The organism is Kineococcus sp. R86509, from assembly GCF_042466365.1.
GTDB lineage: Bacteria > Actinomycetota > Actinomycetes > Actinomycetales > Kineococcaceae > Kineococcus.
In genome coordinates this window covers 1946996-2177681 of sequence record NZ_JAXHCE010000001.1, presented here as the reverse complement: position 1 = coordinate 2177681, position 230686 = coordinate 1946996, and the positions used below count along the sequence as shown (strand labels likewise).

225 protein-coding genes, 6 tRNA genes, 1 other RNA gene and 5 pseudogenes (2 of these 237 cut by a window edge) are annotated in these 230686 nt (G+C 72.0%); 150 read left to right on the top strand and 87 right to left on the bottom strand.

What is annotated here, in order from left to right; translation table 11 throughout:
• Window positions 1–2109, top strand: partial view of a cell wall-binding repeat-containing protein gene (locus SJY07_RS10540; protein ID WP_380158922.1) — the 3' portion only. It extends 564 nt beyond the left edge of the window; only the last 2109 of its 2673 coding nucleotides appear in the window; its start codon lies beyond the left edge, outside the window; it ends in the stop codon at window positions 2107–2109.
• Window positions 2110–2124: 15 nt separating this feature from the next.
• On the opposite strand, the gene SJY07_RS10535 is transcribed toward SJY07_RS10540, so the two are convergent.
• From SJY07_RS10535 to SJY07_RS10525, 3 genes are all read right to left on the bottom strand, one after another.
• A complete protein-coding gene (locus SJY07_RS10535) occupies window positions 2125–3006 on the bottom strand; it encodes a CPBP family intramembrane glutamic endopeptidase (RefSeq protein WP_380158920.1) in 882 nt (293 codons plus the stop codon).
• A gap of 70 nt (window positions 3007–3076) precedes the next feature.
• The gene (locus SJY07_RS10530; RefSeq protein WP_328294320.1) at window positions 3077–3733 is read right to left on the bottom strand and encodes a response regulator transcription factor; all 657 of its coding nucleotides are present in this window, start codon (window positions 3731–3733) and stop codon (window positions 3077–3079) included.
• Window positions 3721–4986 (bottom strand): sensor histidine kinase, encoded by a 1266-nt coding sequence (locus SJY07_RS10525; RefSeq protein WP_380158917.1) that lies wholly within the window; start codon window positions 4984–4986, stop codon window positions 3721–3723. The genes SJY07_RS10530 and SJY07_RS10525 overlap by 13 nt, the downstream gene beginning before the upstream one ends.
• Before the next feature lie 178 nt (window positions 4987–5164).
• On the opposite strand from SJY07_RS10525, the gene SJY07_RS10520 reads away from it, so the two are divergent.
• The 5 genes from SJY07_RS10520 to SJY07_RS10500 all read left to right on the top strand — a co-directional run bounded on the left by SJY07_RS10520 (window position 5165) and on the right by SJY07_RS10500 (window position 9672).
• Entirely contained in the window at window positions 5165–5353 is a 189-nt protein-coding gene (locus tag SJY07_RS10520; protein ID WP_328294322.1) for a hypothetical protein, read from the top strand.
• Window positions 5350–6234, top strand: coding sequence for a type II CAAX endopeptidase family protein (locus SJY07_RS10515; protein WP_328294323.1), 885 nt, complete (start codon window positions 5350–5352; stop codon window positions 6232–6234). The genes SJY07_RS10520 and SJY07_RS10515 overlap by 4 nt, the downstream gene beginning before the upstream one ends.
• An 81-nt stretch (window positions 6235–6315) precedes the next feature.
• Window positions 6316–7878 carry a molybdopterin-dependent oxidoreductase gene (locus tag SJY07_RS10510; RefSeq protein WP_328294324.1) on the top strand — a complete coding sequence of 521 codons (1563 nt, stop codon included), beginning with the start codon at window positions 6316–6318 and terminating at the stop codon, window positions 7876–7878.
• Window positions 7879–8080: 202 nt separating this feature from the next.
• Window positions 8081–8779, top strand: coding sequence for a fasciclin domain-containing protein (locus tag SJY07_RS10505; protein WP_380162262.1), 699 nt, complete (start codon window positions 8081–8083; stop codon window positions 8777–8779).
• A 194-nt stretch (window positions 8780–8973) separates the two neighbouring features.
• On the top strand, window positions 8974–9672 hold the full coding sequence (locus SJY07_RS10500) for a fasciclin domain-containing protein (protein WP_380162260.1): 699 nt from the start codon (window positions 8974–8976) through the stop codon (window positions 9670–9672).
• A gap of 62 nt (window positions 9673–9734) precedes the next feature.
• On the opposite strand, the gene SJY07_RS10495 is transcribed toward SJY07_RS10500, so the two are convergent.
• Both SJY07_RS10495 and SJY07_RS10490 read right to left on the bottom strand, forming a co-directional pair.
• Window positions 9735–10739, bottom strand: a complete 1005-nt coding sequence (locus SJY07_RS10495) for an NADP-dependent oxidoreductase (RefSeq protein WP_380158915.1) — start codon at window positions 10737–10739, stop codon at window positions 9735–9737.
• 14 nt (window positions 10740–10753) lie between these two features.
• Window positions 10754–11143, bottom strand: coding sequence for a DUF1304 domain-containing protein (locus SJY07_RS10490; RefSeq protein WP_380158913.1), 390 nt, complete (start codon window positions 11141–11143; stop codon window positions 10754–10756).
• Window positions 11144–11207: 64 nt separating this feature from the next.
• Here SJY07_RS10490 and SJY07_RS10485 point away from each other — a divergent pair, with 64 nt between their 5' ends.
• A complete protein-coding gene (locus SJY07_RS10485) occupies window positions 11208–11813 on the top strand; it encodes a TetR/AcrR family transcriptional regulator (protein ID WP_380158911.1) in 606 nt (201 codons plus the stop codon).
• Window positions 11814–11899: 86 nt separating this feature from the next.
• On the opposite strand, the pseudogene SJY07_RS10480 reads toward SJY07_RS10485, so the two are convergent.
• Window positions 11900–12001 (bottom strand): annotated as a pseudogene (locus SJY07_RS10480) (DUF4241 domain-containing protein); the annotation flags it as partial.
• Between the two features lie 358 nt (window positions 12002–12359).
• Here SJY07_RS10480 and SJY07_RS10475 point away from each other — a divergent pair.
• Entirely contained in the window at window positions 12360–13346 is a 987-nt protein-coding gene (locus SJY07_RS10475; RefSeq protein WP_380158909.1) for an ADP-ribosylglycohydrolase family protein, read from the top strand.
• Here SJY07_RS10475 and SJY07_RS10470 read toward each other — a convergent pair.
• Window positions 13307–13642 (bottom strand): hypothetical protein, encoded by a 336-nt coding sequence (locus tag SJY07_RS10470; protein WP_380158907.1) that lies wholly within the window; start codon window positions 13640–13642, stop codon window positions 13307–13309. The two genes, SJY07_RS10475 and SJY07_RS10470, sit on opposite strands and share 40 nt — an antisense overlap.
• 227 nt (window positions 13643–13869) lie before the next feature.
• On the opposite strand from SJY07_RS10470, the gene SJY07_RS10465 reads away from it, so the two are divergent.
• From SJY07_RS10465 to SJY07_RS10445, 5 genes are all read left to right on the top strand, one after another.
• Window positions 13870–14799, top strand: coding sequence for an ROK family protein (locus SJY07_RS10465; RefSeq protein ID WP_328294332.1), 930 nt, complete (start codon window positions 13870–13872; stop codon window positions 14797–14799).
• Window positions 14800–14854: 55 nt separating this feature from the next.
• On the top strand, window positions 14855–16081 hold the full coding sequence (locus SJY07_RS10460) for a glycosyltransferase family 4 protein (RefSeq protein WP_328294333.1): 1227 nt from the start codon (window positions 14855–14857) through the stop codon (window positions 16079–16081).
• 87 nt (window positions 16082–16168) lie between these two features.
• A complete protein-coding gene (locus tag SJY07_RS10455; protein ID WP_380158904.1) occupies window positions 16169–16462 on the top strand; it encodes a phosphotransferase in 294 nt (97 codons plus the stop codon).
• A complete protein-coding gene (locus SJY07_RS10450; protein ID WP_380158902.1) occupies window positions 16438–16659 on the top strand; it encodes a hypothetical protein in 222 nt (73 codons plus the stop codon). Before SJY07_RS10455 ends, SJY07_RS10450 begins: the two co-directional genes overlap by 25 nt.
• Before the next feature lie 118 nt (window positions 16660–16777).
• A complete protein-coding gene (locus SJY07_RS10445) occupies window positions 16778–17023 on the top strand; it encodes a hypothetical protein (protein ID WP_380158900.1) in 246 nt (81 codons plus the stop codon).
• Window positions 17024–17112: 89 nt separating this feature from the next.
• Here SJY07_RS10445 and SJY07_RS10440 read toward each other — a convergent pair whose 3' ends face one another.
• The 3 genes from SJY07_RS10440 to SJY07_RS10430 form a co-directional block, all read right to left on the bottom strand.
• The gene (locus SJY07_RS10440; RefSeq protein ID WP_380158898.1) at window positions 17113–17958 is read right to left on the bottom strand and encodes a hypothetical protein; all 846 of its coding nucleotides are present in this window, start codon (window positions 17956–17958) and stop codon (window positions 17113–17115) included.
• Window positions 17959–17986: 28 nt separating this feature from the next.
• Window positions 17987–18811 (bottom strand): DUF559 domain-containing protein, encoded by an 825-nt coding sequence (locus SJY07_RS10435; protein WP_380158896.1) that lies wholly within the window; start codon window positions 18809–18811, stop codon window positions 17987–17989.
• A 150-nt stretch (window positions 18812–18961) separates the two neighbouring features.
• The gene (locus tag SJY07_RS10430; protein ID WP_380158894.1) at window positions 18962–19567 is read right to left on the bottom strand and encodes a nucleoside deaminase; all 606 of its coding nucleotides are present in this window, start codon (window positions 19565–19567) and stop codon (window positions 18962–18964) included.
• Window positions 19568–19697: 130 nt separating this feature from the next.
• Between SJY07_RS10430 and SJY07_RS10425 the strand changes: the two genes are divergently transcribed.
• Window positions 19698–20057 carry a hypothetical protein gene (locus SJY07_RS10425; RefSeq protein ID WP_380158892.1) on the top strand — a complete coding sequence of 120 codons (360 nt, stop codon included), beginning with the start codon at window positions 19698–19700 and terminating at the stop codon, window positions 20055–20057.
• Here SJY07_RS10425 and SJY07_RS10420 read toward each other — a convergent pair.
• Entirely contained in the window at window positions 20054–20860 is an 807-nt protein-coding gene (locus tag SJY07_RS10420) for a phytanoyl-CoA dioxygenase family protein (protein ID WP_380158890.1), read from the bottom strand. The two genes, SJY07_RS10425 and SJY07_RS10420, sit on opposite strands and share 4 nt — an antisense overlap.
• A gap of 126 nt (window positions 20861–20986) precedes the next feature.
• Between SJY07_RS10420 and SJY07_RS10415 the strand changes: the two genes are divergently transcribed.
• The 5 genes from SJY07_RS10415 (at window position 20987) to SJY07_RS10395 (ending at window position 25735) form a co-directional block, all read left to right on the top strand.
• A complete protein-coding gene (locus tag SJY07_RS10415) occupies window positions 20987–22039 on the top strand; it encodes a cation diffusion facilitator family transporter (RefSeq protein WP_328294341.1) in 1053 nt (350 codons plus the stop codon).
• An 82-nt stretch (window positions 22040–22121) separates the two neighbouring features.
• Window positions 22122–23207 carry a GGDEF domain-containing protein gene (locus SJY07_RS10410; RefSeq protein WP_380158888.1) on the top strand — a complete coding sequence of 362 codons (1086 nt, stop codon included), beginning with the start codon at window positions 22122–22124 and terminating at the stop codon, window positions 23205–23207.
• Window positions 23208–23212: 5 nt separating this feature from the next.
• Complete coding sequence (locus SJY07_RS10405; protein ID WP_380158886.1) at window positions 23213–24130, top strand: D-isomer specific 2-hydroxyacid dehydrogenase family protein; 918 nt, start codon at window positions 23213–23215, stop codon at window positions 24128–24130.
• A gap of 44 nt (window positions 24131–24174) precedes the next feature.
• Entirely contained in the window at window positions 24175–25065 is an 891-nt protein-coding gene (locus SJY07_RS10400) for an MSMEG_6728 family protein (protein WP_380158884.1), read from the top strand.
• A gap of 10 nt (window positions 25066–25075) precedes the next feature.
• Window positions 25076–25735, top strand: a complete 660-nt coding sequence (locus tag SJY07_RS10395) for an HAD family hydrolase (protein ID WP_380158882.1) — start codon at window positions 25076–25078, stop codon at window positions 25733–25735.
• Window positions 25736–25748: 13 nt separating this feature from the next.
• Here the strand turns inward: SJY07_RS10395 and SJY07_RS10390 are convergent, their stop codons facing one another.
• Window positions 25749–26960, bottom strand: coding sequence for a S8 family serine peptidase (locus SJY07_RS10390; RefSeq protein WP_380158880.1), 1212 nt, complete (start codon window positions 26958–26960; stop codon window positions 25749–25751).
• Window positions 26961–27221: 261 nt separating this feature from the next.
• Between SJY07_RS10390 and SJY07_RS10385 the strand changes: the two genes are divergently transcribed.
• From SJY07_RS10385 to SJY07_RS10335, 11 genes are all read left to right on the top strand, one after another.
• Window positions 27222–28241, top strand: coding sequence for a LacI family DNA-binding transcriptional regulator (locus SJY07_RS10385; RefSeq protein WP_380158879.1), 1020 nt, complete (start codon window positions 27222–27224; stop codon window positions 28239–28241).
• Window positions 28242–28359: 118 nt separating this feature from the next.
• Window positions 28360–29571: an extracellular solute-binding protein gene (locus tag SJY07_RS10380; RefSeq protein WP_380158877.1), complete on the top strand. Its 1212-nt coding sequence runs from the start codon at window positions 28360–28362 to the stop codon at window positions 29569–29571.
• Window positions 29564–30532: a sugar ABC transporter permease gene (locus SJY07_RS10375; RefSeq protein ID WP_328294349.1), complete on the top strand. Its 969-nt coding sequence runs from the start codon at window positions 29564–29566 to the stop codon at window positions 30530–30532. The genes SJY07_RS10380 and SJY07_RS10375 overlap by 8 nt, the downstream gene beginning before the upstream one ends.
• Entirely contained in the window at window positions 30529–31395 is an 867-nt protein-coding gene (locus SJY07_RS10370; RefSeq protein WP_328294350.1) for a carbohydrate ABC transporter permease, read from the top strand. Before SJY07_RS10375 ends, SJY07_RS10370 begins: the two co-directional genes overlap by 4 nt.
• 9 nt (window positions 31396–31404) lie before the next feature.
• Window positions 31405–32181, top strand: coding sequence for a ThuA domain-containing protein (locus SJY07_RS10365; protein ID WP_328294351.1), 777 nt, complete (start codon window positions 31405–31407; stop codon window positions 32179–32181).
• Window positions 32178–33260, top strand: coding sequence for a Gfo/Idh/MocA family oxidoreductase (locus tag SJY07_RS10360; RefSeq protein WP_328294352.1), 1083 nt, complete (start codon window positions 32178–32180; stop codon window positions 33258–33260). Before SJY07_RS10365 ends, SJY07_RS10360 begins: the two co-directional genes overlap by 4 nt.
• Window positions 33261–33397: 137 nt before the next feature.
• Window positions 33398–34582, top strand: coding sequence for a Gfo/Idh/MocA family protein (locus SJY07_RS10355; protein WP_380158873.1), 1185 nt, complete (start codon window positions 33398–33400; stop codon window positions 34580–34582).
• A 10-nt stretch (window positions 34583–34592) separates the two neighbouring features.
• Window positions 34593–35606 carry a sugar phosphate isomerase/epimerase family protein gene (locus tag SJY07_RS10350; protein WP_328294354.1) on the top strand — a complete coding sequence of 338 codons (1014 nt, stop codon included), beginning with the start codon at window positions 34593–34595 and terminating at the stop codon, window positions 35604–35606.
• Between the two features lie 145 nt (window positions 35607–35751).
• A complete protein-coding gene (locus tag SJY07_RS10345) occupies window positions 35752–38424 on the top strand; it encodes a diguanylate cyclase domain-containing protein (protein ID WP_380158871.1) in 2673 nt (890 codons plus the stop codon).
• Between the two features lie 85 nt (window positions 38425–38509).
• Complete coding sequence (locus SJY07_RS10340; RefSeq protein WP_380158869.1) at window positions 38510–39019, top strand: CAP domain-containing protein; 510 nt, start codon at window positions 38510–38512, stop codon at window positions 39017–39019.
• A 155-nt stretch (window positions 39020–39174) separates the two neighbouring features.
• Window positions 39175–39909, top strand: coding sequence for a hypothetical protein (locus SJY07_RS10335; RefSeq protein ID WP_380158867.1), 735 nt, complete (start codon window positions 39175–39177; stop codon window positions 39907–39909).
• Between the two features lie 132 nt (window positions 39910–40041).
• On the opposite strand, the gene SJY07_RS10330 is transcribed toward SJY07_RS10335, so the two are convergent.
• The 3 genes from SJY07_RS10330 to SJY07_RS10320 are packed head-to-tail and all read right to left on the bottom strand — an operon-like array spanning window position 40042 to window position 43564.
• Window positions 40042–42228, bottom strand: a complete 2187-nt coding sequence (locus SJY07_RS10330) for a YhgE/Pip domain-containing protein (protein WP_328294358.1) — start codon at window positions 42226–42228, stop codon at window positions 40042–40044.
• Window positions 42225–42947 carry an ATP-binding cassette domain-containing protein gene (locus tag SJY07_RS10325; protein ID WP_380158864.1) on the bottom strand — a complete coding sequence of 241 codons (723 nt, stop codon included), beginning with the start codon at window positions 42945–42947 and terminating at the stop codon, window positions 42225–42227. The genes SJY07_RS10330 and SJY07_RS10325 overlap by 4 nt, the downstream gene beginning before the upstream one ends.
• Window positions 42944–43564, bottom strand: coding sequence for a TetR/AcrR family transcriptional regulator (locus SJY07_RS10320; protein ID WP_328294360.1), 621 nt, complete (start codon window positions 43562–43564; stop codon window positions 42944–42946). Before SJY07_RS10320 ends, SJY07_RS10325 begins: the two co-directional genes overlap by 4 nt.
• A gap of 151 nt (window positions 43565–43715) precedes the next feature.
• On the opposite strand from SJY07_RS10320, the gene SJY07_RS10315 reads away from it, so the two are divergent.
• A complete protein-coding gene (locus SJY07_RS10315; protein WP_380158863.1) occupies window positions 43716–45551 on the top strand; it encodes a VanW family protein in 1836 nt (611 codons plus the stop codon).
• Window positions 45552–45673: 122 nt separating this feature from the next.
• Window positions 45674–46399 (top strand): SDR family NAD(P)-dependent oxidoreductase, encoded by a 726-nt coding sequence (locus SJY07_RS10310; protein ID WP_380158862.1) that lies wholly within the window; start codon window positions 45674–45676, stop codon window positions 46397–46399.
• 21 nt (window positions 46400–46420) lie between these two features.
• On the opposite strand, the gene SJY07_RS10305 is transcribed toward SJY07_RS10310, so the two are convergent.
• Window positions 46421–46756, bottom strand: coding sequence for a hypothetical protein (locus SJY07_RS10305; RefSeq protein WP_380158861.1), 336 nt, complete (start codon window positions 46754–46756; stop codon window positions 46421–46423).
• A 222-nt stretch (window positions 46757–46978) separates the two neighbouring features.
• On the opposite strand from SJY07_RS10305, the gene SJY07_RS10300 reads away from it, so the two are divergent.
• The 13 genes from SJY07_RS10300 to SJY07_RS10240 all read left to right on the top strand — a co-directional run bounded on the left by SJY07_RS10300 (window position 46979) and on the right by SJY07_RS10240 (window position 58216).
• Window positions 46979–47719, top strand: a complete 741-nt coding sequence (locus tag SJY07_RS10300; RefSeq protein WP_328294364.1) for a YceI family protein — start codon at window positions 46979–46981, stop codon at window positions 47717–47719.
• 213 nt (window positions 47720–47932) lie between these two features.
• Window positions 47933–48532, top strand: coding sequence for a PAS domain-containing protein (locus tag SJY07_RS10295; protein WP_380158859.1), 600 nt, complete (start codon window positions 47933–47935; stop codon window positions 48530–48532).
• Between the two features lie 39 nt (window positions 48533–48571).
• Window positions 48572–49564: a PP2C family protein-serine/threonine phosphatase gene (locus tag SJY07_RS10290; protein WP_380158857.1), complete on the top strand. Its 993-nt coding sequence runs from the start codon at window positions 48572–48574 to the stop codon at window positions 49562–49564.
• Window positions 49565–49579: 15 nt separating this feature from the next.
• The gene (def, locus tag SJY07_RS10285; protein ID WP_380158855.1) at window positions 49580–50185 is read left to right on the top strand and encodes a peptide deformylase; all 606 of its coding nucleotides are present in this window, start codon (window positions 49580–49582) and stop codon (window positions 50183–50185) included.
• Complete coding sequence (gene tsaD, locus SJY07_RS10280; protein WP_380158853.1) at window positions 50182–51225, top strand: tRNA (adenosine(37)-N6)-threonylcarbamoyltransferase complex transferase subunit TsaD; 1044 nt, start codon at window positions 50182–50184, stop codon at window positions 51223–51225. The genes def and tsaD overlap by 4 nt, the downstream gene beginning before the upstream one ends.
• A 67-nt stretch (window positions 51226–51292) precedes the next feature.
• Window positions 51293–51988 carry a tellurium resistance protein gene (locus SJY07_RS10275; RefSeq protein ID WP_328294368.1) on the top strand — a complete coding sequence of 232 codons (696 nt, stop codon included), beginning with the start codon at window positions 51293–51295 and terminating at the stop codon, window positions 51986–51988.
• Between the two features lie 118 nt (window positions 51989–52106).
• Window positions 52107–52568, top strand: coding sequence for a nuclear transport factor 2 family protein (locus SJY07_RS10270; RefSeq protein WP_380158851.1), 462 nt, complete (start codon window positions 52107–52109; stop codon window positions 52566–52568).
• Window positions 52569–52603: 35 nt separating this feature from the next.
• Window positions 52604–53044, top strand: coding sequence for a cyanase (gene cynS, locus SJY07_RS10265; RefSeq protein ID WP_380162258.1), 441 nt, complete (start codon window positions 52604–52606; stop codon window positions 53042–53044).
• 96 nt (window positions 53045–53140) lie between these two features.
• Entirely contained in the window at window positions 53141–55084 is a 1944-nt protein-coding gene (acs, locus tag SJY07_RS10260; protein ID WP_380158849.1) for an acetate--CoA ligase, read from the top strand.
• Between the two features lie 69 nt (window positions 55085–55153).
• Window positions 55154–56164: an endonuclease/exonuclease/phosphatase family protein gene (locus tag SJY07_RS10255; RefSeq protein WP_380158847.1), complete on the top strand. Its 1011-nt coding sequence runs from the start codon at window positions 55154–55156 to the stop codon at window positions 56162–56164.
• A gap of 272 nt (window positions 56165–56436) precedes the next feature.
• Window positions 56437–56907 carry a phage holin family protein gene (locus tag SJY07_RS10250; protein ID WP_328294373.1) on the top strand — a complete coding sequence of 157 codons (471 nt, stop codon included), beginning with the start codon at window positions 56437–56439 and terminating at the stop codon, window positions 56905–56907.
• 15 nt (window positions 56908–56922) lie between these two features.
• Window positions 56923–57840, top strand: a complete 918-nt coding sequence (locus SJY07_RS10245; RefSeq protein WP_380158845.1) for an alpha/beta fold hydrolase — start codon at window positions 56923–56925, stop codon at window positions 57838–57840.
• Window positions 57841–57862: 22 nt separating this feature from the next.
• Entirely contained in the window at window positions 57863–58216 is a 354-nt protein-coding gene (locus SJY07_RS10240) for a hypothetical protein (RefSeq protein ID WP_328294375.1), read from the top strand.
• Window positions 58217–58220: 4 nt separating this feature from the next.
• Here SJY07_RS10240 and SJY07_RS10235 read toward each other — a convergent pair whose 3' ends face one another.
• From SJY07_RS10235 to nth, 4 genes are read right to left on the bottom strand one after another with little or no spacing between them, the layout of a single operon-like run.
• On the bottom strand, window positions 58221–58625 hold the full coding sequence (locus SJY07_RS10235) for a hypothetical protein (RefSeq protein ID WP_380158842.1): 405 nt from the start codon (window positions 58623–58625) through the stop codon (window positions 58221–58223).
• 5 nt (window positions 58626–58630) lie between these two features.
• Window positions 58631–59836: a MarP family serine protease gene (locus SJY07_RS10230; RefSeq protein ID WP_380158840.1), complete on the bottom strand. Its 1206-nt coding sequence runs from the start codon at window positions 59834–59836 to the stop codon at window positions 58631–58633.
• Window positions 59833–60489: an NUDIX hydrolase gene (locus SJY07_RS10225; RefSeq protein WP_380158838.1), complete on the bottom strand. Its 657-nt coding sequence runs from the start codon at window positions 60487–60489 to the stop codon at window positions 59833–59835. Before SJY07_RS10225 ends, SJY07_RS10230 begins: the two co-directional genes overlap by 4 nt.
• On the bottom strand, window positions 60486–61202 hold the full coding sequence (gene nth, locus SJY07_RS10220; RefSeq protein WP_380158837.1) for an endonuclease III: 717 nt from the start codon (window positions 61200–61202) through the stop codon (window positions 60486–60488). The genes SJY07_RS10225 and nth overlap by 4 nt, the downstream gene beginning before the upstream one ends.
• A 190-nt stretch (window positions 61203–61392) precedes the next feature.
• Here nth and SJY07_RS10215 point away from each other — a divergent pair, with 190 nt between their 5' ends.
• Both SJY07_RS10215 and SJY07_RS10210 read left to right on the top strand, forming a co-directional pair.
• Window positions 61393–61971, top strand: a complete 579-nt coding sequence (locus SJY07_RS10215) for a hypothetical protein (RefSeq protein WP_380158836.1) — start codon at window positions 61393–61395, stop codon at window positions 61969–61971.
• 138 nt (window positions 61972–62109) lie between these two features.
• Window positions 62110–62835 (top strand): Crp/Fnr family transcriptional regulator, encoded by a 726-nt coding sequence (locus SJY07_RS10210; protein ID WP_328296251.1) that lies wholly within the window; start codon window positions 62110–62112, stop codon window positions 62833–62835.
• A gap of 103 nt (window positions 62836–62938) precedes the next feature.
• Here SJY07_RS10210 and SJY07_RS10205 read toward each other — a convergent pair whose 3' ends face one another.
• The 4 genes from SJY07_RS10205 to SJY07_RS10190 form a co-directional block, all read right to left on the bottom strand.
• Window positions 62939–63673, bottom strand: a complete 735-nt coding sequence (locus SJY07_RS10205; protein WP_380158834.1) for an MBL fold metallo-hydrolase — start codon at window positions 63671–63673, stop codon at window positions 62939–62941.
• A gap of 1 nt (window position 63674) precedes the next feature.
• Window positions 63675–64136, bottom strand: a complete 462-nt coding sequence (locus SJY07_RS10200) for a RidA family protein (RefSeq protein WP_380158832.1) — start codon at window positions 64134–64136, stop codon at window positions 63675–63677.
• Window positions 64133–64297 carry a hypothetical protein gene (locus SJY07_RS10195; RefSeq protein ID WP_328294383.1) on the bottom strand — a complete coding sequence of 55 codons (165 nt, stop codon included), beginning with the start codon at window positions 64295–64297 and terminating at the stop codon, window positions 64133–64135. The genes SJY07_RS10200 and SJY07_RS10195 overlap by 4 nt, the downstream gene beginning before the upstream one ends.
• Before the next feature lie 81 nt (window positions 64298–64378).
• Window positions 64379–64732, bottom strand: a complete 354-nt coding sequence (locus SJY07_RS10190) for a WhiB family transcriptional regulator (protein WP_328294384.1) — start codon at window positions 64730–64732, stop codon at window positions 64379–64381.
• A 301-nt stretch (window positions 64733–65033) separates the two neighbouring features.
• Between SJY07_RS10190 and SJY07_RS10185 the strand changes: the two genes are divergently transcribed.
• On the top strand, window positions 65034–67493 hold the full coding sequence (locus SJY07_RS10185) for a penicillin-binding protein (protein ID WP_380158829.1): 2460 nt from the start codon (window positions 65034–65036) through the stop codon (window positions 67491–67493).
• A gap of 96 nt (window positions 67494–67589) precedes the next feature.
• Window positions 67590–68274: pseudogene (locus tag SJY07_RS10180) on the top strand (GPP34 family phosphoprotein).
• Between the two features lie 81 nt (window positions 68275–68355).
• Here SJY07_RS10180 and SJY07_RS10175 read toward each other — a convergent pair.
• Entirely contained in the window at window positions 68356–68823 is a 468-nt protein-coding gene (locus SJY07_RS10175; RefSeq protein WP_328294387.1) for a GatB/YqeY domain-containing protein, read from the bottom strand.
• A 57-nt stretch (window positions 68824–68880) separates the two neighbouring features.
• On the opposite strand from SJY07_RS10175, the gene SJY07_RS10170 reads away from it, so the two are divergent.
• From SJY07_RS10170 to SJY07_RS10145, 6 genes are all read left to right on the top strand, one after another.
• Window positions 68881–69807: a metallophosphoesterase gene (locus tag SJY07_RS10170; protein WP_380158827.1), complete on the top strand. Its 927-nt coding sequence runs from the start codon at window positions 68881–68883 to the stop codon at window positions 69805–69807.
• 75 nt (window positions 69808–69882) lie between these two features.
• Window positions 69883–69959, top strand: a tRNA-Pro gene (locus SJY07_RS10165).
• A gap of 222 nt (window positions 69960–70181) precedes the next feature.
• The gene (locus tag SJY07_RS10160; protein WP_380158825.1) at window positions 70182–71288 is read left to right on the top strand and encodes a DNA cytosine methyltransferase; all 1107 of its coding nucleotides are present in this window, start codon (window positions 70182–70184) and stop codon (window positions 71286–71288) included.
• 50 nt (window positions 71289–71338) lie between these two features.
• Window positions 71339–72526 carry a NaeI family type II restriction endonuclease gene (locus SJY07_RS10155; protein ID WP_380158823.1) on the top strand — a complete coding sequence of 396 codons (1188 nt, stop codon included), beginning with the start codon at window positions 71339–71341 and terminating at the stop codon, window positions 72524–72526.
• Window positions 72527–72636: 110 nt separating this feature from the next.
• On the top strand, window positions 72637–73026 hold the full coding sequence (gene vsr / locus SJY07_RS10150; RefSeq protein ID WP_380158821.1) for a DNA mismatch endonuclease Vsr: 390 nt from the start codon (window positions 72637–72639) through the stop codon (window positions 73024–73026).
• A 91-nt stretch (window positions 73027–73117) separates the two neighbouring features.
• Entirely contained in the window at window positions 73118–73657 is a 540-nt protein-coding gene (locus tag SJY07_RS10145) for a hypothetical protein (RefSeq protein ID WP_380158819.1), read from the top strand.
• A 72-nt stretch (window positions 73658–73729) separates the two neighbouring features.
• Here the strand turns inward: SJY07_RS10145 and xerC are convergent, their stop codons facing one another.
• The 6 genes from xerC to SJY07_RS10115 are packed head-to-tail and all read right to left on the bottom strand — an operon-like array spanning window position 73730 to window position 78837.
• Complete coding sequence (gene xerC / locus SJY07_RS10140; protein WP_380158817.1) at window positions 73730–74896, bottom strand: tyrosine recombinase XerC; 1167 nt, start codon at window positions 74894–74896, stop codon at window positions 73730–73732.
• Window positions 74896–75096, bottom strand: coding sequence for a helix-turn-helix domain-containing protein (locus tag SJY07_RS10135; protein WP_328294390.1), 201 nt, complete (start codon window positions 75094–75096; stop codon window positions 74896–74898). The genes xerC and SJY07_RS10135 overlap by 1 nt, the downstream gene beginning before the upstream one ends.
• 33 nt (window positions 75097–75129) lie before the next feature.
• On the bottom strand, window positions 75130–76605 hold the full coding sequence (locus SJY07_RS10130) for a replication initiator (protein WP_380158815.1): 1476 nt from the start codon (window positions 76603–76605) through the stop codon (window positions 75130–75132).
• Window positions 76602–78104, bottom strand: a complete 1503-nt coding sequence (locus SJY07_RS10125; protein ID WP_380158813.1) for a cell division protein FtsK — start codon at window positions 78102–78104, stop codon at window positions 76602–76604. Before SJY07_RS10125 ends, SJY07_RS10130 begins: the two co-directional genes overlap by 4 nt.
• Entirely contained in the window at window positions 78104–78403 is a 300-nt protein-coding gene (locus tag SJY07_RS10120; protein WP_380158811.1) for a hypothetical protein, read from the bottom strand. Before SJY07_RS10120 ends, SJY07_RS10125 begins: the two co-directional genes overlap by 1 nt.
• On the bottom strand, window positions 78403–78837 hold the full coding sequence (locus SJY07_RS10115) for a plasmid replication, integration and excision activator (protein WP_380158809.1): 435 nt from the start codon (window positions 78835–78837) through the stop codon (window positions 78403–78405). Before SJY07_RS10115 ends, SJY07_RS10120 begins: the two co-directional genes overlap by 1 nt.
• 241 nt (window positions 78838–79078) lie before the next feature.
• On the opposite strand from SJY07_RS10115, the gene SJY07_RS10110 reads away from it, so the two are divergent.
• Entirely contained in the window at window positions 79079–80137 is a 1059-nt protein-coding gene (locus tag SJY07_RS10110; protein ID WP_380158808.1) for an XRE family transcriptional regulator, read from the top strand.
• 3 nt (window positions 80138–80140) lie between these two features.
• Here SJY07_RS10110 and SJY07_RS10105 read toward each other — a convergent pair whose 3' ends face one another.
• Window positions 80141–80701: an NUDIX hydrolase gene (locus SJY07_RS10105; RefSeq protein WP_380158807.1), complete on the bottom strand. Its 561-nt coding sequence runs from the start codon at window positions 80699–80701 to the stop codon at window positions 80141–80143.
• Between the two features lie 597 nt (window positions 80702–81298).
• Here SJY07_RS10105 and SJY07_RS10100 point away from each other — a divergent pair.
• The 4 genes from SJY07_RS10100 to SJY07_RS10085 all read left to right on the top strand — a co-directional run bounded on the left by SJY07_RS10100 (window position 81299) and on the right by SJY07_RS10085 (window position 88303).
• The gene (locus tag SJY07_RS10100; protein ID WP_380158805.1) at window positions 81299–83494 is read left to right on the top strand and encodes a TerD family protein; all 2196 of its coding nucleotides are present in this window, start codon (window positions 81299–81301) and stop codon (window positions 83492–83494) included.
• Entirely contained in the window at window positions 83491–84474 is a 984-nt protein-coding gene (locus SJY07_RS10095; RefSeq protein WP_380158803.1) for a PD-(D/E)XK motif protein, read from the top strand. Before SJY07_RS10100 ends, SJY07_RS10095 begins: the two co-directional genes overlap by 4 nt.
• Complete coding sequence (locus SJY07_RS10090) at window positions 84471–87389, top strand: Z1 domain-containing protein (protein ID WP_380158801.1); 2919 nt, start codon at window positions 84471–84473, stop codon at window positions 87387–87389. The genes SJY07_RS10095 and SJY07_RS10090 overlap by 4 nt, the downstream gene beginning before the upstream one ends.
• A 272-nt stretch (window positions 87390–87661) precedes the next feature.
• The gene (locus SJY07_RS10085; protein WP_380158799.1) at window positions 87662–88303 is read left to right on the top strand and encodes an NgoMIV family type II restriction endonuclease; all 642 of its coding nucleotides are present in this window, start codon (window positions 87662–87664) and stop codon (window positions 88301–88303) included.
• Window positions 88304–88610: 307 nt separating this feature from the next.
• Here SJY07_RS10085 and SJY07_RS10080 read toward each other — a convergent pair whose 3' ends face one another.
• Complete coding sequence (locus SJY07_RS10080; RefSeq protein ID WP_380158797.1) at window positions 88611–89696, bottom strand: TIR domain-containing protein; 1086 nt, start codon at window positions 89694–89696, stop codon at window positions 88611–88613.
• Between the two features lie 582 nt (window positions 89697–90278).
• On the opposite strand from SJY07_RS10080, the gene SJY07_RS10075 reads away from it, so the two are divergent.
• From SJY07_RS10075 to SJY07_RS10065, 3 genes are read left to right on the top strand one after another with little or no spacing between them, the layout of a single operon-like run.
• Entirely contained in the window at window positions 90279–90611 is a 333-nt protein-coding gene (locus SJY07_RS10075) for a hypothetical protein (protein ID WP_380158795.1), read from the top strand.
• A gap of 43 nt (window positions 90612–90654) precedes the next feature.
• Window positions 90655–90987: a hypothetical protein gene (locus SJY07_RS10070; RefSeq protein ID WP_380158794.1), complete on the top strand. Its 333-nt coding sequence runs from the start codon at window positions 90655–90657 to the stop codon at window positions 90985–90987.
• Window positions 90966–91490 (top strand): hypothetical protein, encoded by a 525-nt coding sequence (locus tag SJY07_RS10065; protein WP_380158792.1) that lies wholly within the window; start codon window positions 90966–90968, stop codon window positions 91488–91490. Before SJY07_RS10070 ends, SJY07_RS10065 begins: the two co-directional genes overlap by 22 nt.
• A gap of 2 nt (window positions 91491–91492) precedes the next feature.
• Here the strand turns inward: SJY07_RS10065 and SJY07_RS10060 are convergent, their stop codons facing one another.
• Window positions 91493–91990, bottom strand: coding sequence for a DinB family protein (locus SJY07_RS10060; protein ID WP_380158790.1), 498 nt, complete (start codon window positions 91988–91990; stop codon window positions 91493–91495).
• A 46-nt stretch (window positions 91991–92036) separates the two neighbouring features.
• Here SJY07_RS10060 and SJY07_RS10055 point away from each other — a divergent pair, with 46 nt between their 5' ends.
• The 4 genes from SJY07_RS10055 (at window position 92037) to SJY07_RS10040 (ending at window position 97058) form a co-directional block, all read left to right on the top strand.
• Window positions 92037–92780 carry a YqjF family protein gene (locus SJY07_RS10055; protein WP_380158788.1) on the top strand — a complete coding sequence of 248 codons (744 nt, stop codon included), beginning with the start codon at window positions 92037–92039 and terminating at the stop codon, window positions 92778–92780.
• A gap of 113 nt (window positions 92781–92893) precedes the next feature.
• Window positions 92894–94243 (top strand): hemolysin family protein, encoded by a 1350-nt coding sequence (locus SJY07_RS10050; protein ID WP_380158786.1) that lies wholly within the window; start codon window positions 92894–92896, stop codon window positions 94241–94243.
• Window positions 94240–95271: a hemolysin family protein gene (locus tag SJY07_RS10045; protein ID WP_380158783.1), complete on the top strand. Its 1032-nt coding sequence runs from the start codon at window positions 94240–94242 to the stop codon at window positions 95269–95271. The genes SJY07_RS10050 and SJY07_RS10045 overlap by 4 nt, the downstream gene beginning before the upstream one ends.
• Entirely contained in the window at window positions 95268–97058 is a 1791-nt protein-coding gene (locus SJY07_RS10040) for an alpha/beta hydrolase family protein (protein ID WP_380158777.1), read from the top strand. The genes SJY07_RS10045 and SJY07_RS10040 overlap by 4 nt, the downstream gene beginning before the upstream one ends.
• Window positions 97059–97140: 82 nt before the next feature.
• Here SJY07_RS10040 and SJY07_RS10035 read toward each other — a convergent pair whose 3' ends face one another.
• Window positions 97141–97707: a TetR/AcrR family transcriptional regulator gene (locus SJY07_RS10035; protein WP_380158775.1), complete on the bottom strand. Its 567-nt coding sequence runs from the start codon at window positions 97705–97707 to the stop codon at window positions 97141–97143.
• A gap of 87 nt (window positions 97708–97794) precedes the next feature.
• Here SJY07_RS10035 and SJY07_RS10030 point away from each other — a divergent pair, with 87 nt between their 5' ends.
• The gene (locus SJY07_RS10030; RefSeq protein WP_380158773.1) at window positions 97795–98823 is read left to right on the top strand and encodes an aldo/keto reductase; all 1029 of its coding nucleotides are present in this window, start codon (window positions 97795–97797) and stop codon (window positions 98821–98823) included.
• A 10-nt stretch (window positions 98824–98833) separates the two neighbouring features.
• On the opposite strand, the gene SJY07_RS10025 is transcribed toward SJY07_RS10030, so the two are convergent.
• Genes SJY07_RS10025 through SJY07_RS10015 form a run of 3 tightly spaced genes read right to left on the bottom strand, consistent with a single transcriptional unit; the run spans window position 98834 to window position 101820 of the window.
• A complete protein-coding gene (locus SJY07_RS10025; RefSeq protein WP_380158771.1) occupies window positions 98834–100078 on the bottom strand; it encodes an Nramp family divalent metal transporter in 1245 nt (414 codons plus the stop codon).
• A gap of 51 nt (window positions 100079–100129) precedes the next feature.
• Window positions 100130–100606 (bottom strand): GNAT family N-acetyltransferase, encoded by a 477-nt coding sequence (locus SJY07_RS10020; RefSeq protein ID WP_380158769.1) that lies wholly within the window; start codon window positions 100604–100606, stop codon window positions 100130–100132.
• A complete protein-coding gene (locus tag SJY07_RS10015; protein WP_328294410.1) occupies window positions 100603–101820 on the bottom strand; it encodes an MFS transporter in 1218 nt (405 codons plus the stop codon). The genes SJY07_RS10020 and SJY07_RS10015 overlap by 4 nt, the downstream gene beginning before the upstream one ends.
• A 214-nt stretch (window positions 101821–102034) precedes the next feature.
• Between SJY07_RS10015 and SJY07_RS10010 the strand changes: the two genes are divergently transcribed.
• Entirely contained in the window at window positions 102035–103603 is a 1569-nt protein-coding gene (locus SJY07_RS10010) for a DUF4038 domain-containing protein (protein ID WP_380158767.1), read from the top strand.
• 2 nt (window positions 103604–103605) lie between these two features.
• On the opposite strand, the gene SJY07_RS10005 is transcribed toward SJY07_RS10010, so the two are convergent.
• Complete coding sequence (locus SJY07_RS10005; RefSeq protein WP_380158765.1) at window positions 103606–105240, bottom strand: ABC-F family ATP-binding cassette domain-containing protein; 1635 nt, start codon at window positions 105238–105240, stop codon at window positions 103606–103608.
• A 58-nt stretch (window positions 105241–105298) separates the two neighbouring features.
• On the opposite strand from SJY07_RS10005, the gene SJY07_RS10000 reads away from it, so the two are divergent.
• The 6 genes from SJY07_RS10000 to SJY07_RS09975 all read left to right on the top strand — a co-directional run bounded on the left by SJY07_RS10000 (window position 105299) and on the right by SJY07_RS09975 (window position 110292).
• On the top strand, window positions 105299–106036 hold the full coding sequence (locus SJY07_RS10000; RefSeq protein ID WP_380158763.1) for a class I SAM-dependent methyltransferase: 738 nt from the start codon (window positions 105299–105301) through the stop codon (window positions 106034–106036).
• A 192-nt stretch (window positions 106037–106228) separates the two neighbouring features.
• Entirely contained in the window at window positions 106229–106486 is a 258-nt protein-coding gene (locus SJY07_RS09995) for a hypothetical protein (RefSeq protein WP_380158761.1), read from the top strand.
• Between the two features lie 55 nt (window positions 106487–106541).
• Window positions 106542–108239: an FAD-dependent oxidoreductase gene (locus SJY07_RS09990; RefSeq protein ID WP_380158759.1), complete on the top strand. Its 1698-nt coding sequence runs from the start codon at window positions 106542–106544 to the stop codon at window positions 108237–108239.
• Entirely contained in the window at window positions 108236–109648 is a 1413-nt protein-coding gene (locus SJY07_RS09985; protein ID WP_380158757.1) for a sensor histidine kinase, read from the top strand. The genes SJY07_RS09990 and SJY07_RS09985 overlap by 4 nt, the downstream gene beginning before the upstream one ends.
• Complete coding sequence (locus tag SJY07_RS09980) at window positions 109645–109995, top strand: UBP-type zinc finger domain-containing protein (RefSeq protein WP_328294417.1); 351 nt, start codon at window positions 109645–109647, stop codon at window positions 109993–109995. The genes SJY07_RS09985 and SJY07_RS09980 overlap by 4 nt, the downstream gene beginning before the upstream one ends.
• Window positions 109996–110127: 132 nt before the next feature.
• Window positions 110128–110292 (top strand): hypothetical protein, encoded by a 165-nt coding sequence (locus SJY07_RS09975; protein WP_380158755.1) that lies wholly within the window; start codon window positions 110128–110130, stop codon window positions 110290–110292.
• Here the strand turns inward: SJY07_RS09975 and SJY07_RS09970 are convergent.
• Window positions 110222–110842, bottom strand: a complete 621-nt coding sequence (locus tag SJY07_RS09970) for a hypothetical protein (protein WP_380158753.1) — start codon at window positions 110840–110842, stop codon at window positions 110222–110224. The two genes, SJY07_RS09975 and SJY07_RS09970, sit on opposite strands and share 71 nt — an antisense overlap.
• Before the next feature lie 55 nt (window positions 110843–110897).
• On the opposite strand from SJY07_RS09970, the gene SJY07_RS09965 reads away from it, so the two are divergent.
• Window positions 110898–112184, top strand: coding sequence for a uracil-xanthine permease family protein (locus SJY07_RS09965; protein WP_380158751.1), 1287 nt, complete (start codon window positions 110898–110900; stop codon window positions 112182–112184).
• Here the strand turns inward: SJY07_RS09965 and SJY07_RS09960 are convergent, their stop codons facing one another.
• On the bottom strand, window positions 112185–113195 hold the full coding sequence (locus SJY07_RS09960; protein WP_328294421.1) for a potassium channel family protein: 1011 nt from the start codon (window positions 113193–113195) through the stop codon (window positions 112185–112187).
• Window positions 113196–113297: 102 nt separating this feature from the next.
• On the opposite strand from SJY07_RS09960, the gene SJY07_RS09955 reads away from it, so the two are divergent.
• On the top strand, window positions 113298–113729 hold the full coding sequence (locus tag SJY07_RS09955) for a hypothetical protein (protein ID WP_380158749.1): 432 nt from the start codon (window positions 113298–113300) through the stop codon (window positions 113727–113729).
• 65 nt (window positions 113730–113794) lie between these two features.
• Here the strand turns inward: SJY07_RS09955 and SJY07_RS09950 are convergent, their stop codons facing one another.
• From SJY07_RS09950 to ffs, 6 genes are all read right to left on the bottom strand, one after another.
• Complete coding sequence (locus SJY07_RS09950) at window positions 113795–114874, bottom strand: aspartate-semialdehyde dehydrogenase (protein ID WP_380158747.1); 1080 nt, start codon at window positions 114872–114874, stop codon at window positions 113795–113797.
• Entirely contained in the window at window positions 114871–116166 is a 1296-nt protein-coding gene (locus SJY07_RS09945; protein WP_380158745.1) for an aspartate kinase, read from the bottom strand. The genes SJY07_RS09950 and SJY07_RS09945 overlap by 4 nt, the downstream gene beginning before the upstream one ends.
• Before the next feature lie 93 nt (window positions 116167–116259).
• Window positions 116260–116844: a DUF5063 domain-containing protein gene (locus SJY07_RS09940; protein ID WP_328294425.1), complete on the bottom strand. Its 585-nt coding sequence runs from the start codon at window positions 116842–116844 to the stop codon at window positions 116260–116262.
• A complete protein-coding gene (recR, locus tag SJY07_RS09935; protein ID WP_328294426.1) occupies window positions 116837–117436 on the bottom strand; it encodes a recombination mediator RecR in 600 nt (199 codons plus the stop codon). Before recR ends, SJY07_RS09940 begins: the two co-directional genes overlap by 8 nt.
• A 35-nt stretch (window positions 117437–117471) precedes the next feature.
• Window positions 117472–119694: a DNA polymerase III subunit gamma and tau gene (locus SJY07_RS09930; protein ID WP_380158742.1), complete on the bottom strand. Its 2223-nt coding sequence runs from the start codon at window positions 119692–119694 to the stop codon at window positions 117472–117474.
• Window positions 119695–119747: 53 nt separating this feature from the next.
• Window positions 119748–119844: signal recognition particle sRNA small type (gene ffs / locus SJY07_RS09925), an RNA gene on the bottom strand.
• 97 nt (window positions 119845–119941) lie between these two features.
• Here ffs and SJY07_RS09920 point away from each other — a divergent pair.
• The 3 genes from SJY07_RS09920 (at window position 119942) to SJY07_RS09910 (ending at window position 121146) form a co-directional block, all read left to right on the top strand.
• A tRNA-Ser gene (locus SJY07_RS09920) sits at window positions 119942–120026 on the top strand.
• A gap of 149 nt (window positions 120027–120175) precedes the next feature.
• On the top strand, window positions 120176–120475 hold the full coding sequence (locus SJY07_RS09915) for a type II toxin-antitoxin system VapB family antitoxin (RefSeq protein ID WP_328294428.1): 300 nt from the start codon (window positions 120176–120178) through the stop codon (window positions 120473–120475).
• Between the two features lie 44 nt (window positions 120476–120519).
• Window positions 120520–121146, top strand: a complete 627-nt coding sequence (locus tag SJY07_RS09910) for a LytR C-terminal domain-containing protein (RefSeq protein WP_328294429.1) — start codon at window positions 120520–120522, stop codon at window positions 121144–121146.
• 203 nt (window positions 121147–121349) lie between these two features.
• Here the strand turns inward: SJY07_RS09910 and SJY07_RS09905 are convergent, their stop codons facing one another.
• On the bottom strand, window positions 121350–121592 hold the full coding sequence (locus SJY07_RS09905) for a hypothetical protein (RefSeq protein ID WP_380158740.1): 243 nt from the start codon (window positions 121590–121592) through the stop codon (window positions 121350–121352).
• 661 nt (window positions 121593–122253) lie between these two features.
• On the opposite strand from SJY07_RS09905, the pseudogene SJY07_RS09900 reads away from it, so the two are divergent.
• A pseudogene (locus tag SJY07_RS09900) lies at window positions 122254–122529 on the top strand (tyrosine-type recombinase/integrase); the annotation flags it as partial.
• A gap of 38 nt (window positions 122530–122567) precedes the next feature.
• On the opposite strand, the gene SJY07_RS09895 reads toward SJY07_RS09900, so the two are convergent.
• The 3 genes from SJY07_RS09895 to SJY07_RS09885 all read right to left on the bottom strand — a co-directional run bounded on the left by SJY07_RS09895 (window position 122568) and on the right by SJY07_RS09885 (window position 123730).
• Window positions 122568–122654, bottom strand: a tRNA-Ser gene (locus SJY07_RS09895).
• Between the two features lie 45 nt (window positions 122655–122699).
• Window positions 122700–123173: a tRNA adenosine(34) deaminase TadA gene (tadA, locus tag SJY07_RS09890; protein ID WP_380162255.1), complete on the bottom strand. Its 474-nt coding sequence runs from the start codon at window positions 123171–123173 to the stop codon at window positions 122700–122702.
• Entirely contained in the window at window positions 123170–123730 is a 561-nt protein-coding gene (locus SJY07_RS09885; RefSeq protein WP_380158738.1) for a hypothetical protein, read from the bottom strand. The genes tadA and SJY07_RS09885 overlap by 4 nt, the downstream gene beginning before the upstream one ends.
• A gap of 77 nt (window positions 123731–123807) precedes the next feature.
• Between SJY07_RS09885 and upp the strand changes: the two genes are divergently transcribed.
• From upp to SJY07_RS09870, 3 genes are all read left to right on the top strand, one after another.
• A complete protein-coding gene (gene upp / locus SJY07_RS09880; RefSeq protein WP_328294431.1) occupies window positions 123808–124443 on the top strand; it encodes a uracil phosphoribosyltransferase in 636 nt (211 codons plus the stop codon).
• Window positions 124444–124535: 92 nt separating this feature from the next.
• The gene (locus tag SJY07_RS09875) at window positions 124536–124757 is read left to right on the top strand and encodes a hypothetical protein (protein WP_380158736.1); all 222 of its coding nucleotides are present in this window, start codon (window positions 124536–124538) and stop codon (window positions 124755–124757) included.
• Window positions 124758–124915: 158 nt separating this feature from the next.
• The gene (locus SJY07_RS09870) at window positions 124916–125539 is read left to right on the top strand and encodes a PH domain-containing protein (protein WP_380158734.1); all 624 of its coding nucleotides are present in this window, start codon (window positions 124916–124918) and stop codon (window positions 125537–125539) included.
• A 106-nt stretch (window positions 125540–125645) separates the two neighbouring features.
• On the opposite strand, the gene SJY07_RS09865 is transcribed toward SJY07_RS09870, so the two are convergent.
• From SJY07_RS09865 to SJY07_RS09855, 3 genes are all read right to left on the bottom strand, one after another.
• On the bottom strand, window positions 125646–126173 hold the full coding sequence (locus tag SJY07_RS09865) for a histone-like nucleoid-structuring protein Lsr2 (protein WP_380158732.1): 528 nt from the start codon (window positions 126171–126173) through the stop codon (window positions 125646–125648).
• 559 nt (window positions 126174–126732) lie between these two features.
• Window positions 126733–126805: transfer RNA gene (locus SJY07_RS09860), tRNA-Arg, on the bottom strand.
• 169 nt (window positions 126806–126974) lie between these two features.
• Window positions 126975–127065: transfer RNA gene (locus tag SJY07_RS09855), tRNA-Ser, on the bottom strand.
• A gap of 56 nt (window positions 127066–127121) precedes the next feature.
• Here SJY07_RS09855 and SJY07_RS09850 point away from each other — a divergent pair.
• The 8 genes from SJY07_RS09850 to SJY07_RS09815 all read left to right on the top strand — a co-directional run bounded on the left by SJY07_RS09850 (window position 127122) and on the right by SJY07_RS09815 (window position 134035).
• Window positions 127122–129152 carry a penicillin-binding transpeptidase domain-containing protein gene (locus SJY07_RS09850; RefSeq protein WP_380158730.1) on the top strand — a complete coding sequence of 677 codons (2031 nt, stop codon included), beginning with the start codon at window positions 127122–127124 and terminating at the stop codon, window positions 129150–129152.
• Window positions 129153–129542: 390 nt separating this feature from the next.
• Window positions 129543–130646 carry a septum site-determining protein Ssd gene (gene ssd / locus SJY07_RS09845; protein WP_380158728.1) on the top strand — a complete coding sequence of 368 codons (1104 nt, stop codon included), beginning with the start codon at window positions 129543–129545 and terminating at the stop codon, window positions 130644–130646.
• A complete protein-coding gene (locus SJY07_RS09840; RefSeq protein WP_328294437.1) occupies window positions 130643–131809 on the top strand; it encodes a TadA family conjugal transfer-associated ATPase in 1167 nt (388 codons plus the stop codon). The genes ssd and SJY07_RS09840 overlap by 4 nt, the downstream gene beginning before the upstream one ends.
• Window positions 131806–132387: a hypothetical protein gene (locus tag SJY07_RS09835; protein WP_380158725.1), complete on the top strand. Its 582-nt coding sequence runs from the start codon at window positions 131806–131808 to the stop codon at window positions 132385–132387. The genes SJY07_RS09840 and SJY07_RS09835 overlap by 4 nt, the downstream gene beginning before the upstream one ends.
• Entirely contained in the window at window positions 132384–132989 is a 606-nt protein-coding gene (locus SJY07_RS09830; RefSeq protein WP_380158723.1) for a type II secretion system F family protein, read from the top strand. The genes SJY07_RS09835 and SJY07_RS09830 overlap by 4 nt, the downstream gene beginning before the upstream one ends.
• A gap of 133 nt (window positions 132990–133122) precedes the next feature.
• Window positions 133123–133308 carry a DUF4244 domain-containing protein gene (locus tag SJY07_RS09825; protein WP_328294440.1) on the top strand — a complete coding sequence of 62 codons (186 nt, stop codon included), beginning with the start codon at window positions 133123–133125 and terminating at the stop codon, window positions 133306–133308.
• Window positions 133305–133652: a TadE family type IV pilus minor pilin gene (locus tag SJY07_RS09820; RefSeq protein ID WP_380158721.1), complete on the top strand. Its 348-nt coding sequence runs from the start codon at window positions 133305–133307 to the stop codon at window positions 133650–133652. Before SJY07_RS09825 ends, SJY07_RS09820 begins: the two co-directional genes overlap by 4 nt.
• Window positions 133649–134035, top strand: coding sequence for an Rv3654c family TadE-like protein (locus tag SJY07_RS09815; RefSeq protein ID WP_328294442.1), 387 nt, complete (start codon window positions 133649–133651; stop codon window positions 134033–134035). Before SJY07_RS09820 ends, SJY07_RS09815 begins: the two co-directional genes overlap by 4 nt.
• Here SJY07_RS09815 and SJY07_RS09810 read toward each other — a convergent pair.
• Window positions 133987–136353, bottom strand: a complete 2367-nt coding sequence (locus tag SJY07_RS09810; protein ID WP_380158718.1) for a DEAD/DEAH box helicase — start codon at window positions 136351–136353, stop codon at window positions 133987–133989. The genes SJY07_RS09815 and SJY07_RS09810 overlap by 49 nt on opposite strands.
• Before the next feature lie 205 nt (window positions 136354–136558).
• Here SJY07_RS09810 and SJY07_RS09805 point away from each other — a divergent pair, with 205 nt between their 5' ends.
• From SJY07_RS09805 to SJY07_RS09765, 9 genes are all read left to right on the top strand, one after another.
• Window positions 136559–136927 carry an STAS domain-containing protein gene (locus tag SJY07_RS09805; RefSeq protein WP_328294444.1) on the top strand — a complete coding sequence of 123 codons (369 nt, stop codon included), beginning with the start codon at window positions 136559–136561 and terminating at the stop codon, window positions 136925–136927.
• 46 nt (window positions 136928–136973) lie between these two features.
• Window positions 136974–137399, top strand: a complete 426-nt coding sequence (locus tag SJY07_RS09800) for an ATP-binding protein (RefSeq protein WP_380158716.1) — start codon at window positions 136974–136976, stop codon at window positions 137397–137399.
• Between the two features lie 163 nt (window positions 137400–137562).
• Window positions 137563–139920 carry a sodium-translocating pyrophosphatase gene (locus SJY07_RS09795; RefSeq protein ID WP_328294446.1) on the top strand — a complete coding sequence of 786 codons (2358 nt, stop codon included), beginning with the start codon at window positions 137563–137565 and terminating at the stop codon, window positions 139918–139920.
• Between the two features lie 25 nt (window positions 139921–139945).
• Window positions 139946–141475, top strand: a complete 1530-nt coding sequence (locus tag SJY07_RS09790) for a methyltransferase (RefSeq protein WP_380158714.1) — start codon at window positions 139946–139948, stop codon at window positions 141473–141475.
• A 266-nt stretch (window positions 141476–141741) separates the two neighbouring features.
• Complete coding sequence (gene topA / locus SJY07_RS09785) at window positions 141742–144582, top strand: type I DNA topoisomerase (protein WP_380158713.1); 2841 nt, start codon at window positions 141742–141744, stop codon at window positions 144580–144582.
• 86 nt (window positions 144583–144668) lie between these two features.
• The gene (gene tmk / locus SJY07_RS09780; protein WP_380158711.1) at window positions 144669–146738 is read left to right on the top strand and encodes a dTMP kinase; all 2070 of its coding nucleotides are present in this window, start codon (window positions 144669–144671) and stop codon (window positions 146736–146738) included.
• A complete protein-coding gene (locus tag SJY07_RS09775) occupies window positions 146735–147895 on the top strand; it encodes a DNA polymerase III subunit delta' (RefSeq protein ID WP_328294450.1) in 1161 nt (386 codons plus the stop codon). The genes tmk and SJY07_RS09775 overlap by 4 nt, the downstream gene beginning before the upstream one ends.
• Window positions 147896–147924: 29 nt before the next feature.
• Window positions 147925–149472, top strand: a complete 1548-nt coding sequence (locus SJY07_RS09770) for an alpha/beta hydrolase (protein WP_380158709.1) — start codon at window positions 147925–147927, stop codon at window positions 149470–149472.
• Window positions 149473–149584: 112 nt separating this feature from the next.
• Window positions 149585–150790, top strand: coding sequence for a sensor histidine kinase (locus tag SJY07_RS09765; protein ID WP_380158707.1), 1206 nt, complete (start codon window positions 149585–149587; stop codon window positions 150788–150790).
• A gap of 6 nt (window positions 150791–150796) precedes the next feature.
• Here SJY07_RS09765 and SJY07_RS09760 read toward each other — a convergent pair whose 3' ends face one another.
• A complete protein-coding gene (locus tag SJY07_RS09760; protein WP_328294453.1) occupies window positions 150797–151369 on the bottom strand; it encodes a helix-turn-helix transcriptional regulator in 573 nt (190 codons plus the stop codon).
• A gap of 48 nt (window positions 151370–151417) precedes the next feature.
• On the opposite strand from SJY07_RS09760, the gene SJY07_RS09755 reads away from it, so the two are divergent.
• The 3 genes from SJY07_RS09755 to SJY07_RS09745 are packed head-to-tail and all read left to right on the top strand — an operon-like array spanning window position 151418 to window position 153910.
• Entirely contained in the window at window positions 151418–152143 is a 726-nt protein-coding gene (locus SJY07_RS09755; protein WP_380158705.1) for a class I SAM-dependent methyltransferase, read from the top strand.
• A complete protein-coding gene (locus SJY07_RS09750; RefSeq protein WP_328294455.1) occupies window positions 152140–153063 on the top strand; it encodes an NAD(P)/FAD-dependent oxidoreductase in 924 nt (307 codons plus the stop codon). The genes SJY07_RS09755 and SJY07_RS09750 overlap by 4 nt, the downstream gene beginning before the upstream one ends.
• Window positions 153064–153085: 22 nt before the next feature.
• Complete coding sequence (locus tag SJY07_RS09745; protein WP_328294456.1) at window positions 153086–153910, top strand: alpha/beta hydrolase; 825 nt, start codon at window positions 153086–153088, stop codon at window positions 153908–153910.
• Here SJY07_RS09745 and SJY07_RS09740 read toward each other — a convergent pair.
• Window positions 153901–154278: a VOC family protein gene (locus SJY07_RS09740; protein ID WP_380158702.1), complete on the bottom strand. Its 378-nt coding sequence runs from the start codon at window positions 154276–154278 to the stop codon at window positions 153901–153903. The genes SJY07_RS09745 and SJY07_RS09740 overlap by 10 nt on opposite strands.
• A 243-nt stretch (window positions 154279–154521) precedes the next feature.
• Between SJY07_RS09740 and SJY07_RS09735 the strand changes: the two genes are divergently transcribed.
• Both SJY07_RS09735 and SJY07_RS09730 read left to right on the top strand, forming a co-directional pair.
• A tRNA-Thr gene (locus tag SJY07_RS09735) sits at window positions 154522–154598 on the top strand.
• Window positions 154599–154667: 69 nt separating this feature from the next.
• Window positions 154668–155264, top strand: a complete 597-nt coding sequence (locus SJY07_RS09730) for a VTT domain-containing protein (RefSeq protein ID WP_328294458.1) — start codon at window positions 154668–154670, stop codon at window positions 155262–155264.
• Between the two features lie 3 nt (window positions 155265–155267).
• Here the strand turns inward: SJY07_RS09730 and SJY07_RS09725 are convergent, their stop codons facing one another.
• The 3 genes from SJY07_RS09725 to SJY07_RS09715 form a co-directional block, all read right to left on the bottom strand.
• Window positions 155268–157970 carry a putative bifunctional diguanylate cyclase/phosphodiesterase gene (locus SJY07_RS09725; RefSeq protein ID WP_380158700.1) on the bottom strand — a complete coding sequence of 901 codons (2703 nt, stop codon included), beginning with the start codon at window positions 157968–157970 and terminating at the stop codon, window positions 155268–155270.
• A 105-nt stretch (window positions 157971–158075) separates the two neighbouring features.
• On the bottom strand, window positions 158076–159089 hold the full coding sequence (locus SJY07_RS09720) for a zinc-binding dehydrogenase (protein ID WP_380158698.1): 1014 nt from the start codon (window positions 159087–159089) through the stop codon (window positions 158076–158078).
• Between the two features lie 140 nt (window positions 159090–159229).
• Window positions 159230–159595, bottom strand: coding sequence for a hypothetical protein (locus tag SJY07_RS09715; RefSeq protein WP_328294461.1), 366 nt, complete (start codon window positions 159593–159595; stop codon window positions 159230–159232).
• Between the two features lie 353 nt (window positions 159596–159948).
• Between SJY07_RS09715 and SJY07_RS09710 the strand changes: the two genes are divergently transcribed.
• Window positions 159949–161283, top strand: coding sequence for a bifunctional o-acetylhomoserine/o-acetylserine sulfhydrylase (locus SJY07_RS09710; RefSeq protein WP_328294462.1), 1335 nt, complete (start codon window positions 159949–159951; stop codon window positions 161281–161283).
• A gap of 92 nt (window positions 161284–161375) precedes the next feature.
• Window positions 161376–162554 (top strand): homoserine O-acetyltransferase, encoded by a 1179-nt coding sequence (locus SJY07_RS09705; protein WP_380162253.1) that lies wholly within the window; start codon window positions 161376–161378, stop codon window positions 162552–162554.
• 47 nt (window positions 162555–162601) lie between these two features.
• On the opposite strand, the gene SJY07_RS09700 is transcribed toward SJY07_RS09705, so the two are convergent.
• The gene (locus tag SJY07_RS09700) at window positions 162602–163954 is read right to left on the bottom strand and encodes a cation:dicarboxylate symporter family transporter (RefSeq protein ID WP_380158696.1); all 1353 of its coding nucleotides are present in this window, start codon (window positions 163952–163954) and stop codon (window positions 162602–162604) included.
• Window positions 163955–163992: 38 nt separating this feature from the next.
• Here SJY07_RS09700 and SJY07_RS09695 point away from each other — a divergent pair, with 38 nt between their 5' ends.
• Genes SJY07_RS09695 through SJY07_RS09685 form a run of 3 tightly spaced genes read left to right on the top strand, consistent with a single transcriptional unit; the run spans window position 163993 to window position 167285 of the window.
• Window positions 163993–165666, top strand: a complete 1674-nt coding sequence (locus SJY07_RS09695) for an ATP-binding protein (RefSeq protein ID WP_380158694.1) — start codon at window positions 163993–163995, stop codon at window positions 165664–165666.
• Entirely contained in the window at window positions 165663–166361 is a 699-nt protein-coding gene (locus SJY07_RS09690; protein ID WP_380158692.1) for a response regulator, read from the top strand. The genes SJY07_RS09695 and SJY07_RS09690 overlap by 4 nt, the downstream gene beginning before the upstream one ends.
• A gap of 51 nt (window positions 166362–166412) precedes the next feature.
• Entirely contained in the window at window positions 166413–167285 is an 873-nt protein-coding gene (locus SJY07_RS09685) for an SMP-30/gluconolactonase/LRE family protein (RefSeq protein WP_380158690.1), read from the top strand.
• Here the strand turns inward: SJY07_RS09685 and SJY07_RS09680 are convergent.
• Together SJY07_RS09680 and SJY07_RS09675 are read right to left on the bottom strand one after the other, a co-directional pair.
• Window positions 167273–167575 (bottom strand): hypothetical protein, encoded by a 303-nt coding sequence (locus SJY07_RS09680; protein ID WP_328294468.1) that lies wholly within the window; start codon window positions 167573–167575, stop codon window positions 167273–167275. The genes SJY07_RS09685 and SJY07_RS09680 overlap by 13 nt on opposite strands.
• A gap of 72 nt (window positions 167576–167647) precedes the next feature.
• Window positions 167648–168088, bottom strand: coding sequence for a MerR family transcriptional regulator (locus SJY07_RS09675; RefSeq protein ID WP_328294469.1), 441 nt, complete (start codon window positions 168086–168088; stop codon window positions 167648–167650).
• Window positions 168089–168277: 189 nt separating this feature from the next.
• Here SJY07_RS09675 and SJY07_RS09670 point away from each other — a divergent pair, with 189 nt between their 5' ends.
• Window positions 168278–169555, top strand: a complete 1278-nt coding sequence (locus tag SJY07_RS09670; protein ID WP_380158687.1) for a C40 family peptidase — start codon at window positions 168278–168280, stop codon at window positions 169553–169555.
• 108 nt (window positions 169556–169663) lie between these two features.
• Here the strand turns inward: SJY07_RS09670 and SJY07_RS09665 are convergent, their stop codons facing one another.
• Entirely contained in the window at window positions 169664–170185 is a 522-nt protein-coding gene (locus SJY07_RS09665) for an inorganic diphosphatase (protein WP_328294471.1), read from the bottom strand.
• Window positions 170186–170362: 177 nt separating this feature from the next.
• On the opposite strand from SJY07_RS09665, the gene dacB reads away from it, so the two are divergent.
• The 4 genes from dacB (at window position 170363) to hpt (ending at window position 174543) form a co-directional block, all read left to right on the top strand.
• On the top strand, window positions 170363–171793 hold the full coding sequence (dacB, locus tag SJY07_RS09660) for a D-alanyl-D-alanine carboxypeptidase/D-alanyl-D-alanine-endopeptidase (RefSeq protein WP_380158684.1): 1431 nt from the start codon (window positions 170363–170365) through the stop codon (window positions 171791–171793).
• Window positions 171794–171855: 62 nt separating this feature from the next.
• Window positions 171856–173022 carry a zinc-dependent metalloprotease gene (locus SJY07_RS09655; RefSeq protein ID WP_328294473.1) on the top strand — a complete coding sequence of 389 codons (1167 nt, stop codon included), beginning with the start codon at window positions 171856–171858 and terminating at the stop codon, window positions 173020–173022.
• On the top strand, window positions 173019–173972 hold the full coding sequence (gene tilS, locus SJY07_RS09650; protein ID WP_380162251.1) for a tRNA lysidine(34) synthetase TilS: 954 nt from the start codon (window positions 173019–173021) through the stop codon (window positions 173970–173972). Before SJY07_RS09655 ends, tilS begins: the two co-directional genes overlap by 4 nt.
• Before the next feature lie 19 nt (window positions 173973–173991).
• A complete protein-coding gene (gene hpt, locus SJY07_RS09645) occupies window positions 173992–174543 on the top strand; it encodes a hypoxanthine phosphoribosyltransferase (RefSeq protein ID WP_380158682.1) in 552 nt (183 codons plus the stop codon).
• 43 nt (window positions 174544–174586) lie between these two features.
• Here hpt and SJY07_RS09640 read toward each other — a convergent pair whose 3' ends face one another.
• Window positions 174587–175441: a hypothetical protein gene (locus tag SJY07_RS09640; RefSeq protein ID WP_380158680.1), complete on the bottom strand. Its 855-nt coding sequence runs from the start codon at window positions 175439–175441 to the stop codon at window positions 174587–174589.
• Window positions 175438–175968, bottom strand: coding sequence for an RNA polymerase sigma factor (locus tag SJY07_RS09635; protein WP_380158678.1), 531 nt, complete (start codon window positions 175966–175968; stop codon window positions 175438–175440). The genes SJY07_RS09640 and SJY07_RS09635 overlap by 4 nt, the downstream gene beginning before the upstream one ends.
• Window positions 175969–176072: 104 nt before the next feature.
• Between SJY07_RS09635 and SJY07_RS09630 the strand changes: the two genes are divergently transcribed.
• The gene (locus tag SJY07_RS09630; protein WP_380158676.1) at window positions 176073–176363 is read left to right on the top strand and encodes a glutaredoxin family protein; all 291 of its coding nucleotides are present in this window, start codon (window positions 176073–176075) and stop codon (window positions 176361–176363) included.
• A gap of 43 nt (window positions 176364–176406) precedes the next feature.
• Here SJY07_RS09630 and SJY07_RS09625 read toward each other — a convergent pair whose 3' ends face one another.
• The 5 genes and pseudogenes from SJY07_RS09625 to SJY07_RS09605 all read right to left on the bottom strand — a co-directional run bounded on the left by SJY07_RS09625 (window position 176407) and on the right by SJY07_RS09605 (window position 179279).
• Window positions 176407–177102: a TetR/AcrR family transcriptional regulator gene (locus tag SJY07_RS09625; protein ID WP_380158674.1), complete on the bottom strand. Its 696-nt coding sequence runs from the start codon at window positions 177100–177102 to the stop codon at window positions 176407–176409.
• 68 nt (window positions 177103–177170) lie between these two features.
• Window positions 177171–177725 (bottom strand): annotated as a pseudogene (locus tag SJY07_RS09620) (zinc-binding dehydrogenase); the annotation flags it as partial.
• Window positions 177726–177875: 150 nt separating this feature from the next.
• A pseudogene (locus SJY07_RS09615) lies at window positions 177876–178100 on the bottom strand (alcohol dehydrogenase catalytic domain-containing protein); the annotation flags it as partial.
• A gap of 193 nt (window positions 178101–178293) precedes the next feature.
• Complete coding sequence (locus tag SJY07_RS09610; protein WP_380158672.1) at window positions 178294–178815, bottom strand: nitroreductase/quinone reductase family protein; 522 nt, start codon at window positions 178813–178815, stop codon at window positions 178294–178296.
• Window positions 178812–179279 (bottom strand): ester cyclase, encoded by a 468-nt coding sequence (locus SJY07_RS09605; protein ID WP_380158670.1) that lies wholly within the window; start codon window positions 179277–179279, stop codon window positions 178812–178814. The genes SJY07_RS09610 and SJY07_RS09605 overlap by 4 nt, the downstream gene beginning before the upstream one ends.
• 578 nt (window positions 179280–179857) lie before the next feature.
• Between SJY07_RS09605 and ftsH the strand changes: the two genes are divergently transcribed.
• From ftsH to SJY07_RS09575, 6 genes are read left to right on the top strand one after another with little or no spacing between them, the layout of a single operon-like run.
• The gene (gene ftsH / locus SJY07_RS09600; protein WP_380158668.1) at window positions 179858–181837 is read left to right on the top strand and encodes an ATP-dependent zinc metalloprotease FtsH; all 1980 of its coding nucleotides are present in this window, start codon (window positions 179858–179860) and stop codon (window positions 181835–181837) included.
• Window positions 181834–182445 carry a GTP cyclohydrolase I FolE gene (gene folE / locus SJY07_RS09595; RefSeq protein WP_380158666.1) on the top strand — a complete coding sequence of 204 codons (612 nt, stop codon included), beginning with the start codon at window positions 181834–181836 and terminating at the stop codon, window positions 182443–182445. Before ftsH ends, folE begins: the two co-directional genes overlap by 4 nt.
• Window positions 182442–183293 carry a dihydropteroate synthase gene (gene folP, locus SJY07_RS09590; RefSeq protein WP_380158664.1) on the top strand — a complete coding sequence of 284 codons (852 nt, stop codon included), beginning with the start codon at window positions 182442–182444 and terminating at the stop codon, window positions 183291–183293. Before folE ends, folP begins: the two co-directional genes overlap by 4 nt.
• Window positions 183290–183703 (top strand): dihydroneopterin aldolase, encoded by a 414-nt coding sequence (folB, locus tag SJY07_RS09585; protein ID WP_380158662.1) that lies wholly within the window; start codon window positions 183290–183292, stop codon window positions 183701–183703. Before folP ends, folB begins: the two co-directional genes overlap by 4 nt.
• Window positions 183700–184167 (top strand): 2-amino-4-hydroxy-6-hydroxymethyldihydropteridine diphosphokinase, encoded by a 468-nt coding sequence (gene folK, locus SJY07_RS09580; RefSeq protein WP_380158660.1) that lies wholly within the window; start codon window positions 183700–183702, stop codon window positions 184165–184167. Before folB ends, folK begins: the two co-directional genes overlap by 4 nt.
• Window positions 184164–184628, top strand: coding sequence for a DUF3180 domain-containing protein (locus SJY07_RS09575; protein ID WP_328294484.1), 465 nt, complete (start codon window positions 184164–184166; stop codon window positions 184626–184628). Before folK ends, SJY07_RS09575 begins: the two co-directional genes overlap by 4 nt.
• 55 nt (window positions 184629–184683) lie before the next feature.
• Here the strand turns inward: SJY07_RS09575 and SJY07_RS09570 are convergent, their stop codons facing one another.
• The gene (locus SJY07_RS09570) at window positions 184684–185619 is read right to left on the bottom strand and encodes an alpha/beta hydrolase (RefSeq protein WP_380158657.1); all 936 of its coding nucleotides are present in this window, start codon (window positions 185617–185619) and stop codon (window positions 184684–184686) included.
• 134 nt (window positions 185620–185753) lie between these two features.
• On the opposite strand from SJY07_RS09570, the gene SJY07_RS09565 reads away from it, so the two are divergent.
• Complete coding sequence (locus SJY07_RS09565; RefSeq protein WP_328294486.1) at window positions 185754–186164, top strand: MarR family winged helix-turn-helix transcriptional regulator; 411 nt, start codon at window positions 185754–185756, stop codon at window positions 186162–186164.
• A 320-nt stretch (window positions 186165–186484) separates the two neighbouring features.
• On the opposite strand, the gene SJY07_RS09560 is transcribed toward SJY07_RS09565, so the two are convergent.
• From SJY07_RS09560 to SJY07_RS09540, 5 genes are all read right to left on the bottom strand, one after another.
• Window positions 186485–187228: a class I SAM-dependent methyltransferase gene (locus tag SJY07_RS09560; protein ID WP_328294487.1), complete on the bottom strand. Its 744-nt coding sequence runs from the start codon at window positions 187226–187228 to the stop codon at window positions 186485–186487.
• Window positions 187225–188022 carry an aminoglycoside adenylyltransferase domain-containing protein gene (locus SJY07_RS09555; RefSeq protein WP_380158654.1) on the bottom strand — a complete coding sequence of 266 codons (798 nt, stop codon included), beginning with the start codon at window positions 188020–188022 and terminating at the stop codon, window positions 187225–187227. Before SJY07_RS09555 ends, SJY07_RS09560 begins: the two co-directional genes overlap by 4 nt.
• 43 nt (window positions 188023–188065) lie before the next feature.
• Window positions 188066–189100, bottom strand: coding sequence for an endonuclease/exonuclease/phosphatase family protein (locus tag SJY07_RS09550; protein ID WP_380158652.1), 1035 nt, complete (start codon window positions 189098–189100; stop codon window positions 188066–188068).
• A gap of 12 nt (window positions 189101–189112) precedes the next feature.
• Window positions 189113–190336, bottom strand: a complete 1224-nt coding sequence (locus SJY07_RS09545) for a glycosyltransferase (protein ID WP_380158650.1) — start codon at window positions 190334–190336, stop codon at window positions 189113–189115.
• A gap of 101 nt (window positions 190337–190437) precedes the next feature.
• Entirely contained in the window at window positions 190438–191592 is a 1155-nt protein-coding gene (locus SJY07_RS09540; RefSeq protein WP_328294491.1) for an ATP-binding cassette domain-containing protein, read from the bottom strand.
• Window positions 191593–191660: 68 nt separating this feature from the next.
• Here SJY07_RS09540 and SJY07_RS09535 point away from each other — a divergent pair, with 68 nt between their 5' ends.
• On the top strand, window positions 191661–192167 hold the full coding sequence (locus SJY07_RS09535; RefSeq protein WP_380158648.1) for a PH domain-containing protein: 507 nt from the start codon (window positions 191661–191663) through the stop codon (window positions 192165–192167).
• The gene (locus SJY07_RS09530) at window positions 192164–193639 is read left to right on the top strand and encodes a PH domain-containing protein (protein ID WP_380158646.1); all 1476 of its coding nucleotides are present in this window, start codon (window positions 192164–192166) and stop codon (window positions 193637–193639) included. Before SJY07_RS09535 ends, SJY07_RS09530 begins: the two co-directional genes overlap by 4 nt.
• A 6-nt stretch (window positions 193640–193645) precedes the next feature.
• Here SJY07_RS09530 and SJY07_RS09525 read toward each other — a convergent pair whose 3' ends face one another.
• Window positions 193646–194386, bottom strand: a complete 741-nt coding sequence (locus tag SJY07_RS09525; protein ID WP_328294494.1) for a GntR family transcriptional regulator — start codon at window positions 194384–194386, stop codon at window positions 193646–193648.
• Window positions 194387–194467: 81 nt separating this feature from the next.
• Here SJY07_RS09525 and SJY07_RS09520 point away from each other — a divergent pair, with 81 nt between their 5' ends.
• Window positions 194468–195394, top strand: a complete 927-nt coding sequence (locus SJY07_RS09520) for a proline iminopeptidase-family hydrolase (RefSeq protein ID WP_380158643.1) — start codon at window positions 194468–194470, stop codon at window positions 195392–195394.
• Window positions 195391–196770, top strand: coding sequence for an APC family permease (locus SJY07_RS09515; protein WP_380158641.1), 1380 nt, complete (start codon window positions 195391–195393; stop codon window positions 196768–196770). Before SJY07_RS09520 ends, SJY07_RS09515 begins: the two co-directional genes overlap by 4 nt.
• Window positions 196771–196785: 15 nt before the next feature.
• Here the strand turns inward: SJY07_RS09515 and SJY07_RS09510 are convergent, their stop codons facing one another.
• The 3 genes from SJY07_RS09510 to SJY07_RS09500 all read right to left on the bottom strand — a co-directional run bounded on the left by SJY07_RS09510 (window position 196786) and on the right by SJY07_RS09500 (window position 199286).
• Window positions 196786–198267: a SulP family inorganic anion transporter gene (locus SJY07_RS09510; protein WP_380158639.1), complete on the bottom strand. Its 1482-nt coding sequence runs from the start codon at window positions 198265–198267 to the stop codon at window positions 196786–196788.
• Between the two features lie 70 nt (window positions 198268–198337).
• Window positions 198338–198508, bottom strand: a complete 171-nt coding sequence (locus SJY07_RS09505) for a hypothetical protein (RefSeq protein WP_328294498.1) — start codon at window positions 198506–198508, stop codon at window positions 198338–198340.
• Between the two features lie 64 nt (window positions 198509–198572).
• Window positions 198573–199286 (bottom strand): methyltransferase domain-containing protein, encoded by a 714-nt coding sequence (locus SJY07_RS09500; protein WP_380158636.1) that lies wholly within the window; start codon window positions 199284–199286, stop codon window positions 198573–198575.
• Between the two features lie 305 nt (window positions 199287–199591).
• Here SJY07_RS09500 and SJY07_RS09495 point away from each other — a divergent pair, with 305 nt between their 5' ends.
• Both SJY07_RS09495 and SJY07_RS09490 read left to right on the top strand, forming a co-directional pair.
• Window positions 199592–200728, top strand: coding sequence for a glycosyl hydrolase (locus SJY07_RS09495; protein ID WP_380158634.1), 1137 nt, complete (start codon window positions 199592–199594; stop codon window positions 200726–200728).
• Window positions 200725–202080, top strand: coding sequence for a hypothetical protein (locus tag SJY07_RS09490; protein ID WP_380158632.1), 1356 nt, complete (start codon window positions 200725–200727; stop codon window positions 202078–202080). Before SJY07_RS09495 ends, SJY07_RS09490 begins: the two co-directional genes overlap by 4 nt.
• Window positions 202081–202219: 139 nt before the next feature.
• On the opposite strand, the gene SJY07_RS09485 is transcribed toward SJY07_RS09490, so the two are convergent.
• Together SJY07_RS09485 and SJY07_RS09480 are read right to left on the bottom strand one after the other, a co-directional pair.
• Window positions 202220–202804: a serine acetyltransferase gene (locus SJY07_RS09485; protein ID WP_328294502.1), complete on the bottom strand. Its 585-nt coding sequence runs from the start codon at window positions 202802–202804 to the stop codon at window positions 202220–202222.
• Complete coding sequence (locus tag SJY07_RS09480) at window positions 202801–204282, bottom strand: hypothetical protein (RefSeq protein ID WP_380158630.1); 1482 nt, start codon at window positions 204280–204282, stop codon at window positions 202801–202803. The genes SJY07_RS09485 and SJY07_RS09480 overlap by 4 nt, the downstream gene beginning before the upstream one ends.
• A 487-nt stretch (window positions 204283–204769) precedes the next feature.
• Between SJY07_RS09480 and SJY07_RS09475 the strand changes: the two genes are divergently transcribed.
• Window positions 204770–206140 carry a hypothetical protein gene (locus SJY07_RS09475; RefSeq protein ID WP_328294504.1) on the top strand — a complete coding sequence of 457 codons (1371 nt, stop codon included), beginning with the start codon at window positions 204770–204772 and terminating at the stop codon, window positions 206138–206140.
• Between the two features lie 191 nt (window positions 206141–206331).
• Here the strand turns inward: SJY07_RS09475 and SJY07_RS09470 are convergent, their stop codons facing one another.
• Complete coding sequence (locus tag SJY07_RS09470; RefSeq protein ID WP_380158628.1) at window positions 206332–207162, bottom strand: hypothetical protein; 831 nt, start codon at window positions 207160–207162, stop codon at window positions 206332–206334.
• Window positions 207163–207398: 236 nt separating this feature from the next.
• On the opposite strand from SJY07_RS09470, the gene SJY07_RS09465 reads away from it, so the two are divergent.
• Window positions 207399–208985, top strand: coding sequence for a malectin domain-containing carbohydrate-binding protein (locus tag SJY07_RS09465; protein WP_380158626.1), 1587 nt, complete (start codon window positions 207399–207401; stop codon window positions 208983–208985).
• A 101-nt stretch (window positions 208986–209086) separates the two neighbouring features.
• Here the strand turns inward: SJY07_RS09465 and SJY07_RS09460 are convergent, their stop codons facing one another.
• Window positions 209087–210076, bottom strand: a complete 990-nt coding sequence (locus SJY07_RS09460; RefSeq protein WP_380158624.1) for a glycosyltransferase family 2 protein — start codon at window positions 210074–210076, stop codon at window positions 209087–209089.
• Window positions 210077–210582: 506 nt separating this feature from the next.
• On the opposite strand from SJY07_RS09460, the gene SJY07_RS09455 reads away from it, so the two are divergent.
• From SJY07_RS09455 to SJY07_RS09395, 13 genes are all read left to right on the top strand, one after another.
• Window positions 210583–211680, top strand: a complete 1098-nt coding sequence (locus SJY07_RS09455) for a glycosyltransferase (RefSeq protein ID WP_380158623.1) — start codon at window positions 210583–210585, stop codon at window positions 211678–211680.
• Entirely contained in the window at window positions 211677–212825 is a 1149-nt protein-coding gene (locus tag SJY07_RS09450; RefSeq protein WP_380158621.1) for a glycosyltransferase, read from the top strand. Before SJY07_RS09455 ends, SJY07_RS09450 begins: the two co-directional genes overlap by 4 nt.
• Window positions 212826–213074: 249 nt before the next feature.
• The gene (locus SJY07_RS09445) at window positions 213075–213902 is read left to right on the top strand and encodes a glucose-1-phosphate cytidylyltransferase (RefSeq protein WP_328294510.1); all 828 of its coding nucleotides are present in this window, start codon (window positions 213075–213077) and stop codon (window positions 213900–213902) included.
• A 32-nt stretch (window positions 213903–213934) separates the two neighbouring features.
• Complete coding sequence (locus SJY07_RS09440) at window positions 213935–214984, top strand: SDR family oxidoreductase (RefSeq protein ID WP_328294511.1); 1050 nt, start codon at window positions 213935–213937, stop codon at window positions 214982–214984.
• The gene (locus SJY07_RS09435) at window positions 214981–215526 is read left to right on the top strand and encodes a dTDP-4-dehydrorhamnose 3,5-epimerase (protein WP_328294512.1); all 546 of its coding nucleotides are present in this window, start codon (window positions 214981–214983) and stop codon (window positions 215524–215526) included. The genes SJY07_RS09440 and SJY07_RS09435 overlap by 4 nt, the downstream gene beginning before the upstream one ends.
• Window positions 215523–216812, top strand: a complete 1290-nt coding sequence (locus SJY07_RS09430; RefSeq protein WP_328294513.1) for a Gfo/Idh/MocA family oxidoreductase — start codon at window positions 215523–215525, stop codon at window positions 216810–216812. The genes SJY07_RS09435 and SJY07_RS09430 overlap by 4 nt, the downstream gene beginning before the upstream one ends.
• Window positions 216813–216932: 120 nt before the next feature.
• Window positions 216933–217808: a Rossmann-like and DUF2520 domain-containing protein gene (locus tag SJY07_RS09425; protein ID WP_380158617.1), complete on the top strand. Its 876-nt coding sequence runs from the start codon at window positions 216933–216935 to the stop codon at window positions 217806–217808.
• The gene (panC, locus tag SJY07_RS09420) at window positions 217805–218659 is read left to right on the top strand and encodes a pantoate--beta-alanine ligase (protein ID WP_328294515.1); all 855 of its coding nucleotides are present in this window, start codon (window positions 217805–217807) and stop codon (window positions 218657–218659) included. The genes SJY07_RS09425 and panC overlap by 4 nt, the downstream gene beginning before the upstream one ends.
• Before the next feature lie 19 nt (window positions 218660–218678).
• Entirely contained in the window at window positions 218679–220214 is a 1536-nt protein-coding gene (gene lysS, locus SJY07_RS09415) for a lysine--tRNA ligase (protein ID WP_380158615.1), read from the top strand.
• A 43-nt stretch (window positions 220215–220257) separates the two neighbouring features.
• Window positions 220258–220428 (top strand): hypothetical protein, encoded by a 171-nt coding sequence (locus SJY07_RS09410; protein ID WP_380158613.1) that lies wholly within the window; start codon window positions 220258–220260, stop codon window positions 220426–220428.
• 119 nt (window positions 220429–220547) lie between these two features.
• Window positions 220548–220904, top strand: a complete 357-nt coding sequence (locus SJY07_RS09405) for an Lsr2 family protein (protein ID WP_328294518.1) — start codon at window positions 220548–220550, stop codon at window positions 220902–220904.
• A 244-nt stretch (window positions 220905–221148) separates the two neighbouring features.
• Window positions 221149–222120, top strand: a complete 972-nt coding sequence (locus tag SJY07_RS09400; RefSeq protein WP_380158611.1) for an ABC transporter ATP-binding protein — start codon at window positions 221149–221151, stop codon at window positions 222118–222120.
• Window positions 222117–222944 carry a hypothetical protein gene (locus SJY07_RS09395; protein ID WP_328294520.1) on the top strand — a complete coding sequence of 276 codons (828 nt, stop codon included), beginning with the start codon at window positions 222117–222119 and terminating at the stop codon, window positions 222942–222944. The genes SJY07_RS09400 and SJY07_RS09395 overlap by 4 nt, the downstream gene beginning before the upstream one ends.
• Here SJY07_RS09395 and SJY07_RS09390 read toward each other — a convergent pair whose 3' ends face one another.
• The gene (locus SJY07_RS09390) at window positions 222945–223979 is read right to left on the bottom strand and encodes a LacI family DNA-binding transcriptional regulator (RefSeq protein WP_380158609.1); all 1035 of its coding nucleotides are present in this window, start codon (window positions 223977–223979) and stop codon (window positions 222945–222947) included.
• A 33-nt stretch (window positions 223980–224012) separates the two neighbouring features.
• Window positions 224013–225131, bottom strand: a complete 1119-nt coding sequence (locus tag SJY07_RS09385) for a citrate synthase (RefSeq protein WP_380158607.1) — start codon at window positions 225129–225131, stop codon at window positions 224013–224015.
• 54 nt (window positions 225132–225185) lie between these two features.
• Here SJY07_RS09385 and SJY07_RS09380 point away from each other — a divergent pair, with 54 nt between their 5' ends.
• The 5 genes from SJY07_RS09380 to SJY07_RS09360 all read left to right on the top strand — a co-directional run.
• Complete coding sequence (locus SJY07_RS09380; protein WP_380158605.1) at window positions 225186–226319, top strand: citrate/2-methylcitrate synthase; 1134 nt, start codon at window positions 225186–225188, stop codon at window positions 226317–226319.
• Window positions 226320–226619: 300 nt separating this feature from the next.
• The gene (locus SJY07_RS09375) at window positions 226620–229121 is read left to right on the top strand and encodes an ATP-dependent Clp protease ATP-binding subunit (RefSeq protein ID WP_328294524.1); all 2502 of its coding nucleotides are present in this window, start codon (window positions 226620–226622) and stop codon (window positions 229119–229121) included.
• A gap of 192 nt (window positions 229122–229313) precedes the next feature.
• Complete coding sequence (locus tag SJY07_RS09370) at window positions 229314–229859, top strand: amino-acid N-acetyltransferase (RefSeq protein WP_380158603.1); 546 nt, start codon at window positions 229314–229316, stop codon at window positions 229857–229859.
• Window positions 229856–230353: a gluconokinase gene (locus tag SJY07_RS09365; RefSeq protein ID WP_328294526.1), complete on the top strand. Its 498-nt coding sequence runs from the start codon at window positions 229856–229858 to the stop codon at window positions 230351–230353. Before SJY07_RS09370 ends, SJY07_RS09365 begins: the two co-directional genes overlap by 4 nt.
• A 14-nt stretch (window positions 230354–230367) precedes the next feature.
• Window positions 230368–230686 carry the 5' portion of a gluconate:H+ symporter gene (locus SJY07_RS09360; RefSeq protein ID WP_328294527.1) on the top strand. The gene runs 1103 nt beyond the window's last position, so only the first 319 of its 1422 coding nucleotides appear in the window; it begins with the start codon at window positions 230368–230370; its stop codon lies off the right edge, out of view.

The window sequence follows — 230686 nt, the reverse complement described above, 5'->3', positions numbered from 1 at the left end:
CTCAACAACCCCCAGGGTCTGGCCGTCGACGCCGCGGACAACCTCTTCATCGCCGACTCCGGCAACAACCAGGTCGAGCGGGTCACCCCGGGTGGGGTCCTCGCGGTCTTCGCCGGAACCGGGTCAGCCGGTCCGGCCAAGCCGGGTCCGGCCCTGAGTTCGACTCTCTCCGCCCCGTCAGCGGTCACCGTCGACGCCCGCGGCAACGTGTTCGTCGCCGACGCCGGGAACCGCGCCCTCGTGAAGGTCGTCCCGGCAGAAACGCCCACCCCGGTCACCAGCACGACCCCGGCCACCGCGAACGGAACCCTTTCGCTCGTCGGGTCGACCGGGAGCAGCCCCGGGATCGTGACCTCGCTTGCCGTCGACCTCGTCGGCACGTTCTTCCTCACCGACTCGGCCGCCGGGTTCGAGAAGATGACGTCCGGCGTCGTCTCGCCCGTCACGATCGACGACCCCGATGGGACGGGGTTTCAGACTCCCACCGCCGTCACCACGATCTCCGGTGGAGACCTCTGGGCCGTCGACGCGACCAGCGTCGCGAAGCTGAAGTCCACCGCCACCGCGGTCCCGCCGAGGATCACCTCGGTCGCCCCGACGACCGCCGCCGCCGCCACTCCGTTCACCTTCCAGCTCACCGCGTCCGGGACGCCCACGCCGACGTGGTCCTTCGTCGACCAGACCTCGCCGGAATGGCTCGCCCTAAACGCGGGAACGGGTGTCCTGTCCGGAACCCCCAAGGCCGCGGGGACCTTCACGTTCACCGTTCGCGCGGCGAGCGGCGCTGAGCACGACGACCAGGTCATCACCCTTACGGTCGGCGCCCTCCCGGCCGCCCCGGCCGTGCCGACGGCCGTCGCGGGCGACGGGCGTGCGGTCGTCACCTGGGTCGCCGCAGCCGCGTCCACGACCACCCCCGCGACGACCCCCGCGGTGAGCGGGTACAAGGTCACCCCGTACAAGGACGGCGTCGCGCAGACCCCCGTCGCGTTCTCCGCCACGCAGGCCACGACCCAGGTCCTCACCGGACTGACCAACGGGTCGAAGTACACGTTCACCGTCGCCGCGACGAACTCCTTCGGCACGGGGACCGCGTCGGCGGCGTCCACCGCGGTGACGCCGTACGCGACCGTGAAGAAACCCGTCCTGGACGTCCCGGTCAGCCGGCTCTCCGGCAAGGACCGCCTCGAGACGGCCGTGAACTCCTCGAAGGCGTTGTTCCCGACGACGGGTTCCGCGGGTGCCGTCGTGGTCTCGGCCGGGTACAAGTACGCGGACGCGCTCGCCGGGGCCCGCCTGGCCTCGGCGACGTCGGCGCCGCTGCTGCTCACCGAGTCCGACAAGCTCACCCCGGCGGTGGGGACCGAGATCTCGCGCGTCCTCGCGCCCGGCGGGACGATCTACGTCCTCGGCGGCAGCGGAACCGTCTCCACCGGGGTCGCGACCTCCCTCGCGGCGTTGTCGCCGAACTTCAGCGTCGTGCGGCTCTCGGGTGACGACCGGTTCGAGACGGCCGCCCGCATCGCCGACGAGGTCACGGCCCGGGCTCCGGGGACCGACACCGCACCGATCTACCTCGCCAGCGGGGTGAACTTCCCCGACGGCCTCGCGGTGTCGGCGCTGGCCGCCCGCACCGGCGGGATCGTCCTGCTCACCGACGGCCCCGTCATGCCCGCCGCCACCGCCGCCTACCTCGCCGCGCACGACGCGACGGGTGCGCGGGTCGTCCCCGTCGGCGGGGTCGCGGCCCAGGCGGCGAAGACCCTCCCCGCCTCGGGCGGGAGTTCCGCGCGGGCCATCGTCGGGGTCGACCGGTTCGACACCGCGAACCTCGTCGCCCGCAAGTTCACGACGGGTACCGCGACCAAGGCCGCGGGGGTCGCGACGGGTGACAACTGGCCCGACGCGCTCGTGGGTTCCGCGGCGATGGGTCTGCTCGGTGGGCCGTTGCTGCTCACCAGCGGCCCCGACTTGTCGACCTCGGCCGCGGCCGCGCTCACCGCGCTGGACGCCGCGAAACCCCTCACCACCGGCGTCGTGTTCGGTGGCGAACCCTCGGTGCCCGCGGCGGCGGCGACGAGGTTCGGGTCCTACGTCGCGCAGGACTGACCGGCGTCGTCGCGCTCAGGGCCGGGTGGGTGCCCCCAGCCGGCCCCGGGTGGCGACGATCAGCACCAGCGTCGCGACGGTGGTGGCGAACAACTGCACCACCAGCGTGTCCTGGTCCCCGTCGAGCGCGGGGAAGATCGCGGGCCACAACAGGGTGTAGGTGCTGTTGATCCCCGCGTGCAGCAGCATCACCAGCGGGACGCTCTGCCCGCTCCGGTTGAAGACCCAGGTCATCACGAGGCTCAGCGGCACGCAGGACGCGGTGAACAACACTGGGTGCGTCCAGGAGACGTCGGGCCAGCCGCCCCACTCGGTGAGGAACAGCGGCAGGTGCCACGCGCCCCAGAGCAGGCCGAGGAGAACCGTTCCGGGGACCGCGCCGAAACGCGTCTGCAGGCGGGGCAGGGCGAAGTCGCGCCACCCGGGTTCCTCCGCGAGCGCGGTCGTGACGACCTGGAGCGCGAGCATCGGCAGGTAGCTCACCAGCAGCAGGACGCCGACCGGGCGCACCGCCTCCCACGCCTGCGGGAGCACGAACGTCGCCGCGAGGATCGAGACCGGCACGACGACGCCGACCCCGAGGTACCACCGCCAGCCGACGCCGAAGCGCAGCAGCCGGCCGCGCCAGGAACGCAGACCCGGGCGTCCCTCCACGAGAGCCGTCACCACGAAGGCCGCGGTCACCGGGCCGAGGTAGGCGCCGGGGAGGACGCCCAGGAGTTGCGAGGTTCCCAGGAGGGCCGGGAACGAGAAGGGCAGGACCCCGAGTCCGTTGCCGGACAGCACGTACGGGATCCACGCCAGCCAGCTGAGGCCGAAGGCGAGGGTGAAGAACGCGACGAGGGGGTGCCGGGAGACGACCCCGGGCGGGCGGACCCGCAGGGCAGTGGTGGTCATGCCGAGCAGTCCACCGGAACCCGGCGCGCGGGTCAGTCCCGCAGGCGACCGGGTTGGGGTGGTGCCTGCACTACCTCTGTTCCGCGGTGCGCAGGAACCGCAGGACGGCGGCCACCCGGCGGTCCACCTCGTCGGTGGGGGAGAGGTCGAGCTTCGCGAAGATGCTGCGGATGTGCTTGTGCACGGCGCCGTCGGTGACGAACAACCGCGACGCGATGGCGGAGTTCCCCAGACCCTCGGCCATGAGTTCCAGCACCTCGCGTTCGCGCGCCGACAACCGGTCCAGCCCGGCGTCGGGGCGGGTCCGGGTGAGCAGTTGCCCGACGACCTCCGGATCGACCGCGGTCCCGCCCTCGGCGACCCGGTGCAGGGCGTCGAGGAACTCCTCCACGCGCCCGACCCGTTCCTTCAGCAGGTACCCGAGCCGGCGTGCGCCCCCCGCGAGGAGTTCCGTCGCGAACGCCTGCTCGACGTAGGCGGACAGCACCAGCACCGCGAGGTCCGGGTGCCGGCGACGGGCCTCGACGGCGGCCCGGATCCCCTCGTCGGTGTGGGTGGGGGGCATCCGGACGTCGACGATCGCGACGTCGGGCAGGTGTTCCTCGACGGCGGCGAGGAGTTCCTCGGCGTCGGCCGCCGTCGCGACGACGTCCAGGCCCTCGGCCCGCAGCAACAGGGCCAGCCCCTCGCGCAGCAGCGCGTCGTCCTCGCCGATCACGATGCGCACGGCAACCACACCTCCACCTCGGTCGGACCACCGGGTGGGCTGGTCAGCTCCAGCCTGCCATCGTGGGCGCGGACGCGGTGCAGCATCCCCGACAACCCCGACCCCGCGGCCGCGTCGGCCCCGCCCCGGCCGTCGTCGGTGACCCGCACCAGCAGTTCCGCCCCCCGGCGTCGCACGGTGAGCGTGGCGGAACGGGCGCCGCTGTGCCGGGCCACGTTCGTCAGCGCCTCGGCCACCACGAAGTAGGCCGTCGCCTCGACCGAGGCCGGGCACCGGCCCGGGACGTCGACCTCGACGTGGCACGGCACCGGGCAGGCCGCGGCGAGGCCGGTGACCGCCCCCGCGAGACCCCGGTCCTCCAGGACCGGCGGCAGGATCCCCCGGACGACGCTGCGCAGTTCCGCCAGCGCCTGTTCGGCGGCGCTCTGGGCCCGTTCCAGCAGTTCGTCGGTCGTGGCGGGGTCGGCACCGGGACGGTTCAGGGAACGGCGGGCCGCACCGAGCAGCACCGTGACCCCGACGATCCGGTTCTGCGCCCCGTCGTGCAGCGACCGCTCGATGCGGCGCAGTTCCGCGACGTGGGCGTCGAGGGCGGCGGCGCGGGTCGCGCTCAGCTCCGCCACCCGCAGGGACAGGTCGGTGCCGGGCGGCGGAGCCAGCAACGTCAGCCCCGGTGCGGCCTGCCACCGCGCCAACCGCGGGGAGGTCCCCACGGTGAGCGCCGCCCACCCGAGACCCAGCAGGGCGACCGCAGCGGCGGAGGGCCAGCCGTCCACCGTCCACCACCACGGGGAGGCGTCCACGTCCGCGGGAACCACCCTCCACCACAACGGGAACGACAGGTCGCGCAGCGCGTAGACGGGCAGCAGGACCCCGACGAGACCGAGCAGGAGGCCCCAGGTGGCGTGCACGGGGAGCCACAGCAGTTCCCGCCGCACCGCCGCGTCCCGCACCGCCGCATGCGACCCGGACGGGACGGGGCCGGCCGGCAGCATCGTGGAACGGTTGCGCCGCAGCCGTTCACGCTCCCGATCGCCCAGGCGGCGCAGGGTCCGCAGGGCGCCGGGGACCAGGAGGAGACCGATCCCGACCACGCACAGGACCCCGACGACGACGACCCAGACCAGCAGGAGACCCGCGAGGAAGGAGGTTCCGAGGCCGCCCCCGAGACGGGTGACCGCCGCCCTGGTCGTGGCGGTGCCCCGGCGGAGCGCGGACAGGGCGCTGGGGTTCTCGGGGGGTTCCACGGGCACGCCGCGACGGTACGAGGTCGACGGCGCCGGTGTCCGCTGGTCTCCGCTGTTGTGGCCAGGGACGGGTGAGGAGTACAGCCTGCTGCACCTCGCCCGGGTAGCGCGGGGGATCGTCCGGCCCCCGTGCGCCGCAGCAGGGTCGAGGGGTACCGAACGACCCCCACCCGAGGAGCTCCCCGTGTCCGAACCGACGAACCTGCACCGCGGTCCCGCCGTCCCCCTGTTGTGGGCCGTGCTCACCGTCGCGGTCCTGCTGAACGTGCTGGCGTCCGCCGGCGTCCTGCCGCTCGCCGTGGGCATCGCCTGCGGTCTCGTGACGTTGGGCTGCGCCACCGCCCTCGTCGTGGCCCGGGTGCGTCGCCGGTGACCGTCGAGCGCACGGTCCCCTGGCGGGCGGTGGGTCTGTTCGCCGTCCTGGCCCTCGGCGGGGCCTGGCTGGCGAGCCTCCCGCTCCACCTCGGCGGTGGTCTGCAGAACCCGCACTTCTTCGTCATCGGGGCCGTCGTCATGACGACCCCCACCCTGGCCGCCCTCGTGACGGTGTTCGGCGTCCTGCGCCCCGCGAACCCGCTGCAGGTGCTGGGCCTCGTCGGTCCGCTGTCCTGGCGGCGCACCGCGCTGCGGGCGCTCGCCGCGGCCGGCGGCGGGATCGCGCTGGCCGCGGCGTCGATGCTCGTGGCCGCCGCGGCGGGGCTGGTCGACCTCCGGGTGAACCCCGACGCGTCGTCCTCGCTGCTGGCGATCCCGCTGACGACCGTGGTCATCGGCGTCACCGCGGTGGGGGAGGAGATCGGCTGGCGGGGTTTCCTGTTCCACGCCCTGCGTCCACTGGGGCCGGTGCGGTCGAACCTGCTGAACGGCGCGTTGTGGGGTCTGTGGCACGCCCCGTTGCTGCTGCTGGGCTACAACTACGGCACGACGAGCCCGGTGAGCATCCCCCTGATGGTGCTCAGCACGGTGCTGATCGGAACCCTGCTCGCGCGGGTCAGGGAGAGCACCGGGACGGTCTGGGCCGGCGCCCTGGCCCACGGGGCGATGAACGCGTCCACCTCGCTGCTGCTCGCGGCGTTCCTGCTCCCGGCCCAGCAGGGTGCCGAGGCGACCGTCCTGGCCTGGCCCGGGTGGGTCGTGCTCGTCCTGACCATCGCCGTGGTCCGCCGACGAGGCGGCACCCCGCTCGACGGTCGCGTCCACGTCGACGCCTCTGCCCGACGCGACACGCACCCGCAGGACGCACCCGCAGGGTGACGCGAGGATCCAGAGGACTCCCCGCTCCGAACAGAGGAGTGGTGCCCCGGCAGCTCGCTGCGGCACGGAAGGGAGAACGGCGTGCTGAAGCAACGCGAACGAGGACCGCAGGCTCCGGGACGACAGGGGCGACACGGTCGACGGTTGCTGGCGGTGCTGGCCGGTCTCCTGTCGGGCGCCACCACCCTGGGGGTCGGTGCGCTGCTCGCGACGCTCGTCACCCGTTCGGCCGACCCCGTCTACGGGGTGGGGCAGGAGTTCATCGCCCGGACGCCGGAGTGGCTGAAGGAGTGGGCGATCCGGCAGTTCGGGCAGTCCGACAAGGCGGTCCTGCTGGGCAGTCTCTACGCCACCCTGGTGATCCTCTTCGCCGTCATCGGCCTCGTCGCGCTGCGCTGGTTGCGGGTCGGCCTCGGCCTCGTCGTCCTCCTGGGTCTCGCGGCCGTCGGCGCCAGCGTGCACCGTCCGGACGCGACCTCGCTGAGCTGGATGCCGTCCGCCGTCGGGACGTTGGCCGGGGCCGCCGCCCTCGTGCTGCTGATCCGCGCCCTGACCGGCCGCGCCCCGTCCGCGCGGGGACCGCTGTCGCGCCGGTCGGTGCTGTTCGGTGCCGTCGCCGGCGCGGCGGCCGTCACCGCCGGTGGTGGCGTCCTGGTGAACCGCTCGAAGTCCGTGGCCGCCTCGCGCGCCGACATCGTGCTGCCCAAACCCGTCTCGGCGGCGCCCACGCTGCCTCCGGGGCTGGACTCGATCGACGGGATCACGCCGTACGTGACGAGCGCGAAGGACTTCTACCGCGTCGACACCGCCCTCTCGGTGCCGCAGGTCGACATCTCCTCGTGGACGCTGCGCATCCACGGCATGGTCGACCGCGAGGTCACGGTGACCTTCGACGACCTCCTGAAGGAGGACCTCGTCGAACGGTGGATGACCATGACCTGCGTGTCGAACGAGGTGGGCGGCAACCTCGTCGGCAACGCCCGCTGGCTCGGCGTACCCCTGACCACGCTGCTGGACCGGGCCGGGATCAAGGCCGACGCGGACATGCTGTACTCCACCTCCGTCGACGGTTTCACCATCTCGACCCCGGTGGCGGACGCCACCGACGGCCGCGACTCGATGATCGCCGTCGCCATGAACGGTGAGCCGCTGACCGACGTCCACGGGTTCCCGGCCCGCATGATCGTCCCCGGCCTCTACGGCTTCGTCTCGGCCTGCAAGTGGATCACCGACATCGAGGTCACCCGGTTCGACGCGAAGACCGCCTACTGGACGGACCGCGGCTGGGCGCAGAAGGCGCCCATCAAGACGGCCACCCGCATCGACGTCCCCGCCTCCTTCGCCATGATCGCCTCGGGTCAGACGGTGCCGATCGCCGGGGTCGCCTGGGCGCAGACGCGGGGGATCAGCAAGGTCGAGGTGTCCCTCGACAACGGGGACTGGGCCGAGGCCACGTTGGTCCCGTCGGTGAACGCGAACACCTGGGTCCAGTGGACCTACGCCTACGACAACGCCGAGAAGGGCAGTCACACGGTGCGGGTCCGCTCGACGGACGGCACGGGGCAGGTGCAGACCGAGGACGTCGTGCAGCCGATCCCGGACGGTTCGTCGGGACAGCCCAGCAAGTTCTTCACCGTCGTCTGACCCCGTCGCATCCTTTTCACTCGTAGCAACGATCTGGTAACGGATTGTCACTACCGGCGATCTGGGCGTGCGGTCGTCGGCAGACCGGTCGACCGTGGACGAGGCACCAATCCCCTGGCGGGTCGGCGCCGAAGAGAAGTTGTACGAACGATTCACCGCCGGTCCTGACGGTGAAACACCATTGAGGAGCTACGACCTGATGATGACCACGACTCGCAAGCGCACCTTCTCGGTCCTGGCTCTGGCCGGGGCGCTGGGTCTTGGCCTCTCGGCCTGTGGCGGTTCCGACGACACCGCCGGCTCGACCACCAGTTCCAGCACCAGCAGCAGCACCACTTCCTCGATGGCGTCCCCGAGCGAGTCGATGACCTCGAGCGCCGCGATGGCCGGTTCGACCGACCCGATCGGCCCCGGCTGCGCCGACTACGCCGCCCAGGTTCCCAGCGGTGCCGGTTCCGTCGGCGGCATGGCTGCCGCCAACGTGACGACCGCTGCGTCGAACAACCCGCTGCTGACCCAGCTCGTCGCCGCCGTCTCCGGCAAGCTGAACCCGGACGTGAACCTCGTCGACACCCTGAACAGCGGTGAGTTCACCGTGTTCGCCCCGGTCGACTCCGCGTTCGCGAAGCTGCCCGCCGACACCGTGGCGACCCTGAAGACGCCCGAGGGCGCCAAGACGCTGACCAGTGTCCTGACCTACCACGTGGTGGCCGGGAAGATGGACCCGCAGCAGCTGCTCGACGCCGGAACGGTCAAGACCGTGCAGGGTGGCGAGGTGAAGGTCGCCGGCACGCCGGACAAGCTGACCATCGACGGTTCCACGAACGTGATCTGCGGCAACGTGCAGACCTCGAACGCGACCGTGTACCTCGTCGACTCGGTGCTCATGCCCCCGATGTGATGACGAATTGAAGAGCGCCGGTGACCTCACGGTCACCGGCGCTCTTCTGCGTCCACATCCCGTCAGGATCGGTGCGCCAGGATCTGTGGCGGACTGCACCAAACCCCCGGGCCCGCGGCGACGAATGCAGGGTGGAAGCGAGAACCCACCGCGACGCGGTGGGACACGAACCACAGAGGAGAGTTCCACTGATGATGACCACGACTCGCAAGCGCACCTTCTCGGTCCTGGCTCTGGCCGGGGCGCTGGGTCTTGGCCTCTCGGCCTGTGGCGGTTCCGACGACACCGCCGGCTCGACCACCAGTTCCAGCACCAGCAGCAGCACCACTTCCTCGATGGCGTCCCCGAGCGAGTCGATGACCTCGAGCGCCGCGATGGCCGGTTCGACCGACCCGATCGGCCCCGGCTGCGCCGACTACGCCGCCCAGGTTCCCAGCGGTGCCGGTTCCGTCGGCGGCATGGCTGCCGCCAACGTGACGACCGCTGCGTCGAACAACCCGCTGCTGACCCAGCTCGTCGCCGCCGTCTCCGGCAAGCTGAACCCGGACGTGAACCTCGTCGACACCCTGAACAGCGGTGAGTTCACCGTGTTCGCCCCGGTCGACTCCGCGTTCGCGAAGCTGCCCGCCGACACCGTCGCGTCCCTGAAGACGCCCGAGGGCGCCAAGACGCTGACCAGTGTCCTGACCTACCACGTGGTGGCCGGGAAGATGGACCCGCAGCAGCTGCTCGACGCCGGAACGGTCAAGACCGTGCAGGGTGGCGAGGTGAAGGTCGCCGGCACGCCGGACAAGCTGACCATCGACGGTTCCACGAACGTGATCTGCGGCAACGTGCAGACCTCGAACGCGACCGTGTACCTCGTCGACTCGGTGCTCATGCCCCCGATGTGATGACGAACTGAAGAGCGCCGGTGACCTCACGGTCACCGGCGCTCTTCTGCGTTGAACGGCGATCAGACGCGGACGAGCATCTTCCCGGTGTTGGCGCCACGCATCATCGACAGGAACGCCTCGACGGAGTTCTCGATCCCGTCGACGACGGTCTCGTCGTAGGCGATCTTCCCCTCGGAGAACCAGCCGGCCATGCGGGTGCCGAACTCCCCGGCGAGGTCCTGGTGCTCACCCACGATGAACCCGCGCAGGGTCAGCTTGCGGGTGACGAGGTTCGAGAGGTTGTCCGGCCCGGCGGCGGGCCCGGTGGCGTTGTACCGCGAGATCGACCCGCACAACGCGGCCCGGCCGTGGTCGTTGAACGCGTCGAGCGCAGCCTCGAGGTGGTCGCCGCCGACGTTGTCGAAGAACACGTCGATGCCGTCGGGGGCGGCGTCGGCGAGGAGTTCGCGGATCGCGCCCTCCTTGTAGTTCACGGCCCGGTCGTAGCCGTACTTCTCCTGCAGCAGGGCGACCTTCTCGGCCGTGCCCGCCGAACCGATGACGGTCTTCGCGCCGAGCAGGCGGGCGATCTGGCCGACGGCCGTCCCGACGGCACCCGCGGCACCGGAGACGAAGACGGTGTCCCCCTCGCGGAGGCCGGCGACCGCGGTGAGGCCCGCGTACGCCGTCATGCCGATCATGCCGAAGACACCGAGGTGCAGGGAGTTCGGGGCGCCGGGGATCGCGTCGACCCTGCGGAAGCCCGACGCGTCGCCCTGGGCGACGTCGCGCCAGCCGAAGCCGTGGACGACCAGCGAACCGACGGGGAGGTCCTCGCTGGTGGACTCCTCGACGTGGCCGATGGCGCCGCCGGTCATCGTCTCGCCGAGGGCGTACGGCGGGACGTAGCTGCGGACGTCGTTCATCCGGCCGCGCATGTAGGGGTCGACCGAGACGAACTCGTTGCGGACCCGCACCTGGCCGGGGCCGAGGTCGGGGAGTTCGATCGTGACCGTGCGGAAGTCGTCCGCGGTCGGCCACCCCTGGGGGCGGTTCACGAGCTGGACCTGAGTGCTGGACGTCACAGGAACTGACTCCTTCAGTCGGTGGTGAGGGATGCGATCAACAGCAGGCTGCCGATGAGCGCGGGGAGGATCTGGATCAGTGCGGGGCGGACCTTGGAGCGGTCGGAGGCGAGCAGGACGATCCCCGCTCCCACCATGGACAGCGTCCCCACGAGCACGAGGACGGCGCCGACGGTGTGCCGGCCGGTGGCGTGCACGACGATCCCCGCGACGATCTCGACGGCGAGGAACAGGTTGTAGAAACCCTGGTTGAACGCCATCGGAGCCGTCGTGCGGGCCGTCTGCTCGTCGAGACCGAAGATCGCCCGCGCCCGCGGTGTGGTCCAGAGCAGCGATTCCAGGACGAAGACGTACACGTGGACGAGAGCCGCGATGCCGGTCACGGTCAGGGCGGCGATCAGCACGAGGACTCCTCAAGTCTTTGGAACGGTCATTCCACTATAGACTGCTCCCGAGAGGGGGCGCCACGTGGGAAGAGTCCAGACGTTCGACACCGACGAGGTGGTGCGCGCGGTGCGCGCGTTGTTCTGGGACCGGGGGTTCGAGGACGTCTCCGTCCCGGAGATCGAGATCGCCACCGGACTGCGCCGTTCGAGCCTCTACCACGCGTTCGGCAGCAAGCGCGGGCTGTTCGACGCCGCCGTGCAGAGCTACCTCGACGAGGTCATCCGGCCGCGGCTGCGACCGCTCGCCGGGCCCGACGTGCAGCCCGGGGCACTGTTCGACTACCTCCACGGCCTGCGCGCCGTCTTCGCCGGCGGACGCGTCCCGGCCCTGCAGAGCGGCTGCCTGCTGCTCAACGCCGCGACGGCCCCGATCGGACGTGAGCCCGAGATCGCCGACGTGGTGCTCGGCTACCGCCGGGAACTGCACGCGGCCATGGCCCGCGGGGTCGCCGCCCACGCGCCGTCGCTGTCGGCCGAGGACCAGGACCGGCTGGCGCGGGTCTGCGCCGCCCTCGTCGTCAGCGCCATGGTCCTCGCCCGGGTCGACACCGACGAGGCCGCGCGGACCGTCGGCGCCGCGGTCGAGCTGGTCGAGGACGCTCGTTCCCCTCGGGCCGGTCCCGCGTAGTCCGGTTCCACGTAGTCCGGCGGCGGGGTCCCCGGAACCCCCGCCGTCGCCCGGGGCATGCCCCCGTCGTCGAGCAGCGCCACCACGTTCCCGTCCGCGTCGCGGCCAGCGTAGGTCGGGTACCCGCCGTCACCGATCCCGGTGCTGAACACGATCCCGTCCTCGACCCCGTCGCTCGAGCGGATCACGCACAACGGGCTCGGCCCGCCCTCGGGGAAGGCCGCGGCCGTGCAGCCGTCGGCGGCGAGCACCGATCCGGTGGGCAGGTGCAGAGTCGTCACGTGCCGCACCAGGACCGGTCCGGACAGGCCCGGCAGGTCGGGGGAGCAGGGCGGCAGTTCCACGTGGTCGAAGGCCTGCAGGTGCGTCGTCCCCGGCGCCGCCGGGGTCTCCTCGCAGGCGGCGAGCAGGAGCACCCGGAGCGGGACGACACGACGCACCGGTGGATCACCGCACGCTCCTGCGGGACGACCCCCGAAACCTTCCCCGGACGTCACCCGCCCGGCCCACCCGGCACCGTTCGTCCGTGCGGGGGAGGATGACCCCGTGGACGCCGAGGTGGACGTGGACGGGTCGAGAGCCGCCGGGATCGTCGCGGGAACGGCCTGCGGGGACGCGCTGGGCGCGGGGTACGAGTTCGGTCCGCCCCTCGCGGACGGGACGCCCGTGGCGATGGTGGGCGGCGGGGTGTTCGACTGGGCCCCCGGGGAGTGGACCGACGACACCTCGATGGCGGTACCGGTCCTGCAGGCCGTCGCGGCCGGTCGCCCCCTCACCGACGACGCGACCCTCGACGGGATCGTGGCCGCCTGGGTCGGGTGGGCGCGTGACGCCCAGGACGTGGGGGCCCAGACCCGCGCCGTCCTGGCTCGGCTGCAGGCCCCGTTCACGGCTTCGGACTGCCGCGCCGCCGCCGCTGCGCTGCACGCGGAGACGGGGCGCACGGCCGGGAACGGGTCGCTGATGCGGACGGCGCCGGTCGTCCTCGCCCACCTCGACGACGGCGGTTCCCCCGAGGAGCTGGCCGTGAGCGCCCGGGCCGTGAGCGACCTGACCCACGCCGACCCGGAGGCCGGTGACGCCTGCGTCCTGTGGTGCGCGGCGGTGCGGCACGCGGTCCTGGCGGGGGAGTTCGACCTCCGCGGTGGACTCGACCTCCTGCCGGGATCCCGCCGCGACCTGTGGGCGGGGCGCATCGACGTCGCCGAGGTCTCCCGGCCCCGCGACTTCCCGCAGAACGGCTGGGTGGTCCAGGCGCTGCAGGCGGCGTGGTCGGCGATCGTGACGACCCCCGTCCCCTCGGCCGACCCCGCGTGGCACTTCCGCCTCGCCCTCGAGGACGCGGTGCGCGGCGGGAACGACACCGACACCGTGGCCGCGATCGCCGGCGGGCTGCTCGGGGCCCGCTGGGGTGCCGGGGCCGTTCCCCCGGCCTGGCGCGAACTCGTCCACGGGTGGCCCGGTTCCCGCCTCGCGGACCTGGAACGGCTGGCTCAGCAGGCGACGGTGCGCCCGCTGCGCGCGGACTCCTGAGCCGCCGGCACGATCCGGGTCGTCCGCATCCCGACCCCGGTGTCCGGTTGCGGCTGGACGCCCGAACGCACGGCGTCGGGGTCCGCGCCGTGGGGGAGCTGCAGCGGGCGGCCACCGGCTGCGTTCCCGACGCGGTTGGTCACCGCCGTCACCGAGACGGGTTCCGCGCCCAGCCACGCGTCGAGCAGGTCGGCCACGTGCACGACGTGGTCGACGAGCGCGCCGCCGCCGGCGAGTTCCGGACCGGTGGACCACGAACGTGACGTCGACAGCTTCCCGTCGTTCGTGCCCCGCACGGCGAACACCTGCCTGAGGGGCGAGGTCGAGGTCGTGGACCACCTGGTCGAGCACGATGCCGCCGGAGAGTTCCAGGTCGGCGAACCAGGCAGCTCCTCCCTCCGATTCCCCCGTCGTCTCGTGCGGTCGCCGACGTCGCACCGCGAGCTCGCTGGGAGTCCCTGCACGATCGCCGTCGGGGGTGAGCGGGCGGGCCGGGTGGGGGGTGGTGGGCTAGGGTCGCCGGGTGGATATCGGTCCGACCGTGCTGGCGGTCGACGTGGGCGGAACCGGCCTGAAGGGTTCGGTCGTGGACCTCCACGGATCGACGGTCTCCTTGCGGCACAGTCCCACCGTCTCGCCGGGGCAGGCCCCCGAGGACAACCTGCGCGCGCTGCTCGGGGTGCTGGCCGAGGACGCCCGGGCCGCCGGGGCGGAACCCGTGGCCGTCGGGGTCGTGACCCCCGGGACGGTCGACGAATCGAGCGGCACGATCGTCTACGCCTCGAACCTCGGCTGGAACTCCTACCCGCTGCGGGCGACGCTGGAGGAGTTCACCGGGTTGCCCGTCGCCGTCGGGCACGACGCGCGCACAGCGGGGCGGGCGGAGCACCTCGCCTCCGGCGCGAGCGGGAGTTTCGCGTTCGTGCCCATCGGGACCGGGATCGCCGCGGCGCTCGTCGTCGGCGGCCGCGTCGTCGAGGGCTCCTCGGGTTCGGCCGGGGAGTTCGGCCACGTCGTCGTCCACGCCGGCGGGGAACTCTGCCCGTGCGGTCAGCGCGGCTGCCTCGAGGCCTACGCGGCCGGGGCGGCCGTCGTCCGGCGCTACCTGGCCCGCGGTGGGCGGGACGCGGTGACCACCGCCGACGTCGTGGGGTTGCTGGGCCGCGACGCCGACGCGGACGCCGTGTGGCGCGACGCCGTCGAGGCCCTGGCGCTGGCCCTGCACGGGCTGACGATGCTCTTCGACCCCGCGGAGGTGGTGCTGGGTGGTGGGGTCTCCGGGGCCGGGCCGTTGCTGCTGGAGCCGCTGGCCGCGGCGCTGGCGGAACTCTTCGTCTGGCGCGCGCCGCCGCCGCTCGCGAGAGCCCGGTGGGGGACCGACGCCGGGAGGGTCGGTGCCGCACTGATCGGCTTCGAGCGGGCCGGTCTCCTGCCGCGCTTCCCCGTTCCCTGAGGTTCCCGCGCCCGGCTCGCGGCGGCAGGTTCCGCGGGTCTGGCAGGCTGCCCCTGTGCACCTGCTCGTGATCACCGACGGAGTTCCGCCCGAGCACCGTGGTGGCGTGGCGTCCTCGGTCCTGGTCGAGGTCGACGAACTCGCCCGCCGCGGCCACGAGGTCACGCTCCTCGTCCGCCGGCACGACCCGGCCCAGCCCCTCGTCGAGGACCGGGGGCACTACCGGCTGCTGCGCCACCCGGCCCCCGCGCGGGGGAGCCGCGGCTACTACGCGCACCCGCTGACGACGACGCTGCAGGTTCCGGGGTGGTTGCGTTCGCTCGACGCCCGCGAGGGTTTCGACGCGGTCTACGTCCACTCGACGTTCCACGCCGCGGCCGCCGTCCGTGCGGGACTCGGCGAGCGCACCGTGCTCCGCTTCCACGCGCCGTCCTCGCTCGAGGTGCGACTCGACGCGGCCGGCGGGAAGTACCCCTTCGCCCGGGTCGCGTCCGGAGCGGTCGCCGACCTCACCCGCCGGGCCGAACGCGTCGCGATCGAGGGTTCCGCCCGGACGCTGGCGACGAGCTGGTACGTGCGGCGGTTGCTGCAGCAGGTGCACCCGGGGGTCCGGGCCCGCGTCGACGTCGTCCCGCTCGCCGTCGACCTGCCCCGGTTCGCGCCGGGTTCCGCGGCCGCGGCCCGGGCTCGTTTCGGGTTGACGGGTTCACCGGTGCTGCTGACCGTGCGGCGCCTCGTCCGGCGGATGGGGCTGGAGAACCTGCTGGCCGCCGTGCCGGCGTTGCGGGCCGAACACCCCGGGGTGCAGCTCGTCGTCGGCGGAACCGGGTACCTCGCCGAGGAACTCCGTCGTCGGGCTCGCGAACTCGGGATCGCCGACCACGTGGTGTTCCCCGGTTTCGTGGCCGACGCGGACCTGCCCGAGCTGTACCGGGCCGCGGACCTCTTCGTGCTGCCCACCCTGGAGATGGAGGGTTTCGGCATCGTCACCGTCGAGGCCTTCGCCAGCGGGGTCCCCGTCGTGGCGACCCCCGTCGGGGCGAACCCGGAGGTCGCGGGTTCGCTGGACCCCCGCACGATCGCCGCCTCCACCGGACCCGCGGACCTCGCGGCGGCGGTGCTGCGGGGTCTGGAACTCCGGGCGGAACTCGCGCCGCGGGCGCGGGCGCACGTCGAACGGAACTACTCGCCCGCCGCCGTCGGGGAACTCGTGGAGGCGGCGCTCGAGAGCGTCACGCGCTCCGCAGGAACCGGGCCGGCCCGGGGAGGTCGCCGGAGGTGACCCGGTCGCTCCCCGGAGGCGGTGCTCGCCGACGATCCAGTCTCGGCGGTCCCGCTCCTGGGCGAACTCCGAGGCTTCCTGCTGCGGATGGCCGCCGCTGTTCGTGAACCGCGCCTGGCCCCAGCAGCCGAGCGGGTCGAGGACTCGCTGCGCCGGCGCGCCGCGGCCGTCGAGCCTCGTGAGGGGTCCACCCACGGCCTCGTCCACGGCGAGCTCGGCCCGGACCACGTCCTCGTCGACGCGGCCGGCCGGCCGGTGCTCATCGACCTCGGGTGCTCTCGACGACAGCGGGATGACCGTGCGCCGTCCTGGGTGGTCACCTGCGCGATCCGCCGCCACGCGGTAGACAGGTCGACGTGTCGATCCCGGGAGAGCCGTTGACCCGTCAGCAGCGGTTCGGGCTTCGCGTCGTCGTCGTCTCCGGATCCCTGATGGTGCTCTTGTCGATCGCCGGTCTGACCTTCCTGCGGTCTGACCTGACCACCCGCACCCAGGTCCTCGAGGTCGTCGAGCTGGTGTGCGGTGGCCTGCTGGCGGGGGTGAGTGGCCGGCGTCTGCGAGCCGCCCGCAAGCGGTGAAGCTCGGTGATCCTCCGCACGTCGACGTCCGGGGTCTGGACGCATCGGACCCTGGCGGGCGGCGCTACGTCGCTCCTCCGGTACTCGCTCGTCCGGTGGGTGAGGCAAGGTTGCCGTCATGACCGACGCAGGACTGCTCAAGGACGCCGAAACCGAACTCAAGAAGGCGAAGAACAGCTCGACGCACGCTGACCCCGAGAGGCTCTCGAGCCTGGCCGTCGAGGTCGAGTCCCTCGACCCCGAGCTCGCCGGCCGGCTCCGGGTCTCCGCCCAGCAGGTCCGGGCCCTCCGCGCGAAGCACGAACGCGAGCAGAGCCGGGTGCTCAAGCCGAAGTTCCGTGCCGGGGGGCTCGACCGCTTCTGACGCCGTCGTGCGAAGGGTCCGCCTCGCGTGGGAGGCGAAGCGGACCCTCTTCGCTCGTCGTGCTCTCGTCGCCGCGGCACCCGTTCCGGTCAGCTGCAGTCGTGCGGGGCGTCGGCCGCCAGGTCGTGCAGGGTCGCCAGGTTCGCGGCGTCGGTCGCGCTGGAACCGGCCGTCGTGGCGTCCGGGACGGCGACCCCGGTGCGGACGAGTTCCGCGTTGACGTCGATCCCGTCGTCGGTGCGGTACCAGCCCGCGCCCGCGACGTCGACGCGCTGACCCATCGGCAGGTACGACATCAGGTCGCGCACGTAGGCGTCGCGGCACCCCTCGGCGGGCAGGACCCCCGCCAGCGGGGTCGGGTTCTGGCCCTCGGCGCCGGCCACCACGGGCACCGGGCCGGCCGCCCAGGCGACGACGACCTCGGCCGCCGCGGTGCGGGTCGTCGCGGTCGGCGTCGGGGCGGCGAGCGACGTCGAAGCGGTCGCGGTGCCCGTCCCGCGGACCCCCTCCTGGAAGGCCCGCTGGACGACGACGGGGTTGGGGTCGGTGTCGGGACGTTCGTGCTCCCAGACGCCCAGCGCGGTCAGGGGCAGCAGGACGGCGAGCGCGCCGACGACGAGCTTGCGCCGGGAGACGGGGGCGGAGGCGTCGGCCGCGCCGGGGGAGAGGAAGTCGTGCGGTTCGTTCTCGACCGTGTGCTCCGGCTGCCACGGGGTGTCCCAGCGGGCGAGCTCCCCGCGCTCCCCGAGGTCGACGCGCAGCGCGCTGCCCCGGGCGGAGTAGCGGACGTCGAGCGAGACGACGTGCCAGGGCGGGCCGGGCGCGCGGTGCACCGCGACGACGACGGCCCGGCCGCCGTGGTGGGCGGGGTTCGTCGTGCCCCGCACCTTCACGAAGTCTCCGGGGCGCAGCTCCTCGGACTCGGGTGCACGCACGTCCCCTCCATCGGCCGCGGGGTGGCCCTCATGAGCGCGGGCCCCGGACGTGGACGTCCGCGACCACCTGCAGCCACCACTCCCGGCGCCGGACGACGGCCGTCCAGGTGAAGCGCAGGACGACGAAGCCCCGGCGGGTGAGTTCGGCGTCGCGGCGGCGGTCCTCCGCGAACTGCACGGGGTCGTCGTGGGTGCGGCGACCATCGAGTTCGACCACCAGCCAGTCGTCGATGAGGAAGTCGACCCGTCCTGCGGGGTCGAGCACCACCTGGGTCTGCAGGGAGTACCCGGCCTCCAGCAGGTCGTAGCGCCCGATCGACTCCAGCGGGGAGCCGGACTTCTCGTCCGCCATGGCCAGCAGCTTCCGGCGGTCGTCGTTGCGGTTCATCCCCTTCGCGGCGAGGTCCAGGTCCTCCCAGGAGACGCGGCCCGCGGCGAGGGCGGCGTCGAGGGGGACCAGGGCGGTGCGACGCGGCAGGCAGCGCAGGCAGTCGAGGACGGTGGTGAGGACATCGGTGCAGCCGTCGAGGTCGGTGACGTCGCGGCGGTGCACCAGGGCTGCGCGCCAGACCGTCGTCGAGCCGCGGCCGGCGGTCACGTGCGGAACCGGCGGCGCATCGACCACGGCGAGGCCGAGTGCCGTCGCGGCGGTGTGGCAGGAGCGGACGCCCCGGACGGCAGCGGCAGCGAGCACGTCGGCCGGGCACCCCGGGAGGGCGTAGAGCCCGGGCAGCGGACGCCGCAGCACCCCTCGGCGGACCGCGGTGCGGAGTCGATCCGCGGTGGTCAGGTGACGCAGCCGGTCCCAGCGCGCAGCACCCCCGCAGCGGCCCACCGCCGCGTCCGCATCCACCGCTCAAGGGTGGACGATCCGGGGCTCGACGGCGGGGGCCCTGTGGACAAGTCGTTGGCCCGCAGCGGTTCTGCAACCATCGGCCGACACGCCGTCGGAGCGGGGGTCCCGCGCGGCGTGTTGGCCGATGGCTGCAGAACTACCGTGGGGTCAGTCGTTGCGGGCGTTGTAGACGGTCGCGCCGGTGGCGCTGACGTGGGCGGCGTAGTCGCGGTAGACGGCCAGCGCCTCCTCGCGGAGCACGTCGGAGACGACGGCGATGCCGCGGGCCTCGAACTGCTCGGCCCAGTCGTCGCGGACGGGGCCCTCGTCGAAACCGCTGATCTCCTCCAGCTCCGGGCCGGAACCGGCGACGACGAGGGTGCGGACCCCGGACCAGAGGGTCGCTCCGTAGCACTGGGCGCAGGGACGCCAGTTCACGACGAGCTCGCGACGGGCACCGTCGGCGCCGAGGTCCCACGACCCGGTGCGGGCCTGGGCCAGGCCGAGGGCGGTGACCTCGGCGTGCCCGGAGGAGATCCCGGTGGAGAGGACGACGTTGACGCCCACGGAGACGATCTCCCCGGTGGTGGAGTCGGCCACCACGGCGGCGAAGGGGCCGCCGTTGCCCTCGCGGAAGTTGCGGGCGGCGAGGCGGTGGACGAGGGCCATCCGGTCCTCGCGGGTCGCCAGGGCGTCGGGGACGTCGGCGAGTTCGTCGTCGACCCAGGCGGGGAGGGCGATGGTGAAGGAGTGGTTGAGGGCCGAGGTGTCCATGGGGGGAGGATCCCAGTGCGGCTATCCGGGTGGTAGCCGGTCCCGCCGCTCCAGCGCCGCGGCGCGAGGGTCGATGAGGGGATCAGCGGTCACCGTCGGGGTGACCGGCCGCACCAGGGGAGACGCCTGCATGTCCACGATCGACGAAACCCCGGACACCGCCGTCCGCGGCGCGCAGACCGTCGCGCCCGTCCAGGCCTCCGCGTTGCTCTTCGCCGCGTCGATCCTCGGTGAGGCGAGCTACACCCCCGACCAGGAGCTCAAGGGCACGCTGAGCAGCCCCGCCCGCGTGCACGAGGAGGAGGTCGTCGAGGCCCCCGAGCCCGTCGTCGCGGAGCCCGTCGTCGCGGAGCCCGCCCCGGTCGTGGAGGCCCCCCGCAGCGCGGGCGTCGTGCCGCCGGTGCGCGTCGAGGCCCCTGCGGCACCGGTCGTCGAGCCGGTCAGGAAGGGCTTCTTCGCCCGCCTGATCGACAAGCTGCTCGGACGCTAGGCCAGCGCGGAGTCGGCGAGCGCGCTGCGCGGCCCCGCGTCCGCGGGGAGCAGCACGGTGCGGTCGGCGCTGCGGGTGGCGAACCGACCGTGCAGGACGAGGCGGTCGCGGGTGGTGGGGCGCCCGGTGCGGTGCAGGCCGCGGGGGTCGAAGAAGACCACCGTGCCCGCGCCCCCGTGCAGCACGACGTGGGCGGCGTCGCCGAACTCCCGCAGCAGGTCGGGGTCCTCGAGGCGGTGCCCGCTGCGTTCGAGGTGACGGACCCGCCGGGCGCCGCGCCGGCGGTGCGAGGCCCGCACGTAGTGCAGCGGGCCGGTGCCCTCGTCCACGCCCGTCAGGTGCAGGGCGACCTCGAGCGAGGGGCCGGCGGCGGTCCGTGCCCAGTCGGTGGGCCGGACCGGTGCCGCGGCCAGGGTGAGCAGGCCGTTCATGTCCAGGACGCGCACGTCGCGGCGGCAGTAGGCGCCGGCGACCCCGGCGACCTGGGCGTGGCGCAGGAAGCGCGTGTAGGGGTCCTCGGGGTCCACGGGCGGGTGGGCGCCGAGGAGTTCGACGGCGTGCGGGTCGTGCAGCGGCCCGGCCCAGCCGGTGGGTTCGCCACCGGCGACGAGGCGGCGGCGGCGCACGATGTCGGCGGACTGGTCCGCGATGAGGTCGTCGGTGCGTGAGAGGACGTCCTCGAGCAGGGCGGCGCTGCCGAGGAGGGCCTCGACGCTGGTGCTGGCGACGCCGTCGCGCTCCAGGTCGGCCACGACCCGCCGCGCCTCCGGGGACAGGGTCCGCGGTTCTCCTCGCCTGCGCACGTGCCTCCCTCGTCGCTGCTCCTGCGGCACCGTAGTGCTGTCTCACCGTGGGGCGCTAGTGACACTCCGTGAGGGATGCCGTCCCGCCACCGCGCGGACGGCCGTTGCCCGGGGGAAGCTTTGGCCGTGGCGGAAGAAACCAAGGGGACCGTGCTGGTCGCCCTGCTCGCAAACGTCGGCGTCGGCATCGCGAAGGGCATCGGTGGGGCGGTCACCGGCTCCAGCGCGCTGCTCGCCGAGGCCGCCCACTCGATCGCGGACACGATGAACGAGGCGTTCCTGCTGCTCTCGCTCAGCCGGGCCGACCGGCCCGCCGACCGGACCCACCCCTTCGGCTACGGCAAGGAACGGTTCTTCTGGTCCCTCATCGCCGCCGTCGGGATCTTCCTGTCCGGAGCGGTGTTCTCGGTCTACGAGGGGATCTCCTCGCTCACCGGCGAAGCCGAACCGATGTCGACGCAGCACTTCATCGTGATCTACGTGATCCTCGGCATCTCGATCGTGCTCGAGGGGGGGTCGCTGCTGAAGGCGCTGCGGCAGGTCTCGCGCGAGGCCTCGACCGCGCAGCGGCGGGTCCTGACCTACGTCGTCCGCTCACCGGACCCGACGGTGAAGACCGTCGCCAGCGAGGACAGCATCGCCGTCCTCGGCGTCCTGGTGGCGCTCGCGGGGACGATCCTGCACCAGGTCACCGGCTCGAACGTCTACGACGCGATCAGTTCGATCGTCATCGGTGCGCTGCTCGGGGTCGTGGCGTTCCTGCTGGGACGCGACACCAAGGAACTCCTCATCGGTGAGGCCGCCGACCCGGCGGTGCGCGTCGCGGTGGTCCGGGTCCTCGGCGCCGAAGCGGGGATCGTGCGGATCCAGGAGGTCCTCACGATGCAGCTCGGGCCGAGCGGCGTCCTGGTCGCCGCCCGCGTCCAGTTCGGAGAGGAACTCACCTCGCGCGCCATCGAGGAGCTCTGCACCCGCGCCGAGGAGGAGATGCGCCGGCGGGTCCCCACGATCACCCAGGTGTTCCTCGACCCCAGCCGGGTGACGGCGTCCGCGGACGCCGCGGCCCGGGAACGTCTCGCCGTCACCGAACGCGAGGCGGCGGACCTCCTCGACCCCGACGCCGTCGTCCAGGCCCTGCCGCAGGCCCGCACCCGGACGGGTCGCACCCTGCGGAAGTGAGTTCCCGCTCACCGGCACCCCCGGACACCGGGGCCGCAGGTGGTGGGAGGCTGGGGCCTCGAACGTTCCAGGAGGTGGGGTCGTGGCGCGGGATCCGTCCGGGACGGTGATCACGCGTCCGTGGTGGCGTCGCCTCGTCGAGCGCCTGCCCGGACGCTGGCTGGTCGGCGCCCCGGCCGTCGTCGCCGGTCGCGCGCTGCTGGCCGTCACCGGCCTGCTCGTGCTCCTGACCGTCCCGCTGCTCGTGCCGACGGCCGCGGACTGGACGGTCGTGCTGGCCGTCGCGGCCGCCGACGCGGCCCTGCTGGTGGCCAGCCTCGCGGTGCCGTGGGGGCGGCTCGGCCGCTCCGGGCCCGTCCTCTTCCCCCTGGTGCAGATGCTGGGTCTGGCCGTGATCGGCGTGAGCACCGAACGCGTCGACGGCGCCTACGTCCCGCTCTTCGTCCTCGACTTCGTCTTCGCCGGCCTCTTCCTGCCGCCGCGGAGCGCCTACTGGCTGCTGCCCGCCGCGCTCCCGCTCTACCTGCTCACCTCGGAGCAGCTCAGCGCCCAGGTCGCCGTGCGGACGGTGGTCATGGCGTGCGTGTGGGTCCTCGTGGCCGAACTGCTCGCCTCGATGAGCCGCCGCCAGCGGGCGGCCTCGGACCGGCTGGAACGCGACGCGCGCACCGATCCCCTCACCACCATCGGCAACCGGCGCGACCTCGAGGACCGGATGGCGCTGCTCGTCCCCGGGGACAGCGTCGTCGTCTGCGACCTCGACCACTTCAAGCAGCTCAACGACACCCGGGGTCACACGTTCGGCGACCAGGTGCTGCGGGAGTTCGGCGCGATGCTGACCGCGGGGCTCCGGCGCGGTGACTACGCCGCCCGCTTCGGTGGCGAGGAGTTCGTCCTCCTGCTGCACGGCAGCGGGACCGACGTCGCGATCGACGTCGTCGAACGACTGCGCGGCTCCTGGCGGGAACTCGGCGGGGCCGCGACGTTCTCGGCCGGCTGCGCGACGCTGGACGCGGACACCGGCGCCCAGCAGGCCCTCGTCGCGGCCGACGCCGCCGTGTACGCGGCGAAGGCCGCCGGACGCGACTGCACCCGGAGCGCCGAAGCGGCGCAGGGCTGGGGGCCTAGGGTTGACGCGACCACCGCCGAGGCCCTGTTCGAGGAGTAGCCCCCATGCCCACCACCCCCGCCGTCTTCGTCGGACCGCAGGAGAACCCGCTGCTGGTCGAGGCCGTGGAGCGTGGCGGGGGCACGGTCGTCGCGCTGGCGGACGCCGAGGCCGTCGTCGTCAGCGGCGGGCACGGGGACCTGCCCGAACTGCCCGACTCCGTGACGTGGGTGCAGCTGCCCTCCGCCGGGATCGAGAGCTGGGTCGCCGCGGGCGTCATCGACGCCTCGCGCACCTGGACCTCCGCCGCCGGGGCCTACTCGCACTCCGTCGCCGAGGGGGCCGTCGCGCTGCTGCTCGCCGGGGTCCGCGGGATCGGGCGCGCGGCCCGGCTCTCGACGTGGGACCCGGAGACCCTGGACGGCGTCCAGTCCAGCCTGCGCGGCTCGACCATCGCGATCATCGGCGCCGGCGGCATCGGCACCGCGATGATCCCGGCCTTCGCCGGGCTCGGTGCGGAGGTCATCGCCGTGACCCGCCGCGGTCTCCCCGTGGACGGCGCAGCGCAGACGCTGCCCGCCGACCGCGTCGGCGAGGTCTTCGCCGCCGCCGACCACGTCGTGCTCGCCGCTCCCGCGACCTCCGAGACGAAGGCCCTCATCGGGGCCGAGCAGCTCGCGGCGCTCGGCCCGCAGGGGTGGCTGGTGAACATCGCCCGTGGTTCCCTCGTCGACACCGACGCCCTCGTCGCGGCGCTCGCCGCCGGCACCATCGCCGGGGCCGCCCTCGACGTGACCGACCCGGAACCGCTGCCCGACGGCCACCCGCTGTGGACCGAACCCCGCTGCATCATCACCCCGCACTCGACCAACCCGAGCGTGCTGCGGGTCGGCGCGCTGGCCGAACGGGTCACCGAGAACGTCCGTCGTTTCGCCGCCGGTGAGGAACTGCTGGGTCTGGTCGACCCCGAACGCGGGTACTGATCCCCCGACGTGCGGGGTGCCACCCCGCGCGTCACGGTGGTCCCGTGCAGACGTTCCTCCCCTACGCCGACTTCGCCCGGTCCGCGGCCGTCCTCGACGGTCCGCGGCTGGGCGAGCAGCGCGTGGAGGCGCTGCAGGTCCTGCGCGCCCTCGAACTGCCCGACCACGGCTGGGTGAACCACCCGGCGGTGCGGATGTGGCGGGGGTGCACCCCGGCCCTGGTCGCCTACGGCCTCGCGGTCGTCGACGCGTGGACCGTCACCGGCCGCGCCGACACCACCGGAGCGCAGATCGCGGAGTTCGCCCCCGAGGCCGTGGGTCGCCCGCAGTCCGTGCTGGCCGACCTGATGCCGTCGTGGCTGGGCGACGAGGACCTGCACCGCAGCCACCGTTCCGCGTTGCTGCGCAAGGACCCCGGGTTCTACCGGCCCCTCTTCGGCGACGAACCCGAGATGCCCTGCGTGTGGCCGGACCCGCCCTCGCCGGCCCCGCCGGTCCGCCCCGCCGGGCGGCTGGTGTGGATCGTGCGCGGAGCGCCCGCGGTCGTGGGGGAGTTCCTCACCGACGGCGTCGTGGGCCTCGGCGTGGACTCCGGCATCGACGTCGACGTGCGCGGTGCCGCGGCGGGCGCCTCCCTGCGCGACCTGCTCCGCGAGATCTCCCCCGGGAGACGACCGGGCAAGGCGCTGCGGGTCCTCGACACCTTCGTCCACGAACTCGACCCCGGGACCGAGGTGGCCCTGCCCATCGAGGGCGACCAGGCGCTGCTGCTCGGCGAGGTCGTCGGCGAGTACGAGTTCGACGCCCGCAAGGGCGTCCTCGCGCGCCACCGCCGGAAGGTCCGCTGGGGTGGCCGGGCCGCCCGCCGCGACGTCGAACCCCCTGCCCTGCTGCAGGATCCCCGCCCCTTGTTCAGTGTTCCGCTCGCCGCCTGAGGAGAACCCCTTGTCCGACACCGCCCTGCTCGACGTCGACGGCACGCTCGTCGACACCAACTACCAGCACGCCCTCGCGTGGTTCCGCGCCTTCCGGCGCTTCGACCTCACGTTGCCGGTCTGGCGGATCCACCGCGCCGTCGGGATGGGCGGGGACCAGCTCGTCCCCGCCGTGGCCGGCGAGGAGTTCGAGGACGCCCACGGGGACGCCGCGCGGGACGCCTGGACCGAGGAGTACGAGCCGATGTCCGGCGAGGTCCAGCCCTTCGACGGCGCTCGCGACCTCCTGGTGGAGCTGCGGCGGCGGGGCTGGAAGGTCGTCCTCGCCTCCTCCGGGCAGCAGGACCAGGTGGAGGGCTACCTCGACCTGATGGGGGCCCGGGACTTCGTCGACGGCTGGACCACCTCGCAGGACGCCGAGAGCACCAAACCCGCCCCCGACCTCTTCCACGCTGCGCTGCAGCGGGTCGGGGGTTCCTCGGGGGTCGTGCTCGGGGACTCGACGTGGGACTTCGAGGCGGCGGGGAACGCCGGGATGACCGCGGTCGCCGTCCGGACGGGGGGTTTCTCCTCCGAGGAACTGACGACTGCCGGTGCGGTCGCGGTGTTCGACTCGTTGCGGGACCTGCTGGAGGGCCTGGACGGGACGCCGTTGTCCCACCCCTCCTGATCAGCCCTGGTGGTCAGCGCAGGGTGCGGGTGCGCCGCGGGATCGTGACGGTCGCGGTCGGCGCCGACGCCGTCACGCTCGCCTTCGCCGCGGCGACGGCCGCGCCGACGTCCAGCATCCCGGTGCCGTAGCCGGCGTCCCAGGACTCGGGGGTGGCGGTCGTCCGCAGGACGTCCTCGACCTGCGCGACGCTGGCCCGGGGCGCGACGGAGCGGACCAGGGCCGCGGCGGCGGAGACCTGCGGGGCCGAGAAGGACGTCCCGGAGGCGGAGGCGTACACGTACCGGCCGGAACTGAGGGGTTTCCCGACGGGGATCTTGTCGCCGGGGGCGCTGAGGTCGACGAGGGTGTTGTGCTGGGCCCAGGGGGCGGGGGCCCCGGTGCTGGTGGACGCCGAGACGGAGATGACGCCGGGGTAGGAGGCGGGGTACTCCAGCGGGTTCCCGGTGTCGCCGGAGTTCCCGGCGGAGGCGACCACGACGACACCCTTGCCGATCGCGTAGGCCACGGCCGCCGCGGTGGTGCTGTTGTAGTCCTCCCCGCCCAGCGACAGGTTGAGGACGTCGGCGCCCTGGTCGACGGCCGCGGTGATGCCCTCGACGACGGCGTCGCTCGCACAGCCCTGGGGTTCGCAGACCCGGATCGCCAGGATCTTCACGTCGGGCGCGACCCCCGCTGCGCCGTAGGCGTTCTGGTACGCGCCGGCGATGACGGTCGAGACCTCGGTGCCGTGTTCGCCGATGTCGGTGCCGGCCGCGAAGTTCCCGCCGTCGATCACCCGGCCGGCGATGTCGGGCTGGTTCGCGTCGACGCCGGAGTCGAGCACGGCGACGGTGAGCCCGGTGCCCCGGGTGGTGGGCCACGCGTCGTAGGCGTGGATCGAGCCCAGGTGGTAGGCGTAGGACAGGTACGGGTCGGTCGCCTTCAGGGTGCGGCTCGTCAGGGGTGTGGCACCCGTGGGCGCCAGCGCGTAGCTGGTGCGCACCTGGGCGGCGGACACCGCGGGGTCGGCCTCCATCGTCGCCGCGAGCCGGTGGGCGGCGGCGCGGTCGGTGGCGGTCCGGGTCTCCAGCTGGGGTCGCCCGTCGACCCAGCGCAGCGCGTCGACGTGGACCCCGGCACCGTCGGCCGGCGTGATCTCCACGGCGTGCGCGGCGGAGCCCGGCACCAGGGTCAGCGCGAGCAGCGCGGAGGCGACGGTGGCGGTGCGGAGGAACTGGGGCAACGGGGACTCCCTGGGTCGGGGCGAGACTCCCCGTGCATCGACGGTCTCACACGGTCGCTTGAGACGGGTGGGTCCGCCTCGACCCGGATGGCCGTACGGCCCGGCCGGGCGTGTTCCGGCCACCGCTTCCTGGTCACCGTCGGGTTGCGGTGAGGGGGAAGTGCTTGCCGGAACGGCGGTGCGTCGACTAACTTCCGATACGCATCGACGAAGCGCATCGACGAGGACGTCGACGTTCGTCTCACGGGGTGGGAGGGTGGCGTGGCCCGAGTTCCGACGAGCAAGGACGTGGCGAAGGTCGCCGGCGTCTCCCAGAGCACCGTCTCCTACGTGATGAGCGGAAAGCGTCCGATCTCCGAGAAGACCCGGCGTCTGGTCGAGGACGCCATGGAGCAGTTGCTGTACCAACCGCACGCCGGTGCCCGCGCCCTGGCGAGCCAGCGCACGAACATCATCGCCATCGTCCACCCGGTCCTCTCCAACCTCGGGGTCGGCGGGATCATGGCGTTCATCGACGAGATCGCCGCCCAGGCCCGGCGACGCGACTACGACGTCCTGCTGGTCACGGCCGACGAGGGCAAGGAGAGCCTGCGTCGGGTCGCCGGGCGCGCCCTGGCCGACGCCATGGTCGTGATGGAGGTCAAGGCCGAGGACGAGCGGGCCGAGGTCGCGCGCGGGATCGCCCAGCCGAGCCTGTTCATCGGCTACCCGGACGAGGCCCTGGACGAGCACAGCACGTTGCACTGCATCGACTTCGACTTCGCCGGCGGTGCGGAACTCCTGGTCGGTGAACTCATCGGCGCTGGAGTGCACGAGATCGTCGTGCTCGGCTGGGGTCCGGAGGTCGTGGCCCGTGGGGTGAACTACGTCCCGCGGTTCCGCCGTCGGGCCGAGGCCACCGCGGCCGCGGCCGGAGTTCCGCTGCGCTGGGTCGAGGTCCCGCGCGACTCGGTCGCCATCCGCGCGGCGCTCGACGACCTGCTGGGCTCGGGGTCCGTCCCCGGGTTGCTGCTCGCGGACGGTGTCCCCGAAACCCTCGGTGCCCTGCTCGACCGCGGTCTGCGGCCGGGGCGGGACGTCGACGTCGTGGCGTTGTGCACCGAGGCGGAGGCGGAGGCGCAGGCCGTGCCCGTGACCGCCGTCTCCCAACAACCCCGGGACGTCTCCCGGCACGCCGTCGAGTGGCTGTTCCAGTTGCTCGACGATCCCGCGGCACCCGGCGAGGTCCGCCTGGTCCCGGCCCACCTGACCCGACGACAGTCCGTGCGCCCCCCGAACTGACTTCCCCCGTGGATCGACCACCCGGCCGATCCACCCCCATCGTCGATACGCATCGACGAACTACTGCCCACGCTGTCGTGGGCACGAGGAGAGGAACGACATGGCTCGACGAGGATCCATGGGACGCACCCGCGCGATCGCTGCGCTGGCGGCCCTCCCGCTGCTGCTCGCGGCCTGCGGCGGTGGCGGTGGGAGTGCGACGAAGTCGGACTCCGGCACGCTCCGCGTCCTGGACTACTACAACTCCGACCCCAACAAGACGTTGTGGGGTACGGCGCTCACCGACTGCGGCACCAAGATCGGCATGAAGATCCAGCGGGAATCCGTCCCCGGCGAGACCCTCATCCAGAAGGTGCTGCAGCAAAGTTCCTCCAAGACGCTGCCCGACGTCCTCATGCTCGACAACCCCGACGTGCAGCAGATCGCCGCCTCGGGTGCGCTGGCCCCGCTGGACGACCTGGGGATCGACTCCTCCGGGGTCGCCGACGGCGTCATCAAGGCCTCGACCTACCAGGGCAAGCTCTACGCCCTGCAGCCCGTCACGAACACCATCGCGCTCTTCTACAACAAGAAGATCCTCGAGGCCGCGGGCATCACGCCCCCCACCACCTGGGACGAGCTCAAGACCGACGCGAAGGCGCTGACCGCCGGCAGCCAGTACGGGTTCGCGATGTCCAACGTCAACACCTACGAGGGCACCTGGCAGTTCCTGCCCTTCATGTGGTCCAACGGCGGCGACGAGAAGGACATCAACACCCCCCAGACCGCGGCCGCCCTGCAGCTGGTCAAGGACCTCCTCGACCAGGGCTCGCTCTCGCAGTCCACCGTCACCTGGACCCAGGCCGACGTCGCCGACCAGTTCTCGGCCGGCAACGCCGCCATGATGATCAACGGACCGTGGAACTTCGGGACGCTGGACAAGGTCTCGGGCCTCGACTACGGCATCGTGCCCATCCCGGCCCCCACCGCCGGCGGGACCGTCGTGTCGCCGTTCGGCGGCGAGGCCTGGGCGGCTCCGGAGACCGGGGACAAGGACAAGCAGAAGAAGGCCGGAGAACTCATCCAGTGCCTCAACAGCGACGAGAACGAGGTCACGATCTCGTCCGGCACCGGAACCGTCCCGACCAAGCCGAGCCTCTCGAGCCAGGCCGTCGCGAAGAACGCCAAGCTCGAGGCGTTCGCGTCGCAGGTCCCGGACCTGCGCGCCCGCACCGGTGAGCTCGGCCCGGACTGGCCGAAGGCCGCGACGAAGATCTACACCGCGGTGCAGAACGCGCTCGTCGGGGGCATGACCCCCGAGGCCGCGCTGGCGCAGGCCCAGAATGGCTGAGGTCTCGGCCCCAGGTCGTTCCGCCGGCGGGGCCACCGCCCCGTCGGCGGGTGCGGCCCCGAGGAAGGGCCCGTCGCAGAAGCTGACGACGCGTCTCGTCCAGATCGCGTTCATCGTCCCCGCGGTCGTCTACCTCGTCCTGTTCTTCGGCTTCCCCGTCGTCAAGAACGTCGTCATGGGTTTCCAGGCCTACACGACCAAGACGTTCTTCACCGGTGAGGCCCCCTGGGTCGGGCTGGAGAACTACCGCAACGTCATCGGCGACGCGATCTTCTCCCGCTCCGTCGTGAACACCCTGCTCTTCACCGCCGGGTCCATCGCCGGACAGTTCGTCCTCGGTCTCGCGATCGCGTTGTTCTTCCACAAGCGGTTCGCGCTGTCGGGGATCCTGCGCTCGCTGATCCTGCTGCCGTGGCTCATCCCGATGATCGCCGGCACCGCGGTGTGGCGCTGGATCCTCGACGCCGACAACGGCGCCCTCAACCGGATCCTCTCCGCCCTGCCCGGCGTGGACGCCTCACCGAACTGGCTGACCTCCACCTCCCTCGCCCTGATCGCGGTGATCGGGGTGAACATCTGGCTCGGCATCCCCTTCAACATGACCATCCTCTACGGCGGTCTGCAGGAGATCCCCGAGGAGCTCTACGAGGCCGGTGCCCTCGACGGCGCCACCGGGTGGCGGGCGTTCCGCCACATCACGTGGCCGTTGCTGCGCCCGGTCGTCACCGTCGTCCTCGTGCTGGGGGTCGTCTACACGCTGAAGGTCCTCGACGTCATCCTCGGGCTCACCAACGGCGGCCCGGCGAACTCCACCCAGACGATCTCCACGCTCTCCTACGACATGTCGTTCCGTCAGTTCGACTTCGGGGCGGGCGCGGCGCTGGGCAACATCCTCATCGTCATCTCCCTGATCTTCGCCGTGGTCTACCTGCGGCTCAACCGGAAGGCGGTGGACGAGTGAGCGCGGTCATCTCCACCCGGGCCGGTACGACGGAGGTCCGGGCCGAGGGCAAGGCCCCCCGTCGCCCGGTCTACACGGTCGTCGGCATCCTCATCCTGGCGTTCATGCTGTTCCCGCTGTACTGGATGGTGAACGTGTCGCTGCAGCCGGCCGGGAACGCCGTCGCGACCCCGTGGCTGCCGTTCGACTTCTCGCTGCGGGGCTACACCACGGCGATCTCCGAACAGGGTCACAACCTCGTCACCTCCCTGGTCATCAGCCTCGGCTCGGTCGTGTTCAGCCTCCTCATCGCGACCCCCGCGGCCTACGCCATGGCGCACTTCAAGTTCGGCCGCTGGGCGACGGTCATCCTCTTCGGGATCCTCGTCACCCAGATGGTGCCCGGCATCGTCGTCGCCAACGCGCTCTACAGCGCCTACACCGACCTCGGCCTGCTCAACACGACGGGCGGGCTGATCCTCGCCGACTCCGCCGCCGGGATCCCGTTCTCCATCATCCTCATGCGGGCGTTCATGGGGTCCATCCCGGCCTCGGTCATCGAGGCCGCCTACGTGGACGGCGCCGGTCCGGTCCGGGCGTTCTTCTCCATCGTGCTGCCCATGAGCCGCAACGCGCTCATCACGGCCGGGTTGTTCACGTTCCTCTTCGCCTGGGGCGACTTCCTCTTCGCCCTGACCCTCACCACGACCGCCGACGTGCGCCCGATCACCCTCGGCCTGTACACCTACGTCGGGAGCTTCGTGTCCGACTGGTCGCCGATCATGGCGACCGCGGTCCTGTCCTCCCTGCCCGCCATCGCCCTGCTCGTCCTGGCCCAGCGCTACGTCGCCGCCGGGGTCACGGGTGGGGCTGTCAAGTCCTAGGAGTTCCGAATGACCATCAGAGTGACCGTGTGGGGCGAGAACCGCCACGAACAGCTGGAACCCGCGGTGGCGCAGCGCTACCCGACCGGGATGCACGGTGCCGTCGCCGAGGGCATCGAGGCCAACCTCGGTTCCGGCGTGACCGTCCGGACGGCGACCCTGGACCAGCCCGAGCACGGGTTGACCGAGGAGGTCCTGCAGAACACCGACGTCCTCACCTGGTGGGGGCACGCCGCGCACGGCGACGTCTCCGACGAGGTCGTGGAGCGGGTCCACCGGCACGTGCTGGCCGGGATGGGGCTCATCGTCCTGCACTCCGGGCACTGGTCGAAGATCTTCCAGAAGCTCATGGGTACCTCGTGCACGTTGCGGTGGCGTTCCGAGCACGACCGGGAACTGCTGTGGACGATCGACCCCACGCACCCGATCGCGCAGGGCGTGCCGCACCCGTTGATCATCGAGGAGGACGAGATGTACGGGGAGTTCTTCGACATCCCCGCCCCCGACGAGATCGTCTTCATCTCCTCCTTCACCGGCGGCGAGGTGTTCCGCTCGGGCATCACGTTCAAGCGCGGGTTCGGGAAGATCTTCTACTTCCGTCCCGGTGACCAGGACTTCCCGACGTACTTCCACGAGGGGGTCCGCAAGGTGATCTCCAACGCGGTCGAGTGGGCCGTCACGGTCCGCCCCGAGCGGACCGATCCGGTGCTGCTGCGCTACGACACCGAGGACTTCTACAACGGCCAGGGCTACCAGGGCGCCCTCGACCCGGAGAAGCAGCAGTGACCGCCCCGCTCCGCGTCGTCCTCGTCGGGGCCGGCGGCATGGGCAAGGCGTGGCTGGCGACGATCCTCGCCGACCCGGCCGTCGAACTGGCCGGGGTCGTCGACCTCGACCTCGACGCCGCGGCCGCCGCCCTCGCCGCGGCCGGGGTCCCGGACGTCGCGACGGGACGTGACGCCGTCGAGGTGGCGCAGCGGACCGGCGCGCAGGCGATCGTCAACGTGACGGTGCCGCAGGCGCACCACCCCGTCACCACGGCCGCGCTGTTCGCGGGGTTCCCGGTGCTGGGGGAGAAGCCCGTCGCCTCGACCGTCGCCCAGGGGTTGTCGCTCGCGGCGGCCTCGGAGGTCTCCGGGGTGCCGTTCCTGGTGTCGCAGTCGCGACGCTACAACGTCCACGTCGAGGAGTTCCGCGCGCAGGCCGCCGTGCTCGGCGACCTGGGATCGCTGTCGACGGAGTTCTTCAAGGCGCCGCACTTCGGCGGCTTCCGCGAGGAGATGGCCCAGCCGCTGCTCGTCGACATGGCGATCCACCAGTTCGACCTCGCGCGGTACCTGTTGGGGGCCGAACCCGTCTCCGTCTACTGCGAGTCCTGGAACCCGTCGTGGTCCTGGTACTCCGGGGACGCCTCGGCCGCGGCCGTCTTCGAGATGTCGAACGGCTCCCGCTACACGTTCACCGGCTCGTGGTGCGCGCCCGGCCAGGAGACCTCGTGGAACGGGGCCTGGCGGCTCTCCGGCGCGAACGGCACGGCGTCGTGGAACGGCGACGACGTGCCCGTCCTCGACGCGCCCGGCTCGCCCGCGGCGTTCACCGACCCCGGGAAGGAGATCGCCGGGTCGCTCGCGGCGTTCACCGCCTTCCTGCAGGACGGGACGCCGTTCTCCGGTGAGGTGCACGACAACGTCCTGAGCCTGGCCATGGTCGAGGCGGCGGTCGAGTCCGCTGCGTCGGGCACCCGGGTGCTGGTGGACGACGTGCTGCAACGCGCCTACGAGCAGGCCCTCGCCGACGAGCAGCGCGCCGACGTCGCGGCGGCCCTGAAGGGCTGGACCTCCGTCCGCGAGGCCCTGACCCGCTGACCGCACCCCCTCCGACGCGTGATCCCGCGGGGATTCCCCGCGGGATCGCGCGTCGGAGGGGTGTGCCGGGGGTGTGGACCGGTCAGTACGATCCAGCCCAGAACGTTCGACGACGATGTCCTGGAGGAAGTCCTCGCATGTCCACCGACCGACCGGAGTTCGGGGTGGCCGTCATCGGCCACTCCTTCATGGGTGCCGTCCACTCCCACGCCTGGCGCAGCGTCGACCACGTCGGCACCCCGCGCTGGCGCACCAAGCGGCTCGCGCTGGCCGGTCGTGACCTCGGTCGCGCGCAGGCCGCCGCCGAGCAGTTCGGCTGGAACGAGGGCGTCGCCGACTGGCGCGAGGTCATCGCGCGCGACGACATCCAGGTCGTCGACATCCTGACCCCCGGCGACTCGCACGCCGAGATCGCCATCGCCGCGCTGCAGGCCGGCAAGCACGTCATCTGCGAGAAGCCGCTGGCCAAGACGGTGGCCGAGGCGCAGGCCATGACCGAGGCCGCGCAGGCCGCCGCCGCGCACGGCGTGCGCAGCATGGTGGCGTTCAACTACCGCCAGGTGCCCGCGATCGGGCTCGCCAAGCAGCTCGTCGACTCCGGCCGCCTCGGCGAGGTCCGTCAGGTCCGCGCCGTGTACCTGCAGGACTGGATCGTCGACCCGAGCTTCCCGCTGACCTGGCGCCTGCAGAAGGACCGCTCGGGTGCCGGCGCACTCGGCGACATCGGCTCGCACATCATCGACGCGGCGCAGTTCATCACCGGCCAGCGCCTCACCGGCGTCTCCGGCACCGTCGAGACCTTCGTCAAGCAGCGTCCGCTGGAGGCCGCCCGCACCGGCTCGAACACCGGCCTCGGCGCGGAGGCCTCGACGGAGTTCGGCGAGGTCACCGTCGACGACGCGGCCGTGTTCTTCGGCCGCGGTGACGGCGGCGCGCTCATGACCTTCGAGGCGACCCGGATGGCGCTGGGTCGCAAGAACGGCATGCGCATCGAGGTCAACGGTTCCGAGGGCAGCATCGCCTTCGACTTCGAGTCCATGAACGAGCTCTGGTTCTTCGACGGCTCGCTCCCCGACGCGGAGAACGGGTTCCGCCGGATCCTGGCGACCGACCCCGCCCACCCCGGCGTCTCCAACTGGTGGCCGGCCGGACACGGCCTGGGCTACGACCACCCGTTCGTGCACGAGCTGCAGGAGTTCCTCGGCGCGATCGTCGACGGCCGCGACCCGAGCCCCAGCTTCGCCGACGGGCTGCAGGTCCAGCAGGTGCTGGACGCGGTGCAGCGCAGCGCCGAGAACAACTCCACCTACACCAGCATCTGAGGAGAAGAACATGGCAGAGACGCGTCCGGTGACGTTGTTCACCGGCCAGTGGGCCGACCTCCCCTTCGAGGAGGTCTGCCGCCTCGCCTCGGAGTGGGGCTACGACGGCCTCGAGATCGCGACCTGGGGTGACCACCTCGACGCCACCCGGGGCGCGAAGGACGACGCCTACATCGCCGAGAAGAAGGCGATCCTCGAGAAGTACAACCTCAAGGTGTGGACGATCTCCGCGCACCTGACCGGCCAGGCCGTCTGCGACCTGATCGACCAGCGGCACCAGGACATCGTCTCCGTCGAGGTGTGGGGCGACGGTGACCCCGAGGGTGTCCGTCAGCGCGCCGCGGAGTACGTCAAGGACGCGGCCCGCACCGCCGCCAAGCTGGGCGTGAAGACCGTCACCGGGTTCACCGGGTCCTCGATCTGGCACACCGTCGCGATGTTCCCCCCCACCCCCGACTCCATGGTCGAGGCCGGGTACCAGGACTTCGCCGACCGCTGGAACCCGATCCTGGACGTCTTCGACGAGCTGGGGGTGAAGTTCGCCCACGAGGTGCACCCCTCCGAGATCGCCTACGACTACTGGACGACCAAGCGCGCGATGGAGGCCATCGGTCACCGCGAGGCGTTCGGGCTGAACTTCGACCCGTCGCACTTCGTGTGGCAGGACCTCGACCCGATCGGGTTCATCCGGGACTTCTCCGACCGGATCTACCACGTGCACTGCAAGGACTCCCGCAAGCAGCTGGACGGCCGTTCCGGTCGCCTCGGCTCGCACCTGCCGTGGGCGGACTCGCGTCGTGGTTGGGACTTCACCTCCGTCGGTCACGGTGACGTGCCCTGGGAGCTGATCTTCCGCGAGCTGAACAACATCGGCTACACCGGTCCCACCAGCGTGGAGTGGGAGGACGCGGGGGTGGACCGCCTCAACGGCGCCCCCGACGCGCTCGCCTTCGTCCGCAAGCTCGGCGCGTTCTTCGTGCCCCCGGCCGCGGCGTTCGACGCGGCCTTCTCCTCCAAGGGCTGAGTCCACGATCCGTGATCTTGCGGGGAGACCCAGCAAGATCACGGATCGGGTGGGGGGCTCAAGGGGGTGACCCACGCGGTCGATGCCCTGGGTGGCGCATCCGGGTCCGGATGCCGTCCAGGTCCGATCGCCGGGGGGTCACCGCGTGTCGTCGCGTCCCGTCGCCCGCGGTGAGCGCCTCGTGGAGGCACCCGGGGAACCCGCGCTGCTGCAGGGGGTGCTCCGGCGGCGGCTGGTCTTCGGCCTGGTCTTCGCCGCCGCGACCCTCGTCGGCCGCAGTGCCCAGGCCGACGGCGCGCACCTCGCCATCGTCTGGCCCGCCTCCGCGGTCGGGCTGCTCTGGCTCGCCGGCTCGCCCGGTCGCCGGCACCGCCTCCTCGACGCCGCACTGCTGCTGACGGTCACCGTCGTCCTGCGGGTCGTGACGCACATGCCCCTGCCGGAGTCCGCCCTGCTGGCCGCCGCCGCGCTGACCCAGGCCGTCGTCGGAGCCCACGTCTACCGCCGGTTGCAGCCCGAGGGCTTCCGCCTGGTGAGCCCCGGCGACGTCCGCTCGCTGGCGTTGTCCTCGCTCGCCGGGGCGCTCGCGTCCACCCCCGTCGCGGCCCTCGCCTTCGTCGTCGCGGCCCACGTGCCGGTGGCGCAGTCGAGCGTGCAGTGGGCGCTGCGCACCACCGTCTCGACGTTCGTCGTCCTCGCGGTGCTCCTGCGCACCGCCGAAAGGCGTCCGGACGCGCCGGGCAGCAGCGCCTCGCGGGGGGAGCGCTACGCGCTGTTCCTCGCGTTCCTGGTGTCGTACGGAACCGTCTTCTGGGTCGTCAACGGGTTCGCCGTGACGTTCCTCGTCCTGCCGGTCGCCGTCTGGGTGGCGCTGCGGCGCACGACCACCGCGGCCATGGTGCACGTCGTCCTCGCGGCCGCGGCCGTCGTCGTGTCCGCCTGGTCCGACCGGGGACCGTGGCGGGAACTCACCCCGGACCTGCAGGCGATGAGCGCGGAGGCGTTCATCGGGACCCTGGGGTTCCTGACCCTGGTGCTCGCGCTGTACCGCGACGAGAGCGTGGACAACGCCGAGCGGGCCGAGCGGGCGCTGCGCGACGCCGCCGAGCAGGCCGACCTGCTCACCGCCGTCTTCGGGTCGATCTCGGACGCCGTCTGCGTCTTCGACAGCGCGGGGAACTCGTTGCTGCGCAACCCGGCGGCCGAGGCGTTGCTGGGTGGCGTGCTGCGGACCGAGCGCAGCCGCTGGGACGCCGGCTACGGCTACTTCCACCTCGACGGGGAGCGGTTCGTCGACGGCGACCTGCCCGTCGTGCGCGCCCTGCGGGGGGAGGCCGTCGACGGCCTCGACCTGCGGCTGTCCTCCCCGCAGGTCCCCGAGGGGGTCCTGCTGAACGTCAGCGCCCACCCCCTGCCCGGTTCCGGCGGCGCCGTCTGGAACGGCGGTGTCGTCGCCGCCTTCCACGACGTCACCGAGGTCCGGACAGCCAGCGCGCAGGTGGCGCAGGCGCACGACCTCATGACCAACGTGCTCGCCGCGGCGACCGACCACTCGATCATCGCCGTCGACACCGCGGGCACCATCACGCTGTTCAACGAAGGGGCCGAGCGCATGCTCGGCTGGAGCGCCGAGGAGGTGGTCGGCGGCCCGGCGCTGGTCGTCCACGATCCGGCCGAGATCGAGGCCATGTGCGAGGCGCAGGGCCTGGAGTGCCCGAACGACCTCTTCACCCGCGGGGTCCCGCAGGAGACCGTGACGCGCCGGTTCACCTACGTCCGCAAGGACGGCACCACCTTCCCGGTCAGCCTGACGACCTCGGTCATGCGGGACGGCGAGGGGCGGCTCATCGGCTGGATCGGGATGGCCACCGACGTCTCCGACCTGGAGAACTCCGAGGAACTGTTCCGCATCGCGCTCGAGACGGCGCCCGTCGGCATCGTCATGGTCGCCGCCACGGGCCGGGACACCGGTCGGATGCTGCGGGTCAACCGGGCGCTGTGCCGGTTCACCGGACGCACCGAGGAGGACTTGCTCGGGGTCGCGTTCGACACCCTGGGCTCGGACTGGTTGCCCTTCGACGACCTGTTCGCCGCCGTCCTCAGCGGTGCCCAGGCCGAGCAGCGCGTCGACGTCGTGTTCGACGCCCCCGACGGACGCCGGCTCGAGGCCCAGGTGTCGGCCACGCTGGTCCGCCCCCGAGGTCGCGAGGTCATGCTGCTCGGCCTCGTGGAGGACGTCACCGAGCGGCGGGCGGCCCAGCGGGAGCTGAGCCACCAGGCGCTGCACGATCCGCTGACCGGGCTGCCCAACCGCACCCTGTTCCTGGACCGGCTCGAGCACGCGGTGACCCCGCCCGCGCGCGGGACCGGTCCGGTGGGTCTGCTCTACGTCGACCTCGACGGGTTCAAGGCCGTCAACGACACCGCCGGTCACCAGGCCGGGGACGACCTGCTGGTGGAGGTGTCCCGGCTCCTGTCCTCCTGCGTCCGTCCCGGCGACACCGTCGCCCGCCTCGGCGGGGACGAGTTCGCCGTCGTCTGCCCGGGGACGTCGGGGGAGTCCGACCTGGTCGCGATCGGGGCCCGGATCCTCGCGTCGCTGCACGATCCGATCCGGGTCCGGGGCTTCGACGCGGTCGTCGGGGCGAGCATCGGGGTGCGCTGGTGCGCGGGGGGTGTCACGGCCGAGCAGCTGCTCCGGGACGCCGACGAGGCGATGTACGCGGCCAAGCGTTCCGGGAAGGGGCGGGTGGTGGTGCACGGTGGGCGGGGAACCGCCGTCCTGGCTGCCGCGTCCCGTGACGACGGGAACTTGTGACGGAACGTGTCCAGGCGGGCACGCCGAGTGTGGCACATGTCACAGGATCCCCCCGCGACGGCCCCAGACTGGTTGAGTGCGGCGCATGACGACGCTCCCCCGGCGCCCCTTCCGCACGCTCACCACCACCGCGCTCGCCCTCGCCCTCGCTACGGCCACGGCCTCGCTGGCCCTGGCCGCACCCGCCTCCGCGGACGAGATCACCCCCACCCCGATCGACCCGCAGGCCCTCCAGGTCCTCGACGAGACCAACGCCGCCCGCGCCACCGCGGGCTGCGCGCCGCTGCTCCTCATGCCGCTGGAGACCGGGGTCGCCGACGGGCACGCCGACCAGATGGCCGCGACCGGCGACTTCAGCCACACCGGTCCCGACGGCAGCTCCCCGCGGAGCCGGCTCGCGGCCGTCGGGGTGCGACCCCAGCGCACGGCCGAGAACATCGCCCTCGGTTACGACGCGGCCTCGGTGGTCGACGCCTGGATGGCGAGCCCGGGTCACCGCGCCAACATCCTCGACTGCAGCCTCGTCTACGTCGGCATCTCCGAGCGTCAGGGCGTCGGCGGCCAGTACTGGACCCAGGTCTTCTCCAGCCTCTGACCGGTCACCGCACGTGATTTCCCTCCGACGCGTTGTTCCGGGCCTGCACGAGGCATGCTGGGACCGCACGCGGAACCGGGGCGGCGCGAGCGCCGTCGGAGGTTCCGGGCGCCAGGAGGGTGCGGAGGTCGCACCCGCAGCGTCGGGAGGTCGGAGTGTCCGGAGCACCGTGGTGGGAGGACTTCCACGCGGACCGGCCGGACGACGCTCCCCGGGCCGGGACCACCACGCGCGCCTCCGCCCCGCCGCAGGTCGTGCCCACCCCGCCACCTCCGCGACCGCCCCGCGCCCTGCAGGTCGTCGCGGGGGTCCTGGGCGTGGTGCTCCTGGTGCTGGTGGCCCTGCTCGCGGTCCGGACCTCCGCCCGCCCCGCCGACGACGGGGTCTCGGCCCAGGGAACCCCCGGCGCGCCGGCGACCACCTCCGTCCCGACCCTCTCGCCGTCTCCGTCGCGGTCCCCGTCCAGCGGGACCGCGGCGGTCGACGCGGCCGCGACGGCTGAGTTGGAGGCGCTGCGCCAGAACGGCTTGCGCGCCCACCCGCCGACCGGGCAGTGGGTCGCGCAGCTCTCGGCCAAGAGCGTCGGGACCACCGACCCCGTCCAGACCGCGTCCAACGGCAGCAGCACCTTCTACGCCGCCGACATCCTCGCCCAGTCCCGCGAGATCGCCTCCGGCCCGGCCGGCGGGGACGTCTTCGTGCTCAAGACCGCCGACTTCGGCGACGGGCTGCTCGACGCCCGCGGCAACCCCTACTGGGTGACGCTCGCCGCCGGCCCCTTCGCCGACGCCGGGGACGTCCGGACCTGGTGCGACAGCATGTTCTCCACCACCCCGGCCGGCGTGCGGGGCAACGTTTGCCTGCCCAAGCACCTCACCCCGCCCTCCTGACCCCCCGCCGCACGTCCCGCGGAAACAACACTTTCCGCCCTCTGACCCGGGGTCCCGGGGGCGGAAAGTGTTGTTTCCGCCCTCTAGGGGGGTGTCGGAGGGCGGAAAGTGTTGTTTCCGCGGGGGAGGGGGTCAGAGGGAGAGGGAGGGGTGGAGCTGGGCGAGCGACCAGGTCCGGCGACGGTGGCAGGCGAGGACGGTGACGGCCAGGGCCAGGACACCGAACGCGGCGAGCACACCGGCGTCCAGCCAGACGGGACCGCCCGCGGCGCCGGTGATGAGGTGGCGCAGACCGTCGGCGGCGTAGCTCATCGGCAGGAACGGGTGGATCGCCCCGAAGAACGACGGTGACGTCCCGACCGGGTAGGTCCCGCCGGCCGAGGTGAGCTGCAGGACGAGCAGCACCAGCGCGACGAGGCGCCCCACGCCGCCGAGCAGGGCGTTCAGGCACTGGTGGACCGCCGTGAACACTACCGCGATCAACGCCGCGAACGCCGTCGTCGCGACCGGGTTCGGCGACTCGATCCCCACGGCGAGCAGCAGCACGAGCGTCAGCACGACGGCCTGGACGACGCCGAGCAGGGCGCCCGGCACCCAGCCCGCGACGGCCGCGCGGTAGGAGGAGGCCGTGGAGGCGAGCGCCCGCTGGGACACCGCCCGCAGCACCATGTACGTCACCATCCCGCCGACCCACAGCGCGACGGGCACGAACAGCGGGGCGAGGCCGTCGCTGTAGCGGTCGACGGCGTGCTCCTTCACGCGCTCGGCGGTGACGGGGGAGGCGACGACGTCGGCGCGCGCGTTCGCCGCGTCACCGGAGTAGACGGGCACCTGGGCCTGGCCGTCCTGCAGTTGCGTGCGCAGGGTGCCCGCGCCGTCGGCGAGCTGCTGCGTCCCGTCGGCGAGCTGCTGCGCGCCGGTCCGGGCCTGCGAGGTGCCGTTGACGAGCGCGCTCGCGCCGTCGTCGACCTGACCGGCGCCGGTGGCGAGGGCGGCGGCCCCGTCGGCGGCCGACCGCGAGCCCGTCGCGAGGGTCTTCGTGCCGGTGGCGAGGGCGTCGGCCCCGTCGGCGGCCTGCGCGATGCCCTGCTGCAGGGCGGGTGCCGCGGCGGCGAGCCGCTGCGCGCCGCCGGCGACCGCGGTCGCGCCGGTGGACAGGTCCTTCGCGCCGGTGGCGAGACCGCCGACGCGGGTCTGGAGGGTCTGCGCGACCTGGTCGAGCGAGCCGTCGGTGAGGGCCTGCCGGGTCCGCTCGAGCGAGGTGACCGCGGTGGCCAGCGTCGGGTCGTCGGGGCTCGCGGCGGCGAGGGTGCGGGCCTGGGTCAGGAGCTGGTCGACGAGCGGGACGAGCTGGGTGGCGCCGGCGAGGGCGGGGGTGAGCTGGTTCGCGGCGGTGGCGAGCGCGTCGGCGCCCTGCGAGATCCGGCCCGCGCCGTCGGCGACGGCGCCCGCCCCGCTCGCGAGCTGCGCCGTCTGGGCGGGCAGGCCCGTGGTGGCGGTGCGCAGCCGGTCGAGTCCGGTGGCCAGGGAGGCGGCCCCGTCGGCGGCGGAGGTCGCACCCTTGGCGACCTGGGCGGTGCCGCCGGCGAGGGAGGTGGCCCCGCCCCGCAGCTTCCCCGTCCCGTCGACGAGCCGCGTCGCGCCGGTGCCGAGGTCGCCGAGGCCCACGACGAGGGTGTTCGCGCCGTCGTCGGCCTGCTGCGCGCCGTCGGCGAGGCGGCCGGCGCCGTCGGCGGCCCGGCCGAGGGAGTCGTGGATGTCGGCGAAGGCGACGTAGACGTTCTGGAGGTAGTTCGTCGTCGTCCCGGCGGCGACGTTCGTGCGGATCGTCGTGGCGATGGTGTTCGTGACCTGACCGAGGATGTAGTTCTCGGCGTCGTCGGTCGTGACGCTCAACCGGGCGCGTTCGGGGGCGTCCCCGCCGGTCGAGGCCAGTGCCTTGGAGAACCCCGAGGGGATGCGCAGGACGGCGGCGTAGTCGCCGTCGGCGAGACCCTTCGCGGCGTCCGCCTCGGACGTCTTCTGCCAGCTGAAGCCCGCGGCCGCGTCCGGGCCGGTGAGTTCGTCGACGAGGTCGGAACCCGCCTGGATCGTCTGTTCCTTCCCGTCCAGGCCGGTGATCGTCGTGGGGGAGTCGGAGTTCACGACGGCCGCGTGCAGGTTCGTCAGCCGCGACAACGGGTCGGAGTTCGACGCGAGGTAGAGACCGCCGTAGATGAGCGGGACGAGGATCACGGCCAGCAGGGCGAGGCGGGTGATGGTGGCACGTCGGAACCGCGCGAGTTCCAGGCCGGGGAGGGAGAACCGGGGGAGATTCACGAGGCACCTTCGGTGGCGGGGGAGTCCTGCAGGTCGATCAGGATGCGGTCGTCGCCGGCGTGCCAGCGGATGTCGGAGGTGTCGGAACAACTGGCGAGCACGGTCAGGGGGATCGCGGAGGTGTGCCGCAGGGCGGACAGCGACTCCCACGCACGGCGGCGGTCCTCGCTGCGGCGCAACGAGTCCACGTCGTCGACGACGATCACGTCGGGGCGGCCGATGAGGGCCAGCACGACGCCGAGGGCCATCCGTTCCAGCGGGTCGATGTCGCTGACGAACTCCCGCGGGCGCAACGCGGGGACGTCGGCCCCGGTCTCGGCGGTCACCGCGACCGCCCGCTCAACCCGGGCGATCTGCTCCGCGACCTGGTCCTTGGAGACCCACGGCCGGTACCAGGGCTGGTGCAGCACGAGGCGTTCGGCGACGTGCTGTTCCACGGTGAGGGCGTCGTCGAGGTCGTTGACCCCGCGCACCTCGGCGAGGGCGACCCGGCGGCGGACGGCGCCGGCCCGGCCGGGGAGTTCCTCGCCCAGCACGCGCAGGCCGCCGGAGGTGGCGCGCATCCGGCCCGCGAGGGTGAGCAGCAACGACGTCTTGCCGGCGCCGGAGCGGCCGCGCACGACGACCATCGACCCGACGGGGGCCTCGAGGTCGATCCCGGAGAACACGCTCCGCCCACCGGCCCGCAGTTCCAGACCGCTCGCCTCGACCGCGTTCACCGGGTCACCTCCGTGAGGGCGGTGAGGACGCCGGCGATGACGCGGGTCTCGAGGCCCGGTTGCCGGGGCACGTCCCCGAGCAGGGCGGGGGTGACCAGCCCCTCCTGGGTGGTGACGACGGCGCGCACGAGTTCCTCGGCCGGGACGGTCAGGCGTCGCCCGGCGCGGGCGAGCGCGGCCTCGAGGAGGGGGGCCAGGCGCCGGCGCAGCGCGCTCCGGTGGGCGGTGACGACGCGCGCGGCCTCGGGGTTGCGCAGAGCCTGGGCGGTGAACTCGGTGCGGACCGCGTGCCACTGCCGGTCGACGGGCAGGACGTGCAGGACGTGGGCGACGATCTCCTCGAAGGTCCCGCCGAGGGGGGCGTCGACGAGGCGGGCCTCGACGTGGTCGATGACCTGCTCGGCCTGCGCCTCGTAGAGGGCGGCGACGACGTCGTCCATCGTCGCGAAGTTGGAGTAGAAGGCGCCACGGGTGAACCCGGCGCGTTCGCAGACGCTCTCGACGCTGGAGCGGGCGAGGCCCTGCTCGCCGAGCACCTCGAGGGCCGCGGCCAGGAGCCGTGAGCGGGTCTCGGCGCGGCGCTTGGTGGTGCGCGTCGGTTCGGTGGTGGCGGTCACGTCCCGAGCGTACGCCCCTTTCGATGCACTTTGCATCCGATGCGTTTCGCATCACACAGGGAACGGCGGTCGCGGTCTCGGGGAACTCCTAGGGTGGGCGCGCGGACGCGCAGCGTGATCCGTCCACGGGGGACTCGAGCGGGGGACGAGGTTGCCGAACACCGATCAGCCGGCGCAGCAGGAGACGGGGCACGGGGGGACCACGAGCGCCCACCGGCACTGGGTGCGACGACCGCGGACCTGGGTCCTCGCCGGGGTCGTCGTCCTCGCGGGCGGCTACGGCGCCACGGCGCTCGCCGTCGGCGGCCAGGCGCCCCGCGGCACGACCGTCCTCGGCGTCGACGTCGGGGGGATGGACCGCGGCGAGGTCGAGCGGGCCGTGAGCGCGAAGGCGCAGCAGGTCCGGTCCGTGCCGCTGCAGGTCAGCGGCGCCGGCGCGTCCACCACCGGCGAGATCGACCCGGCGCGGTCGGGGCTCTCGATCGACGCCGCCGGGACCGCGACGTCGGTCACGGCCGCGGGCTGGAACCCGGGCACCCTGTGGAAGCACGTCGTCGGCGTCAGCGGTGCCGACGCGGAGGTCGACCCCGACGTCGACGTCGACACCGACGCGTTGGAGGCCGCGCTGCAGCCCCTCGCCGACTCCGTCGCCGTCGCCCCCGTCGAAGGCGCGATCACCTTCGACGTCCGTCCCGACGGCACCGTCGAACCCGCCGTCGTCGCCCCGCAGGAGGGTCGCGCGCTCGACGTCACCGCGGCCGCCGGCCGCGTCGCCGGGGCCTGGCTCGACGCGACCCCCGTGGAGCTCGAGGCGACCGCGGCTCGTCCGGCCCTCGACGCCGACGCGCTGGACGCCGCCGTCGACGACGTCGCCCGCCCCGCGATCGCCGGGGACCTCGTCGTCGCCGGGGGTGGCCGGGAGGCGACCGTCGCGCCCGCGGGGTTCGCCCCCGCGCTCGCGGTGCGGCCCGTCGACGGGAAGGCGACGCTCGTCGCCGACGGCGCCGGGTTGCAGGCCGCGCTGCTCGCCGCCGACCCCGGGTTCGAGGCCGCGCCCCAGGACGCCCGCATCGAGATCGTGGGCTCCGCCCCGCGGGTCGTCCCCGCCGTCGCCGGCCGGGCCGCCACCGAAGCGGACCTCGCGGCGGCGGTCACCAGGGCCCTCACCGGTGCCACCCCCACCCGTCGCGCCGAGGTGGAACTCAGCGAGAGCCGACCCGCGATCACCACCGAGGCGCTGCAGGCGCTCGGGATCACCGAGCAGATCTCGACCTTCGCCACGAACCTCACCGCCAACGCCGACCGCACCGACAACATCCGGATCGCCGCCCGCCACGTCGACGGCACGATCCTCCAGCCGGGACAGGAGTTCTCGCTCAACGACACCGTCGGCGAGCGCACCCCGGAACGGGGTTTCCACCGCGCACCCGTGATCTCCGGCGGGCGTCTCGTCGACGACTACGGCGGCGGGGTCTCGCAGTTGTCGACGACGTTGTTCAACGCCGTGTTCTTCGCCGGCCTCGACGAGATCGAGCACAAACCGCACTCGTTCTACATCTCGCGCTACCCCGAGGGGCGCGAGGCGACGATCGACTGGCGCAGCATCGACAACCGGTTCCGCAACGACTCCGGCCACGGGGTCTACCTCCAGGCCGGGATCGTCGGGAACCAGGTCGTGGTGTCGATGTACGGCACGAAGTTCATGGCCGTCACGGCCGAGAAGTCCGCGCGCCGCAACGTGAAACCTGCCCGCACGATCTACGACACCTCGAAGGGGTGCTCGCCGAACTCGGCCACGAACACCGGGTTCACCGTCGACGTCACCCGGGTCATGACCCCCGTCGGTGGCGGAGCGCCGAGGCGCGAGACGTGGACGACCGTCTACAACGCCGAGAACCGGATCGTCTGCGGCCCCGACCCGGCCACCGTCAGGCCCGTGACACCCGCCCCCTCGACGTCCGCTCCCGCTGTGCCCCCCGCTGGGTAGGGTGCGAGCGTGCCCACGGTTCACCTGACCCAGGACGACGCCGCCGCCGCCGACGCCGGGTCGCCCGCCCGGGTCCGGGCCGCGAAGCAGGAGATCGAGCGCGCCGTGAAGGCGGCGACGGGGTGAACCGCTTCGCCGGCTCCCGCGTCGTCGTGACCGGTGCGGGTCACGGCATCGGCCGGGCCTGCGCGCTGCGCATGGCGGGGGAGGGCGCCCGGATCGCCGCGCTCGACCTCGACCTCGACGCCGCCCGGGCCACGGCGGCGGAGGTCGACGGCCGCGCGTTCCCCCTCGACCTCACGTCGCGGGCCTCCGTCGACGCGGCCTTCGCCGCGGTGGTCGCGGAGTTCGGCGGTCTCGACGTCCTGGCGCACACGGCGGGCGGGGGCGTGCCGGAGTCGTCCTTCGAGGACTCCAGCGACGAGGAGTGGTTCGCCAACCTCGACCTCAACCTGATGGGAGCGGTGCGCTGCTGCCGGGCGGCGATGCCGCACCTGCGGGCCGCGCCGGCGTCGGCGGTCGTGCTGGTGAGTTCGATCAACGCCCTCGCGGGGCTGGGGGCGGACGCCTACTCGGCGGCGAAGGCCGGGCTGGGCGGGCTCGTGCTGAACCTCGCGGCGCAGGGAGCGGGCGAGGGGGTGCGGGTCAACGCCGTCGCCCCGGGGACGGTCCGCACCCGGGTCTGGAAGGGCGACGCCGACGCCCGCAGCGACTGGTACCCGCTGGGGCGGGTCGGGGAGCCGGAGGACATCGCGGCGGCCGTCGCGTTCCTCGCCTCGCCCGACGCGGCGTGGATCACCGGGCACACGCTGCCCGTCGACGGCGGGTTCCTCGTCAACCCCCGTTAGCGGCCTCGTCAGCAGCCCGCGTCAGAGGCTCAGGACGTCCTGGTCGACGGCCCGCACGGGCCACAGGTCGAGGTCGAAGCGGACCCCGGGCAGGGCGTCGGTCAGTTCCTGCTGCAACCGGAAGCCCTCACCCGCGTAGCGGGTGCAGGACATCGGCGAGTCCCAGCCGCAGAGGTCGACGGGGTGGTGCTCGTCGAAGTAGGCCTGCCACCGCAGGAGGCCGGTCCGCAGGGTCTCGTCCAGGCCCAGGTCGTCCAGGTGCGTGATGCTGAGGACGAACCCACCGAGGTCCGCCGGAGCCCACACCGGGGTCGGCGCGAGGTAGTCGCTCATCAAGCGGAGTCGCTCAAAAGGCACCAGACGAGGGTAGGCCCTCCAGGGCGGTGGTCCGGACCAGCCCACACCCTGCGGCGCAACGGCTTGCAACGACGCGGTGTCGTAGGTGAACGCTGGAGCAACGACCCGGAGCGGTCAGGGGACTGTCAGGGAGCTGCCAGGTCCCGGGGTGAACCCGCGGGCCGTCGGGGTCGTGAACCCGGTAGCAGGCCACGACGCTCCCGACCCCGAAGGTGACCCGCCATGAGCAGCACCCGCACCACCGAACGACCGCCCGCGCCGCAACGCCCCCGCCGCCGCAGGCTGTGGATCGCGCTGGCGGTGGTCGTCGTCCTGCTCGTCGTCGCGGCCGTCGTCGGACCCCGCATCTACGCGAGCGTGGAGTCCGGCAAGGCCGCGGCACCGCTGGTGACCTCCGCCTCCACCCCGTCGGCCACCGCGACCGCGGCCTCCACCGACGCCTCCCTCGACGGACCCTGGGCCATCGCCGCCGGCGGGACCGCGGGCTACCGCGTCGACGAGGTCCTCAACGGCCAGAACGTCACCGTCACGGGCCGCACCGACAAGGTCACCGGTGACCTCACCGTCGCCGACGGCCGGCTCACCACCGGCACCGTCTCCGTCGACCTGGCCAGCGTCGCCACCGACTCCGGTCAGCGCGACAACCAGTTCCGCGGGATGGTCATGGACACCGACCAGTTCCCGACCGCGGACTTCGCCCTCACCCAGCCCGTGCCGCTCGGTGGGCTCGAGGTCGGCTCCACGATCTCGGTCAGCCTCGTCGGCACCATGACCCTCAAGGGCACGACCCGGGACGCGACGATCCCCGCCACCGTCGAGCGGACCGCCGCCGACGCCGTCACGATCACCGGCTCGCTCCCGCTGACCTGGTCCGACTACGGCGTGAACGCCCCGAACCTCGGCTTCGTCTCCGTCGAGGACGAGGGCACGATCGAGTTCTCCTTCAGCGCCGACCCCTCCTGACCGACCCCTCCTGACGACGGTGGGAACCAGCGCTGCAGCCATCGCGGGACACGCCGACGGAACGGCACCGCACGTCGGCGAGCCGTCGGAAGGATGCAGCGCTGGTCCACGCCGCACCCCCGACACCCTCCGGCGACCAGCCGGGGTGCGTCCCCCGAGGGCAATGCGTGAGATCGCCTGCGAGGCAACCACGCTCGTCCCTAGGGTGAGGCCATGTCGTCCGCGGGAGCGGTGGACCCGCTGCTCCTACGCGCGTGGCAGGAGGTCGCCGAGGGAATCATGGTGCTCGACGCGGCCACGTGGCACGTCGAGCACGTCAACCGGGCCGGCGCCGCGTTCTTCGGCCGCACCCCCGAGGACCTGGTGGGCGCCCCGCTGCCCGTCGCCTTCCCCGAGGAGGTCCGTGCCGCCTTCCACGACCAGCTGGCCCGCCCCGAGGCCCCCGACTTCGTCGCCGGGACGGGGCCGCTGCCCGGGACCGACCGCTCCGTGGCCGTCCGGGCCCGGCGCCTGGGCGAGCACGTCCTCTGCTCCTTCCGCGACGTCACCCACGAACTCCGGCTGCAGGAGGAACGCGACCGGCTGACCGACTCGCTGCGCGGGTCCCTGGAACGCACGAGCGACCTGCTGCGCCTCTCCGAGGCCCTCACCGCGACGCGGACCGTCGCCGACGTCGCCGAGGTCGTCGTCGCGGCCACCGCCCAGGGCTTCGGCGCGGCCTACGCCGCGCTGTCCGTCGTCGACCACGAGCGCCGGCTGCTGCGCACCCCGTTCACCGGCGAGCTCGCCGTCGGCGCCGAGCAGGAGTGGTAGGACCTGCCGCTGGACGGACCCGGCCCCGGCACCCTCGCGATGCGCCAGGGCAGCCCGCGCTTCGACGACGCCACCAGCCTGCGGACGAACTTCCCCGAGCTGATGCACCGCTGGGAGGTCGCGAACGTCCGCTACCTCGCCACCGTCCCGCTCGTCGCGGCCGGCGTCACCGTCGGGCTGCTCACGATGGTCTGGCACGAGGACCTCGAACTGTCCGAGAACCAGCGCGCGATGCTCGTCTCGCTCGCCTCCTACTCCACCCAGGCCCTGCAACGGGCGCTGCTGCTGGCCGAGCGCACCACGGCCGCCCGGACCCTGCAGCAGTCGATGCTCACCACCGACCTGCCCCAGCGCGGCGGGCTGGAGCTCGTCGCCCGCTACGTCGCCGCGCACGCCGGGGACCAGGTCGGCGGCGACTGGTACGACGGCATCCTGCTGCCCGACGGGACGACGCTGCTGGTCATCGGCGACGTCAGCGGGCACGACGTCACCGCGGCCGCCGAGATGGGCCAGCTGCGCATCGCGCTCCGGGCGCTCGCCGTCGACCGCGACGACCCGCCCGCCCAGCTGCTCGACCGGCTCGAGTCCGTCGTGGACAACCTGCGCGGCAAGGCCATCCTCGCCAGCTGCCTCGTCGCCCGCGTCGAGCAGACCCCGCCGGCCCGGGCCGCGGGCGTGCGGACCCTGCGCTGGGCCAACGCCGGGCACCCCCCGCCGATCCTCGTCGCGGCCGACGGCGCGGCCCGCGTGCTGGACGCCGAACCGGACCTGCTCCTCGGGGTCGGGTCCGCACGACGCAGCGACCACGTCGTCGAGGTCCCGGCCGGATCGACCCTGCTCCTCTACACCGACGGCCTCGTCGAGCGCCGCGACGACGACCTGGACTCGGGGATCGAGCGGTTGCGGGCCCGCGCGTCGGTGCTGGCGGGGCCGGACCTCGGGGCGGGTCTGGAGTCGCTGATCGCCGACGCGGGTGGGGCGGGGAGCGACGACGTCGCCCTGCTGGCCGTCCGGTTCCACGCCCAGGACTGACCTACGATCTTCCCCGTGAGCGAGGAGCAGGTCGAGCAGGACGAACAGGTCGAGCCGGTCGAGAAGGTGCCCGTCGAGTTCGAGGGGCGCGTCGGGGTCGTGCACCCGATCACCCGCTACCACACGCCCGTCCTGCACCGCCCCTGCGCGCCGGTGACGTCCTTCGACGACGACCTCGTGCAGCTCGTCGCCGACATGTTCGCCTCGATGGACGCCGCCGACGGTGTCGGGCTCGCCGCGAACCAGGTCGGCGTGGACGCGCGGGTCTTCGTCGTCGACTGCCCGGACGACGACACCGAGGAGACCGGCGAGAACGTCGTCGCCCACGTCGTGAACCCCGTCCTCGTGCTGCCCACCGGCCGCAAGCGCCGGCTCGACCTCGACAGCGAGGGCTGCCTGTCGGTGCCCGGCGAGTACGCCGACCTCGCCCGCCCCGACACCGCGAAGGTCACGGGGTTCGACGTCCACGGCGAGCCCGTGACGATCGTGGGGAGCGGGCTGCTGGCCCGCTGCCTGCAGCACGAGTCCGACCACCTCGACGGCGTCGTCTACGTCGACCGGCTGCCCGCCGGGGAACGCGCCGAGATCCTGCTCGCGGCCGGGCTGGACGCGCCGCGGTGATCGTCCTCGGCATCGAGTCCAGCTGCGACGAGACCGGGGTCGGGCTCGTCTCCGAGGGGGTCCTCCTGGGCGACGCGCTGTCCTCGAGCATGGACGCGCACGCCCGGTTCGGGGGGGTCGTCCCCGAGGTCGCGGCCCGTGCGCACCTCGAGGCGATCGTCCCGGTGCTGCACCAGGCCCTCGACGTCGCGCAGCTGCAGCTCTCCGACGTCGACGCCGTCGCGGTGACCGCCGGTCCTGGGCTGTCGACGGCCGTGCAGGTCGGGCTGGCCTCGGCGAAGGCGCTCGCGTTCGCGCTCGGGAAGCCGCTCTACGGGGTGCACCACCTCGCCGGTCACGCGGCCGTCGACGTCCTGGAGCACGGGCCGCTGCCCTCGAGGTGCGTGGCGCTCGTGGTGTCGGGGGGCCACACGTCGCTGCTGCTGCTCGGCGACCTCGGCCGCGACCCGATCGTGCACCTCGGCGACACCATCGACGACGCGGCGGGGGAGGCCTTCGACAAGGTCGCGAGGGTCCTCTCCCTCGGCTACCCCGGCGGCCCCTCGATCGACAAGGCCGCGCGGGACGGGGACCCGCGGGCGATCCAGTTCCCGCGGGCGCTGTCCCGTCCCTCCGACCCCACCTACGGGTTCTCCTTCTCCGGGGTGAAGACGGCCGTCGCGCGCTGGGTCGAGGCCCGCGTCGACGCCGGTGGCGAGGTCCCCGTCGCCGACGTCGCGGCCAGCTTCCAGGAGGCCGTGGCGGACGTCCTGACCCGCAAGGCCGTCGCCGCCTGCCGCGAGCACGGCGTCGACACGCTCCTCGTGGTGGGCGGGGTGGCGGCCAACACCCGCGTCCGCGCCCTGGCCGAGGAGCGTTGCGCCGCAGCCGGCATCGAGCTGCGGGTGCCGCCGATCCGGCTGTGCACGGACAACGGCGCGATGATCGCCGCGGTCGGGGACCTGCTGGTACGCGCCGGCGCCCCGGCGTCCGGGCTGGACCTCGGCGCGGACCCGTCGGCGCCGCTGACGGGGGCCCTGCTCGCCGGTCCCTGGCGCTGACGGCACTTCCCTGTGAGCCCGTTCGTTCCGGGGTGAGGAAGCTCCTCGAACGAAAGGCGTAGGACCCGTGGCGATCGACTACTCGAAGAAGGCTCCCGAACCCGAGAAGCCCGCGGGTGGCGGGATCTCGCTCTCCAAGGTCACGCTGACCAAGTCCACGCCCAAGGTGTCGCTGTCGAAGTCCGGCGGGGCCGGCGGGACGCTGCGCGTGCACCTGGCCTGGAACGCGCGCCCCGCGGGCGCCGCGCCGGCCGCGAGCGGCGGCTTCTTCTCCAAGCTCAAGGCCGCCGCAGCGCCGCAGGGCGGGATCGACCTCGACATCGGCGCGCTCTACGAGTTCACCGACGGGTCCAAGGGCGTCGTCCAGGCCCTCGGCAACGCGTTCCGCGACCGCGGCGACGGCGACCCGATCGTCTGGCTCGACGGTGACGACCGCACCGGCGGCGGCGGCGAGAACCTCTTCGTCGACCTGCGCGCCGCCGCGAAGATCAAGCGGATCCTCGTGTTCGCGTTCATCTACGAGGGCGTCCCGAACTGGGCCGCCGCGGACGCCGTCGTGACGCTGCACCCCGTCAGCGGTCCCGAGGTCGAGGTCGGCCTCGACGAGCACGACGACAAGTCGCCCATGTGCGCCATCGCCCAGATCGTCTCCGACGGCCGCGAGATCACCGTGCAGCGCGAGGTCCGCTACGTGCAGGGCGGCCAGCAGGCCCTCGACGAGGCGTTCGGCTGGGGCATGAAGTGGCGGACCGGGCGCAAGTAGGCGCTCGCGAGGGGGATCGTTGCCTCCCCGGTCTCACTCAACGACACCGGGGAGGCAACGATCCCACCCCCGCCCGGCTCGCCGCCCGCCGCCGAGGGCCGTCCGGCCGAGGAGCAGGATGCGCAGCGTGCGCCCACCCCTGCCGCCCTTCACCCGTGAGACCGCCCTGCAGAAGGTCCAGGCCGCCGAGGACGCCTGGAACACCCGGGACCCGCAGCGGGTGTCCCTCGCCTACAGCGAGGACTCGGTCTGGCGGAACCGGGACACCTTCGTCACCGGACGCGCGGCGATCGTCGAGCTGCTGACCGCCAAGTGGGCCCGGGAGCTCGACTACGCCCTGCGGAAGTCGCTGTGGGCGTTCACCGAGGACCGGATCGCCGTCCGGTTCCAGTACGAGTGCCGCGACCTCACGGGGCAGTGGTGGCGCAGCTACGGCAACGAGCTCTGGCACTTCGACGCGGAGGGCCTCATGACCCGGCGCGAGGCCAGCATCGACGACGTCCGGATCGCCGCGGAGGAACGGCGGATCCACGGCCCGCGTGCGGAGTCCGAGCGGGGGGTGGAGATTCCCCTGCAGTGATCGTCGCGACGTCGAACGGAAGAGGTGCTGTCGTGATCAGCAAGGACGAGGCCGGGCAGGTCGTCCGGCTCCAGAAGTTCCGCAAGGACCTCACCTGGGCCGGCATCGCGCAGGCGATCGGGAGGGACCCGGTCTGGACGGTGGCCGCGCTGCTGGGCCAGCACCCCGTCGACGCGACCTCCGCCGAGACGGTCGGGGCGCTGCTCGACCTGGCGCCGGAGGTCGTCGAGGCGCTGCGGATGCAGCCCTACCGCGGCTCCGGGCACCAGGAGATCCCCACCGACCCGACGCTCTACCGCCTCCACGAGGCCCTCGGGGTCTACGGACCGGCGCTCAAGGAGCTGATCCACGAGGAGTTCGGCGACGGCATCATGAGCGCCATCAACTTCACGGTCGACGTCTCCCGGCGCGCCGACCCCGGGGGCGACCGCGTCGTCATCACCCTCGACGGCAAGTTCCTCGACTACCAGTGGTGACCCCGCTGGGGACGGGTCGCGACGCGACGGCGGCGGGGGGTGACTAACCTCACCCGGGTACGCAGTGGAGAGCAGCCCGTCGAGGAGGACGACCCCGTGACCACCCCGCAGGAAACCGTGCCCACTGTCGCGCCGGACCCGGAGTTCGCCGCGAACGCCGTGGCTCAGGCCGACCTGTACGACCGGGCGGCCGCCGACCGCCTCGGCTTCTGGGGCGAGCTGGCCCGGGAGCACGTCACCTGGGACCACGACTTCGAGCAGGTCCTCGACTGGTCCGACGCGCCCTTCGCGAAGTGGTTCGTCGGGGGGACGCTGAACGTCGCCGTGAACTGCGTCGACCGCCACGTCACGGCCGGCCACGGTGACCGCGTCGCCATCCACTTCGAGGGCGAACCCGGCGACACCGCGACCGTCACCTACGCCCAGCTGCACGAGCAGGTCCAGCGCGCGGCGAACGTCCTCGCCGGGATGGGCGTCGAACGCGGTGACCGGGTCGCGATCTACCTGCCGATGCTCGTCGAGTCGATCGTCGCCATGCTCGCCTGCGCCCGCCTGGGGGCGGCGCACTCGGTGGTGTTCGGGGGTTTCTCCGCCGACGCGCTGAACTCCCGCATCACCGACGCCGAGGCGAAGGTCGTCATCACCTGCGACGGTTCCTACCGCCGCGGCAAACCGACCACGCTCAAACCCGCCGTCGACGCCGCCCTGGCCAAGGGTGCCCCGTCGGTCACCCACGTCCTCGTCGTGCGGCGCAACGGCGAGGCCGTCGACTGGACCGAGGGTCGCGACGTCTGGTGGCACGAGGCGCTGCAAGCCGCTGCGCCGCAGCACGAAGCGGAGAGCTTCGACGCGGAGAACCCGCTGTTCGTCCTCTACACCTCCGGCACCACCGGGAAACCCAAGGGCATCCTGCACACCTCCGGCGGGTACCTCGTCCAGACCGCGTACTCGACGAAGAACGTCTTCGACGTGCAGCCCGAACGTGACGTCTACTGGTGCACCGCCGACATCGGCTGGGTCACCGGGCACAGCTACATCGTCTACGGCCCGCTGGCCAACGGCCTGACCCAGGTCGTCTACGAGGGCACCCCCGACACCCCCGACAAGGACCGTTGGTGGTCCATCGTCGAGAAGTACGGCGTCACCGTCCTCTACACCGCGCCGACGGCGATCCGCACCTGCATGAAGTGGGGCGAGGAGTACCCGCAGAGGCACGACCTGAGTTCGCTGCGGGTGCTGGGCAGCGTCGGGGAGAACATCAACCCGGAGGCCTGGAACTGGTACCGCCGGGTCATCGGTTCCGACCGGACGCCCATCGCCGACACCTGGTGGCAGACCGAGACGGGCGCGCACATGATCGCCCCGCTGCCCGGGGTCACCGCGCTCAAACCGGGTTCGGCGCAGATCCCGATCCCCGGGATCGTCGCGGAGGTCGTCGACGACGCGGGCGAACCCGTCGGGCACGGTCAGGCCGGCTACCTGGTCGTCACCGAACCGTGGCCGGCGATGCTGCGCGGGATCTGGGGCGACCCGCAACGCTTCAAGGACACCTACTGGGCCCGCTTCCCCGGGAAGTACTTCGCCGGCGACGGCGCCAAGCGCGACGAGGACGGCGACATCTGGCTGCTGGGCCGCGTCGACGACGTCATGAACGTGTCGGGGCACCGGCTCTCCACGGCCGAGATCGAGTCGGCCCTGGTCAGCCACCCCGACGTCGCCGAGGCCGCCGTCGTCGGCGCCACCGACGAGACGACCGGGCAGTCCGTCGTCGCCTTCGTCATCCTGCGCGGCGGGCACGAGCAGGGTCCCGACACCGTCGCGGACCTGCGCGACCACGTCGCGAAGGAGATCGGCCCCATCGCGAAGCCGAAGTCGATCATGGTCGTCGCGGAACTGCCCAAGACCCGGTCGGGCAAGATCATGCGCCGGCTGCTGCGCGACGTGGCCGAGCACCGCGCGCCCGGCGACGTCACGACGCTCACCGACTCCTCGGTGATGGACGCGATCTCGCAGGGGATGTCCGCGCCCGCCACGGACTGACACCCGATCCTCACCGCACCCCCGCGCCCGGGACGCCCCCGCAGCGCGGGGGTGCGGCACCCTCGGAGGGTGCGCTCACACCACCCCCGCCGCAGCACGGCCGCCCTCACCGGAACCGTCGTCGCGACCGGGGTGGTCGCCGCCGGGGCGGCGCTCGTCGGCGCCCCCGACCTCTTCGGCCTCGCCGGGCACCGCCCCTTCGTCTGGACCGTGCCGTTCCGGGTGCCGGTCGGGGCCGGGCTGGCCGGGGCGGCGGTCGTGGCGGGCGCGGTGGGGACGCGCTGGCGACGGGTGCTGCCCTCGGCCGCGGCGCTCGCGCTGGTCGCCGCCGGATCGGTGGGGACGACCCTCGCCCGGGGGACCGCGGCGGGGGAGCTGCCCGCGGCCCGCCCCGGGGACGTCACCGTGCTCGCGGCGAACGTCCTCAAGGCCCAGGCCGATCCCGCCGGGCTGGCCCGCCTCGCCGTCGACGGCGGCGCGGACGTCGTCTCGCTGCCCGAGTCGGACCAGGCCCTGGCCGACGACGTCGCCGCGCGCATCGGATCCGCCACCGGCACCCCGGTACAGGTCTTCTGGGCCCGCGACCTCGGCGGGGGCGGGTACGGGACGGCGCTGCTCGTCTCGCAGTCCCTCGGGCCGTACCGCACGACGGGGCAGCTGGCCGGCGGGGTCAAGGCCGTCGTCACCGCCGAACCCGTCTCGGGGGAGGGTCCGGTGCTGGCCGCGGCCCACACCGCCGCGCCCGTCCCGGACCTCCTCGGGGCCTGGGCGGTGGAGGTGAAGGCGGTCGCCGACTGGTGCGCGAACACCCCGGGTTCGATCCTGGCCGGTGACCTGAACGCCACCCTCGACCACCCCGGACTGCACCTGCGGGGGTCCTGCGTCGACGCCGGCGAGCAGACCGGCACGGGCGCGCGCGGGACGTGGCCCGCGAAGTACCCGGCGGCGGTCGGCGCCACGATCGACCACGCCCTCGCCGACGGGAACGCCTGGCGCGCCGTGGGTTCCAGCGTCCGGGACATCCCCGGCAGCGACCACCGCGCCCTGCTGTCCCGGTGGCGACCCGTCCGGTCGTCGTGACCGGACGCGGGCGCGCTGGGCCGTCCGGGGGAACCTTCGGACTCACAGGTTTGGGTTGCGCGGAACTCCCCCGCGCGGAGGTCGGGAGCCGTAGTGTCGGTCAGGTCGTCGCTCGTCCCCCCTGTACGAGAGCGACCTTGGCGTCGCCGTCGGTCCCCCCGCCGACGGCGACGCGCTCCCCCTCCCGTGCACGCGCCGCGACGAACTCCTAGGGTTCTCCCCGGCGCACCGTCATTCGCGCGGTGCGCGCAGCCTGGGCCTAGGAGGACTCGATGACCACCCTGAACGACCGTCCCGTCGGTGCGCCCGAACGCACGATCGGTCAGCTCGTGGCCGACGCGACCAAGGACATGAGCGAGCTCGTCCGCTACGAGATCGCGCTGGCCAAGGCCGAGATCACCACCGACGTGAAGAACGGCGCCATCGGCGGTGGGCTCTTCGGGGTCGCTGCGCTCTTCGGCTTCGTCGCCTTCGTGTTCCTCGGCATCACCGTCGCGTTCGCGCTGCACGAGGGGGCCGGCTGGTCGATCTGGCTGAGCTTCCTGGTCGTCGCCGCGGCCATGCTGGTCGTCGCGGGCCTCGCCGCGGCCATCGGGTTCGGCCGCATCAAGCAGGTCAAGCCCCCGGAGCGCACGATCCGCACGACGAAGGACAGCATCGCCGCGATCAAGGCCGCCGCCACCGGCAAGCCCGTCGCCAAGACCATCACCGGTGGCCCGGGCTCGCGCAGCCTCGGGCACTGACCCCCGGGCCGAGGCGTGGGCGTCCGCTCGACCGACGTCTCGGCCGTCCTGGTCGAAGGACCGTGGCGGCACCGGTTGGTGGCCGCCCACGGTGCGCGGTTCCACGTCGCCGAGCTGGGCGAGGGACCGCTCGTCCTGCTGCTCCACGACTTCCCGCAGTTCTGGTGGGCGTGGCGCGCCCAGCTCACTGGCCTCGCGGCGGCGGGGTACCGCGCGGTGGCGATGGACCTCCGCGGTTACGGCGCCTCCGACAAACCTCCCCGCGGCTACGACACGCCCACCTCGGCCGCCGACGTCGCGGCCGTGGTGCGGGCCCTGGGGGAGCGCGACGCCGTCGTCGTGGGCCACGGCGTCTCGGGCCGCACGGCGTGGGCCCTGCCCTCGCTGCACCCCGAGCAGGTCCGCGGGATCGTCGTCGTGGGGGCCGCGCACCCGCTGCTGTCCCGCCACGTCCTGCTCGAGCGTCTCGGCGAGGGCGCCGGGCTCGCCACCACCCGGACCGCCTTCGCCCGTCAGCTGCCCGCCCTGCCCGAACGCCGCCTGCTGAGCGGCGACGGGGTCGAGCGGGTGCTGCGCGAACGTTCCGGTCCCGGCTGGCCGTCCGCCGCCGACGTCAAGCGCTACCGCGACGCGATCCGCGTGCCGTTCGTCGCCCACTCCGCGCTGGAGTACCACCGCTGGATCGCCCGTTCCGCCGTCCGCGCCGACGGCCGCCGCTTCGCGGCCGCCCTGCGCGACGGCGTCGAGGTCCCCGTCCTGCAGGTGCGCGGCGCGCTCGACCCCACGGTGTCCGCGGGGGCCCTGGACGCGGCCGCCCGCTTCGCCCACGGCCCGCACCGGGTGGTCGAGGTGCCCGACGTCGGGCACTACCTCCCCGAGGAGTCCCCCGAGCGGACGACGACGCTGCTCACCGGCTGGCTCGCGCGCTGGTGAGCGGCCCGGCAGCATCGCCGTCGTGACCTTCCACACGGGCAACGCCGACCTCGACGGCGCCGACGACGGCGGCTGGTTCTTCGGGAGCTTCATGGCCGGGCGGGTCCCCGCCCTGGCCAGCGAGCACGTCGAGGTGAAGTGGGCCCGGATGGCGGCCGGGTCGCGGGACGAGGAGTGGACCGCGCCGGAGGCGGAGACGTCCCTGTGCGTGCTCGTCGCCGGGTGGCAGCGGCTGCGCTTCCGGGAGGGCGAGGCCGTCCTGGCCACGCCGGGCGACTACGTGATCTGGTTCCCCGGCGAGGAGCACACCTGGGAGACCTCCCCGGTGGAGGAGACCACGACCCTCACGATCCGGTGGCCCTCGCGGGCCGGGTGACCGCTCACCCCAGCGCGCCCGCGACCGTCAGCACCGCCCCGGCCAGGCGCACCGCGTCGGCCCGCCGCAGCCGGGTGAGCAGGGCCGGTCGGGGTCCCTCCCGGCCGAGCCGGGAGTGCGTGGGGGCGGCCGCGACCGCGGTGCTCATCCCGCTCAGGACGGTCCCCGCGAGGGCCACCCACAGGTGCGGGGAGAAGGGCACCGAGACCGCGACCCAGACCCACGCGGCCAGCACGGAGCCGTAGACCACGGCCACCACGGGGGTGATCCGGCGGGAGTGGGCGGTGTGCGCTGCGGGGAAGTCCCGCGGCGGGGTCGCGGCGAGGGCCGGGTAGACGACGGCCGTGACCACCAGCTGGAACCCGAGGTGCAGGATCGCGGCGGCGAGCAGGGCCCCGGGGGCGTCCACGGCGATCACTCGGCCGTGCAGGAGCCGGTGGAGACCTCCGCGGTCCGGGAGCCGGCCTCGGCGAGGACCCGGTCGAGCTCCGTGGGGGTCAGCGCGTACCCGGTCTGCTCGTCGTCGAGGGACTTGGCGAAGACCACGCCCACGACCCGCCCGTCCGCGCTCAGCAGCGGTCCACCGGAGTTCCCGGGCCGGACCGTGGAGTACACCGAGTAGACCTCGCGGACGACGTCGGTGGTGTCGTAGATGTCGCGGCCCTGGGCCTGCAGGACCTCGCGGACCCGCCCGGGCTGCACGTCGTAGCCGCCGTCGAGGGGGAAGCCCGCCACGAGTGCCGTGTCACCCCGGGTGAGCTCGTCGGCGCGGGGCAGGGCCGCGGCGTCGAGGCCGGGGACGTCGAGGACGGCGAGGTCGAGCCCGGGGTCGTAGGCGACGACGCTCGCCGGGTACTGCCGGCCCACGCCGCCGGGCTGGACGAGGGGGTCGCTGACCCCCGCGACGACGTGGGCGTTGGTGACGACCCGCGCCGAGTCCCCGACCCGGTCGATGACGAAACCGCTGCCCTCCAGCCCGCGCCGGCACGTCGTCGCCACCCCGGTGACCTTCACGACGCTGCCCGCGGCCGCCTGCAGCCCCTCGGTGCCGGGGAGGGGGTCGGGCGCGGCGATGGGCGTGATCGGCTCCGCGTCGAGACCGGTGAAGACCCGCGGGAACCCGTTGGCCTGGGCCGCGGCCCAGAACGTCGAGAGCAGGCTGCCGGTGCTCACGGGCACGACGCCGTCGAGGGCCCCGACGACCCGCGACCCGGTCACGGCCTGCACCACCCGGGGCAGCGGAGCCGTCCGCGCCGCCCCCGCCACGACCCAGACCACCAGCAGCGTCGCGACGAGGCCCGCGACCGCGCCGAGCACGGCGTCGGCGAAGCGCGCCGGTCGCCAGCGGACGTGGGAGCGCAACCGGGCCCCGACGAAGCTCAGGACGAGACGGCCCAGCACGGCCAGCACCAGCGTCCCGAGCACCACCACGAGCGTGCGGCGCACCCCCGGCGTCCAGCCGGCGACGAGGTGCGGCAACCACGCGACCCCGACGGCCGCGCCACCGACCAGACCGACGAGACCCGCCAGCCCGATGAGCAACCCCTCCCGGTACCCGGCGACGACCTGGACCAGCACCAGCACCAGCAGGGCGACGTCGAGGACGTCCGACGACGTCACGCGCGGGCTCCGGCGCGGTCCAGGGCCTGCTGCAGCGTCAGCGCGGAACCCCCGCCCGCCTCACCGGCGGGACGGTCGAGGCCGCCGAAGGCCAGGACCCGGACGAGGACCTCGGCCGTGAAACCCCACACCAGCAGCCCGCGGACGGCGAACGCGGGCCCGACGTAGCCGCCCGGGCCGCGCAGGGTGAGCCGGGCGTCGTCGGCGAGCAGCTCCGACAGCGGGACGCGTTCCACCCGGGCCACCTCCTCGGGGTCGACCGGGCCGACCGGGGCGGGCTCGCGCCAGTGCGCGATCACCGGGGTCACCTCGTGACCGGAGTGGGCCAGCAGCAACGGCGGCAGCGCGCCCAGGACCTCGACCCCCGCGGGGTCCAGTCCCGTCTCCTCCTCGGCCTCGCGCAGCGCGGTGGCCGCGGCGTCGGCGTCGCCCGGGTCGCTGCGGCCGCCGGGGAAGGCGACCTGACCGGAGTGCTGGCGCAACGTCCCGGCGCGTTCGGTCAGCAGGACCTCCGGGCCGGCCGGGCCGTCGGCGAGCAGGACGAGGACGGCGGCCGGACGCCCGGTCCCGGTGCGCTCCACCCGCCAGTCCAGGTCGGCCACGGTGAGGGTCGGGAGCCGGGTGGCGAGCGGTTCCAGCCAGTCGGGGATCACGCCGTCGCCGCCACGGCGACACCCGGGGAGCCCTGCTTCACGAGCTTCGCCGCCCGCACCGGGTCGTTCTCGCCGATCCCCGCGGACGGGCAGAGCCGGGCGACCGGGCACGCGCCGCACGCGGGCCGGCGGCTGTGACACGTCCGGCGGCCGTGGAAGATCATCCGGTGGTTGAACATCGTCCAGTCCTGGCGCGGGATGAGCCCGGCCAGGTCGGTCTCGACCTTCACCGGGTCCTCGTGGGTGGTGAACCCGAGCCGGCGCGACAACCGTCCGACGTGGGTGTCGACGGTCAGGCCGGGGACGCCGAACGCGTCGCCCAGGACGACGTTGGCCGTCTTGCGCCCGACCCCGGCGAGCTTCACCAGGTCGGCCTGGCGCGGGGGGACCTCCCCGCCGTGCTCGGCGACGAGCTGGGCCGACATCTTCAGCAGCGCGTCGGACTTGGCCCGGAAGAACCCCGTCGCCTGGATCAGGCCCTCGAGCTCGGAGCGCTCGGCCGCGGCCAGGTCGGTGGCGCCCGGGTAGCGGGCGAACAGCGCCGGCGTGACCTGGTTGACCCGGGCGTCGGTGCACTGCGCCGAGAGGATCGTCGCGACCAGCAGTTCGAACGGGCTGGTGAAGTCGAGCTCGCAGTGCGCGTCGGGGTAGCGCAGCGCCAGCGCCCGGTGGACCCGGCGGGCTCGTCGGGTCCGGGCCAGCTCGGTCTCCACCCTTGGACCCTACGTCGGAGGGGCCGGGTGATCACCCGTCCGTCCCGGCCGGGGCACGAGTTCTGCACACCCTCCACGGGTGACCTCCGGAAACCGTTGCCCCGTGCCACAGGTGCGGTCGGGTGACGGGAGACGACCGGGAGGGTGACACCCCGTCAAGCGCTCCCGGGAGGGAGACGACATCCCTGGCATGCAGCACGACGGCGAACCCGACCGCACCTCCGAGATCGACCTGCTGGAGGCCTACCTCCGACCCGTCCTGAGCGGTGTCCTGGAGGACGCCGACGCGCTGCGCTGCCGCAACGCGGTCCGCGTCGAGCTCGCGGAGCTGCCGCTGCCCGCGCTGCGCCGCCGACGCGGGCTGCTGCAGGAGGAGCTGCGCCGCGTCCAGCACTGGAGCCGGCTCGTGCGGGCCCGCCTCGACCTGCTCGTCGCCTCGGCCTGCGGCCCGGAGGAGCTGCACGTGCCGCTCGAGGCCGCCGCGCACGGCGGCCCCCTCGACCGGCTGCTCTCCGGCACCACCGCGGGGGACACCCTGCTGCCCGACGTCACCGGCGCCCACGCTCTCGACCCGGCCCACGGCCTGCGCGGACTCCTCGTCCTCGAACGCCCGCTCGGAGCGCCCGGGCTGAACGAGCAGCTGCAGGAACTGTCCTTCGCCCAGCAGCGCCTCGCCGACTACGACACGGCCCTCCTGGCCGAACTGGCCGTGGCGACCGACGTCCTCGCGGAACGTGCCCGCGCGCTGTTCCACCGTTCCGGCGCCTAGTTCCGGCGCTTAGTTCCGGTACCTGAGGTCGCTCCCCACCGCTCCCTCGCCAGGATCGTGCGGCAGACTGTCGGAAGGCCGTGTCGAGGTGACGCGCGTCACGACAGCAGAGGAGGTCGGTCGGTGGACTACGGGCAGATCGACGGCGCCCCGGGTGCCGACCGGCTCGACGAACGCCTCGGCGACCGCCCCGGTGACGTCGTCCGTCGCGCCCCGCTGTTCGCCGCCCTCGACGACGAGGCCGCGGGCGAACTGCTGGAGACGATGGAGGCCGTCCACCTCGACCGGGGTGAGCAGCTCTTCGGCGAGGGCGAGCCGGGGGAGCGCGTCTACGTCGTGCGCACCGGCAAGATCAAGCTCGTCCGCAGCTGGCCCGACGGCCGGGAGAACCTCCTCGCCGTCCTGGGCCCCGGCGAGATGTTCGGCGAGCTCTCCCTCTTCGACCCCGGACCCCGCACCTCCTCGGCGCGCGCCGTGTCCGAGTCCGAGCTCATCGCCCTCGGCCACGACGACATGATGCGCTGGCTCGCCCGGCGTCCCGAGGTCGCCAAGCACCTGCTGCAGGCGCTGGCCCAGCGGTTGCGCCGCACCAACGTGACCCTGGCCGACCTCGTCTTCACCGACGTCCCCGGCCGCGTCGCGAAGGCCCTGCTCGACCTCTCCCGCCGCTTCGGTCGGCCCATCGCCGACGGTCAGCTCGTCGCCCACGACCTGACCCAGGAGGAACTCGCGCAGCTCGTCGGCGCCTCGCGGGAGACGGTGAACAAGGCGCTCGCCGACTTCGCCTCCCGCGGGTGGCTGCGGCTGGAAGCGCGGGCCGTCGTGCTGCACGACATCGAGCGACTGGCCCGCCGCGCCCGCTGACCCCGCGCGTCCCTCCGACGCGTCGCGCCCCCGGATCGCGCGGAAACAACACTTTCCGCCCTCGTAGAGGCTCCTCCGGGGCGGAAAGTGTTGTTTCCGCGCGCTAGGGGAGTCGCAGATGGGTGAGCTGGGCGCGGATCGAGAGCACGGCGGCGTGGGCGAGGGGGCCGGCGAGCTCGCCGTGCACGGCGAGGGCGACCTCCTCCGGCGTCGAGGCTCCCGCGGCGACGGCGGCGCGGACCTGCTCCAGCCGCTCGAGCCGGTGCGCCAACTGCGTCTCCAGAGCGGCGCGGGCGTCCGGGCGGGCGGGGCCGTGGCCGGGGAGGACGACGGTCGCGTCCAGGTCGATCAGCGTCCGCAGTGACGTCAGGTAGGCACCGAGGTCGCCGTCGTCGGCGATGACCGTGCTGCCGCGGCCGAGCAGGGTGTCGCCGGTCAGCAGTTCGCCGCTCTGCAGGAACACCGAGACCGAGTCGGCGGTGTGGCCGGGGGTCGCGACGACCGTCAGCGACAGCCCCGCGACCGCGTGCTCACCCGCGGTCCGCACGACCGGGGCGGGGTGCTCGCGCAGGAACTCCTCGAGCCCGCCGACGTGGTCGAGGTGGTGGTGGGTGGCGACGACGAGCGCCACGGCCCGTCCCGCCAGGGCCTGCGTGATCGCGGCCCGGTGGCCGGGGTCGTCCTCGCCCGGGTCCACGACGACGACGTCGGAGGAGCCGGGGGCGGCCAGCAGCCAGGTGTTCGTCCCGTCCAGCGTCATCGGCCCGGGGTTGGGCTCCAGGACGCAGGTGGTCCGGTCGGTGACCGGGCCACCTGTCCAGGGGCCGGGAGGGGTCACGTCAGGAACGGACCCGCACGACGATCTCGACCTCGACGGGGGAGTCGAGCGGCAGCACGGCCACCCCGACGGCGCTGCGGGCGTGCTGGCCGGCGTCGCCGAAGACCTCGCGGAGCAGGTCGGACGCGCCGTTGATCACGCCGGGCTGACCGGTGAAGGACGGGTCGCTGGCGACGAAGCCCACGACCTTGACGACCTGCACGATGTCGTCGACCGACCCGATCACGCTCGCGGCGGCCGCGATGGCGTTGAGCGCACACGTCGCGGCGAGCTGCTGGGCGGTGTCCGCGTCGACGCTCCCGCCGACCTTGCCGGTCACGGCGAGCTGGCCGTCGACGAACGGCAGCTGACCGGAGGTGAAGACGAGGTCGCCGTCACGGACGGCGGGCACGTAGGAGGCGACGGGCGCGGCGACGGCCGGCAACGTCAGGCCGAGTTCGGCCAGCCGCTCCGTCGTGCTCACGCGTCGGCGCCCATCGGGCGCTTGAGGTAGGCGACCAGGCCGTTGCCACCGGGTCCGGTGAGGACCGTCACGAGCTCCCAGCCGTCGGCGCCCCACTGGTCGAGGATCTGCTTCGTCGCGTGGACGATCAACGGGATGGTGGCGTACTCCCATGTCTTCATGGGCGCCAACCTAGTGGGCCCCCGGTCCTGAGGGACCGGGGGCGCTCACGGGTGGCGGCGACGCGCTCGAACGCCGCGTGCTCAGACGGCGGCGGGTACCCCGACCAGCGAGATCTCGGGCACCGCGGTGCCCGACCCGGTGACCTCGGCCCCGTCGATGCCCAGGGCCGCGTCCCGCGCGGTCTCGAGCAGACGGCGCCACGACTGCACGTTCGGACGGCGCTTGAGCAGCGCGCGCCGTTCACGTTCGGTCATGCCGCCCCAGACCCCGAACTCGATGCGGCTGTCCAGCGCATCGGCGAGGCACTCGGTGCGCACGGGGCACCCCCCGCAGATCTGCTTGGCGCGGTTCTGCGCCGAGCCCTGCACGAACAGCTCGTCCGCTTCGGTGGCCTTGCAGGCCCCGCGACTAGCCCATTCCAACGTCCACGCCATGACGGCCCCTCCCGTCGACGCCCCCCCGGTCCGGTGCTCTGCGAGCACCGGCTTCCCCCCGGTTCAGCGATACCTGTGAATCCCCCTGAGTGCCCCACGTCGGGCACGTCTGCAGCGTAGGCTCGGCGAGGGACTCTTCCCCAGAGCATCTTGTGATGAACATGGGTAGTCACTTCGAGCTACCGACTCGTCACCCACACAGATCAACGCAGAGTTGCGTTGCGGTCACGATCCTGCGGAGCGCTCGCGGAGGACCCGTGGATGCCCCGATCCGGAACGGCCCGGCGCTTACCCTGTCGGCATGGCTCCTCCCCCCACCGCTCACCGGCGGCGTCCCGTCCTGCGGCTGCTCGCCGCCTTCGCGGCCGTCAGCGCCGTGGCCGGTGTGCTCACGGCGGGGCTCGTCGTCCCGGCCGTCGCGTTCAGCGGCAGCCTGACGAGCGCGGGGGTCGACCTCTTCCAGGAACTGCCGGCAGACCTGGGCGACCAGTCGCTGTCGGAGGCTTCCACGATCAAGTGGGCGGACGGCACGGTGATGGCCAAGGTGTACGACCAGAACCGCAGCGTCGTCTCCTACGATCAGATCGCGCCCGTGATGCGGGACGCGATCGTCTCGATCGAGGACGACCGCTTCTACTCCCACGGTGCCATCGACACCAAGGGCATCGTTCGTGCCCTTGTGTCCAACGCAGGCGGCGGCGGGACGCAGGGTGCCTCGACCCTGACGCAGCAGTACGTCAAGAACGTCCTCGTCCAGCAGGCGGTCCAGGCGGGCGACAGTCAGGCCGCCGCCGCGGCGGTCGAGGCCAGCGGCGTCGACGGGTACGCCCGCAAGCTCCGCGAGATGAAGCTCGCGGTCGGGGTGGAGAAGGAGATGTCCAAGAACGACATCCTCGCCGGCTACCTGAACGTCTCGTACTTCCAGAACAACGTCTACGGCGTCGAGGCTGCTGCGCAGTACTACTTCTCGAAGTCCGCCGCCGACCTGACACTTCCGGAATCGGCCCTCCTGGCAGGGATGGTGCAGAACCCTGCCGCGTACAACCCGGTGAAGTACGGAGATGCCGCCGTGAAGCGGCGCAACATCGTCCTGGACCGGATGCTGGACCTCGGGAAGATCGACAAGCCGACTCACGACCAGGCTGTGGCTGCGCCGTTGGAGCTGCACACGAACCCGAGCCGTCAAGGCTGCCTCGCAGCGGGGAGCGCCGCGTACTTCTGCGAGTACGTCGTGCACGTGATCGAGAGCGACCCGACGTTCGGTGCCACCTCGGACGACCGCATCAAGCTCCTCCGGAGCGGCGGTCTGTCGGTCACGACGACACTGAGCCCGGCCGTGCAGCAGATCGCCCAGGACGCGGTCAACAACGGTGTCAACCCGGGTCAGGCGGCCCGCGCCGCGGCGTCGGTCGTCGAGCCGGGGACGGGCAAGATCCTGGCGATGGCGCAGGACACGACCTTCTCGCCCGACGATGACCAAGCCGGCGTCACGACGCTGAACTACAACGTGAACCAGGCGATGGGCGGAACGGAAGGTTTCCAGCAGGGGTCCACCTTCAAGGCGTTCACCCTCGCCACCTGGCTCAAGGCCGGCAAGTCGCTGGACTCCACCGTCGCCGCCCCCAGCTCCGGGAACGACCCGTTCAGCGCGTTCACCGCGTGCGGGCAGAAACTCCGTGGCGGGAAGTACCCCTACTTCAACGCGGAGACGAGCAGTTCCGGCGTGATGAGCGTGCGTGACGCCACGAGGAACTCCGTCAACACCGCGTACATGTCCATGGAGAAGCAACTCGACCTCTGTGACATCGCGAACACCGCTCAGTCCTTGGGCGTCTACAAGGGCTCACCGACCCCGCTGGACACGGTCAACAGCAATCCCAAGACCTACGACCTCGACCGGTTGCCCTCGATGACGTTGGGGACGAATCTGGTGACCCCCCTATCGGTCGCAGGTGCCTACGCGGCCTTCGCGGCGGAAGGCAACTTCTGCAAGCCGACCGCGATCACCGAAGTGCTCGATTCCGACAACAAGCCGCTGAACATTCCGTCGGCGGACTGCAAGCAGGTTCTGGACGTCAACGTCGCCCGCAACGTCACCGAAGCCCTGCAAGGTGGTTGGAACAGCGGGACAGCTGCATCGGTGAAGCGACTGGGGCTGCTGGACGGTCGTCAGGTCGCCAGCAAGACGGGGACGACGAACGGCAGCCAGAACGTCTGGTTCGCCGCTTACACGCCTCAGCTGGCTGCCGCGGTTTGGGTCGGGCACCACGAGGGGTACAAGACCCTCAACCGCGAGCGCATCAACGGTCGGCGCTATTCGCAGGTCTTCGGCGCGACGATCCCCGGTCCCATCTGGGCACACATCGTCGGCCCCGCGTCGAACGTCCTCAACCTGCCGAAGGCGACGTTCACCGACGGCACCAACCAAGGCCTCAAGACGACGACGATCGACGGCAGGATCAAGGTCCCGAGCGTCGTCGGACGTAGCGTGTCCTCGGCCAAGAGCGCGCTGCAGGCGGCCGGTTTCCAAGTCAGTGTCTCCAGCAAGACCGTCACCTCCAACGTCGACGCGGGCCTCGTCGCCTCGCAGAGCGCCCGCTCCGCCGCGGCCGGTGCCACGATCACCATCACCCGCAGCTCCGGCCCGGCACCGGTCCCGACGCAGGAGCCGTCGGCCCCGCCATCGAGCGACAGCCCTGGGATCCAGCTCCCGACGGAACTGCCGCCGCTGCCCGACCTCCCCGCCCTCCCGACGAACTGAGGGACGGAGACGGGCCGGACGGGGGACTCTCCCCGTCCGGCCCGTCCTCCTTTCGGGGGGTGGACCCACCCGTCGCGTCCTTGGTTGGCTGGGGGCGTGGACACACCCCTCGTGGACGACGTGACCTTGCTCCTGCTGAACCCGGAGACGGGGCGTCCGCTGACGGACGCGACCCGCCTCCGCGCGGTCCTGCCCGGAGCCGTGCTGCTCGACCTGGCCCTGCGGGAACGGCTCGAGTCCGAACCGAGCCGCTGGGGGGGGCGAGAAGGTGCGCGTGCGCGACGCCTCGCCCACCGGCGACGTCGTGCTCGACGAGGCCCTGCGGAGGCTGGGAGACAAGCCGACCGCGGCCCGCACCGCAGTCCAGCGGCTCGGTGGCGTCAAGTTCGGTCGTGCCGTGCGGGACCGGATGGTCGCGCGCGGTCTCGTCCGCCACGAGGCGGGCGGGTTCCTCCGCTTCGCCCGCGACCACCCCGAGCCGGGCGCGCGCAAGGCGCTGGTGGCGGAGGTCGCGTCAGCGTTGGGCGACGGTGCCGACGTCACCCCGCACGCGGCCGCGCTGGTGTCGCTGCTGCAGTCCGTCGGCGCGATCCCGAAGGTCGTCCCCGAGCTGGGGCTCTCCCGCCGTCAGCTCACCGACCGGGTGCAGCAGATCGCGGCCGGGATGGCTGAGGGGGAGTGGGCCGGGGAAGCCGTCTCCGCCGCCGTCCGCGCCGCTCAGGCCGCGGTCACGACGGCGATCATCACGAGCACCGTCGTCACGACCAGCGGCACCAGCTAGCGGCCCCGTCCCGCGCGGAAACAACACTTTCCGCCCCTGCGAGGGCCCCTCGAGGGGCGGAAAGTGTTGTTTCCGCGGGTCTCAGGCCTGCAGACGGGTCCGCACGGCGGTGGAGACGCGCTTGCCGTCGGCGCGGGCCCCGACCTTCGGCTTGAGCTGCGACATGACGGCGCCCATCGCGCCCATGCCGGTCAGCCCTTCCGCCGTTGCGATGAGCACGGCCTCGTCCACGAGGGCGTCGAGTTCCTCGTCGGTGAGCGGGGTCGGCAGGTAGGTCTCGATGACGGAGAGCTCAGCGGTCTCGCGCTCGGACTGCTCACTGCGTCCGGCGTCACCGAAGGCCTGCGCGGCCTCGCGACGCTTCTTCGCCTCGCGCTGCAGGACCGCGATGACCTCGTCGTCGGAGAGCGTGCGCGCCGACTTCCCGGCGACCTCCTCGGAGCGGACCGCCGTGAGGACCATCCGCAACGTCGCCGACCGCAGCTCGTCCCGGGCCTTCATCGCGGTGGTCAGGTCGGCCTGCAGGGAGTCCTTGAGGGTGTCGCTCATGGGGCGATCCTCCCACCCCGCCGCGACCCGTTTCCGCCCTCCGGCGAGGATGACCGGATGCCCACTGCAGCGCGAGTCCTCCACCTGGCCGCCGGAACCGTCGGCGTCGGCGCGCTGGCCGGTGCCGCCGGCGTCGGCTACGCCGCGGGCTACGAGGTCCGCGCGTTCGTGCTCCGGCACGCCGTCGTGCCGGTCCTGCCCGTCGGTGCCGCGCCGTTGCGGGTCCTGCACCTCTCCGACCTGCACCTCGTCCCGCGCCAGCACCGCAAGCGCGCCTGGGTCGCGGCGCTCGCCGACCTCGAACCCGACCTCGTCGTCACGACCGGCGACAACCTCGCCGCGCAGGACGCCGTCCCGGCCGTGCTGGAGACCTACGCGGGGCTGTTGGAGCGTCCGGGGGTCTTCGTGCTCGGGTCCAACGACTACTGGGCCCCGAAGCCGCGCAACTGGTCGAAGTACCTGCGGGGTCCGTCGGACGGTGGTGCCGGCGACGAGGCCGTCCGCCTGCCGACCGACGACCTCGTCCGTGGCTTCACCGACGCCGGCTGGGTCGACCTCGACAACGTCCGGACCCGGCTGACCGTCAACGGCCTCGACCTCGAGTTCGTCGGCGTCGACGACCCGCACCTGCGCTACGACCGCTACCACGACGTCGCCGGCCCCGCCGCGACCGACGCCGACCTCACCATCGGCGTCACCCACGCCCCCTACCGCCGCACCCTCGACGCGATGACCGCCGACGGCGCCGGCCTGCTCATCGCCGGCCACACCCACGGCGGCCAGCTCTGCGTCCCCGGCTTCGGGGCCCTCGTGACCAACTGCGACCTCCCGCGGAAGCAGGCCTCCGGCCTGTCCCGCTGGTCCGCTGCCCGCCACGACGCCTGGCTGCACGTCTCCGCCGGCCTCGGGACCTCCCCCTACGCGCCGCTGCGCTTCGCCTGCCGCCCCGAGGCGACGCTGCTGGAGCTCGTGCCCCGCCGCTGACCTCGTGGTCTCGGGGACCCGGCTGGGTGGGCTATCCTCTACGAGGCCGTGCAGTTCGGCGGCCGTCAGCAGCATCGGGGTGTGGCGCAGCTTGGTAGCGCGCTTCGTTCGGGACGAAGAGGCCGCAGGTTCAAATCCTGTCACCCCGACCAGCAAGACCGCAGGTCAGAGGCCCGGAACCGCATCAGCGGGGCCGGGCCTTCGTCGTGTGCGTGACTGACTGCGTGACTGTCCCGGCGACACCGAACCCGTGGCTGTGATCAGGAGTCCTGAGGCTCTGCTCCACGCGGAGCGAGCTTGTGGACGGGTACAGCGGGCTCGGGTGTGCGGCGTGCCGGCCCTGGTGTGTCGTACGCGTGTTCTACGCTTCCGGCATGTCGGGACCTACCACGATCGACCTCTTCGCCGGGTGCGGCGGCATGACCGTTGGCTTCACCCGAGAGGGCTTCAAGCCGATCCTTGGCGTCGAGTTCAACAAATGGGCCGCCGCTACCTATGCAGCCAATTTTGGTGTCGATCACACGTGGTACGGCGACATCAACGACTTCCCCGATGACAAGATCCCGGACGCCGATGTCGTCATCGGTGGCCCGCCCTGCCAAGGGTTTTCTAATCTTGGCAGCAAGGACGTCAATGATCCACGCAATCAGCTGTGGAAGCAGTACATGCGCTTCGTGCAGGTTGCCAGGCCCGATGTCTTCGTGCTCGAGAACGTTCAGCGGTTCAGTGCCGCCAGTGAGTTCCAGCTGCTGTTGGCCGAGGCCGATCACGGGATGTTGAAGGATTACCACCTTGAATGGGGTGTTCTGCTGGCGGCGGACTACGGAGTCGCACAGCGCCGCCCACGCACTATCGTGATCGGTTCTCGTAAGAACAAGTACAAGACGCCGATCAAGTTGCCTGTTCGCACCCATTCTCGGACGCCACTCAGTGAGGAACGGCCCTGGGAAACGGTGCGTAGTCGGATCGCCGGTCTTCCCGAAAAGCCGGAGTTTACCGACATGCCGGCCTCTGTCACCAACTTCTTCGGCATCGACATGCCGGGTGTGTTCAAGGGTGTAGATCTGCATTTCGGCCGTAATCCGCGTCAGCTGTCCTTGGACCGGTACAAGCATGTTCCGCCTGGTGGTGGTCGATTCAATGTCCCCGATCACCTGCTCCCTCGCTGCTGGCGCGACAAGGCCACGGGTACGACCGACGTCATGGGTCGGATGCGGTGGGACGCGCCATCCCTGACCATCCGCACCGAGTTCTACAAGCCCGAGAAGGGGCAGTACCTCCACCCGCAATGGGAAGAGGGGCGGGAAGACCGCCAGGTCAATCGCGTGATCACCCACTATGAAGCGTCTTTGCTGCAGGACTTCCCCAAGGACTTCTTGTGGGTTGGCCCCAAGACGGAGATCGCTCGTCAGATCGGTAACGCGGTCCCTGCCGGCCTGGCCCAGGCAATCGCCCATCAGATCAAGCAACACCTGGTCTGACTCGGCGCGTCGTCGCGACAGAGAGCACGCAGGCCGGCACGGTCCGCGATGTGCCCGACTTCGATGACGCGCTGTTCGACCTGCCAGAGGCTCCCGTTGAGCCGTCGATGGATCGTGTCGCGTCGGACATCGCTACCGACGGACAGATCAGGCGTCGCCGCAATAAGTTCAAGGTGTACGCGACGCCACATGAGCGGATGTCGTCCAATACCCCGTTCCCCGTGTCCAAGTGGTCCAAGGTGCCTTCGGACTTGGCTCGATTCGAGCTTTGGTTCGAGAAGCTGGCCTCCAGTCGGGAGCGCTTTCGTTGGGCGATACGGGACTCGTTGGATGAGCTGATGGACGGCCAGCGCACCGGTCGTTGGTGCTACCAGCATCTGTCCAAGACTGAAAAGACGCACCTCGGTACGGTCATCGAGGTCAATCTGACCAAGGAATTCTCGATCCCCAATGGGGAGGACATCGACTGGCGGGTCGCCGGCGAAGACCTCGACTGCAAGTTTTCCAAGGATCTCGGCGGGTGGGAGATTCCTATGGAGATGTACACCTGCGAAGAACATGGTGATCGGGCTGGCAAGATGGACCACCCGGCGCTGTTGGTGTGGGTAAACGATGATAAAAGTCAGTGGGCCGCCGGTCTTCTTCGTTGTCGGGATGAAATCTTGAGGTGGAAGACCGTCAAGGGGGGCTCCGAGAGGCTACGGGCCTACAATCGCGACAACAAGCGTCGAGTAGGCGCCGACTCCATGTCGGAAATCTACTGGTTCTGGGGCGGCCTCCAAGGCGACCTCCCCGAAAATACGCTTTTGCATATGGATGCCGATGTAAGGAGTCGGGTGCTCTCTGCGGGAATGTCCGGCCAGCAAAGGGTCATCAGTCTGTTCCGTGAGATGCAAGGGGTCATCGTGCGTCGTCCCATCGTCCTCACGGTGGGGCAGCAGGATGACGCTCCGAAACGGGTGCGAGATGCCCGACTTCAATTGGCCGGGGAAGGAATCATTATTCTGGGCCACCTCAGGCCGTACCCGATGATTGCGCAGACGTTGGGTCTTCCCGTGCCGATCAAGGGGGAGTGGCTCTCGGTGCGCTTGACGGCCGTCGACGCGTCAAGCGACCGGCCCAAGGTCTATTACGGGGACACCTGGTGGGCGATTCACGAGGAGGGCGACCCGACTGGTCCGGTCCCGCTCGTTCCCGACAGGCACCTGTCGCAGCCGGCGGCGGTCGAGGAGCAGTAGATAGGAGCCTGACAGGATCGAGAAGGATGACGTCCACACCAGGTGCCACGCCGGCTCAAGCCAGGAGCGCCCGAGGAGCCGCCCCATCTGCGCCCGGAGTCTCCGACCGGATGCGTCGTCAGAAGACCCGGGACACCGAACCCGAGCTACGACTGCGGCGGCTCCTCCATAATCGGGGCTTGCGATACAGGGTCGACTATCGGCCGACTCGGGACATCCGACGGCGAGCCGACGTCGTCTTCACCAGGACCAAGGTCGCTGTCTTCGTTCACGGCTGCTTCTGGCACGCCTGCCCTCTCCACGCGACCCAGCCCAAGGCCAACGCCCAGTGGTGGGCCGACAAGCTCCGTCGCAATGTGGAGCGGGATCGAGAGACGAGAGAGGCCCTCGTAGCTCGAGATTGGATCGTCCTCGAGTATTGGGAGCATGAGGACCCTGCGGCTGCGGCCGACGAGGTCGAGGCTGTCGTTCGCGAGAGAGGAAGGCGGTCCCATGCCTGACTTCGCTACCCGCCTACAGCTAAGCCTAGTCATTCAACACTGCGCTGGCGGGCGCACGGCCGACCGCATGCGCCGGTCGGCTCTGATGGACATGGACACGCAGGTCAAGCTGCACATGCCGCCATCGGGCGAGCTTGAGCTGACAACCGCCGAGTTCGAGCTGCACAGCGCTGTCGATGCCGCTCGAGTGCAGGAGGCTCGAGACCGCTTCTGGGTCGCCACGATGGCCGTTCTCACTGCAGCCGCCAACGTCTCCAAGCTCGCCTGGGGCAGCAGGGGCAGCACGCACATGGCCGAAAGAAACGCCCTTCGATCCCTTCTGAGCCTCACGCCGGGCTCTCCGTTGTACAGCCGGTACGTCCGCAACCACTTCGAGCACTCGGACGAGAGGCTCTTCGAGTACGTCGATCAGCTCGGTCAACGGCCGGCCTCGCCGCAGATGTTGGCCCATTTTCTCTTCGCCACGGATGAAGAGGCGGCAGTACTGCCGGTCACCGATGTCTTCGGGCGTTGGAACCCTGACACGGATGAGCTGACCTTCTGGCAGGACAAAGTGCATGTCGGGAGCGTCGTCGTCGAGCTGGCTCGGGTGGCCCGTGAGGCCGAGACGCAGCTTGTCAGGACTACCTGACGGGCTTGCGCGATGCCTTGAAAGTTCTGAGGCGAGTGTCCGGTGCTTGGCTTCCGGACGTCCTGCTATGAGTTACTCCGACAGGGCGCCGTCGAAGATGCTGTCCATGACGATCGCGCCGGATTGCAGGACAGGCCGTATCTGCTTTCGGTAGACAAGCTCGGTGACTGCGGTGCTGCTGTGTCCGACGAGCCGTGAGATCTCCTCCAAAGGCACACCGCTATCCGACAACAGCGACACGAAGCTGTGGCGCAGTTCGCGGGGCGTCCACTCGGCCGGATCAACGTCCTCAGCGGTCGCGATGGCAGCTCGGAAGTCACGGCGGACATGTGATGGGTCGAGGGCGGTGCCGTTCTTAGACGTGAAGACGAGACCGGTCTCGACCCACCGCTCACCGGCGTTCACACGGTCTTGTTCCTGCTGCGCACGTTGGGCGCGTAGGGCCTCAACACAGCGCCGGGGGAGCGCGAGGGTGCGCCGGGACTTGCGGGTCTTGGTGTCCCCACCCGACCGCACGGAACGCCACACCGCGACATGCGCCGGAACAGGTGGCATCACATTGGAACGACCGGCGAGGTCGACGTGGTCCCAGCGCAGCGCCCGCAGCTCCTCGGTGCGCGCCCCAGTCAGCATTGACAGCACGACGTACCCCCGGAGCCGCGTCGACTCCACCGCCCGCAACACGGCGTCAGCCTGCGCCATGGTGAGCGCTTTTGACGGCCGGCCGGCCTTGCCCTGCGGCACGCTGCACAACGCGACCACGTTGCGCTTCACCTTGTCCCGGGCCATCGCCCTCTTCACCGCCCGGTTCAAGACCGAGTGGATGCCCTGCAACGTGCGGGTACTAAGGGTTTGCGCCTTCCTGGCCAACCAGCGGTCCACGTCCTCCGCGCTGAGGTCACGGAGACGACGGGCCCCCATGTCCGGAATGACGTGCGTGCGGGCGAGGATCCGGTTCGTGGTGACGGTCGTCTCCGACCGACCGTGCAGGCCGTAGGCGAGCCAGTCCTCGACCGCCTGGGCCACGGTGTAGTCGTTCGGGGCGATTGCCAGGCCATCGTCCTGGTCGCGCAGCACCTCCTTCAGCTTCGCCCGAGCCTCGGTCTTCGTCTTGCCGCTGCCGCGCTTCACGATTCGCTTGCCGGCGGGGGTGAATCCCAGGCTGACGCTGGCGATCCAGCGCTGCCGCTTCTCGTCCCAGTGCAGACCGCCCTCACCGCGACCACGACGAGTAGGCATCAGGCGGCGTCCTCGAGAGAGGCGATGTACTCGACCAGCGCCTCGTAGGGGATGAGTCGGGTGCGGCCCTCGTGCACCGAGCGCAGACGGCCGGAGCGCAGGAGTTCGAAGATGACACTGCGGCTCAGGCTGAGCGCGTCGGCAGCGTCCTGCACGCGGTACAGGAGACGGGTGGGGGCGGTGCGCTGCTCGTGGTTCATCGTGAGTCCTTTGCGAGGTCGTAGCGGTAGGGGTCAGAGCAGGGAGGCGCGACGGGCGCGGGCACGATCGTCGGACCACTCGCGGGCTTGTGCGGCGGCGGTAGCGGCGAGGGCGGCGTCCCCCGCGCTCAGCCAGCCGATGCCGTCCAATGACCAGGAACTGACAACGAGCGTCGTCTCCTCGGCGTCAGGTGCATCGACGTCAGTCGTCGGGTTCGTGCGCCCCGTCAGGCGGTCACGCAACTGCTGGACCGACCACCGTTTCCGCGCTGAGCGCAACCGGCCCAGGGTGGTGGAGTAGCGGCGGGACTTTGTGGAGAAGTGCCCGCGGAAACCGAGCATCGCTCCCCACTTCGCCAGCGGCAGGTATCTCGGCCCACCGGTCCGGGCGAGGTAGTGCACCTCGGCGAGCAGACGGCAGACGTGCTCCACGACGCCCATCCGCCGCGCAGCGTCGGCATCACGCAGACCAGGCGGGAGGCCGAAGTCGTCGCAGGCTTTCGTGGCGTACTTCGCGATGTACGCCGCGACGGTCTCCGGGTGCAGGCCGTGGTCGTGGTGGTCGGCTCGACTCGCCTCGCGGGTCGCCGTGGCGGTGACGGCGCGGGCATCGACCTGCGTCCCGAACCTCAACCGGCGCAGTTCCCCACGGGCTTCCGTGGCGGGGGCGTCGAACCAGATCCGTGCGGCGGCGACGTGCACCAGCTCGCACAACTGCTGCGTGCTCACCGCAACCAGCGGGGGAGGAAACTCCGTCGAGTCCGTGGGTGGCCCGTCGAGACGGACGAGTGCGTGGAAGTGCACCACCCCGCGACGCTGGAACTCTGCGACCTTCGCGAACGACACCCGCACCAGCGAGTGTGCTGCCGTCTGCGTCAGGCCCAGGTGCGCAGCCAGCGCCCGGCGGAGCGCGATGGTGAACCGTCGCCACAGCTCCGGAGACCACCACTGCCACACCACATGACCGGTGTAGTCGTAGCACTCCGAGCACAACGGCTGCCCCAGACGACGATCCCCCTCGGCGTGCACGATGCGGCAGCCAGCGGGGTTGCCGTGCTCACAGACCGCGGATGTCGACCGGGGTCGGCACATGCTGGGATGGCCGTTCCTGCGACGTAGACCGTGCACGGCGCCGAACGAGGGCGCGGTGAGGGTGGCGAACACCAGCGGGTGCGAGGCCACCGACTCCGGAACACCCTTCATCCCGCCCGCGGCACCAGCGGCGAGCAGGTGCCACATGTCGCCCTTGTACTCGTGGGAGCACGACGGGCAGACGCTGACGCGGCGGTTGCCGCAGCGGGTGTAGAGCACCCCGTCCGGTTCGTTCGCGGAGTCGTAGGTCGAGAGCACTTCGCCGGTGACGCGGTCGACGGTGGTGGCCTGGCCCCGCAGTCGGATGGGGCGGGCGCAGTGCCCGCAGTTCGCGGCCTGTTCGGCCCACCGGTCGAAGGTGGGGGAGAGCAGCCGTCGCCCGGCTTCGGCTTCCGCGTTCGGAGGGAGGGTGTTCACGCCGCACCCTCCTGACCACAGGTGCTTGCGTCATCGTGTGAGTTGTTGTCGACGACGGAGAACACGGGCCGAGCACCCGGTGTTCTGCTGGGCGCGTGAGTGCGGGCGAGTTCCCCGATGGCTTGGTCGTCGTAGTAGGCGGCGCGGACCCGGACGGGTTCGCGGACGCCGTCGACCTTGACGTAGGCGACGCCGGGGGAGGTATCGGGGATCTGGTGGCACAGCGCCCCGGACTCCCGAGCCCCCTCCCCGAGGACCATATCGACCTGAGACTTCTCATCCAGGCGCATCGCGATCTTCGTCGGGAACAGGTTGCGCAGGCCGAGGACTTCTTTCCGGGGATCCTGCAGCGCTGCGACCAGGACGACACCGGGTGCCCGTCCCTGGGTGGCAATCGCCGCCAGCGCCTTCTCCGCACGGTCGCGGAGCTTGCGGTCCGGGGTGTAGGCGGTGAGGAGAGCGACCTCGTCGACCAGCACCACCAGCAGCGGTTCCCGGGTGCTCGGTTCGTGACGGCGGGAGGTGCCGGCCATCCGGGCGGCCCGTTCGGTCATGAGGACCGCGGCGTCTTCGAGCAGCTGCACACCGTCTTCGACGGTGGTCGCGAACCGGGTGAACAGCGCCCGGCCCGGCTGCAGTTCCATCCCGGCCTTGCCGTCCACAGCCCACACCTGCACCAGCCCGTCGCGGATGCCCCCGGCGATGCCGCCGAGCAGGGACCACACCACCGAGCCCTTCCCCGCGCCGGTGACCCCGACGATGAGGACATGGGTGGCGGCCAGACGCAACAGCCACGGCTGCCCGTCCTCCCGCACCCCGACCGGGACGGCGGCGGCGTCGAGGGCGTCCGGGACGGGCAGCGGGGCAACAACCTGGGCGAGGGGGTCGCCGTACAGCCAGGTAACGAGGGCGGTGCGGGGACCGGTCTTGCGGACCCGACACGACCACGCCCCGCACGCCGCACCCAACGTCTCCGCCGCCGAGGCGAGATCGTCGACGGTCTGCCCGGCCACGACCTGCACCCGCCCGGTCAGGACCAGGTGCTCACGGGAGGCCCACCGCAGCCGAGACAGCCCCGGTGTCCACGACTCTCGCTGCCCGGAGCGGCGGTCGGTGACGGCCATCGCCAGGCCGACCCGTTCACAGAGTTCCGGCCAGTTGCGGCGGATCGCCCGCCGCTTGCGGCGCCGCCACGTGGGCTGAGTCAGGAGACGGTCGAAGGACAATGGCCATGCGAGCCGCCAGGCCACCAGCGCCACCACGAGGACGGCGACGACGATGCCGACCACGACCAGGTGGTCGCCCATGTACGCCCACCACCCCGCGACCAGGACGGCCGCGATGAGCGGGAAGCGCCACGTGAGCTGTGCGGCCGTCTTGACCATCCACCAGACCAGAGACAGCAGCGAGAGGATCAGCTCGGCGATCCAGTCGTCAGAGGTGGCGGTGTTCGACTGGGACGGCTGGTGGGTCACAACACCCTGCGGACGGCCACCCATCACGCCACCTCCGGCGTGCGCAGCCGGGCACGGCTTGCCGGGTGGCGGGACACCGAGCGCAGCCGGGCGGCCTGTTCAGCCGCGACCGTGGCCAGGTAGCAGCACTCCGCTGCTTCCTGGGGGTCGATCGGTCCGTAGTGCTCGGCGAGCCGTCCGAACAGTTCGGCTTTGCGCTCGATCCACGCCGCCCGCTCCCGCAACGGGGTCTGCGAGCCGGGGCGGGAGCGCAGGAGTGCTCCGAGCTGCGCGGTGATGCTGTTCCGCTCGTTCCGCTCCGCCTGAAGCGTGTCGGCGCGCATCAGGCAGCCCGCCCGGTCTCGGTCTTGGCGTCGGCCTTCGGGGCGGTCTTGGCGGGAGCGGACATGCCCGACGCCTTCAACGACCACGCCAGCCGCGGGCGGGCGCGGTTGGTGTCCACGTAGGGGGTGGCGGTGAGCCCGTCGAAGACGACCGGGCGGAACGGCAGGCCCGGAAGAGTGGCGGGCGGGACGGGCTGGTGCTCGGCCATCACCTTGACCACGACCTCGGCCTGTCCACGGCGGGCTTCGGGGTCGGCGTCGACGACGCGGACCGCCCAGAGCCGTTCGCCGGTGTTCTTGTCGCGGGACTGGAAGTCGACTTCCCCGGCCTGCTTGCGGTCGAAGTCCTGGACCTGCTCGACCTCACCCACCACGTAAGCGCCGTACGGGAACACCAGGTCCTGCCCCAACGGAATCGCACCCTGAATTGCCATGTCGTCCTCCTCGTTTCATCCAGCGCGGTTGCGCCGATGTGACGAGCGAAGCGGAGTCGTGCGCAGCGCAGAAGATGACGACCGTTGACAGGGGTTGAGTCAACCCCTGTCCTCGTGTCAGTGGCTTCGGGCACTCTGTCCGCCAGTACCTTGGCGAGGCCGCAGAGATCCACGGGAGTGAGCAGTGACACGCATTCAGGACGTGCGCTTGGCGCGAGGGTGGTCTCAGACCGCCCTGGCGATGAAGCTGCGACAGCGCGGACAGCAGCTCGGCACGCCCGTCGGCAGCACTGAAAGTCTCAAGACGCAGATCTCCCGCTGGGAGAACGGCAAGGTGGCCCCGGGTGACTTTCATCGCCAGCTGCTGCGGGAAGTCCTCAACGTTTCCGACGAAGGCCTTGGCTTTACGCCGGCAGGCGTGTCCACGGCTCTGACCAGTCCGCCGAGCCTGACGCAGGCGTTGGGCCGGGCGGCGCTCTTAGAGGCGGGAAACACAGCTCACCTACACCACCAGGTCGAAGCCATCCGGAAAGCCGATGGACAGTCCGGCGCGGCCGACGTGCTGGAGTACGCCCGCAAGCTCCTGGACGACACCACGCAGCAGCGGCGCTACCTGGTCCAGACAGGAGCCCGACGAGAGCTCGCAGCCGTCACCGCGGACCTCGCATCGTTGGTGGGGTGGCAGTCCTTGGACGTCGGAGACCTCGACCGAGCGTGGACCGCCTTCGAGGAGGCCAAGTCTGCCGCTCGTGAGGCGGAGGACAACGCGCTACTCGCTCACGCGACGGGGGAGCAGTCCTTCGCTCTGCTCGACCTCGGACGTGGACGTGATGGCGCAGACATGGTCGCCGAAGCCCGTCAGCTGCGTGGGCTACCGCCTCGCCTCACGGCCTGGCTCCACGCAGCAGAGGCCGAGAACCGTGCTGCCGCGGGCGACGGTGAAGCGGCCCGCAGGTCTCTCGCCGCTGCTGAGGCGCTCCTTCCAAGCAGTGATGAGGACGCCGCCCTCACGCCTTATCTCCGCCTGGACGCCGCCAACCTCACCCGCTGGCGCGGACACTGCCTCGGTCGGCTGCACGATCCCGGCGCCGTCGATGAGCTCCTAGAGGGCTTGGCCAGCGTTCGTGGCCGATACAGCCGAGCCGAAGCCAGCGTGCTGGTCGATCTGGCCGCCGCCGAGTTACACCGCAACGACCGCGATCAGGCGCAGCACTACCTGCGGCAGGCCACGTCCCTGGCGAACCGGATGGGATCGGTACGTCAGCGCCGACGCCTGGAGGCGCTGCGTCAGGCAGCGTGAGGGTCAGCGCCGCCGATCCACAATGAAGCGCAGCAACCCTGTGATGGAACCAGAGCCGAGGATCTCGCCCCGGTCGATTAGGTCCACGACATCGTCGAGGGCCACCCAATCGACGACGCCGGCCTCAACCAGATCCGTGGGTGCTCCGACTTCCTGGGCCTGTTCGAACACGTAGACCTCGTGGGGGGTGTCGACCATCCCCACCATGGGTTGGAACTCGAGCAGTTGCCGTCCACCGCTGGGACGCCAACCGGTCTCCTCCTCGGCTTCCCTGGCGGCGGTCTGCAGGGCCGTCTCGCCTGCGTCCACGATGCCGCCCGGAAGCTCCCAGCCCACCTGATCCGTCAGGAAGCGGTGTCTGCGGAGCATGAGCACTCGGTCGCCAACGGCGTTGAGCACGAGCGCGACGGCCACGCGCTGGAGACGCACCACGTGATGCTCGAACCGCTTCCCGTCTGGGGGCTCCAGGTCGACAAGGACCAGTCGTACCCATGGGTTGTCGTAGATCGTCCGCTCACCGAAGACCTGCCACCGAGGCGGCTCCTGCACGGCGGGCTCATCCATACAGCGAGCCTACTGATCCACGCGGGGTCAGCGGGTGCCCGCACCTCATCCAGTTCAGCTGTGAGAACTTTCTCTACTCCGTCAAGGCGGCGGGCGTGCCCGCCGCCGGCACCGCCCTTCGCGGCCACCGGCTGCGCGCGGCCTGCGGCCGTGCTCGCCGATGACCACGAGGCCAGCACCGCATTGGGTGCACCACCTGCCTGCCGCTTGATGTGAGTCCGTGGCAGCTGAGTAGTACCAGGGGCTCCCGCCCCTGGACCCCGGCTGCGCTGCACAGATGCGCGGAAGGCTAAGCGCCGCCCAAGTTGAGCACCGCGCATCCGCACATCGCTTTTGTTGAATCGTCAACCTTAACGCCCCGGCCCGCCTCGCCCGGGCCGAATCGCTCACTAGAGTCCCCCGTTCACCGTCTTCAACCGGGCCAACCACGACGCCACTGAGTCGATGCCTCGCGTAGCCGACCAACCCGCGCCTCGTCGTAGAACGCGTCCACCTGGCAGGGCAGGGCCGCACTGCATCTCCGGGGCGGTGGTGGTGACGGTGGTGGCGGCTCGCCTGGCACAGGACGGCGATCGTGGATCTTCATAGGATGCAAAGGTGCCCGTTGAAGCGCTGTCCGTCGACCATGCAGCATCCCTGCCCGCCGACGCCCCACGGTTGGAGGTAGTGGTCGGCTGGACACCCGGCGATGAGTTGGATGTCGATGCAGTGGCGCTTCTTCTGGGCCTGGAGGGAGCTGTCCGCTCAGACACCGACTTCGTCTTCTACAACCAACCCGCCGACTCCACCGGCGCAGTCCGCCTTCTGCCGCGTACCCACACTGCTGAGGGTGCTAGCGAGCGCATCGCGATCGACTTCACTCTCTTGCCAGAAGACGTGACGGCGGTCGCTCTCGGGCTCACCGTGGCAGGCGCTACTCCAGCCGATCTCGTCGACCTTTGTGTCCATATCGATGATGCCGACGACGGCAGCGTGCTGCTGCAGCTCGACACCACCTTCGATGGGCGGGGGGAGACAGCGCTCTTCGCCGAGTTGAGGCGTAGGGCGGACTCCGACTGGGAGATTGTCTCGCGCGCTCAGTCGTGGACCGGCGGCTTGGCCGAGCTGGTTACCTCGTACGGTGTCTCAGTAGAAGACGGTGCCGAGCCGGATGGCGCGCTCATTCCCGATCAGCCGATAGCAGCCCTGGACAGCCAAGTTCCCGGCTCACCCGGCGATGGAGCAGCGAGTCGCAAGCATTCGCCAACATTGATCGGGGCCTCGACGGCAGCGGAAGCCTCGGCCGCGCACGTCGAAGAGCCAGCCGGAGGGCTGGGGGACGATCTCGCGGTCGTCGAGACAAGGCGTCTTCCACCCGACCCGGGCGTCATGGACGCAATTGGTCACAATCATGATCTTGGTACCGCCCTTGCCGACCTGGTTGACAACAGTGTGGACGCAGGAGCTGGCGAGGTGCGGATCCGTCTGCTTCGGCGAGCGGGTCAAGTTGTCCGCCTTCTCGTTGTCGACGATGGACGCGGCATCGATGAGATCGACATGGACCGAGCCATGAGCATCGGTGCCGGTCGCGCGTATGGCGAGCAGGACCTCGGGCACTTCGGCATGGGTCTGAAGGCGGCCGCCTTCAGCCAGGCGGACGGGCTGACCGTAGTCAGTCGGCCCCGTGGCGCTGAGGCGGCGGGACGACGATGGATCCAAGAGAAGGCACGAACTGACTTCTCCTGTGACGTACTCAGTAACGAGGCTTGTTTCAATGTTCTGAGCGAATCTGGGCTCAAAGGTCACGGAACGGTAATTCGATTGGACCGACTACGCCGGGTGCCACAGGGGGCGGACGTCCGGGTTCACCGCCGATACATCAGCGAGTCGGACAAAACTATTCGTCGGCATCTCGGCACCGTATTTCATCGTTTTCTCGAGCGCAAAATGCTTCAGCTGTCCATTGAAGTGGTTGACCTCGAGGAACCAGACGCGTCGGTGCCACTACCCATCCAGCCTCTTGACCCCTTCGGGTATCGGGTGAGCGGAGCTCCGGGCTACCCCAAGACGCTGACTCTCCCCGATGGCACGACCCTCGAAGGTCACGTATGGACCCCTCGGTCGGAGCTGGTGGGCTTCAAATTTGGGACGACACGAGCCGCGGCCTTTCAGGGCTTTTACCTTTATCGCAATGACCGGCTCCTCCAGGTTGGTGGTTGGAACGACATTGTCGCCGCTGACAACGACCTCCAACTTGCCCGTGTTCGGATTGAGCTGGCCCCGTCCCCCGCTCCGGGATGGCGTATGTCCCCGCAGAAAGACCGAGTCGAGTGGGATGCCACCATCACTCAGGCCATTACCGAGGCAAACGATGCAAACGGTCACACATGGGCGCAGTACCTTGAGGACGCTAGAGAAGCCCATCGGCGTGGTCGCACGGAGGCGCGCCGGCGCCGGCGCACCATTGAGCCCGGTCGAGGATTCGCTCCGGAGCTGCGAACCATGTTGGGCGACACTTTCGAACACCTGCCGGGGGAGCGAGAATTATCCGTGCGCTGGCGCGCCTTCTCCGACGATGCCTTCCTCGAGGTTGATCGACTTAATCGGACTCTTTGGCTAAACCAGGAATACCGGACTGTATTGAATGGTGGACGCGCCAACAGCCTCAATGACACGCCTCTTCTTAAGGCGACGCTCTACCTCCTGGCCGAAGACCTTTTCCAAGGACACCACCTTGGTCCGAAAGACCGCGACCATCTCGTCGTTTTGCAGCAAGTGCTCACTGCGGCAGCTCAAGCGGAGATGAACCGGTGACCGTCGCAGGGTTGCCCTCCCTGGCTGTCGTCATGCAGCACATGTCATTGAGATCGCCAGCCATTTATCCGCTCGATATGTATGACGCGACCTTCGATATAGACCCGTCGGATTTTTCACTGGGCATTCGAGTCAGGGATAGTGGTGCAAGCCTCCCTGAGGTTACAGGTTTTGATCGTTTAACGTCGCGACGCGTCTATATTGCGGATGGTACGTGGCTTGAGCTCCGCATTGATGGAGCAACAATTATTGAGGATGCATATCAGTTGGCATCCATGATTTTTCACTTGGTCACTGAGGAGCAGGCATCCTTGTCTACCGCTGTGCGAGTCAGCCTAGAACGTCTCCAAGAACTTCTTGCTCAACGCAGAGGACTGTCCCTATCTGTAGAAGTCGGACTGTGGGGGGAGTTGTTCGTCCTGCAGCGGCTCATCACCACCGTAGGACTTTTCCCAGCCCTGCAGGCATGGCAGGGACCGCAGGGTGGAGAACACGACTTCACGCTGGACGCCCAGGATCTTGAGGTCAAGACCACTACTTCGGAACGCCGACAGCACCACATCACTCACCTCACTCAGCTTGAGCCAGTCATGGACCGTCCGTTGTGGCTTATCTCTGTGCAAATTACCCGCTCGACCGGAATTGGCTCAAGGACGCTGTTGGAGCAGATCGAGGCCACCAGGCACGTGCTTGGCCCCTACCGTGAGCAGTTCGACACACTCTTGACCGACGTGCTGAAAATACCGTCAGTTCCCGACCCCTGGTCGACGCGCTGGCGCCTGCGCAGCGAACCGGCGCTTTTTCCAGTCACTAGCGCTTTCCCTGGTTTAACCCGCGCGGCTTTGGACGGAGCTGGCTTCGACATCGCGCGCCTGACCGCGGTGGAGCAATCGATTGACCTAGGCGGATGGCCCACATCCGTAGCTAACCCCTCTTTCTGGCCCACAAACTTCTCATCTTCTAGAAGGGACCTCGCATGACCGACGCAATTGAGGATTGCTTCCTTGCCGCGTTGAAAGCAATTGAGTCCGAGCCTCGCCAGCTACTGCGTCGTGCGAAAATGGAGGCCGAGGATCGTGGTGTTGAAGTCGAGATCGATGACTTGCATAACCTCCTCATCTCTGCTGACCATGGGGAAGAGTTACGTACCCGGCTCCATCTCCGCTTAGGCGTATGGGACGGCTTGGAAAGCGATGCGTGGACTGCGGGCACTACAGCCCGGACGGCGGGTCGCCGGCAACTGATTTATGAGAAGTGCGGCCTCGTGTCCCTGACCGATGTACTCGATGCATCCATGCCCGTCCATGGCAGCACGACTGTGGTGGTCGACGCGGGTAGCGTCAAGCCTTGGTACCCGCCTGAAAATCTGTCAAAGCGAGATTTCTACTGGCCTCATTACCGAGACCTGCTGCAGTCCCGTGGTTGGAGCGCTGAGGCACTGACCAGTCTCGACGAGGCCACGACACGGGTCGTCGAACGTATCGCACCCCCCGCCGAGGCGACCCAGTACTCCGCCCGCGGATTAGTCGTTGGGCACGTGCAGAGTGGTAAGACGGCCAACTTCACCGGATCCATCGCCAAGGCCATCGACGCCGGCTACCGCCTCGTAATTGTTCTCACAGGAACCATTGAAATTCTTCGCCAACAGACGCAGCGCCGCTTGGATCAGGAGCTGGTTGGCGTCGAGAACATCACTAATGGACTTGAACCCGATGATCCAAGCCTCAACGGGCAGGTGGAATATCTTGACGACCCGGCATGGCAAGAGGGCAATTGGCTGCGCCACGGCGTACGACCCTCTCTACATAACTTTCCCGATATTATTCGACTGACCACTCGGGACGACGACTACCGCGGGTTGGCTCAAGGAATTAATACGCTGGAGCTGAAAAAAGCTGACAAGTCGCGGCCCTTATACGATCCAACCAATTTGTATGCCAGCAACGCGTTGATCGCTGTGGTTAAGAAGCAGACACACCGGCTGGACGCCTTACTCAAAGATCTGAATCTTGTGTCGAATCAGCTACGCGAGATCCCTGCGCTCATCCTCGACGATGAAAGTGATCAGGCTTCAATCAATACTAGCGATCCTAAAAAATGGAAGCAGGGGCAATCGGAGCGCACTTCCATTAATCAGCGAATCTCGGATTTGCTTCAGATCCTGCCGAGGGGTCAGTACATCGGGTACACGGCTACTCCCTTTGCCAATGTCTTCATTGATCCGGGTGACGGCGAAGATCTATTCCCGCGCGACTTTCTCCTTAGCTTGACTCCGCCAGACGGCTATATGGGCATCGCCGCCTTCCATGACGAGGATCAGTCCCTTCCAGTAAATGAACGTCCCTACGCCACCTCGAGCCAACGCAGCCACGTCAGAGATCTCACTGGAGTCACCGAAGACGATCGTGATCAGGAGCTTGCCGGAGCCCTCGACGCCTTCGTTTTAACTGGTGCCGTCAAGCTGTATAGGGAATCTCAGCTGCAGCGGCCGGACAAGTTCCGGCATCACACCATGCTCGTGCATGAGTCGGTCCGGCAGAAGGAGCACAGTGAGCTCGCCAAGCGTATCCAGGAGCTCTGGGACAAAGCAGGGTTCACCTCCGGCGCAGGACTAAGGCGTTTGCGGAGCCTGTGGGAAGAGGACTTTCGTCCCGTTAGTCTCGCGCGCTCCGAGGGATTTCCGGTTCCCTCCTCCTTCGACGACCTTAAAGCACATGTCGCCCAGACCGTCGCCCGCGTCTGTGAGGCCGGACGGCCGCCCTACATTATCGTCAACGGAGATCAAGATATTGAACGCGAAGAGATCGCCTTCAATCAGCGATCTGTCTGGCGTGTATTGGTCGGCGGCACCAGCCTCAGTCGCGGGTTTACCGTGGAAGATCTGACTATCTCTTATTACCGCCGCCGGACTAGCGCGGGTGATACCACCATGCAGATGGGTCGGTGGTTCGGGTACCGACCCGGCTATCGGGACCTCGTCCGCTTATTCATTGGTCGCAACGAGCCAGCTCCACAAGGTAGCACGATCGACCTATACGAGACCTTCGCTGGCCTTATGCGTGACGAGGACGATTTCCGAAAGGAACTAGCCCGGTACGCGCAGAAGGTGGAGGGTAGTAACGAGTACAAGTTGACTCCACGGGATATACCTCCGCTTGTGTCTCAGCACCTCCCACAGCTGCCCCCCACAAGCCGAAACAAAATGTACAACGCCGAACTGGAGATTCGCCGTTTCCCTGGAGGCAGTGGGGAGCCCCAGGCCTGGCCACTTAACGTAAAAGATATCGAACATAATTATAGAACCTTGACTCCGTTAATACAATCTGCCGTCAACTTGTTCAATGGTCCCGACCTCGAGGCTCACCAGCAACAGTACCTCCATAGCGTTATTCCGCACTCGAGCATGGTAGAAGCCTTGCGGGGTGTGCGCTGGCTCTACGAAGGTTACTGGCGGCCCGAGCTCGCCTATTTTGAGGAGATGCTAAAAGCGTCACAACTGCACGAGTGGCTACTGCTCCTTCCTCAATCCGACAAGAAAGAGCAGGCGGCGGACCTCCCCGACATTGGAGTTCGTAGTGTGTATAAACGTGCTCGTCGCGGCGTGGAGCGAAAAGGGGTCTTCGGCTTTATTAGTACTTTGCCGAACCGGACATACGCGGAGGAGCTACTCAAGAGCTACGCCGATACTCATCCAGGCCGTGGTGTCGTTCTGTTCTACCCCATTCATTCTGAAGATGCTTTGATGAAGACAGGAGATGGGCTCCGCCGTCACATCACTTTTGCGCCACGCTTCCTCGTTCCCGCTGGGGCTATGCCCCCTAGTGGCGCGCTTGTCCGTTTCCGGGTGAAGGATCCGAGTCGGGCTAGCCGTCCGATCATCGAGGCGCCCTCCTGAACTTGTGGAAACGTGCAACAGGCCGGCAGAGTGCAACTATGCCTGCGCCTTTTGTGAGACAGTTGTGCGGTTACCGCAAGAACGGCAACCCAAATACTTCGGACGCTAACGATGATCAGTCGAAGTACCTCGGTAAGGCGCTCTTCGAGCAGTTGGGCGTCCCGAATAGCCAGGTAGGGCCGGCGGACACAGGCGCCGCGTTGGAGGACGCGGTCCGAGACCACCTGGCAAGCCTGAGGCCTGACTTAAATGTTTTGCGAAGTCAGCCAGCGATGAATTTCGAGCAGTATGCCCATCTTGCAGTCTTTCCTAAATTTCGTAGGTCCCATACGAGTGGGGAGGCAGTTCTAGCAGGAATTGAAGGAATTATTGACTCTCTGGGGGATCCTAAATCCAAGCAGCGCCTCCGAAGGGAACTTGATCGCGCGTTGGGGAAGCTTCGCGTCCAGGATGAAGTTAGCGCAGCCCTGAAAGCGCAGATGCCTGAAGAAGCTCTTTTGAAGATTGACATCACTGTCAGCGAGAAACGGCAAACAGGCTTACCTTTTCTTCATGCTGGTTTTTCATCCAAGTGGTCATTGCGGACGGATCGCGCTCAGGACTGCGTTTCGCAAGGGACTAAACTTGTCGCTCAGCGACGTGGCCGCATGCCACACTTTGCAGTTGTCACGATGGAGCCTCGGCCGGCCATGCTCAAAATTCTCGGCGACGGTTCAGGAGCGATCGATTGTGTCTATCACTTGGACCTGCCGTCGCTGTCCTCAGCCATAAAGGAAGTGGCGGTCAAAGAAAGTAAGCGGGTTGAATGGTCGCCACTGCGCACCTTCCAACGCCTCAAAGATCAGCGTCGGATCCGCGACTACGATGACTTAGTAGAGGAGGTGCTTCGAGCCCCTGAGGTGCGATCTTCCTAAACCTCGACTAGATGACTAGTTTCGAAACCAAAGCATTTGAACGCATCGACCGTAAGGCGCCGTGTGTAGTAGACGTGGGAGCAGTAGGCCCCTTGTCGGTAGCGGCTCTCTAGTCGGCTCAGAACCAGCGCTGTGCCAATTGATCGCGCGCTGATGTGCCACGGGCCCAGGTTGACTCGGGGTAGAGCTCGTCAGCACCTGGTGTACGCGGATGAGGCGGGTCGACCGCGGATCAGGTCGAGCGACCGGCGTAAAATTAGAGGTAGGACAGCCTTTGAGAAGGACGACGTCTACCACCCGACAACATTTATCTTCTTTGCCTTGGACCCAGCGTCTTCACCGCCGCCTCTACATCAGCAGTGAAACCTAAGACTGCGCTGGTCAAAGATACGCTCGTCTTTGGCCTGGAGAAGTCGCCGACTGTTACCCCAAGCAAGTCCGTTGGCAACTCAGGCCGCTCATCCCTAGGTACCAGGATAAAGACTCGCTCGCGACCCATCGAGCCAATGAATAGGCCCGCTTCGAACAATACATTGTCTCGGGGAGTTTCGATTTGTCGACCTCGCTTCACCCCAAAATCATCTGCCGTCGCAATGATGATAGCGAAATCATGCAGATTTGCCTGGCGTGCAAGGTCGTCAATAGTAGTCTGCGACAAAGTGAATGCGTTGGTCCACAGCTCGCACTCCACGACGCGATTCAGCTGTTGAGCAACCGCGGTGGCGACATCGAGCCCCTCCCGAGAAGACGCCACGAAGGCACTTACGGGGGCATCTGACGGAATGTCCGTCACGACGGAGGAAGATGGGACATATTGGCGCTTCACAAGCTGCGAAACCTGCGACTGCAACTCAGACACGGCTGAAAGTATCAGTTGTAGTTTATCATTGCCACCACCGTCTTTTGGCGGCTCAATCGCAGCTTGTGTACGGGCCAAGGTGGTTTTGATGTAGGGAGGCGGGATCTCGGCAATCCTCTTGACCGCCTTACCCAGGTCGGCGTCCGAAAGAACTTCCTGCAAGAGAGAGATCCAGCCATCGACCGAGGCAGCCAAAACGCGGACGCCCTGGCTTCGAAGAGTAGTGGCAGCTTTCCCAAGTGAACTCAAGGGCCGTTCTGTATCGACCTGCATGATAAAGAACGCGTCTTGTGGCACTCCTAAAATAGCGTTAGCCGCAGACGAAGACCACCTGTTGATGTTGCTAACAAATACAACCGATACTTGAGAATCCTTCTGCTTCTGCCGCAACCTGCTTAAGAGCGCATTCGATTGACTATCGATCAACCCAGCGCGACGCACGGCGACGTCCGGCAACAGCCGCGGCAACCACTCACTGACCGCCGCGGCGTAAGACTCAGCCGTATCGTCAAGACTGAACACAGTCCACAGCACTTGAACAGCTCCTCTCGGTGATCTGCACCGTACCGCGAGTTAGGACCGGTGTAGTCCTATTTCAGCCACCACTACTTCCGCGCCGCGTTCCGTTTCACCTCCTTGGGCCGCCGGTCGTACTGGGCGGTCGTCTCCAGGGAGTTCGGTCCGGCCGGCCGCTGCACCACGGCGATGTTCACGCCCGATTGGAGCAGGTCGCCGACCTACGTGCGCCTGGGCATCAAGCTCCTATCAGTAGCGGCCGGACGCTACTGACGAAGGGTCAGTGCTCCGTCTGGAGCGACCGGAGACGAGTTGCCCAGGGCTTGCAGCAGCTGATCTCCGGTATAGGTAGCTGCCGCCTCGGTCGCGGCGAGTGTCTAATTGCGTGACAATCGACCCGCACAGGCGGGGACTAGAGTGCACCGTGCGGGACCGGGAGTAGGCGCCACCGCTGATCCGCCGCCGACCTGCGAAGCTTCGGGACGAAGAGGCCGGACCAGCGCCGTCGCGACCGCGCTCTCCGACTTCATCACCGCCGGTCGCTGACGCCTCTCGAAGCGACCCAGCACCGACCGCCGACGTGATCGATAGCGTGGGGTCGTGACGACACCACGGAAGGCACGCTGGTCGGAGTGGGTGCTGGTCGCCGTCTTCGGGGTCCAGACGGCCATCTCGGTCGTGGATCGGGAGTGGGGGCGCGCGCTCGCGCCGGGGATCTTCTTCGTCGGGTTCGCGGGGCAGTTGCTCTTGCACCGCCTGAAACGCCCGACCGCGGCCACCACGGTCCTCCTCGTCGCGATCGTGGCCGTCTTCGTGGTCTCGATCGTGCGGCACACGTGGTGGCTGGCCGGCGTCCTGGGCGTCGGGCTGCTTGCCTTGGCCGGCATCTGGGGGACGACCTGGTGGGTCGGACGCCGCGCCACCCAGGCGTGACCCGGGGCTCAACCCAACCGTCTGCGACGCCGATCTCTGGACGGTGAGTCGACGCGGACAGGTCTTGACGGTCTCGACGGCTGCGGCGGTCTCGGTCGCGTCGCTCGTGGCGCTGTCGATCTCGACGCACGCCTCGATGTGGTGGCTCTACCGGGACGGACTCGCCCACCTCGCAGGGCTCGACCCGCAGACGGCGTGGGGGTTCCCACCCGCCGAGGCGCCCCGGGTCCTCGACTCGATCGGGCAGTCGGTGGGGTTCCTCGTCCCGTTCGTCGCGGTGGTCGCCCTCGGCACGGCGCTGGCCCTGGCGGGCCGCCGGTGGTGGGTGCCGTCGTCGGACTCGACCTCGCGGGCGTGGTCGACGGCTTCCCCCTGACCGGGGGTCTGCTGCTGCCTGCCGACCCGAGCCGGGCGACGTTGCCCGCGGGATGGCCGTGGGACGAGATCGCCCTGGACACCGGGCTGGCCCTGCTGCCGGTCCTCGTCGCGGCCCTGACCCGCCTCCCCGTGGCGGCGACCCGGCCCGCGCTGCGTCGTCCTGTCGTCGCGGCGTTCGTCGTCCTGATCGTCGGGACGGTCCTCCACCCTGTCGACCTCGACGCGGCGGCGGTGCTGCACGCGGCGCTCGTCGTGCTGGTCGTGGTGTCGACGGGAGTGGTCGCGGCGGGTCGCACGAGCCGCCAGCTCGTCTACGGCGTAGCCGTTCTCGTGGTGCTCGTCGCCGTGCGGGCCCTCCTGGGCGGTTCCGGGTTCCCCGTCCTCGGGGTCGTGACGGTGCTCGCGGGAGCGGTCGCCGTCCTCGCGACGCCCTCGCTGACGCGCGCGTGGGTACGGTCCTTCCGTTCCGGCGAGGGGGTCACACTCTCCGAGGTGCGGTGACGCTACTCCCCGGTGCGTCCGTCGAGACACTCCCGCAACAGGTCCGCGTGCCCGGCGTGCCGGGCGTACTCCTCGATCAGGTGCACGAGCACGTCGCGGACGCTCACCGGACCGTCGCGGTGCGGCACCTCGCGGCCGAGGTCGGCTTCGGGTAGTTCCGCCAGCCACGCGTCGGCGGCTGCGACCTCCTGCCGCCAGGTGGCGAACGCCTCCGTCACCACCGCGTCGTCGGCCACCGCGCCGGTGAAGGCGAGTTCCGGGTCCTCCTCGGTCCAGTAGAGCCGCGGGGTCTCGGGACGCTCGGCCAGGGTCCGGGGGAACCAGTCGCGCTCCACCTTGGCGAGGTGGCGGACGAGGCCGAGCAGGCTCAGTGAACTCGGCGGCACGGACCGGGTCGCGAGCTGCCCGGCGTCGAGGTCCTCGCACTTGCGCTCGATGACCTCGCGGTAGTGGCTGAGGTAGTCCAGCAGGGTGGCCTTCTCGCCCACGGTGTCGCTCACGGCGGCTGACTCTGCCGAGTGAGGCCGGAGGGGGCAAGCTCACCCCGTGATCGACCGTCTTCCGCCCGTGACCGCCCCGGCCCTCTCGGGGCCGGTGATGATGCACCAGCACTGGGACGACCTCGCCTTCCTGCACTGGGCGGTCGACCCGGCGCTCGTCGCCCCGCACCTGCCGCCCGGGGTCCGCCCGGACGTCCTCGACGGCGTCACCTACGTCGGGCTCATCCCGTTCACCCTGCGCGGGGCCGGACCGGGGCGGGCTCCCGCGGTGCCGTACGCGGGGACGTTCCTGGAGACGAACGTGCGGCTCTACTCCGTCGACGACGAGGGCCGGCGCGGGGTCGTCTTCGCCAGCCTCGACGCGACCCGGCTCGCGGTGGTCCTCGGCGCGCAGACGGCGTTCGGGCTGCCGTACCGGTGGTCGCGGATGCGGCGGGCGGAACGGGTCCGCGACGGTGCGCGCGAGCTGGCGTGGACGTGCCGGACCCGCGCGGGCGTGCGCAGCCGGATCGCGGTCCGCCTCGGCACCGAGCGGGTGGAGGATGAGGTCGCGGCGTTCGTGACCGCCCGGTTCGGGCTGCACGTCGCCTACCGCGGGCGCACCTGGTGGGTCGCGAACGAGCACGAGCCGTGGCCGTTGCGCAGCGCCGAGGTGCTGGTCCTGGAGGACGGGCTGCGCGCGGCGGCGGGGTTCGACCTCGCCGGACCCCCCGACCACGTCTGCTTCGCGGAGCGGGTCACGACGCGGTTCGCGCTGCCGCGGGAACTCCCCGGCACCCGGACCCGTTGACCGGGCACAGACGCTCCCGAACACCCAGGAAGGAACGCCGCCGCCGTGCGCGACGACGCTCGATCAGACGACCCCCCGAGTACGAACCTGCCTGAACCTGCGGGGGTGGTCCGGTGACGGACGTCCTCGCGTTGCTCCTGGGCGTCGTGGTGGTCCTCGCGATCACCGTGGTCACGGGCTACTTCGTGGCCCAGGAGTTCGCCTACATGTCGGTGGACCGCTCGGGGCTCAACGCCCGCGCCGCCGGCGGCGACGCCGGCGCGCAACGGGCGCTGAAGGTCACCAAGCGGACCTCGTTCATGCTCTCCGGCGCGCAGCTGGGGATCACCGTGACGGGCCTGCTCGTCGGCTACGTCGCGGAACCCCTCATCGGGGAGTCCCTCGGCGCGCTGCTCGGCGGCGTCGGGATCCCGGTCGGGGTGAGCGTCGGGATCGGCGCGGTGTTCGCGCTGGTGTTCTCGACCGTCGTGCAGATGCTCTTCGGGGAACTGTTCCCGAAGAACCTGGCGATCGCGAAACCCGAACCCGTCGCGACCTGGCTGGCGCGCTCCACCCTCGGCTACCTCAAGGTGTTCGGCTGGCTCATCTGGTTCTTCGACCAGGCCTCCAACGCCCTGCTGCGGGCGCTGAAGATCGAACCCGTCCACGACGTCGAGCACGCCGCGACGCCCCGCGACCTCGAGCACATCGTCGAGGAGTCGCGCGACAGCGGTGACCTCTCCCCGGAACTGGCGGTGATGCTGGACCGGATCCTCGACTTCCCGCAGCGCGACGTGGAGCACGCGATGATCCCGAGGTCGCGGGTCGACACGGTCACCGAGTCCGACGACCTCGGCCTCGTCCGCGCGCTGATGGCCGTCGGGCACTCCCGCTACCCGGTGCTGGCCCAGGGTTTGGGGGACGTCATGGGGGTCGTGCACCTCGCCGACCTCCTCGCCACCGAGGAACCCGACACCGCCCCGGTGACGCGGATCATGCGGCCCGCGCTGGTGGCCTCGACGATGACGACGCTGCCCGACGTCCTGCGCCAGTTCGGCGCGACCCGCAACCAGCTCGCCTGCGTCGTCGACGAGTACGGCGGTTTCGCCGGCGTCGTGACGGTCGAGGACCTCGCCGAGGAACTCGTCGGCGAGATCACCGACGAGCACGACGAGGCGCGTCCCGAGTACGTGCCGGTCGAGGGCGACGGGATCTGGGAGATGTCCGGGGAGGTGCACGTCGACGAGGTCGAACGTGCGCTCGGCGTCGACCTGCCCCGCGGGGACTACGAGACGATCGCCGGGCTGGTCATCGCCACCCACGGCGGTCTGCCGGAACCGGGGACGGAACTGCACGTCGAGTTGCCGGTGGACCCCGGCGAGCTCGACGCCGAACCCCGGACCCTCAGCGTCCGGGTCCTGACCGTCGAACGCCACGTCCCCGCCCGGGTGCGTCTGGAACTGCCCCAGGAGGGAAGCCGGTGACCGACAACCCGTTCGTCATCGTCCCGGTGACCCTCGTCATCGTCGGGCTCAGTGCGTTCTTCGTGGCCGCCGAGTTCGCCCTGCTCGCCGCGAAGCGGCACCGGCTGGAGGACGCGGCCGGGACCGCCGCCGGCCGTGCAGCGCTCAAGAGCGCCTCGGAACTCACCGTGCTGCTGGCCGGTTCCCAGCTCGGCATCACCGCCTGCACGCTGGCGCTCGGCGCGATCAGCAAACCCGCCGTGCACCACTGGCTGACGCCGGCGTTCGAGGCGGTCGGGCTGCCGGCCGTCGCGGCCGACGTGCTGGGGTTCGTGCTGGCCCTGTTCGTCGTGACCTTCGTGCACCTCGTCGTCGGCGAGATGGCCCCGAAGTCGTGGGCGATCGCCCACCCGGAGCGGTCCGCGCTGCTCCTGGCCCTGCCGATGCGCGGGTTCATCTGGGTGTTCCGTCCGGTGCTGCTGCTGCTGAACTCGATGGCCAACGCCCTGGTCCGGCGGGCCGGGGCGGAACCCGCCTCCGAGGTGGCCGCCGGGCACAGCCCCGACGCGCTGCGGCACCTGCTCGAGCACTCCACGAACGTCGGCGCGCTCGACGCCGGGTTCTCCGAGCAGTTGTCCGGCGCGCTGGAACTGGAACGGCTGACGGTGCGGGAACTGCTCGGTTCGGTGCCGGTCTGCGTCCCCGCCTCGGCGAGCGTGGACGAGGTCCGCGAGGTCACCCGCCGCACCGGGCACCTGCGGATCCTCATCGGCTCGCCCGAGCGCATCACGGGGGTCGTGCACGTCCGCGACACCCTCACCGAACCCGACGGGACCCCCGTCACGCCGTTCGTCCGGCCGGCGTTCACCCTGGACGCCGACACGAGCGTGCACGTGGCGTTGACGCGGATGCGCGAGACCCGCCACCACCTGGCCGTCGTGACGAGTCACGCCGGAGGGGCCGAACACGTCGAAGGGGTCGTCACGCTGGCCGACGTGCTGCGCCGGTTGTTCCCCCGCGAGGGGTCGGTGGCACGATCGGTCGGGTGACCGAAGCTGACGTGCCCCGCTGGGAGAAGCGTTTCCGTGCCGGCCGGGTGGGCCTGCCCGAGTGGGCGGAGGACGCACCGGACCGGTGCGTCGTCGAGGCGACCGTCGCGGGGGTCCTCGAGGTGCACTCCTTCGAGGCCGCGTCGGGGGAGTTGCGCCGCCTCACCGACCGCCCGGAGGGCACGTCGAGCGCGACCATCGACCACGCGGGGGAGTTCGTGTGGTGGTTCGACGACACCGCGGGCGACGAGTACGGCGTGTGGCGGCGCCAACCCTTCGGGTCCGCCCCGCGAACCTCCGTCGAGGACCCGCTGGGGTTGCCGCCCGCCTACCCGGCGGGTCTGTCGATGGGGCGCAGCGGGGTCGTCGTCGTGGGTTCGCAGGACGACGACTACGGCACCCGCATCGACGTGGTGCGCGACGGGCGGGCGCGGCGGGTCTACGAGCACCGCGAGGACGCCTGGGCCGGTGACCTCTCGCCCGACGAGCAGTGGCTCGCGATCGCGCACTCCGAGCACGGCGACTCCCGCCACCCCGACCTGCGGGTGCTGCTCCTCGCCGACGGGTACACCGTCGCCGAACTCTCCGACGGCCCGGGCAAGGGCGTGTCCCCGCTGGGTTTCTCTCCCGTCCTGGGCGACCCGCGCCTGCTCGTCGAGCACGAACGCTACGGCCGCGCGGAACTGCTGGTCCTCGACGTCCTGACCGGGGCGGAGACCCCCGTGGAGCTGGGGGTCCCCGGCGAGGTCGCGGGGGCGGAGTGGACCCGGGACGGTTCCGGCCTCGTCGTCCTGCTCGACCACGAGGCCCGGACCCTCGCGCACCGGGTCACCCTGGGAACCGCTGCGGTGGAAGCGATCGGGCCGACCACGGGGAGCGTCGGCGGCGCGACCGCCCGTCCCGACGGCGACGTGTGGTTGACCTGGTCCTCCTCGGCGACGCCGTCCGTCGTGCGCAACCTGGCCGGTGACGTCCTGCTGCGGGCGCCCGGGGAACCGGCGCCGGAGTCCGTCGAGGTCCGCGACGTGTGGGTCGAGGGGGAGGGTGGGCGGATCCACGCCCTGCTCCGCCTCCCCGCTGGGGCGGACGGTCCAGTGCCGGTGCCATTGCCGCTGGTCGTCGAGGTCCACGGCGGCCCGACCGCGCACGACACCGACGCGTTCCGGCCCTACTGCGCGACGTGGGTCGACGAGGGTTTCGCCGTCGTCCAGGTGAACTACCGCGGGTCGACGGGCTACGGCTCGGTCTGGCGCGACGCGCTGGAGGCGCGGGTCGGGCACGTCGAACTCGCCGACATCGCGGCCGTCGCCGACCACCTCGTCGCCGAGGGGATCGCGGACCCGCGGCGGTTGGTGCTCGCGGGGGCGTCCTGGGGTGGGTTCCTCACGCTGCTGGGGCTGGGCACCCAGCCGCAGCGGTGGGTGCTCGGGCTGGCCGGGGTTCCCGTCGCCGACTACGTCGCGGCCTACGAGGACGAGATGGAGGGGTTGAAGGCCTTCGACCGGTCGTTGTTCGGCGGGTCCCCGAGCGAGGTCCCGGAGAAGTACGCCGACTCCTCACCGCTGACCTACGTCGACGCCGTCACCGCGCCGGTACTGGTGCTGGCCGGTCGCAACGACCCCCGCTGCCCGATCCGGCAGATCGACAACTACCTGGAGCGGCTGGACGCCCGCGGCGCGACCCACGAGGTGTACCGCTACGACGCGGGCCACGGCTCGCTGCTCGACGACGAGCGGGTCCGGCAGATGCGGGTCGAACTCGACTTCGTCCGCCGCCACCTCCTCTGAGGCCCGCGGAAACAACACTTTCCGCCCTCACGAGTCCGCTCGTGAGGGCGGAAAGTGTTGTTTCCGCGCGGCCGGGGGCGGCTCAGGAGGGGGCGGGGGCGCCGAAGCGGAGGCCGTCGACGAGGAGGGCGACCATCCGGTCGGTGTGCTCGGGGTCGCCCTCGGCGGGGATCGACAGGTTCGCGACGGCAGTCAGCAGGTCGTGGGCGTCGACGTCGCGCCGGATCCCACCGGCCGCGGCGTCGAGGAGCGACTCCAGGGCCGGGAGGTAGCGCGCCCGGAAGTAGGCGGGCAGGGGCTCGAAGGCCGGATCGCCGGAGTGCAGGGCCGCGGCGAGGCCGCGCTTGGTGGCGATGAACCGGGTGAACCGGAGCAGCCAGGCGAGCAGCGCGTCCACGGGCGGGAGCTCGGCGGCGAGGCGGGGGGCCTCGTCGGCGCAGGCGTCGACCTCGTGGGTGAACACCGCCGTCACCAGGTCCGAGCGCAGCGGGAAGTGCCGGTAGACCGTGCCGACCCCGACGCCGGCCTTCGCGGCGATCTCGCGGACGGGGGCGTCGACGCCGGCGGTCGCGAAGACCTCGCGGGCCGCGGCCAGCAGCGACTCCACGTTGCGGCGGGCGTCCGCCCGCACCCGTCGTTCCTCCGCCACCGGACCCCCTTGCCTAAACGGAACGTCGTTCCGTACAGTTGCGGAAGCACGTTCCGCTTACGTCGATGCTACCCGTTGGAGGGTCCCGTGCAGTACCGCAACCTGGGTCGAACCGGAATCAAGGTCAGCCCCTACGCCCTCGGCACGATGATGTTCGGCGCGATCGGCAACCCCGACCACGAGGACTCGATCAAGATCATCCACAAGGCGCTCGACGCCGGGGTGAACGTCGTCGACACCGCCGACTTCTACTCGAACGGCGAGTCCGAGGAGATCCTCGGCAAGGCGCTGAAGGGCCGTCGCGACGACGTCGTCCTCGCGACCAAGTTCCACCTGCCGATGGGGGAGGACCCGAATATGCGGGGGAACTCCCGCCGCTGGATCACCACCTCCATCGAGAACTCGCTGCGCCGCCTCGCTACCGACCACGTCGACCTCTACCAGGTCCACCGGCCCGACCCCGAGACCGACGTCGAGGAGACGCTGTCGGCGCTGACCGACCTCGTCCGGGCCGGCAAGGTCCGCGCCATCGGGACCTCGAGCTTCCCGGCCAGCGAGATCGTCGAGGCCCAGGTCGTCGCCGAACGGCGCGGGCTGCAGCGCTTCCGCACCGAGCAGCCGACCTACTCGATCATGAACCGCGGGATCGAGAACGAGGTCCTGCCGGTGACGCAGCGCTACGGCATGGGGACGCTGGTCTACTCACCGCTCGCCGGCGGGATGCTCACCGGCCGCTACCGCAAGGGGCAGGAGACCGACGGTCGCCGGGCCGCCTACGGATTCAAGTACCTCAGCGACGAACGCCGCCTCGACGTCGTCGAGGAACTCGTCACGCTCGCGGCCGACCTCGGCGTGCAGCTCACCCACCTGGCGATGGCCTTCGCGATCGCCCACCCGGGCGTGACGTCGGCGATCATCGGCCCGCGCACGATGGAGCAGCTCGACGACCTCCTCGCCGGCGCCGACCTCCACCTCGACGACGCCATGCTGGACCGGATCGACGAGATCGTCCCGCCCGGCACCGACGTCAGCCCGCTCGACATGGCCTACCGGACGCCGCCGATCCTCACGCCGTCGCTGCGGCGCCGTCCGGCGCAGGAGCGCCCCGCGGCCTAGTGGGAAGAGGTCACCCCGTGAAGGTCAGCCAGAGCAGGGCGACGTTGAGCACCACGACGGCGACGACGGCGACCGTCGCGGCGACCTGGGTGCCGCGGCGGTTGGCGTGCTCGCCCATGAGCTCGCGGGAACTCGTGAGCCGGACCAGGGGGATCAGCGCGAACGGGATCCCGAAGCTCAGGACGACCTGGGAGACGACGAGGGCGCGGGTCGGGTCGACCCCGATCCCCAGGCACACCAGCGCCGGGATCAACGTCACCACCCGGCGGACCAGCAGGGGGACCTCGATCCGCAGCAACCCCTGCATGATCACCGCGCCGGCGTAGGCCCCGACGGACGTCGAGGCCAGACCGGAGGCCAGCAGGCCGATCGCGAAGAACAGGGCCGCGCCGGTTCCGAGGTGGGTGGCCACGGCGGCGTGCGCGCCCTCGAGAGTCTCGGTGCCGGGGACTCCGCGGAGCGCCGAGGCCGCCAGCAGCAGCATCGAGATGTTCACCAGACCGGCCACGACCAGCGCCGCGACGACGTCGATCCGGGTCGCGCCGAGCACCCGCCGGCGCTGCTCCGGGGCGACGGTGCCGTGGTGGTCGCGGGCCATCGCGGAGTGCAGGTAGACCGCGTGCGGCATGACCGTCGCGCCCAGCATGCTGGCCGCGATCAGGACGGTCTCGGAGCCGGCGAAGCGCGGGACGAGGCCCTTCACGGCCTCGCCCGCGTCGGGCGGTGAGTAGAAGTTCCCGGACACGAACCCGATGACGATGACCAGCAGCAGTCCCATGATCACGGCCTCGAACCGGCGCACCCCGTTGCGGTGCTGCAGGGCGAGCACGGCCACCGACACGACGCCGACGATGACCCCGCCCAGCAGCAGCGGGATGTGGAAGAGCAGGTGCAGGGCGACGGCGCCACCGATGACCTCGGCGAGGTCGGTGGCCACCGCGACGAGCTCGGCCTGGGCCCAGAAGGCCAGCCGGGACTTCTGACCCAACCGGTCCCGCAGCACCTCCGGCAGCGTCCGGTCGGTGATCACGGCGAGCTTGGCCGAGAGGTACTGCACGAGGACGGCCATCGCGTTCGCGACGACGAGCACCCAGAGGAGCAGGTACCCGTACCCGGCGCCGGCCGTGAGGTTCGCGGCGACGTTGCCGGGGTCGACGTAGGCGATGGCCGCGACGAACGCCGGCCCCAGCAGTCGCAGCAGGGGTCGGCGTCCGGCGGTGCGGGCGGGCGCGTCGGCGCGGGCGTCCGTCGTCATCGCAGCATCATGGCAGAAGTTCGGAGCACCGAACTCTGGAGTTCGGTGGCGTCAGAGGTTTTTCGTGTAGCAGACGCTCAGGGGGCTGTCCGCCCACGGACCGAAGTTCGTCGTGGCCCGTTCGTAGCCGAGGCGTTCGTAGAGGGCCATGGCCTCGGGTTGCTTGGTACCCGTCTCCAACCGCACCCGGGTGAACCCGTCCAGACGGGCGGCGGCCTCGTAGGCCGCGACCAGGGCCGTGGCCACGCCCCGGCCGCGGAAGTCGTCGTGCACGAAGACCCGCTTCATCTCCGCGGTGGCCTCCCAGCCGGCCTCGGTCACCGCCTCGCGGGCGATGCAGCCGGCGGGGACGCCGTCCACGAACGCGACGAGGCAGACGGCGTCGTGCGCCAGGGTGTAGTCGTCGTCGGGTTCGCCGGGGACCCGGTAGCGGCGGTTCAGCTCGGCGACCGCCGCCACGACGAGGGCGTCGAGGTCGGGGTCGCCGAGCGTGCGTCCATCGATCTGCAGGGTGGTCGAGCTGGTCACGAATCCACGGTGTCACGGACCCCGCGACGACGCTGCGAGGGGATCGCGGCGACCTCCGGGTCGAGCGGGGCGCGACCGTTCTTGTCCACGCGGGTCGCCTCACCCAGGATCGCCAGGCCGAGCAGCGCCAGGACGAGGGCCACCAGGGCGGTCGAGGCGTAGCCGAAACCCCCGTCGATGGCGAGGCCGCCGAGGAAGGCGCCCATCGCGTTGCCCACGTTGAACGCGGCCTGCATGGCCGCCGAGGCCATCGAGGCGCCCCCGCCGGCGGCGGTGATGCCGCGCGTCTGGATCGGCGCGGACATCGTGAACCCGGTGAAGGCGAAGAGGAACACGCCCACCGCGACGGCCACCTTGCTCTCCGCCAGCAGGTAGACCGCACCGAACACCACGACCTGGGCGACGAAGCCGACAGCCAGGGTCCGGTAGGGGCGCCAGTCGGCGAGCCGGCCACCGAGGACGTTGCCGAACGTCGCCCCGAGCCCGAAGAGGATCAGCACCCAGCTGACCGAACCCTCGGAGAACCCGGCGACCTCGGTCAGCAGCGGCGAGACGTAGCTCAGGACGGTGAACATGCTCGCGAACCCGACCGTGGTGATGGCCAGGGTCCACCACACCTGGCGGCGGCGGAAGGCAGCGAACTCCGAGCGCAGCGATCCGGTGCGGGTCTCGACCTCGGGGACGAGGGCCAGGATCGAGGCGATGGTCACCAGGCCGATGATCCCGACGAGGGCGAAGGTCAACCGCCAGCCGAGCTGCTGGCCGACGTAGGTGCCCAGCGGCACCCCGACGACGTTCGCGACGGTCAGCCCGGTGAAGACCAGGGCCAGGGCCTGACCCTGACGTCCGGGCGGGGCGAGCTTGCGGGCCACGACGGCGCTGGCGCCGAAGAAGGCCCCGTGCGAGAGTCCCGACAGGAAGCGCGCCCCGATGAGCAGGTGGAAGGTCGGCGCGAGCGCGGTGGCGGCGTGACCGAGGACGAACATCCCCATCAGGCCCGTCAGGACGCGCTTGCGGGGCCAGGAGTGGGTGAGCGCCGTCAGCGTGGGCGCACCCACGACGACGCCGAGGGCGTAGGCGGTGATGAGCCAGCCGGCGCCGGCGATGGAGACGCCGAACGTCGCGGCCATCTGGGGCAGCAGCCCCATGGCGACGAACTCGGTCGTTCCGATCCCGAAGGCGCCGACGGCGAGGGCCAGGATGGCGATGGGCACGGGTGGGGATCCTCTGGTGCGGGGGTGGACAGGGGCGTTCGACCAGTGCTCCGTCGCCTGTCGACACCTCGATCATCGCCCGCCGCCGCGGGTCTGTTCCAGCCCGGCGGGACGCCGTCCCGAAATCGTTGCGTCCCAGACCCTCCCGGGCGTGGCCGGAAGACCTCAGGAACCCCTCAGGGCCGCTCGGGCGGGTGGGAGACAGACTGGCCCCGTGACGACGGCGACACTCCCGACCGCACCCTGGCGTCCGGTCGAGCTCACCCTGACCGCCCGGCAGGACCACCTCGACCCCTACGGCGGGCTCGACGTGCACGTCGTGTTCAGCCACCCCGACGGCCTCGTGCTGCGCCGTCCCGCGTTCTGGGACGGTGGGCGCACCTGGCGGGTGCGCTTCTCCTCCCCGGGCCCCGTCGGGGAGTGGAGCTGGACCAGCTCCGCGAACGCGCCGGACCCGGGCCTGCACGGGGTCAGCGGCACCGTCGTGATCGGCGCCGACGCACCCCGCGGACGGTTCGAGCGGCACGGGTTCTGGCGGATGTCGGAGGAGGGACGTCACCTCGTCCACGCCGACGGCACCTCCGCGCTGCTCGTCGGCGACACCGCCTGGGCCCTGCCCTGGCGCGCCACCCCCGAGCAGGTCGAGGTCTACGCCCGCGACCGCGCCGCCAAGGGGTTCAACGCCGTCCTGCTCATGAGCCTGCAACCGGACAGCGACGCCCGGGGACCCGAGGACCGCGGCGCGGACGAGGGGTTCGGCGTCGCCTTCGACGACCTGCCGCAGGCCACGTTGCGGGCACTGCGGCCGGACTACTTCCAGGACCTCGACCGCCTCCTCGACGTCCTGCGCGCCCACGACCTCGTCCCCGTCCTGCAGCCGGTGTTCCAGGGGTTCGGCTGGAAGGGACTGCGGGCGGCCGGTGGGACGGTGCCGCCGCAGGAGTACGCGCGCTACTGCCGCTACCTCGTGGCCCGCTACGGCGCGGGCCCGGTCGTCTGGCTCGTCGGCGCCGACGGGAGCGGGGAGGAACCCCAGACCCTGGCCGGGGGTCGGGAGGTCCAGGAGTGGGACGACCACCGCCACCCGACGGGGATCCACTACCGCCCGTTCGCGCACAACCGGGCCCACCAGGACGCGGACTGGCTGGACTTCCAGTGGTGCCAGACCGGTCACCGTGGCGACCACGTCCCCGAACGGGTCGCGGACATGGCCCGCAACCGGCCGGAGAAGGCCGTCGCGAACGGTGAACCGAGCTACGAGAACACCGGCCGTTCCGGGTTCAACGCCGGCTGGTGGCAGGGCCACGAGGCGTGGAGCAACCTCTGCGCAGGCGCCGCCATGGGTGTCGTCTACGGGGCGGGCAGCCTGTGGCAGTGGCAGCTGCGTCCCGACGAGGCCGGGCAGGCGACGTTCTTCAGCGCGCCCGGCGCGGGCTGGCGGGAGGCCCTGGACTTCGAGGGATCGAGCTACCCCGGGGTCCTCGGCCGGGTCCTGCAGGGGCTGCCGTTCACCGGTGCCCGTCCCAGCTGGGAACACAGCACCCTGCCCCGCGGGCTGATCGTCCCGGGCCGGTTCCTCCTCGTCTACGCCCACGACGGCGGCGACGTGCGGGTGGTCCGGGGGGCGGAGGTGCCGCGGCCCTACCGGGTCATCGACCCGACCACCGGTGAGGTGCTGGCCCGCGGGGTGCGCGAGGAGGAGGACGGGACGATCCCCGATCCCGGTGGCGCGCCGCGGGTCGTCGTCTGCTGCGACGACTTCAGCGGTTCCGCGATCGCCTGACGTCAGAGTTCGCGGACCCGCCCCTCCTCGACGGCGAAGCGGCGGGTCACGTGGACGGCCTCCAGCAGGCGGCGGTCGTGGCTGACGAGCAGCAGGGTCCCGGCGTAGCTCTCCAGCGCCTGTTCCAGCTGCTCGATGGCCGGCAGGTCGAGGTGGTTCGTCGGTTCGTCGAGCACGAGGAGGTTCACCCCGCGGGCCTGCAGCAGGGCCAGGGCCGCGCGGGTGCGCTCGCCCGGCGAGAGGCTCGACGCCGTCCGGGCGACGTGGTGCTGACCGAGGCCGAACTTGGCCAGCAGGGTGCGGACCTCCGCGTCGGGCCAGTCGGGGACGGCGTCGGAGAACGCGCGGGCCAGCGGCTGCTCGCCGAGGAACAACCCGCGGGCCTGGTCGACCTCACCGACCGCCACCCCGGAACCCAGTGCGGCGGAACCGGAGTCGGGCGCGAGACGACCCAGCAGCAGGTTCAGCAGGGTCGACTTCCCCGCGCCGTTGGGGCCGGTGACGGCGACCCGGTCGCCGACGTCGATCTGCAGCGTGACCGGCCCGAGGGTGAAACCCCCGCGCTGCACGACGGCCTCCCGGGTGCTCGCGACGACCGTCCCGGAGCGAGGAGCGGCCGCGATCTCCATCTGGAGCTTCCACTCCTTGCGGGGTTCCTCGACCACGTCGAGGCGCTCGATCATCTTGTCGGTCTGCTTGGCCTTCGCAGCCTGCTTCTCGCTGCCCTCGCGCATCTTGGCCCGGATGTTCTTGTCCGGGTCGCCCTTGCGGACGGCGTTCTTCACACCCTGCGCCATCCAGCCGCGCTGCATCCGGGCGCGGGCCTCGAGCCCGGCCTTCGTGTCGGCGAAGTCGTCGTAGGCCTCGCGGGCGTGGCGACGCTGCACCTCGCGTTCGGCGAGGAAGGCCTCGTACCCGCCGCCGACGACCCGCACGACCTGCTGGGCCAGGTCGAGTTCCACGACCCGGTCGACGGTGCGGGCCAGGAACTCCCGGTCGTGGCTGACGACGACGGCGGGGGAGCGCAGTTCGGTGACGAACTTCTCCAGCCGGGCCAGACCGTCCAGGTCGAGGTCGTTGGTGGGTTCGTCGAGCAGGAACACGTCGTAGCGCGAGAGCAGCAGCGCGGCCAGCCCGGCGCGGGCGGCCTGCCCGCCGGAGAGCGACGTCATCGCCGCGTCCGCGGAGACGGTCAGCCCGAGGTCGGCGAGGACCTCGTCGGTGCGTTCGTCGAGGTCCGCGCCGCCCAGGTTCAGCCAGCGGTCCAGGGAGTCGGCGTAGCGGTCGTCGGCGCCGGGCCTCCCCTCGGCCAGGTCGTCCGCGGCGTCGTCCATCTGCTGCTGGGCCTCGGCGACGCCGGTGCGCCGGCCGAGGAACTGCGCGACCGACTCACCCGGGCGGCGTTCGGGTTCCTGCGGCAGGTAACCGACGGTCGCGCTCGGCGGCGACAACGAGATCGTGCCCGTCTCGGGGGTGTCCTGGGCCGCCATCAGCCGCAGCAGCGTCGACTTCCCTGCGCCGTTGGCCCCCACCAGCCCGACGACGTCCCCGGGCGCGACGACGAGGTCCAGACCGGAGAACAGCGCGCGGGTGCCGTGGGCGGCGCTGAGGTCCTTGGCGACGAGGGTTGCACTCACCGGACCATTCTCGCCCGTCGCGCGACCCGTCGTCGCTCACGTTTCCCCGGGGCGCAGGATGGTGACCGTGGACGCCACCCAGCACGCCCGGTCCTTCGGCGCGGCCGCCGACTCCTACGCCCGGGCCCGGCCCGGCTACCCGCGCGACGCGGTCGACTTCCTCGTGGGGGACGCGGCCCGGGTGCTCGACCTCGGCGCGGGAACGGGCAAGTTCAGCCAGGCCCTCGTCGCGACGGGGCACGAGGTCGTCGCCGTCGAACCCTCCACCCGGATGCTCGCGCAGCTGCGGGAGGTCCTGCCGGAGGTCGAGGCGCACGAGGGCTCGGCGGAGGCGACGGGGCTGCCGTCGGCGTCCGTGGACGCCGTGGTCGTGGCCCAGGCGTGGCACTGGGTGGACGCCGCACGGGCCGTGCCTGAGGTGGCCCGGGTCCTGCGTCCCGGCGGGAGCCTCGGCCTGGTCTGGAACGTGCGCGATGACACCGTCGACTGGGTCCGCCAGGTCTGGGACCTGGCCCAGCGCGGGCAGGAGCAGGAGATGCGCACCGACACGACCGAGGTCGGCCCGCCGTTCGGCGCCGCCCACCGCTTCGGGACCCGGTTCGAGCACGTCACCGACCGGGCCGGGATCCTCGACCTCGTCGCCTCCCGCAGCTACGTCATCGTCCTGCCCGAGGACGAACGCCGCGACCTCCTCGCCGCCGTGGCGGACGTCCTCGACGAGCATCCCGACCTGCGTGGCCGGGACGAGGTCCGCGTCCCGTACCTGACGCACTGCACCCGGTTCACGCTCCGCTGAGAGCCGTCCGGGCGAAACCCGAGCGGGATCACGCCCCGTGACGGCAGACTGCCCCTCAGGTGCCGGGGGGCACCCGGACGAGCGAACGGCCGGGGGGCTGACATGACGGTCACGAGGATGGAAGGTGCCCACGGGCACCGCACGACTCACCGCACGAATCACCGCACGAGTCACCGCACGAGCGATCTCGAGGTGCGCCGCGACCCGCTCCGGGCCCGCGCCCTGGCCGCGGCGGGTCTCTCGCTGCTCTGGCCCGGCCTCGGGCACGCGTACCTGGGACGGACGTCGACCGCCGTCGCGTTCGTGATCGCCCAGGTCCTCGTCGTGGTGCTCTCGGTCATGCCCGGCTTCTGGCGCGTGACGGCCCCGGTGTGGGTGCTGCTGGTGGTCAGCTCCGCGTGGAGCGCCGCGCGGACGGCCCGGCGCGACGCACGGGCATCCGTCGACTGACTGCACTCCCGGCGGGCCACTTGACCCGCGTCCGGGCGGATGACAGTTTCCGGGCGTGGCAGAACTCGAGGACACCGCCGGTGCCGGTGCGGCACCGCGCCCCGTCCTGCTGACCGTCGACGACGACCCGGCCGTCTCCCGGGCGGTGGCCCGCGACCTGCGCCGCCGCTACGGCCGCGAGTACCGGATCGTGCGCGCGGAGTCCGGTGCCGACGCGCTCGGCGCCCTGCGCGAGCTGAAGCTGCGCGGGGAACCCGTCGCGGCGGTCCTCGCCGACTACCGCATGCCGCAGATGGACGGCGTCGAACTGCTCGAGCAGGCGATGGACCTCTTCCCCACCGCCCGCCGGGTGCTGCTCACCGCCTACGCCGACACCTCCGCGGCGATCCGGGCGATCAACGACGTCGACCTCGACCACTACCTGCTCAAACCGTGGAACCCGCCGGAGGAGAAGCTCTACCCCGTCCTCGACGCCCTCCTCGAAGGCTGGCGGGCGATCCCGGCGCGGCCCGTCGACGAGGTCGTCGTCGTCGGCGACCGGTGGTCGGCGCGGTCCTTCGCGGTGCGGGACTTCCTGGCGCGCAACGAGGTCCCCTACCGGTGGCTGCTGGCCGAGCAGCCCGAGGCCGTGCGTCTCATGAGTGCCGTCGACTCCACGCGCCTGCCCGTCGTGGTCGCCCCCGGTCCCGACGGTCCCGTCGTGCTCGTCGACCCCGACGACACCGCCCTGGCCGAGCACGTCGGGCTCTCGACCCGCCCGCAGCAGGACTTCTACGACCTCGCCATCGTCGGCGGTGGTCCCGCCGGGCTGGGCGCCGCGGTCTACGGCGCCTCCGAGGGGCTGCGGACGGTCCTCGTGGAGGAGCACGCCACCGGCGGGCAGGCCGGGCAGAGCTCCCGGATCGAGAACTACCTCGGCTTCCCCGACGGCCTCTCCGGCGCGCAACTCGCCGACCGGGCCCGGCGACAGGTCGCGAAGTTCGGCGCCGAGACCCTCGCCGCGCGCAGCGTCACCGCCCTGGAGACCTCCGGCGGCGCGCACGTCGTCCGCTTCGCCGACGGCACCAGCGTCGCCGCGCACACCGTCCTGCTCGCGACCGGGGTGTCCTACCGGACCCTGGAAGGACCCGGTCTCGACGAGTTCACCGGCCGCGGCGTCTACTACGGGGCCGCGTTGAGCGAGGTGAACGCCTGCGCCGAGGAGGACGTCTTCGTCGTCGGCGCCGCGAACTCCGCCGGGCAGTCCGCGGTGAACCTCGCCCGCTCGGCCCGCAGCGTCACGATGCTCGTGCGGGGACCCTCGCTCGAGGCGTCGATGTCGTCCTACCTGGTCGAGCAGATCCGGGCCCTCGACAACGTCCACGTGCGCACCTGCACCGAGGTCGTCCGCGCCGCCGGCGACGGGCACCTGCACTCGATCGTGGTGCGGGACAGGCAGTCCGGCCAGGAACAGGAACTCCCCGCCACCCACGTGTTCGTCTTCATCGGCGCCTCCCCGCGCACCGGGTGGCTGGAGGGGACCGTGCAGCGCGACGCCCACGGGTTCGTCGTCGCCGGCCCCGACCTGCACCTCGTCGACGGACGCCCACCCGGCTGGACCCTGGACCGCGCGCCGTACCACCTCGAGACCTCCGTCCCGGGGGTCTTCGTCGCCGGCGACGCCCGCGCGGATTCCGTGAAGCGGGTCGCGTCCGCCGTGGGTGAGGGAGCGATGGCCGTCATGCTCGTCCACCGCTACCTGGCCCAGTCGTGAACCCCGCCGTGAACCCCGACGCGAACCCCGACGCAAACCCCGCCGTGCGGCTCGCCCCCGAGGAACTGCAGACCCTCTTCCTCTTCGAGGAGCTGTCCGAGGAGCAACTGGGGATGCTGTCGGCGACCGGGGAGGTCGTCGACGTCGCGCCCGGCCCGCTCTACGCCGAGGGCGAGAAGGCCACCTGCTTCTACGTCCTGCTCTCCGGTGCCATCGCCCTCTCCCACCGCGGGAACGGCACCGACGACCTCGAGGTCGGCCGCACCCGCCAGCGCGGCGTCTACTGCGGCGCGTGGGAGGCCTACCTCGGCGACGACGCACCCGAGGGGTACGGCTCCTCCGTCCGCGTCCTCGAACCCGCCCGCTTCTTCGTCCTGCCGGCCTGGAAGTTCGGCAGGGTCGTCCGTGAGTGGTTCCCGATGGCCGTCCACCTGCTGGAGGGCCTGCGCATCGGGATCACCGAGGCCCAGGAACTCATCGGCGCTCGCGAGCGCCTGCTGGCCCTCGGCTCGCTGACCGCGGGACTCACCCACGAACTCGGCAACCCGGCCGCGGCGCTGGCCCGGACCCTGGGGCAGCTGCAGGAGGGCCTGGACGTCCTCGCACCTCCCGTCCCCGTGACCGGAGCCGTTGCGGTGCCGCGTGATCCGCTGGGGCGCGCCGAGGCGGAGGACCGGCTGCTGGACGTCCTCGACGAGCTGGGGGTGGCCGAGCCCGACGACCTCGCCCCGGTCCTCGTCGAGCACGGGGTCAGCGCGGAGTTCCTCGGGTCGCTGGGTGGGCGGGCCGCCGTCGAGGCGTACGCGCGGGGGTTGTCGGTGCGTTCCCTCGTCGCCGAGGCCGCCGCGGCGTCGGCCCGCATCAGCGCGCTGCTGGCCTCGGCGGGCAACTACGCCCAGCTCGACCGCGCGGCCGAGGGGTGGGTCGACGTCCGGGAACTGCTCGACGCGGCGATCGAGATGCTCGGTGCGGGAGCCGGCCGCGCGGTCGGCAACGCCCACGTCGTGAAGGACTACGCCGACGTGCCCGAGCTGCTCGGGCAGGCCGGCGAGCTCGGCCAGGTCTGGACCAACCTCCTCGACAACGCCCTCGACGCGCTGGCGCCGGGACCGGGCACGGTCACCGTGCGGGTCCGCGACGGGGACCCCGGGGTCGTGGTGGAGATCGCCGACGACGGACCGGGGATCCCCCCGGAACTCCTGGGCCGCATCTTCGAACCCTTCGTCACCACGAAGGACGTCGGTCAGGGGACCGGTCTCGGCCTCGACATCGCGTGGCGGATCGTCGTGCACCGCCACCACGGGCGGCTCGGCGTCACCAGCGAACCCGGCAACACCGTGTTCCGGGTGTGGCTGCCGCTCACCTCAGAACCCCCCACGTCCGAGCTCTCGTCCGGAGGAGAACAGTGACCGAACCGATCGACCCCACCGCCGCCCCCAGCGGCCCCGGCTGCGCCGACTGCGAGGTCTCCGACCCGCAGGGCTGGTGGTTCCACCTGCGCCGTTGCGCCGCGTGCGGGCACGTCGGCTGCTGCGACTCCTCGCCCGGCCAGCACGCCAGCGGCCACGCCGCGTCCTCCGGGCACCCCGTGGTGCGCTCCTACGAACCGGGGGAGGAGTGGTTCTACGACTTCGGCACCGAGGAGACCTTCGAGTCCGGTCCGGACCTCGCCCCGCCGCTGAACCACCCCGAGGACCAGCCCGTCCCCGGCCCGCACGGCCGCGTCCCCTGGAACTGGACGACGCTGCTGCACTGAGGCCCCCGGATCCCGCGGAAACAACACTTTCCGCCCTCGCGGGGACCCCTCCGGGGGCGGAAAGTGTTGTTTCCGCGCGGGATCGGGGGCGGGGAAGGTTCGTTGCGCGGGGGGAGCGCCTAGGCTCCGGGGGTGAAGTACCTCCTGGTCGTCATCGTCCTCGCCGTCGTCGCGTTCCTCGCCTACCGACGCATCCGCGGGTCGGGCTCGAACCTGGACGGCGGGGTCAACCGCGAACGGCTGCGGGACGAGTTCCGCGCCGGGAACGACCCGCAGGACCCGAGCGACCGGGGCTGAGCCCCACCAGCACCAGCAGTGCGACCGTCGAACCGGTCGTGCCCAGCGTCATGTCCCCGAGGGTGTCCTCGTAGGCCGTGGCCAGCTCGGTGCCGTGGCGGATGAACGTCCACCACTCGCCGATCTCCCACAGCAGCGCCAGCAGCGCCCCACCGCCGACGACGGCGACCGCCCGCGCCCACCGCGGTCGCAGCGCGACGACGTCGAGGACCAGCCCCAGGCCCAGGGTCAGCAGGAACCAGTTGAGGAAGTGCAGGGCGTCGTCCCACCAGACGAGCGAGTCGTAGAGGTCGAGCGTGTTCCCGCTGACGTCGACCAGGAACGGCAGCATCACCAGGGTGAGACCCGTCCAGGGCGCTCGCCGTCCCGACCGGTCCAGCACCCGCCACAGCAGCGGGACGACCAGCATCATCAGCGGGTAGAACACCAGCCGGGCCGTGAACCCCTTGCCCGCGAACTGGGGCAGGTCCCGCGCGAACGTCGCCACGAGCAGCTGGACCACCGTCGCGGCGAGCACGACGGCGGCGGCGGTCCAGCGCGGTGCTCGCATTCCCCTAGTCTTCCGCCCGTCCGGCGCGCGCCGGGACGGATTCGGAGGACTCGGCATGGCGAACGGTTCGGGGCGACCCGGTTGGCAGTTGCACGGCGACGGGCGCAGCGTCCGGCCCGGGGCGGTCGTCGCTCCCGAGGAGCGGCTCGCGTGGCCGCGGACCATCGGGATCGGGTTGCAGCACGTCGTCGCGATGTTCGGCTCGACGGTCCTGGTGCCGGCGCTGACGGGTTTCCCCGTCGCCACCACGTTGTTCTTCTCCGCGATCGGCACGGCCCTCTTCCTGCTGATCACCCGCAACCGCCTCCCCAGCTACCTCGGGTCCTCGTTCGCGTTCATCGCACCGATCCTCGGCAGCTCCCAGGGGTCGGCGACCGGCGGGATCCTCGTCACCGGGCTGCTGCTGGCCGTCGTCGGGGTCGTCGTCCACGTCGCGGGGTCCGGCTGGATCGACGTCGTGATGCCGCCCGTCGTGACCGGCACCATCGTCGCGCTCATCGGGCTGAACCTGGCGCCCGCGGCGTGGGGGACCACCGAGACCTCGGGGTTCCGGGCCGACCCGTTCACCGCGATCGTCACGCTCCTGGTGATCGCGCTCACCAGCGTGCTGTTCCGGGGTCTGCTGGGGCGCCTGGCGATCCTCGTCGGCGTCGTCGTCGGCTACCTCGTCGCCGCGGCCCGCGGGCTGGTCTCCTGGGACGCGGTGCACGCGGCCGGCTGGGTCGGGTTGCCGACGTTCACCGCCCCGCGCGTCGACGCCTCCGACCTCGCGCTGTTCCTGCCGGTGGTGTTCGTGCTGGTCGCCGAGAACGTCGGGCACCTGAAGTCCGTCGCGGCGATGACCGGGCGTGACCTGGACCCCCTCGCCGGGCGGGCGCTGCTCGCCGACGGTCTCGCCACCACCCTGGCCGGCCTCGGCGGCGGGTCCGGGACGACGACCTACGCCGAGAACATCGGCGTGATGGCCGCGTCCAAGGTCTACTCGACCGCGGCCTACTGGGTGGCCGCCGCGGCCGCGCTGGTGCTGTCGTTCTCGCCGAAGTTCGGCGCCCTCGTCGGGTCCATCCCGCCCGGCGTCCTCGGCGGGGCGGCGACGCTGCTGTACGGGATGATCGGCGTCCTCGGCGCCCGGATCTGGGTGCAGAACAAGGTCGACTTCTCCGACCCGGTGAACCTCACGACCGCCGCCGTCGCGCTGATCGTCGGGATCGCGAACTACACGATCACCACCAGCGGCGGGCTCTCCTTCCAGGGCATCGCGCTGGGCACGGTCGCCGCGATCGGGATCTACCACCTGATGCGGGCGGTCGCGCGGGTGCGCGGCACCGCGCAGACCGACTGATCAGCCCTGCGGCTGGCCGCTGACGTAGAGCACGAGGTCGCCGTCCTGCAGGGCGGCGACCTCGTGGAAGAGGACGGTCCGACCGCCGCGCAGCACGGCGAGGACGGGGACGCCGAGGGCGTCCGGGGCCAGGCCCACCTCGGCCGCGGTCACCGGACGCTGGTGCAGGTCCAGGCCGGTGCCGAAGGAGACGAGGTCCTCGACGACCTCGACGGCGGCGGGGCTGTCCGCCGCGAGCCCGAGGAGGCGACCCGTCGTCTCCGAGGTCACCACGACGGAGTTCGCGCCCGACTGCCGCAGCAGGTCGGCGTGCTCGACCTCGCGGGCCGTCGCGACGACCGTGGCCCGCGGGTTGCACCGGCGCAGCGCGAGCGTCGCCAGGATGGCGGTGTCGTCGCGGTCGACGGCGACGACGACGGTGCGGGCGCGGTCGGCGAGCGCCGTCACCAGCGTCTCCGAACGGGTCACGTCGCCGGTGACGCTGAGGTAGCCGTCGCGGCCGGCGTCGGCCGTGGCGGTGGGGCTGCGGTCGACGACGAGGACGCGGTCGGCCGGCAGGCCCTTCAACCGCAGCTCGCGGACGGCGTTGCGCCCCTTCGTGCCGTAGCCCAGGACGATGACGTGGTCGCGCATGCGGGCCCTCCACCGCGCGAGGCGGATCTCCTTGCGGGAGCGCTCGGTGAGCGCCTGGATCGTGGTGCCGACGAGGATGACGACGAACAGGATGCGGACCGGGGTCACGAACAGCGCGTTGACCAGCCGGGCGCTGTCGCTGACCGGGACGATGTCGCCGTAGCCGGTCGTGGAGAGCGTGACGGTCGTGTAGTACAGCGCGTCCAGGGACGAGAGCGACCCGTCGACGCCGTCGCGGTAGCCGCCGCGTTCGAGGTAGACGACCACCCAGCAGACCACGACGAGCAGCAGGGCCAGCCCCAGGCGCAGCGCGATGGCGCGCAACGGCGACACCGGGCGCCCGGCGGGCAGGCGCAGGCGCGCTGATCGTTCGGTCACGACCTGAGTCTGCTGGATCACGGGGGCTCCGCCACCTCCGGGGGCAGACACGCAACGTCACCCCCTGTCAGGATGTCGGTCGGGGCGATCGAGGGGGAGCACGTGAGCGGGTATCAGCAGGGCCCGTCGGAGGACGGCAGTTCGTGGCAGGACCCGCACGCGCAGCAGCCCTGGCAACCGGCGCCGCCGCCGAACGCCGGGATGCAGCCCTACCAACAGCCCTATCCCCAGCCGTACCCACCGCAGAACCGGGTCGTCGTCGTGCCGGTCAAGACGCCCGGGCTGGCGGTGCTCTTCTCGTTCCTCTGGCTCGGCGCGGGGAACTGCTACGCCGGACAGGTCGGGCTGGGGGTGGCGCTGATCATCGCCCAGGTGGTCTGCGCGCCGCTCTCGGCGATCCTCGCCTCGGTCACCCTGGGGTTCTCGTTGCTCATCACGGTGCCGATCTGGATCGTGGCCTTCGTGGTGTCGGCGATCACCGGGTACAGCGCCTGCAAGGAGCACAACCGGAGCCTGGGGTTCCCCCACTACTAGGCCTGCGTCACCCCGAACGCGAAGGGCCCGTCCGGTGATCCGGACGGGCCCTTCGTCGTGCGGGGTCAGGCGGTGAGTTCCCGCGCGATGAGCTCGGCGATCTGCGCGGTGTTCAGCGCGGCACCCTTGCGGAGGTTGTCGCCGCAGACGAAGAGGTCGAGGGTGTTCGGGAAGTCCAGCGCCTGCCGGATGCGGCCGACGACGGTCGGGTCGCCGCCCACGGTGTTCGCGGGGGTCGGGAAGATCCCGTGGGCGAGGTCGTCCTGCACCTCGACGCTCGGGGCGGCCTCGAGCCTGGCGGTCGCCTCGGCCACCGACACGGGCCGCGCGAACGTCGCGTGCACCGCGAGGGAGTGCGTGGTCTGCACCGGCACCCGGACGCAGGTCGCGGAGACCTTCAGGTCGGGGATCCCGAGGATCTTGCGGGACTCGTTGCGAACCTTGAGCTCCTCGCTCGTCCAGCCGCCGTCCTTGAGCGAGCCCGCGACGGGGATCACGTTGAGGGCGAGGTGGGCCGGGAACGGGGAGTCGTCACCGAGCTTGGCGGAGATCGCCGCGGCGGTGTCGCCGGCCGTGGAGCCGAGGGTGCGCTCGCCCGCGACGACCTCGAGCTCGTCGTAGAGGCGGTCCACGCCGGGCTGCCCGGCGCCCGAGGCCGCCTGGTAGCTGGCGACGACGAGTTCGGTGAGCTGCCACTCCTCGTGCAGGGCGCCGAGGGCGTCCATCATCGTGAGCGTCGTGCAGTTCGGGTTCGCGATGATGCCCTTGGGGCGGTTCCGCGCGGCCGCGCCGTTGACCTCGGGGACCACGAGGGGGACCTCGTCGTCCATCCGGAACGCGCCGGAGTTGTCGACGGCGACGGCGCCGCGCTCGGCGGCGATCGGCGCCCACACCGCGGAGACCTCGTCGGGGACGTCGAACATGGCGACGTCGACCCCGTCGAAGACCTCGGGGGTGAGTTCGCGCACGACGACGTCCTCGCCGCGGACCCGCAGGACCTTGCCGGCGGAGCGGGCGGAGGCGACGAGACGGATCTCGCCCCACACGTCGGGGCGCTCGGAGAGGATCCCGAGCATCACGGTGCCGACGGCGCCGGTGGCCCCGACGACGGCGAGGGTGGGTTTGCGACTCCCGTTGGATGTCATCGTCCGGTACCTCCGTAGACCACGGCTTCTGCGTCGGAGTCGAGGCCGAACGCGGTGTGGATCGCGCGCACGGCGTCATCGAGCTGGTCGAGGCGGGTGACCACCGAGATGCGGATCTCCGAGGTCGAGATCATCTCCATGTTGATGGCCTCGGTGCCCAGCGCCTCGAAGAACGTCGCGGAGACCCCCGGGTGCGACCGCATCCCGACGCCGATCAGCGAGACCTTGCCGATCTGGTCGTCGTACTCGACGCGCTCGAAGCCGATCGCGGCCTGCGCCTTGTCCAACGCGGCGATCGCCGTCGACCCCTCGGCCTTGGGCAGCGTGAACGAGATGTCCGTGCGCCCCGACGCCCCGGCGGCGACGTTCTGCACGATCATGTCGATGTTGATCTCGGCCTGCGCGACGGCCTTGAAGATCGCCGCGGCGGTGCCCGGGTTGTCCGGGACCCCCACGACGGTGATCTTGGCTTCGCTGCGATCGTGCGCGACACCGGAGATGATCGGCTGTTCCACGGGTTCCTCCCCGGTTCGGTGGGTGCTGAAGGCGGCGGGGACGGGGGAGTCGGTGACCCAGGTCCCCTCGTGCGGGCTGAAGGAGCTGCGCACGTGGATGGGGAGGTCGTAGTTCCGCGCGTACTCCACGCAGCGGAGCATGAGGATCTTGGCGCCGTTGGCGGCCATCTCCAGCATCTCCTCCGTCGCGATCCGGTTGATCTTCCGGGCCGTCGGGACGATGCGCGGGTCGGCGGTGTAGACGCCGTCGACGTCGGTGTAGATCTCGCAGACGTCGGCCTTCAACGCCGCCGCGAGCGCGACGGCGGTGGTGTCGGACCCACCGCGACCGAGGGTGGTGATGTCCTTGGTGTCCTGGCTGACGCCCTGGAACCCGGCGACGATCGCGATGGAACCCTCGTCGAGCGCGGCGCGGATGCGACCGGGCGTGACGTCGATGATGCGGGCCCGCCCGTGCGAGGAGTCGGTGATGACCCCGGCCTGGGAACCGGTGAAGGAGCGCGCCTCCAGCCCGAGGTTGGAGATCGCCATGGCCAGGACCGCCATCGAGATCCGCTCGCCCGAGGTCAGCAGCATGTCCAGCTCGCGCGCGGGCGGGCGGGGGCTGACCTGTTCGGCGAGGTCGATGAGGTTGTCGGTGGTGTCGCCCATCGCCGAGACCACGACGACGACCTCGTGGCCGGCGCGCTTCGTCGCGGCGATCCGCTTCGCGACACGCTTGATCCCCTCGGCGTCAGCGACCGAGGAACCGCCGTACTTCTGCACCACGAGAGCCACGACGGACGATTCTACGGAACGTCCTGCCGTGCTCCGGGCCGTGCCCAGCCCGCCGTCCCGCAGCTGTGCACGGTGTCCACCCGAGGACGCCCCTCAGGGGTGGAGTGCGTCGAACTCCGCGTCGGAGACCGTCTCGGAGTCCACGTCGAGGCGCAGGTGGGCCAGCAGCGACTGCAGGACGCGCAGCGCCGCGGTGGCCCGCAGCCCCCAGGAGGAGAGGTAGGAGAACTGCCACCACCACAGCGCCTCGGTGACGTCACCGCGTTCGTGGTGGCGCAGGCCGTGCTCGAGGTCGGCGGCGACGCTGGCGAGGTCGTCGGACAGCGCCCCGCGGACGAGCTTGGCGTCGGTCAGCGGGTCGACGACGTCGGCGTAGTCGTCGAGACCCTCCAGGACGTTCGCGAGCCCGGCGCGGACGGGGTCGACGTCCGGGTCCGGGCCGGCGTCGGGTTCGTAGCGCCGCGACGGGACGACGTCGGCGACCGCGCCGAGGCGGGCGCCGCTCACGAGCGCCTGGCTCACGGCGAGGAGCAGGACCGAGAGCGCGGTCGAGTCCATCCGCCCGGTCGCGACCTCGGTGACGGTCGAGAGGTAGGCGCGGGCGTCCGCGGCCGTGGTGGCGGCGAGTTCCGCGAGCTCGTCGCTCACGGTCTCGGGTGCGGGGTGCTGCTCAGCCATCGAGGGACCTCCGTCCAGCGAACGCTCGTCCAAGGGTCACTTCGTCTGCGTACTCGAGGTCCCCGCCCACCGGCAGACCGGAGGCGAGTCTCGTGACCCTCAGACCCATCGGCTTCAGCAACCGTGCCAGGTACGTCGCGGTCGCCTCCCCCTCCAGGTTCGGGTCGGTCGCGATGATCGTCTCGGTGACCGTGCCGTCGGACAAGCGGGACAGCAGTTCGCGCATGCGCAGGTCGTCGGGACCGATGCCCTCCATGGGACTGATCGCGCCCCCCAGCACGTGGTAGCGACCCCGGAACTCCCGGGTCCGCTCGATCGCGACGACGTCCTTGGACTCCTCGACGACGCAGATGACCGTGGGGTCGCGACGGGGGTCGCGGCAGACCCGGCACAGCTGTTCCTGCGCGACGTTCCCGCAGACCTCGCAGAACCGGACCTTGCTCTTGACCTCCGTCAGGACGTCGGCCAGCCGCTTCACGTCACCGGCGTCGGCGGCGAGCAGGTGGAAGGCGATGCGCTGCGCGCTCTTCGGTCCCACGCCGGGGAGGCGACCGAGCTCGTCGATCAGGTCCTGGACGACTCCTTCGTACACCCGTCGAGACTACGTGCCCGCGACGACACCGCCGGTCACCTCTCGTCGGTGGAGATGATCTTCCCGCCGAGGATCTGCTCGACGACCGCCGTGCCGACGAGCTGGGAGTCCTCCTCGGCGTCCTCGTCGTCGCGGCTGGGGGTGTCCTCCTCCACCGGGGCGGGCGGCGTCGGCTCGGGTGGCGGGGCGGCCGCCGCGGCGACCATCGCGCGCCGGCTGGGGCGGGATAGCTGGTCCTCGCCCGGGTCCTCGAGGGGTTCCTCGGGCGGCGGGACGTCGTCGTAGTAGGCGTTGCCGCCGCCGCTCGGCGCGGGAGCCGAGGTCCCGGGCGGGGGGCTGACCGGGTCCGGGGTCGCCCGGGCGACGGGCTGCGGCGCAGCCTGCCGGGCGGGGGCCTGCTGGACGGGGGCCTGCTGCGGGGCCGGACGCTGGGCGGGCTGGGCAGGGGCCTGCTGCTGACGGTTCGGCGTCGACCAGCCGCCGCGGGCCGGGCGGGCCTGACCGCGACCGCCGCCGGAGTCGCCACCGCCACCGGTGGCCCCGGCAGCCTGCACCCGGGCCTCGATCCCCGTCACCTGGATGAGGGCCTCGGCCACGAACCCCGCGTGGTTGCCGCTGCTGAAGGTCTGGGCCAGGCCGGGGGTCTTGAACTGCAGGACGAGGACGCCGTTGCGGTGGTCCTCGACCCGGGCGCTCTCCGAGACCAACGCCCAGGTGACCCGCTTCATCGACTTCAGCTTGTCGAGGACGTCGGTCCACAACCGCCGGACCGTCTCGACCTCGCTGCCACCGCTCGGGGCGGCGTCGGCGACGGGGGCCTGGGCACCGGCGGGTTCCGGGGCCGGGGCCTCGACGCGGGCCGGCGCCTCGCCGGGGGTCCGGGCGGCGGGCCACGCGTCCGCGGGCGGCCGCTCCTGGGCGGCAGGGCGTTCGGGCACCGGTCCCACCGGGGCGGCGACGGGTTCGGGGCGGGCGGGTTCGGGGCGAGCGGGTTCCGCGCGGGCGGGTTCGGGGGCGCGCACGGGTTCCGCGCGGACCGGTTCGGGGGCGCGCACGGGGTCGGGTTCGCCCCGGGGGGCCGGCGCGGTCGCCACCGGGACCCCGGCGCTGAACCGGCGTTCCATCCGGTCCATCCGGGCACCGATCCCACCGTCGGCGTCGACCCCCGGCAGCAGCAGCCGCGCGCACAGGAGTTCCAGCTGCAGGCGGGGCGAGGTCGCCCCCGTCATCTGTTCCAGCCCGGCGGCGACGACGTCGGCCGCGCGGGAGAGCTCGGCCCGTCCGAGGTGGGAGGCCTGCGCCTTCAACCGCTCCAGGGCGTCCTCGGGCACGGCGAGCGCGTCGGCCGCGGAATCACCCACGGCGGCGACGATCACCAGGTCCCGCAGCCGTTGCAGCAGGTCGTCGGCGAAGCGACGGGGTTCCTGGCCGGTGTCGACGACCTTCTCGACGGCGCGGAACACCGTCGCGCCGTCGCCGGCCGCGATGGCCTCGACGACGTCGTCGAGCAACGAGGCGTGGGTGTAGCCGAGCAGGCTCACCGCGATGTCGTAGGTGACGCCGTCGTCCCCGGCCCCGGCGATGAGCTGGTCGAGCACCGACAGGGTGTCGCGCACGGATCCGCCGCCCGCGCGCACGACGAGCGGCAGCACGCCCTTGCCGATCTGGACCCCCTCGCGCTCGGCGAGTTCCCCCAGGTAGGGCGTCAACCGGCCCGGGGGGACGAGGCGGAAGGGGTAGTGGTGGGTGCGCGAGCGGATGGTCGTGAGGACCTTGTCCGGTTCCGTCGTCGCGAAGATGAACTTCACGTGCGGCGGGGGTTCCTCGACGGTCTTCAGCAGCGCGTTGAAGCCCGCCGCCGTGACCATGTGGGCCTCGTCGAGGATGTAGACCTTGAACCGGTCCCGGGCGGGGGCGAAGGAGACCCGTTCGCGCAGGTCGCGGGCGTCGTCCACCCCGTTGTGGCTGGCCGCGTCGATCTCGACGACGTCGATGCTGCCCGGCCCGCCGTTGGCGAGGTCCTGGCAGGAGTCGCAGGTTCCGCAAGGGGTCGCCGTCGGGCCCTGGGCGCAGTTCAGGCAGCGCGCCAGGATCCGCGCGCTCGTCGTCTTGCCGCACCCCCGCGGCCCCGAGAAGAGGTACGCGTGCGTGATCCGGCCCTTGCTCAACGCCTGCATCAGCGGAGCGGTGACGTGCTCCTGGCCGATGACCTGCTCGAACGTCTCGGGCCGGTAGCGGCGGTACAGCGCGGTCGTCACGGGGACGAGGCTAACCCGCGGTCCGGACACGGGGGACCGGTCCGGCGGAGGAGATGAGGGACCCCCCGCACACCCGCCAGGGCCCACCTACCCTTGCTGCCTTCCGGCCCTGGGGGGGTTCAGCGGGATGACGCCGCACGAGGGGTCTGCAGATCACTGTACGAGACGATCGCGACGCGGTCCAACCGCCCTCCGCCGCCCGCCCCGGTCGGAAGCACGGGTCACCGTCGGCTACGCTGGTGGCACTGGAGGATTCGCCTAGTGGCCTATGGCGCACGCTTGGAAAGCGTGTTGGGTTAACGCCCTCAGGGGTTCAAATCCCCTATCCTCCGCCGCACGAGGCCCGTTCCCGGACATCCGGGGGCGGGCCTTCGTCGTTCCCGGCCCAGCGTCCTCCCGGTGCAGCGCCCCCTGGCGGGGGCGCACCGATCCCGGGCGGTTCCCGGGGATGGACGCTCCTGCACCCCTAGACTCCACCACCGTGATCTTCCACGCCGTGGGCGACGGCCGCCCGTACCCCGACCACGGCTACGAGACGACGAGCCAGTGGTCGAAGGTGCCGCCGCGCCAGGTGCGGCTGGAGGAACTGACGACGACGAAGCGCACGCTCGACCTCGACGCGCTGCTGGCGGAGGATTCGACGTTCTTCGGCGACCTGTTCGCCCACGTGGTGTCCTGGCGGGGGCGGCTGTACCTGGAGGACGGGTTGCACCGGGCGGTGCGAGCGGCCCTGCACCAGCGGCAGGTGCTGCACGCACGGGTCCTGACGCTGCCGGACTAGGAACCACCCGGCTCGGGGGAGTGCGGGGCGATCGAGGGGGAACGGTGGCACGACGCTACGAGGACGAGCAGGACCGGGCGACGCAGGACGAGGGGGTGCTCCCCGAGGTCGAGGACGACCTCGACGAGGAGTCCTACCGACGCCTCAGTGGACGGCGACGGGCCCGGCGGGTCCGCCAGCGCGCCGTCTTCGCGGTGGTGGTCCTGGTGGTGCTGGGCGCCGGTGGCGTGGCCGCGCTGATCTACACCGACCGCTGGCAGCCCGGCTCGTCGGCGACGCCCACGAGCGCCGCCCCGAGCCCGACCTGCGTGCCGGCATCGGCCCCGGCCCTGCTGCCCCCCGCCGAAGTGAGCGTCGACGTCCTGAACGGCACGTCGCGCCGCGGCCTGGCGGGCACGGTGGCGGGGGAGCTGCGCACCCGCGGTTTCGTCGTGGTGAACGTCGGCAACGCGCCGACGGCGACCGGCCCGGTGACGGCCGCGGTGACCTACCCGGCGGCGTCGCTGGCGCAGGCCGTCACGGTGGGGGCCCGCTTCCCCGAGGCGAAGCTCGTGCCGGACCCGGCCGCGACCGTCATCACGGTGGCCCTGGGGGACGGGTACCAGAACCTCCTGGCCGAGGACGTGGTGGTCGCTCCGGCGCTCCCGGTGGACCCGGCCGCCGCCTGCTGAGCGGGGAGACGACGAAGGGCCCGGAACCAGTGGTTCCGGGCCCTTCGACGTGCTGCGGTGACGGTGGGATTTGAACTCTCTGCGCGCCTCTGTTCAGGTACCCCTCAGTGGGCTGACCTGCGCTTATGACTCACAGTGGATCACATCAGGTGACGTTGATAGACGCCGAGTCGGGGCAGGATGTGGGCAAGTACCCACACGCCTCAGTGACTGACGAGGGTATCTTCATCCATCATGACGAAGGATCCAAGATCCATCTTCAGGCGCAGGTGGGTGGACGTGAGGTCGAGCACCAGCGCGGGGCAGACGTTGCCGTCGAAGTCGTAGGCCTCGATGTGGTCGCCAACGCAGGGCATACGGCCATCATCGATCAGACGTGTCAGGGCAAACGCTGTGTCGTCCTCGAAGATCTCGTTGAAGTCCATCCGAACGCGGACCATGTTCACCCCTCCATCCTCATCGTCTTGTCGGCAGCTTGACAAGAGAGCATAACTACTTTTCACCCGGAATGCCCTCCTGTAGCGGGATCATGCGTCCCGCCTTGAGCGAAGACTTCAGCCGGTAGGGGGGCCCGAAGGAGGCAACCACCGCTGGCACAAAAGGCCGCCAGTCCGGCGGCAGGAAGACTGTGTGATGAGTGGACCAGAAGGTCTGCTCGATCCACGCGCCCTCGGGCAGAGCCGAGGCCGCTGCGAAGCGCCCGGCATGTGCATGAGCTTGCCGGCGGGGATCGACTGAAGCAGCGCCAGCTGGTCCAGCGTCCCCGCGTACACCGAGAAACATGGCCTTCCGTCCAGCGGAGGGCCAGTCTCCATCGCCGGAGGCATCCTCTGCTCGATGGCCTCAGCGAGCGAGTCCTCGGTCAGGTGGAGGCCACCGCGCAGCAGGAGCAGCGGCGCAGTCACCTGGATACGCTACCGGGACCGAGGCTGCTTGGTGCTCGGTCCCGGTAGCTGGTAGGTGGGCGCAGGTCGACGCTTGCTTGCAACGACGAGCCCTGCTGTGCGCGTGCGACCCCGGGGGAGATGATCAAGGGTGGCGGAGGTAGGCCTGCGCACCGCCGTGAAGTCTCGAGCCGCCCTCCCCGGCGAGTGGCCCGAGAACGAGGTGCAGAGGTCCGGTGTGCCGCGGATCACAGCCCGCGGCCTGCGGCACACGGCGGCATCCTTAGCGGTGTCTGCTGGCGCCAACGTAAAGGCGGTCCAGAAGATGCTCGGGCATGCATCGGCGGCCATGACCCTGGACGTCTACGCCGACCTGTTCGACGATGATCTGGAGGCCGTTGCTGTCGCGTTGGATCACGCCGTCACGACTCAACTTGTGGGCGGAATGTGGCAGAAAGTCCGTCCGGCTGACGTCACAGAGCGTATAAACGGCCCCTGACCAGCAATAACGCGCTGATCAGGGGCCGTTCTGTACTGCGGTGACGGTGGGATTTGAACCCACGGAAGAGTTACCCCTTCACACGCTTTCGAGGCGTGCTCCTTAGGCCGCTCGGACACATCACCTTGATCCTGCGTCACCAACCTTACACGGCTCCGGCGGTGCCTCGCTCAGCTCCGCCGGGCGGCGAAGAACTCGTCGAGCAGAGCCGCGCACTCCTCGCCGCGGACACCGCCCGCGACCTCCACGACGTGGTTGAGCCGGCGGTCGCGCACGACGTCGCGCAGGGACCCGGCGGCGCCGAACCGGGCGTCCCAGGCCCCGAGGACCAGCCGGTCGACCCGGGCCAGCACGGTCGCCCCCGCGCACATCACGCACGGTTCCAGCGTGACGACGAGGGTGCAGCCGGACAGCCGCCACTCCCCGCGGGTGCGGGCCGCCGCGCGCAGCGCGAGGACCTCCGCGTGCGCGGTGGGGTCGCCCGCGGCTTCCCGTTCGTTGCGCCCCACGCCGAGGACGGTCCCCGCCGCGTCGAGCACGACCGCCCCGACCGGGACGTCACCGGTCTGCAGGCAGGCCCGGGCCTGCTCGAGGGCCAGGCCCATCCAGCGCGTCCAGTCGGGGGGGACGGCGAGCCCGTTCAGCGCAGCGATTCCAGGACGTCGGCGAAACCGAGGAGCTCACCGATCTCGACGGTGGCTCCCGAGGGGTCGGCCCCGGAGGCGGCGATGCGGACGAGGACCTCCGCGGGGAGGCCGAGGTCGGCCAGCAGTTCGGGGTCGCCGGCCCAGACGTCCTCCGCCACCACGGGTTCGGACCGGGTGGCGGTGGGTTCGTCGTCCTCCTCCTCACCGTCCTCACCGTCGGCGTCACCGTCGTCGGCTGACGCGTCGTCGCCGAGGACGGCCCGGGTGGCCGGTGGGAGTTCGGTGAAGAGCGGGGCGAAGGAGCTGTCGGCGGCCGCGACGGCGTCGGAGACGAACACCTTCGTGTCGACACCTCCGTCGGTGCGGACGAGCGCGAACCACTCGTCCTCGCGTTCGAGGACGGCGAGCACGGACGCGTCGTCGTCGTCGACGGCGCCGCGCAGGACGTCGCCGAGCTCGTCGGGGGATCCGGCTTCCAGGTCGATGTCGACGGAGCGCCAGTCTCGGTCGTCGCCGGAGCCTTCGGGAGAGAGCACTGCGGTGAAGTACGCCACGCCACCATCGTGGCAGGAGAGGGGCCGCAGCGACCAGCGGTCCCACGTCGTGGCTCCGACCCCTTACTTTCGACGTCATGCGCCTGTCCGTCATCGACCACCCGCTGGTGGCCCACAAACTGACCGCTCTGCGTGACGAGCGGACCGATTCCCCGACGTTCCGTCGCCTCGCCGACGAACTGGTCACCCTGCTGGCCTACGAGGCGACGCGGGACGTCGCCGTCGAACCGCACCCCATCACCACCCCGGTCACCACGACGACCGGTGTCCGGCTCCGCTCCCCGAAGCCGATCGTCGTCCCGATCCTGCGGGCCGGGCTCGGCATGCTCGACGGGATGGTCCGGTTGCTCCCTACCGCCGAGGTCGGGTTCCTGGGGATGATCCGCGACGAGACCACCCTGCAGGCCACGACGTACGCGAACCGGCTGCCTGACGACCTCTCGGGCCGGCAGGTGTTCGTGCTCGACCCGATGCTCGCGACCGGCGGAACGCTCGTGGCGGCCATCAACTTCCTGCTGGAACGCGGTGCCCGGGACGTGACCGCGTTGTGCCTGCTCGCCGCCCCGGAGGGGATCGAGGTGGTGCGGACCGCGTTCGACGACCACGCCCAGGTGAGCATCGTCACGGCCGCCGTCGACGAGCGCCTCGACGCGAACGGCTACATCGTCCCCGGGCTGGGGGACGCCGGCGACCGCCTCTACGGCGTCGTCTGAGAACCCCCGGAGCCCCGTGTCGTGGACGTCGCGGCGCGGGGCTTCGTGCTGCGCCCGGCTTTCCGGCAGGATGTCCCCCGTTCAGCACATTCGTGTACACGATCCGTGATCGAAAACAGGCGTTCGGGGGAACGCGGGAAGGGGCCGACCCGGTGAAGTGGCGTCGAGTTCTGTGGTGGGTAGTGGTGGTGTTCGCCCTCTATGCGGTCTACAAGGCGCCTGACCAGGCGGCGGACTTCGTCCGTTCCGTCGGCGAAGCGCTGAAGACCGTCGTGACCAGCATCCTGAACTTCTTCGACGGGTTGCTCAGCTGAACCGCTCGGGACGAGGCCAGAACCCGGAGCCTCGCGACGAGGCCCGGGAACTGGTGATGCTTTCCGGCACCCGGCTGCGGAAAACCGGTCAGGACGGCACCTGGGAGGTCCTCGAGGTGGAGGACGACGATTCGCCGGCGGATTCCGTGGATTCCGCGGTGGAGCAGGACCCGCTCCCGCCGCTCGACGAGGAGCCCGGACCGGACCCGCTGTGGGAAAGGCCACCCCGTTCGGTGCGCCGCTACGTCCTCGGCACCGAGAAGCGTCTGGTGTGCCTGCGACGGCACCTGGTGGTGCTGGCGGAACCCGTGCTCACCTGCGTCCTCGCCCTGCTGGCCGTCCTGTGGCTGGTCCCGCGGGTCGATGACGTCCCTCACCTGCCGAACCTGCTGTTCCTGGCCTGGGTCGTGGTGCTGGGCCGGGCCTACTGGAAGTACCTGCAGTGGCGCGGGGACTGGTTCATCGCGACCGACAAACGGCTGTTGCTGACCTACGGGGTCATCAAGCGCCAGGTGGCGATGATGCCGCTGTCGAAGGTGACGGACATGAGCTACAACCGGACGATCCTGGGCCGGCTCCTGGGCTACGGCGAGCTCGTCATGGAATCCGCCGGCCAGGACCAGGCCCTGAGCGACGTCGACCGCCTGCCGATGCCCGACCAGGTGTACGTGCGCATCTGCGAGCAGTTGTTCGGTGAGGTCGGCGCGGCGGACGCGCCGCGACCCGTGGGGTCGAAGGTGTGGCGGATGGCGCGCCGGGCGTGGCCGGCCAGGTTCCGCTGACCGTTTCCCGGCTCGTTCCCGCGGGCCCGTCCAGCCGGCCTCGGACACACGACAGGGGGCGGGGTCCGAAGACCCCGCCCCCTGTCGTTCGTGCCGGTGCGTCAGCTCACTGAGCGGCGCGGAACTGGTCGATGATCGTCGAGGAGATCGGGCCGCGCGGGGCGACGGCGATCCCCTGCGTGGCAGCCCACTCGCGCACGGCGCGGGCGTCGACGGCAGCCGTGGAGGGAGCGGACTTCTTCGCCACCTTCTTGGCGGACTTCTTGGCCGGGGTCGCGGCGACGGGCGCCGGGGTCTCGGCGACGGGCGCCGGGGTTTCCTCGACCGGAGCCGGGGCGGCCTTCTTCGCCGGAGCGGCCTTCTTGGCGGTGGTCTTCTTCGCCGGGGCGGCCTTCTTGGCCGGAGCAGCAGCAGCGGCCGGAGCAGCAGCCGGGGTGCCGGCCAGCGCGGCGGGAAGGTCTTCCCACGCCACGTTGGTGGCGGCCTTGGCCGTCGCCGGGTTCCACGAGACACCGTTCGCGTTCACCGTGAAGGTGCCGATCTTGCGACCGTTCCGCTTGACGGGAATCTCGAGGTCGACGGCACCGACGGGCAGTTCGGTGGCCACCTTCAGTGCAACGTCGTGACTTGCCATGCTGAGCTCCTGGGGGAAGTAGTTGATCAATGCTGAAGCAATGAAACCACAGTTCTGCGGTAGTTCGCGCATCGAAGGACGAATTCTCACGGAGTTCCCCGGGTTCACGGGGGAGTTGTCGGGGTTCACCTCCGCGGTGTTGTCCGTGAGCTCCTCGTGATGGGTGCGGGATCGAACCTCCCGGCCCGGGAGAGGGGGTTCCCGGTGTTCTCCGGGGCGTTGTGAGGCCGCCGGTATCCACCCCTCCGAACCCGGTGTGAACGCGCCTCGGAACTCCCGCCGGAACCCGGCCGACAATGCCGCGGGCGAACTCCGGATCCCGGATCCGGGAGGGAGCGGGGGTGTCACCGGGAACCCGGAGGTCCGGGAAAGGTCGCAGGAACGCGGCCCCGGGGGAGTCGGGGAACGTCGCGCCGGGCGGGGAGGGGGAGCAGTGACAGCGTCCTGCGGGTGGCCCGGCCGGTCCCGGACGGAGGGTGGACCCGAGGCCGGGAGGAGGGTGGAAGAGCCCGGACATGGAGAAGGGCCCCGCGGAGGGGCCCTGGATGGAGCTGAGGTGTGCGCCCGAAGGGATTCGAACCCCTAACCTTCTGATCCGTAGTCAGATGCTCTATCCGTTGAGCTACGGGCGCCGGCAGCCCGCCGTGGCGCGCTGTCCTGGACTACTGTAGCGGGCTTCCGCCCTCGTCACCAATCGATTGCGGCGCAGCGCATCCGAGCGCCACCGTGAGGCGCCCCTGCTGCGCCGGGTGGGACGACGAAGGCCCCGGTCGCTCGTGGCGACCGGGGCCTTCGCTCCGGCGGAGGTGGCGGGATTTGAACCCGCGAGGGGGTTGTAGCCCCCAACCCGCTTAGCAGGCGGGCGCCATAGACCGGACTAGGCGACACCTCCAACGCACTGAAGGTTAGCAGGAGCACCGCCTGGGTAGCGTGCGAGCATCGGTGTCGATGAGCGACAACGCCGAGGAGCCCCGCCGGTCCACCCCACCCCCCGGGGACGGCCCACCCGCTGACCTGCGCGGACGCCCGCGGCGCCGAGCGGTGGTGGCCGGTTCGGCCGCCGGGGCCGTTCTCCTCGCCGGTGGGGCCGGTGCCTGGTGGTGGTCGCGGTCCCGAACCGACCCCGCGGCCGGGGCGGAGGACGCCGCTCGTGCCGTCGCGACGGGGTGGACGCAGGGACGCTTCGGTGACCTCGACCTCGTCGCCGCGGCCGGGGCGACGCCGCCCGCCGACCTGGGTGCCGAGTACGCCCGACTCACCGGCACCCTCGCGAGCCCGCCGCCGACGGTGACGGTGACCGGGGTCGACACCGGCCGCGCGGAGCAGGGCAGCGCGACGGCGACGCTGGCCGTGTCGTTCGACCTCGCGGCCGGCCACGGCGCGGCCGCGGGCAGCGTGCTGGCCTACTCGACCACCCTGCGCCTGACCCGTAGTGGTGAGGGGGACACGGCGAAGTGGCGCGGGGTCTGGGAACCCGCGCTGGTGCACCCGGAACTCGCGTCCGGGGCCACGTTCGCGGTGGACCGGGAACTGCCCCCGCGCGCCGACGTCCTGGCCCGCGACGGTTCGCCCGTGGTGACCGAGACCCCGGTCGTCCGGGTGGGGGTGCAACCCTCGCGGACGAGCGACCCGGCGGCCACGGCGGCGGCCCTGGCCGCGGCCCTCGGGGTCGACGCGGCCGCTCTGACCACCCGCATCCAGCAGGCCGCCCCTGATGCGTTCGTCGACGTGATCACGTTGCGCCGCAGCGATTACGACGCACAGAAGTCTGTCCTGCAGCCGTTGCCCGGCACGGTGTTCGCGGAGTCGACGCTGCCGCTGGCGCCGTCGCGCGGGTTCGCGCGGGCGTTGCTGGGGAGCGTCGGGCAGGCGACCGCGGACACCATCGCCGCCGCCGGGGGTCGCTACGCGGCCGGCGACCTCGCCGGGTTGTCGGGGTTGCAGGCCACCTACGACGAACGCCTCGCGGGGCGGGCCGGGATCACCGTGCGCGCCGAGGGCGGCACCGACGCCCGCTCCAGCCAGCTCGTGCGGGTGGAACCCCTGCCCGGGCAACCGGTGCGGACGAGCCTGGTGGCCACCGTCCAGCTGGCCTCCGACGCCGCGTTGGCGGCCAGCCCGGCCGACGCCGCCCTCGTCGCCGTCGACGTCGCGACCGGTGACGTCGTCGCCGCCTCGAACTTCCCCGTCGACGGCGGCGACCGGGCGCTGACCGGCCGGTTCCCCCCGGGGTCGACGTTCAAGGTGGTGACGACGCTGGCCCTGCTCGGCGACGGGTTGGACGTCGAGGAGAACGTGCCCTGCACCCCGACCTACACGGTCGAGGGCCGCACGTTCTCCAACTTCGAGGACGAGGCGTTCGGGGACGTCCCCTTCCGCACCGACTTCGCCAAGTCCTGCAACACCGCCTTCGCGAGCCTCAGCCCCCGACTGGCCGACGACTCGCTGCCCAAGGCGGCCGCCGAACTCGGGGTGGGGGCGCCGTGGTCGGCCGGGGTCGACGCGTTCGCCGGTTCCGTGCCGACCGCGAACTCCGCCGTGGACCTGGCCGCCGCGAGCTTCGGCCAGGGCCGGACGCTGGTCAGCCCGCTGGCGATGGCGGTGGCCGCGGCCTCCGTGGCGGCCGGGCAGCTGCGCGTTCCCACCGTCGTCCTCGACCCGGCCCCCGCCGCCCCGTCCGCCCCCGCCAGTGCGGCCGACCCGGCCCTGCTGGGCAGCGTCGCCGACCTCATGCGCGACGTCGTGACCGCGGGGACGGCGACCGTCCTGGCGGGGGTCCCCGGCGAACCGGTGCACGCCAAGACGGGGACCGCGGAGTACGGAACGGCGCAACCACCCGCGACGCACGCCTGGACCATCGGTTTCCAGGGACAGCTGGCCTTCGCGGTGTTCGTCACCGACGGGTCCAGCGGCGGTGTCGTGGCGGCACCGATCGCGGCTGACTTCCTGCGCCGTCTCGACGCCACCGGAGGCCTGTGACGGGTCGCGGGGGAGCCTTCCTGTGCAGGTCCGGTGAGGACCCGGGACTCCCCGGACCGGGTTCGCCACGAAATCTCCCACCAAACCCTCCGAAGGAATTGCCAAGGGCCCCTGGATGGGGTGAGGATGCTGCAGTACGCCCTGTGGGCTACGTGCGGCCCGGCTCATCCCCCCCGAGCCGGACCGTGGACGGCCCCCGCTCCCCCCCAGCGGGGGCCGTCTCCTCATCTCCCGGGTCATCTCCCGGCGTAGCCAGCCGCACCCCGTGACGTCACCGCGGTCTCCACAGGCCCCCGCCGAGCCCCTCCGTCCACAGCCCACGCTCCCGCGGCGCCGGGTCGCTGCCCGGCGCCCGCACGGTGGTCCCCCGACCACCGTGAGGAGCGACCCGTGCCCGTCCCCGGCCCCCGCAGCCGTCCCCGAACCCCCGGACCCGTCCCGCGACCGACCGCCTCCCGAACCGGTCCCGTCCTGCTCCTCACCGACGACGACGAGCTCGCCGCCGCCGTCGTCAGGTTGGCGGCCGCGGCCGGGTGCGTCCTCCGACGCACCTGTGCCCCGTCGGAGGAACCGGCCCTCGTGCTCGCCGACGCGGGCACCGACCCCGCGGAACTCGACGCGTTCCGACGGCCCGGCCTCGCCGTGGTCGTCGTGGGCAGCGCCCCCGTCGGGCCCGCCTGGTGGCAGAGCGCGGCGGGGGTGGACGCCGACCACGCCGTCCTGCTCCCCGAGGCCGAGAACTGGCTGCTGGAACTGCTCACCGACGCGGCCACCGGACCCGGCGGGTCCGGCACCCTGCTCGCGGTCGTCGGCGGTGTCGGCGGTGCGGGGGCCAGCGTCCTCGCCGCCGGACTGGCCCGGGCGCTCGCGGACACCCTGGGTGGCTGCCTCCTCGTCGACGCCGACCCCCGCTCCGGCGGCCTGGACCTGCTGCTCGGAGCGGACGCGCTGCCCGGGCTGCGCTGGGGCGACCTGGCCGGCGTCGACGGGCGCATCAGCCCCGACGTGCTGCGCGCCAGCGTCCGCCTCGGGGCCGGGCTGCAGGTCCTGGCGACCGACCGCCGCGGAGGTCGGGGACCCGCCCCGGACCAGCTGTGGGCCGTCGTCGAGGCCTCCCGCCGGGCGTTCGCGGCAACCGTCCTCGACCTGCCCCGAGCGGGGTTGGACGGGCTGGGACCGGTGCTGGGGGCGTGCGCGGAAGTGCTCGTCGTCGTCCCGGGGACGACCCGGGCCGCGGCGGCGGCCTGCGTCGTCGTCGACGAGCTGCGGGCCGCGACGACCGCCCCGGTGCGGTTGGTGGTGCGCGACGTCGGGACGGGGACGGACGCCGAGGACGTGGCCGACGCCGCCGGGGCACCGCTGGCCGGGGTGGTCCGCCCCGACCGCGACCTCGACGTCGGCCTGGAGCGGGGGGAGGGCGTCCCCGGCGGCCGCCGCAGCGGGCTGCGGAGCTTCGCCCTGGCCTGCGCCCGCGACTGGGTCCAGAGCTCGTGAGGCTGCCCGAGGAGGAGTTCTTCCACCTCGTCCAACGGGTCCGTGACCGTCTGGCGCGCAACGGGTCGACCCCCGATCCGCCGACGGTCGCCGCCGCCGCGCGGGCCGAGGGGGTCGTGCTCGCGGCGCCCGACCTGCTGCGGTTGCTGGACGGGGTCGGGGCCGCGGTGCGCGGCGCCGGGCGGTTGCAGCCGCTGCTGGAGCTCGACGGGGTCACCGACGTGCTGGTCAACGGCGGGGGGGCGGCCTGGATCGACGACGGGGACGGTCTGCGCCGCGCCGACGTCACCCTGGACGGTGAGGCGGAGGTCCGGACCCTGGCCGTCCGGCTCGCCGCCGGCGCCGGACGACGCCTCGACGAGGCGAGCCCCTTCGTCGACGCCCGGTTGCCCGACGGGACCCGGCTGCACGCGGTGCTGCCCCCGCTCTCCCCCGACGGGACGCACCTCAGCCTGCGGGTGCCGGCCGTGCGACGTTTCGGCCTCCCCGAACTCCTCGCCCGAGCAGCGGTCCCGGCCGGGTGGGCACCGGTCCTGCGCGCCGTCGTCGCGCGCAGGACGTCGTTCCTCGTCAGCGGCGGGACGGGCAGCGGCAAGACGACGCTGCTGCAGGCCCTGCTGGGTCTCGTCGGCAGCGACGAACGCATCGTGCTCGTCGAGGACTCCGGCGAACTGCGCCCCGACCACCCCCACGTCGTCCGTCTCGAGGCCCGGCACGGCAACGTCGAGGGCCGTGGCGCCGTCGGCCTCGACGTCCTCGTGCGGCAGGCCCTGCGGATGCGCCCGGACCGCCTGGTGGTGGGGGAGTGCCGCGGCGCGGAGGTCCGCGACCTGCTCGCCGCCCTGAACACCGGGCACGCCGGTGGGGCCGGGACCGTGCACGCCAACACCGCCGCCGACGTCCCGGCGCGCCTGCACGCGCTGGCCTCGACGGCGGGGCTGACCCCCGGGGCGGTCGACGCCCAGGTGCTGGCGGGGATCGACGTCGTGCTGCACGTGGCCCGCCGAGCGGGTGCCCGCGGGCTCGTGGAGGTCGGCGTGGTCGCCGCCGAGGGCGGACGGGCGGTCGTGGTCCCGGCGCTGGTGGCCGGGCGGGAGGAGCCGGGTCCCGGCTGGGAGCGCCTCGCCGGGCTGCTCGACCTCGCCGGTGAGGTGCGGGGGTGAGCGGACTCCTCGTCGGCGGGCTGCTCGGGGTCGCGGTCCTGGTGGCACCCGGACGGCGGGTCCTGCGCGCCCCCGACGTCCGCAGCCCGCGACCACGGCGGGCGAACCGCCCGAAGGCGGGTGACGAGGCCCTCCTCGGAGCCCGGCAGGCCGAGCGGGCCGCCGCCCTGCTGCGGGCCGGGATCGCCCCCGCCCTGGTCTGGGAGCACGCCGGGGGAGGCGTCGAGGGGCCCGCCGAGGCCTCCCCGGTCGCGGTGCGCGCCGTCTGGCGACTCGTCACGGCGACCGGTGCCCCGGCCGCCGACGCGCTCGAGGCCGCCGCCGAGGGGTTGCGGGCCGACGCCGCCGCCCGGGCCGCGGTCCGCACCGCCCTGGCGGGGGCCCGCGTGAGCGCACGGACGGTCTCGGCCCTGCCCCTGCTCGGCCTCGCGCTCGGTGCCGCCCTCGGCGCACCCCCGTGGGAGGCCCTCGGCTCCGGACCGGGGCGGCTGGCCGGCGCCGTCGGCGGGGTCCTGCTCGTGCTCGGCTGGTCCTGGAGCGCCCGGCTGGTGGCGTCCGCCGAGCGAGCGGCCCGGTGAGCGGTCTGCTGACGGGGCTCGTCCTCGGGGCCGCGGTCCTGGTCGTCACGGGCGGGGGCCCCTCCCGGCCCCGGCTGCCCCGAGGCCGGCTGCGGGCCCTCCGTGGCCGCCTGGCCCGGGCGCCCGGGGTGCGTCGGGGGAGCGTCGAACCGGCCGACGTCCCGCTCGTCCTCGACCTCGTCGCCGCCGCCGTGCGGGCCGGTCTGCCCCCGGGGCGGGCGCTGGAGGCGACGCTCGACGCGCTCTCGGCCGCCGGGGTGCCCGAGGACCCGACCCTGCGCCGGGTCGCGGTGCAGCTGTCCTGGGGTTCTGCGCCCGAGGAGGCCTGGAACTCCGTGACCGCGCAGACCGCCCGGTGGGACGAACTGGCCGACGCGTTGCTGCTCTCCACCCGCACGGGTGCGCCCGCGGCCTCGCTGCTCGCGTCGGCGGCGTCCTCGGCCCGGGCCACCCGCCGGTGGAACGCCGAGGCCGCCGCAGCCAGGTTGTCCGCGCTCCTCGTGCTGCCGCTGGGGTTGTGCACCCTGCCGGCGTTCCTCCTCCTCGGGGTGGTCCCCGTCGTGCTGACCCTCGCCGGGCAGGTCCTCGGGACGGGTTCGTGACGCCGCGGTCTCCACAGGGCCGGACGGCGGCGGCTCCGTCCACAGGTGCCCGGCGCACACCGGAAACCTCCGTCCTCCGGGTCGAGAGTGGTTGTGGGCCGGAGGATCCGGCGCCGAACCAGAGGAGGTCGAGTTGAACCAGGACGTCGAGGAACCGGTGGAGGAGATTCCCCGCGATGCGGGCATGGCGACGGCGGAGTACGCGATGGCGACGCTGGCGGCGTGCGGTTTCGCCGCGCTGCTCATCGCGATCCTGCGCAGCGACGAGGTGCGCGGGATGTTGCTGGGCATCGTCCGGCAGGGTTTGAGCCTGGGATGAGGGGAGCAGGACGGGACACCGGTTCGGTCACCTCCGAGTTCGCGCTGGCGCTGCCGGCGGTGCTCGTCCTGCTGGCCCTGGCCCTCGGTGCGGTCCGTGTCGTGCTCACCCAGGTGCAGTGCGTCGACGCGGCCCGCGCCGGGGCCCGGGTGGCCGCCCGCGGGGAGGACCCGGACGTCGTCCGCGCCGCCGCCGTGGCCCTCGCCCCGGACGGCGCCGGCGTCTCGGTCACCCGTTCCCCCGGTCACGTCGTCGTCGAGGTGAGCTCCGCCGCGCGTCTGGTCGGGCCGCTCGGCGGTTCGGTGCCGGCCCGGGCGAGCGCGACCGCGGCGGTGGAGGGGTGAGACGCGACGAGGGGAGCGGGAGCGTCCTCGTGCTGGGGATCTGCTCGGCGCTGATCTCGCTGCTCCTGCTGGTGCTCGCGCTCTGCGGCGCGGTGCTGGCCCGGCACCGCGCCGAGGCCGCCGCCGACCTCGCGGCGCTCGCGGGCGCCGACGTGGTCGTGGGCCGGGCCGCGGGTGACCCGTGCGCCCGGGCCCGGCAGGTGCTGCTCGCGCAGGGCGCGGCCCCGGCGGGGTGCGTCGTGGCGGACGACGGTTCGGTGCTCGTGGGTGCGAGCGTCCGGCCGTCGGGTCTCGCCGGGGTCCTCGGCCCGGCCCGGGCCCGGGCCCGCGCGGGTCAGGCGACCGAGACCGCCCCGGGGACGGACCCGAGGGCGTCGTGGTGAGCCACGAGCGCGGCGACGAGCACGTCGAGCACGGCGACGGCGCCCGCCTTGTCGAGGGGCTCGTTGCCGTTGCCGCACTTGGGCGACTGCACGCAACCGGGGCACCCCTGCGCGCAGCGGCAGGCGAGCACGGCGTCGCGGGTGGCGGTCAGCCACTCCTCGACGCGGGCGTGCCCGCGGTCGGCGAAACCCGCTCCGCCGGGGACGGCGTCGTGCACGAAGACGGTGGGCAGGCCGGTGTCGGCGTGCAGTGCGGTGGAGAGTCCGCCGAGGTCCCAGCGGTCGCAGGTCGCCAGCAGCGGCAGCATCCCGATCGAGGCGTGCTCGGCGGCGTGCAGCGCACCGGGCAGGCGCAGGACGTCTCCGAGGACCCCCTCGGCGACGTCCTCGTCGAGGGTCCACCAGACGGCCCGGGTCCGCAGTCGACGTTCCGGGAGTTCCAGCGGACGTTCGCCGATGACGGTCCCGGAGCCGACGAGCCGGCGCAGGAAACCCGTGACCTGGCTGGACACCTCGACCACCCCGGAGGAGATCGTGACCGGCCCGGCGCGGTGGGTCCCGTCGACGGCGAGGACCCGGACGTCGGAACTCGACCGGGCGTGGGTGGTGTAGCCGGGTTCGGGTTCCGGGTGCACGGTCGCGAGGCCGTCCTCGAGGTCGAGGTGGTCCACGACGTAGGTCCGTCCCTGGTGCACGTGGACGGCCCCGTCGTGGACCTGGGAATCGGCCGAACTCGCCTCGATCGTCCCGAGGACCCGGCCGGTGCGTTCCTCGACGATCCGCACGCTGCCGCCCGCCCCGCGCAGGTCGGTGAGGTCGCAGGCGCGGTCGCGTCGGGTCCAGTACCAGCCGTTCACCCTGCGCCGCAACAGACCTCGTCGCACCAGGAGGTCGACGACGTCGCGGGCGACGGGGGAGAAGAGTTCCAGGTCGGCCTCGGTCAACGGCAGTTCCTGCGCCGCCGCGGCCAGGTGGGGGGCCAGGACGTAGGCGTTGTCGGGGTCGAGGACCGTCGCCTCGACGCCGACGCCGAACAACGCCTCCGGGTGGTGCGCGAGGTAGGTGTCCAGGGGGTCGTCCCGGCAGACGAGGACCCCGAGCGCGGGGTTCCCCCGACGTCCCGCACGACCGATCTGCTGCCAGAACGAGGCCCGTGTGCCCGGCCACCCGGCGACGAGGACGGCGTCGAGGCCGGCGACGTCGACGCCGAGTTCGAGGGCGTTGGTGGTCGCCATGCCGACGACCCGTCCGGAACGCAGACCCTCCTCCAGCACCCGGCGGTCCTCGGGGAGGTAGCCACCGCGGTAGGCGAGCACCCGCTCGCCCAGCGACGGGTCGACCTCGGCGAGTCGACGCCGGGCCCCGGCCGCGACGGACTCCGCCCCGGCCCGGCTGCGGACGAAGGCCAGCGTCCGGACCCCGTCGGCGACGAGGTCGCCCAGCAGGTCGGAGGTCTCGGCCGTCGCCGTCCGGCGCGACGGCTCGGCGGGCTTCGACCCGTCGGGGCCCGCGGGCGCGGCGCGCAGCGGTGGCTCCCACAGCGCGACCGAGACCGGCGGCCGGGCCGAGGTGTCCTCGGCCACGACGTGGACGTCGACCCCGGTGAGCCGACGGGCCGTCGTGGCCGGTTCGGAGACCGTGGCCGAGGCCAGCACGAAGACCGGTTCGCTGCCGTAGCGCGCCGCGATCCGACGCAGCCGACGCAGCACCGCGGCCGCGTGCCCGCCGAAGACCCCGCGGTAGGTGTGCAGCTCGTCGACGACCACGAAGCGCAACCTCCGCAGGAAGCTCGCCCAGTGCTCGTGCCCGGGCAGCACCGAACGGTGCAGCATGTCGACGTTGGTCAGGACCACCCCCGCGTGCTCGCGGATCCAGCGGCGCACCTCCGGCGGGGTGTCGCCGTCGTAGGTGCTGGTGATCGGCGCGTCCAGGCCGAGGGCGCGCAACCTCGCGTCCTGGTCGGCGGCCAGCGCCTTGGTGGGCGAGAGGTAGAGCGCGGTGGCGCCCTTGCCGTTCGGGGCGGCGGCGGCGGTGGCGCGCAGCGAGGTCAGCACCGGCAGCTGGAAGGCGAGCGACTTCCCCGACGCCGTCCCCGCCGAGAGCACGGTCGAGCGCCCGGCCCAGACCGCGTCGGCCGCCTCGACCTGGTGGCGCCAGGGCAGCCCACCGGTTCCGCGTTCGAGGGCCGCCACGACCTCCGGGTCGGCCCACCCGGGCCACGGCAGCCGCTCACCGGCGCGCCCGGGGAGGTTCTCGACGTGGCGGACGCGGTCGCTGCGGACACCGGCGTCGAGCAGGTGCTGCCAGCGGGATTCCACGCCGCCAGTGTCCCCCCGATCGGCCCGGTCCCGGGGCGAGGCACTCCCCGGGGGGACGACGTGGCCGAAGTTGGACAAGCTGCTCACGGAGCGCGATGGTTGAATGCAAGGGAGGGCAGTGCACGACGGCCCTCGCAAGGCAGCCCAGAGCACGCACGTCTGCTCCGCGACCAGCGAGCATCAACCAGCAGCGAGGAGGGTCCCAGTGGACCTGTCGGTGACCAGCCGCGAGGAGAGCGGCCGGACTGTCGTCGAGGTGTCCGGCGAGATCGACGTGTACACGGCACCGACCCTGCGCGAGCGGTTGAACGAACTCGTCGGGGCCGGCCACCACCACCTGGTGGTGGACATGGAGGGTGTCGAGTTCCTCGACTCCACCGGGCTCGGTGTCCTCGTCGGAGGCCTCAAGCGGGTCCGTTCGCACGACGGCTCGCTGCACCTCGTGTGCCAGCGCGAGAAGATCCTCAAGGTGTTCCGGATCACGGGGCTGACCAAGGTCTTCCCGATCCACGACACCGTGGCCGACGCGATCGCCGCCTCGTCGGCGACGGACGAGGCCAACGCCTCGTCCTGACCGAGCACGCCCCGGATCCCCTCGAGCAACAGGAATCGTCGAACCCGTGCCCACCGTCACCCTGCGGTTCTCACCGCTCGCCGAGCACGTACGCACCGCTCGGCTCGTGGCGGTCTCCGTGGCCCGGCGGGCCGGGTTCGGCGAGAACCAGCTCGACGAGATCCGGATCGCCATCGGCGAGGCGTGCGCGCGCGCCGTCGCCGGTGGCACCCGGACCTCCGCCGCGCCCGTCGGTCTCGTCGACATGCGGTTGTGCGACGACCAGGACCGCCTGGACGTGACGGTCGTGCAGTGCGACGCGCACGGCGAGCCCCTGCCCGACACGGGGTCCGACCTCTCCGAGACGGACTCCCTCTCGTTGGCGTTGATGGCCGGCATGGCCGACACCAGCGAGCAGACGGCGTCCGCGGACGGCGTCGCCCTCAGCTGGACCCGTCAGGCCGTCGAAGGCCCCGGGCACTACGCGCACTGACGCGCGTCGTCCCTCCCGCCGTGCCCTCGTGCGCGCGGTGACCTCACACCAGAACCGCACGCCTCTCGCCAATGCCGTGATCATCGGCGATCGCACGGTGTAGCACTCTCGGCGGTGCAGCCCTACGCTGCGTGTCAAGGTCATCACACGTCGAGGAGGACGGATGCCCCCCACCGTGCCCGTGAACCTGTCGAGTTCCGCGCAGAGCATCGCGATCGCTGTCGCGGTCGTCGCTGTCCTGTCGCTGGTCGCCGCCTGGGTCTTCCGACGACAGGTGCTGGAGGCCGGCGAGGGCACCGAACGCATGCAGGAGATCGCCGGTGCCGTGCAGAACGGCGCCGCGGCCTACCTGCGGCGGCAGTTCCGCACGCTGGTCTGGTTCGCCGTGGCCGTGCTGCTCCTGCTGCTGGCGCTGCCCGCCGACGGCTGGGACCTGCGCATCGCCCGCAGTGGCGCCTTCGTGCTGGGCGCGGTGTTCTCGGCGGCCATCGGCTACCTCGGGATGTCGCTCGCGGTGCGCGCCAACGTGCGCGTCGCGGCCGCGGCCCGCCAGGGCGTCGGGGGCCGGGAGACCGGCATGCGGATCGCGTTCCGCACCGGCGGTGTCGTCGGGATGACGACGGTCGGGCTGGGTCTGCTGGGCGCGTCGATCGCCGTCCTCGCCTTCGGCCCCGACGCCCCCACCGTCCTGGAGGGTTTCGGTTTCGGCGCCGCCCTGCTGGCGATGTTCATGCGCGTCGGCGGCGGCATCTTCACCAAGGCCGCCGACGTCGGTGCCGACCTCGTCGGGAAGATCGAGAAGGGCATCCCCGAGGACGACCCGCGCAACCCGGCCACCATCGCCGACAACGTGGGCGACAACGTGGGCGACTGCGCCGGCATGGCGGCCGACCTCTTCGAGTCCTACGCCGTCACGATCGTCGCCGCGGTCATCCTCGGCAGCACCGCCGTCGGGGAGGACGGACTCGTCCTGCCGCTGCTCATCCCGGCCATCGGGGCCATCACGGCGGCGCTGGGGGTCGTCCTGGTCCGGGCCCGGCCCGGGGTCAGCGGGCTCACCTCCATCCAGAACGGCTTCTACCTCTCCGCGGGCATCGCCCTGCTCGGTTCCGCGGTCGCGTGCTACGCCTACCTCCCCTCCCGCTTCTCGGGGTTCGCCGGCGCCGACCCCAGCGTCGCGGGCCTCAACGGCGACCCCCGGCTCATCGCCTCCGCGGCGGTGCTGCTGGGGATCCTGCTCGCGGTCCTCATCCTCTTCCTCACCGGCCACTACACCGGCACCGAGTCGAAGCCCACGCGCGACGTCGCGAACGCGTCGACGACGGGCGCGGCGACCGTCCTGCTCTCCGGGATCGGTCTCGGACTGGAGTCCGCCGTCTACACGACCCTCGTCATCGCCGGAGCGGTGTTCTTCGCCTTCGTCCTCGCCGGCGGGGTCCTCGCGCTGGCGATGTTCCTGGTGGCGCTGGCCGGGTGCGGTTTGCTGACGACCGTGGGGGTCATCGTCGCGATGGACACCTTCGGGCCGGTCAGCGACAACGCCCAGGGCATCGCCGAGATGAGCGGGGACGTCGACGAGGCGGGGGCCGCGGTCCTCACCGAGCTCGACGCCGTCGGCAACACCACCAAGGCGGTCACCAAGGGGATCGCCATCGCGACCGCGGTGCTCGCCGCGACGGCGCTGTTCGGCTCCTACCAGGACGCCGTCCTCACCCGGATCAACGAGGTCGCGGTCGCGATCGAGACCCCGTCGCAGTACCTGCAGCGCACTATCGGCGACTTCAGCGTCTCCACGCCGACGACGCTGGTCGGGGTCCTGCTCGGCGCGGCCGTGGTGTTCCTCTTCGCGGGTCTGGCCATCAACGCCGTCGGCCGCTCCGCCGGGGCGGTCGTCCTCGAGGTCCGGCGGCAGTTCGCCGAGCACCCCGGGATCATGGACGGGACGGAGAAGCCCGACCACGGCCGGGTCGTCGACCTCTGCACCCGTGACGCCCTGCGCGAGCTCGCGACGCCGGGCCTGCTCGCCGCCTTCGCCCCCATCGCCGTCGGCTTCGGACTCGGGGTCGCCCCGCTGGCCGGTTTCCTCGGCGGCGCGATCGGGGCGGGCGTGCTGATGGCGGTCTTCCTCGCGAACTCCGGTGGGGCCTGGGACAACGCCAAGAAGCTCGTCGAGGACGGGTTGCACGGCGGGAAGGGTTCCGCGGCGCACGAGGCGACCGTCATCGGCGACACCGTCGGTGACCCGTTCAAGGACACCGCCGGGCCCTCGATCAACCCGCTCATCAAGGTGATGAACCTCGTCGCCCTGCTCATCGCCCCGGCCGTCGTGACGTTGTCCATCGGGGCCGACGCGAACGCGTGGCTGCGCTACGGGATCGCGGTCGTGGCGACGGTGATCATCGTCGTCGCCGTCGCCGTCAGCAAGCTCCGGCAGGTCGACATGGCGGCTCCCACCTCGCCCACCCCGTCCGCGGCGGACCTGGACCTGCGCACCCAGGAGAACGTCGAACGCCTCCCGTGAGGCGGGTGCGGCAGACTCGCCCGACGTGAGCACTCCCAGCACCGACCCCCGCGTCCTCGTCGCCGACCTGCGGGCGGACCTGCAGGCCGCGAACTACACCGTGGACGGGGTCGGTGCGCTCGTCGGCGACGTCGCCTCGGCGGCGCTGGACCGGGAGCAGTCGCTGCCCGCGCTGCGGGCCACGGAGGGGTCCAGCGATCCCGCGGCCGTCCTGCTGCGGGTCACGACCCTCGGGCGGGCCGTGACCCGGGCCGCCCTGGACGCCGCGCTGCCGCGGACCGGGACCGCCGGGGCCGAACGGCTCGGGCTGGTCCGGGCCGCCGGGTCGGCCCCCGAGGACGAGGTGAAACCCCTCGTCGACCTCCGGCCGTACTCCGTCGACGACGCCGCCGGGACCGCCCACTGGTGGCTGGTCAGCGACCTCGGCGAACTCGCGACGGGGGAGGCGCTGTCCGCCGACCACGTCCTGGGCGTCGGCGGCGCGTCGCTGACCCTGGCCTCGGCGACGATCCGCACCCCGGTCGAGCGCGTCCTCGACCTCGGCACCGGCTGCGGCATCCAGGCGCTGCACGCCTCCCGGCACTCCCGCCGGGTCACCGCCACCGACACCTCCGAGCGTGCGCTCGACCTCGCCGCCGTCAACGCCGCGCTCAACGAGGTCGCCCTCGACCTGCGCCAGGGCTCGCTCTTCGACCCCGTCGAGGCGGGGGAACGCTTCGACCTCGTCGTCTCCAACCCGCCGTTCGTCATCACCCCGCGCACCGACGCGGTCCCGACCTACGAGTACCGCGACGGCGGGATGCCGGGCGACTCCCTCGTGCAGCGCCTCGTCGGCGGCGTGGGCGAGGTGCTCGCGCCGGGCGGCGTCGCGCAGCTGCTGGGCAACTGGGAACTGCACGAGGGGCAGAGCTGGTCCCAGCGCCTGGAGGAGTGGCTGGCGGGGACCGGGCTGGACGCCTGGGTCGTCCAGCGCGAGGTCGCCGACCCGGCGCTGTACGCCGAGACGTGGATCCGCGACGGCGGCCAGAAGTCCGGGCCCCGCTTCGACGAGCTGTACACGGCCTGGCTCGACGACTTCGCCGCCCGCGGGGTCACCGGGGTCGGGTTCGGGGTGCTGACGCTGCGCCGGCCGCTGCGCCCCGGGGCCCCGCTGCGCCGCTTCGAGGAGAACTTCGCGACGCTCTCCGACCCGCTGGGGGAGGTGTTCGCCGCCGGGCTGGCCGTGCACGACCGTCTCGCCGGGCTCGCCGACCCGGACGACCTCGCTGACCTCACCCTCCAGGTCGCGCCCGACGTCACCGACGAGCGCTTCCACACCCCGGGGGACCCGGACCCGCGGATCGTGCTGCTGCGCCAGGGCGGCGGACTGCGCCACGTCGCTCAGGTCGACGGCGACCTCGCGGGACTCGTCGGGGCCTGCGACGGGGAGCTGACCGTGGGCCAGATCACCGCCGGGCTCGCCGTGCTGGGGGAGGAGGCGGTCGGCGAGGTCCGCACCCGCCTCTACCCCCGCGTCCGCGACCTGATCGCCGACGGGATCCTGCTGCTCCCCTGAGGCGCTCGGGGGCCGGGTCGGGTTCGGGTCGTGGACTCGACGCAGCGAACCTAGCGGCGCGTGGAGTCCACGACCCACCCCCGGAGGGCGCGGGACGAGCGCCGGTTGCGGGGGACGCGACGCGGCGTGCGACATTGTCAGCGCGCTCGTTCGATGCACGGAGTGGCAGCACGGCGTGCGAGAGTGCACAGGGTGTGACGGCCCGGCGGGCCGCGCCCGACACCCGAGCAGGGTGGACGAGAAGTCGAAGGTGAGAGGCAGGACCAGTGGCGGGCAAGTCCCAGGGAACGCGAGCGTCCGGCGACGGACTGCGCCGACTGGTGATCGTCGAGTCGCCGAGCAAGATCGACAAGATCTCGACGTACCTCGGGCCGGGTTACCAGGTGGAGGCCAGCTACGGCCACATCCGTGACCTCCCTCAGCCCTCCCAGCTGCCCGACGACGTCAAGAAGGGCCCGTACGGGAAGTTCGCGGTCGACGTCGACCACGGCTTCGAGCCGTACTACGTCGTCGACGACGACAAGAAGAAGAAGGTCAACGAGCTCAAGCGCGCCCTCAAGGACGCCGACGAGCTCATCCTCGCCACCGACCGCGACCGCGAGGGCGAGGCCATCGCCTGGCACCTCGTGCAGGCCCTCGAACCGCGCGTCCCCTACCGCCGCATGGTCTTCGGCGAGATCACCCGCGAGGCGATCCAGCAAGCCGTCGGCGAGCTGCGCGACATCGACGACCGCATGGTCGACGCGCAGGAGACCCGCCGCATCCTCGACCGCCTCTACGGCTACGAGCTCTCGCCCGTGCTGTGGCGCAAGGTCCGCGCGGGGCTCTCCGCCGGCCGCGTCCAGTCCGTCGCGACCCGCCTCTGCGTCGAGCGCGAACGCGAGCGGATGGCGTTCGTCGCCGCGAGCTACGCCGACGTCACCGGCACCTTCACGGCCGACGACGGAGCGTTCGGGGCCCGCCTGTCCAGCCTCGACGGCAAGCGCGTGGCCACGGGCCGCGACTTCGGCGACGACGGCCGGCTCAAGAGCCAGAACGTCGCGCACCTCGACGTCCCCGCCGCCCAGGCCCTCGTCGACGGTCTCGCCGCCGCGAGCTTCGCCGTGCGCGGGGTGGAGGAGAAGCCGTACACCCGTCGTCCGGCGGCACCGTTCATCACCTCCACGCTGCAGCAGGAGGCGTCGCGCAAGCTGCGTCTCAACGCCCGTCAGGCCATGCGCACCGCGCAGGGCCTCTACGAGCGCGGCTACATCACCTACATGCGTACCGACTCCATCCAGCTGTCCTCGCAGGCGCTGTCGGCGGCCCGGGCGCAGGCGCGGGAGCTCTACGGCAACGAGTACGTGCCGGAGCAGCCGCGCGCGTACGCGTCGAAGTCGAAGAACGCGCAGGAGGGCCACGAGGCCATCCGTCCCGCGGGGGAGACGTTCCGCACCCCCGCGCAGGTCTCCGGTGAACTGCGCGGCGACGACTTCCGGATGTACGACCTGATCTGGAAGCGCACCGTCGCGTCGCAGATGCAGGACGCCCGCGGCACCACCGCGACCGTCCGCCTCGGTGCGACCACGGCCGACGGTCGCGACGCCGAGTTCTCCGCCTCGGGCACGATCATCACCTTCCGCGGTTTCCTCGCCGCCTACGAGGAGGGTCGCGACCAGACCCGCGACGCCGAGACCGACAGCGGTGACGACGACCGTCGCCTGCCCCAGGTCAGCGCGGGGGACGCCCTGCGCGCCTCCGACCTCGCGACCGCCGGGCACGAGACCTCCCCGCCCGCCCGCTACACCGAGGCGAGCCTGGTGAAGGCGCTGGAGGAGAAGGGGATCGGGCGTCCCTCGACCTTCGCCTCGATCATCTCGACCATCGTCGACCGCGGCTACGTGCAGTACAAGGGCAACGCCCTGGTGCCGATGTGGCTGGCGTTCGCGGTGACGCGCCTGCTCGAGGAGCACTTCCCCAAGCTCGTCGACTACGACTTCACGGCCGAGATGGAGAACGACCTCGACGCGATCTCGCGCGGTGAGGCCGAACGCGTCGACTGGCTGACGAAGTTCTACTTCGGCGCCGACGGCCCGGCCGGCGGCGTCGTCGCGACCCCGCCGAACCCGGACGGGTCCAGCGGCGGCGCGACCGCGCTCAACGGCATCAAGGGCCTCGCCGACGACCTCGGGGCGATCGACGCCCGCGAGATCTCGACGATCCCCATCGGTGAGGGCATCGTCCTGCGGGTCGGGCGCTACGGCCCCTACCTGGAGGGCCCGGACCGCGAGACCGGTGAGCTGCTCAAGGCCTCCGTCCCCGAGGACATCGCGCCCGACGAGATGACCGTCGACAAGGCCTACGAGCTGCTCACGACGCAGTCCGAGGGCGACAACGTCCTGGGGCAGGACCCGGAGTCGGGGCGCACGATCGTGGCCCGCGTCGGTCGCTACGGCCCCTACGTCACCGAGCTCGTCGAGGACGAACCCGCGCCGGAACCGCCGGTCGAGGGGGCGCCGAAGAAGCGAGCGGCGAAGAAGGCCGTGAAGGCGAAGCCGCGCACGGGGTCGCTGTTCAAGGACATGTCGGTGGAGTCCGTCACCCTCGAGCAGGCCCTGCAGCTGCTGTCGCTGCCGCGCGTCGTCGGCGCCGACCCCGAGTCCGGCGACGAGATCACCGCGCAGAACGGCCGCTACGGTCCGTACCTGAAGAAGGGCACGGACTCCCGCTCGCTGGAGTCCGAGGACCAGATCTTCTCGATCACCCTGCCCGAGGTCCTCGCGATCTACGCCCAGCCGAAGATGCGCCGCGGCCAGGTCGCCAAGCCCCCGCTCAAGGAGCTCGGTGCGGACCCCGAGTCCGGTCAGCCCATCGTGATCAAGGACGGCCGCTTCGGCCCGTACGCGACGGACGGCACCACCAACGCCACCCTGCGCAAGGACGACGACCCCGAGACGGTGACGCTGGAACGCGCCGCCGAGCTGCTCGCCGAGAAGCGGGCCAAGGGGCCGGTCAAGAAGACCGCGCGCAAGACGGCGGCCAAGAAGACGGCTGCGAAGAAGACCGCGGTCAAGAAGACGGCGGCCAAGAAGACTGCCGCGAAGACGACCGTCGCCTCCGACGCCTGACCCCTCATCCGTGATCCCGCTGGGAGTCCCAGCGGGATCACGGGCGGAGGGCGGGGGGTGTCGGACGGGGCATCTACCCTGACGACGTGACTGAGACCGCGGCGCCCGACACGGCGGTTCCGAACCACGACGTCCGGGCGTTGCTGCGTCAGTACCCCGACTTCCGCCGCATGTGGCTCTCGCTCATGCTCTCCAGCTTCGGCGACTGGCTGGGCATGCTGGCCAAGCTGGGCACGGCCGCCGGGCTGACGGTGGGGAACTCGACCCAGACCAGCGTCGCCGTCTCGACGGTCTTCATCCTCCAGCTGGCCCCGGCCGCCCTCCTCGGGCCGCTGGCCGGAGCGTTGGCGGACCGCCTGGACCGGCGGGCGACGATGGTCGTCGGTGACGTGCTGCGCTTCGGGCTCTTCATCTCCATCCCCATCGTGGGCAGCCTCACCTGGCTCTTCGTCGCGACGCTGCTCATCGAGCTGGTCACGCTGTTCTGGGGTCCGGCCAAGGACGCGACGGTGCCGAACCTGGTGCCGAAGGAACGCCTCGAGGTCGCCAACCAGATCAGCCTCGTCGCGACCTACGGATCCGCCCCGGTCGCCGGGCTCGCCTTCATCCTGCTGACCCTGCTCACCGGGGTCCTGGACAACGCCCTGCCCTTCCTCGCGGGCAACCAGTCCAACCTCGCGATGTACGTCAACGCGTTCACCTTCCTCATCGCCGCGGTGGTCATCTGGCGCCTGGACATCCCGCCGCGCCCGCCGCGTCCGCGCGAGGGCGGGCTCGCCCCGACGCTGGGCCGCGACATCGTCGAGGGCTGGAAGTTCGTCGGGGGGTCCCCGCTGCTGCGCGGCCTCGTCTTCGGGATGCTCGTCGCCTTCGGTGCCGGCGGGGTCGTGCTCGGTCTCGGTCGGGCCTTCGTGACCGGCCTCGGCGCGGGTGACCCGGGCTACGGCGTCGTGGTGATGGCCGTCTTCGCCGGGGTCGCGCTCGGGGTCTGGCAGGGGCCACGATGGCTGTCCGGGCTGAGCCGCCGGCGCACCTTCGGGCTCGCGCTCTCCGCGGCCGGGGTCGCCCTCGTGCTCGTCGCGCTGGTCGGCAACATCGTCGTCGCCTCCCTCTTCGTCGTCGCGCTGGGGCTGTTCACCGGGCTCGCCTACGTCTCGGCGTACACGTTGCTCGGCCTCGAGGTCGACGACGACGTCCGCGGCCGGACGTTCTCCTTCGTCGGCTCCAGCACCCGCGTCGTGATCATCGCCGTCATGCTCGTCGCCCCGTGGGTGGCGCGCTTCCTCGGCGACCGCACGATCGCTCCCAGCGCGCACTGGTCGGTGACGTACTCGGGCGCCTCCCTCGCGATGGCCGTCGCCGGCGTGATCACCGGGATCGCCGGGTTCGTCTCGCTGCGCCAGATGGACGACCGTCGCGGCACCAGCCTCTGGGCCGACCTCCTCGACGCCTTCCGGCACGGGGAGACGCCCGCCCTCGACGCCCCCGCCCGCGCGGCGCGCACCGGTGCCGGGTGCTTCGTCGCCTTCGAGGGCGGCGACGGGTCGGGCAAGACGACCCAGGCGAGGTTGCTCGCCGAGTGGTTGGAGGGCCTCGGTCACGAGGTCGTGATCACCCGCGAACCCGGCGGCACGGCCACCGGTCGGGAGCTGCGCGAGGTCCTGCTCAGCCACCGCGGGGACGAGCAGCCGCTGAGCCCGCGCGCCGAGGCCCTGCTCTTCGCCGCCGACCGCGCCCAGCACGTCGCGGAGGTCGTCCGGCCCGGGCTGGCCCGCGGGGCCGTCGTGCTGAGCGACCGCTACGTCGACTCCTCCCTCGCCTACCAGGGCGCGGGTCGCGACCTGCCCGCCCACGAGGTCGAGCGGCTGTCGGGCTGGGCCACCGAGGGCCTGCTGCCCGACCTCACCGTCGTCCTCGACGTCGACCCGGTCACCGCCGCCGCCCGCCGGGCCGGGCGCGCCGCCGACGACCGGATGGAAGCGGAGTCGCAGGCCTTCCACGCCCGGGTGCGCGAGCAGTTCCTGCTGCTGGCCGCCCGCGACCCCGGGCGCTACCTCGTGCTCGACGCGACCGCCTCGCCCGGGGCCGTGCAGGAGAAGCTGCGCACCCACCTCGCGGCCCGGCTGCCCGCACCGGCGAGGGTGGCCGCGCGGTGAGCGTCTGGGACGACGTCGTCGGGCAGGGCCCGGCCGTCGAGGTCCTGGCCCGGGCGGCGCTCGCGGCCCGGCGCGGGACGAACGGGATGACCCACGCCTGGCTGCTCACCGGCCCGCCCGGGTCGGGGCGGTCCACCGCGGCGCGCGCCTTCGCGGCGGCGCTGGAGTGCGAGGACCCGGTCGAGATCGGCTGCGGGGTGTGCAGCGGCTGCCGGACGGCGCTGGCCGGGTCGCACGCCAGCGTCACGGTCTTCACGACCGAGCACACCTGGATCCGCCGCGAGAACGTCGAACCGCTGATCCAGACCGCCCAGCGCCGTCCGTCGGTGGGGCGCTGGCGGGTCATCGTCATCGAGGACGCCGACCGGCTCAACGAGACGTCCGGCAACGTCCTGCTCAAGACCATCGAGGAACCGCCGCCGCAGACGGTGTGGCTGCTCTGCGCGCCGGCCGTCGACGACGTGCTGCCGACGATCCGCTCGCGCTCGCGGCACGTGCCGCTGCGGATCCCGCCCGCGGACGCCGTCGCGGAGCTGCTGGTGCGCCGGGACGGGATCGACCCCGTGATGGCCGCCTTCGCGGCCCGCGCCGCGCAGAGCCACGTCGGTCTGGCCCGGCGCCTGGCCCGTGACGAGGGCGCCCGCATCCGGCGGCGCGAGGTCCTGCGGTTGCCGCAGCGGCTGCGCGGGGTCGGCGACGCCGTCGTCGCGGCCGGGGAGCTCGTCGAGGTCGCGGCCGAGGAGGCCGGCTCCTCGACCACCGAACGCGACGCCCAGGAGAAGGCGAACCTGCTGCGGGCCCTGGGCGCCGACGGCGTCGCGACCGTCCCCCCGGCCGTGCGGGCCCAGGTCCGCCAGCTCGAGGAGGACCAGAAGCGGCGGGCGCGCCGGCACCAGACCGACGTCCTCGACCGCTCGCTCGTCGACCTGCTCGGCCTGCTGCGCGACGTCCTCGTCGTGCAGCTCGGGGCCCCGGTGGACCTGGTGAACTCCGACATGACCGGCGAGATCCGCTCGATGGCCGAAGGCTCGACCCCCGAGGACACCCTCCGCCGGACCGACGCGGTGCAGCTCGCGCGCGAGCGGCTGGCGCAGAACGTCGCCCCGCTGCTGGCGATCGAGGCGCTGGCGCTGAGCCTGCGGGCACCGAACCGCTGACCCGGTACGTCCCGTACGGTGGGAACACCATGCGCAGCACCCGAGGAGTTCTGCCGCGCCGGGCCGCGGTGCCCCTCGCCGTCGTCCTGCTGGCCGGGTGCTCGGCCTTCGGCGGCTCCGACCCGCAACCCTCCCCGGTGGGCACGGCGTCCAGCGTCGCGAGCGAACCCGCGACCGACCCGTCGCTGGCGGCCTTCTACGACCAGGACCTGCAGTGGGCCGACTGCTCCGGCGGGTTCCAGTGCTCGCAGCTGACCGTCCCGCTCGACTACGCCGCCCCGCAGGGCGCGACGATCTCGCTGGCCGTCGTGCGGTTGCGGACGGCGGCCAAGGGTGACGACCGGCTGGGTTCGCTCGTCCTGAACCCGGGCGGGCCGGGCGCCTCCGGCATCGAGTACGCCCGTGCGGCTGAGAACGTCACCTCCGACGCCATCCGGAACCACTTCGACGTCGTCGGCTTCGACCCCCGCGGGGTGGGGACGTCGGCGCCCCTGAAGTGCCTGCCCGACAGCGCGATCGACCGGTTCCTCGCCACCGATCCCACCCCGGACGACCCGAGCGAGGTGGCCGCGCTGGGCGAGCAGACGACCGCGCTGGGCGCGGGGTGCGCGGCCGCGGGGGAACTCGCCGCGCACGTCGACACCCGCTCCGCGGCGAGGGACATGGACGTCCTGCGCGCCGCCCTCGGGGACGCCAAGCTGAACTACCTCGGCAAGTCCTACGGCACCTACCTCGGCGACTGGTACGCCGAGCTGTTCCCGCAGCGCGTCGGCCGGTTCGTGCTCGACGGTGTCCTCGACCCCGCGCTGAGCAGCGTGCAGGTCAACGAGGGACAGGCCGCCGGGTTCGAGGTGGCGTTGCGCTCCTACGTGCAGGGGTGCCAGGACGGCGACGACTGCCCGCTGACCGGCAGCGTCGACGACGGCGTCGCGCAGGTCCGCGCGTTCCTCGACGCCCTCGACGCGAAGCCCCTGCCGACGAGCTCCGAGCGGGACCTGGTGCAGGGGCTCGGCTACCTCGGCGTCGCCTACCCGCTCTACGCGGAGTCGTTGTGGCCGCAGCTGTCGGCCGCGCTGAAGAGCGCGTTCGCGGGGGACGGGACGGCGCTGCTGACCCTCGCCGACGCCTACGCCCACCGCGGCGCGAACGGCGCCTACCTCGACAACTCCAGCACGGTCATCTACGCCGTGAACTGCCTGGACCGCGACGACGCCGAGACGCTGCCGCAGGTCGAGGCGACCGCGGCGCAGTTCGCGGCGACGTCGCCGACGTTCGGGCCGTTCCTGGCCTGGGGCGGTCTGGCCTGCACGAACTGGCCCATCGCCCCCGTGGGGGAGGCCCGTCCGCTGCACGCGGAGGGGGCCGGTCCGATCCTCGTCGTCGGCACCACGCGGGATCCGGCCACGCCGTACCGGTGGGCGCAGAACGTCGCGGGCGAACTGTCCTCGGGGAGGCTGCTGACCTACGACGGTGACGGGCACACCGCCTACGGCATGGGGTCGAAGTGCATCGACGCCGCCGTCGACACCTACGTCGTGTCCGGTGTCCAGCCGGACGAGGGCACGACCTGCTCCTGACCGGACCTCGCCCCGACCTCGACCCCGACTGCGCGGCGGCTACGACCCGCGGCGCGATCGGCCGCGACGTTCGGCCCACGACACCGCGCCGGTGGACACCTACCGTGACGAGGTGACCGCAGCGAACCTCTCCGCCGGGTTCGGCGTCCCGGGACGCTGGGGGCGCGCGCTGCGGATCACCGGTGACGTGCTCGTCGTCCTGGTCTGCTGGAGCCTCGGAGCCGCGCTCATCGGGGTCGGTCTGGACGAGACCCCGGGGCAGCGGGCCGACGGCTGGATCGCCCTCGACGCGCTGCTCGGCCTCGTCTGCACGCCGTTGCTGTTCCTGCGCCGCCGCCGGCCGGTGCTGGTCGCCGGCGTGCTCGTCCTCGCCTCGGTGCTCTCGCTGGCCGTCGCGGTCGCCTCGGTGGTGGCGGTGTTCTCGGTGGCCGTCCGTCGCCGCTGGCCGACCGCGGCCACCGTCACGGCGGCCGCGGCGGCGGCCGGGCTGACCCAGTCGGCGCTGTGGCCGGACCCCGACCTGGCCTGGTGGCTGCTGGTGCTCAGCCAGGTCGGGGTCCTGCTGCCGGTGCTGGCCTGGGGGATGTACGTCCGCAGCCGGCGGGAACTGGCCGCGTCCTGGCGCGAGCAGGCCGTCCGCGCCCGGGCGGAGCAGGAACTGCGCGCGGAGCAGGCCAGGACGGTCGAACGCTCCCGCATCGCGCGCGAGATGCACGACGTCCTGGCCCACCGGATCTCGCTGGTCAGCATGCACGCCGGGGCGCTGGAACTGCGGCTGGAGGGTTCCGGCGATCCCGAGGTGGTGAACTCGGCGGCGACGATCCGGCGTTCCGCGCACGCCGCGCTGGAGGACCTGCGTGACATCCTCGGGGTGCTGCGCCAGAGCGTGGAACCCGCGGCGGTCCCGCGCCCGCAGCCGACCCTGGCGGACCTCCCGGAACTCGTCGCGGAGGTCTGCTCGCTGGGGTTCACCGTCGACCTCGACGTCCGGGTACCGGACCTCGCCCTCGTGCCGGAGGCGTTGGGCCGCACGGCGTTCCGCGTCGTGCAGGAGGCGCTGACCAACGTCCGGAAGCACGCCTCGGGGCACCGCGTGCGCGTGCTGGTGGAGGGTCGACGCGGGCGGTCCCTGCTGGTCTCGGTGGTGGACCAGCCGCTGGGGTCCGGCCCGGTCCCCGTCGTCGTCGGCGCGGCGCCCGTCTCGGGTTTCGGACTCGTCGGCCTCGCCGAACGGGTCGCGCTCGTTGGCGGCCGGTTGCGGTCGGGTCCGCTCGGCGCCGGTTTCGAGGTCTGCGCGCGGATGCCCTGGCCGCGGTAGCGCTCGTCAGTCGTCGGTGTGCAGGTGGGTCCGCTCGCCGTCGCGGTCGAAGATCGACAGCAGTTCCAGGTCGCCGGCGCCGGGGTCGACGCCGATCCGGTGCGGGGTCATGGTGTCGAACTCCGCGGCCTCGCCCGGGTTCACGAGGAACGTCCGGTCGCCGAGTTCCAGACGGGCCCGCCCGGCGAGCACGGTGAACCACTCGCGGCCGGGGTGGATCCGGGGTTCGCCGACGGTGACGTGGTCGGCGCTGATGCGGGCTTTCGCGACCGTCACCCCGGCGACGGCACGTTCCCTCGACAGCAGCCAGGTGGTGACCCCGGGGCGGTGCTGGGGGAGGGCGCGGATGACCACGTCGTCGGTGCCGGTGGTGTCGACGAGGTCGTCGAGGGTGGTGTCCAGGGCCCGGGCCAGGGGGACGAGCTGGTCGAGGGCGATGCGGCGGTGGCCGGTCTCGATCCGGCTGAGCGTCGAAGAGCTCATGAAGCAGCGGGCGGCGAGGGAGTCGAGCGACCAGCCCTTGGCCAGGCGCAGGCCGCGGATGCGCCCGCGGATGATCGCGTCGATGTCTTGCTCCATGCGCAAGAGTCTATGCGTTCAGCGCAGGACCCGCCTACCGTGGAGGGCATGGACCACCACGCACCCCACGGAACCGGGCACGAACACGGGCACGCTGAGCAGGAGTCGGTGCTCGACCTCGACGCGGAGGTCTTCGGCGCCCAGCTCGGCGAAGCCCTCGACCTCGCCCCCGTGACGACCCCGCGACGTGTCGTCGACCTCGGCGCCGGGACCGGGACGGGCACCCGTCTGCTGCGGTCCCGCTTCCCCGACGCCCACCTCACCGCCGTCGACAACTCCCCCGGGATGGCGGAGCGGCTCCGGCAGCAGGGTTTCGACGTCCACGAGGCCGACCTCGACGCGGGGTTCCCGCCGCTGGGGCCGGTGGACCTGGTGTGGGCGTCCTCGTCGCTGCACCACGTCGCCGACCCGGCCGCCCTGCTGGCCGGGGTGCGCGCGGCGCTCGCCCCCGGCGGGGTGCTCGTCGTCCTGGAACTCGACGGCCTGCCGCGGTTCCTGGCCGCCCCGGGTTTCGAGGACCAGGCGCACGCGGCCGCCGTCGCGGCCGGCTGGAACCACTACCCCGAGTGGCAGTCCGTGCTGGAGGCCGCGGGGTTCTCGGCCACCCGCACGTCCCTGACCACCACCGCCCCCGACGGCCCGACGGCGCGCCGCTACGCACGGCTGTGGTTCGACCGGTTCTCAGCGGGTTTCGGGATGAGCCTGCAGGGGGTTCCGGTCGAGTTCGCCCCCCGCGTCACCCGTACCGTCTGGATCGCGGAGGTGGCCCGGTGAGGTTCGAGTGCGACGTCGTCGTCGTGGGGGCCGGTGCGGCCGGGACGTCCGGCGCGATCGCGTTGGCCCGGTCGTTGCGCTCGGTCGTCGTGGTCGACGGCGGCGAACCTCGCAACGCCGTCTCCGACCACGCCCACAACGTCCTCGGCCGGGAGGGGGTCCGCCCGCTCGACCTGCTCGCCGAGGGCCGCCGGGAGGCCGAGGGGTACGGGGTCCGGTTCGTCGACGACCGGGTCGTCGTCGCCCGGCGCGAGGGCGACCGGTTCGAACTCGTCCTGCTCGGCGGGACGACCGTGCGCGCCCGGCGGGTGCTGCTGGCGTCCGGGCTCGTCGACGAACTCCCCGACGTCCCGGGGGTGCGGGAGTTCTGGGGCAGCAGCGTCCTGCACTGCCCGTACTGCCACGGCTGGGAGGTCCGCGGGCAGCGGATCGGGGTCCTCGGCAGCGGCCCGAACAGCCTGCACCAGACGTTGCTGTTCCGGCAGCTGTCGCCCGACGTGACGTTGTTCCAGCACACCCTGGACGACGTGCCGGAGGAGACCCGACGGCAGTTCGCGGGCCTCGGGGTCCGTGTCGTCCGCGGTGAGGTCCGCCGGGTGTCCGGGACCGACGAGAACCTCACCCTCGACCTGGGGGAGACGGCGGAGACCGTCCAGGCCCTCGTCGTCGCCCCCCGGTTCCGCGCCCGGGGCGACCTGTTCGCCCAGCTCGGCGGGGAACTCACCGCGCACCCGATGGGGGAGTTCGTCCGGACGGGGATGGGCGGCGTCACCGACGTGCCCGGAGTCTGGGCTGCCGGGAACGTCACCGACCTCGGCGCGATGGTCGCGGCCGCCAGCGGTTCCGGGGTGCTCGCGGGCGCGGCGATCAACGGCGACCTCGTCGCCGAGGACGCGCGCGCCGCCGTCCTCGCCCGCTGATCACCGGTGGGAGGGTGGGCGGGTGGAGACGCAGTGGATCGAACGGGACGACGTGGACGACGCGGCCCTGGCCTACGAACACCGACCCGGTCCGGGGCCGCTCGTGGTGTTCCTGCACGCGGGGGTCGCGGACCGGCGCAGTTGGCGGGACGTGGTGCTCGACGGGACCGCGACGCTGACCTGGGACCGGCGGGGTTTCGGGGAGTCCGCCCCGGGCGGCACGGCGTTCAGCCACCTCGAGGACCTCCGGGCCCTGCTCGACGCCACCTCGCCGGAACCCGTGGTCCTCGTCGGGAACTCCATGGGCGGCGGCCTCGCGCTGGACGCGGCGCTGGAGTTCCCCGACCGGATCGCCGGCCTGCTGCTGCTCGGGACGGCGGTGAGCGGTGCCCCGTCCCCGACGGTCGCGGACCTGGAACCCCGCACGCTCGAACTCGACGCCGCGGTGGACGCGGCGGTCGTAGCCGGTGACCTCGACCGTGCGGCGGCGTTCGAGGCCGAACTCTGGCTCGACGGTCCGCTCGCCGCACCCGGCCGCGTCGGCGGGGTGGCGCGCGGGCTGTTCCTCGACATGGCCCGGACCGCCCTGGCGACCGGTGCCGCCGAGCACGGCGGTTCCGCCGTCGACGCCTGGTCCCGCCTCGGCGAGCTCGACCTCCCGGTGACGCTCGCGAGCGGCGACCTCGACGCTCGCTACTTGCAGACCCGTACCGAGGAGCTCCTCGCGCGGATCCCGGGTGCCGTGCGGGCGGAACTCCCCGGGACGGCGCACCTGCCGTCGCTGGAACGCCCCGACCTGGTCCGGGACCTGGTGCGGGGCGTCCTGCGACGGGTCGCTCAGAGGTAGGGACGCGTCGTCAGTTCGAGGTAGTGCCCGGCGGGGTCGAGGAAGTAGACCCCGCGACCGCCGTGCTCGGTGTTCGTCTCGCCGGGCCGGGTGCGCTGCGGATCGGCCCAGTGCTCGCGTCCCTGCGCGAGGAGGCGGGTGTGGGCGCGGTCGAACAGCTCCTCGTCCACGAGGAACGCGTAGTGCTGCGGCTGGATCTCCTCGACGGGCGGTTCGGCGAACTGGAGCAGCACGCCGTCGGGCAGCAGCAGGTTGGTGAACGGCCCCCAGCTCGGGGCGTCGGAGAGTTCGATCAGGTCGCGCAGGAACGCCGCCGACGCGTGGCGGTCGCGGGCGGCGACGATGGTGTGGTTGAACGATGCGGGCACGGTGCGCTCCTCGGGTGGTCACGGCGATCGGGGTCGCCGGAGAAGGAGCTCGTGCGCGCGCCCCCGGACGGGGTCGGACCGGAACCTCCCAGCGACTCGGGGCCCTGAGGGCGCACTCGGGAAGTTAGCAGCGCCTGGGCCGGTGATGGAAGACGCGGTGGAGGTGAAGAGCACCCGGGGAGTCCTGTAGGCTCACTCACCGTGCCCGTGAGGGCGCTGCAGTTGATGACCGCACCTGAAGATGCCGCCTTAGCTCAGTCGGCCAGAGCGACGCTCTCGTAAAGCGTAGGTCCGGGGTTCGATTCCCCGAGGCGGCTCCACGGAGGCCCGTCCCGCACCAGCGGGGCGGGCCTCTCCCCGTTCCCGGGCGGTGCGATCCTGAACGCACTGTGAGCCACCTCCTGGACCCCGCCGCCCACGCCGACAACTGGCTCTGGGCGCTCTGCGTGCTCCTGGCGACCGTGGTGGTCGGTGCGGTGCTGCCGGTCCTGCCGACGGGAGCGGCGGTGAGCGCGATGGCGGCGCTGGCCCACCACCGGTCCTGGGTCTCGCTGAGCGAGGTCGTCGTCGTCGGGGGAGCCGCCGCCTACGTGGGCGACCTCGTCCTCTACGCGGTGCTGCTCAAGGGGTCCCACACCCGGCTGGGCCGGTGGGTGCACCGTCGCGCGGGCGGGCTGGACGACCGGCTCGACGACCTCGGGGAGCGCCTCGCGCGTCACGACGTGGGGACGCTCACGACGTCGCGGCTGCTGCCGGGCGCGCGGATCCCGGTGATGGCCGCGGCCGCCGCGACGGAGTACCCGGTCGTGCGCTTCGCCGTCGCCAACGTCGTCCCGGTGGCCTGCTGGGCGCTCGCCTACAGCGCGATCGGCCTCGCCGGGCGCAGCGTCAGCGACCGCCCGTGGGTCGGGGCCCTCGTCGCGATCGCCTTCGGGGTCGCGGCCTCGGCCGTGGTCGGTCTCGTCCGGCGGCGGCGCGCCGGCTGACCCTCACCCCCGGGTCGTGCCCGCGGGGGAGCGCACCGCGCACTCGGCGTCGGGCAGTTCCGAGGGCGGTACCGGACGGGCGAACAGGAAGCCCTGCGCCGCGTCGCAGCTGGCGGCGAGCAGGGCGCTGAGCTGGTCGTCCTCCTCCACGCCCTCGGCCACCACGCCGAGGGAGAAGCTGTGGGCGGCGCTGATCAGCAGCCGCACCAGGTCGCCGTGGCCGGCCTCGGGGGAGGACACGAAGCTGCGGTCGATCTTCAGCACGTCCACGGGCAGCCGGGAGAGCTGACCGATCGAGGTGTAGCCGGTGCCGAAGTCGTCGATGGCGACCCGGACGCCGATCTCGCGCAGCGACCGGAGGTGTTCCAGCGCCTGCGGTTCGTCGACGAGGACGGTCTCGGTGATCTCGATCGTCAACCGGTTCGGGTGGATCCCGCTGCTGCTCAGGGCGTCCGCGACGTCGTCGAGCAGGTGCGCCTGGGCCAGGTGGCGCCCGGAGATGTTGACCGCGACGTCGAGCCCGGCGCGGTGCCCGCCCTCGGCGTCCCAGCGCACCAGCTGCCGGGTGGCCTCGGCCAGCGCCCAGCGACCGAGGTCGCACACGAGCGAGGACGCCTCGGCGACGGGGATGAACGCGTCGGGCGGGACGAGGCCGTGCCCGGGGCGCTGCCAGCGGACGAGGGCCTCGACGCTCTTGGTCCGGCCCGTGGCGAGGTCCAGGACCGGCTGGTAGTAGAGGACGAGTTCGCCGGTCTCGAGACCGGTCCGCAACGCCTTCTCGAGTTCCGCGCGGGCCGAGATCTCGATCCGCAGCTCGTCGTCGAAGACCTCGACGACCCCGCGACCCGCGTTCTTGGCCCGGTAGGCCGCGGCGTCGGCGTCGCGCAGCAGGAGGGTGGCGTCCAGCGCACCCGCCACGCCGACGGCGACCCCGACGCTGGCCCCGACCCGGACGTGCTGGGCCTGCGGCAGTCCCTTCAGCGCGACGGGGGCGCTGACGGCCCGGATGAGGCGTTCGCCGAGGTCGACGAGGCCCTTCTCGTCCTCGACCCCCTCGACGAGGACGACGAACTCGTCGCCCCCGAGGCGGCACACGACGTCGCCGCCGCGGACGGTCTCGTGCATCCGCTGCGCGACGGTGCGCAGCAGTTCGTCGCCGGCGGCGTGACCGAAGCTGTCGTTGACGGCCTTGAAGTGGTCGAGGTCGACGAAGAGCAGCCCGACGCGACCGTGCGAGCGCGCCGCGCGGTGCAGGGCGCGTTCGGTGAGGACGAGGGTCTGGGCGCGGTTGGGCAGTTCGGTGAGGGCGTCGTGCGCGGCCCGGTGGGCGAGGTCGGCCTCCAGCTGTTCGCGCTCGTGGAAGGCGGCGAGGACCTGGGTCACCGAGGCGTGCACGAACTCCCCCAGCGGACCGGGGACGGGGGTGCGCACGACCTCGCAGTCGAGGTCCCCGGCGGCGATCGCGGCGGCCTGGGCGCGGACCCGGCGCAGGCTGTCGACGGCCGCGGCCAGGCCCTGGGCGACGACGCGGACCTCCGCGGGACCGGCCTCCACGACGTCGACGAGCTCGCCGGCGGCGACCGCCCGGGATTGCTCGGCGAGGTGACGCAGCGGGCCCGCGATGGCGCGGCGGACGAGCAGCGTCCCGGCCAGCGTCACCGCGGTCACCGACCCGCAGAGCAGGAGCAGCTGGTGGTACTGGCGGGTGGCGTCGGTGGACTGCTCCTGGGCTAGGGCGACGACGACGTCCGCGACCCGGGTCAGGACCGCCCGCAGGTCCGCGCTGCGGGTGGCGGACGCGCTCGCGAGGGTCACCACGTCGGTCATCGTGGGGGAGGTCCCGGTGACGGCGACGGCCGTGAGGAGCGCGTCGACCTCGCGGGCCGCCTCGGAACCGGCCGCCGTGGTCCAGGCCCGCACCAGGGCGGGGTCGTCGCTGGTCTCGCGCACGTCCTCCGCGGCCTGCTGGTAGGCGCCCCAGACGCGGACGAAGTCGGTGCGTTCGACCGTGCTGGTCCGGGCGATGGCGCCGAGGTAGAGGGAGATCTCGTCGCTGGCGAGCGCCGCGGCGCGTGAGACCCGCTGCAGCCTCAGCAGGGCCGTGGCGACGTCGCCCTCCAGCCCGAGGGCGCGGGCGTCGTGCAGGTGCTGGTCGACCTCGTCGCCGAGGGTCGAGAGGAGGGTCTCGTAGAGCGGGAACCCGGTGGCGACGTCGTCGGCGGTCGTGGTGCGGGCGGCCCGGAGGGCGAGCGCGGTCTCGCGGGCCTGCGCCCCGGTGGCGGGCAGGGCGAGGGCGGCGGCGAGGGCGGTGTCGGTGGCGGTCGTGCTCGTCGTCCGGTCGAGGACCGGCCCGCTGCGGTCGTCGAGCAGCGCGGCCTGGGTCGGGGTGATCCCGAAGGTGGCGAGGACGTGGGGCTGGGACAGGGCCGCCTCCCCCAGGACGGGGAGGACCTCCTGGGCCACGGCGCTGCGGACCGCGTCGAGGGCGATGGCCGCCCGGACCTCCGAGAGCGCGGTCTCGGCGTCCCGGGCCCGGGTGAGCCGGTCGTCGATGGCGACGCCACCGACGGTGCTGAGGCCGACGACGGGCACGAGGACCAGGGTGAGCAGCATCGCCTGCAGCGATCGGCGCCGCCGCGGGCCCTGGGTGCCCTGGGTGCCGTGCGACGGCGTGCGGGGCGTCGGCCGCGGGCTCGGAGGGGTCACGTCCGGCGTCTCGACCCGGCCGCCGACCGACCTGAGGATCGGCGGCCGAAACCACCCGGATGCTGCGTCCTGCCTAGAACCGCAACGGATCCGGGTTCTAGAAGGTCAGGGCTTGAGGAGGACCTTCAGCGCTCCGGTGCGCGCCGCGAGGACGTCGAGGGCCGCCTGGGCGTCGGCGATGTCGAACTCGTGGGTGATCAGCGGTGTGGGGTCCAGGACACCGGTGGAGAACGCCCGGACGGCGTAGGCCCAGGCCCGGGTCGGGGCCCCGAAGACGGTCAGGACGTGGACGTTGCGCGACACCAGTTCCAGCGCGGACAGGTCGTCGGCGTCGGTGGCGGGGATGCCCGTCAGGACGACGCGACCGCCACGGCGGGCCAGGCGGACGGCCGTGCGCGCGATGCCGGGGACACCGGCGGCCTCGATGACGGCGTCGAAGGTGGCATCCAGCGTGGTGGCGTCACCGGTGTAGTGCGCGGCCCCGCAGGTCGCGGCGAGCTCGCGGCGCTCGTCGTTGTGGTGGACCACGGTGACCTCGCAGCCCGCGCCCTTGAGCAGCTGCACGCACAGCAGCCCCAGGGTGCCAGCGCCGATGACGGCCACCTTCGAGCCGACGGTGACGTCGGCGAGCAGGACGGCCTCGGCCACGCAGGCGGCGGGTTCGATGCCGGCGGCGGCGCGCAGGTCGGCGCCCTCGTCCAGCAGGTGCAGGTAGCGCGCGGGCAGCGTGAGCCACGTGGCCCACCCGCCGGAGAGGGTGAACCCGGTCTCCTCGTAGTCCTGCGGCCAGCCGTCGGTGTCGCCGGCGACGGAGGCCGGGGTGCCCTCGGCGGTGCGGATGCCCTGACCCACGACCCCGCGCCCGACGATCCCGTCGGGGACGCCCTCGCCGACGGCCACGACGGTGCCGGACCACTCGTGACCGGGGACGACGGGGTAGCGCACGAACTCCGCGGGCCGGGTGCCGGCGAAGACCTCGCGGTCGGAGCCGCAGATGCCGCAGTAGGCGACCTGGACGAGGGCCTCGCCCGGGCCGGGGTCCGGGACGGTCACGTCGTCGAGGAGTTCGAGGGTCCCGGGTTCGGTGATCCGGACCGCCCGGCCGGTGCGCTGCGTCATGGGGGCAAGGTATCCGTCCCGCGTGCCGGGTCGGATCGTTGGCCCAGCGGTGTCACGGGGTCGGATCGTTGGCGCCAACGATCACGCTCGACGACACCGTGGAGGCAACGATCCCCCTCGCCCACCCGCAGCGGCAGAGATCAGACGGAGGGGTGGCCCTCGGCGCGTTCGATGACGTCGCTCAGCGCGGTCACGAGGCTCTGCGCCTCCGGCAGCGAGAGCTGCGCGATGTCGCCGATGAAGACGCGCGGGCCGAAGCGGCGCAGGACGGTCTGGCCGTTCTCGGCGTAGGCGAGGTCGGTGGACTCCAGGCGCACGGGGCAGGGGCGTTCGGCGCCCTCGTCACCCTCGAGGGGGACCGTCTGGGCCTGGTAGCTGTGCAGCCAGCCACCCTCGACCTCGAGCCCGCGCGACGCCCAGGGCGGGGCGTCCCAGCGGATGACCTGGATCGAGTCGTCGGCCACCTGGGCCGCGCTGTCCCCGGTGGGGGTGCGCTGGTCGTCCATCGACGCTCCACGGTTGAGTAGTAGGTGCTGAAGGTGATCCCAAGAAGGAGCAGACCGTGATCGTGCAATCGCAGAGCGTTGCTGGGTCAGCCTGCCAGACTCTTCACGATTCCGCCGCGTGTTCGTGACAACACTCTCAGTTGATCTCGGTCACCGGAACCGCCGCCGTGGAGGTGACGACGCGTTCCCGAGGTTGCCTCGGGGTTCGTCCCGGCGGCACCATCGGAGCGTGCTCCCGCGCCTGGTCGTCCTCGACCCCTTCTGGCCGGGCCGACGTCCGTACGTGTTCGACGGGTGGTGTCGGCGCTCCTGAGAGCGCCCGCACCCCATCCGACCGAACCGAAGGACCCCCCGTGACCAGCGACAACGTTCCCGCCGTCGACCCGTCGACCTGGAGCTTCGAGACCCTCCAGGTCCACGCCGGGCAGACCCCCGACCCCACCACCGGGGCCCGCGCGCTGCCGATCTACCAGACGACCAGCTACGCCTTCCGCGACACCGACCACGCCGCCGCGCTGTTCGGGCTCACCGAGGCCGGCAACATCTACACGCGGATCATGAACCCGACCCAGGACACCGTCGAGCAGCGCATCGCCGCCCTCGAGGGCGGGATCGGCGCGCTGCTCGTCGCCTCCGGGCAGGCCGCGGAGACCCTCGCGATCCTCAACATCGCCTCCGCCGGCGACCACCTCGTCGCCAGCCCCCGCCTCTACGGCGGCACGCAGAACCTCTTCCACCACACGCTGCCCAAGATGGGCATCACGGTGAGCTTCGTGGAGGATCCCGACGACGCGGCCTCGTGGGCCGCGGCCGTGCGACCGGAGACCAAGCTGTTCTACGGCGAGACCATCTCCAACCCCGCCGGTGACGTCCTCGACCTCGAGGTCGTCGCGGGGGTCGCGCACGAGCACGGCGTCCCGCTGATCGTGGACAACACCATCGCCACGCCCTACCTGATCCGGCCCTTCGAGCACGGCGTCGACATCGTGGTCCACTCCGCGACGAAGTACCTCGGCGGGCACGGGACGTCCGTCGCGGGCGCCGTCGTGGACTCCGGGAACTTCGACTGGGCCGCCTCCGGCCGCTTCCCCGGCCTCACCACCCCCGACCCCAGCTACCACGGGGTCGTCTTCACCGACGCCGTCGGGAAGGCCGCCTACCTCACCAAGCTGCGGGTGCAGCTGCTGCGCGACCTCGGCCCGGCCGTCGCGCCGTTCAACGCCTTCCTCATCGCCCAGGGGCTGGAGACGCTGTCGCTGCGGGTCGAGCGCCACGTCGAGAACGCCCTCGCGGTGGCGCAGTTCCTCGAGGCCCGCGACGACGTCCTCTCGGTGAACTACGCCGCGCTGGCGTCCTCGCCCTGGCACGCCCAGCAGCTCAAGTACGCGCCCAAGGGGTCCGGGGCCGTGCTCGCCTTCGAGATCGCCGGCGGCCTCCCCGCCGGGAAGGCGTTCGTCGACGCCCTCGTCCTGCACAGCCACGTCGCCAACATCGGCGACGTCCGCTCCCTCGTCATCCACCCCGCCTCCACCACCCACTCCCAGCTCACCCCCGAGGCCCAGCTCGCCGCCGGGGTCACCCCCGGCCTGGTCCGCCTCGCGGTCGGGATCGAGAAGATCGACGACATCCTCGCGGACCTCCGCGTCGGGTTCTCCGCCGCTGCCGCCACCACGTCCCGGACCGCCTGACGCCCGCGCGTCAGGGACACTGGGACCGAGCAGGGGGTCGAGCGGGAGTGGTGGTCGTCGACGTGGTGGGTACGCAGGAACTCGTCCAAGAGGTGCCGGAGCAGGCGTCGCGGGCGCTGTCGTCGAAGGGGCCCCCGGCCTCGGGGGCGTGGCGCGAGGGCGACTTCGCCGGCCACCGGCGCTTCGCCGACGTCGGGGACCTGCCGCTGCAGCTCGGCGGTGTCCTGCCGCAGGTCCGACTCGCCTACGAGACGTGGGGCACGCTGAACGCCGACGCCTCCAACGCCGTCCTCGTCGAGCACGCCCTCACCGGTGACGCCCACGTCACCGGTGAGGCCGGGCCCGGCCACCCCACCGCCGGCTGGTGGTCGACGCTCGTCGGGCCCGGCAAGGCCCTCGACACCGAGCGGTACTTCGTCGTCGCGGCCAACGTCGTCGGCGGCTGCCAGGGCTCGACCGGCCCCTCCTCCGCCCGCCCCGGCACCGACCGGGCGTGGGGTTCGGCCTTCCCGCGGATCACCGTCGCCGACCAGGTCGCGGCCGAGGCCCGCCTGGCCGACGTCCTCGACATCGCCCGCTTCGTCGCCGTCCTGGGCGGCTCCATGGGGGGCATGCGCTCGCTGGAATGGGCTGCGGCGCAACCTGACCGCGTGGGGTCCGCGCTCGTCCTCGCGACCACGGCCGCCTCCGGGGCCGACCAGATCGGCGCCCAGAGCGCCCAGCTCGCGGCGATCCTCGGCGACCCGGGCTGGCGCGGCGGCGACTACCACGGCGCCCCGGACGGGCACGGTCCGCACATCGGCCTCGGCCTCGCCCGCCGCCTCGCGCACCTGACCTACCGCAGCGCCGCCGAGCTCGACAGCCGCTTCGGCCGCTCCGCGCAGTTCGGCGAGGACCCGCTCGCGCCCCGCGAACCCGGCCGCTACGCCGTGCAGAGCTACCTCGACCACCACGCCGAGAAGCTCGTGCGACGCTTCGACGCCGGCTCCTACGTCGCCCTCACCGACGCCATGAACACCTGGGACGTCGGCCTGGGTCGCGGCGGGACCGAGCAGGCGCTCGCCGCCGTCACCGTGCCGCTGGTCGTCGTGGCCGTCGACTCCGACCGGCTATACCCCGTCGAGGACTCGCGCCGCATCGTCGCCGCGGCCCCCGCCGCCGTCGGTGGGTTGCGGGTGGTGACGTCGGTCTCCGGGCACGACGGGTTCCTGCTCGAGTCCGACCAGATCGCGCCGCTCGTCCTCGAGACGCTGGCCCTCGGCACCCGCTGACCGGTGATCCCGCCGGTGGTCCCAGCGCGATCACCGGTCAGAGGCGGTCAGGCGGTGGGGACGTGCGCCCCGTCGCGGACGTCGGTGGCGGTGTGGGTCGGGTCCATCGAGCGTTCGTCGAAGGGGATCTCCCCGGCCAGGACCCGCGTCGCGCGGGCGTGGTCGATCTGGTGGGTCCAGGTGCCGATGACGACGGTGCCCACCGAGTTGCCGATGAAGTTCGTCACCGCGCGGGCCTCGGACATGAACCGGTCGATCCCCACGATGAGCCCGACCCCGTCCAGCAGCGCGGGTTTGTGCGAGGCGAGGCCACCGGCCAGCGTCGCCAGGCCGGCGCCGGACACCCCGGCGGCGCCCTTGGAGGCGATGACCATGAACACCAGCAGCGAGACCTGCTCGCCCACCGACATCGGCTGGCCGAGGGAGTTGGCGATGAACAGCGAGGCCATCGTCAGGTAGATCGCGGTGCCGTCCAGGTTGAAGGAGTAGCCCGTCGGGACGGTGATGCCGACGGTCGGCTTCGAGACCCCGAGGTGCTCCATCTTCGCGATGAGCCGGGGCAGCGCCGTCTCGGAACTCGAGGTCGAGACGATGAGCAGGAGTTCCCGGGCGACGTAGCGCAGCAGCTTGAAGATCGACATCTTCGCGACGATCCGCAGCATCAGGCCCAGGACGATGAACACGAACAGCGCGCAGGTGACGTAGAAGCCGACCATCACCGTCAGGAGCGCCTTCAACGCGTCCACGCCGGTCTCCCCGACGACGGCCGCGATCGCGCCGAACGCCCCGATGGGGGCGACCCACATGATCATCGACAGGACCTTGAACACGACCTTCTGGATCGTCTGGACCCCGCGCAGCGCGACCTGACCGGGTTCCCCGAGCGCCTGGATCGCGAAACCGACGAGCAGGGCGACGAACAGGGCCTGCAGTACCGACCCCGCGGTCAGCGCGGAGAACAACGTCGTCGGGATGATGCTCAGCAGGAACCCGGAGGTCCCCTGGGTCTCGGACTTCGGTACGAGGCCGGGTCCGGCCTTCCTCAGGTCGTCGGTGAGCTGCAGGTCGGTGACCGGCAGCAGGTTCCCCACGACGAGGCCGATGACGAGGGCGAAGCCGCTCATCACCAGGAAGTAGAGCAGCGCCGTCCCGCCGACCTTCCCGACGGACGCGGCCTGGCGGACGGAACCCACCCCGAGGACGATCGTGCAGAAGATGATCGGCCCGATCATCATCTTCACCAGGGCGACGAACCCCGTCCCGAGCGGCTTCAGCTCCTTGCCGACGTCGGGGAAGATCAGACCGACGGCGATGCCGAGGGCGACGGCGACGATCACCGCGATGTAGAGGAAGTGCGTGCGGTCACGCTTGACCGTCTGGTTCTGAGCGCCAGTGCTCATGGGACCCTCTCGGTGACGTTCGGATGCTGGAGGTGATCGTGGTCACACCGACCCCGTCACGTCCCGCTTCCGGTCGTTTCGTTCACGAACGCGGGCACCGGCCGGGGCACTGGACCCTCGCCTCGCGCGTCCTCGTCCTGCAGCTGCTCGTCGTGCTCGTCGTCGTCCTCGGCGCGACGGCCGCCCTGGGCTGGCAGCTGCGCAGCGACACCCGCCGCGACGCCACCACCGAGGTCACCGACGTCGCCGCCGCCGTCGCGCAGTCGCCCGACGTGCAGGCCGGGCTCGAGGACCCCGCGACCGCGGACCGCGCCGGGATCCAGCGTCACGTCGAGGCCGTCCGGACGGCCACCGGCGTCGACTTCATCACCGTCATGGACCGCGACGCGATCCGCTGGACCCACCCCGACCCCGCCCAGGTCGGGAAGCCGTTCCTCGGCCACAGCGCCCCCGCCCTGGCCGGCGGGGAGGTCATCGAGACCTACACCGGCACCCTCGGCCCCTCGGTGCGCACCGTGCTGCCCGTCCGCGCTCAGGGCGGGGCCGTCGTCGGCGCGGTCGCCGTCGGGGTGACGACCCGCTCGGTCACCGCCGACCTGCTCGACCGGCTGCCCGTCCTGCTCCTCGCCCTCGCCCTCGCCCTCGGGCTCTCGTTCGCCGGCAGCTGGGCGCTCTCGCGCTGGGTCCGCCGCCGCACCCACGGCCTCGAACCCACCGACCTGACCCGCCTCTGGGAGGTCAACGACGCCGTCCTGCACTCGCTGCGCGAAGGCCTCGTCGTCCTCGACCCCGCCGGGCGGGTCCAGGTCGTCAACGACGAGGCCCGCCGGCTGCTGCCCACCGCCCCCGACGGGGAGCTGGAGATCCCGCCCGCCGTGCAGCGCCTCCTCGACGCCGACGAGGACGTCGTCGACGACCTGCAGGTCAGCGACGACCGCGTCCTCGTGGTCAACCGGCTCGACGCCCGCTGGGAGGGCCGCCGCGTCGGCACCGTCGTGACCCTGCGCGACCACACCGAGCTGCAGGCCCTGACCCGCGACCTCGACGCCGTCCGCGGTCTCGCCGACGCGCTGCGCTCCCAGGCCCACGAGGCCGCGAACCGGCTGCACGTCGTCGTCACCCTCGTCGAGCAGGGCCAGCCCGAACGCGCCGTCGCCTTCGCCACCTCCGAGCTCGCCGCCGCCCAGCAGCTCACCGACCTCGTCGTCGCAGACGTCGCCGACCCGGCGGTCGCCGCACTGCTCATCGGCAAGTCCGCCCAGGCCGCCGAACGCGGCGTCGAGCTCGAGGTCGAACCCGACACGGCGCTCGCCGACGGACTGCTGCCCGCGCGCGACCTGGTCACCGTCGTCGGGAACCTCGTCGACAACGCCGTCGAGGCCGCGCTGGACGGGGTGGGACCCCGCTGGGTGCGGGTCCGGATCACCGGGGGCGGGGGAGCCGTCGAGGTCCGGGTGACGGACTCGGGGGAGGGCCTGCCGCCCGGCTGGCTGGAGCGGGCGATGCGCCGCGGCTGGTCGCGCAAGGAGAACCGGCTGGCCCCCGAGGGAACCCACGGGCTCGGGCTGGCCCTCGTCGGGCAGGTCGTGCGCCGCCACGAGGGGACGATCGCCGTCGAGGAACCCGTGACCCTCGACGACGGCGGCGGGACGATCGTGGTGCGACTCCCGTGCGGGGTGGCGTGCGGGGTGGCGTGCGGGGTGGTGACGTGATCCGGGTCCTCGTCGTCGAGGACGACCCGGTGCTCGCCGCCGGGCACGCCGAGAAGGTCTCGGCGATCCCGGGGTTCGTCGTCGTCGCCGCCGTGCACTCCGGGCGGGAGGCGCTCGCGGCCGTCGGCGCCGCCGGTGCGGACACCCCGATCGACCTGGTGCTGCTGGACATGACGTTGCCGGACGTCGACGGGCTGCAGGTGCTGCGCGCGTTGCGGGCCGCCGCCGTCCCCGCCGACGTCATCGCCGTGACGGCCGTCCGCGAACCCGCGACCGTGCGGGCGTCGTTGTCGATGGGGGTCGTGCAGTACCTGCTGAAACCCTTCTCGGCCGCCGCGCTGGAGGAACGACTCCTCGCCTACGCGCGGTTCCGGGCCGACGTCGTCGCCGCCTCGGGGGAGCACGGCATCGACCAGCAGGCCATCGACGAGGCGCTCTCGCAGTTGCGCACCGCCGCCGGCCCCGCCCGCGGGATCGCCGCGCCGACGTTGCTGGCCGTCGTGGCGGCGCTACGGGAAGCATCTGCGGCGCAAGGGTTGTCAGCGACCGAGGTGGCCGCGGTGACGGGATTGTCGCGGGTCAGCGCGCGACGCTACCTGGAGCACCTGTCCGGTGCGGGCCGGGTGCGGCGCGAACCCCGCTACGGCGGATCCGGTCGCCCCGAACTCGCCTACCTGCCGACGTCCGCCCTCTGAGACCCGTCCCTCGACGACGGGTGGGAGGCCCGCTCCCCTAAGGTGCGGAGCGTGGCAGCAGCGGAGCGGATCACCGACAGGCTCGTGGGACACGGCGAAGGCCCGTGCTGGTCGCCGACGTGGGGAGGGTTGCGGTTCGTCGACCTCTACGAGGGCGACATCGTCACCCTCGACGCGTCCGGGGCGACCAGCCGGAAGCACTACGGCGACGTGGTGGCGATCACCCGGCCGCGGGTCGGCGGGGGAGCCGTCGTCGCCGTGGAGCGCGGGATCGTCCTCGAGGCGCCCGACGGCTCGCTGGAGCGGCTGCCGGAGCTGTGGGGTCCGCGGGTCCGGCTGCGGATGAACGAGGGCGGTTGCGACCCCGACGGCCGCTTCTACGCGGGGAACATGGCCTACGACCAGGCCGACGGCAAGGGAACCGGGCGCGGGGCGGTCTTCCGCCTCGACGTCGACGGCACCACCTCGATCGTCGTCGAGGAGGTCACGATCTCCAACGGCCTCGGCTGGAGCCCGGACGGGACGCTGGCCTACTACAACGACACCCCGACCGGTCGCACCGACGTCTTCGACTACACCCGCGACGGCGGCCTCACGAACCGCCGCCCCTTCGCCCAGGTCAACGACGAGTCGGGCCGCAACCGGCCCGACGGGCTGACCGTCGACGCCGAGGGTGGGGTCTGGACGGCCCTCTTCGGGGGTTCCGCGGTCCGCCGCTACGCCCCGGACGGCACGCTGGACGCCGTCGTCGAGGTCGGTGCCCGGCAGGTCACGGCCTGCACCTTCGGCGGCGAGGACTACAGCGAGCTGTTCATCACGACGTCGCGCGAAGGCCTCGCGGACGACGACGACCCCCAGGCCGGGAGCATCTTCCGCTTCGTGCCCGGGGTGAAGGGCCTGCCGGCGCTGCCCTACGCGGGCTGAGCGCAGGCGCTGCGCACGACGCGGACCAGGGACTCGGCGACGAGGAGGTCGCCGGTCCAGGTCGCGGCGACGCAGTCCCCCGGGCGCAGTCCGGACAGGCCCAGGTGGTCGACGTGCTCCCGGTCCAGGCAGACGTCGTGCCCGGCGGTGCGCAGGCAGACCTCGGTCCGGGCGGCGCGGGTGACCGTGCCGGGGGCGGTGCTCGGCGTCGGCTGACGCAGCAGCACGGCCAGGGCGAGCGCCAGCAGCGCGGCCGTCACCACGACGGGCAGCGCGCGGCGGAGGGTCACACCCCCGTCGTCGGCCGTCCGCGTCGGCCCCTTGAGTCGTGATCCCGCTGGAACCCCCAGCAGGACCAGGGGTCAGGGCGTGGTCTCGCGGACGGGGGGTTCGGGGGCGGGGGAGCCGCCGTCGGTGCGCCCGGCGGCCTCGTCGCGCAGTCGCTGCGCGAACTCCTCGGCCATCATCAGCCGCTCGCGGAGCTTCTCGACGCGGGCGTCGGCGGCGGCGCGGAAGGTGTCGAGGCGTTCGAACAGCGTGTCGCGCGGGGTCTCGGAGGGGAGCCGGCCGTCGAGGGCGTCGAGGACCTGCAGCAGTTCACGCATCTCGTCGAGGGAGAAGTCCAGCGGCTTCATCCGCTTGAGGACGAGGAGGCGGTAGACGTCCATCTCGGTGTAGAGCCGGAACCCGCCGGGGGTGCGCTGGGTCGGGGTGACCAGACCCATCTCGTCGTAGTAGCGGATGGTGCGGAAGCTGTAGCCGACCCGTTCGACGACCTCGCCGATCTGCATGAGTTCGGGCATCGAGATCTCCTTGATCGACGGACGGGCGTCGCCGGGACGACAGTCGATCGTAACGGCCAGGTCGCCCCCGTTCTGCCCGTCCGCGGGATGGTTCCCCCGGAGGCAGGTACCGACGCGCGGGGCCCGGGGTGTTCCGCACGGGACGTTTGGTGGTTAACCTGCACACTGTGACGCGAATGACTACGCTGGGTGACGATCGTGACTGAGGGTCGCACAGCCCGCCGCACCCTGCTGCTGGCCCTGACCGCTGCGGTCCCGCTGATCGCGGTGGGCGGCCCGGCCCTGGCCGACCCGGTCTACCCCAGTCAGAGCGACGTCGACGCCGCGAAGGCCGCCGCCGACGCCACGGCCGCGCAGGTCGACTCGTTGCAGGCGCAGCTGAACAGCCAGCAGGACCAGCTCGACGCCGCGCAGACCTCGCTGTCCGTCGCGACCGAGGACTACGACGAGGCCCGCGCGCTGCTCGAGCAGCGCACGAGCGAGGCCGCCGCCGCCGCGCAGGCCGCCGCCGACGCCGCGCAGGCCTACGAGAAGGCCCGGATCGCCGTCGGCCAGCTCGCCTCCCAGACCTACCGCGGGTCCTCCGGGGACTACTCCTCGTTCACGTCCGTCCTCGCCTCCGGCTCCATCACCGACTACGTCGACGGCAAGGCCACCCTCGACCACCTCGCCGGCGGCCGCGCCGACGTCCAGGCCGAGGCCGCCGCCGCGAAGACCCTCGCCGAGAGCACCGCCGCCCAGGCCGCCGAGGCCAAGCAGGCCCAGCAGGACGCCACCGACGCCACCGCCAAGGCCCAGAAGGCCGCGCAGAAGGCCGCCGACGCCGCCGACGCGGTGGTCGCGGGCACCCAGGCCAAGACCGACGCCCTCGTCGCCCAGCTCGCGCAGCTGCAGCAGACCACCGTCGCGCTCGAGCAGCAGCGCCAGGCCGGCCTCGAGGCCGAACGCCAGGCCGCGGCGGCCGCCGCCGCGCAGGCCGCGGCCGCCGCGCAGGCCGCCGCCGCAGCCCGGGCCGCCTCCGCCCCGTCCGTGCGCAGTTCGTCGTCTCCGGGCGGGTCCGCGGGCAGCGCCCCGGTGCGCCGCGCCGCCGGACCCACGGCGGGCGCGAACACCGCCGTCGGTTGGGCGCTGGCGCAGCTCGGCAAGCCCTACCTGTGGGCCGGTGACGGCCCCGACTCCTTCGACTGCTCCGGGCTGACGATGCGCGCCTGGCAGGCCGCCGGGGTCGGGCTGCCGCACTCCTCGCGCATCCAGTACAGCGGCGAGGCCAAGGTCGACCTCTCCGACCTCGAAGCCGGCGACCTCGTCTTCTACGCCACCGACACCGCCAACCCCGGCACGATCCACCACGTCGGCATGGTCATCGCGCCCGGGACGATGGTCGAGGCCCCGCACACCGGCGCCAACGTGCGGACCTCCTCGATCTACCGCTCCGGGCTCATGCCCTACGGCACCCGTCCCGCCTGACCTCCGCGTCCCCCCCGGGCCGCGAACGCGAGAGGGATCGTTGCCTCCCCGAGGTCGCAGGACGACATCGGGGAGGCAACGATCCCTCAGCGGAACCGGGCCGAAGCCTCAGTGCTTGGCGGCGCCGGCCTCGTAGGACGTGCCTTTGGCGCGCTCGTACGACGCCGCGATCTCCTTCTCGGCCTCCGCGCGACCGGCCCAGTTCGCGCCCTCGACGCTCTTGCCGGGCTCGAGGTCCTTGTAGGTCTCGAAGAAGTGCTGGATCTCCAGGCGGTCGAACTCGGAGATGTCCTCCAGGTCCTGGATCTTCTCCCAGCGCGGGTCGCCCGCGGGGACGGCGAGGATCTTGTCGTCGCCGCCGGCCTCGTCGCGCATGTGGAACATGCCGATCGCGCGCGAGGAGATGAGGCAACCGGGGAACGTCGGCTCCTCGAGGATGACGAGGACGTCCAGCGGGTCCCCGTCCTCGCCCAGCGTGCCCTCGATGAACCCGTAGTCGTGCGGGTAGCGCGTCGAGGTGAACAGCATGCGGTCCAGGCGGATGCGCCCGGTCTCGTGGTCGACCTCGTACTTGTTGCGCTGACCCTTGGGGATCTCGATGGTCGCGTCGAACTCGACTGGGGTGCTCACGTGGCTCCTCTCGTCGGGGCCCGGGGACCCCGTCTGGTCTTCGCCCGACCGGAGGGTCTGCTCCGCCGGGGGTGCGCGCTAGTGTCGCGCAGACCGGCGGTCGCGGACGAACTCGGGGTGGCACCCCGGTGACGGACCGCTGCGCCACCCAGGACGAGGAACGGGAGTACCGGACGCGTGCGCAAGGCCGCCACCGCCGCCGTGACGGCCGCCACGGTGCTCGTGCTGGCCGGTGGCTACGCCGGGCTCGACGCCGGCGGGGTCGTCCCCGGTCCGCTGACCACGACTCCCGCCCCCACCGCGCCGGCCCTGCCGACCGCTCCGGCCGCCACCCGTCCGGCCCAGGACCCGCAGGCCGTCCTGCCCGCGCTGGACCCCGACGCCCCCCGCCCGGACCCCGCCGTCCTCGGTGGTGACCTCGCCCCGTTCCTCGGCGACCCCGCGCTCGGGGCCGAGGTGTCCGCCAGCGTCCGGGACGCCCTCACCGGCGACGACCTGCTCTCCGACGGCGTCGACGTACCCCGCACCCCCGCCTCGGTGACGAAGGTCCTCACCGCCGTCGCCGCCCTGCGCGCCCTCGGACCCACCTCCCGGGCGGCCACCACCGTCGTCGACGGAGCGACCCCCGACGAGGTCGTCCTGCTCGCCGGGGGCGACGTCCTGCTCGGCGCCGGCGCGGGGAACCCCGACGCCGTCGACGGGCACGCCGGCCTCGACGACCTCGCCGCCGCCACCGCGACGAAGCTGCTCGCCGCGGGCCGCACCGCCGTCGCCGTCCGCCTCGACGACTCCGCCTTCTCCGGTCCCACCACGTCAGCCGGTTGGGGCAGCGGCGACGTCGCCGCCGGGTTCGTCGCCCCCATCGCCCCGCTCGCCGTCGACGAGGGCCGCCTCGCCGCGGGGGAGACGGCCCCCCGCGACCCCGACCCGGCGCTCGCCGCGGCCCGCACCTTCGCCGCCGCCCTCGCCGCGCACGGCGTCCGGGTCCTCGACCCGGGCGGCGGTGTCGTCCGCGCCTCGGCCGTGCCCGGCGCGGCGACGATCGCGAGCGTGCGCTCGGCCACCACGGCCGAACAGGTCGAGTTCATGCTCACCACCAGCGACAACACCCTCGCCGAGGTCCTCGCCCGCCGCGTCGCCCTGGCCACGGACCGGCAGGGGACCTTCGACGACGCCTCCCGCGCCGTCGTCGACCAGATCGCCGCGCTGGGCCTCGACGTCAGCGGCACCGCGTTGCAGGGCGGCAGCGGCCTGGGCCGCGACACCCGCATCCCGGCCCGCGTCGTGACCGACGTGCTGGTCCTCGTCGCCGCCGGGAAGCACCCCGAACTCGGTTCCGTCGCAGCGGGTCTGCCCGTCGCGGGCGTGAGCGGGACGCTGCTCGACCGCTACGACCAACCCGACTCGGCCGCCGCCGCGGGAGTCGTCCGGGCCAAGACCGGCACGCTCACCGGGGTCAGCAGCCTCGCCGGCTACGTCCGCGACACCGACGGCCGGCTGCTGGCCTTCGCCGTGATGTCGGACAGCGTGGCGCCGGGCGGTTCGGCCTCCGCGCGCCGCGCCCAGGACCGCTTCGCCACGGCGCTCCTCGCCTGCGGCTGCTGGTAGCGACGAGGTCTCATCACGGACGTCTGATCACGGACGTCGTAGCCGCCGCGTACGGTGCGTGCATGCGTGCACGGGCGGACTCCGGAACCGACGGAGCAGAGGGCGGCGGGAGCCCGGGAGGTCCCGGGGAGGACGAGCCCGGTGGACGTGCCGTCGTCGACCTGGTCGACTTCGACCTCGCGGCCCAGGTCGCGGCCCGGCTCGTCCGCCCCGGCCCCAGGCTCGGCCGGGACGAGATCGACGACGTCGTCGCCGAACTGCGGCTCGCGGCCGCCGAGGCCGCCGGACCGGTCGCGCGGACCGCGCACCTGACCTCCCCCGAACCGATGCCGCCCGCGCTCGTCGTCGACCGCGCCTCGTGGGCCCGCGCCAACGTCGACGCCTTCCGCTCGCTGCTCGGGCCCGTGGTCGTCCCCGTCCGGCCGGGAGGTGGGCGGCCCGCCGCCGCCGTCGACCGCGCCGCCACCGCCGTCGGACGACGCACCACGGGCGCCGAGCTCGGCAGCCTGCTGTCCTTCCTCTCCAGCCGGGTGCTGGGCCAGTTCGACGTCTTCGCCGGCATCGAGGACGAGCAGCCCGGCCGGCTGCTGCTCGTCGCCCCGAACGTCGTCCAGGTCGAACGCGACCTGCAGGTCGACCCCCACGACTTCCGCCGCTGGGTCTGCCTGCACGAGGAGGCGCACCGGCTGCAGTTCGGCGCGCACCCCTGGCTGCGCCGCTGGGTCACCACCGAGGCCCGCGAGCTCTCCGCTGACCTCCTCGCCCAGCCGCGGGACATGGGGGAGCGGCTCAGCGGCGTCCTGCAGTCCCTGCCCGACGTCCTGCGCGGCACGGGCGAAGGCAGCGGCATCGGCCTGGCCGACCTGCTCCAGACGCCCGGCCAGCGCGAACGGGTCGCCCGCCTCGTCGCCGTCATGTCGCTGCTCGAAGGGCACGCCGACGTCGTGATGGACGACGTCGGCCCGCAGGTCGTGCCCTCCGTCGCCCAGATCCGGTCCCGGTTCACCAAGCGCCGCAAGGGCGGCGGGTCCTTCGACCAGGTCGTGCGCCGGATGCTCGGCCTGGACGCGAAGTCCCGCCAGTACGCCGACGGCGCGAAGTTCGTCCGCGGCGTCGTCGCGCGCGTCGGCTGGGACGGGCTGAACGTCGTCTGGACCGGCCCCGAGCACCTCCCGCTGCCCGCCGAGATCGGCGAGCCCGCCGCGTGGGTCACGCGGGTGCACGGCTGAGCGGGCCCACTCCCGCGGTCGCGGCGGTGCGGGTCGCCGTGCGCCGGGACCTGCGCGCGGTGCCCGCCGGGCTGGTGCTGGTCGCCTGCTCGGGGGGTGCCGACTCCCTCGCGCTCGCCGCGGCCACGGCCTTCGAGGCGCGCTCCGCCGGGCTCGTCACCGTCGACCACGGGTTGCACCCGGACTCCGCCGCGGTGGCGCGCGAGGTCGAGGCGCAGGGACGTCGCCTCGGGCTGGACCCCGTCGTCGGGGTCCGGGTCGACGTCGCAGCGGCGGGTGGCCCCGAGGCCGCGGCCCGGACCGCGCGCTACGACGCCCTCACCCGCACCGCCGACGAGCTCGGAGCCGTCGCCGTCCTCCTCGCCCACACCCTCGACGACCAGGCCGAGACCGTCCTGCTCGGCCTCGCCCGCGGCTCCGGGACGCGCAGCCTCGCCGGCATGGCGGCCGTTCGGGGGATCTTCCGCCGGCCGTTGCTCGGGCTCACCCGCGCCCTCGTGCGCCGGGCCTGCCACGACGAGGGCCTCCAACCGTGGGAGGACCCGGCCAACACCGACCCCGCCTTCACCCGTTCCCGGGTGCGCCACGACGTCCTCCCCGTCCTCGAGGACCGGCTCGGACCGGGCGTCGCCCAGGCCCTGGCCCGGACCGCCCGCGCGGCCCGGGACGACGCGGACGCCCTCGACGCCCTCGCCGCCGACTCCTCGCCGTTCACCGGGGGTTCCGCCGCCGTCACCGACCTGGTCGGGGCCCTGCCCGCCTTGCGTCGCCGCTGGTTGCGCACCGCGGCGCTCGCGGTCGGCTGCCCGGCGGGCGCCCTCACCGCCGCGCACGTCGACGTCCTCGAGGCGCTGCTCCTGGACTGGCACGGGCAGGGGGCCGTCCACCTGCCGGGTGGTGCGAGCGGTGTCCGCGCGTGTGGCAGGCTCGTGCTCACCCCCCACCGCTGAACAACCACAGGAGATCCGCGTGGACGCCGCGACCGCCGGGACCGACCTCGAGCACGTGCTCCTGACCAAGGAGCAGGTGGCCACCCGCGTCGCCGAGCTCGCCGCCGAGCTCGACCGGGACTACGCCGACAAGGACGTCCTGCTCGTCGGCGTCCTCAAGGGCGCCGTCATGGTCATGGCCGACCTGTCCCGCGCCATGAACGTCTCGCTGTCGATGGACTTCATGGCCGTCAGCTCCTACGGCTCCGGCACCAAGAGCTCCGGCGTCGTGCGGATCCTCAAGGACCTCGACACCGACATCTCCGGCCGCCACGTCCTCGTCGTCGAGGACATCATCGACTCCGGTCTGACGTTGTCCTGGCTGCTGGCGAACCTGTCCTCGCGCGGCCCCGCCTCGGTGAAGGTGTGCGCGCTGCTGCGCAAACCCGAGGCCGCCAAGGTCGAGGTCGACGTCGCCTACGTGGGCTACGACATCCCCAACGAGTTCGTCGTCGGCTACGGGCTGGACTTCGCGGACAAGTACCGCAACCTCGACTGCGTCGCGACACTGGCGCCGCACGTCTACAGCTAGGTTCCTATCGCTATGGCGATAGCGCTATCGCCATAGCGGCAGGTCACGCGGGCACGGCGAACTCGTCGGTGACCTCCACCTGGTCCCGGCCGGGTCCGGTGCCGAGGTCGGCGTCGTTCAGGCAGCCCTCGACCGCGGCGACCCCCGGCGAGCCCCGTGTGCCGTCCCCGGCGCCGAGGCTGAGGGTGGACAGTCCGATCGAGGCGGACGTCGGACCGAGACCGCAGCCCTGCAGGGCCTGCTCGACCCGTCCGAACAGCAACTGCATCTGCACCGCGGAGAACGGGGTCGTCTCCACCTCGACCCGGCCGGTGAGCACTCCCAGCGGTGCCCCGGCGAGGGGGTCGGGGCCCGATGCGTCGGTCAGGGCGACCACGACGTGCCACTGCGGCTGCTGTTCGATCCGCAGCTGTCCGTAGGCGTCGGGGAGGGCGCAGCGCACCCAGGCGTCCAGGACCGAGGCCTGCTGCCCGTCCTGCGCACGCCGGGTGGCCTGCTCGAGGGTGAGCCCCTCGGACAGTCGTTGCCCTTCGTCGACGCTGACCGGAGGCAGGTCGGTGACCGCCGGGCACTGGCCCGCCACCGCCGCGCGGGCGGCGGCGGTGGCCGCGGGGTCCTCCGGGGCGGCGGGTACGACCCGGACGCTGGGACCGCCCCCGTCCAGCTGCGACCAGCCGAACCCGGCCGCGACGAACGCGCAGGCGGCCGCGGCGCCGATCAAACCGGACCGGACCCGGCGCCGACGGCGGCGGTCCGCGGTGAGGCGGTGCTGCAGGCGCTCCCACTCGGGGCCGCCCGCCACCCTCCGCGCCTCAGCGTCGTGGGCGGCGCGGCCGGCGAGGGCATCGAGCTGCCCCTGGAGCCGCTCGGTCGCGTCGGGTGCGTCGGAGCCGGTCACGCCAGGTCCTCCAGTCGGGTCGCGAGGGTGCGCTGGGCGCGCGAGATGTCGGACTTGGCCGTGCCCAGCGGCACCTCCAGGGCGTCGGCGACCTCGGCGACGGACAGGTCCATCCAGTAGCGCAGGACGAGTGCGTGACGCTGGCGGCGGGGGAGGTGCCGCACCGCGGCCAGGAGGTGGTCGACGCGTTCGGCGGCCAGGGCGCTGTCCTCGGCGGACGCGTGGGTGCCGGTCGTGTCGCCAGGGGTGCGCCGCACCACGCCCAGGTGGCGCAGACGCGAGGTCGTGAGGTTGGCCGTCGTCCGCCGCAGGTAGGCCAGGGCGGCCGCCGGTTCGTGGAGGGGGTGCCGGTGGAGGCGCACGAACGCCTCCTGGGCGATGTCCTCCGGGTCGTCCGCCCCGAGCAGCCTCGCGAGGCGGACGGTGGGGTGGAAGTGCTGCTCGAACAGGGCCCGCAGGTCGAGCGGACCGTCCGCTCCTGCGGTCGCCGCCGTCGCGAGGCGGCCGGCGACGTCGTCTGCTCTCACACTGCTCAGACGTCTCACAGGCCAGGACGTTGCACCCGGTGGGGAGGTTTCGGGCGTCCGCTCGGCGACACTGGTGCGGACCGATCGATCCTGGGGAGGCTTCCGTGGAACCCGTCGAGACCCGTGCGGCCGGTGGTGAGGCGAGTGAGCTGGTGGTCTACGGCGCCGGGTGGTGCCCGGACGTGCGGCGCAGCCGGACGCTGCTGGAGGCGCAGGGCGTGGCCCACCGCTACGTGGACGTCGAGGCCGACGCGGCCGCGACCGAGCTGGTCCGGCGGTTGCAGGACGGGGCGCGGCGCATCCCGACCATCGTCTGGCCGGACGGCTCCTACCTGGTCGAGCCCAGCGACGACGAGTTGCGCGACCGGTTGGGCGGGTCCGCTCCACCGTCGTGACCGTCATCGAGGCCCGTCGCCGACGGGTGCGGGTGCCCGCGCGCTACCGGTCGCCGTCCGCCGCGGGGACCAGGTGCGCCAGCGGGACCACGAGGCGCTCGATGATGTCCGCGGGCCAGGGGAAGGCGGCGGTGACGACGCGCTGGTGGGCCAGGCCGTGCAGGCCCAGCCACAGGGCGACGGCGTCCCCGCGCGGGTCGTCGCTGCCGGAGCGCCCGGCGGCGACGCAGTCCTGCAGGGCGGTGGCCAGGACCTCGAGGGCGTCCTGGCCCAGGTCGGTGAGGTCGCCGGCGGTGACGTTCTCCTCCGCCAGCGCCCGCTGGGTGTTCCACAGGCCGCCGAACATCGCCCGGTAGCGCTGCGGCCGGGTGGCGGCGAAGTCGAGGTAGGCCGCGCAGACCCGGTGCAGGCGGGCGACGGGGTCGCCCTCGCTCCCGTCGTCCTCGGTGTGGGCGGCGCGCAGACGCTCGTCGAGCTCCGCGAAGGCGCCCTGCACGACGGCGAGCAGGATCGTCTGCCGGTCGGCGAAGTGCCCGTAGATGGCGGGGGCGCTGATGCCGGCCCGGCGGGCGACGGCGCGCAGCGTCACCGACTCCTCGGTCCCGGACTCGTCGAGCAGGTCGGTGGCGGCGGTCAGGATGTCGTCGCGGAGGCGACCCCCCTGGCCGCGCGGGTTGCGCTCGCGCGCACCGGGGCGGGCCGGGTCGGTGGCGGTGGTCGTCCGGGGAGTGGTGGTCATGGCTCGTTCCACGTGGGTGGTCGTGGCGAGCGGGTCCTGCCGCTGCCACCTCGGTCGGGGTCAGGGTCTCAGGGGACGAGCACGATCTTGCCGCGGACGGTGTGCGACTCGGCCAGCTCCATCGCCTCGGCGGCCGAGGTCAGCGGTAGGCGGGCGCCGATCTGCGCGGTCACGACCCCTGCGGCGAGCAGGTCCAGCACGGCGGTCATGTCCTGCCGGGTGCGGGCCCGGAAGGCGCTGGGGCGCAGACGGTGTCCGGACCACAGGTCGTAGAAGGAGGCGCGCTTGCCGTTGGGCAGGATCTGCCACAGGAGCACCCGCGCGAGAGCGGCCAGGAAGGGGATCCACAGGGAACCGGGAGCGTCGATCTTCGCGGCGATGGCGTAGCTGACCAGCGTGCCCCTCGGGGCGAGCAGGCGCCACGAGCGGGTCAGGCTCTCCCCGCCGAGGTGGTCGAAGGCGGCGTCGACCCCGCCGGGGACCAGGCGGCGCACCGCGGCCTCGAGGTCGGGGGTGTCGTAGTCGAGGGGTTCCGCGCCCAGGGCGCGCAGGGCCTCGTGGTGACGCGGGCCGGCGGTGGCGATGACGCGGACCCCCGCGTGGACGGCCAGCTGGACCAGGACGGTGCCCACGCCGCCGCTGGCGCCGTGGACCAGGACCGTCTGACCCCGCCGGACGCGGGCCGTGCGGTGCAGCATCTGCCAGGCGGTCACGCCGTTGACGACGACGGTCTCCGCCTCGGCGGGGTCGAGGTCCGCGCGTACGGGGACGAGGTCGACCGCCGGCAGCAGGACGTGGCTGGCCCAGCCGCCGGTCTTCGTCATCGCGGCGACGCGGGTCCCGGTCAGCGCGGCGTCCGCGTCCGGTCCGACCGCGGTCACCGTGCCGACGAGGTCGTAGCCGGGCACGAAGGGGAACGCGGGCTGACCCGGGTAGCGGCCCCGTCGCATGGACCGCTCGGCGAAGGAGACGCCGCTGGCCTCGACCTCGACCATCACCTCGCCGCGCCCGGGGGCGGGCAGGTCGCGGACGCGGACCTGCAGACCGGAGGGTTCGACGACGCCCGGCAGCACGATCTCGGTCGCTTGCGTGGGGGCAGGTGCGGTGGTGGTCGGTGCGACGGTGTCCTGGGGACTGTTCACGGTGGTTCTCCTCGGGAGGGTTGGGTGTGGGGGACTGGACGGTGCGGGGTCAGGTGCCGGGTGCGGGCAGGACCTCGAAGGCGGTGACGAGGTCGGCGGCGGCGGCGAACTGCGCGGGGTCGGCGCTGGTGACGAGGTCGAGGGCCTTGAACAGGCGCACGCCGTCGGGGACGGCGGCCGGGAAGGAGGTCATCAGGCGCCGCCGCAGGTCGGCTTCCCCGGTGCGGTCCAGCTCGCGCAAGAGCACCTGCTCGCTCCGCGGGCCGTCGGTGAGGGTTCCGCGGCCGGCCGCGCGGGCGTTGCGAGCCCAGTCGCCCTCGGGCGTCGGGGCGAGGATGAAACGACGTCCGTCCAGGCTCAGGGGAGAGACCGGTGTGGACCGGGGTTTGCCGCTGGTGCGACCCGGCACCGTCAGGACCTTGATTACCCCGGTGCTCACCCGCCACCGGGACAGGGTCTTCACGACGGCGTTGGTCGGCGCCAGGTACGCGGGCCGCCGACGGCGCCGGGCCGGTCCCGGCTCGAGGGGGAGCAGCGGGGGTCGTGCGTCGGAGCCGGTCGCGGGGTTCACGCGCGGACCTGCAGCTGGGTGAGCAGCAGGAGGGTGTCGGAGTTCACCCAGTACTCGGCGATGCGGCCGTCCTCGGTGCGCAGGACGTCGGTGCCGGTGAAGTCGACGAGGGTGCCGCCGGGGGCCTGGGCGCCCGGTACGCCCCCGGCGTAGGAGCCCCGGGCGCGCCAGCGCACCGCGATCGAGGGGCCGTCGACGATCGGGCCGACCTCGATCGAGAAGGCGAGGTCCGGGACGGCCGCTCGCGTGGAGTCGATCCAGCCCACGAGGGCCTGGGGCGAGTCGACGGCCGCGCCGTCCCCGCCGTCCATCATCGCCGCGTGGAGCCGGAAGTCCGGGGCGACGATCTCGGCGGCGAGGGTGAGGTCGCCGTTCCACAACCGCAGCCACGACTGCACCAGGGTCGTGGCGGGCCGGCGGGTGTCGAGGAGGGGTGAGTGCGAGGCGGGAGCGCTGGTGGTCATGGTGACCTCCGGTGAGGTGGTCCGGTGGGCCCGACTGGCTCGCCGCGAAATGTTTACATCCGTAAAGCTACCCCGTCGCTCAACACCTGTAAAGCCATCGTCCAGACCGGTTTGCCCCTCGCCCCGGGGGAGTGGCTCGCCTGGCGTCGTCGTCGTGACCTTCACCCAGGAACACCGTGTCCAGCGGTCCGCTGGGGGTGGGCGTGGGACGGCGGGCGGTGAGGACGACCGGCCCGTGCTGCGGGTTCCCCCCGCCGCGCACGTCGACCAGGTCGCGCCCGTCTCCTCGACCACCGGCTCGTCGCGAGCGGCCACGAACAGCCCTTCGACGTGCCGGAGGAGGTGGTCTCGGCCGTCCACCGGCTGCACGTGCTCCTGTCCTGAGCCGGGGTGCTGCAGGCCCGGAGTTCGCCCACAGCGGATCGGGGCGTCCTGGCCGGAACAGCCCGGCGCTCCCGCCCGTTCGACCAGCGAAGGACCTGCGCAGACAGGACCCGCGGCGGCGTGTCGTTCGCCCGGTGTACCGTCGAACGACAGGCTAGAACGAGCAGGAGGGACAGGGGGCGACCCCTCCACTGATGCCCAACCAACTCAAGCGCATCGTCCGCGGCCCGTGGCTGTGGATCGTCGTCGCGATCGCCGTGGTGGCCATCGGCGCCTCCTTCTTCGCGTCCAGCGGCACCGCCGAGGTCTCCACGACCCGCGCGATCACGCTGATCGACGAGGGCAAGGTCAAGAGCGCCACGCTCACCGACGGCTCTCAGCGCATCGACCTCAAGCTCAAGTCCGGGGTCACCGAGCAGGGCGCCAGCGCCGTTCGTTCGTACTACATCTCCCAGCGCGGTGGCGACCTCATCGACGCGCTGAACACCAACCCGCCCACCGACGGGGTGACCGACGAGGTGCCCCGCACGGGCATCCTGCAGTCGCTGCTGTTCACGGTCGGGCCCATCGTCCTGATGCTGCTCCTCTTCTGGTTCCTCATCTCGCAGATGCAGGGTGGCGGCAGCAAGGTCATGCAGTTCGGCAAGTCCAAGGCCAAGATGATGTCCAAGGACACCCCGAAGACGACGTTCGCGGACGTCGCCGGGGCGGACGAGGCCGTCGAGGAACTGCACGAGATCAAGGAGTTCTTGCAGGACTCCGCCAAGTTCCTGGCCGTCGGCGCGAAGATCCCCAAGGGCGTCCTGCTTTACGGCCCGCCCGGGACCGGCAAGACGCTGCTCGCCCGCGCCGTCGCCGGTGAGGCCGGGGTGCCTTTCTACTCGATCTCCGGTTCGGACTTCGTCGAGATGTTCGTGGGTGTCGGCGCCAGCCGAGTCCGCGACCTCTTCGAGCAGGCCAAGACCAACGCGCCCGCGATCATCTTCGTCGACGAGATCGACGCCGTCGGCCGCCACCGCGGGGCCGGCATGGGCGGCGGGCACGACGAGCGCGAGCAGACGCTGAACCAGCTCCTCGTCGAGATGGACGGCTTCGACGTCAAGACGAACGTCATCCTCATCGCCGCGACGAACCGTCCCGACATCCTCGACCCGGCGCTGCTGCGCCCGGGCCGCTTCGACCGCCAGATCGCGGTGGAGGCCCCCGACATGGAGGGTCGTCACCAGATCCTGCAGGTCCACGGCAAGGGCAAGCCGCTGTCCCCGGACATCGACCTGCTGGCCGTCGCCCGCCGGACCCCGGGCTTCTCCGGGGCCGACCTGGCCAACGTCCTCAACGAGGCCGCGCTGCTCACGGCCCGCGCCGACGCGAAGGTCATCGACAACTCCGCGCTGGACGAGGCGATCGACCGCGTCATGGCCGGCCCGCAGAAGCGCACCCGCCGGATGAACAAGAAGGAACTGCGGGTCACCGCGTACCACGAGGGCGGGCACGCCCTGGTCGCCGCGGCCATGGCCAACACCGACCCGGTCACGAAGGTGACGATCCTGCCGCGCGGCCGGGCGCTGGGTTACACGATGGTCCTGCCGACCGAGGACAAGTACTCGACCTCGCGCAACGAGATCCTCGACCAGTTGGCCTACGCCCTCGGCGGTCGCGTTGCCGAGGAGCTTGTCTTCCACGACCCGACGACCGGGGCGAGCAACGACATCGAGAAGGCCACCGGCATGGCCCGCAAGATGGTCACCCAGTACGGCATGAGCGAACGCGTCGGGGCGATCAAGCTCGGGTCCAGCGGCGGCGAGGTCTTCCTCGGTCGCGACATGGGCCACGAGCGCGACTACTCCGAGGGCGTCGCCGGGATCGTCGACGAGGAGGTCCGCCGCCTCATCGAGTCCGCGCACGACGAGGCGTGGGAGGTCCTGGTCGAGCACCGTCAGGTCCTCGACGACCTGGTCGTCGCGCTGCTGGACAAGGAGACGCTGAACCAGGCCGAGCTGGCCGAGATCTTCGCCCCCGTCGTGAAGCGTCCGCAGCGGCCGGTCTGGCTGTCCTCGGAACGCCGTCACGTGTCCGACATCCCGCCGGTCGCCTCGCCCGGTCTCAACGGCCACGCCGGTGGGTTCCAGACGCCGGTGAACGGTTACCAGAACGGGACGCACGAGCAGCCGTGAGCACGGGAGCGCCCACACCGGACGCTCACGCGCCGGGCACGTACGACGGCCCGCGCGCCGAGGCCGCGGTCCGGGAGTTCCTCCTCGCCATCGGGGAGGACCCGGACCGCGAGGGCCTGCGTGACACCCCCGCCCGCGTGGCCCGCGCCTCGCTCGAGCTCTTCGCGGGGCTGCACCAGGACCCGGCCGAGGTCCTCGCCACCGACTTCGGTCTCGAGCACGACGAACTGGTCCTGGTGAAGGACATCGAAGTGCAGTCCACCTGCGAGCACCACCTGCTCCCCTTCCACGGTGTGGCCCACGTCGGCTACATCCCGGGGGAGCACGGCCGGGTGACCGGGCTCTCGAAGCTGGCCCGGTTGGTGGACGTCTTCGCCCGCCGGCCGCAGCTGCAGGAACGCCTCACCACCCAGGTCGCCGACGCCCTCGTCGACAAGCTGCACCCGCGCGGGGTGATCGTCGTCGTCGAGGCCGAGCACTCCTGCATGACCTACCGCGGGGTCCGCAAACCGGGGGCCAAGACCATCACCTCGGCCGTGCGCGGTTCGCTGCGCAACGCGGCCACCCGGGCCGAGGCCATGAGCCTGATCGTGGCGGGGCACCGGTGAGCTCGCTGCTGGTTCCCGGACCGACCCGGGTCGTGGGGGTCCTCAACGTCACCCCCGACTCCTTCTCCGACGGCGGGCACTTCCTCGCCCACGAGGTGGCCGTCGCGCAGGGGACCGCCCTGCACGCGGCGGGCGCGGCGCTCGTCGACGTCGGCGGTGAGTCGACCCGGCCGGGCGCCGTGCGCGTCGAGGTGGCCGAGGAACTGCGCCGTGTCCTCCCCGTCGTCCACGGGTTGGTCGACGCCGGGGTCCCGGTGAGCGTCGACACCATGCGCGCGGAGGTGGCCCGGGCCGCGGTCACCGCGGGGGCGGTCGTCGTGAACGACGTCTCGGGCGGTCTGGCCGATCCGGAGATGGCGTCCACCGTCGCCGAGCTCGGCTGCGTCTACGTCCTCTCGCACTGGCGGGGCTTCTCCGACGTCATGACCTCGCGCGCCGTCTACGACGACGTCGTGGCCGAGGTCTCCGCCGAGCTGCGGGGACGACTCGACGCGGTGACCGCGGCGGGGATCGCACCGGAGCGGATCGTGCTCGACCCCGGGCTCGGGTTCGCCAAGGTCGCCGAGCACGACTGGGCCCTGCTCGCCGGGCTCGACCAGCTCGCCGCGCTGGGGTTCCCCCTGCTCGTGGGGGCCTCCCGCAAACGCTTCCTCGGTGCGCTGCTGACCGGCCCGGACGGGGTCGTCCCGCCGCCGGCGGCCCGCGACACCGCGACCGCCGCCGTCACCGCCCTCGCCGCGGCGCGAGGGATCTGGGGCGTGCGGGTGCACGACGTGGCCCCCTCGGTCGCGGCGGTCCGCGTCGCGCGGGCCTGGGGCGCCGCCCGGACCCCGGTGGGTGCGTCGTGACCTCGCTCGACGCCGCCGGGCCCGTGCTCGACGCCCAGGGCCGGGTGCTGGACCGGATCGTGCTGCGCGGGTTGCGCGCCATCGGCCACCACGGCGTCCTGGACGTCGAACGCGCCCAGGGGCAGCCCTTCGGTCTCGACGTCGCCCTGCACCTCGACACCCGCGAGGCCGCCGCCGGCGACGACCTGAGTGCCACCGTCGACTACGGCGCGCTGGCCGAGGAGCTCGTCACGATCCTCACCGGTGAACCCGTCCTGCTCGTCGAGACCCTCGCCGGGCGGATCGCCACCGCGGCGCTGGCCCGCTCACCACGGATCGCGGCCGTCGACGTCGTGGTCCACAAACCGCAGGCGCCGATCCCGGCCTCCTTCGACGACGTCGAACTCGTCGTCCGGCGGACCCGCTCGTGAACGCCGTCCTGTCGCTGGGCGCGAACACCGGTCACCGCGCGGCGAACCTGCACGCGGCCCTCGAGGCGCTGAGCGCGGTGGAGGGGATCACCGTCGACGCGGTGTCCACGTTCGTCGAGTCCGCCCCGGTCGGGACCGTCCGGGACCAGCCCGACTTCCTCAACGCCGTCGCGCTGGTCAGCACGACCCTCGACCCGCACGCGCTGCTGCGCGCCTGCCACGCCGTCGAGGCGGAGGTCGGGCTGGACCGGAGCACGAAGGTCCCCGACGGTCCCCGTCCCATCGACGTCGACGTGGTGACCTGCGACGGTCTGGTCCTGATCGAGGACGGTCTCGTCCTGCCGCACCCCCGGGCCCACGAGCGCACCTTCGTCCTGGGACCGTGGCTCGAACTCGACCCCGACGCCGAACTCCCCGGCCCGCACGGCGGTCGCGTCGAGACCCTGCTGCAGGCGATCTCGTGAGGCCGTCGCGTCCGGGGCTGCTCGTCGGCCTCGCCGTCATCGCCGGGGTCATCGCCTGGTCCGGGCTGCAGATCTGGATCGCCGGCGGCCACAGCGAACCCGACCTGATGTGGCGCACGACCCTCACCATCGGTCTGCTCGCCGTCGCCGTGTTCGGGGTCGGCTGGCCCGTGCGGCAGTGGGTGAACGGGGAGAAGTCCCGCCGCATCGACGCCCTGCGCGCCGCCCGGACCGCGGCCCTGGCCAAGGCCGCCTCCGTCGCGGGGGCGCTGCTGACGGGGATGTTCGCGGGCTGGTTCGTGCACTACCTGCCCACCGCCGACATCGCGGCCCGGCGCTCCGAACTCCTGAGCGCCGGCGCGGACATCGTCGTCTCGGTGCTGCTGCTGGCCGCCGGCCTCCTCGTCGAACGCTGGTGCCGCGTCCCCGACGACGAGGACAGCGACGCCGCAACCGCCTGACCCGTGAGGATCCGGTGAGCCACGCCAGGTCCTGCGTGCCCCGGTACCTCGACCGCTAGGTCGTGAGGAACTCCGCGTAGAAGGCGTCGAGGGTGTCGACCGCTTCGTCGACGTAGTTCGGCTCGTCGTACATCTCGTAGTGGCCGGCTCCGTCGACGACGTGGAAACCCTTCGCGTTCGGCGCCTTCTCCCAGAGAGCGAGACCGTCGGCGTAGGAGAACGTGGTGCCGAGCCGACCGCCGACGATGACCTGGAGCGGCTGGGTGAGGAGTTCCTCGACGAGGTGGAAGGCGTCGTAGCCGAGCATCATGGCGTCGCTGGTGTGGTGGCGGCGGTTGGTGGAGTTCTCGTGGTACCCGCGCGGGGTGCGGTAGAAGCGGACCGCCTCCAGGGTGTCGACGTCGGTGATGCCGAACGCTGCTGCCTGCGCCTCGGTGTCAGGGATCCACACGTTCCGATCGACGTCCTCGCCGGCGGCCGAGGCGGTTCGCTGGTCACCCACGGCCTGGATCATGGCGACTGCGGAGCCCTTCGACGAGGTGTCGGCCTGGCGGAAGGCGCGACCGACGTTCACCGGCACGACGGTTCCCAGGGCCTTGATGCGGTGATCGGTCATCGTGGCGCCGACCGCGTAGCCACCGCCGGCGCAGATGCCGAGGGCGCCGATCCTGCGGTTGTCGACGTGCTCGAGGGTGGTCAGGTGGTCGACGGCGAAGCGGATGTCGTCGACACGCGCAGCGGGGTCCTCGAGGTCGCGCGGCTGACCTCCGCTCTGGCCCTGGAAGCCGGGGTCGAAAGCGAGGGCGATGTAGCCGCGGTCGGCCAGGGCGCGACCGTAGTTCGCACCGATCTGCTCCTTCACGCTGCTGCCAGGGGTCGAGATGACGATGGCCGGGTACGTGGAGCTCCCGTCGAAGCCTCCGGGCAGGTGCAGTTGGCCCGCGAGGTCGAAGGTCTCGTTGGGGAAGGTGACGTCGTGGGTCGATGACACGGGGATGTCGATCCTTTCGGAGCGGGCCTGGAGCGCCCAGGGTCGGTAGACTGTTCCGTACAGCACCTAGTCTGAGAACAATAACGTTCGACTCGAAGCTAGTACGAAACTGTACCATCTAGTGAGGATGTCGCATGCCCGTCTCGAACGCCGCCCGGATCTGGTCCCTCAACCACCAGGTCCTCACGCGCGTCATGAACGACTGCGCACCCGACATCGAGGCGCTCGGGTTGGAGGCGAAGGAGTTCTTCGTGCTCGGCGAGGTCGACGCCTGCCGCTACCCCGCTGAGCTGGCGCTCAGGCTCGTCCTTCCCAAACCGAGCGTGACCGTCTATCTGAAGAACCTCGAAGCCAAGGGCTTCGTCCAACGGGAGATCGACCCCGACGACCTCCGGCGACACCGCCTCGCGGTCACGCCCTCCGGGGTCGACACCCTCGAGAGAGCGCTGGAAGTCCTTTCGGCACGGTTCGACGGGTGGCTCGTACGTCTCGACCCGAGCGAACAGGTGGAACTCCAGAGGCTGTTGTCGAAGCTGCTCGCCTGATCCCGCTTCCGCTGCGTGCTCGACCGTCCACCGACTGGCTGTTCACTCCCGTCGGTCGTCGCACGTTCGACTACCGGACGGGTGCGGTCGGGGACTGCCGCACGTGGACGCCGGTGTGCCGACGGCGGCGGTCTGCACGGCTCTCGACGACGACGACGGTCGGACACGGTCACGGCACTCGTTGCAGGAGTTGCCGTCGAGGCGGGCGCAGCGCCGTGGAGTGAGGGTTGGGTGTGCCGATCCTGTCGCCTGGGCGCCCCGTTCGTCGCACCCACGCCTCCCTCCACGTGGTGACAGCGATGGGTGTCCCACCCGGGCGGCTACGGCTTGCGCCACACCGACACGTGCGACGTGCTCGCGGCGGTGAACTCCGCGCGGTCCCACCCGGACCACCGCGCGAACCGTTCCAGCCCCGCGATCCGGGCCATCAGGTCGTACTCGGCGGGCCAGGCGTAGCGGTGGTGGGACTCGAACCGGCTCACCCGGCCGTCCTCGGTGAACCGGTAGTGGTGGGACGTGAGGCGCTGCTCGACGAGGTCGAAGGTGTCGAAACCCAGGTGTTCGCGCCCGACGTGGAAGGGGCGGGCGGTCTCGCCCGGAGGGAGCCGCTGCAGTTCGGGAACCCCGACCTCGACGAGGAAGTACCCGCCGGGTGCGAGGTGGCGGGCGGCGTTGCGAAAGCACTCGACCTGTTCGTCCTGTTCCAGCAGGTTGGTGATCGTGTTGTACACGAGGTAGACCAGACCGAACTCGCCCTCGACCCGCGCGCTCGACATGTCGCCCATCACGAGCTCGATCCCCGCCGCCGCCGAACCGGGAACCATCTTCTCCCGCAACCGCGCTGCCATCGCGGGCGACATCTCGATCCCGGCGACGGGAACCCCGCGCCCGGCCAACGCCACCCCGACCCGGCCGGTGCCGATCGCGAACTCCAGGGCGCGCCGACCCGCGGCGAGGTCGACGAGCACGTCGCAGGTCGCGCCGAGGAGTTCGGGGGAGAACATCCACGAGGAGTCCTCGTCGTAGCCGCGGGCGACGTCCTCGCCCCACAGGTCACCGGTCACGGGGAGGTCCTCTCCAAGCGGGCGAGCGAGGCGGTGTGGTCGGCGAACTCCCGGGTGGCGGCGACGAGTTCCGGGTCGGGGGCGGTGTGGACGTCGAAACCCCGGGTGCGCCCCTCGAGGGCGTCGGTGAGCAGCGGCCCCCACCGGTCGTCGAGCTCGGCCCGCGCCCAGCGCAGGGCGGCCGGTTTGGACAGGACGCGGCCGGTACGGACGGTGGCGAGCATCCGGGAGAGGGTCTCGACCGCCGTCCGCTGCCCCCAGTCGATGCTCCGCCAGTCCATCCACGACTCCAGGTCGTCGAAGAACCGGGGGAACCGGGCGAGCGACTCCGCCCGCAACGCGTCCGGCTCGACGGGGTCGACCAGGTCGGCCGCCGGGGGACCGGCCAGAGTGATCCCGTGCTCACGCAGGACCCGGCGCACGGCGAGGGTGTTGCAGTGCGGGGAGAGTTCCAGCGCCGCGCTGTCCTGGTGGTCCACGAACCACCACGATTCCTCCGACGGTCGGCGCAGCGACGCGGCGGGGACGTAGGAACCCTCCGTCCCGCGGAACCAGGGCCCGGGCCGGTCGTGGAAGCGGCGGTGGAACTCCTGCAACTCCGCCACCGGGACGTCGGGGGAGTGGGTGACGACGAGCCAGTCCGCGTCGCTGTGCTCGTCGGCGTCGCCGAGGGCGAACGAACCGTGCAGGTAGGCCCCGACGAAGTCGTCCCCGAGGAGTTCCGCGCTGCCCTCGACGAGGACCCGCAGCACGTGCTGCAGGTCGGGCGGGACGTGGGCTGCGTCGCTCGGCACGCCAGCACGGTAGGACCGCCGCAGGTTCCGGCGCGACGGGTTTTCAGGAGGGCCAGGCGAGGTCCGCGACGACGGGGGAGTGGGTGCTCCCCCCGGGGTCGCGTTCGTGGTCGTCGACGGGTTCGAGTCCGGCCACCAGCACCACGTCGACCCGGGCGAAACCGGGGGAGGCACCCCGGGTCAGTCCCGGTTGCGTCCCGACGGCGCGGTGGACGTCGGTCAGGCCGTGGGAGCGCAGCACCCGCAACGGTTCGTTGAACTCCGCGGAGTTCAGGTCCCCCGCCAGCACGACGGCGTTCCCGGCGGCGTGCAGGGACTCCGCGAGGTCACCGTAGCGACGGGCCTCGGCGACCCGGACCCGCGCCGCGTCCGCGGTGTCGCCCGCGGGGTTCAGCGCGGCCTTCGCCGGACTGCAGAACAGGCAGGGGGAGGCGAGGTGGACGGAGATCACCGCGATCCGGCGACCGTCGGCGTCGACAGTGACGACGTCCGCGGGACGCGCTCCGGTGGGCAGTCCGGTCACCGGTTCGACCGAGACGATGGGGTACTTCGACCAGACCGCGTCCCCGTCGCCCTCGTTGCGACCACCGGTCGCCGTCGTGCCGGTGTAGCTGCGGTAGGCGTACGCCGGCCACTGCTCGCGGTAGCGGGCCTGCTGGGACGGGACGACCTCCTGCAGCAGCACGACGTCCGCCCCGCCGTGGCGCATGAGTTCCGTGACCCCGGCGGCTCCGCGCCAGTTCGTGGTGTTGAACGTCGCGACCCGCAGGTCGGAGCCCGGGTCGCGGGGGTCCAGCCGGTGCAGCGCGTAGGGCCCGAACAGCGTGCCCGCGGCGAGCGCCGGGACGACGACCGCGGCCAGCGTCCGCCACGACCGGAACGCGGCCGCGAAGGGGACGAGGACGAGGGCGGGGGCCAGCCACCACGTGGCGAACAACCCCAGCACGTAGCTCACGACGTGCCCGTCGGAGAGGGCGAGGACGACGAGCAGGGCGAGGGTGGCGAGGACGCCGTAGGCGACCGCGAGGGTTCGCAGCGTGCGGCGCCACCAGGGGCGCCGGCTCGGCGTCGGTGGCACCCGGCCATCCTGCTACACGCGGGTGCCCGCCCGCTCCGCGACGGGCGTCGTCGTGCTCTGCCGCAGCGCGTAGAGCTCCTCGAACCGGGCCAGGGTGCGACGCTCGTCGTGCTCGGACGCGATGGCCAGGCTGCGCGCACCCATCCGGGCGGCGAGGTCGGGGTCGCCCAGCACGAGCGCGAGGCGCGCCGCGAGGGCGGCGGGCCGGCCGTGCGGGAAGAGGAACCCGTTGTCGCCGTCGCGCACGAGGTGCGGCAGGGCGCAGGCGTCGACCCCGAGGACCGGCAGGCCCGAGGCCATCGCCTCCAGGACGACGAGGCTCTGCAGTTCCGCCGTCCCGGCGTTGGCGAACACGTCGCAGGCCAGGTAGGCGGCGGCCAGGTCGGCCTCGGGGACGAAACCGGTCGAGACGACGCGGTCGGCCACCCCGAGTTCCGCGGCGCGGCGCAGCAACCCGGCGCGGCGGGCGCCGTCGCCGACGAGCAGCAGTTGCGCGTCGAGTTCGGGTCGGAGGCGGCGGACGAGCGCGAGCGCCTCGACGAGTTCCTCGACGTTCTTCTCCGGGGCGAGGCGTCCGACGTAGCCGATGGTCGGACGGTCGGGCACGCCGTAGCGGAGCCGGAACTCCCGTCGCAGTTCCCCGGAGGGGTCGGGCGCGAAGCGGCGCAGGTCCATCCCGCACGAGATGGGCAGGACGGGGCCGGGGATGCCCGCCCGTTCGGCCAGGGCCGCCGCGTAGGGGGTCGGGGCGGTGACGACGTCGGCGCGCTGGAAGACCCCGGCGGCGTCGTTCCAGGCCCATTCGTGCAGCGCGTGCTGGACCCGGTCGCCGAGCGGCACGTGGTGGGTGAGGTTCTCGGGCATGAAGTGGTTCGTCGCCACGACGGGGATGCCGAGCCGGTTCGCCGCGGTCACCAGGGCGCGGCCGATCAGGAAGTGGCTCTGCACGTGCACGACGTCGGGCCGGACGTCGCGCAGGATCCGGGTGGCGGCGCGGACCAGGCCGGCCGGCGGGCAGAACCGCAGACCGGTTCCGCCGACGAGCACGGGGAAGGACCGCACGCGGTGCTCCACGATGCCGGAGGCGACGGTCTCGCGGGTGCTGCGCGGGCCGCGGGCCGGGGCCACGACGTGGACCTCGTGGCGTCCGGTCAGACCGGCGGCGAGGCGTTGCGCGAACGTCGAGGCGCCGTTGACGTCGGGGGCGTAGGTGTCTGCTCCGATGAGGATTCTCATGGGTGGAACTCAACCGCCCCCGACCCCCATGGGTCATCGGTCCGGGGAACCGCCCCCGGCGGGACCCGGGTTCCGGTGCGGACTACCTCCTCGGTAGGGGGTCAGAGGTCGCGCCGCAACGCGGTGTGCACGACGTCGGGGGTGAGCACCCCGAGGAACTCCTCGCCGTCGAGGACGGGCAGGAACCGCAGTTCCTGCGCGAGCAGGGCGGAGAAGGCGCTGCGCAGGGTCTCCCGGGCGGCGATGGTGGTGGGGAACCGGCGGGTGTGGTCGCCGACGCGGGCGCTGCGCGACCCCCGCTGCTCCAGGAGGGGACCGCGCGCCACCCACCCCAGCAGGCGGCCGTGGTCGAGGACCACGGCCCACGCCCGGCCGTCGAGTTCCAGGGCCGTCGCGGCGTAGGCGGCGCCGTCGGCGGGGGCGAGGACCAGGGGACGTTCCAGGTCCTCGGGCCGGATCGGGGTCACGGCGAGGCGGCGCAACCCCCGGTCGGAGCCGATGAAGTCGACGACGAACTCCGACGCCGGGTCGGAGAGCAGGGTCGTGGGGGTGGCGATCTGCTCCAGCACCCCGCCGGTGGAGAACACCGCGATCCGGTCGGCGAGCTTGACGGCCTCGTCGAGGTCGTGGGTGACGAAGAGGACGGTCTTGCCCAGTTCTTGCTGGATGCGCCGGAACTCGCTCTGCAGGCGGTCCCGCACGACGGGGTCGACGGCCCCGAACGGTTCGTCCATGAGCAGGACGGGCGGGTCCGCGGCCAGGGCGCGCGCCACCCCGACGCGTTGCTGCTGCCCCCCGGACAACTGCGCGGGGTAGCGGTCGCCGTGGGCCCAGCCGTCGAGGCCGACGAGTTCGAGCAGCTCGTCGACGCGGCGCCGGGTGACGTCGGCGTCCCAGCCGAGCAACCGCGGCACGGTGGCGACGTTCTGCCGGATCGTGCGGTGCGGGAGCAGCCCGCCGGCCTGGATGACGTAGCCGATCCCGCGGCGCAGCGCGACGACGTCGGTGTGGGCGGCGTCGCGGCCGTCGACGACGATGCGTCCGGCGCTCGGTTCGACGAGCCGGTTCACCATCCGCAGGATCGTCGACTTGCCGCACCCGCTGGGTCCGACGAGCGCGACGAGCTCCCCGCGCGCGACGGCGAGGTCGAGGTGGCCGACGGCGGGGGAGTCGTGGCGGCCGTAGCGCTTGGTGACGCCCTCGAAGCGGATGACCTCGTCATCCCGCGTGTCCTGTTCCTCACCCTCGGTGATCACACCGGAAGCCTGACCGACGCTCCCGCGATCGGCAACGTGGGTGGGCGCTGCTCTGGCAAGGTGGGGGCATGGCCGAACGGACGACCGCCAGCACCGAGGACCCGTTCGCGCCGGGCGACGTCGTCTGGCAGCGGATCTCCCCGCGCTGGGCCACCGCGCAACGCGTCGCGGGAGGCATCGTCTTCGCCGTCGCCGTCGTGGTCACCGTCGTCCTGGCCGTCCTGCTGACGCCGTGGATCTGGCTGGCCCTCGTCGTGGTGGTCCCGTTGTGGGCGTGGGACTTCGTGTGGTCCGGGCGGCAGGTGAAGGCGTGGGGCTACGCCGAGCGCGACGACGACCTGCTCGTGGTGAAGGGGATCATGTTCCGCTCGCTGGTCGTCGTGCCCTACGGCCGGCTGCAGTACGTCGACGTGGAGGCCGGGCCGCTGGACCGCAGGTTCGGCCTGGCCAAGGTGCAGCTGCACACCGCCTCCTCCGACTCCGACGCCGCCATCCCCGGGCTCTCCCCCGAGGAGGCGGCCCGGCTGCGCGACCGTCTCGCCGCGCGCGGCGAAGCCCGACTGGCCGGGCTGTGACCGACGAGCCCCGGACCGACGAGCCCGCCCTCGAGGTCCTGCCGGCCGAGGTCGCGGCCAGGCTCGACGCCCCGACCCGCGCCGTCCTCACCGACCCGGGCTGGCGACGGCTGCACCCGGTCACCCCGGTGCTGCGGGCGTGGAAGGTCGTCGCTGCGGTGCTGGCGGTGGTCGTGGGGCAGAACGTCGACAACATCGTCCGCCTGGACCTGCCCGGCTGGATCCTGACGCTGTCGATCGTCGGGGGGATCCTGCTGCTCGCGATCGTCGGTGCCGGCTACAGCGCCCTGGCCTGGCGCAAGACGCGCTACCGGATCGACGCCGAGGCCGTGCACGTCGAGCACGGGATCCTCTGGCGGCAGCAGCGCCGGGCCCAGCTGGACCGGTTGCAGGCCGTCGACGTCGTCCGGCCGTTGCTGGGCCGGCTGTTCGGGCTGGCCGAGCTGCGCCTCGAGGTCGCGGGCGGTTCCGGCAGCAAGGTGTCGTTGGCCTACCTCAAGGAGGAGGAGGCCCAGCGGGTCCGCAACGCGCTGCTCGCGGCGTCCGCGGGGGTCGTCGTCGCCGAGGGCGAGGACGCCCCGGAGGCCCCGCAGCGCGAGGTCGTCGAGGTCCCGCCGACGCGGCTGCTCCTGTCCACGCTGCGGTCCGGCCTGACGATCTGGATGGTCCTGGTGCTCGTGGGCCTCGGCGTCGGCTGCTGGTTCGCGCAGAGCCTCACCCCGCTGTTCGGTTCGTTCGCCGCGGTCCTCGGCGTGGTCTCGACGGTGTGGCAGCGGTTCTCCCGGGGCTTCAACTTCACCGTCGCGGACTCCCCGGACGGGCTGCGGCTCTCCCACGGACTGCTGGAGCAGCGCTCGCAGACCGTCCCGCCGGGGCGGGTGCAGGCGCTGCGGATCACCCAGCCGCTGCTGTGGCGCAGCGCGGGGTGGTGGCGGGTGGAGGTCAACGTCGCGGGGTACTCCGGCGAGAGCGGCAGCGCCTCCGAGCAGAGCACGACGCTGCTGCCCGTCGGCACCGTCGAGGAGCTCGGGCTCGTGCTGGCGATCGTGCTGCCGGACCTGGGGACGGGCGAGGAGTCACCGCTCGAGGTGGTCCGCGCCGGGCTGACCGGCACCGGCACCGACGGCGGGTTCACCCCCGTCCCGCGGGCCGCCCGCTGGCTGGACCCGGTGAGCTGGCGTCGCCGCGGCTACCGCGTCACCGAGCACGCGTTCCTCTCCCGCAACGGCCGGCTGGTCCGCGGTCTCGACGTCGTCCCGCACGCGCGGACGCAGAGCCTCGGGGTCGCCCAGGGTCCGCTGCAGCGTCGTCTGGGCCTGGCCAGCGTCGTGCTGCACTCGACCCCCGGGCGGGTGAAGCCCCGCGTCGACCACCTCGACCCGGCGACGGCGGCGCGGTTGCTGACGGAGCAGTCCCTGCGCTCCCGCGCGGCCCGCGCCGGTTCCGGTCCCGAACGCTGGATGACCACCTGAGCCTCCTCAGCCGGGCAGGGCCCCGCTGCGGGCGAGGGCGGCGGTGAGCAGTTCGAGGTCGATCGCGACGTGCGCGCGGGCGAGGGCCTCGGCCTCGTCGGCACGGCCGGCGACGATCGCGGCGACGAGGGCGCGGTGCTCGCGCAGGGCCCGGACCTCCATGGCGTGCATGCCGTCCGGGGCACCCCACAGGTGCGCGGGGGCGCCGATGCTGAGCCGGCCCTCGAGCTCGCGCAGCACGCGGCGCAGGGTGTCGTTGTGGGCGGCGTCGATGATCGCGACGTGCAGCGCGCTGTCGGCCTGCTGGGACTGCAGGCCGGAGTCGGCCGCGGCGTAGGCCTCGAGCGCGTCCTGCACGCGCACGACGTCGGCGGGGGAGCGGTGCTCGGCCGCGGCCCGGCACACCGCCCCGTGGAGGCGGGCGATCGCGTCGCACAGGTCGCGCAGCTGGGCGTAGCCCGCCGACAGGGTGCGTCCGACGATCTCCGTCGAGGACTCGGGCCACTGCTGCAGGACGAACGTGCCGCCGTGGCGTCCCCGGCGGGTCTCCACCAGGCCGCGGTCGGCGAGCTGGGCCAGGGCGGCGCGGACCGTCGTCCGCCCGGCGCCGAGGACGGCGGCCAGGTCGCGTTCGGCGGGCAGCCGCGAGCCGGGCAGGTACTGGCCGGTGGCGATGGCGGTGACGAGCCGTTCCAGCACCGCGGCGACGCGCGAGCCGGGGTCCACCACGAGGTCCGTCTGCGTCATCCCACCGTCCTCCCGTTTCGCACAGGTTAATTCCCCGCCAATGGTCTTGTCGGAGACCTTTGAAGTGAGGATGCTCACGCCATGCCCGTCACGACCCACGAACTCCCCGTCCTCGGACACCGCACCTGGGTGCAGGTCACCACCCCGTCGACCCCCCGCGCGGGAGCCCTCCCCCTGATCGTCCTGCACGGCGGACCCGGGATGGCCCACGACTACGTCGCCAACCTCGCCGCGCTGGCCGAGGAGACCGGGCGCACCGTCGTCCACTACGACCAGCTCGGCTGCGGCCGCAGCACCCACCTGCCCTCTGCACCGCCGGAGTTCTGGACCCCGCAGCTGTTCGTCGACGAGTTCCACGCCGTGCTCGACGGCCTCGGCCTCGAGCGGGTCCACGTCCTCGGCCAGTCCTGGGGCGGGATGCTCGGCGCCGAGATCGCCGTCCGGCGGCCCGCCGGGCTGGTCTCGCTGGCGATCTGCAACTCCCCGGCCTCGATGCCGCTCTGGGTCGAGGGCGCCGCCCGGCTGCGGGCCGAGCTCCCGCCGCAGGCCCGCGAGGCGCTGGACCGCCACGAGGCCGCCGGTACCACCGACGACCCCGAGTACCTCGCCGCGACCGACGATTTCTACGCCCGCCACGTCTGCCGGATCACGCCCACCCACCCCGACTTCGCGGCCAGCGTCGCCCAGATGGAGGCGGAACCGACCGTCTACCACACCATGAACGGCCCCAACGAGTTCCACGTCATCGGGACCCTGCGCGACTGGTCCGTCATCGACCGCCTCTCCGACGTCGCCGTCCCGACCCTCGTGCTGGCCGGTGAGTTCGACGAGGCCACCCCGCAGACGTGGGCACCGTTCGTGGACCGGATCCCCGACGTCAGCGCGCACGTCTTCCCCGGTGCCAGCCACTGCACCCACCTCGAACAGCCCGAGGAGTTCCGCGTGTTCGTCGCGGCGTTCCTCGCGCGGAACGACGACCCCGCCGACACCTCAGGAGCTCCGCGATGAGCGACCAGCAACGCACCCTCGAGTCGTTCGGGTACCAGCAGCAGCTCAAACGTTCCGTCTCCACCTTCGACCTGCTGGTCTACGGGCTGGTGTTCATGGTCCCGATCGCGCCGTGGGCGATCTTCGGGACGGTCTACGACAGCGCGCACGGCATGGTCCCGCTCGTCTACCTCATCGGCCTGGTGGCGATGGTCTTCACCGCTCTCGCCTACGGGCAGATGGCGAAGGCGTTCCCGCTGGCGGGTTCGGTGTTCTCCTACGTCGGCCGCGGGATCCACCCGTCGCTGGGGTTCTTCGCGGGCTGGTCGATCCTGCTCGACTACCTGCTCATCCCGACCCTGCTCTACGTCTTCGCCGCCGAGTCGATGGTCGGGATCTTCCCGGGGTCCCCGCGCTGGGTGTGGGCGCTGGTGTTCGTCGCGGTCAACACGGTCGTGAACCTGCTGGGGATCAGTTCGCTCAAGCTCGCCAACCGGGTGTTCCTGGCCATCGAGATCGTGTTCGTGGTGGCGTTCGTCGTCATCGCGGCGCGGGCGCTCAACGGCGGGACGATCCCGGGCGCGGAGTGGGGGGCGACCCCGTTCTGGGACTCCTCCCAGGTGAGCGGCCCGCTCATCGCCGGGGCGCTCTCGATCGCCGTCCTGAGCTTCCTGGGCTTCGACGGGATCTCCACGCTCGCCGAGGAGACGACCGGGCGGAAGAACCCCGCTGGCCGGGCGATGATCATCGCCCTGTTCGTCGTCGCGTTCCTCTTCGTCCTGCAGACCTGGCTGGCCAGCCTGCTCGCCGCGGGCCGGGAGTCCTTCGGCGACGCCGCCGCGGGCAACGCGTTCTTCGACCTCGTCCAGGCCGCGTCCGGCTCGCACTGGAAGACGGCGTTCCTCGTCGTCAACGTCATCGCCGTCGGCATCGCCAACGCGATGGCCGCGCAGGCCGCCACGTCGCGGTTGCTGTTCTCGATGAGCCGCGACCGCCAGCTGCCGGCGTACCTGTCGCGGATCAGCGACCGTCAGGTCCCGATGGCCGCGATCCTCACCGTCACGGGTCTCACCCTCGTGCTGGTGCTGTTCTTCGTCGGGCAGATCTCGCTGATCTCGTCGCTGGTGAACTTCGGCGCGCTGTTCGGGTTCTGCCTGCTGCACGTCTCGGTGATCGTCCACCACCTCGTGCGCGGGAGGTCGAAGAACTACCTGCTGCACCTCGTCGCCCCGGTGCTGGGTTTCCTCATCATCGGCTACGTGCTGGTGAACGCCGACGCGGCCGCGAAGATCGGCGGCCTCGCCTGGCTCGCCGTCGGGGCCGTCGTCCTCGCCGTCAACCTGCGGACCGGACGCGGGGCTCCGAGCCTGCCCGCGGAGGAGGGGGCCCACCCCTGAGCGGAGGGAGGGTGGTCAGCCGGCGTTGACGTGCCCCGCGAGCCGACCGTGCAGAGCGGCGGTCGCGGGGTTCATCCCGACGATCTCGGCGTGCTTGCCGTGGTCGGCGTACTTGCGGGTGACGGCGTCGAGCGCGGCGATCGAGGAGGCGTCCCACACGTGCGCGTCGCTGAAGTCGATCGTCACCTCGTGCGGGTCGGCGGCGTAGTCGAACTGCGTCACGAGGTCCCCGGAGGAGGCGAAGAACACCTGACCGTGGACGGTGTAGACGCCGGGGGCGCTCGCGCGGACCTCGACGAGGTGGGCGACGCGGCGGGCGAAGAGCACGCAGGCCAGCAGCGTCCCGCCGAGGACGCCGTAGGCGAGGTTGTGGGTCAGGAGCACGATGACGACGGTCAGCACCATGACCGAGGTCTCGCTGCGCGGCATGGCCTTGAGCGTCGCCGGTTTCACGCTGTGCCAGTCGAAGGCGCCGTAGCAGACGAGGAACATCACGGCGACGAGGACGGCCATCGGGATCTGCGCGACGACGCCGCCGAACCCGACGACGAGCACCAGCAGGAACGCCCCGGCGAGGAAGGTCGAGAGCCGCGTCCGCGCCCCCGACACCTTCACGTTGATCATCGTCTGGCCGATGACGGCGCAGCCGCCCATGCCGCCGAAGAGGCCGGTGACGATCTGGGCGGTGCCCTGCCCGATGCACTCCCGCGTCTTCGACGAGCGGGTGTCGGTGAGCTCGTCGACGAGCTGGGCGGTCATGAGCGCCTCCATCAACCCCACCAGCGCGACCCCGACGGAGAACGGGGCGATGGTGCGCAGGGTGTCGAGGGAGAACGGCACGTCGGGCAGCCCGAGCGTCGGCAGCGCGTGCGGCAGCGCGCCGTCGTCGCCGACGGTGCGGACGTCGACGTGCAGCACGACGGTGAGGACGGTCAGGACGACGACGGCGATCAGCGGTGCGGGGACCGACTTCACGAACCGCGGTACCACGACCAGCAGCCCGAGGCCGACGAGCAGGACGCCGTACCCGGCGACCCCGGCGTCACGCAGGTTCGGCAGCTGGGCGATGAAGATGGAGATGGCCAGCGCGTTGACGAACCCCGTCGTGACGCTGCGCGGGACGAAGCGCATGAGCCGGGCGACCCCGAGCACGCCCAGGACGATCTGCAGCACCCCGGCCAGCAGGATCGCCGCGACGAGGTAGCCGACGCCGTGGCTGTGCGAGAGGGGCGCGACCACGAGGGCGACGGCGCCGGTGGCGGCCGAGATCATCGCCGGCCGCCCGCCCACGAACGAGCTGGTGACGCCCATGACGAAGGACGAGATCAGCCCGATCCGCGGGTCGACGCCGGCGACGAGGGAGAACGAGATCGCCTCGGGCACCAGGGCCAGGGCCACGACGAGCCCCGCCAGGACCTCGGTGCGCAGCACCCGGACCGAGCGCAGCCACTCCGGACGGCGCAGGCCGTCACGGGGCGCAGCGAGGGCGAGGGGCACCCGCGAACTCTAACCACGCGTCAGAGTGGTCCCGCAGCCTCCTCGGCCGCCGAGGCGCAGAACCACCCGATCAGCGTGCCCCGCCGGCACCTCCACGGCCCTTGCCGCGCAGCTGCGACACCGCGTCGGTGAGCTTGCGCCGCGTCGCGGGATCCTTCGCGGCGCGCTGCGCCTGCTGGCTCAACCGCTTGCCCTCGGGGGACTTGAGGAAGGCCCCCACCTTGCTGATCAGCCCGGCCACGTCGTCCTCCTGGTGTTCGCCTGTGCTCTGACCGCCCAACGGTGGGGCCGGACGGGCGGTTCCGCTACCCGTGCTTGCGCAGGACGACGGCGACGTCGGTCACCGTGAACAGGAAGTGCCCGGCCCGGGCGGCGCTGCGCAGCCCCTCGATCCAGCCCGCCGCACGGGCGGTGAGGACCGGGTCGTCCCCGGCGGCGGCCAGGATCCCCGTCGCGACCTTCCAGGCCACCGAGTCCTCGTCGAAGCGGCGGTGCGGGTCGGCCCAGGAGTGCACCGACTCGACGGTGAACGGGCTCCGCGCCGCGTGCCGCAGCAGCTTGCGGCCCGCGAAACCGTCCCCGCGGGCTCCGCCGCCGGGGACGTGGCCGACGAAGCGGTCGAGGAGCTCACGGGTCAGGGCGTCGTCGTCGCTGGTGAACAGCGCGGTGTCCCAGTCGGAGTGGGCGAGGACGGCGGTGCCCCCGGGTCGCAGCACGCGGTGGACCTCGGCGAGGTGCGCCCCCACGTCGGCGAGGTGCTCGACGGCGTTCAGCGAGACGGCGGCGTCGACGTCGCCGTCGGCCAGCGGCAGGTCCTCGAGACCGGTGATGTGGGCGCGCACCCGGGGGTCGAGGAGCAGGTCGTCGTCGAGGTTGGACCCGACGTCGACGGCGTGGACCAGGCGCGGGCCCCGGGTCAGCAGGGCGCGCGTCGTCCGCCCGCTGCCGCACGCGAGGTCGAGCACCACGGCCCCCTCGACGGCCCCGGCCAACGTCGTGACGTTCTCGAACCGACCCACGCCCGAAGCCTACGATCAGGACCCGCGGAGGTCTCGGAGCCCCGGTGCGTCACGGTCGGTCAAACCCTGTTCGGCCCTGCGTCACGAGGCTGATCCGGACGGTCGAAGATTCCGTGCACGAGCACTCTCACGTTGCGTCAAAGTGTCCCGGTCTCACCTACAGTCGGGACCAGCACCCAGGGGTGCACGCATGGCCGGGGGGCGGTGCGGTCGATGGTGACGGGGGTCCTGGCGACGTCTGCCCGGCATCAGTGCCGGCGGCGCCCGCGGTCCCCGTCCGAGGGGGAAGGCGGAGCGACGCAGTGGTGGACACGACGCACACGGAGAGCCCCGCGACCGGCGGGTCTCCGGCGCCGCGCAAGCACGGGCGCCGCAAGGTCATCGGGGCGGGCATCGGAGTCCTCGTCGCCGCCGCCGGCGGCGGCGTGTACTGGGCGACCCGGGACACGAGCGAGCCGATCACCTCGGCCCCGACGCCGGCCTGGACGCCCAAGGCGCACGTCGCCGCCTCCGACCTCGACACCAAGTGGGTCGGCGTCCAGACCCACGACGTCGCCGTCGCGACGGCGTTCGGCGACTGGCTGGGCCGTCCGCTCGACGTCGTCGTCGTCTTCAACTCCGACGCGAACTGGGCCGCGATCTCCGGACCGTGGTTCGCGATGGTCCCCGGCGAGGGCCAGGACTGGGGCCAGTGGGTCCGCGACGACCCGGACAACCGCACCCTCGTGGTCTCCACCGGGCTCGTGCCCGCCGACCCGCCGGAGGACTGGCGCGCCCGCGGGGCCGCGGGGGAGTACGACGCGCACTGGACGACGTTCGCGCAGAACCTCGTCTCCAAGGGCCTCGGTTCCTCGATCGTGCGCCTCGGCTGGGAGCTGAACGGCGACTGGTACGCGACCCACTACATCGGTGAGTCGCAGGAGGAGCGCGAGCAGTGGAAGACGTACTTCCGCCGCATCGTGCAGACGATCAGCCTGGTCGAGGGTGCGGCCTTCGAGATCGACTTCAACATCGCCGAGGGTCAGCAGGACTCCGTGACCATCGACGAGATGTACCCCGGCGACGACTGGGTCGACATCATCGGTGTCGACGTCTACGACTCCTACATCTCCCCGATCGACCCGAGCGCGCGCTGGGAGGAGAAGGACGCGAAGGTCAACAGCCTCTCGGCCGTCATCGCCTTCGCCGCCGCGCACGACAAGCCGATCAGCCTGCCCGAGTGGGCGATGGTCGCCGCCGGGGACACCCAGGGCGGCGGGGACAGCCCGGCGTTCGTCGACCAGATCGCCGACGCCGTCGTGAGTGCCGAGGTCCGCTACCAGGCCTACTTCAACGTCCCCGACGGCGGCGTGGGTATGACCCTGGACGACGCACCCAACGGCAAGGCCGCTTTCCTCAAGAGGTTCGGCGCATCGGGTGACGCCGGGCCGACGCAGTCGTGACCGCGGGTAACCTCGGCGACGTGGTGGGGGCCCAGGAACAGTCGTCAGCGACCGGCGACGGTCCCCGGGCCGGTCGCTTCAGCCGGCTCCGCAGCTCCGGGATGACCCGCAGCCTGTGGAACATCCTCGACCAGGTCGTGGCGAGCGCGAACAACTTCCTCATCCAGTTCGTCATCACCCACGCCTTCACCAAGGACGTCTTCGGCGCCTTCGCGATCGCGTTCTCGGTGTTCTCGATCTCGACGGGATTCTTCCGGGCGCTGTCGACCTCGCCCGTGAGCATGCGCTTCGCCGACGCCGGCGACCGCGAGTTCAAGCGCGCAGCCTCCTCGGCGATCGCCCTGACCGGCGGCGGCGCAGCGGTCCTCGGGGCCGTGCTGGTGCTGATGGGTCTCTTCCTGCCCTTCACCGACGCCCTGTCGCACGTCTTCGTCGCCCTCGGCTTCGTCATACCCGGGCTGATGCTCCAGGACGCCTGGCGCCAGGTCTTCTTCGCCCGGTTGCGTCCGGCCGCGGCCTGCCTGATCGACGTCAGCTGGGTGGTCCTGCAGCTGGCCGGGATCGGCGTCCTGTTCCTCGTCGTCGACACCAACCACATCTCGGCCTTCACCGCGGTCTGGGGTGGGGCGGCCTACCTCGCGTCGGTGATCGGGATGGCGCTGCTGCACCTGCGGCCTCGGCTCTCGCTGGCGATCGCCTGGGTGCGTGAGCAGTACTCGGTGACGCGCTACCTCGTCCCCGAGTTCGTCATCATCCAGACCGGCGGTCAGCTCGCCCCGATCCTCGCGGCCGTCGTGACGACGGTCGCCGCGGCCGGGTCGCTGCGCGGGGCGAACCTCGTGACCGTCCCGGCCACCATCGTCTCGACCGGGCTCATGAGCTTCGCCGTCCCGGAGCTCGTCCGCCGTCGCGAGCGGATGAACCCGCGCAGCTGGGAGTTCGCCGCCGTCGCGATCTCGGGTCTCGTGGTCGCCGTCAGCGTCGTGTGGGGCGCGATCATGCTGCTGCTGCCGACCTCGGTCGGGGAACTCATCCTCGACGACACCTGGGCGGGGGCCCGCTCCGTGCTGCTGCCGACCATCGTCGGTCAGGCCGGTTCCGCGGTCACCGTCGGCTGCGCCGCGGTCCTCTACGCCACCGAGGGTGCCAAGGTGACGATGCGCCTGCACCTGGTCTTCGCCCTCTTCCTGGTCGTCCTCTCCACGGCCGGCGCGTTCACCTTCGGCGCGCAGGGCACCGCCTGGGGCATCGCCGCCGCGTTCTGGATCGTGGCCCCGTGGTGGTTCGTGTCCGTCCGCAAGCACGTGCGCAGCCCCGGGTTCGGGCTGCCGGTCAGCCCACCCGTCGCCTGACCCCGACGCACGCAGGCCCCGTCCCCGGTCCCGGGGGCGGGGCCTCCTGCGTCCCCCCGTGCGTCGGCGCCGGGGGACAGCACGAAGCCCCCTCCGGGTCGGACCGGAGGGGGCTTCACGAGACGTCGGAGGAGACCGGTCAGACGGTGGCGGGCCGGGGTCCGGCGAGCTCGTCGAGGCGCGGGTCCATCCCCGGGCGGCGGGGACGGGAGACCGCGGGCGCGCCCGTCGCGACGCTGTCGGCGGGGACGTCACGGGTCACGACGGCGTTGGCCCCGATGACGGCGCGGTCGCCGACGCGGACGCCGCCGAGGACGCAGGCCCCCGCGCCGATGGTGACGTCGTCACCGACGACGGGCTGACCCGGCGTCGAACCGTCGCCGAGGGTGACGTTCTGGTAGATCCGCAGACCGCGCCCGATCCGCACGTCCGGGCCGATGACGATCCCGGTGGAGTGCATGAGGCAGAGCCCCGGGCCGATCTCGGCGAACGGGGAGATCTCCGCCCCGGCCGAGCGCAGGGTGCGCGCCTGCAGCAGGTGCGCCGCCGGCATGAACCGCGGTGCGACGGCCTGGGCGAGGCGCAGCTGCACGACCGCGCGGACCCGCGGCACCAGCGCGACGCGGGCCACCACGTCGGGCAACCAGGCCCCGGTCGAGCGACCCTGCGGTTCGACCATGTGCTCCAGGTCGCCGCGCAACCGGGCGAGGGGACGACGGCTCAACGGGTTCCTCCGGTCGGGGGGCTGCTCGGGATCCAGGGGGTGGGCCGCGCGGTGCGCAGCTCCGTCTCGTGCTCGCGTTCGAGCTGTCGCTCCTCGCGCGTCGAGAGCTCGGTGCGGCGGCCGACGAAGAGCACGGCCATCGGCAGCAGGACGTAGAAGATGTTCGCCGCCAGGAAGCTCGAGCTCGTCACGGCGTTGAGGAAGATCGCGGCCAGCGCGACGGTCGGCGCGGGGGAACGGCGCACGACGGCGACGTAGAGGAACACCCCGGCGAGCACGGAGGCGGGCACCCCGTACTCGAGGATCAGCTTGACCCCGCCGGCGAAGCTGATCGGCAGCCCCGTCGCGGCGAAGATCTGGTCGGAGATGCGGTCGGCCATCCCCGGCCCGAGGCCCGTCACGATCGACCACGGGTCGCTGGACCAGCGCTGCAGCAGGTACTCGTAGGGCTGCACGAAGCGCAGGCTCCCGGAGGAGTTCGTCTGACCGGCCTCACCGGTGCGGCTCAGCAGGATCGGCCCGATCGGGGTGAGCAGCGCGACGACCGCGGCGACGCCCAGCACGATGCCGGCGCGCAGCGCCCACAGCCCGCCCCGACGCAGCGCGAGGACGACGAGCCCGAAGCCCAGGACCATGAACCCCGTCCCGGTGACGGTGCAGACCAGCGCGGCGCCGAAGACGAGGACCCGCCAGTACTGGCGGCCCCGGCTCAGCACCGAGAGCAGGGCCAGGGCCAGGAACTGCGAGAACACCGACGGCTCGACGAACACGAACGCGTTGGCCTTGATGACGGGGGAGCCGTACTCGATCGGGTACGACGTGTTGTAGCCCTGGAAGAGCAGGTTCCCCGGGACGACCTGGCGCACGTAGTCGACGTAGCCCCAGACGCCGGCGAACTGCGTCAGCATCTGCAGGATGCCGATGACGGCGAAGACGAGCATGAACGCCTCGAACCGCTGCTGCACCCGCGGGAAGAGGTGCAGGCGACGTTCGTCGACCCGGAAGCAGAGGGCGGCCCACGTCACCACCAGCAGCATCAGCGAGGTCAGGGCCCCCGTCCCGCGCCAGACGACGTCGACGAGGGCGAAGACCGCCAGTGCGGTCATGGCCAGGACGTAGGTGCGCACCGCGGCACCGTCGTCGCGGACCAGACCGTGGTAGGCCAGGTAGCCGAGGACGGCGGCGACGATCGGGATGGTCACCGGGACCGGTGAGCCCAGGGGCAGCGCCACCCGCTGCAGCACGGTGAGCGCCACGATCACGATCGTCATGCCGACCATCACGCGCGCGTCGGCCGTGCTCGTCGTGCGGGGGCCGTCGGAGCGGCGTCGGCGCACGAGACGGGCGTCGGGGTCGAGCGCGTCCGCCGTCGCGCCGGGCACACCCGGGCCGACCCGACCCGGCAGACCCGGCCGGGCCGGACGCACCGTCGGGAACGCCGGTGTGACGCCGGTGCTCCGCTGCAGCGCGTCGCTCACGCGGTCACACCGGCTGTCTGCTCGCTCACGCGTCGTCCCCCCGTTCCTCCGGTGCGCCCCCCGACGCAGCCGTTCGCGGTCCCCCCGCGGTGCCTCATGCTAGGCGGCGCGACGTGCGGCCAGGGTCGCCTCGGGCCGGTGCACCCGCCCGTCGGGGGGCCCTCCGTGACAACTTCACACGTTCGCAGCAGTGCTCTCACCCCCGTTCGGCCGCCTGCGTGACAACGCCCGACAAGCCCCGGTGGGAGGTGCAATAGTGGCGCGCGCAGCGGTCGTCGTGTGCCTGATCACACGACGTAGGGGGCACTCAGCACCGGGTAACGGGCGGTGGGGGCCGCGGGTGAAGCCGGGTCGTTGCGTTGAGGGGGGCGCAGTCCTTGCGTCACGTCTGGGAAGGGACTGGTAGTCGGTGACAACGAGCTCGCACGTCCGGAGCGGTTCTGGTGCGTGGGGTGCCATCAGCCGTCAACGGTGGAAGATCCTGGTGGTGGCCGTCCTCATGGCCGTCCTCGGCTACGTCCTGCCGTCGCAGTTGTTGACCCCGTCGTACGCGGCGACGTCGACCATCACGCTGTCGAAGGACCGGCCCTACGACCCGACGACGTCGAACGCGTCCTCGCTGGGTGACCCCACGAAGTGGGCGACCCTGCAGGCCGCGGTCGCCAGCTCCGAGACCGTCCTCTCCGTCGCCCAGGGCACGCTGGCGACGGACCTGCGCTCGACCTTCAAGGACGGCCTCGAGATCGTCGCCGTCGACGAGTCGAACCAGATCACCGTGACCGCGACGGCCACGGACCCCCAGGACGCGGCGACCATCGCCGACGCCGTCGCGACCGCCTACCAGACGGTGAACACGCAGAAGGTGCAGCAGGCCACCACCGCCGCGCTGACCGCCGTGGGCACCGACCGGGCGCAGCAGCAGACGATCAACCTCAACGCCAGCGCCTACGGCAACGGCATCTCGGTGCTCGACGCCGCCACGGTGCCGACCGCCGCGGCACCGCCGTACGCCTGGCAGATCGCGGCCCTGGCCTTCCTCGTCGGCCTCTTCGCCGCCTCCGGGGCCGTGGCGTGGCGCGCGCACCTCAACCAGCGCGTCGACACCCCCCCGCTGGAGGGCATCGCCGAGCTCGGTCGCTGGAACGCCGTCCCGCGCGGTCGCGGCATCGGCGACCAGAACTCCGTGGAGTCCCGCAACGCCGGGATCGTCCTCGTCGGCCTGCAGCACCTGGGCCACCTGCGCACCCCGCGCCTGGAGGTCTCCAGCGTGCTGGTGACCGCCGCCACCGGGAACGCCGGGGCGCTCGCGACCGGTCTGGCCGCCTCCGCGGCCCGCGCCGGGCGCCGGGTCGTGCTGGTCGACGCCGACGAGGGCGGTTCCCGTCTGGCCGCCTTCGGCGCCCCCGTGGCCGGCACCGAGCAGCGCATCCTGCCCGAGCGTCGCTGGAGCGACGAGATCCACCCGTGGGTCATCGGCGGCGGTGCCGTCGTCGGCGTCCTGCCGCTGGACGCCCGCTCGCTGCAGCCGCACGTCGTCGGCGCCGGTGTCCGCCACCTCGTCGAGGCCGGCTACCTGGTGATCTTCGTCGGCGGGTCCGTCGTGAACTCCCCGGTGGCGTTCGCCGTCGCCGGCGAGGTCGACGCGGTGCTCGTCCAGATCGAGGCCGAACCGCGCGCCGAGGTCATCAGCCGGACCCTCGCGCAGCTCTCGATCGCGGCCCCGGCCGTCGTCGCCCAGGTCGTCGTCGGGGACACCGGCAACGGGACGCCGGCCTCCGGCGAGCGCAGCGAACCGCTGCGTCAGCGCCCCGTCGCCCCGCCGCAGCCCCAGACCCCCGAGGTCTCCCGCCGCGGCTGAGCCGTGACGCCCGAAGGGCCCGGCCCCACCTGATCCAGGTGGGGCCGGGCCCTTCGTCGTGCGCCCGGTCGGGATCGTTGGCGCCAACCGTGTCACTGGGCGGGATGGTTGGCGCCAACCGTGTCACTGGGCGGGATGGTTGGCGCCAACGATCCCGACCCGCGCGGCTCAGGAATCCCGACCCGTGCGGCTCAGGAGGGGGCGCCGGCGGCGGCGATCTCCTCCCACGGGCCGGGGGCGATCCAGCCGAGCTCCATGTGGGTGGCCAGGGCGGGCTCGGCGCCCAGCAGCACCCGCCGCCGCGAGGGGCGGCGCAGCGAGCGCAGGTCGACGGCCGCACGCATCCCGAACAGGTACCCGCGCCGCAGCGCCGACCTCCACGCCGCCGTGCCCTCGGCCGGGTCGTGGTGCTCCAGCAGCTCGCGCAGCGTGAAGCGCCGCCGGCCCTGCAGCGTCAGGCAGCTCGCGTAGTCGAAGTTCCCGCCCGAGAGCGCGCACAGCTGCAGCAGCCGTTCGTCCTCGCGGACGGCGCCGACGCGGGCCGCGAAGGTGCTGGTGGTGCTCACCAGCGGGGTCCAGCGCGCCGGCAGGCCCGTGTCCTCGACCTCCTCGCCGTAGGGCGCGAAGTAGTCGGCGTGGGCGTTGGCGGGGTCGCTCACGGCCTCGACCAGGGCCACCAGCGCCTCCGGCCGCCACAGGTAGTCGTCCTCGGCGAGCAGCAGGACGTCCTGCGCCGCCCAGGAGCGGCGGCGCGGCAGCGCCAGCGCCGCCAGGTAGCTGCGCCGGTTGGAACCGCCCTCGAAGCCCACCGGGTCGCCCCAGAGCTGCATCAGCTCGAGGCGGTCGCCCGGGACGGGACCGTCGTTGAGGAACACCACCTCGACGTCGGCGTCCGGACGCTGCGCGCGGACCGCGGCGACCGCGGCGCAGAAGGACGCGAGTCCCACCCGCTTGCTGTACCAGGACGGGCGACCCTTGCTGTTCTCCCCGCCGTGCGAGCGGTAGACGACGTGAAGTCTCACCGTCCGATGGTACCGATCGGGGACGTCCCGACGGGTTGCCCGCTCACCCCGTGATCACCGGACGGGCATGCTCATCGCTGCCCCGGGCCCCTGCGTTACAGGTTCCGGGAAAATTTCTGCTCAAGGATCCCGGCACTCGCACCGATGGGTCAGGTGTCACCCCGAACGGGCCAACACGGTTCCTCCGCTCCCCTCCTGCGGACGGCGCCATGACCACAGCGAGGTTGATCCACCCCATGAGCAAGGTTTCGAAGTTCCTGTTGTCCACGGCCGCCATCGCCACCGTCGCGAGCGGTCTCACCGCCGCCGGCGTCTCCGCCGCGAACGCGGCCGACAGCGGTGTGGTGCGCGTCAGCACCCTGAAGAGCTCCTTCACCGACTCCGCCGGCAAGGTCTGGAACGCGGACAGCGGTTTCGCCGGTGGCTGGCAGAACCCCAACACCACCGGCGTCGACATCGCGGGCACCACGAACGACAAGCTGTTCCAGTCCGAGCACTACGGCATGACCGGGTGGAGCGCCCCCGTCGCCAACGGCACCTACAAGGTGACGCTGAAGACCGCCGAGACCTACTGGTCGCAGCGTGGCGCCCGCGTGTTCTCGGTCACCGCGGAGGGTCAGAACGTCATCTCAAACCTCGACATCTTCGCCGAGGTCGGAAAGAACGTCGCCCTGAACAAGTCCTTCACCGTCAAGGTCGACGACGGGACCCTGAACCTCGGGTTCTCCCAGACCCGCAACTACGCCACCGTGAGCGCGATCCTCGTCGAGAACTCCGGTGCGGTGAGCGGGACGCCGCGTCCGTCGAACCCGACCCCGACGCTGCCTCCCGTGACGACGCCCCCCGTGACGACGCCCCCCGTGACGACGCCCCCGGTGACGACACCTCCTGTGACGACGCCCCCCACCACTCCTCCCGTCGCCCCCGGCCCGACCCGGAACGCCTCCGGCCACGAGTGGATGTCCGGTTCCTCGGGGGTCGGTGCGGCCGACGGGCAGTTCGGGAACTGGCGCGGCAGCAACCTCGACATCGTCTCCAGCTGGGCCGGCAACGCCGACAACTCCGCGAACTTCTACACGCTGTGGAAGGGCGCCGAGTACGGCAACTGGAACGGTTCCATGGACATGGCCGTCGGCGGGATCGACTCCGGCGAAACCTGGTCGCAGGCCGCCAGTGGTCGCTACGACGCCCGCTGGGCGGCCTCGCTGACCAAGCTGAAGTCGCTCTGGGCCGGTCGCCAGGGAACCATGTACATCCGCTTCGCCCACGAGATGAACGGCTACTGGTTCTCCTGGAGCGTGAACAAGAACAACTACCAGGACTTCATGACCTCCTGGAAGCGCTACCGCGCTCTGCAGCAGCAGATCTTCCCCGAGGCGAAGCTCGTCTTCTCGGTGAACAAGGAGTCCAACGGCCCCGGCATGAACTGGACGAACTTCTTCCCCGGCAAGCAGTACGTCGACGTCCTGTCGGTCGACTACTACAACAACTGGCCCTACGCGGCCACCGTGGACCAGTTCAACGCGCAGTCCTGGGACAAGGACGGCTACGGCGCCCCCAAGGGCATCAACGCCCACCTCGCCTTCGCGAAGAGCCAGGGTCTGCCGCTGTCGGTGTCGGAGTGGTCGGGCAACGCCGACGACGGTGACTCGCCCGGTTTCGTCCAGGGCATGTACGACTTCTTCAAGGCCAACGCCGGGACCGGCGCCGGTCAGCTCGCCTACGAGGTCCAGTTCAACTGCGACATCGACAACCACCGCTGGCTGCTCAACGGTGGGTCCCGCATGCCGAACTCGGCGGCGAAGTACAAGGAACTCTTCTGAGTCCTGCCGCGCCGGACCGTCGTCCGACGTGAGAGCGCCCCCGTCGACCAGGGAGACCTGGTCGACGGGGGCGCTCCTGCGTTCCCGGCGGGACGGAGCGGTTACTTCAGCCGTTCCATCACGACGCGACCGGCGACGCTGGCGCGACCGGTGGTCACACCCTTGACGTAGGCCCAGTGCTGGTCCGCGCGGTCGGTGCGGCGCAGGACCCGGCACTGCACGGTCCGCACCGCGTAGCCCAGGGCGAGGACGGAACTGATCCCGTTCACGGTCGCGGCGCCGTGGTGGCGGCCGAGGTAGCGACGCATGGCGGCGCCGCGCAGGCGCAGCATCTCCAGGGACGGGGCGCCGGACCCCCCGGCGGCGTGCGGGACGATGACGTCGGTGCGCAGCTTCTCGTGCAGGCCGGCGGCGCGGGCGCTGCGACCGAACATCATGTCCTCGTTGTAGACGTAGAAGTCCTCGTCGAAGCACCCGAGCGCGAGGAACGTGCTGCGTCGGACGGCCATGCACGCACCCGTCGTCCAGTCGACCTCGAGGAGTTCGCCGGGGGCGGGTTTCGCGTAGAGCCCGGCCCGGGGGAACACCTTGTGCAGGCCCGCGGCGTGGACCAGGGCGCGGGCCGCGGTGGGTTCCCAGCCGCCGACGCCGAGTTCGACCTTCCCGTTGACGCCGGCCATCGTCGCGGCCGAGGCGGCCAGGGTCGCGTCACCGGCGACGTCGGCCACCAGGGTCTGCAGGTGCTCCAGGGTGGGGCGGGAGTCGGGGTTGCCGAACACCACGAACTCGTGGGTCGAGGTCCGCGCCCCCATGTTGGCGGCACGGGCGAAACCCTTCCCGCCCCCGGAGTCGACGTAGCGGGTGTTGCGACGCTGCGCCGGCAACTGCGACAACCCGTCCACGTCGGAGGCGTTGTCGACCACGACGACGGGGAGCTCCTCGGGCAGGTTCTCGAGGAGGGCGCGGATCTGGTGGGCGCTGCGGTAGCTGACGAGCACCAGTTCCACGTCGTGGGTGAGCACCCCTCCGCCGTCCTCGCGGCCCGCGCTCTCCGTCGCCCCGTCCATCGTCCCGCCCCTGGTCTGCGTCACGTGCGAGCTCACGTTCGTCCCCGTCCCCATCGAATCCCCACCGAGTCCCCCCATCGTCGATCCCCCGTGCCCCCGCGCCGGTGTCCGGCACCCGGGAACGGATGCATCGTCGCCGAGCGGGGCGCCGCGATCCAGTGTGGACCCCCCGGTCGGGGACCCATGAGGGTGACGCAGGGTGGCGAACGGGTGGTTCTGCGAATTCTCCGGTCGAAGTTCTTCTAGAAAAACTAACTCGCTGTAAAACATGTCTCACGCTTTGTCATGGCTTGCGACGGAACGCTCTCGGAAACGTCGTGAAACTACTGTGCGTGATGAGTAGAACACGTAAGCCGTTGTTGCCTGGCCGGGACGCCCTTGCAAGAATGCGCCGAACACCCCGCGAACAGCGTGGGGACCACGGGGGTGGTGAGGGGGGTCCGACGACCGGCACGGTCGACGGGTCTCACCGGCCTCGACGGCTGTTTTGGGGGGAACCACGCGTGAAGCTGCGTCGTCCGAGTCCTGCGGTGGGAGCACTCACCGTCATGTCCTTCGCGGGGCACGTGATGTACCCGCTGTACCTGCTGGCCAGCGAGCGCATCGCGCCGCGCAGTCCGTACCGTCCGAAGCCCGGTGAGGCCGACTGGACGTGGGACGACGTCGACGTCCTCATCCCGGCGTTCGGTGAGTCGAGCATCCTCGCCGAGACCGTCCCGCAGCTGCTGGGCGAGGGCGTGCCGCTGGACCGCATCACCATCGTCGTGGACGAGGACGAGAAGACCCGCGCCGTCGCCGAGGAACTCGGCTGCCGGGTCGACTGGTCCGCGCAGCGTGCCGGCAAGGCCGCCGCGGTCAACCGCGGCATCGAGAACTCCAAGGCCGACATCGTCGTCCTGCTCGACGCGAACGCCTTCGTGCCGGGGGAGGGGCTGCGCGCGCTCATCGACCGCGTCGCCACCGACCTGCACCTCGCGTCCGGGGTCCGCAAGGAGTCCGGCGCCCAGGACGAGGGTCTGTACTGGCGCTACGAGAACTGGATCAAGCAGACCGAGGCCGGTCGCGGTGGGTCCCTCGCGCTCGTCGGTGAGGCCGTGGCGCTGCGCCGGGAGTCCTTCCGGCCCATCCCGAGGTCCGTCCTCAACGACGACCTCTTCCTCGCCTTCGACTTCGCCCGTCGTGGGCTGAACGTCGGCGTGGTGCCGGAGTGCGTGGCCGTCGAGGACTCCGCCCCGCGCAACGACCAGCTCGAGCGCCGCGTGCGCATCATGAGCGGGCAGCTGCGGCTGTTCTGGGGTTTCCGCCGCTCGTTCGTGTCGGGAGACGACAAGTTCCTGCACTTCGCGATGCACAAGGGCTGGCGTTCCACGCTGGGCCCCGCCGCGCAGCTCACGCTGACTGCGGCCTGCCTGGCCCGGCCCCGGAGCCGGTTCAGCCAGGCGTTCCTGCTCGCCGAGGCCGTCTCGGTCGCGGCCTACCTCAAGGGCGACAAGCTCCAGGGCAAGGCGGCGGCTCCGTTGCGGGTCCTCGGTCAGGCCGTCGGCATGCCGCCGGTCATCTTCGCCCTGTCCATCCCGCGGGCGCTCGGCCGTTCGCGCAGCGGAGCCTGGAAGAAGCGCAGCAGGTGAGTTCTCCCCGCACGGCCTGGGTGGTCGCCAAGCAACTCCCCGCGAGCACGGACTCCGGTGGGCGCCAGCGCATCCGGGCCGTGATCGACGTGTACGCGCAGGTGTTCGACGAGGTCCACGTGGTGGGTTTCGACACCTGGCCCGGGTGGCGCGAGGTGCTGCCGGCGCACGTGAAGGTCCACGAGGTCTCGGCCCCACGTCCCACACCCGCCGCGGTCCTGAAGGGCTCGCTGTTCGCGGGGAAGTGGTTCTCGCGCCGGATCCACGACCTGCTCGCGATCGGCGTCCGCTCCGGCGACGTCGTGCACGTCGACTTCCCGCAGATGGCGGTCAACGTGCCGACCGACGTGCGCATCGACGTCCTCGACCTGCACAACGTCGAGTCCGACCTCATCGCCCGCAGGTTGCGCACCGAGAAGCCGCTCGCGGCCAGGGTGCTCGCCCCCGAGGTGGCGCGGTTCGCCCGGTTCGAGTTCGCGACGGCCCGCCGCGCCGAGCACGTCACGGCCTGCAGCCGACGGGACCAGGAGGTCCTCGCCGCCCGCGGGATCGCCAGCACCTTCGTGCCCAACGGCGTCACCAGTGCGCAGCACGTGCCGACGCTCCCGCCGGGTGCGCGGACGGCGCTGTTCGTCGGTGCCCTCGACTACGGCCCCAACAAGGCCGCGTTGCGCTGGTTCCTCGACGAGGTCTGGCCGAAGGTCCTGGCCGGCGTCCCGCAGGCGCGGTTCCTCGCGGTGGGTCGCGGTCTGAGCGCCGCGCACCCGCGTCCGGCCGGCGAGCCGGACGGGGTGGAGTTCCACTCCGACGTCGACTCCGTCGACCCGTTCTACGAGCGGGCCGACGTGTGCGTCGTGCCGCTGCTCTCGGGGGGCGGTACGAAGATCAAACTCGTCGAGGCGCTGTCCCGCGGCCGGGCCGTCGTCACCACCAGCCTGGGCCTGGAGGGGCTGGAGGAACACCGTGCGGTGCTCCGGGTGGCCGACGGCGCGGACGCGTTCGCCGCGGCCCTGGTGGAGTTGTTCACCGATCCGGAGCAGGCGGCCAAGCTCGGCGCGGCCGCTGCCGACGTGGCGCAGTCGTTCTCGTGGGAGACCGCGATGACTCCTCTGCGTGACGTGTTGTCTGCTCTTCGTGGTGTTTGAGGCGCAAGAGAGGGGCGTTAGCCCACTCCGGCGAAGTTCACGCTCCGTGTTCGGGTCGCTGTAGTAGCCTCGCGTCAGCACCTCGACGGGGAAACCGGTGGCACGGATTCGTGGGGGGTTCGGACCGCCACCGGTGAACGTTCCCCTCGCACCACGGGTGACTTCCCCCACGTGTGACGCCGCCTCCCCGACGAGGTGGGGCAGGCGTCGACGAGACGCAACCGATCCGGTTCCGAGTGAGGGAAAGACATGACCGAAACCGCCAGCACGTCGCAGACGCCCGTGTCCGAGATCCCCGTCGTCATCCTCTGCGGTGGCATGGGCACCCGACTGCGCGAGGCCAGCGAGAAGCTGCCGAAGCCGCTGGTGGACATCGGCGGTCGCCCGATCCTCTGGCACATCATGAAGCTCTACAGCTCCTACGGCTTCCGCAAGTTCGTCCTGTGCCTGGGCTACAAGAGCGACATGATCAAGCGCTACTTCCTCGACTACCGGCTCAACGCCGGCGACTTCACGCTGAACCTGTCCACCCAGGACGACCCGACCTTCCACACCAACGGTGTGCAGGAGGACTGGGAGATCACCTTCGTCGAGACCGGTCTGACCACCGCGACGGCCGCCCGCATCAAGCGCGTCGAGCAGCACCTGACCGCCGACAAGTTCGTCCTCACCTACGGCGACGGGCTCGGCGACGTCGACATCGCCAAGACCCTGCGCGACCACGAGGCCGGCGGCCGCCTGGCCACCGTCACCGCGGTGCACCCGAGCTCCCGCTACGGCGAGATGCACGTCACCGGCGACACCGTCAGCGAGTTCAACGAGAAGCCGACGCTGGCCGACGGCTGGGTCAACGGCGGGTTCTTCGTCTTCGACCGCGCGTTCGCGGACAAGTACCTCGAGGACGACCCGGACATGATGCTCGAGCAGAAGCCGCTGCAGACCGTCGCCCGCGACGGCCAGCTGACGGTCTCCCAGCACGAGGGCTACTGGCTGGGCATGGACACCTTCCGGGAGTGGACCGAGTTCAACAAGCTCTGGGACTCCGGCAAGGCGCCGTGGAAGACCTGGGAAGACTGAGAAACCCCCCTTCTAGGAACCGGAGAACTGCTGTGAAGATCGTCGTCACCGGGACCGAGGGTTACCTCGGCGCCCTGCTCGCCCCCACCCTGCTCGAGTCCGGCCACTCGGTGCTCGGCATCGACACCGGCTACTACAAGCAGGGCTGGCTCTACAACGGCGTCACCGCCTCGGTCGAGACCCTGGCCAAGGACATCCGCCACGTCACCGTCGAGGACCTCGCGGGCGCCGACGCCGTCGTGCACATGGCGGAGCTGTCCAACGACCCCCTCGGTGAGCTGATCCCCGACGTCACCTACGTGGTGAACCACAAGGGTTCGGTCCGCCTCGCCGAGATCGCCAAGCAGGCGGGGGTGCAGCGCTTCGTCTACATGTCGAGCTGCTCCGTCTACGGCGTGGCCGAGGACACCGTCGACGAGACCTCCGCGGTCAACCCGCAGACGGCCTACGCCGAGTGCAAGGCCCTCGTCGAACGCGACGTCGCGCCGCTGGCCGACGACGACTTCTCGCCGGTGTTCATGCGCAACGCGACCGCCTACGGCGCCTCGCCCCGGCAGCGCTTCGACATCGTGCTGAACAACCTCGCCGGCCTCGCCTACACCACCGGCAAGATCGCCATGACCTCCGACGGTTCGCCCTGGCGTCCGCTGGTCCACGGCCTCGACATCGCCAAGTCGATCCGCGCGGTGCTCGACGCCCCGCGCGAGGCGATCCACAACCAGATCTTCAACGTGGGCGACTCCGAGCAGGTCTACCGGGTCCGCGAGATCGCCGAGGCCGTCGGCCGCGCGCTGCCCGAGGCCGAGATCACCTTCGGCGCCAGCAACAACGGCGACAACCGCAGCTACAAGGTGAACTTCGACAAGATCCACTCGACCCTCGAGGGCTTCTCCTGCGACTGGAACGCCGACAAGGGCGCCCAGCAGCTCATCGACGTCTTCCGGGCCATCGACCTGGACGAGGAGACGTTCAAGGGCAAGGGGCACACCCGCCTCAAGCAGCTCGAGCACCTCATCCGCACCGAGCAGCTGGACAAGGAACTCTTCTGGCGCACGCAGCCGGTCTCGGGGATCACCCGGTGAAGATCCAGACCACGCACATCGAGGGCGTCGCGATCATCGACCTCGAGGAGCGCGCGGACGACCGCGGGTTCTTCGCCCGGTCCTTCTGCCGCGACGAGTTCCTCGAAGCCGGCCTGAACCCGGCCGTCGAGCAGTGCAACCTGTCCTTCAACCACAAGGCCGGGACGCTGCGCGGGATGCACACCCAGGTCGACCCGGCCCCGGAGGCGAAGCTGGTGCGCTGCACCGCCGGCGCCATCCAGGACATCATCGTCGACCTGCGCCCGGACTCCCCGACGCGGTTCCAGCACGTCGCGGTGGAGCTCTCCGCCGCGAACCGTCGTGCGCTCTACGTCCCGGAGTACTTCGCCCACGGGTACCTCACGCTGACCGACGGCGCCGAGGTCACCTACCAGGTGAGCCAGAGCTACACCCCGGGCACCGAACGCGGTCTGCGCTTCGACGACCCCGAGCTCGCCCTGCCCTGGGTGCGCGACGTGGCCGTCATCAGCGACAAGGACGCGTCCTGGACGCTGCTCGCGGACGGGGCGGTGCTCTCTTGATCATCGTCGACAAGGCGCTCCAGCAGCGCCAGGCCGAGGGGCGCCCCATCCGGGTCGCGCTCGTCGGTGCCGGGTTCATGGGCCGCGGCTTCGTCAACCAGGTCGTGAACTCCGTGCCGGGCATGGAACTGGTCGCCATCGCCAACCGGACCGTGTCGAAGGCCCGTGACGCCTACGAGCAGGCCGGGGTCACCGGCGTGGTCGAGGCCGACGACGCCGCCGCCGTGGACCGGGCCATCTCCGCCGGGAAGCCCGTCGTGTCGGGTTCCTACGAGGCCGTCGTCGACGCGGGCCAGGTCGAGGCCGTCGTCGAGGCGACCGGGAACACCGAGTACGGCGCGCACGTCGTCGTCCGCGCGATCGAGGCGGGAAAGCACATCGTCCTGCTCAACGCCGAGGTCGACGGGACCGCCGGCCTCGCGCTGCGCACCCGCGCCGAGAAGGCCGGGGTCATCTACACCGGCTGCGACGGCGACCAGCCCGGCGTCCAGATGAACCTCATCCGCTTCGTGCGCTCCATCGGCGTCACGCCGCTGGTGTCGGGGAACATCAAGGGTCTGCAGGACGAGTACCGCAACCCCACCACCCAGGAGGGGTTCGCCAAGCAGTGGGGTCAGGACCCCTACATGGTGACGAGCTTCGCCGACGGCACGAAGGTGTCGTTCGAGCAGGCGCTGGTCGCCAACGCGGCGGGGTTCTCGATCGAGAAGCGCGGCATGCGCGGGGCCGACCACCGCGGTCACGTCGACGAGCTGACGACCATGTACGACGTGGAGGCGCTGAAGGAACTCGGCGGCGTCGTCGACTACGTCGTGGGTTCCAAGCCGGGCCCCGGGGTCTACGTCCTCGGCACCCACGACGACCCGAAGCAGCAGCACTACCTGAACCTGTACAAGCTCGGCACCGGGCCGCTGTACTCGTTCTACACGCCGTACCACCTGTGCCACTTCGAGGTCCCCCTCACGGTGGCCCGTGCGGTGCTGTTCGCCGACGCCACGATCGTCCCCGGTGACGAGGTGAAGGTCGAGGTCGTCACCACGGCCAAGACCGACCTCGCCGCGGGCCGGGAGATCGACCGCCTCGGCGGGTACGACACCTACGGGGTGGCCGAGACCTACGCGGCGACCAAGGCGCAGAACCTGCTGCCGATGGGTGTCGCCGAGGGCTGCGTCCTCAAGAACGACGTGAAGAAGGACCAGGTCCTGACCTACGACGACGTGATCCTGCCGGAAGGCCGTCTCATCGACGCCCTCCGCGCGGAACAGGCCGCCCTGCTCGGGAGCTGACCCCCGTCGGCCCCGGGTTCGGGTCGTGGACGCACCGTGCCGAACCTACGGGTGCGGTGCGTCCACGACCCGAACCCGGGGCCGTCGTGCGTCCGGGGCCGGAGGGTTAGGGTTCCGGACGTGAACTCCGCAGGCAGGCTCGACGTCGCCGTGGTCGGCGCAGGCCGGGTCGGGCCCGTCCTGGGGGCCGCGTTGCGGGCCGCGGGACACCGGATCACCGGCGTCTCCGCGCGGACCCGGGCGAACGCCGAACGCGTCGAGGCCCTGCTGCCCGACGTCCCCTGGATCGAACCGGGCGACGCGTTCGCGGCCGACCTGGTCCTGTTCGCCGTGCCCGACGACGTCCTCGGACCGCTCGTCAGCCGCCTCGCCCGCAACGTCCGGGCCGGTCAGCTCGTCGTGCACACCAGCGGTCTGCACGGCACCGGGGTTCTCGGTCCCGCCGCCGCGAACGGGGCGCTCCCGCTCGCGCTGCACCCCGCCATGACCTTCACCGGGACCTCGCTGGACCTGCAACGCCTCCTCGGGGCGGCCGTGGCGGTCACCAGCTCCGCCGTCCTCACGCCCGTCGCCGACGCCCTCGTCCGCGAGTGGGGCGCGTCCCCCGTCGCGGTCGCCGACGCGGAACGCGCGCTCTACCACGCCGCCCTGGCCCACGGGTCGAACCACCTGGTCACCCTCGTCGCGCAGGCCCTGGACGCGGCCCGCGCCGCGGTGGGGGACAACGCCGAACGGGTCCTGCGTCCCCTGCTGCAGGCCGCCCTCGAGAACGTGCTCGCCCACGGCGACGAGGCCCTCACCGGACCGGTCGCCCGGGGCGACGCGGGGACCGTCGCGACCCACCTGCGGGTCCTCACCGACCACGACCCGCGGACCGCGGCCACCTACGTCCAGCTGGCGGGGGTCGCGACCGACCGGGCGCAGGCCTCGGGCAGGCTGACCGCCGCGCTCGCCGACGCCGTGCGCACGCAACTGCACCGAACTGGAGAACCGTGAGCCTCACCGTCACCCGGACCCGCGCCGAACTCGCCGCGGCCCGCTCGGCCCTCGACGGGCCCGTCGCCGTCGTCATGACGATGGGCGCGCTGCACGCCGGGCACGCGGAGCTCATCGCCGAAGCTCGCCGCCGCGCCCCGTCCGTCCTCGTCACGATCTTCCTCAACCCCCTGCAGTTCGGGGCGGGGGAGGACCTGGCCCGCTACCCGCGCACCCTCGACGACGACCTGCGCCTGGCCGAGGCGGCCGGTGCGGACGTCGTGTTCGCTCCCGGCCCCGACGTCGTCTACCCCGACGGTGATCCCGGCGTCCGGGTCGCCGCCGGACCGCTCGGCACGGTCCTCGAGGGAGCGAGTCGTCCCGGCCACTTCGACGGGGTCCTGACCGTCGTCGCGAAGATGTTCCACCTCACCCGCGCCGACCTCGCGTTCTTCGGTCAGAAGGACGCCCAGCAGTTGCTGCTGGTGCGCCGGATGGTGCGTGACCTCGACCTCGGGGTGGACGTCGTCGCCGTCCCCACCGTGCGCGAGGGCGACGGTCTGGCCATGTCGAGTCGCAACCGCTACCTGACCCCCTTCGACCGCGAGGTCGCGCTGGTGCTGCAGAAGGCGCTCACGGCCGGGGCGGCCGCCGCGAGCGAGGGGCCCAGCGCCGTCCGCCGGGCCGCGCGCGACGTCCTCGTCGCCGAACCCGCCGCCCGCGTCGACTACCTCGCCCTCGTCGACCCGCTCGACCTCGCCGACGTGCGCGAGCACTACCGCGGGGACGCGCTGCTGGCCGTGGCGGCCCGGGTGGGTTCGACGCGCCTGATCGACAACGTCCCCCTCGTCGTGGGCCGACCCGACAACTGATCCCGACTAACCTGGAGGCGTGAGCGACACGCAGGCCCCGGACCAGACCGACGCGGCGCAGGGTCCCGACGAGGACTTCGACGACGCCCCCGAACAGGTGCGGGTCCGGCGGGAGAAGCGCGACCGCATCCTCGCCGCGGGAGGTGAGGCGTACCCCGTCTCGGTGCCCCGCACCGGGTCCCTCGCCCAGCTGCGCGAGCAGTACGCCCACCTCGAGGCGGGCGAGGAGACGACCGACCAGGTCGGGATCACCGGGCGCGTGGTGTTCCTGCGGGGCACCGGGAAACTGGTGTTCGCGACCCTGCAGGAGGGGGACGGCACCCGGCTGCAGGCCATGGTCTCGCGCGACGGCGTCGGCGAGGACGCCCTCGCGGCGTGGAAGTCCGACGTCGACCTCGGCGACATCGTCTTCGTGCGCGGCAACGTCATCTCCTCCAAGCGGGGGGAACTCTCGGTGCTCGCCGATTCCTGGCTGATGGCCTCGAAGTCGTTGCGTCCCTTGCCCGTCCTGCACAAGGAACTGTCCGAGGAGACCCGCGTCCGGCAGCGCTACGTGGACCTCATCGTCCGCGAGGCGGCCCGCACGAACGTCCGGGCGCGCTCGAACGTCGTCCGTGCGGTGCGCCGGACGCTGGAGGACCGCGGGTTCCTCGAGGTCGAGACGCCGATGCTGCAGACCCTGCACGGCGGGGCCAGCGCGCGCCCGTTCGTGACGCACTCGAACGCGTTCGACACCGACCTCTACCTGCGCATCGCGCCGGAGCTGTTCCTCAAGCGCTGCGTCGTCGGCGGCATCGAACGCGTCTTCGAGATCAACCGGAACTTCCGCAACGAGGGCGCCGACTCCACCCACTCGCCCGAGTTCGCGATGCTCGAGACCTACCAGGCCTGGGGCGACTACGACTCGATCGGCCGGCTCACGCAGGACCTGATCCAGAACGCCGCCACCGAGGCGTTCGGGACCCAGCAGGTCACCCTCGCCGACGGTTCGGCCTACGACCTCGGCGGGGAATGGGCCGCCATCTCCATGTACCCCTCGCTCTCGGAGTCCCTGGGGGAGGAGATCACCCCGGAAACCTCCCGGGAACACCTCCTCGCCGTGGCGGAACGCCTGGGAATCAGCGTCGACGCGTTGCGCTGGACCCACGGAAAGCTCGTCGAGGAACTCTGGGAACACCGGATCGCTGATTCCCTGCATTCCCCGACGTTCGTCCGCGACTTCCCCGTCGAAACGTCGCCGCTGGTGCGTGCGCACCGGGAACTCCCAGGTGTCGTGGAGAAGTGGGACCTCTACGTCCGCGGATTCGAGCTCGCCACCGGGTATTCCGAGCTCGTCGACCCCGTCGTGCAGCGGGAACGGTTCGTGGAACAGGCCCGCCTCGCCGACCTCGGCGACGACGAGGCCATGCGCATCGACGAGGACTTCCTGCAGGCCCAGGAGCACGGGATGCCGCCGACGGGCGGCATGGGCATGGGCATCGACCGCCTCCTGATGGCCTTCACCGGCCTCGGGATCCGCGAAACCATCACGTTCCCGCTGGTCAAGCCCCGCTGAACGCAGGACGCCGGAGCGGCCCGGCGGACGTAAGCTTGCGGTCGTGGACTACCTCGCCGCCCTGCTGCCGTCCGTCGGGCTCTGCGCCCTGTTCGCGCTGCTGATGCGGTCGATCCTGCACGCCGACCGGCGTGAACGGGCGGCCGAGGCGAAGGTCCGGGCGCAGGGCCGCGCGAAGGCGGAAAGCGCGAACGGCACCGACCGGCCTTCCTGAACGTCTTTTCCCTTTCTCGCGAGTTGATTTGACCCGGTGCGTCGGAATGCGTCAGAGTGACGCAGGTCCGGCGCACTTTCGCGTTCGGGCACTGATTCTTCGTGAAAGGTTGCCCACTCATGGCGCAGAAGGTGCAGGTCCTCCTCGTCGACGACATCGACGACGGTGACGCCTCGGAGACGTTGACCTTCTCCCTCGACGGGGTCAACTACGAGATCGACCTCTCCGACGAGCACGCCTCCGCACTGCGCGAGGCCTTCGCCCCCTGGGTCGGGCACGCCCGCCGCGTCAGCGGCCGCGCCGCCGGCGGTCGCCGTTCGAGCACGCCGCGTCCCGCCGCCGCGAAGCCCGCCGGCAGCGGTCCCGACCGCGACACCGGCGAGGTCCGCACCTGGGCCCGCGAGAACGGCTACACGGTCTCCGACCGCGGCCGCATCTCCGCCGAGATCCTCCAGGCCTACGACGACGCCCACTAGGAGGGAGCGCCGCTGACGCGCGACGCCCCACCCGTTCGAACAGAAGGCCCCCGCCCTCGTGCCGCGCACGGGATCGGGGGCCTTCGTCGTCCGGCGCACCGCCGGGCCACCCTGCGGTCGGGGCCGGGGTCCGCGCCCGCACCTTCGGCAGGACGGGTCCCGCACCCATCGGTGGATGCCGGGGCCGGTCACGGCCCGTGAGGATGAGGGACGTCAGCACGTCCACCCCCAGAAGGGTCATCCCATGATCGAGGCGGTCGGCCTGCGCAAGGTCTACGGCAAGAAGGTCGCGGTGCACGACCTCAGCTTCACCGTGCGCCCAGGCATCGTCACCGGGTTCCTCGGGCCGAACGGCTCCGGCAAGTCCACGACGATGCGCATGATCGTCGGCCTGGACCGCCCGACCGCCGGTCAGGTGCTCGTCGACGGCAAGCCCTTCAGCGCGCACAGCGCGCCGCTGTCCTCGGTCGGGGCCCTGCTGGACGCCAAGGCCGTGCACACCGGCCGCTCCGCGTACCGGCACCTGCAGGCCATGGCCGCGACCGCGGGCATCGGTGCCTCCCGCGTCGACGAGGTCATCGACCTCGTCGGCCTGCGCGAGGTCGCCCGCAAGCGCGCCGGTGGGTTCTCCCTCGGGATGGGGCAGCGCCTCGGGATCGCCTCCGCGCTGCTGGGTGACCCGAGCACCGTCATGTTCGACGAGCCGGTCAACGGCCTCGACCCCGACGGCATCCTCTGGATCCGCAACCTCATGAAGGAGCTCGCCCGTCAGGGCCGGGCCGTCTTCGTGTCCTCGCACCTCATGAGCGAGATGGCGTTGACCGCCGAGCACCTCGTCGTCATCGGCAAGGGCCGGCTCATCGCCAACGAGACGGTGCGCGACTTCATCGCCCGGGTCCAGCCGCGCGGTGTGACCGTCCGGTCCCCGCAGGCCGAGCAGCTGCGCGACCTCGTCACCTCCGGCGGCGGGACGCTCACGGCCCTGGAGGACGGCAGCTGGGACGTGCGGGGGATGTCCGCGCAGGCCGTCGGCGACGCCGCGGTCGCCCGCGGGGTCGCCCTGCACGAACTCACCACCGTCAAGGCCTCCCTCGAGGAGGCGTTCATGGAACTCACCGCGGGCGCTCTCGAGTACCAGGCGCACGGACCCGCCGGTCCCGGGGACACCACCCCCGTTCCCGAACCCGCCCAGAGCCGACAGGAGGTGTCGCGGTGAGCGCGACCGTCGAGGTCCAGCAGTTCCGCCCCGTCGAGCACCGGGTGACCTTCCCCGGGCTGGTCCGTTCGGAGTGGATCAAGTTCTGGAGCGTCCGTTCCGTCGTCATGACGATGGCGGCGTCGTTCCTCGCCACGATCGGCATCGGCGTCGCGTTCTCGTTCGCGGCCCGCTCGATCATGAGCTCGGCCGACCCGACGCAGGGCCCTCCGGGCCTCGACGCCCTGGCCGCCAGCACGACGGGTGCGCAGATCGCCACCCTCGTCGTCGCGTCGGTCGGGGTCATCGTGATCGCGGGGGAGTTCTCGACCGGGATGATCCGCACGTCCTTCGTCACGGCTCCCGGCCGGCTCGGGGTCTTCTTCGCCAAGGCCCTGGTGCTCGCGGTCACCGTCGCGGTGGTCCTGGGCGTCGCGGTGTTCGTGGCGTTCTTCCTCGGTCAGGCGATCCTGAACACCCGGGACTTCGGGATCTCCATCGGCGACGCGGGAGTGCTTCGGGCGCTGCTCGGAACCGTCGCCCTCCTGGTCGGTGTCGCCCTGGCCGGCCTCGGGCTGGGCGCGCTGATGCGGAACTCCGCCGGCGCGATCTGCACGGTGGTGGCTGCGATCTTCGTCGTCCCGCCGCTGCTCCAGCTCGTCCCGGACAGCTGGGGTGGCGACACCATCAACGAGTACTTCTTCACCAACACGACGAACAACCTCGTCTCCGTCTCCGACGCCCCGGGTTTCCTCCCGCCCGGCGCCGGTCTCGCGGTGTTCGCCCTCTGGGTCGCCGTCCTGCTCGGGGTCGGCGCGCTCTCGGTGAAGACCCGCGACGTCTGATCAGTTCCCGGAGGAGGCCCGGACGACGAGTTCGGGCAGGTAGACGACCTGCCGGTCGTGGTGCACGACCGGCAGGTCCCCGTGGTTCTCCGCGTCCGGGGTCCCGTCCAACAGCATCCGGATCGCCGAGCGGCCCAGGACGTCCTTGGGTTTGCGGACGGAGCTCAGGGGAACCGTTGCCGCGGCGGCGAAGTCGATGTCGTCGTAGCCCACGATCGCGAGGTCGTCGGGCACCTTGAGGCCCCGCTGCACGACCTCCTGCAGGACGCCGATGGCGACGAGGTCGTTGAGGCAGAACACCGCGGTGGGGCGGTCCGGGGGTGACCAGCCAGCCAGCCGGACCCCCTGCCGTCGACCGTTGTCGATGTCCAGGCGGTCCACGACGATCTCGACGAGGGTCTCCGGGGGCAGGCCGGCCGCGGCCACCGCCCGTCGGGCGCCCTCGAAGCGCTGGTCGACCTGGGTGAAACCGCGCGGTCCGCCGACGACCGCGATCCGGCGGTGACCGGACTCGAGCAGGTGCGCGGTCGCGAGCCGGCCGCCCTCGACGTCGTCGACCGACACCGAGCGGGTCGTCCCGTCGGGATCGTCGCGGTCGACGAGGACGAGGGGGACGTCGAGCGTGCGGAGTTCGGCGAGGCGCTGCTCGGAGGTGTCGACGGGGGAGAGCGCGATACCGGCCACCCGCTGCTGGCGGAGCATCTCGAGGTGGCGGCGTTCGCGCTCGACGTCCTGGGCGCTGCTGCAGAGCAGCAGGGTGTGCCCGCCCGCCTCGGCCGTCTCCTCGGCTCCGCGGGCGAGCTCGGAGAAGAAGGGGTTGGCGAGGTCGAGGACGACCAGCGCGATGAACCGGCTGCGGCCGACGCGGAGCTGGCGGGCGGACTCGTTGCGGACGTAGCCGAGGGTGTGGATCGCCTCGAGGACCTTGACCCGGTTCGGCTCCGACACGGACGAGGGCCGGTTGAGCACGTTGCTGACGGTGCCGATGGACACCCCGGCCCGGGCGGCGACGTCCTTGATGCTCACGCCCGACATGGCACGAACCCTAACTCAAAGCTTCTAGAAAGATCACTCTCCGTGTAAGCCTCGTACACGGAAACGGAGAGCCGGGGCGGCGTACTCCTCGAGGGCGTGCGCCATCCACCCCGCGCAGCGCGCCACCTCGAAGAGGAGCTCGCCCACCTCGCCCGGCAACCCGTGGGCGTGGGTGAAGGCCGCGAGACCCAGGTCCACGTTGGGGAAGGCGCCCGCACCGTGGACGCGGACCACGCGCTCCAGCACCGGGGGCAGGACCTCCGCGACCGGCGAGGCCGGCGGCGTCGTCAGCACCGTCGCCAGCAACTCCTCGGCCCTCGGGTCCGACGTCGCGTGCACCACGTGCCCGAACCCGGGAGGGCGCACCCCGGGCTCCACGACGAGGGACCCGCCCAGGGCGTCGGCGAGGAAGCGGTGGGCCCCCGAGACGGCCCCCGCGTGCAGCGACCCGTCCGCCGCACCGAGCGCCGCCGACAGCACCGATGTCAGCGGTGCCCGGGCGCTCGCCGCCACCCGGGCCGCGACCGTCGAGACCGCGAGGCCGTGGTCGGCCAGCAGGACCAGCGGCGCGTCCAGGCGCACCCCGGGGGCGCCCGCCGCCGCCGCGAGCCCCTCGCCCACGGACGGCCCCGGGGCCAGGGCCCCCAGGACCGAGCCGAGGACGACCTCCGGGGAGCTCAGTGCACCGCCGAGGGCGCCACCGAGCGCGCCCACGACGCTCACCGCGACGCGGAGCCGGTCCGGCAGCCGGCACCCCGCCGGCAGGGCGTCGAGCACCACACGCGCCTGCCGGCTGAGCTCCGCGTCCGCCGCGAAGGGACCCGGCGTCGCGGTGCCGGACCACAGCAGCCGCGCGACGGCCTCGAAGGAGTGCCCGCGGGAGAGCTCGACCGCGTCGTGGCCGCGGTAGCGCAACCGGTCGCCGTCGATCGAGGTCAGCGCGCTGCGGACCGTCTCCACGGCCCCCACCGGGCGGCGGCCGCTGCGCCCGCGCCCGGCCAGCGCGTCGACCTCGGCCGCGTCGAACCGGCTGCCCCGGCCGTCGGTGGCGGCGTGGGAGAGCAGCTGCCCGCGGCTCACGTAGGCGTAGAGCGTGGCGACCTTCACCCCGAGGCGGTGCGCCGCCTCGGCGGTCGTCAGCAGTTCACCCACGGTTGATCGGATCAACGTTGACGCCGCCACGTCAAGGCGCGGACGGTGACGGGCATGACGTTGACGAGCGAGGTCCCCGCAGGGTTGCGCGGTGTGGTGGTCACGACGACCGGGCTCGGTGACGTGCGCGGTGACGAGGGGTTCTTCCACTACCGGCAGTACTCGGCCATCGACCTGGCCCGCCACCGCAGCGTCGAGGACGTGTGGTTCCTGCTGCACCGCGGCGCGCTGCCCACGCCGGTGGAGGCGCAGGGCTTCCTGGCCGAGGTCGCCGCCCAGCGGCACCTGCCCGCGGTGCTGGCGGACGCGCTACCGGTCGTCGCGTCCGCCGGGGGCCCGCTGCTGAGCGGGCTGCGCACGGCGCTGTCCCTGCTCGGCGCCGCCGAGGGGTTCCGGCCCGTCTACGACCTGGACCCCGCCGCCCGGGCCGCCGACGCGCTGCGGGTCTGCGCGCTGACCCCGACGGTCCTGGCCGCCCTGCACCGCCTCCGCTCCGGGGTGGAGCCCGTGGCACCCCGCGAGGACCTCGACGCGGCAGCGAACTGGCTGTGGATGCTGACCGGTCGTGAGCCCGCACCCGAGCACGTCCGGGCGATCCGTCGCTACCTGGTGAGCACCGTCGACCACGGCTTCAACGCCTCGACCTTCACCGCCCGCGTCGTCGCCTCCACCGGGGCGGACGTCGCCGCCGCCGTCGTGGCCGCGCTCGGAGCGTTCTCCGGGCCGCTGCACGGGGGTGCCCCGGACCGGGCCCTCGCGGCGCTGGAGGAGATCGGCACGCCGGGGCGCGCCGAGCAGTGGGTGCGCGACCAGCTCGCCGCCGGGGGCCGGGTCATGGGGTTCGGCCACGCCGTCTACCGGACCCGCGACCCCCGTGCCGTCCTGCTCCGCGAGACCGCCCTCGAGCTCGGCGGGGACCTCGCCGAGCTCGCCGCGGCGGTGGAGGACCGGGTCGTGGCGGTGCTCGCCGAGCTCAAGCCCGGCCGGTCGCTGCACGCCAACGTCGAGTACTACGCCGGGGTCGTGATGGCCCAGGCCGGGCTCGACCCCTCGCTCTTCACCCCGACCTTCGCGACCAGCCGGGTGATCGGCTGGTGCGCCAACGTCCTCGAGCAGGCGCAGGACCCCCGCATCATCCGGCCCGCCGCGCGCTACGACGGGCCGCCGGCGCCCTCACCCCTGCCCTGACGGGGAGGTCGGCTCCACCCGCCGGCCGCGGGGGCGGGGTCCACGAGGGCCACCCCGGGCAGTGCCTCCCGGCCGCTCGACGGCGTTCCTGAGGGGTTCGAGGGCATTGCGCCAACGGCGAACGAGGTGGCGGAACACCCTGTGCGGGGCGCAAGTTGGACAGGACAACCGGGTCACGAACGCCTCACGAACCTCCGCAGGACGCGGACGGGAGTGAACGTGTCGGAGCTCGGGTCTAGCATCGGAATGGTTCGTGGGGGACTTGCTCCCACGGACTCGACCACCCGCGAGGAGCGCCGCATGTTCGAGAGGTTCACCGACCGCGCCCGACGGGTCGTCGTCCTGGCCCAAGAAGAGGCCCGGATGCTCAACCACAACTACATCGGGACCGAGCACATCCTGCTCGGCCTGATCCACGAGGGCGAAGGCGTCGCCGCCAAGGCCCTCGAGTCGCTGGGCATCTCCCTGGACGCGGTCCGCGAGCAGGTCCAGGAGATCATCGGTCAGGGCCAGCAGGCCCCGTCCGGTCACATCCCCTTCACCCCCCGCGCCAAGAAGGTCCTCGAGCTGTCGCTGCGCGAAGCGCTGCAGCTGGGCCACAACTACATCGGGACCGAGCACATCCTGCTCGGCCTCATCCGCGAGGGTGAGGGCGTCGCCGCCCAGGTGCTCGTCAAGCTCGGTGCCGACCTGAACCGCGTGCGGCAGCAGGTCATCCAGCTGCTGTCGGGCTACCAGGGCAAGGAGCCCGCGACCGCCGGCGGTCCGCAGGAGGGCACCCCGTCCGGGTCGCTCGTCCTCGACCAGTTCGGCCGCAACCTGACCCAGGCCGCCCGTGAGGGCAAGCTCGACCCGGTCATCGGTCGTGACCCGCAGATCGAGCGCGTCATGCAGGTCCTGTCGCGCCGCACCAAGAACAACCCGATCCTCATCGGTGAACCGGGGGTCGGCAAGACCGCCGTCGTCGAGGGGCTCGCGCAGTCCGTCGTGCGCGGCGAGGTGCCGGAGACGCTGAAGGACAAGCAGATCTACACCCTCGACCTCGGCGCGCTCGTCGCCGGGTCGCGCTACCGCGGTGACTTCGAGGAGCGCCTGCGCAAGGTCCTCAAGGAGATCCGCACCCGCGGCGACATCATCCTGTTCATCGACGAGATCCACACCCTCGTCGGAGCCGGTGCCGCCGAGGGCGCGATCGACGCCGCCAGCATCCTCAAGCCCATGCTCGCCCGCGGTGAGCTGCAGACCATCGGGGCGACGACCCTCGACGAGTTCCGCAAGCACATCGAGAAGGACCCCGCGCTGGAGCGTCGCTTCCAGCCGATCCAGGTCCCGGAGCCGACGCTGGCCCACGCCATCGAGATCCTCAAGGGTCTGCGCGACCGCTACGAGGCGCACCACCGCGTCTCGATCACGGACGCTGCGCTGGTCGCGGCCGCGACGCTGGCCGACCGCTACGTCAACGACCGCTACCTCCCGGACAAGGCGATCGACCTGATCGACGAGGCCGGCGCCCGGTTGCGGATCCGCCGCATGACCGCACCGCCGGACCTGCGCGAGTTCGACGAGCGCATCGCCGACGTCCGCCGCGAGAAGGAGAGCGCGATCGACGCGCAGGACTTCGAGAAGGCCGCGTCCCTGCGCGACGGCGAGAAGAAGCTGCTGGCGCAGAAGGGCGAGCGCGAGAAGCAGTGGAAGTCCGGCGACATGGACGTCATCGCCGAGGTCGACGAGGAACTGATCGCCGAGGTCCTGGCCACCGCCACGGGCATCCCGGTCGTTCGGTTGACCGAGGAGGAGTCCACGCGCCTGCTCCACATGGAGGACGAGCTGCACAAGCGCGTCATCGGCCAGAACGACGCCATCAGGGCGCTGTCCCAGGCGATCCGACGCACCCGCGCGGGGTTGAAGGACCCCAAGCGTCCCGGTGGTTCGTTCATCTTCGCCGGTCCGACCGGAGTCGGGAAGACGGAGCTGGCGAAGGCGTTGGCGGAGTTCCTCTTCGGTGAGGAGGACGCCCTCATCCAGCTGGACATGTCGGAGTTCTCCGAGAAGCACACCGTCTCCCGCCTCTTCGGCTCCCCTCCTGGCTACGTCGGCTACGAAGAAGGCGGTCAGCTGACGGAGAAGGTGCGGCGCAAGCCGTTCTCGGTGGTCCTCTTCGACGAGGTCGAGAAGGCGCACCCGGACATCTTCAACTCGCTGCTGCAGATCCTGGAGGACGGTCGTCTGACCGACTCCCAGGGCCGCATGGTCGACTTCAAGAACACCGTGATCATCATGACGACGAACCTGGGGACGCGGGACATCTCCAAGGGCGTCGGCACCGGGTTCGCCGCGGGGTCGCAGACCTCGCAGACGAACTACGACCGGATGAAGTCGAAGGTCAACGACGAGCTCAAGCAGCACTTCCGGCCCGAGTTCCTCAACCGCGTCGACGACATCGTCGTGTTCCCGCAGCTGACGCAGGAGGAGATCGTCCAGATCGTCGACCTGTTCATCAAGCGGGTGGACGACCGGTTGAAGGACAAGGACATGGGCATCGAGCTCACGCCGTCGGCGAAGGTCCTGCTGGCGACCAAGGGCTACGACCCGGTCCTGGGTGCTCGTCCGTTGCGCCGCACGATCCAGCGCGACATCGAGGACGTCCTGTCCGAGAAGATCCTCTTCGGCGAACTCCGCGCCGGCCAGATCATCTCGGTGGACACCGAGGGCGAAGGGACCGAGCAGAAGTTCACCTTCGAGGGCACTTCGAAGGAAGACCTGCCCGTGACCGTCCCCGTCGGTGACACGATCGAGGACTGACCTCACCAGCACGACGGCCCGGCACCCCTCGTGGAGTGCCGGGCCGTTCTGCGTCCACGGTGCCCGAGGGGGATCGTTGACTCCACGAGGACACTCGACGTCACCGTTGGGCCAACGCTCCCGGCGAGTGGGACCGGGGAGGCAACGATCCCACCGGCTCGTGCGCCGCGCCGCGTCTGGGAGGATCACGGGGTGCCGACCGGATCCGACGTCCTCGTCCGTCCCGCCCGGACGGGAGACATCCCCGAGGTCCGACGGCTCGTCGAGGTCTACGCGCGCCAGCGCATCCTGCTGGGCAAGGAGCTCATCACCCTCTACGAGGCCGTCCAGGAGTTCGTCGTCGCCGAGCTGCGCGACGAGAACGGCGCCCGGGTCGTGGGGTGCGGGGCGATGCACGTGCTGTGGGAGGACCTCGCCGAGGTCCGCACCCTCGCCGTCGACCCGACCGTCCGGGGGTCCGGGGCCGGCGGCAAGATCCTCGAGGCGCTGCTGCAGCGCGCGGACGACCTCGGGGTCACCCGGTTGTTCTGCCTCACCTTCGAGACCGCGTTCTTCGCACGGCACGGCTTCGTCGAGATCGAGGGGACCCCGGTCGAGCCGGAGGTCTACGCCGAGATGCTCCGCAGCCACGACGAGGGGGTCGCGGAGTTCCTCGACCTCGCTCGCGTCAAACCGAACACGCTGGGCAACAGCAGGATGCTGCGGGTCGTCCCCGCGGCGGGTGGAGGGAACCGATGAGCAGCACGACGGTGATCGTCATGGGCGTCTCCGGCAGCGGGAAGACGACGCTCGCGCAGGACCTGGCCACGGCCAAGGGCTGGACCTACGCCGAGGGCGACGAGTTCCACTCCGAGGCCAACGTCGCCAAGATGGCGTCCGGGCACCCCCTCACCGACGAGGACCGCTGGCCCTGGCTGCAGTCCATCGCCGACTGGATCTCCGCACGCGAGGCCGCGGGGGAGTCCGTCGTCGTCACCTGCTCGGCGCTCAAGCGGGTCTACCGGGACCTGCTGGCCAAGGACAACCCCTCCGTCGTCTTCTGCGAACTCCAGGTCCCGGCCGAGGTCCTGGAGCAGCGGATGGCCGAGCGGAAGAACCACTACATGCCGGCGTCGTTGCTGCGCAGCCAGCTCGACACCCTCGAGGATCTCCACCCCGACGAGCGCGGGTTCCGGGTCCGGGTGCAGGGTGGTCCCGATCACGTGCTGAACGAGGTGCTCCGACACCTCTGACCCCGGAGGTGTCGATGACGACCGCCCTGTCCACCGCTGTCCAGTCTGCCGCCTGGACGGGCACCGACACCCGGTTGGTGGTCGCCGCACTGCTCGGCATCGCCGTCGTGGTCGTCGTCGTCTCGTGGGCCAAGCTCAACGCGTTCATCGCGTTGATCCTCGGTTCGGCCGTCCTCGGTCTCGTCGCGGGGATGCCGGTCGCTGACATCGTCGCCTCGTTCTCCATCGGGCTCGGCGACGGGGACGGTGCCGCCGGTGGCGCGGGCAAGACGTTCGCCGACGTCGGCATCCTCGTCGCGCTGGGGGCGGTGCTGGGCCGCTTCCTGGCCGACT

Bases quoted from the DNA above. Each gene is read 5' to 3' on its own strand.
- SJY07_RS09465 (WP_380158626.1), top strand. From the start codon at position 207,399: ATGAGCAAGGTTTCGAAGTTCCTGTTGTCCACGGCCGCCATCGCCACC.
- SJY07_RS10170 (WP_380158827.1), top strand. From the start codon at position 68,881: ATGCCCACTGCAGCGCGAGTCCTCCACCTGGCCGCCGGAACCGTCGGC.
- SJY07_RS09520 (WP_380158643.1), top strand. From the start codon at position 194,468: ATGCCCGTCACGACCCACGAACTCCCCGTCCTCGGACACCGCACCTGG.
- SJY07_RS10085 (WP_380158799.1), top strand. From the start codon at position 87,662: ATGAATTTCGAGCAGTATGCCCATCTTGCAGTCTTTCCTAAATTTCGT.
- SJY07_RS09390 (WP_380158609.1), bottom strand. From the start codon at position 223,979: ATGTCGGGCGTGAGCATCAAGGACGTCGCCGCCCGGGCCGGGGTGTCC.
- SJY07_RS10175 (WP_328294387.1), bottom strand. From the start codon at position 68,823: ATGAGCGACACCCTCAAGGACTCCCTGCAGGCCGACCTGACCACCGCG.
- SJY07_RS09865 (WP_380158732.1), bottom strand. From the start codon at position 126,173: ATGGCAAGTCACGACGTTGCACTGAAGGTGGCCACCGAACTGCCCGTC.
- SJY07_RS09535 (WP_380158648.1), top strand. From the start codon at position 191,661: ATGGCCGAACGGACGACCGCCAGCACCGAGGACCCGTTCGCGCCGGGC.
- SJY07_RS10160 (WP_380158825.1), top strand. From the start codon at position 70,182: ATGTCGGGACCTACCACGATCGACCTCTTCGCCGGGTGCGGCGGCATG.
- SJY07_RS10145 (WP_380158819.1), top strand. From the start codon at position 73,118: ATGGACACGCAGGTCAAGCTGCACATGCCGCCATCGGGCGAGCTTGAG.
- SJY07_RS10505 (WP_380162262.1), top strand. From the start codon at position 8,081: ATGACCACGACTCGCAAGCGCACCTTCTCGGTCCTGGCTCTGGCCGGG.
- SJY07_RS10190 (WP_328294384.1), bottom strand. From the start codon at position 64,732: ATGGCGTGGACGTTGGAATGGGCTAGTCGCGGGGCCTGCAAGGCCACC.
- SJY07_RS10115 (WP_380158809.1), bottom strand. From the start codon at position 78,837: ATGGCAATTCAGGGTGCGATTCCGTTGGGGCAGGACCTGGTGTTCCCG.
- SJY07_RS10300 (WP_328294364.1), top strand. From the start codon at position 46,979: ATGAGCAGCACCCGCACCACCGAACGACCGCCCGCGCCGCAACGCCCC.
- SJY07_RS09380 (WP_380158605.1), top strand. From the start codon at position 225,186: ATGACGTTGACGAGCGAGGTCCCCGCAGGGTTGCGCGGTGTGGTGGTC.
- SJY07_RS10445 (WP_380158900.1), top strand. From the start codon at position 16,778: ATGACCGACGCAGGACTGCTCAAGGACGCCGAAACCGAACTCAAGAAG.
- SJY07_RS10455 (WP_380158904.1), top strand. From the start codon at position 16,169: ATGGCCGCCGCTGTTCGTGAACCGCGCCTGGCCCCAGCAGCCGAGCGG.
- SJY07_RS10185 (WP_380158829.1), top strand. From the start codon at position 65,034: ATGGCTCCTCCCCCCACCGCTCACCGGCGGCGTCCCGTCCTGCGGCTG.
- ftsH (WP_380158668.1), top strand. From the start codon at position 179,858: ATGCCCAACCAACTCAAGCGCATCGTCCGCGGCCCGTGGCTGTGGATC.
- SJY07_RS09970 (WP_380158753.1), bottom strand. From the start codon at position 110,842: ATGCGAGCACCGCGCTGGACCGCCGCCGCCGTCGTGCTCGCCGCGACG.
- SJY07_RS10350 (WP_328294354.1), top strand. From the start codon at position 34,593: ATGGCAGAGACGCGTCCGGTGACGTTGTTCACCGGCCAGTGGGCCGAC.
- SJY07_RS09545 (WP_380158650.1), bottom strand. From the start codon at position 190,336: ATGAGAATCCTCATCGGAGCAGACACCTACGCCCCCGACGTCAACGGC.
- SJY07_RS09760 (WP_328294453.1), bottom strand. From the start codon at position 151,369: ATGGAGCAAGACATCGACGCGATCATCCGCGGGCGCATCCGCGGCCTG.
- upp (WP_328294431.1), top strand. From the start codon at position 123,808: ATGCGCCTGTCCGTCATCGACCACCCGCTGGTGGCCCACAAACTGACC.
- SJY07_RS10430 (WP_380158894.1), bottom strand. From the start codon at position 19,567: ATGGACACCTCGGCCCTCAACCACTCCTTCACCATCGCCCTCCCCGCC.
- SJY07_RS10195 (WP_328294383.1), bottom strand. From the start codon at position 64,297: ATGAAGACATGGGAGTACGCCACCATCCCGTTGATCGTCCACGCGACG.
- SJY07_RS09770 (WP_380158709.1), top strand. From the start codon at position 147,925: ATGCGCAGCACCCGAGGAGTTCTGCCGCGCCGGGCCGCGGTGCCCCTC.
- SJY07_RS09755 (WP_380158705.1), top strand. From the start codon at position 151,418: ATGGACCACCACGCACCCCACGGAACCGGGCACGAACACGGGCACGCT.
- SJY07_RS09675 (WP_328294469.1), bottom strand. From the start codon at position 168,088: ATGCCCGAACTCATGCAGATCGGCGAGGTCGTCGAACGGGTCGGCTAC.
- SJY07_RS09795 (WP_328294446.1), top strand. From the start codon at position 137,563: ATGCCCCCCACCGTGCCCGTGAACCTGTCGAGTTCCGCGCAGAGCATC.
- SJY07_RS09700 (WP_380158696.1), bottom strand. From the start codon at position 163,954: ATGAGCACTGGCGCTCAGAACCAGACGGTCAAGCGTGACCGCACGCAC.
- SJY07_RS10120 (WP_380158811.1), bottom strand. From the start codon at position 78,403: ATGCGCGCCGACACGCTTCAGGCGGAGCGGAACGAGCGGAACAGCATC.
- SJY07_RS10105 (WP_380158807.1), bottom strand. From the start codon at position 80,701: ATGGATGAGCCCGCCGTGCAGGAGCCGCCTCGGTGGCAGGTCTTCGGT.
- SJY07_RS10250 (WP_328294373.1), top strand. From the start codon at position 56,437: ATGACCACCCTGAACGACCGTCCCGTCGGTGCGCCCGAACGCACGATC.
- SJY07_RS09375 (WP_328294524.1), top strand. From the start codon at position 226,620: ATGTTCGAGAGGTTCACCGACCGCGCCCGACGGGTCGTCGTCCTGGCC.
- SJY07_RS09445 (WP_328294510.1), top strand. From the start codon at position 213,075: ATGACCGAAACCGCCAGCACGTCGCAGACGCCCGTGTCCGAGATCCCC.
- SJY07_RS10340 (WP_380158869.1), top strand. From the start codon at position 38,510: ATGACGACGCTCCCCCGGCGCCCCTTCCGCACGCTCACCACCACCGCG.
- SJY07_RS10500 (WP_380162260.1), top strand. From the start codon at position 8,974: ATGACCACGACTCGCAAGCGCACCTTCTCGGTCCTGGCTCTGGCCGGG.
- SJY07_RS10365 (WP_328294351.1), top strand. From the start codon at position 31,405: ATGACCATCAGAGTGACCGTGTGGGGCGAGAACCGCCACGAACAGCTG.
- SJY07_RS09720 (WP_380158698.1), bottom strand. From the start codon at position 159,089: ATGACGCAGCGCACCGGCCGGGCGGTCCGGATCACCGAACCCGGGACC.
- SJY07_RS10125 (WP_380158813.1), bottom strand. From the start codon at position 78,104: ATGGGTGGCCGTCCGCAGGGTGTTGTGACCCACCAGCCGTCCCAGTCG.
- SJY07_RS09940 (WP_328294425.1), bottom strand. From the start codon at position 116,844: ATGGCTGAGCAGCACCCCGCACCCGAGACCGTGAGCGACGAGCTCGCG.
- SJY07_RS09565 (WP_328294486.1), top strand. From the start codon at position 185,754: ATGCCCGTCTCGAACGCCGCCCGGATCTGGTCCCTCAACCACCAGGTC.
- SJY07_RS10000 (WP_380158763.1), top strand. From the start codon at position 105,299: ATGGTGACCGTGGACGCCACCCAGCACGCCCGGTCCTTCGGCGCGGCC.
- SJY07_RS09655 (WP_328294473.1), top strand. From the start codon at position 171,856: ATGCGTGCACGGGCGGACTCCGGAACCGACGGAGCAGAGGGCGGCGGG.
- SJY07_RS09965 (WP_380158751.1), top strand. From the start codon at position 110,898: ATGGCGAACGGTTCGGGGCGACCCGGTTGGCAGTTGCACGGCGACGGG.
- SJY07_RS10295 (WP_380158859.1), top strand. From the start codon at position 47,933: ATGTCGTCCGCGGGAGCGGTGGACCCGCTGCTCCTACGCGCGTGGCAG.
- SJY07_RS10535 (WP_380158920.1), bottom strand. From the start codon at position 3,006: ATGACCACCACTGCCCTGCGGGTCCGCCCGCCCGGGGTCGTCTCCCGG.
- vsr (WP_380158821.1), top strand. From the start codon at position 72,637: ATGCGTCGTCAGAAGACCCGGGACACCGAACCCGAGCTACGACTGCGG.
- SJY07_RS09820 (WP_380158721.1), top strand. From the start codon at position 133,305: ATGAGGGGAGCAGGACGGGACACCGGTTCGGTCACCTCCGAGTTCGCG.
- SJY07_RS10405 (WP_380158886.1), top strand. From the start codon at position 23,213: ATGCCCACCACCCCCGCCGTCTTCGTCGGACCGCAGGAGAACCCGCTG.
- SJY07_RS10355 (WP_380158873.1), top strand. From the start codon at position 33,398: ATGTCCACCGACCGACCGGAGTTCGGGGTGGCCGTCATCGGCCACTCC.
- SJY07_RS09405 (WP_328294518.1), top strand. From the start codon at position 220,548: ATGGCGCAGAAGGTGCAGGTCCTCCTCGTCGACGACATCGACGACGGT.
- SJY07_RS10425 (WP_380158892.1), top strand. From the start codon at position 19,698: ATGTCCACGATCGACGAAACCCCGGACACCGCCGTCCGCGGCGCGCAG.
- SJY07_RS10110 (WP_380158808.1), top strand. From the start codon at position 79,079: ATGAAGCTGCGACAGCGCGGACAGCAGCTCGGCACGCCCGTCGGCAGC.
- SJY07_RS10270 (WP_380158851.1), top strand. From the start codon at position 52,107: ATGCGCAGCGTGCGCCCACCCCTGCCGCCCTTCACCCGTGAGACCGCC.
- SJY07_RS09515 (WP_380158641.1), top strand. From the start codon at position 195,391: ATGAGCGACCAGCAACGCACCCTCGAGTCGTTCGGGTACCAGCAGCAG.
- SJY07_RS10380 (WP_380158877.1), top strand. From the start codon at position 28,360: ATGGGACGCACCCGCGCGATCGCTGCGCTGGCGGCCCTCCCGCTGCTG.
- xerC (WP_380158817.1), bottom strand. From the start codon at position 74,896: ATGCCTACTCGTCGTGGTCGCGGTGAGGGCGGTCTGCACTGGGACGAG.
- SJY07_RS09715 (WP_328294461.1), bottom strand. From the start codon at position 159,595: ATGGACGACCAGCGCACCCCCACCGGGGACAGCGCGGCCCAGGTGGCC.
- SJY07_RS09605 (WP_380158670.1), bottom strand. From the start codon at position 179,279: ATGACCACCAGCGCTCCCGCCTCGCACTCACCCCTCCTCGACACCCGC.
- SJY07_RS09365 (WP_328294526.1), top strand. From the start codon at position 229,856: ATGAGCAGCACGACGGTGATCGTCATGGGCGTCTCCGGCAGCGGGAAG.
- SJY07_RS10135 (WP_328294390.1), bottom strand. From the start codon at position 75,096: ATGAACCACGAGCAGCGCACCGCCCCCACCCGTCTCCTGTACCGCGTG.
- SJY07_RS09400 (WP_380158611.1), top strand. From the start codon at position 221,149: ATGATCGAGGCGGTCGGCCTGCGCAAGGTCTACGGCAAGAAGGTCGCG.
- SJY07_RS10375 (WP_328294349.1), top strand. From the start codon at position 29,564: ATGGCTGAGGTCTCGGCCCCAGGTCGTTCCGCCGGCGGGGCCACCGCC.
- SJY07_RS09625 (WP_380158674.1), bottom strand. From the start codon at position 177,102: ATGACCACCACTCCCCGGACGACCACCGCCACCGACCCGGCCCGCCCC.
- SJY07_RS10025 (WP_380158771.1), bottom strand. From the start codon at position 100,078: ATGACGACGGACGCCCGCGCCGACGCGCCCGCCCGCACCGCCGGACGC.
- SJY07_RS09950 (WP_380158747.1), bottom strand. From the start codon at position 114,874: ATGACATCCAACGGGAGTCGCAAACCCACCCTCGCCGTCGTCGGGGCC.
- SJY07_RS09850 (WP_380158730.1), top strand. From the start codon at position 127,122: ATGAGCGACAACGCCGAGGAGCCCCGCCGGTCCACCCCACCCCCCGGG.
- SJY07_RS10290 (WP_380158857.1), top strand. From the start codon at position 48,572: ATGCGCCAGGGCAGCCCGCGCTTCGACGACGCCACCAGCCTGCGGACG.
- SJY07_RS10090 (WP_380158801.1), top strand. From the start codon at position 84,471: ATGACCGACGCAATTGAGGATTGCTTCCTTGCCGCGTTGAAAGCAATT.
- SJY07_RS09525 (WP_328294494.1), bottom strand. From the start codon at position 194,386: ATGACGCAGACGGACCTCGTGGTGGACCCCGGCTCGCGCGTCGCCGCG.
- SJY07_RS10215 (WP_380158836.1), top strand. From the start codon at position 61,393: ATGCAGCACGACGGCGAACCCGACCGCACCTCCGAGATCGACCTGCTG.